Origin of the sequence: Arthrobacter sp. MW3 TE3886 (assembly GCF_041262145.1) — a bacterium.
Lineage (GTDB): Bacteria > Actinomycetota > Actinomycetes > Actinomycetales > Micrococcaceae > Arthrobacter.
In genome coordinates this window covers 1,257,143-1,486,457 of record NZ_JBGCAN010000001.1, presented here as the reverse complement: position 1 = coordinate 1,486,457, position 229,315 = coordinate 1,257,143, and the positions used below count along the sequence as shown (strand labels likewise).

Genomic DNA, 229,315 nt, shown 5'->3' with positions numbered 1-229,315 from the left:
TACGTAAACTGCCAGCCCCACTGGCTCTGCTGCCGCTGGACCAGTGCCTTGACCAGCTCGCCCGTGGCCTCGCGCGAGGAGTTCTCGTGGCCGTCCGTCAGCACGGCCACCAGCACGGTGCCGGGGCGCTGGCCCTCCGGAAGGGCCGCTAGTTCCGCACCGGCTTCGCCGATCAGCCGGACCATGGCGTCGTGCAGGGCGGTGCTGCCCCGCGGCTGCAGGTCCAGGGCCGGCACGTCCTGGATGTCCACCGAGGCGTAAACGCGCTCGTAGGTGTCATCGAACTGCGCCAACGACAGCCGGCACCGGCCCGCCACTGCCTGCTGCTCGCGGATGAACGCCGCAAACCCGCCCACAGTGTCATCGGCGATGGCGCTCATCGACCCGGAACGGTCCAGGAGGACATACACGTGCGTCAGGGCTGAATCTGTCATGCTTCCCCATTTCCGGCCCGGACGGCGCTTCTGCCACGTCGCGGGCCACCTGTTGCCCGCCATATGGCTGGACAGGAGCAGGCTATGGCCGGGCAACGACATTATTGGCACAACAGCCGGCAACATTTTTTGCACTTTTTGTATTCGAGTGCAAAAATACACTCCATGGGAAACAGTGCAATTAGTTCCGGGGGCCTCCGCGAGCGCAAGCGGGCCGCAACACGGGCGGCGATCACCGCCGTCGCGCGTTCCCTGACCGCCGAACGCGGCCTCAGCGGCTACACCGTGGAGGAAGTCTGCGAGCGCGCGGGCATCTCCCGCCGGACCTTCTTCAACTACTTCCCCGCCAAGGAAGATGCGATCCTGGGCCACGTCGACGACGACTTTCCGGAAGAGGTGGTGGCCCGGTTCATGGCGGGCGGCGCGGGTTCGCCCGCCGGGGAAATATCGGCCTCACTCCTCGCCGACCTCGTACGCCTGTCCCTTGATCTGTCCGAACGGATGAGCGGCTCCGAGGAAGAGACCCGCCAGCTGATCGGGGTGATCAAGAAGGAACCCCAACTGATGCTGAAGATCATCGGCGCCACCGAGGAACGCGAGGCCGACTTCGCCCGGCTGCTCGCGGCCAGGGAAGGTGTTGCTGCCGATCACCCCGTGGTCCGCATGGCCGTAGTCCTCCTGGGAAACGTCGCCAGGAAAACCAGCGCCGACTACTTCTCCGAGGGCAACGCCCGCCCTTACAAGGACATGCTGCTGGAAAACATCGCAGCAGCCCGCACGCTCTTCTCCCTGCCGTTCACCATGTCCCAGTTCGACACAGCCGAGCCAAACACAGTCAAGTCCACGTCAGTCCACGCCGACCCTTCCGAAGGAGCGCAATGAGCGCCGCCGTCAGCACCAAACCAGCAGCCGAGCCGCTGCTGCTGACCCAGAAACGCATCTGGATCATCTTCTCCGCCCTTATCGCGGGCATGCTGCTCTCCAGCCTTGACCAGACCATCGTCTCCACCGCCATGCCCACGATCGTCGGCAAGCTCGGCGGCGTGGAGCACCAGGCCTGGATCACCACGGCCTATCTGCTCGCCACCACCATCGTCATGCCCATCTATGGAAAGTTCGGCGACATCCTGGGCCGCCGGAACCTGTTCCTGATCGCCATCGGGCTCTTCACCCTCGCCTCCGTCGGCTGCGCCCTGGCCACGGACTTCTGGGGCTTCGTGGTCTTCCGCGCCGTCCAGGGCCTGGGCGGCGGCGGCCTGATGATCCTGTCCCAGGCCATCATCGCCGACATCGTTCCGGCCAAGGAGCGCGGCAAGTACATGGGCCCGCTGGGCGCAATCTTCGGCCTCTCCGCCGTCGCCGGCCCCCTGCTGGGCGGTTTCTTCGTGGACCACCTGACCTGGGAATGGGCCTTCTACATCAACATCCCGATCGGCATCGCCGCGTTCACCATCGCCTGGTTCACCCTGACGTTGCCGAACAAGAAGGCCGAGAAGCGGATCGACATCCTGGGCGTGCTGCTGCTCTCCGCGGCCACCACGTGCCTGATTTTCTTCACCGACTTCGGCGGTAAGAAGGACGAGGGCTGGGATTCGCCGCTGACGTGGGCCTTCGGCGCCGGACTGGTGCTCGCCGCAGCCGCCTTCGTCCTGGTGGAGCGCCGGGCCGAGGACCCCATCATTCCGTTGAGCCTGTTCAAGAACCGCATCTTCGTGAACTCCACCGCCATCGGCTTCACCCTCGGCCTCGGCATGTTCGCGGCGATCGCCTTCGTCCCGACCTTCCTGCAGATGTCCTCCGGGACCTCCGCCGCCGAATCCGGCCTGCTGATGCTGCCGATGATGGTGGGACTCATGGGCATGGCCATCTTCTCCGGCATCCGCATTTCCAAGACCGGCAAATACAGGATGTTCCCGATCCTCGGGGCCGCCCTGACCATCGCGGCGATGCTGTGGTTGACCACGCTCACGGCCGCCACGCCCATCTGGGTCATCTGCGTGCAGCTGTTCGTCTTCGGCGCGGGCCTCGGCTCGATCATGCAGGTGATCGTCCTGGTGGTCCAGAACTCCGTGCCGGCGGACCAGATCGGCACGGCCACGAGCACAAACAACTACTTCCGCGAGGTGGGCGCATCCCTGGGCGTCGCGGTGTTCGGCTCCATCTTCACCACCCGGCTCTCCGAGTCCCTGACCAGTGCCTTCACCGGCGCCGGGGCATCCGCTGAGCAGGCGTCGCAGTCCACCCGGACGATGGACCCCCAGGTCCTCAGCCAGCTCCCGGCCCAGCTCAAGGACGCGATTGTCAACGCCTACGCGGATTCCCTCGCTCCCGTCTTCTGGTACCTGCTGCCGTTCCTGGTCATCGCCCTGATCCTGGCCCTGACCCTCAAGCAGATCCCGCTCTCGGACACCGCCGGCATGGTGGCCCGCGGCGAAGCAGTCGGCGGCGAGGAAGCCGAGCGGCTCGAGGCGGAACGGGCGGCAGCCCGCCACGGCGCCGACGCCGCGGAGCCCACGGGGCCGGAAGGGCTTTCAGCCCAGAGCCGCACCGACGGGCCCGGTCACGACGACGAGCTCACCCGCCTGCGCGGCTGACGGTCCGGACACGGCCCGGCACCAGCCAGACAGTGCCGGCAGGGGCGCCGCAACCTTTGGGGGTGCGGCGCCCCTGCTGCGTGCCGGGCCGGTCAGCGCCGGCAGCCGGGGCGCCCGCGCTGCCGGCCTATCCGGCCGGCAGCAGCATGGCGGCGACTGTGCCGGCCAGCATGAACGGCCCAAAGGGAATGGCCGACTGCAACGTGCCGCGCCGCGCAGCGAGCAATCCGAGACTCCACAGGCCACCGAGGACGAACGCGGCAAAGGTCCCGACCATGACGTGCCCCCAGCCCAGGAATCCCAGGTACATCCCCAGGACGCCGGCGAGCTTCACGTCACCGAATCCCATTCCCGGCGGATACACCGCGTGCAAGAGAAAGTAGAAAAGCCAGAGGGCTGCCCCGCCGGCAAGGACACGGAGCCCCGGAATGCCGAATGCCCCGGCGTCGGCGGTGCCGGCAACGTCCTGGCCGCCGGGAAGCAGCTGGCTGGCGGCCGCGCCCAGCAGAAGGACTCCGGCGATCCCATAGGAGGGAAAGACGATCCTGTCCGGGAGCAGGTGGTGCCGGACGTCGATGACGGTGAGCCGGACGGCCATCACGAAGAAATACGCGCACGCGGCCAGGGCAAGCCAGAACGCCAGCGGGTTGGCGGCGCCCAGAACGCCGAGTCGTTCGATCACTCTCGGATGCTACTTGATATTCATCCGGCCCGGCGGCCCCCGCGCGTAAACTGTGGATATGGCCGCATGGGACAGCAAGAACCGGCGCGGGCCGGACGCCCCACGCGGTCCGGCGGAGAAGGCTGCTGCCTTCCGGCACCTGTGCCGGTCCTCGCCGTGGAAGTGGCAGTCGCTGAGGTTCGAGTACCTGGATCGGCCCCTCACGGGTTCCGCAGTTTCCGCAGCAGTCCCTCCCCACGGCCTCGTCAGGGCGTGGCTGCGCAGGCCCGGCGCCTTGCGGCTGGAGACCGCCGACGGGCTGGTGATCGCCAGCACCACCGGCATCAACGATTCACGCGGCGGCTTCTATGTCAGCTCCACAAGGAAGACCTGGCTCCTGCCGCCGAACCTTGTCACGCCGGTGTACGACGACGACGGGCTGGTGCGCCGCCGCCCGGAGGCAGCCTACGGCGAGCCGTCCTTCGGGAACGGCCGGTTCGCCGCGGCCCTGGACCCGGTGGAGCTTGCAGGGAACTCCCCTGTCCCGTTGGAGTTCCCCAACGCCAACGCCGTGGAGCTCGGCCCCATCACGGAGGTTGACCACGAGGGCCGGCCGGCCCTGGAAACCACGGTCAGCCCGAACCTCTCCTACCGTCCCGCCGACCCCGGAGCCCCGCTCTGCCGTCCGGGACGCACGCTCCTGAGGATTGACGCCGCAACGGGCGTCTGCGTTGCCAGCCGCTGGCTGGACGCGCCCGGGACCGGCACCGAGCAGGACGGCTATGGCCACTGGCTGAGGATCCTGGGCGTCGACGAATACATGCTCGATGACCTGTTCCTGGCCGAATCGATGAACCTCACGGACGTCCGGCGCCACATCAGCTGGGACGTTCCCGCGGAGTAGCGCGGCCGTGACTCGCGTCCGCCCGCCGGCACCGCTAGGCTTCCTGCGATGACTGAACCCGCCGACTACTGGCCCCCTTTCGACCTGCGCCTCACTACGCCGCGCCTTCAGCTGCGCCCCATCCGCGACGCGGACATTCCTGCCGCGGTCGTGGCCGCCCGGAGCGGCGTGCACCCCCCGGGCAGGAACCCGTTCAGCAACCCCTGGACCGAAGCCCCGGCCAGCGAGCTCGGCACCAACATGGCGCAGTGGTACTGGCGGTGCCGCGGCAGCATGAGCCCGCAGGACTGGACCCTCCTGCTTGGCATCTGGCACGAGGACGAATTCGTCGGCTGCCAGGACATCGCGGCCAAGGACTTCGCCACGCTCAAGACGGTCACCACGGGCTCCTGGCTCCGCCAGAGCGTCCAGGGCCGCGGCCTTGGCAAGGAAATGCGTGCCGCCGTCGCCCTCTACGCCTTCGACTGGCTCTGTGCCGACGTGGCGGAGTCCGAGGCCGCCGCCTGGAACCAGCAGTCCTTGGGCGTCTCGCGCTCCCTCGGCTACGAGCTCAACGGCGTCACCCGCGCCGCCTGGGGCGGCAAGGCCCAAGAGGTCCAAAACGTCCGCCTCACACCCGCCACCTTCAAACGCCCCGACTGGCAGCTACAAGTAGAAGGCCACGAAGCCTTTGCGAAATATCTGGGCATCCACGAGTAGCAGCCCGCAGTCGGGGCCGCGGCTCGGCCGTCGCTGAGACACGTCCATGCTCTGGGCTGCAATGGTTGGGTTCGCCCGTGGTTAGGTTTGCCGGGACACGGCCTTTCGCCGTCGCTTAGACACGTCGCATCGGACCCGCTGCGGTCGCTGGGCGACCTTCGGGGTCCGATGCGCCGCGATGCGCTCCTTTGCGAAAGACCGCGTCCCGGTGGTGAGCGTCCCCCCTTCGCGGGGCTGCGGTGTCCCGCTAAGGAGCGCATCGCCGACCAAAGCGCAGCGAAGGTCGCCCAGCGACCGCAGCGCAGCGACGGGAGGTGTCTAAGCGACGGCGGGGCGCCACAGCACCGCAAACCCAACCACGGCAGACCCAACCACGGCGAAAGGCCGCCGCCCGGCGAACCCATCCACGGCTACCCAACCAACGGCGAAGGGCCGCGGCCCGGCGAACCGGACCACGGCCCCAAGCAGGGTGATGGCCTAGATCTCTGCCCCCTCCAGCAGCTCCGTCACCAGGGCGGCGATCGGCGAGCGCTCCGAGCGGGTGAGGGTCACGTGGCCGAACAGCGGGTGACCCTTCAGCGTCTCGACGACGGCCGCCACGCCGTCGTGCCGTCCGACCCGCAGGTTGTCGCGCTGGGCGACGTCGTGCGTCAGGACAATCTTGGAGTTCTGGCCGATCCGGCTCATCACTGTCAGCAGCACATTCTTCTCCAGGGACTGCGCCTCGTCGACGATCACGAACGCATCGTGCAGGGAACGTCCGCGGATGTGCGTCAGCGGCATGACCTCCAGCATGCCGCGGTCCATCACTTCCTCCACCACTTCCTGGCTGACCAGCGCGCCCAGGGTGTCAAAGACCGCCTGGGCCCACGGGTTCATCTTTTCGGCTTCGGAACCGGGCAGATAGCCGAGTTCCTGGCCGCCCACCGCGTACAGGGGCCGGAAGACGATCACCTTGCGGTGCTCCCGGCGCTCCAGGACGGCTTCGAGCCCGGCGCACAGGGCCAGTGCGGACTTGCCCGTGCCGGCCCGGCCGCCGAGGGACACGATGCCGACCGACGGGTCCATCAGGAGATCGATCGCCAACCGCTGCTCAGCCGAGCGGCCATGGAGTCCGAAGACGTCGCGGTCGCCCTTGACGAGCCGGACCTGCTTGTCCGCCCCTACCCGTCCGAGAGCCGAGCCACGGCTGGACAGCAGCACCAGCCCGGTGTTGGTCGGCATCTCGGCCGCCGCCGGGATGAACACCGGCTCGTGCCCGTACAGGGTGGCAACCTCGTCCTCGCCCGCGTCGAGCTCGGCGACGCCGGTCCAGCCGGAGTCCTTGACGAGTTCATTGCGGTACTCGTCGGCCAGCAGCCCCATCGCCGAGGCCTTGACGCGCATCGGCAGGTCCTTGGACACCACCGTCACGTCACGGCCCTCGTTGGCCATGTTCTTGGCCACCGCGAGGATGCGGCTGTCATTGTCCACCCCGCGGAAACCGGCGGGCAGCACCTCGGCGGAGATATGGTTCAGCTCCACCATGAGCGTGCCGCCGTCGGGGCCCAGCGGGATGGGACGGTCCAGGCCGCCGTGCTCGAGCCGCAGGTCATCGAGCAGCCGGAGGGCCTTGCGCGCAAAGTACCCCAGCTCGGGGTCGTGGCGCTTTCCTTCAAGCTCGGTGATGACGACGATCGGCAGGATGACCTCATGCTCCGCGAAGCGCAGGAGGGCCCGCGGATCGGACAACAGCACAGAGGTATCGATCACGAAACTGCGGGCCGTGCCCCGGCTCCCTGTTCCTTCCCCGGAAACAGCAAGACCGGCCGCCGCGGAATCCGCTGCACCGGTCTTTGAGGTGGCTCGCTTGGCGCGAGAGGTAGCTTTCTGTCCCTGATCGGAAATGACGTCGGGCAGTTGCTCAGAAATAGCCACATCGACTCCAGCCCCGGGGCAATGCCCGGAATTGTTATTGGTGAGGCGGCTCGGCCTGGAGGCCGGACGCGGCCTCCCATACACCCGGTGCGAAAATCCGCTCCATGTACTGGCCTCCCCGATCGGCCGGCGAATTGCCTGCCGATGGGATTAACGTACGTCTCCGGTGGCCGGTTTGTCCGATAATTTTTCGGCGATTCTTGTTGCCGTCTTGTGAACTCCGCGTGAACCGCTCAAGCGCCGAAGCGGCGCTGCCTGCCGGCGTAGTCGCGCAGGGCGCGAAGGAAGTCCACCTTGCGGAACGCCGGCCACAAGGCCTCGCAGAAGTAGAACTCACTGTACGCGCTTTGCCACATGAGGAACCCGGACAGCCGCTGCTCCCCGGAGGTCCGGATCACCAGGTCCGGATCCGGCTGGCCCCGGGTGTAGAGGAAGCGCGAGATGTCATCCACGGTGAGTTCATCGGCCAGTTGTCCGATGTCCGCTCCCCGGGCGACGGCGTCGTGCAGCAGTTCCCGGACGGCGTCGACGATCTCCCGCCGTCCGCCGTAGCCGACGGCGACATTGACGTGCAGCCTCTCCTGCGCCGGAGTGCGGGCCGTCAGGTTGTTCAACCGCTCGGCGAGGTAGTCCGGCAGCAGTTCGGGGGCGCCCATGGCGTGCACCGAGATGTTGGCGTCCTCGTCCAGCCGGTCCAGGGTGTTGGCGATGATGCCCATCAGGAGGTCGAGTTCCTCGCCGGAGCGGTTCATGTTGTCCGTGGAGAGCATGTACAAGGTGACCACCTTGATGCCCAGTTCCTGGCACCAGCCGAGGAATTCGTGGATCTTGTCCGCGCCGGCCTGGTGGCCCTGGCTTGTGGGGGCGTTGAACTGGCGCGCCCAGCGCCGGTTCCCGTCGACCATGACGCCGACGTGCCGCGGGATCCGTTCAGGATCGAGGGAGCGCTGGAGCTTGCGCTCGTAAAAGCCGTAGAGGAACCCGGGCAGTTCCATCCGGAGATTCACCTGGCTTCCTTGAGGTACTTGTTCAGTGCACATCCTAGGCTACCTGCCGGAGGGCCGTGCCGGGTGCAGCTGCGCCGCCGGACAGGCCCGGACGGCTTGTTACTCACGGGTAACTTACTGTTGCGTACGTTATTATTGCGGCATGGAAAGCAACAGTCCGGAGCCCAGGCCGGAGCCTTCGTCGAAGCGGGGAACCCCGGTGGACGACGCCGCGGTGCGCCTGGCCGAACTGCTGATGATCAAGCCCAAATGGCGGGGCTGGATCCACACCGTCACCGCCCCGCTGGCGCTGGCCGCCGGGCTGGTGCTGGTGGTCCTGGCGCCGCCGGACCTGAAGGTGGCCTGCGCCGTCTATGCCGTCACCGGGGTGCTGCTGTTCGGCGTCAGCGCCGTCTATCACCGCGGGAACTGGTCGCCGCGCGTGAAAATCGTCCTGAAGCGGCTGGACCACACGAACATCATGCTGGTGATCGCCGGAAGCTACACGCCGCTCGCCTGGGCCCTGCTGGACCGGCAGCAGGCCGAAGTGCTGCTGTGGGTGATCTGGTCCGGGGCCATCCTGGGGGTGCTGTTCCGCCTGCTGTGGACCAATGCCCCACGGTGGCTCTACGTGCCGATCTATATCGCGCTCGGCTGCGGCTCGCTGTTCTACCTGCCGGATTTTTTCGCCGCCAACGCTGCCTCGGCGGTGCTGGTCTGCGTCGGCGGCGTCCTGTACATCACCGGCGCCGTCTTCTATGCGCTGAAGAAACCGAACTTTAGCTACGAACACTTCGGCTTCCATGAGCTCTTCCATGCGCTGACGGTCTTAGCCTTCGCCGCGCACTACATCGCCATAGCCATCGCGGTCCTGGGCTGACACTGCCCGCGCGGATTCTCCCCACCTTTGAAACTGCGACGCCGGGACTCACCGGCGTTTCGGCCCGACATGCCGGGCGCCGGCTTCAATAGTGGGGAAATGCGGCGTCAGGGGCTGGCCCTCGGCTCAGCCGGGCCGTCCCGCCGCGATCAGCCCGGGCAGCAGCCGCATGTCGGAAAAGACGGTGGTTCCGGGACCGGCCAATCGGGAAGCCGGGGTGACACCGCCGGCATACGCGAAGACGTGCATCCCCGCCGCCCGGGCGGCCTGGACGCCGTAGGCGCTGTCCTCGACGACGGCGCACCGCCCGGGCGCGGTGCCGAGGCTCGCGGCGGCGTGGAGGAACAGGTCAGGGGCGGGTTTGCCGTGGGCGACCTCCGTGGCGCTGTAGATGCGGCCCTGGAAGCGGTGCAGCAGCCCGGTCTTGCCCAGGGTCCGGTGCATCTTTTCGTGGCTGCCGCTGGAGGCGACGCAGTGCGGCAGGGACAGCCGGTCCAGGGCGTCCTCGATGCCGTCTACCGCTTCGAGGCCGCGTTCAAAAGCCTCCTGGTACCAGCGCCCGTAATCCCGGTCCCAGCCGTCGGCCAGCCGGACTCCGAGCTGCTGTTCCACGGCCGCAACAAAGTGCGCCTCGGATTTTCCGACGAAGCGTTCCACGATGTCATTGAGTTCCAGTTCCCAGCCGAGATCGGCCAGCACGCGCTGGTCCACCCGGATGGCGATCACCTCGGAATCCACCAGCACCCCGTCGCAATCGAACACCACCAGCTCAAAGCCGTCCTGACCGGTCATGAGGACATCCTAGCCAGCTGCCCACGCATTCCTTCGACGGAATTCGTGGGGAGGTCGCAGACCATGCCGCGGCACAGGAACACCTGCGGGGCGCCGTCCGGGCCCGCGCCGCGGCCGCGCAGCAGGGGTACTGGCGGGGCGGCGCCGTCGTCCTGGACCGCGACCACCAGCCCGGGGCTGGCCGAGAGCAGCAGCTCCCGGTGCAGCGCGGCCCGTTCCGGCGTGTCCGGACCGGCGACGGCGGCCTCGATGGGACCGGCGAGGGCGGCCTGGGCGGTCGCGAGCAGCCAGCCGGCGGCGCGCGGCGCACGGACCGCCAGCGGAGGCAGCAGCAGGGCGAGGATGTTCGCCGCCAGCGTGCGGTGTTCGGACGAGCCGGACAGGGCCGAGGAGGTCAGCAGGGCACCGGCCAGCGCGGCGGCACCGCTGGGGGTGGCGCCGTCGAACGGTTCAAGGCCATCCCGGCCACCCTGGGCGGCCGTGACCTGCGCGGACTCCCCCGCAGCGTCCTTCAGGCCGCCGTCGGCCGCGAACCGCCGGCAGGCGGCGTCCAGGATGGCCTCGGCCAGCTCATACCAGCGGGTGTGTCCGGTAACCCCATAGAGCGCGAACAGCCCCTCGGCGCACAAGGCGTAGTCTTCCAGCAGGCCGCCGATTCCGCGCGCCGCTCCGTCGTGGGAGACGCGCATGAGCCGGCCGGGGCCATCCGCCGCAGGCCGCCAGTGCACGCGGTCAAGATAGTCCGCGATCCGTTCGGCCGCGGCCACAAGTTCCGGCCGTGCCAGGACGGCGCCGGCGTCGGCGAGGGCGGCGACGGCCAGTCCGTTCCAGCCCGCCACCACTTTGTCATCCCGGCCGGGCTGGGGCCGGTTCCTGCGCTCCTGTGCCAGCAGCGGCCGCACCCGCTGCCACAGCGCGGCGTCTTCTCCGGATACTTCCCTGCCCGGATGCAGCGGCGAACCGTCGGCGCTCACGCTTCCGGGCATTCGGACGTTCATGAGGGCCGCCACGGCGGCGCCGTCGGCCGGGCCAAGGAGCGACTCCAGCCCGCCGGGAGTCCACAGGTAGCTGGCGCCCTCGGCGTGCACGCCGTCGATGACCGTGTCGGCGTCCAGCGATGACGCCAGGGCCACGACGCCGGCGTCCGGTCCCGTCGCAGCGCCGGTCGCCGGGCCAGTCGCAGGGCCCGCTGCCGGAGCAGGTGCCAGTCCGAGGCGGGCCAGGAGCCAGTCGGCGGTGAGCCCGGCAATCCCGGCGGCCTCGGCCGCCGGGTACTCCGGCGTGCCGCCCAGCCGGACCCAGTGGACGTAGACGCGCAGCAACTGGGCGTTGTCGTAGAGCATTTTCTCGAAATGCGGAACAGACCAGTCTCCCGTCACCGAATAGCGGGCGAAGCCGCCGTCGAGCTGGTCAAACAACGCCGAGCGGGACATTGCCGCCAGGCACCGCCCGGCCATGTCCCGGGCCGCCGTCGCGGTGTCCGGGCTGACGCTCTCCGGGCTCGCAATGTCCGGGCGTGCGGTGTCCGGAGCGGCTGCCGGCGGCATGGCGGCGTGACGGATCAGGAATTCGAGCACGGCCGCGGGCGGGAACTTCGGCGCGCCGCCGAAGCCGCCGTGGGCCTGGTCCTCGGCGCCGGACAGGGCGGCGACGGCTTCGCCAAGGAGCGCCGCTTCCAGGGCTTCGGGCGGTCCGTCGAGGCGGAGGACGGCTGCCGGCTGGGACGCCGCGATACCACGGGCCAGGGTGGCAGCGTTGGCCTCGACGGCGCCGCGGCGTTCCGTCCAGGCCTCGCTCACGGCGTCAAGGACCTGCCGGAAGGACGGCCGGCCCGGCATGGGCCGGGGCGGGAAGTAGGTGCCGGCGTGGAAGGCCCGGCCATCGGGCAGGAGGAAGACGGACATTGGCCACCCGCCCTCGCCGCTGATCGCCTGCGTCGCTGTCATGTAGACGGCATCGACGTCAGGGCGCTCTTCCCGGTCCACTTTGATGGAGACAAAGTGGGCGTTCAGGTAGTCGGCGGTGTCCTGGTCCTCGAAGGATTCGTGGGCCATGACGTGGCACCAGTGGCAGGCTGCGTAACCGATTGAGAGGAACACCGGCACGTCCCGGGCGGCCGCGGCGGCGAAGGCCGCGTCACCGAACGGCTGCCAGTGCACGGGGTTGCCGGCGTGCTGGCGCAGGTATGCAGAGGGTTCCGCCGCCAGGGCATTCGAGGCCCCGGACGGTGGGTTGGGGAATCCGCTGTCAGCGGGTTCCGGGTCCCGCATCGCCGTTGACTTCCGGCCGGGTAACCGCGCCGTCGGACCGGGAAGCCCCGCCGTCGGCGGGGAATTCGGTGCCGTCGGAGGGGAATGCGGCGTCCGCGGTCCCGGCTTCGGCGGCCTCACGCTCGGCCTCGACCTGGGCACGGTAGCGGACCCGGCGGATACGCCGCACCATGTCCACGATCAGCAGCGCGGTCAACACCACGATGAAGGCTGTCAGCAGGAAGCCCAGCAGACCCGGGGTGACCTGGTCCTCGGACAGGCCCGGGCGCAGCGACGGCGTAGGGGTCGGCGCCCGGCGTTGTTGCCAGGGCGATGAGCAAGGAATGCACGGTGAGGAACCTTCTGTGGAGCTGGTGTCTTTTCTGCGGTGGCTCTTCTACAGCGTCATTTCAACAGCGTCTTTTCTGCAGCGCCATTTCTACACTGGATAGAAGAGCCCTTTCGTTCCTATCTTAGCCCGGCGAAGAGGTCCGTTTCGGGCAGTTCTGCCGGGATCCGGGATTCGATCAGGGAGTAGTCCTCCCACGGCCAGACCTTGCGCTGCATGGCCGGAGAGACCGCGAAGAAGAATCCTTCCGGGTCCACCTGGGTCCGGTGTGAGCGGAGGGCGTCGTCGCGGGCTTCGAAGAAATCGCCGCACTCGACCTGGGTGGTGGTGGGGTGCGTCGGCTGCGGAGGGGTATGCCCCTCGGCGTCGGCTTCCAGCCACGCGGCGAGCCGCTCGGCATACGGGGACTGCAGTCCGGCCGCCTCCAGCGCGGAGTGGAGGGCGCGGAAGCGGTCCGGGCTGAAGGCGCGGTCATAGTAGAGCTTGCTGGGCTCCCAGGGTTCCCCGGCGTCCGGATACCGGGCAGGATCGCCGGCCGCCGCGAAGGCCTCGACGGCCACCCGGTGCGCCATGATGTGGTCCGGGTGCGGGTAGCCGCCGTTCTCGTCGTAGCTGAGGATCACGTGGGGCTTGAAGTCCCGGACCAGCCGGACCAGCGGCGCGGCCGCCCGCTCCAGCGGCTGCAGGGCGAAGCACCCGGGCGGCAGGGCTGGCAGGGGGTCGCCCTCCGGCAGCCCGGAATCGACGAAGCCGAGCCAGCGCTGCCGGATGCCGAGAACGTTCGCGGCGGCATCCATCTCCAGCCGGCGAGCCCCGGCCATATCGCGTTTGGGGTGCGGCTGTCCCTCCATCGCGGGGTTCTGGATGTCGCCGCGGGAGCCGTCGGTGCATGTGGCCACCAGGACGTCCACGCCGGCAGCGGCATACATCGCCATCGTGGCGGCACCCTTGCTGGATTCGTCGTCGGGATGAGCATGGACCGCCAGCAGGCGAAGCGGTGCTGACGGGCTGGGGGATGCTGTCATCGTGGGACGGCTCCTCTTTCTGCTGTTCTGCTCTGTTGGGGGTGCGGCTTAATCTGTACGGGCAGCCGTCCGGAAATATCCCGGTCCGATCCACACTAAACTGGACTGGTGACTTCCGAGGACCAGCCTGCCGCGCCGGCACCTACCAGCCTATCCAATCGTTACGGTGGCCAAAAGCGCGCGCTGTCCCGCAAGGTCAAACGCAACATCCTGATCGCCGCCCTCGCCGTGGGCATTGCCTTCCTGGCCTGGGTGTCGACGTCGGCGGCCATCGGAGGTGTCAGCTTTAAGGATGTCGGCTACAGCACCCCCGACGCCACGCTGACAGAAATCGACTTCCAGGTCACCAAGGACCCGGCAGCGGCGGCGAAATGCGCCGTGAAGGCCATGGACTCGAAGTTCGCGATTGTCGGCTGGAAGGTTGTGGACATCGGGCCGAACGCGGCCGATGCCGGCACGGACGGCGGACGCACCACAGCCCACCGCATCCAGTTGCGCACGGAATCCCAGGCGGTCTCCGCCGTCGTGGACAGCTGCTGGATTCCCGACGCCGGACACTAACCGGACAACAGGCCGCGGCAAGCGCCGGTAACACGGTGTGATCCACACCGCAGTCCTCTTTGGTTTATCCACAGGATTGACTACAATGGATCAATACCTTTCCCCCGCTGAGCTGGTTACTGCGTCATAAAAGTGGCCACCGTGGCGGGGTCTTTGCTTGTATGACCACCCAAAGGAGAAGTCCGTGTCTACCACCAACAGCGCAACTGCGGCTTGGCTTACCCAGGAAGCTTTTGACCGCCTGAAGGCAGAGCTGGACAACCTTTCCGGCCCCGGCCGGGCAGAAATCGTCCAGAAGATCGAAGCCGCGCGCCAGGAGGGCGACCTCAAGGAGAACGGCGGCTACCACGCTGCCAAGGAGGAGCAGGGCAAGATCGAGGCCCGCATCCGCCAGCTCACGGCCCTCCTCCGGGACGCCCACGTCGGCGAGGCCCCGGCCGATGACGGCATCGTGGAGCCCGGCATGATCGTCGTAGCCAAGATTGCCGGCGACGAGGAGACCTTCCTGCTCGGCTCCCGCGAAATTGCCGGCGACTCGGACCTGGATGTCTTCAGCGAGAAGTCCCCCCTCGGCGCGGCCATCGTCGGCCACAAGGAAGGCGACAAGCTCAGCTACACCGCCCCGAACGGCAAGGACATCACGGTGGAGATCATCTCCGCCAAGCCGTACGCCGGCTGACACCGCAGCACGCCCTGTTCCGTGACGGAGCACGTTCGCAGAACGGCCACCACAGAACGGCGACAAGACAGCAGAACAGCGACGCCGGTCTCCCCTTCGCGGGGAGGCCGGCGTCGCGTTTTCCGCTTGATGGCGGGGCCGCTTGATGGCGGGGCCGGTTGGGCCAGTCGGCTTGGCCGGAGTCCCCGGCGGGTCCTCTTGCCGGGGATTCAGCGGCGGGCGGGCAGCGACCCCGGGCGCCTGGTGCTCAGCAGCAGCGCCGCTGTGATGCCGCCGATCGCCCCGCCCAGGTGGGCCTGCCATGAGACGAAGCTGGCCACGGTGGGCAGGATTCCGAACAGGATGCCGCCGTAGGCCATGAACAACACCACGGACAGCGCTATCTGCCACCAGTTCCGGTTGATGAAGCCGCGGACCAGGAGGAACGCGAAGAGCCCGAACACCAGCCCGGAGGCGCCCACCGTGACGCTGGCGCCGCCGATGAGCCACACCACGAGCCCGGACGCCAGCCAACTGGCGGCCAGGGCGGTGATGAACACCCGGTGCCCGGACAGGAACACGAGGAACCCGAAGATGATCAACGGGAGCGTGTTGGACATCAGGTGGGCCAGGCTGGAGTGCAGCAGCGGAAACGTCAGGATGTCCAGGATCCCGTCCAGGCTCCGCGGCCGCAGTCCGAAAGTGCGGTTCAGGGAGTGGAACAGGGCGGTGTTGAGGATCTCGATCAGGTACAGCAGCACCACGAAGGAGCCCACCACCAGCAGTCCCCGGCGGGCCCGCACCGCGGTGCTGTCCCCCTCCCGCGGCGGCCCGCCCGGAAACGCGTCGCTCACCATGGCCCCTAGTGCACCACGATCGGCTGGAAACCCTCGGCGCGCAACGCCGCCAGGACCTGGCTGCAGTGCTCGTGGCCCTTGGTTTCCAGATTGACGGTGATGGAGACGTCGCCCATGCTGATGGAGCCGCCCACCCGGGTGTGGTCCAGACCCGTGACGTTGGCGTCGTTCTCGGCGATGATGCGGGCGATCGTGGCCAGCGAGCCCGGACGGTCGTCCAGCATCATCCGCACGGTCATGTACCGGCCGGCGGCGGAGAGGCCGCGCTGGATGACCTTGAGCATCAGCATGGGGTCGATATTGCCGCCTGAGAGGACCACCGCAACGGTTCCCGGGTTTTCGATCTTGCCTTCCATGAGCGCCGCGACACCGACGGCCCCGGCGGGTTCCACCACCATCTTGGCGCGCTCCAGCAGGAAGATCAGCGCCCGGGCCAGGGCGTCCTCGCTGACGGTGACGACGTCGTCGACGAGCTCGCGGATGATGCTGAAGGGCAGCTGGCCAGGCCGGCCCACGGCGATGCCGTCGGCCATGGTGGACACCTTCTTGAGCGGGACGAGGGCGTCGGCGGCGAGCGAGGGCGGATAGGCGGCAGCGTTTTCGGCCTGGACGCCGATGATGCGGATATCGCGGCCAAGTTCCTTGGCACGTGCCTTCACCGCGACGGCGACGCCCGCGAGGAGTCCGCCGCCGCCGACACCCATCAGGATGGTGTCGACGTCGGGGACCTGCTCGAGGATCTCCAGCCCGACCGTCCCCTGGCCGGCGACGACGTCGACGTCATCGAAGGGGTGGACAAAGACGGCGCCGCTTTCATCGGCGTAGCGCTTGGCTTCCGCCAGCGCCTCGTCCACGTTGTGGCCATGCAGCACCACCTCGGCGCCGTGGCTGCGGGTGGCCGCGAGCTTGGGCAATGCGACGCCGAGCGGCATGTAGATCCGGGCCTTGATGCCCAGGCTCTTGGCTGCGACAGCCACACCCTGGGCGTGGTTACCGGCAGAGGCCGCCACGACACCGCGCTTCTTTTCGGCGTCGGAGAGCTTGGCCATCCGCACATAGGCGCCGCGGACCTTGAAGGAGCCGGCGCGCTGCAGGTTTTCGCACTTGAGGAAGACCTCGCCGCCCACCGTGCTGCCGAGGGCCCGCGAAGACTCCACGGGCGTCCGCGTAATAATCCCGTCGAGCAGCTTCTGCGCCTCCAGGACATCGTCCAGCGTGACGGGCAGGCTCTCAAGGGTATTCACGAACTGTTCTCCTTCTTTGGATCAGGCGTCGGTGCCCCGTCCGGCATCGCTGCCCGGAGCACCGCTATTGGGTGCGGCGCCCTCGCCGCCGGGGTTTGCGCCCGGCAGGTGGACGTCTGTGAAGGTGGTGTCTGCGCCGGGTTCGGGGGCAGGACCGCCCCCGGCTCCCGCGGTTGCCAGCACTTCATCATGTTCCCACGTTCTGCCCGCAATGTAGCGAATCGACGAGTTTGCTACGGCAAGGATCGGCACGGAGAACAATGCGCCGGGGATCCCGGCGAGGTAGGAGCCCGCCGCGACGGACAGGATCACGGCAACGGGGTGGAGCGAGACGGCCTTGCCCATGACGAGCGGCTGCAGGATGTGGCTTTCGAGTTGCTGGACGCCGAGCACGATCGCCAGCATGATGAGGGCGTTGACGGGCCCGTTGGCGACCAGCGCCAGCAGCACGGCGATCGCGCCCGTGACCAGCGCGCCGACCACCGGGATGAACGACCCGAGGAAGACCAGCACGCCCAGCGGCAGCGCGAGCGGCACGCCAATGATGGCGGCGCCGACGCCGATTCCCACGGCGTCCACGAACGCGACGAACATTTGGATGCGTGCGTAGCTGACCATCGAGGTCCAGCCGCGGCGGCCCGCGCCGTCCGTGGCGCGGCGCGCCTTCCGGGGCATGAGGCTGACGAGGAAGGCCCAGATCCTGTCGCCTTCGAGCAGGAAGAAGATCAGGATGAACAGCGCCAGGACCAGGCCGGCGGCGAAGTGCCCGGCAGTGCTCCCGAACGTCAGGGCCCCGCTGAGGATGCTGCTGCTGTTGTTCTGCAGAGCGGCGGTGGCGTCCTCGATGTACTTGTCGATCTGTGCGGCCGTCAGGTGCAGCGGGCCTTCCGACAGCCAGGTCTGTACCTGCTGCACACCCGTGAGCGCCTGGGACCACAGCTCACCGAAGCCCTGCACGAGCTGGCGCCCGACCAGGGTCAGGGCGCCGACGATGAGGCCGATGAAGCCCAGCACCGTGATGGCGACGGCGAGGCCCTTGGGCACGCGCCGGTTGGCCATCCAGCGCACTGCGGGGCTCAGGAGCCCCGCGAGGAGGGCGGCCACCATGACGGGGATGATGAGGAAGCTGACATGGCTGAGCAGCCAGACCAGCAGCCCGATCACGAGCAGGATGAGCCCGCCGCGCCACGCCCAGCCGGCGGCGATCCGCACGCCGTAGGGAATGTCCTGGTCGATCTCCCGGTCGGTCCGTACCCGGGCCACGGCACGTGCGCCGGTCCCGGCCGCGGAATAGGAGGGGCTTGTGGCAGGTGCGGCGTCCTCAGCTGGCGTCATAGCCCCATGATTCCGTAGGCGACGCCCAATAGGAAACCAGCAACCAGCAACCAGCAACCAGCAACCAGCAACCAGCAACCGGCCACCCGCAACAGCCCTGGCGACGGGCCGGGCGACGGGCCGGGCGACGGGCCAGGGCACCGGCCCGGCGACCGGCCGGCGTTGGGCCGCCGGGTCCGCCTGTGGGGTCAGGGTGTGGTGGCCGTCAGCGCGGCGGAGATGCCCCAGGTCATGGAGAACTGCTCCCCCGGTGCGAGCCAGCGCAGGCCCTCGCCGCTGTTGAACGCGTTGGCGGGACCGGTCATCGGCTCGATCGCGACCGCCTTCGACCGGCCCGGAAATTCCGTCGTGACAAAGACATGGACGTAACCGCAGCTCGCGTCCTGCCACAGGCTCACCGTCCGCCCGTCGGGTGAGCGCAGCGTGTGCCGCGCGACGCCGCCGTCGAACTCCAGGTCCGTGTAGGCCGAATCGAGGTCCAGGGTCCCCACCGGCCGCCCGCCGCGCAGATCGAAGTCGCCGCTGACCGGTTCACTGCTGCGCGGGATGAGGCGGTCGTCGGCGACCAGCCTGGTCCGGGCGTCCACGCTCACGGTGAGGTCCTCGCTGGGCACGTCGCCCAGCCGCAGATAAGGGTGTGCGCCAAGCACGAACGGCGCGCGGTCCTGGGAGTCGTTGATCAGGGTTTGGCGCACCACCAGCCCCAAGTCCTCGGCCAGTTCATAGCGGACCCGGTGCCGCATCAGGAACGGGTAGCCGTGCTGCGGGAAAACCGCCGCTTCCAGGGTTACGGAGAACTCGTCCTCGTCCACGAGTTCGTAGGAGGAGTTCCGCAGCAGACCGTGGCTGGCGTTATTGCGGGAGACCTCTGTGATGTCCAGCTGCAGCTTCTTGCCGTTGAGGTGCCAGACGCCGTCCTCCACCCGGTTGGCCCACGGTGCCAGCGTAATTCCGGTGGCACCGGGCGCAATGTCGGCATCCCCGTAGGTTTCCGTCAGGGCGGTTCCTGCGCGGCTGTAGAGGCGCAGGCCGGCGGCGAGTTCGGTGACGACTGCCAGGGCGTCGCCGCGCCGGAGCTCGTACTGCCGGCCGGACGCGTACCGCCGCATCGTGTCATTGGCGGCGGAGACATTGCCGGAGGCCGGGGGTGTCGCTGAGAGATCCATGGTGACCACCGTACAGCGCGCACCACACAAACAACCCCGCGAACCCGTATACCTTGGACCCATGACTTCCAGCAGCGCAGGCGCCAGGCCATGAATCCACCCCTGGACAGCCGCGGGCTCGCCGCCCGGTTTGAGACGGTCTTTGGCGCCAGGCCCGACGGCGTGTGGCGGGCACCGGGACGGGTCAACCTCATAGGCGAGCACACCGATTACAACGAGGGCTTCGTCCTGCCGTTCGCCATCGACCGGGCAGCCCGGGTTGCCGTCCGGGTCCGGCCGGATTCCACCGTGCGGATGCTCTCCACGTTCGGCAACCAGGGGCTGACCACCGCCGAGACCGGCTCGCTGGCCCGCGCCAGCGCCAGGGGCTGGACAAAGTACCCGCTCGGGGTCATCTGGGCCCTGCAGCAGCTGGGCCTCCAGGTTCCCGGCGTGGACCTGCTCCTGGATTCCGAGGTCCCGCGCGGCGCGGGCCTGTCTTCCTCCCACGCCATCGAATGTGCCGTGATTTCGGCCCTGAATGGGCTCATGGAGGCCGGCCTCTCCGTGCAGGACATGGTCCTGGCCACCCAGCGGGCGGAGAATGACTTCGTCGGCGCGCCCACCGGCATCATGGACCAGTCCGCCTCGCTCCGGGCCACGGCCGGGCACGCCGTCTTCCTCGACTGCCGCGACCAGAGTGTCCGGCTGGTGCCGTTCGACGCCGACGCCGCAGGTTTGGTGCTGCTGGTCATCGACACCCGGGTTTCCCATTCCCACGCCGACGGCGGGTACGCGGCCCGGCGGGAATCGTGCGAACTCGCCGCCGAGGTCCTTGGCGTGGCGGCGCTGCGCGATGTCGGTCTCGAGGACCTCGAGGAGGCCAGCGGGCTTCTGGACGAGGAGACGTTCCGCCGCGTCCGGCATGTCGTCACCGAAAACCAGCGGGTGCTGCAGACGGTCGAGCTTCTGGACACCGTGGGCCCGGCCGCCATCGGCCCCCTGCTCGACGCGTCCCACGCCTCGATGCGCGATGACTTCGAGATCTCCTGCCCGGAACTGGACCTTGCCGTGGACACGGCGCGGTCGGCCGGCGCGATCGGAGCCCGCATGACGGGCGGCGGCTTCGGCGGCTCCGCGATCGCCCTGACCCCGGCGGGATCGGCGCAGCAGGTGCGTTCCGCCGTCGAACGTGCCTTTGCCCGGGCCGGGCATGCCGCGCCGGAGATCTTCCGCGTCAGCCCCGCGGCGGGGGCCATGCGCCTGTGCTAGGCGGGGCGTAGTCTGGGCGCATGCCCGAAGCTGTCATCGTTTCCACCGCCCGGAGCCCGATCGGCCGCGCCTTCAAGGGGTCGTTGAAAGACGAACGGCCGGACGATCTCGCCGCCGCCATGATCACTGCGGCCCTCGCCGGGATTCCTGCGTTCGACGCCGCCGCAGGTCCCGGCCGCGGCCTGGACGACATCTATCTGGGGTGCGCCGAGCCGAGCGGCGAGGCCGGCTCCAACATGGCCCGTGTGGTCAGCATCCTGGCCGGGCTGGACAACGTTCCGGCAGCCACCATCAACCGTTTTTGCGCTTCCAGCCTGCAGACGCTCCGGATGGCGTTCCACGCCGTCAAGGCCGGCGAAGGCCAGGCGTTCGTGGCCGCCGGCGTGGAGGCGGTGTCGCGCTACCGGGACTGGGCCGGTGCCGGCGAGACGGACGCGGGCACGCACAATCCGCGCTTCGCGGCGGCCCGGAAACGCACCGAGGCCCGCGCGGCCTCCAACACCCCGTGGACCGACCCGCGGCTGGGCGGCCGGATGCCGGACGTGTATATCGCCATGGGCCAGACGGCGGAGAACGTCGCCACAAGCTACGGCATCACCCGCGCGGAGCAGGACGCCTGGGCGGTGCTCAGCCAGAACCGGGCCGAGGCGGCCATCGCCGCCGGGTTCTACGCCCGCGAAATCACCCCTTATACCCGTGCCGACGGCTCGGTGGTCGATCGTGACGATTCACCGCGTCCCGGTGTGAGCGCGGAGGCCGTCGGCGCCCTGCAGCCCGTTTTCCGCAGTGGCGGCACCGTGACGGCCGGGAACGCGTGTCCGCTCAATGACGGGGCCGCCGCCGTCGTGGTCATGAGTGACTTGCGCGCCCGCGAACTGGGCCTCGAACCGCTTGCCCGGATCGTCTCCACCGGGGTCAGCGCCCTGTCCCCGGAGCTGATGGGCATGGGCCCGGTGGAAGCGACCCGCCGGGCGCTCACGATCGCCGGGCTGACCATCGGGGACATCGATCTCGTGGAGCTCAACGAAGCGTTCGCGGTCCAGGTGGTGGCCAGCGCCCGGGAACTCGGCATCGATCCGGAGATCCTCAATGTCCACGGCGGCGCCATCGCGCTCGGCCACCCCTTCGGGATGACCGGCGCACGCATGACCGCCACGCTGCTCAACGGGCTCCGCGCCCGCGACGCCTCCCTCGGCCTGGCGACGCTGTGCGTCGGAGGCGGCCAGGGCATGGCAGTTGTGTTCGAGCGGCTCCGCTGAGCGATTACAGGTGAGCCGCTGCGGCAGCCACCGTCGGCCGCATACGCCAGGAGCCCCACCATTGGGCGGGGCTCCTGGCGGGGCAATCTGGGTCGTTGAGGAACGACGCCGGTTTACTCGTCGCCGCGGAGGATGGCCAGCAGTCGGATGATCTCGACGTAGAGCCAGACGAGCGTGACCGTGAGGCCGAAGGCGGCGGTCCAGGAGAAGCGCTGCGGGGCTCCGGCGCTGATGGCCGCCTCGATGGACGTGAAGTCCATGATCAGCGAGAAGGCGGCCAGGCCGATCGCCAGGATGCCAATCAAGACGCCGAGCGGTATACCCATGATCTCGACGCTGGTGCTCAGGCCAAACGGCGTGGTCACGGCCCCGGTCATCATCATGAACATGTTGACGAGCGCGAACACCGCATAGCCGATCAGGGCGATCATGAAGAACCGCATAAGCTTGGGCGTCGCCCGGACCTTGCCGCTCTTGAACAGCACGAGCGTCACGGCGAAGACGGACAGCGTTCCGACGACGGCCTGGATGCCGACGCCCGGGAACAGGTTGTCGAGGATGCGGGTCAGGCCGCCGAGGAAGAATCCTTCGAGCAGGGCGTAGGCCAGGATCAGCCCGGGTGACGGCTGCTTCTTGAAGGTGTTGACCATCGCGAGGGCGAAGCCGCCGAGAGCCCCGAGGATCATCAGCATGGATCCGGTGCCCTGCGGGACGGCGAGCGCCACTGCGGCGCCAACCACCAGGATGCCGAGGCACCCGGCGGTCTTGATGATGACGTCGTCGTACGTCATCCGGCCGATGTCGGCCGGGCCGGCGGCCGGGCGGTTGTACAGGTCCTGAAGCTGTTCCTGGGTCATGCCCTGCTGCGCCGAATTCCACCCGCCCTGGGCCGGGCCCTGGCCGTAGCCGGTCTGGCCATAGGGGTTCTGGCCGTACGGGGCCTGGCCATACGGGTTCTGGCCGTAAGGGTTCTGGCCGTACGGGGCCTGGCCGTAAGGGTTCTGGCCGTACGGGGCCTGCGGGGCAGGCGGCGCCTGGGTGGCTTCGCGGAAATTCTTTCCGCTGAAGATCGGGTTTCCGCCATGTGCCATTGCGGGTGTCCTCCAAAATAAGGGGGTGGGTGATGTTCCGGTGCGGTGCGGACTAGACGAAACGGGATTCTATATAGTCACGCTACCAATTCCCACGGCCGACGGGGAGGGATAGTTCCCCGCGCGGGCCGCCGCAACCGAACCGTGACCTAAGTCCGCGGGTTCTTCAGGCCCGGTATGTCCGCAGACGCCGGCCGGGCAGTGCGGGTTGCAGCAGTGCCGGCGGCCAGCAGGCCGGGCTGTCCGTCACCGCGGAAATCGTCCAACCGCTTCGACGGGTCCCCCTTCGGCTCCGGGAGCGGGCCGGGAACCGGCGCCGGCGTTCCCGTGCCGCTGTTGACAATGACGTCGTCGATGTAGATGTCGGCCATTTGCTGATCGTGTTCGGAGCCAAGCTGGAGCGTGTCGAGCGTCGTCGCGGAAATACTGACAGTGCCGGCGTAGACCGAGCGCCCGTCCCACCAGATTTGGACCTGGGTCCCGGAGCCGTTGGGGACCACGTGCATGACGAGCCGGTGCCAGGAGTCAGTAGGGACGTCCCGCCGCAACGTGGTGTAGGTGAACCCTGCGGGTGAGGAGGTGCGGAGCACCAGCTCATGGGAGACGTTCTGCCGGAATACATCCAGGACGCGGACGCCGGCGGCAAAGAACCGGAAGTAGGGAACATTGTTTCCCGCCATTCCTTCGGCAGCGATATTGAACCATCCGTCCGCATACGCCTCGGTGGTCCCGGGGGTCAGGCCCACCGTCAGCCTGGCGATGGAGCCAGGCCCGGCAGTGGTGTGCAGGAGGGCGGCACAGTTCCCGGAGCGCGAGAGCCCGGTGGACACCGAGGCATTCCCCGTCCCGGCCGTGGATACACCGAATCCGTCCAGGGTGCCCGCCTCGAAGCTGGACGCGGCCGCCTGGATCCCCGGATAAGGGTCTGTGAGTGCCGCTGTGGAGGGAACGCAGGCCTGCGCCCCCGCGGTCTCGGGGCCGAGGCTGAGCGCCGGAAGGCCCAGGATCGCCAGCACCAGCGAACCCGCGAGGCACAGCTTGACCACCCGGTTCATCAGTCGGCCCTCCACGATCGGCCCCTGCCATCGGCGCCGGCCGGATTCCGGAACGAAAGGACTCCTGTTCTGACCTTCGGTTCCGGACTCCGGTTCTGGCGCTCTTCGCACCATAACTCGGGAGGACTTGGAAAAAGCTTGGAGCTGGCGGTTCCGCGGGCCGGAGCGGGCGTGCCCGGCAGCCCGCATCAGCCCCGGGTTGGCCCGGCGAATTATGGGCCGGCCCGGCCACTGTTTAGGCATACTCGGAATCAACAAAAGTTTTCTTTAGCGGGGCTACAGCGAGGTGCCGCCGCGACTACACGGTTGTTACCCGATCGCGACGTTCTGCCTGCTCGCAGCGGCATTCATTGCCTCGCCCGGGCTGTAGCATAGGCCACACAGGGTGACGGACATCACAACACGTGATCGTATTGCGAGACGCTCGTCCCCTGACCGTTCGCAACGGTTGCAAAGGCGCAACCCACAGCACCCCCATGTGGAGGTTTTCAATTTGAGAAGCACAACGAGCGGCCTGTCGCAGAGACGGCGCGGCAGCCTACTGAGGGCTGTGGGGGCAGTATTTGCCGCCATGGCTGCGCTACTGCTCATCGTGGCCCCGGCGTCCAGCGCCACGACCCCTTCGCCGACACCATCCCCGTCGGCCACCCAGTTCACGAACAGCATCAGCGGCTTCCTGCGCGGCGACGACCGCGCCCCGATCCCCGGGGTAACCATCACCGCCACGAGCGGCGATTTCACGGGAACCACGAAATCGGGAGCCAACGGCGCCTGGACCATCGGCGTCCCCACCCAGGGAACCTACAAGGTCGAACTCGACGAGTCCACGCTTCCGCAGGGCATCAAACTGGCCGAGGGCCAGGAGAACCCCCGCAACGTCACCTTCAGCCAGACCTCCAACCTCTCGGTGATCTTCACCTTCGGCAAGGGCATCGTCGTCGAGCAGCAGAACTTCATGCAAAACCTGCTCAACCGGCTGGTGGCAGGCCTGAGCTTCGGCCTGCTGCTCGCCCTCGCGGCGGTGGGCCTGTCCCTGATCTTCGGCACCACCGGCCTGACCAACTTCGCCCACGGTGAGATGGTCACCCTGGGCGCGGTACTGGTGTTCGCCTTCAACCAGATGCAGCTGCCGTTCTGGCTGGCCATCATTCTGGCCGTCATCGGCGGCGGATTGTTCGGCTACGTCCAGGACGCGGGCCTGTGGAAGCCGCTGCGGCGCCGCGGAACCGGGCTTGTTCCGATGATGATCGTCAGTATCGGCCTCGCCCTGTCCGTGCGCTACATCATCCAGTTCTACTTCGGCGGCGCCACCCAGCAACTGCCGTTCGCCCAGAGCGTGGAAATCCTGATCGGCCCGATCTCGATCTCCCCCAACAACCTCTTGTCCCTCCTCGTCAGTGCCGTCGTGATCGCCGTACTCGGCGTCGTCCTGCTCAAGACCCGCCTGGGCAAGGCCACCCGCGCCGTGGCCGACAACCCGGCGCTGGCCGCAGCCTCCGGCATCGACGTCGACTCCGTCATCCGCATCGTCTGGGTGGTCGGCGGCATGCTCGCCGCCCTCGGCGGCATCCTCTGGGCCTACTACCGGCCCGGCGTCACCTTCGACATGGGCTCGCAGATCCTGCTGCTCATCTTCGCCGCCGTCACCCTCGGCGGCCTCGGCACAGTCTGGGGCGCCCTGGTCGGTTCCATCATCGTCGGCATCTTCGTTGAGCTGACCACCGTGTTCGGTCTCGCAGCCGACCTCAAATACGTGGGAGCGTTGTTCATCATGATTGTTGTCCTCTTGTTCCGCCCTCAGGGCATTCTGGGCCGCAAAGAGCGCGTGGGTTAGGAGACAGCCATGGATTTCGGATTCATATTTTCCAGCGCCGCCGGCGAGCTCTTCAGCCCTACGACAGCTGCCTATGCCCTGGCCACCCTCGGCCTCGCGGTTCACTTCGGCTACACCGGCCTGCTCAACTTCGGCCAGGCAGGCTTCATGGCGGTGGGGGCCTACGGCTTCGCCATCTCCACCTTGACGTTCCATGTGCCGTTCTTCGTCGGACTGCTCGTCGCCGTCGTGGCCTCCGCCATCTTCGCCCTGCTGCTGGGCATCCCGACGCTGCGGCTGCGGGCGGACTATCTGGCCATCGTGACCATCGCGGCGGCCGAAATCGTGCGGTACATCGTCACGACCAACCAGCTGACCGCCATCACCGGCTCGGCTAACGGCCTTGCCGCCTTTGAGGGCGATTTCTACGCGATGAACCCCTTCCCGCCGGGAACCTATGTTGGCATGAACAACCGCGACTTCTTCATCCGAGTGGTCGCCTGGTCAGTCGTGGCCATTTTCTGCACCTTGGTCTGGCTGCTGATGCGCAGCCCCTGGGGCCGTGTGCTCAAGGGCATCCGCGAGGACGAGAACGCCGTCCGCTCGCTCGGCAAGAACGTGTACGCCTACAAGATGCAGTCCCTCATCATCGGCGGCGCGCTCGGTGCCCTGGCAGGCATGATCTTCACGATTCCCCGCGGTGCGGTGCAGCCGGCCAACTACGGCACGGAACTGACGTTCTTCCTCTACACCTGCCTGCTGCTCGGCGGGCTCGGCACTGTGCTCGGTCCTGTGGTCGGAGCCATGATCTTCTGGGTGGTGCTCTCGCTCACCCAGGGCATCCTCTATGGCCTGATCGAGTCCGGCACCATCACGTGGCTGAACACGGTCCAGGCCGGGCAGCTGCGTTACATCCTGGTCGGCGTGGCGCTCATGCTGCTGATGATCTTCAGGCCCCAGGGCGTTCTCGGCAATAAGAAGGAGCTGGCATTCGCATGAGCATTCCAAGCGAAGAGTCACGGGACGAAACCCGCAGGTCGGAAGAAATCGACTACATGACGGACACCCGTCCGATCGCCGCCGGCGAGATCGCGCCCGGTTGCAAGAAGCGTGATCCGATCGTGGTGGCGGAGAACGTCACCCGCAGCTTCGGCGGCATCAACGCCGTCGACGTCCAGTACCTCGAGATCCCGCGGCACAAGATCACCGCACTGATCGGCCCCAACGGCGCCGGCAAGACCACCTTGTTCAACCTGCTGACGGGATTCGACACCCCGAACTCGGGTACATGGCAGTTCGAGGGCAACAACATCGCCGGTGTCTCCTCCTACAAGGTCGCCCGGATGGGAATGGTGCGCACGTTCCAGCTCACCAAGGTCATGGGCAAGCTCACCGTCATGGAGAACATGCGTCTCGGCGCCTCCAACCAGACCGGCGAACGGCTGTCCAAGGCCCTGTTCAAGGGCATCTGGGGCGGCCAGGAAAAGACGATCACCCAGCAAGCCAACGGGCTGCTGGAGAAGTTCAAACTGGACGCCAAGAGGGACGACTACGCGGCGTCACTCTCCGGCGGGCAGCGCAAGCTGCTGGAAATGGCCCGCTCCCTGATGGTCCGGCCCAAGCTGGTCATGCTCGATGAGCCCATGGCCGGCGTCAACCCGGCGCTGACACAGTCTCTGCTGGACCACATCAAGAACCTCAAGGCCGAGGGCATGACGGTCTTGTTCGTCGAGCACGACATGAACATGGTCCGCCACATCGCCGACTGGGTGGTCGTGATGGCCGAGGGCAAGATCGTGGCGGAAGGGCCTCCCGCCGAGGTCATGAAGAACCCCGCCGTGATCGACGCCTACCTCGGCGCCCACCACGACGTGGATCTCGGCGACGCCGAGGGCATCAAGGAACTGGCCGCGGAGCTGGTCGCCGACGAGGAATCGATTGTCGGCACTGAAAACGCCGGAATCATCTCCGCCGACGTCCTCACCACCGAGGCGGAGGAAGCGGCGGCGAACGGGACGACGCGCGGCCGCCGCAGCGCAGGAGAGCCGAACCGCGCCGAAGAGCCGAACCGCACAGAGAAGGACACAGAATGAGCGCCACCAGCGCGGCACCGGCCGCCCAGCCCGCCTTCGATGGCGACTCGGTCGTGAAGGTCACCGATCTGGTGGCTGGTTACATCCCCGGCGTCAATATCCTCAACGGCTGCAGCATCGAGGCCCGCAAGGGTGAGCTGATCGGCATTATCGGCCCCAATGGCGCCGGCAAGTCCACGCTGCTGAAGGCCATGTTCGGCCTGGTCAAGGTCCACTCCGGCTCGGTCGTGGTCCGCGGACAGGACATCACCGGCCTCAAGGCCAACAAGCTGGTCACTAAGGGCGTCGGCTTCGTTCCGCAGAACAACAACGTGTTCGCCGCCCTGACCATCGAGGAAAACCTGCAGATGGGCATGTTCCAGCGGCCCAAGGACTTCGCCAAGCGGTTCGACTTCGTCTCCGAACTGTTCCCGGAGCTCGCCAAACGGCGCGCCCAGCGGGCCGGCTCGCTCTCCGGCGGCGAACGCCAGATGGTCGCCATGGGACGGGCCCTCATGATGGACCCGGCCGTACTGCTGCTCGATGAGCCCTCCGCGGGCCTCTCCCCTGTCAAGCAGGATGAGACCTTCCTCCGGGTCCACGAGATCAACCGGGCCGGCGTCTCCGTCATCATGGTGGAGCAAAACGCGCGCCGCTGCCTGCAGATCTGCGACCGCGCCTACGTGCTGGACCAGGGCAAGGACGCGTACACCGGTACTGGCCGGGAACTCATGAAGGATCCCAAGGTCATCCAGCTCTACCTGGGGACGCTAGCCGACACTGTCGAATAAGCACTTCGGGCAGAATCCCCTCAGGGGCCGTCACCAGCCGGTGGCGGCCCCTTTGCGTGCCCGGCGGCGCCTGTTAGGGCCCCAGGGCCTCCGACCACGCCTCCGCAGCCTACGACGGCGTCACGCGGCGTCTGCACCACTCCCCCGGCACCACCACCGCTCCCCTCGCAAGCTCGGCGGGGATCCCCGCCGCCGTGGGCCCACCCGGCAGCCCCCTGCGCTCCGCGGCAGGACGACGACGGCGTCACGCAGCGCGGAGTTATGGTCGGGCACCCAGCGGGCTAAGCCGCAATCCCGGCGTCGAGCTATCCATGCGGGCCAAAAAGTCTGCTGCGCGTGACGCCCCTCCCCGGCTCCCACCGACACGCAAAAGACCCCCGTCCGGACTGGACGGGGGTCTCTTGCGTGTCGGTGGAAACGGCTTACAGCTTGCCGAATTCTTCCTTGACCGGCTTGTAGGTGTTGTCATCCTGGAACTCGTAGATGCCGATGTAGGCTTCCGTCGGGTCGCCGGCGTCGGAGAACGTTACGGGGCCGGACTGGCCGTCGTAGTCGATGTCCTTACCGTTGCGGAGCAGGGTGACGCAGGTCGGGAACGTGTTGCACTTATCCCCGCCTTCAGAGACTGCCTTGAGCTGGGCTGCGATATCGGTGCCCTTGGTGCTCTTGGCGGCCTCGGCAGCGAGTGCGATCAGGTTCACGGCGTCGTAGGACTCACCGGAGTAGCTGTAGTCCTTCAGCGCCGGGTCGATCGCCAGGAGCTTCTTCTTGAAGTCCTCCTTGGCGAAGGTACCCGGGATGGTGCCCTGTGCGCCCTTCAGGGTGCCCGCCTGGAAGTCCTTGCTGTAGTCGGACATGTTGCCGTCCACCATGAAGATCTGGGTGGGCTTGACGCCCTTGCCCGTCATCAGCGGGACGATGCTCTTGGCCTGGTCGAAGGTGATCAGGGCAATGGCATCCGGCTTGGCGGCGAGAACCTTGTCCACCTGGCTGCTGAACTGGGAATCGCCTTCATTGAAGAGCTCCTGGGCAACAACCTTGCCGCCGGCCGCCTCGAAAGCGGACTGGACGTTCTTTGCAAGGCCGGTTCCGTAGGCGTCGTTCAGGACGATCATGCCGACCGTCTGGGCGCCACAGGTGGCCATGTAGTTGCCGAGGACCTTGCCCTGGAGCACGTCCGAGGGGGCGGTGCGCCAGTAGAGGCCCTTGTCATCCCACGCAGTGAAGTCCGGGGAGGTGTTGGCCGGGGAGAACTGGACGACGCCGGCACCGGTGATCTGGTTGATCACGGTCTTGGAGACACCCGAGGAGGCTGCGCCGACGATGGCGCTGACGCCCTGTCCGAGCAGAGCCGTGGTGGACTGGGTGGCGATGTCGGTCTTGGTGTCGCCGGAGTCGCGGTGGATGACCTCTACCGGCTTGCCCAGGACGCCGCCTGCATCGTTGACCTCCTTGATGCCGAGGTTGACGCCTGCAATTTCGGGCGGGCCGAGGAAGGCCAGCGAGCCCGTCGTCGGCAGGAGCGAGCCGATCTTCAGGGGTGTGGGGGTGGTGGTGGCCGAAGCGGGGACAGTGCCCGCTTCGCCGGCGGCGCTGGTACCGCCACCGGTGGCGCTGGGTGCCGGGCACGCGATTCCCGCGGCCGCGGCTGAGCTGGATCCCGACGAACTCGGGGCGGGTGAACCGCCACAAGCCGTAGCCAGAAGGGCGACGCCGAGGCTAAGCACTGTGAGCTTAGCGACGCGGGGCGCAACCCGGGGGAGTGAAGTCATGTACAAGCTCCTCGATCTAAAGGTGCGAACGGCCTTTGACGCGAAAGATCAGGTGTTCCTGATTCCACTTCAAGCTAGTGCAATTTCGACGTGAAAATAAGTGACTACGGTCACATCCTTATAACACTCGTTGCATAGAGGAAATCTGGACGGTTGCTGTGGACGTTTTTTGGCGGGGGCGACAGCCCGGAATGGCCGGAGGGCCAGGGAACGCCGAGGGCCGGGCCGTGGTCCGGGCCAGGGGGCGCCGAGGGTCAGTCCGCTCGGCCGCGGGGGTGCCTTAGGGCGGCGCGTAACACAGTGCCCCAGGTGGGACTCGAACCCACAACACGCGGATTTTAAGTCCGCTGCCTCTGCCAATTGGGCTACTGGGGCGCCCGGTCAATGGTATCCCGTCGCCGGGCGGTTCAGCCCGCGAAAGGGTCTGCGTAGCGGAAGGTGCCGCTCACGCCGCCGGGCCAGACTGCGAGCGGCAGCAGCTGGAAGTGCGCGGCCCAGCCGGCCTCCGGCGGCGCCACCCCGAGCGACGTGGACGGAACAAAGCCGAAGCGGGAGTAATACTCGGGGCTGCCCAGCAGCGCAATCCCCCGCTCCCCCGCGGTGTTGGCCCGCGCCACGGTCTCGTTCATGAGCGCGGTGCCGATGCCGTGGCGCTGCAGCCGCGGCACCACCCCGATCGGCCCGAGCCCGAGCAGCTCCAGCTCGCCCACCCATCCGCGGGTACTGATCACATGCCCCACGATTTCGCCGTCGAGTTCCGCAACGATGCTGAACGCCGGCAGGTATTCCTGGCACTCGAACAACCGGGCCAGCAGCTTCACCTCCTCAGGTTCGCCGTCGACGTGCTCCCCGGTGGCGGGCGAGATGGCAAACGCGGCGGCGGTGAGGGCGAGGATGGCGGGCCGGTCCGCTGGTTCCTCGCTGCGCAGGACGAGCTCCGGTGCCGGCCTGTGCTCCCCGTTGGCCGCGACGAGTTCGTGCAGTACCTCCAAAGCCCGTTCGGCATCCGCCACCCGGCACCAGCAGGTGGTCATGGTGGAAGCCGGCCAGGACGTTGCAGCTGATCTTTGCCTCGGTCAGGGCGGCACTGACGGCTGCCGTCAGGCCGATCGCCTCCAGCGAAGAGTGCACCTGAAGCGTGATCCAGGCCGCGACGAAGTCGTAGGAGAGCCCCAGGCTGTCCGCTTCCTTCCGCGGCAGCACGACGGTCAGCCCTTCCGCCTCACGGACGGCAGCCGAGATTGCCCCGGCCAGGGGCTTGCCGTGCGGCCACAGGGCGTAGACGTATTCGCCCTCGCGCAGTTCAGGGTGCATGGTGGCCAGGAGGGCGTGCAGGTCCTTTTCAGCTGTCATGGAGCCAGTCTAGGCGCGGGTCCTGCGCTCCTGTCCGCTCCCGGCGCCCTGCGGCGGCTGCCCGCCACGAAAACGGCGGCCGCTCCCCCTGAGGGGAACGGCCGCCGTCGAAGGCTCGGATCAGGCTACTTGGAGTCGGCCGGAACAGCTTCCTTGGTGTTGTTCTTGGCAGTGTCGTTCTTCGCACTGTCGTGCTTCGCAGTGTCCGCAGGTGTGCCCGCAACAGGGGCAGCGGCAGGCTTCGGGGCCGGCGTCGCCGCGGCCACGAAGGCGCCGCGCGGGTTGTCCAGGTCCATCAGCTGCGTGGTGTCGCGGCCCAGGAAGAAGGCCCAGATCCAGCCGGAGATGACGCGGATCTTGCGCTCGACGGTGGGGATGGCCATGCCGTGGTAGCCACGGTGTGCCAGCCAAGCGAGCGGGCCCTTGAGGCCGATGCGGCCAACCAGGTTGATGTTCGCCACGCCCTTCCATTCGCCGAAGCCGGCGACGGCGCCCAGGTTCTTGTGCTTGTAGTCCTTGAGCGGCTTGTCCCAGCGGGAGGCCCACAGGTTCTTGGCCAGGCGCTTGGCCTGGCGCAGCGCGTGCTGGGCGTTCGGCACGCAGGTGCCGTCCGGCAGGCCGCTGCCCGTGAGGTCGGGGACGGCAGCGACGTCGCCGGCGGCCCAGGCGTTCTCGATGATGCCCTCGTCGCCTGCGATGCGCAGGTCGGCCAGGACGCGGACGCGGCCGCGCGGCTCGAGCGGGAAGTCGGTGGAGCGGACCATCGGGTTGGCCTGCACACCGGCAGTCCAGACCAGGGTGTCGGTCTCGAATTCCTGGGCCGGGCTCTTGTCCGGGAGGTTGATGAGCTTCAGGGAACCCTCGGCGTTGTCCAGGGAGGTGTTCAGCAGGACCTCGATGCCGCGGCTGCGCAGGTGTTCGACGACCCATTCGGCCTGCGGTGCCGTGACCTCGGGCATGATGCGGCCCATCGCCTCGACCAGGACGAAGCGGACTTCCTCCTGCTTGACGCGCGGGTTGTTCTTGACTGCGGCGCGGGCGAGGTCTTCCATTTCGGTGATGCACTCGATGCCGGCGAAGCCGCCGCCGACGACGACGAACGTCAGGGCGCGGGCGCGCTCAACGGGGTCCGTCATGAGGGAACCGGTCTCGATCCGCTCGAGAACCTTGTTGCGCAGGGCGACGGCCTCTTCGATGGTCTTCAGGCCGATGCCCTTGTCCGCGAGGCCCTTGATCGGGAACGTGCGGGTGATGGCGCCAGCGGCCAGCACGACGTCGAAGTAGGGAATCTCGAAGGTGTCGCCACCGTCGGAGGGTGCGACCACTGCCGTGCGGTTGGCGTGGTCGATCGAGGTGACGCGGCCCTGGATGAGTTCCGTCTGCTTCAGGTGCTGGCGGTGCGAGACGACCGCGTGGCGCGCCTCAATGTTGCCGCCGGCAACTTCCGGCAGGAAGGGCTGGTAGGTCATGTAGGGCAGCGGATCCACGAGGGTGACGATGCCACCTGCATTCGCGATCTTTTTCTGAAGTTTGAGGGCTACATACAGGCCGACGTACCCGCCGCCGACGACGAGTACCCGGGGACGGTCCTGGAGCTGAAGGGAGGATGCCATACCTCAAGAATACAGTAGTTTGTGAAAACCTTCACTAACTATGACGGCCTGCTGGAGTCCACCGGATTGACGGCCTCGGGCTCGGCCCTGCCGGGCTCCTCCGGCCCGTCCGGCCCGTCCTTTGGCGGCGTGCGCATGGCGGCCCGCAGCTGGAAGGCGGCGGCCGCAATGATTCCCACGAGCAGGGAACCGAAGCCCAGGACCACCGCTGCCGGCACGGCACTGTCCAGCTGGGACGGCTTCTCCGCGACCGGCACCGTCGCTTCGGGCAGGGTGGGCGCGGCGCTGGAGGGCGCGGACTCCGCAGCAGGTGCGGTCGTGGCGAGGTTTCCGCGCCGGTGGACCCGGATCCAGTCCGAAATGGACCCCAGCGGATTGACTTTGGTCTCCGGGACGTCGGCCTTGAGTGCGGCCTCGGCATTCAGCACGCCGAAGCCGTACAGCGGATCCTTCCCTGGCGCACCGGCGTCCTTGGCCGTGGTGACGATCCGGTTGATGACCTGGCTCGCGGACATCTCGGGCCATTTGGAACGAATCAGGGCCGCGACGCCGGAAACAATCGGCGTGGCTCCGGAGGTGCCTGCCCAGTCGGCATAGCCGCCGCCGGGCACGCCGCCGACCAGGTCCTCGGCGGGAGCTGCGACGCCGATGCTGATGCCCTGCGAGGAGGAGTCGATGCTGGCCACGCCCGTGCGGTCCAGGCCTGCAACGGTCAGGACACCGGGGATCGTGGCCGGGGCGCCGACCTGGACGTTGCCGCCCACCCGGTTGCCCGCCGCGGCGACGATCACGACGTCCTTCTGTTCGGCGTAGAGGAATGCCGCGTCCCAGCTCTGCGGCCATTCCGGCGACGTGCTGCCGAGGGAGATGTTGATGACGCGGGCGCCGTTGTCGACGGCCCACCGCACTGCCTCCGGGATCTGGTCCTGGTCGCTCTTGCCGCCCGGGTTGGCGGAACCGAGCCAAGTGGAGACGGACAGCAGCTGGGCTTCCGGGGCGACACCGACGACCCCGTCAGGGCCAACGGCCGGGCCGACTGGAGAGCCAGTTGCGCTGGCGCTCGGTTTGGGAGTGGCCTCGGGCGGCTGATGCCCCCGCCCGGCGAGCATGGTGGCCACGAGGGTGCCGTGTTCGGGTTTGGCGCCGATACTCCCCTGGCCGTTGGCCTTGCCGGCGCCGGAAATGTCGGCGCCGCCGGCGAGCACGCCGCCCAAGTCCGGATGCCGGCCGTCCACGCCGCTGTCAATTACGGCGACCTTGACGCCGGCCCCCTTGGAAACGTCCCAGGCTTTGGTGATGCCGGACTCGGCGAGCCAGTATTCCTTGTCCCGCCAGGAGTCGGCGTAGGCGGGCGCGGCCAGGGTCAGCCCCGCCGTGGAGGCCCCGCCGGCGAGGGCCAAGGCCATCAACGCGGAGGCGGTCCGGCGGCGCCGGGCTGTTGCTCTGGTCATTCAGGTCCTATCGGCGGATGCACCAGCGGCACGGTCGCGCGCTGGGCACAACTGCTGGGGCGGGATCATCGGATGCTGAGGGCAATTCCGTCAAGAATATCGTGTTCACTGCTCACGGCCGTGGTGATGCGCCCGCCGGTGGCCTCGGCCACGCGCTGCAGGACCCTCCGCCAGACGAGGCCACCGGCACCGATCACGTCCACCCGCCCGGGGTGCATGTACGGCAGCGCGGCCCGCTCCTCCCGGGTCATTTCGAGCAGCTCGGTGCAGGCCTTCCGGACCGCGTCCAGGTCCAGTTCGGTGCCATGGATCGCGGCCGGCGAGTACTCCGGCAGGCGCAGCGCATGCGCCGTGATGGTGGTGACGGAGCCGGCCACGCCGACGACGGCGGTGGTGCGTTCCAGCGGAACGGTCTGTGCCGCCTCGCTGATGGCGGCGTCGACGTCGGCCTCTGCTGCGGCAATCTGTTCCGCAGTGGGCGGATCGCTGCGCAGGTGCCGTTCGGTCATCCGGACGCAGCCGACGTCGACCGAGCGGGCGGCAATGACGCCGTCGGCGTTGCCCAGCACGAACTCCGTGCTTCCGCCGCCGAGGTCCACCACCAGCACGGGCTCCTCCCCGCGGGAGGGCAGGACACTGCTGGCGCCGGCGAAGGACAGTGCGGCTTCCTCGTCGCCGGTGATCACCTCGGGTTCGACGCCGAGGATGTCGCGGATGCCGTCGACGAAGACCTGGCGGTTGCGGGCATCGCGGGTGGCGGAGGTGGCCACGAAGCGCACCTTTTCGGCGCCGTGCTCGCGGATCAGGGCAGCATAGTCGCGGGTCGCGGCGAAGGTGCGCTCAAGCGCTTCCTGGGCCAGTTCACCCGTGGAGTCCACGCCCTGGCCCAGCCGGACCACGCGCATTTCCCGCACGATGTCGGTCAGCCGCGGCGTGGCCTGCCCTGTTGCGCCGCCTGAGCCCGCATCTGCGCTCACAGCCGTGTCCACATCTGCGATCAGCAGGCGGATCGAGTTGGTGCCGCAGTCTACGGCCGCGACCCGGGTCACTGGGACTCCCCCGCGCCGGCAGCGCCGGCGGTGGCGGCCGTGTCAGCGCCGGCGGCGTCACCGCGGGACTTGCGGACCGGCGCGGGCCGGCCCACGATCTCCGGCAGGCCCTGGGGTCCATGGCGGCTGAGGTCCCGGGACGGAGCCTCCCCTCCGGTGTCCCAGGCGCCGTCGCAGTAGCAGCGCTCCACGGTCCACCATTCGGCGATGGCCGCGATCGTCTCATCCCCGAGCGGGTTCACGCCCGGGCCGGCGGCCAGCGAATGCCCGACGAGCACGTGCAGGCATTTGACGCGGGTCGGCATTCCGCCGGCGGAGACGCCGTCGATTTCGGGAACGGCCCCGATGCCGGAGCGCGCGCCGATCTCGGCTCGGGAGGCCAGATATGCCTCGTGGGCGGACCGGTACCGGTCCGCGAGGCCGGCGTCGGCAGCGAGCCGGTCGTTCATTTCGTTCATCAGCCCGGCGGCCTCCAGCCGCGATACCGCCGACGTGATCACCGGGTGGGTGAGGTAAAACGTGGTGGGGAACGGCGTCCCGTTGCTGAGCCGCGGCGAGGTGGCGGCGACGAGCGGGTTTCCGCAGACGCAGCGGGCCGGGATTTCGACGACGTCGCGCACGGGCCTGCCCAGCTGGCGGCTGAGGACCTCGAGGTCGTGCGGCGACGGCTGGCGGGAGCCCTCCGGTGCGTCTGCCCTGTGCCGTGGCGCCGTCGTCCTGGCCCGGTCGTCGTTCTCTGCTTCTCGGTTCTGGTCCACTCGGTTCTCGTCCACGGGAGTGGCACCTTCCTGCCCTGTTCCGGATTGTCCGCGGGACAATCCCTGCGGCGGGCGCCGCTTCTAGTCTGTTGCCGATCGCCTGACGGACTCCCAGAGGGCGTCCACCCAGGGCAGGTTGGCCGGGTCTTGTGCTGATGCTGCACCCGCGGCGCCACCGGACTGCGCGGCAGGAAGATCGCTGCCGAATACCCAGTAGCCCGTCTCTCCGGGCATAACCATGTTAATGCGGTCGCGGGCCTGCTGTTTCACATAGTTGGGATCCTGCCACCGCGACACCTGGCGTTTAAGGTCCTCCTGCTTGGTCTGCTTGGCCGCGATGTCGGCCTGCAGGGCGGCGATTTCGGCGCGTTTGTCCAGGAAGATCTTGACCGTGGGGGCCAGCAGGATGGTGATGGCAATCATGACCACGCCCAGGGCAAGCAGCCGGCCCGAGAACGCTTTGGCGGGCACGGGGTCGAGGGACTCGTCCGGACCCCCTGCGGCGGTCCGGTTCGGGATCTTGCCGCCGGTATTCCCGTCGGCCTTGCCGGCGGGGCGGGTCGCGGGCTTTGCCGGCGCTCCTGCCGGGGCTGCTGCGGCACGGGGTTTGGCGGGAGAGGCGCCGGAACCGCCGGGGGCCGGCTTGCCTGTGGGGGCCGACGCCCGGGGCGAGGCAGGCGCAGCACCGGCCGGCGTCGCCGCCGCGCCGCTGCGGGCGCCGCCAAAGTCCGCCTGGATGACCTCGCCGCCGTCGGCTGCTGCCCCCGGACCCGTGGCCGCAGCCTTGGCAGCCGCAGCCTTGGCGGCAGGCGTAGCCCGGGGAACATTGGGGCGTCGGGTAGCCATGTCACTCCTTCAAAAGCGGACCAAAAACAGAACCGGTGGCCATGGTCTTTCAACCATAGCCACCGGTTACCGGTTTTCGCGGCTAACTAGCCTTTGAAACGCGGGAAGGCGCTGCGGCCGGCGTAGCGTGCGGCGTCGTCGAGTTCCTCTTCGATGCGCAGCAGCTGGTTGTACTTGGCCACGCGCTCGGAGCGTGCCGGGGCACCGGTCTTGATCTGTCCCGCGTTGGTGGCAACGGAGATGTCAGCAATGGTGGTGTCCTCGGTTTCGCCGGAGCGGTGCGAGGTGATGGTGGTGTAGCCGGCACGCTGGGCCAGCGACACGGCGTCCAGGGTCTCGGTCAGGGAACCGATCTGGTTGACCTTGACGAGCAGCGAGTTCGCGGTCTTGGTGTCGATGCCGCGCTGCAGGATGGCCGGGTTCGTGACGAAAAGGTCATCGCCCACGAGCTGGACCTTGTCGCCGATGGTGTCGGTGAGGGTCTTCCAGCCTTCCCAGTCGTTCTCATCCAGCGGGTCCTCGATGGAAACGAGCGGGTAGTCGGCCACGAGCTCGGCGTAGTAGGCGCTCATCTCGGTGGCGGAAAGTGCCTTGCCTTCGAACTGGTACGCGCCGTCCTTGAAGAACTCGGAGGAGGCGACGTCCAGGGCCAGGGCGATGTCCTTGCCAGGGGTGTAGCCAGCGTTCTTGATGGCTTCCTGGATCAGGTCCAGGGCAGCGCGGTTGGACGGCAGGTTCGGCGCGAAGCCGCCCTCGTCACCCAGGCCGGTGGACAGGCCCTTGGCCTGCAGGACGGACTTGAGGTTGTGGTAGACCTCGACGCCCCAGCGCAGGCCTTCGGAGAAGGTCTCGGCGCCGATCGGGACGATCATGAATTCCTGGATGTCCACGTCGGAGTCGGCGTGCGAGCCGCCGTTGAGGATGTTCATCAGCGGCACGGGCAGGACGTGCGCGTTGGGCCCGCCCAGGTACTTGTACAGCGGCAGGTCAGCGGAGGCGGCGGCGGCGTTGGCCACGGCCAAGGACACGCCCAGGATGGCGTTGGCGCCGAGCTTGCCCTTGTTGGGGGTGCCGTCCAGGTCGATCATGGCCTGGTCGATGCTGCGCTGGTCGGTCGCGTCGAAGCCGGTCAGGGCCGGGGCGATCTGGTCGATGACCGCGTCGACGGCCTTCTGGACGCCCTTGCCGAGGTAGCGGCCCTTGTCGCCGTCGCGAAGTTCAACGGCCTCGTGCTCGCCGGTGGAAGCGCCGGAGGGAACTGCTGCGCGGCCGATCTGGCCGTCCGAGAGCAGGACTTCAACTTCTACGGTCGGGTTGCCACGGGAATCGAGGATTTCGCGGGCGTGGATGGCATCGATAAGCGCCATGGATATGCTCCTTTGGGTGAAGCGATCTGCAGGGAATCTGACTGCTTGGACTCTGGCTGTACATCAAGCTGAAAAAGCCGACGTCGTCGTCGCTACTAGCGTAGTCGAGAGCGGGATAAGTTACGGAAACCTATCCAATCCCCGGACGTCATGATGGCGATGCTGGTGAGCCGCCGCCATCGTGCCGACTCTAGCCTGCCGTCGCTATTGTGCCGATGGCCTGGGGCCGGCACTGTCCTGGAAACGGCGCAGGGCGCCGCGGAGGGCGCGTTCGGCGTCGAGCCCGCCGGCCCGGGCAGCGGCCACGATCCCGAACAGCAGGTCGCCGAGTTCCTCCTCGGCGGCCGGGAGGTCGACGGCGGTTTCGGCGGCAGCCGCCGCCATACCCGCGCGCTCGGCGCGGTCCAGGAGCTTTTGGGCCCGGGCGAGGGCGCCAAGGGAGGCGGGAACGCCGTCGAAGACGTGGCCGCGTTCGGGTTTCTCGGCTTTCTTGACGGCATCCCATTTCAGGACGATCTCCTCCACCGTTGCCGGGAAGGAATCCTGCAGCGAGCCGTCGGGCCGGAAAACGTGCGGGTTGCGCCGGATCATCTTGGCCCTCAGGCCGCGGGCGACGTCGCCCAGGTCAAAGGCGCCGCGTTCCTCGGCGAGCCGGGCGTGGAGGACCACCTGTAAGAGGACGTCCCCCAGTTCCGACTGCAGTTCCTTGTCGCCGGCGCCGGTCTCTATGGTCTCGGCGACCTCGTGGGCCTCCTCCAGGAGGTACTCCACGAGGGACTCATGGGTGAGGGCACCCATCCAGGGGCAATGCTCGCGCAGGGCCGCAATCGTCCCCAGCAGCTCCCCCACCTCGCAAGCTCGGCCGGGGACCCCTGCCGCTGTGGGCCCAAGCAGCCCCTGGATGGGTGTTGTGTCCTCGTTAGCCAAGATCGGCGTAGGCCTCGTTGATGTATTCGACCAGCGCTTCCTTCTCCTCGAGGGGCAGGAAGGCGGCCTCGGCCGCGTTCAGCGTCAGCTCCAGAAGGTCATCGAGGTCGTAGTCGAACGTCTCGACCAGGAGTTCGAACTCGTCGGTCAGCGTCACGCCGCTCATGAGCCGGTTGTCGGTGTTGATGGTGACGTTGAAGCCGAGCTGGTAGAGCATGTCCAGCGGGTGGCTTTCAATGCCCTCACCGAAGCCGGCAATGGCGCCGGTCTGCAGGTTGGAGGAGGGGCAGATCTCCAGGGCGATGCCACGGTCGCGGACCCAGCTGGCGAGCTCGCCCAGAGTCACCATGCCGATGGTGTCGTTGACGGAGTCGTCGAAGCCGTCGGCGGCGGCGTCTTCTTCCTCTTCGAATTCGATCGAGACGTCCTCCGCGATCCGGACGCCGTGGCCCAGGCGCAGGGCCCGGCCGTCGACGAGTGCCGACTGGATGCTTTCCAGGCCTGCGGCTTCGCCGGCGTGGACGGTGGCCGGGAAGTTGTGCTGGGCCAGGTAGGTGAAGGCGTCCTTGAAGCGGGACGGCAGGAACCCGTCCTCGGCGCCGGCGATGTCGAAGCCGACGGCGCCGTTGTTGCGGTGGCGGACCGCCAGTTCGGCGATTTCCTGGCCGCGGTCGGCGTGGCGCATGGCGGTGATGAGTTGGCCCACCTGGATATCGCGGCCGGTCTCGGCCACGGCGTCCACGCCGGCTTCGAGGCCCGCCTGCACGGCTTCGACCACGTCGTCCAGGCTCAGGCCCTTCTGCAGGTGCTGTTCGGGCGCCCAGCGCACTTCGCCGTACACGACGCCGTCGTCGGCCAGGTCTTCGACGAATTCCTTCGCAACGCGGAACAGGCCCTCCTTGGTCTGCATCACGGCGATGGTGTGGTCGAAGGTCTCGAGGTAGCGGACCAGGGAGCCGGAGTCGGCGGACTCGCGGAACCACTCCCCCAGCGCGACGGGGTCCGTGGACGGCAGCGTGTGGCCGACAGCCTCAGCAAGTTCAATGATGGTGGCCGGGCGGAGTCCGCCATCCAGGTGGTCGTGAAGGGAAACCTTGGGAAGGCCCTTCAGGTCGAAGTCGAGGTCAGGGGCAGCGTCAGGAATAGTCTCAGTCACGTTCCAACCATAGGGTCGGAGCGCGCGGGACGCTACTTTCTGCCGGCCTCGGCATCACCGGAGGCGATCATCGGTGCAGGAACTGCGGCGCCCGCTTGGTGGGTGGGCCCGCCGTCGAGCCATCCGTCCACGACCTCGGCGTCGTGGCGGCCCAGGCGTTTGTGCCACCAGCGCAGGAGGTGGTCGATGAGGACACCGAGCACAATGGCGAACACCACCGCGATGCCTGCGCTGAGCAGCGGGTTGTGGTGCAGCCACGGGAAGGAACTGGCCAGGACGCCGATGCCGATCGAGTAGGTCACCCAGGTGAGGCACGCGAAGGCGTCCAGCAGGAAGAATCTCCGGTGCGGGAACGCCGTCGTGCCTGCCACGTAGTTGACGGCGACGCGGCCCCAGGGGATGTACCGGGCGGTGAAGATCAGGACGGCACCGCGCTTCTCAAGTTCGTAGTGTGCCCAGCCGAAGACCTTCTGGACCTTTGGCTTGCGCATCCAGCGGAACCGCTCGAGGCCAATCTTGCGGCCGAGCATGTAGGCCATGTTGTCGCCGGCCATGGCTCCCACGAGCGCCGTGAGGCCCAGGATCCACAGGTTGGGCTGGCCGCTGTGCACGGAGTACGCCGCCAGGGCAACGATCAGGGTCTCGCTGGGGACCACCATCGCGAAGCCGTCCACGAAGAAGAAAACCAGCAGGAGTGGGTAGATCCACCACTGGCCGGCGGCATGGAGCACGGCCTCGTTAATGAACTCCATGCAGGTGGTGCTCCTTGATGACTGGGAACGGACAACTAAGCCGTAACATACTCGCGATGACAGTGGGTAGAACCATGGACGAAACTTTGCACGACGTGCGGCCAACAAACGTGACCCAAATCGCTCCTAAGTGTCCCATGGGCAGGGCCAATCCGCCTAGGACTCGACGGGGGGCACGGAATGCGTCGGTTCCTCCGGCGCCCGGCCGCGGACCCTGCTGATCACGCGGTCCAGGACGACGCCCAGGACGACGGCGCAGACGATCGCAATGGCCGCGCCCAGCACGTGGTTCTTCTCAAACCACGGACCAACAGTCAGGCCGATCCCCACCGAGTAGCCGGCCCACAGCAGCGCCGAGAGCACCGTCAGGCTGACGAATCTGCGCCACGGGTAGTGGGTGGCACCGGCGGTCAGGTTTACGGCCACCCGTCCGATCGGGACGAAGCGTGCCACGAGGATCAGTGAGGCAGGCCGTTTCCGCAGTTCCCGGCCGGCCCAGCGGAAGGCCGCCTGCATGCGCGGGCCGCGCTGCCATCCCCAGCGCCGGGTTCCGGTCCCGCGGCCGATCAGGTAGGCCATGTTGTCGCCCACTAGTGCCCCTGCGGCAGCCGTGGCGATCAGGAGCAGAGGGCTGGGGACGCCCGCGGTGGCGGCGACTGCAGCCAGGCCCACCACCACCGATTCGCTCGGAATCGGGGGGAAGAAGCCGTCGATCACGCAACAGGCAAAAACCAGGACCAGGACCCAGGGTTGCCCTGCGGCGGCGAGGATGAAGTCGTTGATTGCCTGCACAGCTTCCTAACGCGCGGCGGGGCCAGATAGATCCAAGCGCAGGCTCGGCCGGAGCCGGGCCTGCGCTTGACGGGTACTGCTGTGGAGTCAGTGTACCGCCGGCCTCCGCCGTCGTTGCCCTATCACGTACGGCTGTAATCCCACGGGCAAATTCTTATGGTCGTAGCAACGCTCTCATTGATGGAGCGTTTGATGGTCAATGTATTTTCCCTGGAAGCGCGCACTGAGTTCTTTGATCTGGTGTGCTCGGGGAGGTCGATTCTTGCTGCCGCCCGGTGTGTCGGGGCCACGCATGGGACCGGGAGGAACTGGTGGGCCCAGTCTGGCCGGATGATGACTATGGACATGGGGCCAGTCGGGGGCCTGGCGGATCCGGCGCCCTCGCCCGGGGGCCCGGGCCGGGCGCTGGACCTGGCTGAGCGGGGGATGATCCAGATGGGCCAGCGCAGCGGGCTCAGTTACGCCAAGATCGCCGAGCTGATCGGCCGGGACAGATCCGTGGTCTGGCGTGAGGTCAACCGCAACACCGGCGACGACGGGGTGTATTACGCCTCGGTCGCCCACACGAGGGCCCACCAGGCCAGGCGCCGGCCCAAACCGCTGAAACTGGTCCAGGACGAGGCGTTGTGCCGGCTGATCGGGGTATGGATGGATGACGGGTGGAGCCCGAAACTGATCTCGGAGATGTTGGCCTTCTACTTCGCCGACGATCAGACTATGCAGGTGAGCCACGAAACGATCTACCAGGCGCTGTACGTCCAAACCCGCGGAAGTCTGCGGGCGGACCTGGCGGAAAAGCTCAGCCTGAAACGGAAGCAGCGCGTCCCGCATGCCGCGGACCGGCACAAGAACAGCCCCTACAAGGAGGCCTTCAAGATCAGCGAACGCCCGGCCGAAGTCCAGGACCGGGCCGTGCCCGGGCATTGGGAGGGAGACCTGATCATCGGCTCTAACGGGACCGCGATCGGCACCCTCGTGGAACGCTCGACCCGGTTCACGATCCTCCTCCACCTCCCCGGGGACCACACCGCCGACACCGTCGCTGCCGCGATGATCCGGGAGATGGGCCACCTCCCGGATCACCTGCGACGCTCGATCACCTGGGACCGCGGAACCGAACTCGCCGAGTATGACCGGATCCAGACCGCCCTGGACACCACGCTCTACTTCTGCGACCCGCACTCGCCCTGGCAGCGCGGCACCAACGAGAACACCAACCGGCTGCTGAGATTCTGGTTCGAGAAAGGCTCGGACCTCTCCGTCCACACCCCCGAAGACCTCCGCCAGGTCGCAGCGAAACTCAACCGCCGGCCCCGTCCCACCCTCAACCTGCAGACCCCAGCCAACCGGCTGAACCAGCTGCTGCAAACAGCAGCCTAAACACCCGCGTTGCACCGACCAGTTGACTTTGCCACGGGTTTGGGGACCATAAGTGATAGGGCAATGGGCTTAGGCGATGCGGTCGATGATGAGCTTCTGGGCGGGCCGGGAACCCTCGGGGGCGATCACGGCGGCGTGTTCGAGCGCTTCCTTGGCACGCTCGAACTTCTCCGGCGTGTCCGTCAGGAGGGTCATGAGCGGTTCGCCCGCCTTGACCGTGGCGCCGGGCTTGGCGTGCATCCGCACCCCGGCACCGGCCTGGACCTGGTCCTCCTTGCGGGCGCGTCCGGCGCCGAGCCGCCAGGCAGCGACGCCGACGGCCATCGCGTCGAGCTCTACCAGGACGCCGTCGGCCGGGGCGTAGATGACCTCGGATTCCCTGGCGACCGGGAGCTCGGCACGCGGGTCTCCGCCCTGGGCCTGGATCATCCGGTTCCAGACGTCCATGGCCCGGCCGTCCTGGAGCGCTGCCCGGGGATCGGCGTCGCGGATGCCGGCGCACGCCAGCATTTCCTCCGCGAGCCGGACGGTGAGTTCGACGACGTCGTCCGGGCCACCGCCGGCGAGGACCTCCACGGATTCCTCGACCTCGATCGCGTTGCCCGCGGTGAGGCCCAGGGGGGTGTTCATGTTGGTGAGCAGGGCCACCGTGTTGACGCCGGCGTCCTTGCCCAGGGCCACCATGGTTTCGGCCAGTTCGCGGGCGCGGGCCTCGTCCTTCATGAACGCGCCGCTGCCCACCTTGACGTCGAGCACCAGCGAGCCGGTGCCCTCGGCGATCTTCTTGCTCATGATCGAAGAGGCGATCAGCGGGATGGCCTCCACGGTCCCGGTGACATCGCGGAGCGCGTAGAGCTTCTTGTCCGCCGGGGCCAGTCCGGCGCCGGCCGCGCAAATGACCGCGCCGACGTCCTGGAGCTGGGCCATCATTTCCTCGTTGCTCAGGGCCGCACGCCAGCCCGGGATGGCTTCGAGCTTGTCCAGGGTGCCGCCGGTGTGGCCGAGTCCGCGGCCCGAGAGCTGCGGCACCGCCACGCCGAATACCGCCACCAGGGGCGCCAGCGGCAGGGTGATCTTGTCCCCGACGCCGCCGGTGGAGTGCTTGTCCGACGTCGCCTTCACGCCGCCGTCGGGCCGGCGCAGGCTGGAGAAGTCCATCCGCTCGCCGGAGGCGATCATGGCCGCCGTCCAGCGGGAGATCTCGGCCCGGTCCATGCCGTTGAGCAGGATGGCCATGTTCAGGGCGGCCATCTGTTCGTCGGCGATGGCGCCGCGGGTGTACGCATCGATCGTCCAGTCGATCTGGGCCGGGCTGAGCACACCCTTGTCCCGTTTGATGCGGATGATGTCGACGGCGTCGAACGCTTCGGTGTTGTTGGGGTTCTGTGTCGTTTGTGTCACCGGGGTTCCTCCAGGTGTTGGGGGCCAAAGGCATCGGGAAGGACCTGGTCCATGGTCTTGATTCCCTGCGTGGTCATGAGCTCCATGTCCGGAGCCCGGAATTCGTAGAGCAGCTGGCGGCAGCGCCCGCACGGCATGAGGGCATTCCCGCCGGCATCGACGCAGTAGAAGGCGCGGAGCAGTCCCCCGCCGGTCATCTGCAGGTTGCCCACCAGGGCGCACTCGGCGCACAGGGTCAGCCCGTAGCTGGCGTTTTCGACGTTGCAGCCGCTGACGATCCGCCCGTCTCCGGTGAGGGCCGCGGCCCCCACCGGAAACTTCGAGTACGGCGCATAGGCGTTCTTCATGGCGGACACTGCCGCGGCCTCGAGTGCCGCCCAGTCGACGTCGGTGCTGTCCATTCTCAGCCCTTGATGTACGGTATGCCGTCGGCGGCCGGCGGCCGGGAGCGGCCGACGAGGCCGGCCACGGCAAAGACGGTCACCACGTACGGCAGCATGGCCATGAACTGGCTGGGCACCGGGGTGCCGATGATCGTCACGATGCTCTGCAGGTTGTCGGCGAAGCCGAACAGCAGTGCGGCGAAGAACGCCCCGATCGGGTTCCAGCGGCCCAGGATCATGGCGGCGAGGGCAATGAAGCCGCGCCCGCCGGAGATTTCCTTGGTGAAGCTGTCGATCGCCACGAGGGTGAAGAACGATCCGCCGATCCCGGCGACGGCGCCGCCGAGCGTGACGTTCCAGAAGCGCGTCGCGTTGACCTTGATGCCCAGGGTGTCGGCCGCCTGCGGGTGCTCGCCCACGGCACGGACGCGCAGGCCCCACTTCGTCTTGAACAGCGCGACCCAGATCACGATGACGGCCACGTACATCAGGTAGCCCACCACGGACTGCTTGAAGAGGATGGGCCCGATCACGGGGATGCTGGACAGGACCGGGATGTCGATGATGGGCAGCTCGCCGGGTGAGTTGTACTTCTCGGGATCGGACTGCATCACGGTGCTGAACAGGAAGCCGGTGAGCCCGGAGACCAGGACGTTGAGCACGACGCCGACGATGATCTGGTTGACCACGTACTTGATGGCGAACAGCGCCAGCACCATCGAGACGAGGGCGCCGGCCACGGCCGCCGCGACCAGGCCCAGGTAGGGGTTGTGGGTCACGCTGGCGACGAGCGCGGCCGTGAAGGCTCCGCCCAGGAGCTGGCCTTCGATGGCGATGTTGACCACGCCGGCCCGTTCGCACAGCACACCGGACAGTGAGCCGAAGACGATCGGCACGGCGAGGGTCACGGATCCGGCGATGAGGCCGGCCAGCGAAATGCTGGGGGTCCGGGCGCCGCCGACCACCCAGATCAGGAAGGCGACCACGAAAACGACAGTGAACACGGCCGGCAGCCAGCGCGGGGGCCGCCGGTTCGCTCTTGCCTTCAGGACCAAGGCGTAGCCCGCCAGGACCAGGAGGATCAGGGAGAGCACAATGCCGGACAGGAACGCGGGAACCTGGATCGCGGGGAGCTGGAAGAAGTCGCCGCCGGAGGAAATGCCGAACTTGGCGGTTGCCTGCGGGCCCAGCAGTCCGAAGAAGATGAAGGCGATGGTGGCCAGCACCGCCAGCGTGACCGGCAGCTTCCAGGTTACGGGCTTGGCGGACACCGCCGGCCTGTGGTTCTTCTCCGGCTGGGGTTTTCCTTCAACGGGCGAGGTTGCTGTTGTGCTCATGCGGCACCTCCGGTGGTTGCGGCCTGCTTGGTTTTGCCGGCGGTCGCGGCCTTCTTCTTGCGCGGGTTGAGCCCGAAGATCGCCCGGACCAGGGGCGGCGCCGCGATGAACAGCACGATGAGCGACTGGACCACGAGCACGATGTCGATCGGGGTTCCGGTCTGGATCTGCATCTGGACGGCGCCTGCGCGGAAGGCTCCGAACAGCAGGCCGGCGGCAAAGGTGCCCCACGGCGAGGACCGTCCCAGCAGCGCGACCGTGATCGCGTCAAAGCCGTAGGATGCCGCGACACCATCGGTCAGGACCTTTTCGGTGCCTGCCACCTGCGCCACGCCGGCCAGGCCGGCCAGGCCACCGGCAATGGTCATCACCAGGATCGTGGCCCGGGAGACGTTGATGCCGGCCGTCAGGGCCGCCTTGGGGTTCGCCCCGACGGCGCGGAACTCGAAGCCAAGGGTGGAACGGTTCAGCAGCCACGAAACAAAGAAGGTGGCCGCAATGGCCAGCAGGAAGCCCACGTGCAGCCGGTACTGGCTGCCGAAGAGCAGCGGGTACACGGCGTTGGGGTCCAGGATCGGGGAAATCGGGGTGGTCTCTCCCGGACGCTGGAACAAGTCCGTGTCGAGCAGGTAGCGCAGGAAATAGAGCGCGATGTAGTTGAACATGATGGTCACGATGACCTCGTGGGCGCCTGTCCGGGCTTTGAGCACACCAACGATGCCGCCCCAGACGGCGCCGCCGACGACGCCGGCCACCAGGACCAGCAGCAGGTGCAGCCCCAGCGGCAGGTGCAGCGCGAAGCCGACCCACGAGGCGAGGATGCCGGCCATGATGATCTGGCCCTGCGCACCGATGTTGAACAGACCCGCGCGGAAGGCCAGGGCGACGCCGAGGCCCGCGGTGATCAGCGGGGTGGCGATGGTCAGCGTCTCCATAAGGGGGGCGAACTGTCCGGCCACACCGTTTCCGCGGGGGTTGAAGACCGCGCCCTGGAAGAGGGCGACGTACGATTCGGTGGCGGCGGACCAGACGGCGGTGAGGAAGTCACTGGGCCGGGCAAAGAGATAGCCCGCCGTGGTCCCGACAACCTTGTCCGTCATAGCGATGAGCAGGCCGCCCAGGATCAGTGCGAGCAGGACCGCCAGGATGGTCACGATGCCGTTGCCGGTGAAGATCTTGCGCAGCAGCGACTCCTCTTCCGGCGCACCGGGAAGGGATCCGCTCTGGGTCGAGACCGGAACGGCCGATGGCTGGTGGGCACCGCCCGCGGTGTCCAGCACGGTGACGAAGTCTGCATCGTCCTCGAGCGGCTCAGGCTCCACGTCGGTGGTCTGCGATGCCGGAAGCCGGTCCGGGTCCGGTGCGGCCGCGGGCCGCGGCTCGGTGTTCTCACTCATGGGGGTCTCCTACGGCGCCGGAGCCGGGCTCCTGCACGGACGGGGCGGCGGGGGCCGGGTTCGTGGCCGGCTTCGTTGCGGGGGTGCCGGCCGGATTTTCTCCTGCGGTCGCGGCCGGGTTTTCAGAAAGGGATCGAGCCGGGTGCCTGCCTGCGGCGTCGGCCTGGGCCTCGTCCGGGGAAACCCCGGCCATCATCAGGCCCAGGACGTCGCGTCCGGTGCCGGCCGGGACGATCCCGACCAGCCGGCCCTTGTACAGCACGGCAATCCGGTCGGCGAGTTCAATCACCTCGTCCAGTTCGGTGGAGACGATCATGACGGGCGTGCCGTGGTCCCGCTCCGCGACGATGCGCTTGTGCAGGAACTCGATGGAGCCCACATCCACGCCGCGGGTGGGCTGGGAGGCGATGAAGAGCCGCAGCGGCCGGGAGAGCTCCCGGGCCATGACGACCTTCTGCTGGTTGCCGCCGGACAGGGTTCCGGCTGCAAGTGAGCCGGACGGGGTGCGGACGTCGAATTCTGCGATCCGGGTCTTGGCGTTCTCCAGGACCTTGGCCGGGCTCATGCTGATGCCCTTGGCGAACGGCGCCTGGTCGTAGCGGTCCAGAATCAGGTTCTCGGCGATGGAGAACGTGCCGATCAGCCCGTCGAGGGAACGGTCTTCCGGGACGAACCCGACCCCGGCGTTGAGGACCTCCTTGACGCTGCGGCCCACGAGTTCTTCGCCGTCGAGGGCGATCGAGCCGTGAACCCTCTCGTGCAGGCCCAAAATGGCCTCGGTCAGTTCCGTCTGGCCGTTGCCCTGGACGCCCGCGACCGCGAGGATCTCGCCGCGGGCGATTCCGAAGCTGATGCCGTCCACCACGTGCTGGCCGTTGGGGGCGATGACGGTGAGGTCCTTGACCTCGAAGGTGGTCTCCTGCGGGTTGGCGGGAGCCTTGTCCAGGGTCAGGCTCACGGCCCGGCCCACCATCATGGACGCCAGCTCGGTGGTCGAGGCGCCGGGATCGGCCGAGCCCACTACCTTGCCGCGGCGGATGACGGTGATGGTGTGTCCGAAACGGCCTTGACCTCACGCAGCTTGTGGGAAATGAAGACGATCGAGGTGCCGTGGCTCTTGAGCTGGCGCATGATGTCCAGCAGCTCATCGGTGTCCTGCGGGGTCAGCACGGCCGTGGGCTCATCGAGGATGAGCACCTTGGCGTCGCGGACCAATGCCTTGATGATCTCCACGCGCTGCTGCACGCCCACGGGGAGGTCTTCGATCAGCGCGTCGGGGTCGACGTCGAAGCCGTACCGGTCGGAGATCTCCCGGATTTTCCGGCGGGTGTCGTCGAGGTCCAGGAATCCGCCGGTCTTGGTGGTCTCCGCTCCCAGGGCGACGTTCTCCGCAACGGTGAAGACGGGGACCAGCATGAAGTGCTGGTGCACCATGCCGATACCTGCCGCCATGGCGTCTCCCGGGCCGCGGAACGTGACCGGTTTGTCGTCAATAAGGATTTCGCCCTCTGTGGGCTCGTACAGTCCGTAGAGGACGTTCATCAGCGTGGACTTGCCAGCACCGTTCTCACCGAGCAGACAGTGAATCTGCCCGGGTTCAACAACCACATCGATGTGATCGTTCGCTACCAGGGAGCCGAAGCGTTTGGTAATGCCCTTGAGTTCAAGTTTCAAAACTCTGACCAATCTCGAGGTGTCCGGAAGGCTTGGTCCGGACGCGTAGGGGCGCTGCAGCACCAGCTTAGTGCCTGGGGTCTGGGGCACTAAGGGCCGCAACGAAAAGCGCCACAGCCCGTGCGGTGGTGACCGGACGGGCCGTGGCGCTTAGCGGAGGAAGTTAGGCTTTCGGGCTGGCTGCAGATTCAACCTTGAGCTTGCCGTCGGCGATGTCCTTCTTGATCTGGTCCAGCTCGGACTTCAGTTCGGCCGGAACCTGGGCATCCATGTCGTGGAACGGGGCCAGCTGGACGCCGTCGTTCGCGAGGGTGCCGATGTACGGCTTGTTGGTGAACTGGCCGTCCTTGTCCTGCTTGACGACCGTCTCAACGGCCTCGCCCATCTGCTTCATGACGGAGGAGAGCATGATGTCCTTGTAATCCGGTGCCGTGAGGAAGCCGTCGGAGTCAACCCAGATGAGCTTGACGTCCTTGCCTGCTGCCTTGGCTTCCTGCAGGGCCGCGCCGGCACCCTTGCCGACCGGACCGGCGACGGGCATGACGATGTCGGCGCCCTGGTCCAGGAAGTTCTGGGTGAACTGCTTGCCCTTGTCCTGCTTTTCGAAGTCGCCGGTGAAGGAGCCGTCCTGCTTGGCCTTGTCCCAGCCAAGAACCTTGACGTCCTTGCCCTTCTTCTCGTTGTAGTACTTCACGCCGTCGGCGTAGCCGTCCATGAAGATGGTGACCGTGGGGATCTTGATGCCGCCGAACGTGGCGACCGTCCCGGTCTTGGTGGTGCCTGCTGCGAGGTAGCCGGCCAGGAACGCGGCCTGGGCCGTGTCGTAGATGATCGGCTTGACGTTGGTGATCGGGGTTTCGTAGCCGAAGTCGATGATGGCGAAGTGCTTGTCCGGGTTCGCGGTGGCCTGGGCCTTCGTTGCGTCGCCGAGCAGGAAGCCGACCGTGATGGTCAGGTTGCAGCCGGCGGAAACCATGGCGCGCAGGTTCGGTTCGAAGTCGTTGTTGGTCTTGGACTCGGCTTCGTTCGTCTTGATGCCGAGATCCTTCTCGGCCTTCTTCAGGCCCTCGTAGGAAGACTGGTTGAACGACTGGTCGTCGAATCCACCCGAGTCGGACACGATGCAGCCCGTGTAGTTGCTTGCAGTGTTGGTGGCGGTGCTGGCCTCCGGGGCAGCTCCGCAGCCGGTCAGCAGGAGTGCAGCCGCGCCCGCGGTGGCGACGCCGGCCATTGATCCGCGCTTAAAGGTGGCACGCAGAGAGTTCTTCAATTTTCCTCCAGGAAGAAAGAGTAGGCGCTACGACGGAAGTTCAATGAGTGTCTGTCGGCGGTGTTCCGCTGATCTCTGTTGTCACTGATGGATTTCGCAGCACTGCGCCGAGGCGCACTGATGCAAGCCACTGTAGTGGCCTGCGCCACGTCCCGATAACACAGGGCCCGGCGAATGCCCAGATTGTTGAGAACTTGTTACCTAGTGGTAGCCGGGCACCGTGCCAGCGGAGGTGCACATACGCCTCCGGCGCCGGTCCCCGAAGGAAACCGGCGCCGGAGGCGTCGTGGCCGGCACGGCGTGTGCCGGTGTCCAGCTACAGCCGGACGAGCATCTTGCCGGTGTTGGCGCCGTCGAGCAGGTCCATGAAGGCCCGCGGGGCGTTGTCCAGCCCGTCCACCACCGTCTCGTCATAGCGGACCGTTCCGTCGGCCAGCCAGGCGGACATGGTCTCGACAAATTCGGCCATGTGCTGCCAGTAGCCGCCCACCAAGAAGCCCTTGAGCGTCAGCTGCTTGCCGATCGCCAGCATGAGGTTCCGCGGCGCCGGCGTCGGTTCGGTCGCGTTGTACTGGGCGATGGCCCCGCACATGGCCACCCGGCCACCGACCGTGAGGGAGGACAATGCTGCCTCGAGGTGCTCGCCGCCGACGTTGTCGAAGTACACGTCGATCCCGCGCTCACCCGCGGCCGCGGCAAGTTGTTCCGCCACCGGGCCGTCGTGATAGTTGAACGCGGCATCGAAACCGAGTTCGAGCAGCCGGGCCACCTTTTCCGGCGAGCCGGCGCTGCCGATCACCCGGGACGCGCCCATGGCCTTGGCGATCTGCCCCACGAGCGAGCCGACCGCGCCGGCGGCGCCCGAGACGAACACGGCGTCGCCGGGCTTGAATTCCGCGACTTTCAGCAGTCCCGCGTAGGCGGTCAGCCCGGTCATGCCGAGGGCGCCGAGGAATGCTGACGCGGGGGCCAGATCGGTGCGCGCCACCGTGGTGGCCGCGGCATCGACGACGGCGTATTCGCGCCAGCCGAGGCCGTGCACCACCGTGTCGCCCACAGCGCGGCCTTCGGCCCGGGACGCGATGACTTCGCCGACGGCGCCGCCGTCGAGTGCGGCATCCAGCGCAAACGGCGCGGAGTAGGACTTGACGTCGTTCATCCGCCCGCGCATGTATGGGTCTACCGAGATGTAGAGGTTGCGGACCAGGACCTGTCCGTCCTGCAGTTCGGGCAGCGCCGACTCGGCGAGGCGGAAGTTCGCCGGCACCGGGCGGCCATGCGGGCGGGACGCCAGCTGGATCTCGCGGGTGGCGGCGGGAAGGGTGCGAGTTTCGGTGGTGTTGCTCATGCGGCTACCTCCAGGATGGTGATGTCGACGGCGATGTTGCCGCGGGTGGCGTTGGAGTACGGGCAGATCTGGTGGGCCTTGGCCACCAGGGCCTCGGCGGTGTCCCGGTCCACGGCGGGCAGGGCGATCTCAAGCTCGGCGGCCAGGCCATAGCCGGCACCGTCCTCGAGTGCGCCGAAGTGGATCTTGGCGGCGACGGCGGAGTCCGTCAGGTCGGCGCGCTCCTTGCGTCCCACCAGGCGCAGGGCGGAGTGGAAGCACGCGGCGTAGCCGGCGGCAAAGAGCTGCTCGGGGTTGGTGCCCGCGCCGTCACCGCCGAGTTCGACCGGGCTGGCCAGGGTGACGCTCAGCTTGCCGTCCTTGCTGACGGCGGTGCCGTCGCGGCCTTCGCCGGAGGCCAGGGCCTCTGCTGTGTAAAGGGTCTTCATGGGGTTTCCGTTCTGTCGGCGGGAAGTCTGGGCAGGATGGGCCCAGCGGGGTGCCCGGCAAGGGCCCGGTATGGGGTCCTCGCGGGAAGGCTTGGGGGTAGGTCCAGTGGGTGGGCCTAGTGGGAGGCGTGGAGCGCGCTCGTCAGGCGGGCCAGGGTGTCGCGGAGCTGGTCCAGTTCCGCGGCGGTGAGCCCGGCGGCGTCCGCCAGGCGCTGCGGGATGCCGCTGGCCTTGGCGCTCAGGGCGGCGCCGGCGTCGGTCAGGAAGATCTCCACGCGGCGCTCGTCCTCGGCGGAGCGGCGGCGCTGGACGAGGCCGAGCGCTTCGAGCCGCTTGAGCAGGGGCGAGAGCGTGCCGGAGTCCAGGCCCAGCTCCTCCCCCAGTTCACGGACGCTGCGCGGCTCCGCTTCCCAGAGCACCAGCATGGCGAGGTACTGCGGGTAGGTCAGGCCGAGCTCTTCGAGCATGGGCCGGTAGGCGGCCGTGGCGGCGCGCGAGGCCGAGTACATCGCAAAGCACACCTGCCGGTTCAGGCGGAGCGCTTCCGGCCCGGCCGTGCGGGCTTCCTCTGGCGTGGTCATAGTTCCACCGTACGGCACAATCTAATCGTACGCAATTCAATTGTGCACAACTGAAGTGCGGAATGGGAACCGCCAGCCGGTGCGCAGGGGGCAAACGCGGCAGGAATCGCCCGAACTCCCCATGTTCGCAAGGCCCGACTGCGTGTCGGCCCGCGCCGCCGGGGTGTCCCGGCGTCGCGCCGGCAAAGGTGGGGAAACTCCGCGCCCGGCCCGGCAGTGCGCAGCGGGGCGGGTGGGCGCGGGCGGAAGGGTTTAGAGGTCGCGGATGGTGCGCAGGGCCGCCGCCGTGAGCACCTGGATGCCCAGGCCCAGCGCCCGCTCATCGACGATGTAGTCGCCGCGGTGGAGGTCGTACTCTTCCCCGCCGGGCGTCTTGGTACCGAGGCGCATCATGGCGCCGGGGGTGTCGGCCAGGAACCAGGCAAAGTCTTCCCCGCCCATGGACTGCGGGGTCAGGACCACGGCGCCCTCTCCGATTTCGGCGCGGGCCGCGGCCTCAATCAGCGCGGTCTCGTGCTCGGAGTTGACCACCGGCGGCACGCCGCGGGTGTGTTCCAGGTGGACGTCGACGCCGTAGGGCTCGGCGACCTGCCGGATGATGTCGTCGAGCAGCTCGCCGGCGTCGTGCCAGGCGTCGCGGTCCAGGCAGCGCATGGTCCCGGCCATGTAGCCGCTGCCGGGGATGGCGTTCGGGGCCGAGCCTGCGGAGATCTGACCCCAAACCACGGACACGCCGCTGCGGACATCGACGCGGCGCGAGAGCACGGCGGGAACATTGACCGCGATCTGCGCCAGGGCGAAGACCAGTTCCTCGGTCAGGTGGGGGCGCGAGGTGTGGCCGCCGCGGCCGGAGAGTTCGATCTTGATGGTGTCCGAGGCGGAGGTGATGGCCCCGATCCGGGTGCCGATCTTGCCGATCTCGATCCGGGGGTCGCAGTGCAGCGCCAGGATGCGCGGCACACCGTCCAGGACGCCCTGTTCGATGCACGAGGTGGCGCCGCCGGGCATCGTTTCCTCGGCAGGCTGGAAGATAATCCGGACCGTCCCGCGCAGCGGGGACACCTCGTGCATGCGCTGCAGGACCAGCGCGATCCCCAGCATGGTGGTGGTGTGGACGTCATGGCCGCAGGCGTGGGTCACGCCGTGGTTCTTCGAGGCGAACTCAAGGCCCGTTTCCTCGATGATCGGCAGGGCGTCGATGTCCCCGCGCAGGGCGGTGGCGATGGGACCCTGCCCGACGTCGACCGTCAGGCCCGTGCCCTCGAGGCGGCGCGGCTTAAGCCCGGCTTCCTCGAGCCGTTTCGCCAGCTTGTCGGTGGTGCGGAATTCCTTGAACGAAAGTTCCGGATGCGCATGGAGGTCGCGGCGGAAAGCAATCAGCTCCGGCAGGAGGGGCTCCAGCCACGGCCCCACGAGAGTCGTGGGCTCAGCTTCAGTCGAATAGTTGCGCACGGAATAACTCTATCGAGCGGCCAAAGAATAGCGGCATCGGGTACGGCGCGTTACGGATTGCTGAACATTACGCAGGCCGTGATCCGCTCCCATCCGGCTACAGGACGTCGGTGTCGCCCTTGGCCTTGATGGCGTCCACGGCCTGCTTGACCCGCTGTGAGTGTTCCTTGGTGGTGACCAGCAGGGCGTCCGGGGTGTCAACGATCACGACGTCCTTGATGCCGATCAGGGCGATCACCCGCTTGGTATCGGAGACCACCACGCCGCTGGCGTTCTCGGTGAAGACGCGTGCGCCCTCGCCCAGGACCGTGACCTCGTCGACTTCCTTGGCGCTGTTGAGCCGGCCCACGGAGGCAAAGTCCCCGACGTCGTCCCAGAGGAACGTTCCGGGCACCACGGCAACGTCGCCGGCGGCGGCGGCGGGCTCGGCGACGGCGTAGTCAATGGCGATCTTGGGCAGCGTGGGCCAGACCCGGGCAGTGACGGCGTCGCGCTCCGGGGTGTCCCAGGCCTTGGCGATTTCCTGGAGTCCGGCAAAGAGTTCGGGCTGGTTGGCTTCGAGGTGCTTGAGCATCAGCGAGACCGGGGCCACGAACATGCCCGCGTTCCAGACATATTCGCCGCTGTCGACGTACTCCTGGGCCACTTCCTCGCTGGGCTTCTCCACGAACTCCACGACGGACTGCGCGCTGGGCGCGTCGGGGATGTGCAGGTTCGCGCCGGAACGGATGTAGCCGAATCCGGTGGAGGGGTGGGTCGGCTTGATGCCGATGGTGACGATCTTCCCCGCGGCCGCGGTGTAGACGGCCTCACGGACGGCGTCCTGGAACAGGTCGTCCGGGCTGATGACCTGATCCGCGGCGAACGAGCCCATGATGATGTCCGGGTCCCGCTCGTGGAGGATCGCCGCGGCGAGGCCAATCGCAGCGCCGGAGTCCTTGGGTTCGCTTTCCAGGACGAGGTCGGCTTCCAGGACCTCAGGCAGCTGGCGGCAGACGGCTGCCCTGTGGGCGGAGCCGGTCACCACCAGCACGTGCTTGCCGGCGACGGGCTGGAGGCGGTCATAGGTCGCGCGCAGCAGAGTGCTGCCCGAACCGGTGAGGTCGTGAAGGAATTTCGGGGCTGCTGCCCGTGACAGGGGCCAGAGGCGGGTCCCCACCCCGCCCGCCGGAATGACCGCAATAAAACGGTCCAGCGGTGAATCCTGGCTTGTCACTTTGTCTGTAGTCATCACGGCTACTTTAGCCGACGGCGGCCAATTCGGCCCGAATTGGGCCCGGATCAGGCCCTGCCGGCGCCCGCAACCACGGCTAAATGTGGCGTTCGTCTCAAATCGGACGCAAAACCGCGCCGGGGCCTGTCAACAAGGGGTTCCTAAATTGAATAAGCTGTGAGCGAAGCCTAGATTTAGGCTTGAGCTTACGAGTGCTCTCGCAGCAGGCGTTCCCCCCGCGTGGATCCCATGCCAGCGCCGCTGTGTTGCAGGGAGGTTTATTCAGTGCCGACAAAACCAGCTGGCACCTTGTACCGCGGCCGTGAAGGCATGTGGTCCTGGGTTGGACACCGCATTACCGGTGTAGTGATTTTCTTCTTCTTGTTGGTCCACGTGCTGGACACCTCATTGGTGCGTGTGTCCCCCGAGGCCTACACCGCAGTGATTGGTGCCTACAAGAACCCCCTCATGGCCCTGGGTGAAACGGGCCTTGTCGCGGCGATCGTGTTCCACGCCTTCAACGGCCTGCGGATCATCGCCGTCGACTTCTGGAAGAAGGGTGCCAAGTACCAGCGTCAGATGCTCTGGACGGTCCTGGGCCTCTGGGTCGTCGTCATGGTCGGCTTCTCCATCCGCCACCTGTCCCTCGCCCTTGGAGGTCACTAAGCCATGACTGCAACCATTCAGAGTCCACGTAGTGGAAAACCCGGTAGTGGAAAGATCCAGCCGAAGTACCGCCGCACCGGCGGCTCCAAGGGCAACTTCGAGATGCTCGCCTGGCTCTTCATGCGCCTCTCCGGCGTCGTGCTGGTGGTGCTGATCTTCGGCCACCTGACCGTGAACCTCCTGGTCGGGGAGGGCATCCACGCGATCGACTTCGGCTTTGTGGCCGGCAAGTGGGCCGACCCGTTCTGGCAGTTCTGGGACCTGGCCATGCTGTGGCTCGCCATGCTGCACGGCACCAACGGCGTCCGCACGATCATCAATGACTACGCCGAGAAGGACGCAACGCGCCTTTGGCTGAAGATTGTGCTCTACGCGGCCACCACGGTCATCATCATCCTGGGCACCCTGGTCATCTTCACGTTCGATCCGTGCCCCGTGGCCAACGGCGTCCAGCTTCCCGGCGGCTTCTGCCCCGCGCCATAGGGGCTCAGCCGTAACGGCGGAGCCGCCGCGGACCGCAGCCCGTCCGGGCAGGAACCGGCGGTCCGTCACGGCAACTGATCTTGCCTGCCGAGCGCAGGCGCAGATTGCACGAGACTTCACCGGGCAGGCGCGGCCTGCCGGTGGTTTATAGCGAATTTTGAGAGAAAGAGCGTCTGGTATGCAGGTCCATAAGTACGACGTCGTGATCGTCGGTGCCGGTGGCGCCGGGATGCGCGCGGCGATCGAATCAGGTCAGCGCGCCCGAACAGCAGTACTGACCAAGCTCTACCCCACCCGGTCCCACACCGGCGCGGCGCAGGGCGGCATGTGTGCAGCCCTGGCCAACGTCGAGGAAGACAACTGGGAGTGGCACACCTTCGACACCATCAAGGGCGGCGACTACCTGGTTGACCAGGACGCCGCCGAGGTCATGGCGAAGGAAGCGATCGACGCCGTCCTGGACCTGGAAAAGATGGGCCTGCCGTTCAACCGCACGCCCGAGGGCCGCATTGACCAGCGCCGTTTCGGTGGCCACACCCGCGACCACGGCAAGGCACCGGTCCGCCGTGCCTGCTACGCCGCCGACCGCACCGGCCACATGATCCTGCAGACCCTGTACCAGAACTGCGTCAAGCACAACGTCGAGTTCTACAACGAGTACTACGTCCTGGACCTGCTGACCGTCGAAGAGGACGCTGTCCGCGAGGACGGCACACCGTACAAGCAGAAGCGAGTTGCCGGCGTCGTGTCCTACGACCTCGCCTCCGGCGAACTGCACGTCTTCCAGGCCAAGTCCGTGGTGTTCGCCTCCGGCGGCGCCGGCAAGGTCTTCAAGACCACCTCCAACGCCCACACCCTGACCGGTGACGGCATGGGCATCGCGTTCCGCCGGGGCATCCCCCTGGAGGACATGGAATTCTTCCAGTTCCACCCGACCGGCCTGGCCGGGCTGGGCATCCTGCTCTCCGAGGCCGCCCGCGGCGAAGGCGCGATCCTGCGCAACTCCGAGGGTGAACGCTTCATGGAGCGCTACGCGCCCACCATCAAGGACCTCGCCCCGCGCGACATCGTGGCCCGCTCCATGGCCAACGAAGTCCGTGAGGGACGCGGCTGCGGTCCGAACAAGGACTACGTCCTCCTGGACCTGACGCACCTTGAGCCTGCGCACATCGATGCCAAGCTGCCGGACATCACCGAGTTCGCCCGCACCTACCTGGGTGTGGAGCCGTACACGGAGCCGGTTCCGGTGTTCCCGACGGCGCACTACGCCATGGGCGGCATCCCCACGAACATCAGCGCCGAGGTCCTCCAGGACAACGACACGGTGGTCCCGGGCCTCTACGCCGCCGGCGAGGTCGCCTGCGTCTCCGTCCACGGCTCCAACCGCCTGGGCACCAACTCGCTGCTGGACATCAACGTGTTCGGCAAGCGCGCCGGCATCGCCGCCGCCGAGTACGCCAAGACCGCCGACTTCGTGGAGCTCCCCGTTGACCCGGAGGCCTACACGCTGAACCTGCTGGACCACGTCCGCACCTCTGACGGCACCGAGAAGGTCGCTGCGATCCGCAAGGAACTGCAGGACACCATGGACGCCAACATGCAGGTGTTCCGCACCGCCGAGACGCTGAACCAGGTCCTGAAGGACATTGCCTCCTTCGAGGAGCGGTACCAGCGCATCAGCGTCCAGGACAAGGGCAAGCGCTTCAACCTGGACCTGCTCGAGGCCGTGGAGCTGGGATTCCTGCTCGAGCTCGCCAAGGTCATGACCGTGGCGGCCCTGCACCGCGAGGAATCCCGCGGCGGCCACTTCCGCGAGGACTTCCCCGAGCGCGACGACGAAAAATTCATGAAGCACTCCATGGCGTACAAGGATGACCACGCCCCGGCGGACGGTTCCGCCGAGGCTATTGCCGGCATCCGGCTTGCCACCAAACCGGTGGTCTTTACGCGCTACGAGCCGATGGTGAGGAAGTACTAAGATGAGCGCTGAACTCGCTGAGCCAGCATCCAAGATCGAACTGCCCGCCGGCGTCGGCGGCGGCGGGGAAATCCCGTCCTTCGACGTCACCCTGCGCGTCCGCCGCTACAACCCCGAGGTCTCCGAGGACGCCACGTGGGATGACTTCAAGGTCACCATGTACGGCACCGACCGTGTCCTGGACGCCCTGCACAAGATCAAGTGGGAGATGGACGGCAGCGTCTCCTTCCGCCGTTCCTGCGCCCACGGCGTCTGCGGCTCCGATGCCATGCGCATCAACGGCCGTAACCGCCTCGCCTGCAAGACGCTGCTGAAGGACCTGGACACGTCCAAGCCCATCACGGTCGAGCCGATCAAGGGCCTGCCGGTGGAGAAGGACCTGATCGTGGACATGGAGCCGTTCTTCCAGTCCTTCCGCGAAGTCATGCCCTTCCTGATCAACCGCGGCCACGAGCCCACCAAGGAACGCCTGCAGTCCGCCGAGGACCGCGAGCGGTTCGACGACACCACCAAGTGCATCCTGTGCGCCGCGTGCACCTCGTCCTGCCCGGTGTTCTGGACCGACGGGCAGTACTTCGGCCCGGCGGCGATCGTCAACGCGCACCGCTTCATCTTCGATTCCCGCGATGACGCCGGCGACATGCGCCTGGAGATCCTCAACGACAAGGAAGGCGTGTGGCGCTGCCGCACCACCTTCAACTGCACCGAGGCATGCCCCCGCGGCATCCAGGTTACGCAGGCAATCGCTGAGGTCAAGCAGGCCATCCTGTCCCGCAAGATCTAAGGCCCGGTTCCACCGGCCCGCATTACCGGCTTCACTTTCAGTAGTTACCGACGACGGCGCCTCTCACCTTCCGGGTGGGGGCGCCGTCGTCGTTTCCGCCCGCAATGATCCGCCCTCACATGAAAGGGGACGCCGTGTCCCGCTCAGAAAAAGTCTCGTTCCAGGGTTCCACCGGCGAGCTGCTCTCCGGCGTGCTGGACCTGCCGGAGGGCCCGGTCAAGGGCTGGGGCGTGTTCTCGCACGGCTTCACCCTGGGCAAGGACAGCCCCTCGGCGTCGCGGATGTGCAAGGCCCTGGCGGACAACGGCGTGGGGATGCTCCGGTTCGACAACCTGGGGCTCGGCGAGTCCGCGGGCATGTGGTCGGAGGGGTCCTTCAGCCACAAGGTGGCCGACACCGTCAAGGCCGCCGAATTCATGCGGGACTCGGACCGTCGGGTGTCCTTGCTGGTGGGCCACTCCTTCGGCGGCGCGGCCGTTCTGTCCGCCGCCCGGCAGATCCCGGAGCTGAGGGCTGTGGCCACCGTGGGGGCGCCCTTCTCCCCCAAACACGTGGCCCACGTCTTTGACGCGGCCCTGGACCGGATTCTGAGCGAGGGAAGCGCGGAGGTGGACCTCGGCGGCAAGCGCGTGGAGATCCGCCGGCATTTCGTGGAGGACCTCGAGAACGCTGACCTGATGGACTGCATCCGGCAGCTGCACAAGCCGCTCATGGTGCTGCACTCCCCCACCGACAACACGGTGGGGATCGAAAACGCCAGCACCATCTTCCAGACGGCACGCCACCCGCGCAGCTTCGTCTCGCTGGAGGGCAGCGACCATCTGCTGACCGGCAAGGGCCAGGCGGCGCGTGCGGCAAAGATTATTTCGGCGTGGGCCGACCAGTACCTCGACGCCTGAACGCGGCGGCCAGCGGCCTGCGGCGGCCCCGTTGTTCGACCGGCGTTTTGCCCGGCTGGACGCGCCGGGCACCCCAGCCGGTGCTCGCCGCGGCGGGGCCGGCTTTGAGGTCTTCCTCCCGGATCGCCACCCACGCGGCACAGATCACGTAAACTTGGCTGACCAGGTTGAACCAGATCAGCAGGCCGATGATGATGGCGAAGGGCGCCAGGATGGGGTTCTTGCCCGCGCTGGCCAGCAGCTGGGTGCTGAAGATCTGCAGGATGGTGGTGCCCACCGCCGCGAGAGTGGTCCCTTCCAGCAGGGAGCGCCGGGCCGGCTTCAGCCCCGCGGCCACGCGGTACATGATCAGGGCGGTTCCCCAGCCGAGCAGCAGCGGCACGAGGATCGTGACGGAGGTCGTCAGCGGCCCGGCGACTAACGGCTCGAGGCCCAGTTGCTCGGTAACCCATCCGGCGGCCGTGCCGAAGATCAGCGAGGCTGCGGAGCTGACTACCAGGGCCACCCCCATCAGCAGCAGCGTGCCGACGTCCTTGAGTATCTGCAGGATCGGATTCATCACCAGGGGGCCAAGCTGCATCATGCTCCGAGTACCGTCGCGGATGCCGCTGATCCAACCCAGGGCCGTGAACACCGTCACCACGGCGGCGATTCCGGCGGCCCAACCCAGGCTGGTGGGGTTGAGCAGCTCATAGGGGTCAACCAGCCCCTCGCTGCCGTCGACCTGCAACAGGCCCGGCGCAGCCGCGGCCACACTCTTGATGACCTGGTCCAGCAGGGCCGGATGGTCGCTGAGCACGAGCCCGGCCAAGGACAAGCCGGTGGCCAACAGGCCCGTGATGGAGAAGAACATCCGGAAGCCGATGCCGGCACTCAACAGCGGGCCACGCTGGCGGAGGTAGTGCGAGTATACGCGCAGGGGCAGCAGCATGTTCAGCCGGGCCAGGAACCAGTTCATCATCGCCATCAGGGACGCGATCGTCCCGCCGCCGGAACGCCGAACCCTGCCCCACTCGACCCTCTTGCGGATGACTTCCAGTTTCAGCCCGGCCAGATCGGTGGGGAGCGGCGGCTTATCGGGCGCCTGCGGTGCCGTCCGGGCCTCTGTCGTGGTCAGGTTTGGTCCCAAAATCAAGCTCTTCCCGTAGCTGCCAGATGCCGTTGTCATCGTGCTCGTAAAGACCCATGCTAGCGACCGGAAACGTGGCCCTGTAATCCTTCAGGACCGTTTCGGCCTCGTCGAGGCTTTCCGGGGCGACGTCATGGGCCACGGTAACGTGCGGGTGGTAGCCGAACGGCAATTCCCGCTCCAGCGGGCCGGACTGCAACTGGCGGTGCAGGTTCACGCAGTCCCCGAAGCCGTCCTCGACGTTCAGGAAGACCACCGGGGACACCGGCCGGAAAGATCCGGTCCCCGCGATGGTCACCGTGAAGGGCTCCTGCCGCCGGGCCACGTCCCGGACATGGCGCTGGGTCGCGGCCCAGTCCTTCGTCATGGTGGTGGTGACCAGGGTGATGTGTGCCGGGACGACGGTGGCCATGGGATCCCCGAAGGATGCCCGCCAGCGCTGGAGCTCCTCAGCGATGTCCGCCGGGAACCTCAGGATCACACCGATGCTGATGCCTTCGCTGCGCTGTCCGTTCGACGTGGCGGCTTTCGCGGTGACTTTGCTGACGGAGGACATTGACCTAGCGGACTCCCTGGGCGCCGGCGTACGGCAGGAACCCCACCTTGGCATAGACGTCGCGCAGGGTGAGCGAGGCAATCTCCCGGGCCTTGTCCGCGCCGAGGCCCAGCAGCCGGTCCAGCTCCGCGGGATCGTCCAGCAGCTCCTTGGCCCGGTTCCGGATCGGGGTCAGGTGCTCCGTGACCACCTCGGCGAGGTCCGCCTTGAGGTGGCCGTACATCTTCCCCTCATAGGCGGTGACGAGGGCGTCGACGCTCTGCCCGGTGATTGAGGAGTAGATGGTCAGCAGGTTGGACACGCCGGGCTTCGCCTCCCGGTCGAACCGGATTTCGGTCTCTGTGTCCGTCACGGCGGACTTGATCCGCTTGGCCGTGACCTTGGGCTCGTCCAGCAGGTTGATCAGCCCTGCCGGTGACTCCGCAGACTTGGACATCTTGGCGGTGGGGTGCTGCAGATCGTAGATCTTCGCGGATTCCTTCTGGATGAAGGGCTGCGGCACCGTGAACGTGTCGCCGAAGCGGGAGTTGAACCGCTGGGCCAGGTCGCGGCTGAGCTCCACGTGCTGGCGCTGGTCCTCGCCCACGGGGACACCGTGCGGCTGGTACAGGAGGATGTCCGCTGCCTGCAGGATCGGGTAGGTGAACAGCCCGACGCTGGCGTGGTCTGAACCCTGTTTGTGCGCCTTGTCCTTGAACTGGGTCATCCGGGACGCCTCGCCAAAGCCCGTGATGCAGTTCAGGACCCACGCCAGCTGGGCGTGCTCGGGCACCTGGGACTGGACGAAGAGCGTGCACTTGTCGACGTCGACGCCGCCGGCAATGTACTGCGCGGCCGTGACCCGGGTGCGGTGCGCCAGCTCGGCCGGATCCTGCGGAACGGTGATCGCGTGCAGGTCCGGGATGAAGAAGATGGCGTCGTACTCGTCCTGCATCTGGACCCAGTTCACGAGGGCGCCGAGATAGTTGCCCAGGTGCAGGGAGTCGGCGGAGGGCTGCATGCCGGAGAGGATGCGGTGCCGGGCCGCGGTGGCCGCAGAGGCGTCCTTCGCGGTGGCCGTCGCAACGTCGGGGGCGACGCCGGCCTGGGTCACAGTGGTCGCAGTTGAAGTGGTGGTCATTCGTGGAAGCCTTAAGACTAGAGCCGGTAGTCCACTACCAGCGGGGCGTGGTCGGAGAAGCGTGTGTCCCAGGACGCAGCCCGGTCAACAACGGCTGACACTGCGGCAGCAGCGAGAGCGGGCGTGGCCATGTGGTAATCGATGCGCCAGCCGGTGTCGTTGTCGAAGGCCTGGCCCCGTTGCGACCACCAAGTGTAGGGGCCGTCGACGTTACCCGCCAGGCCCCTGTGAACATCCTTCCAGCCGATTTCCTCGCCGAAGAAGCGGTCAAAATACGCCCTCTCCTCCGGCAGGAAGCCGGCACGTTTGACGTTGCCCTTCCAGTTCCTGATATCCAGCTCCGTGTGGCCGACGTTGAGGTCGCCCACCACCAGAGCGTGGTCACTGTGTTTGGCGAGTTCGGGCAGCCGCTGGAGCATGACGTCGAGGAATCTGAATTTGTCGTCCTGCTTGGGGGTGCCGGCCTCGCCCGAGTGCACGTAGGCGCTCACGACGGTCAGCTGTGAGGCCTGCCCGTCCGCGTCCCGCACGATGTAGTCCGCCTCCACCCAGCGTCCGGCCGTGGCGAAGAAGTCATCGCCGATCCCCACCCGGGTGGCCTGCGGCTCTTCCCGGGATGCAATGGCGACGCCGGCCCGGCCCTTGGCCTCGGCCTCGGCGTGGAGAATGTACCAGCCCTCGCCGAGCAGTTCCTCGACGATCGCGTCCGGCGCGCGGACCTCCTGGAGGCACAAGATGTCGACCTCGCGCGGTTCAAGCCATTCCGCCATGCCCTTCTTGTAGGCGGCACGAAGGCCGTTGACGTTGACTGACGCGATGCGAAGGTGGTCCTTCTTCAATGCCGAGCTCACCCGATCCACTCTAGTCGATGATGGTTCCGCTGACGGGAGCGTCATCGCCGCCCGAGGATTTGATCATGTCCCGCGCGTTGGTGGCGGTGATCTCGATGGTCTCCAGGGCACGGCTGATCGTGTCGCGGTCCGCCGCCTCGCCCTTCGCCCGCTCCTGCTCGACCACGCGGACCTGGACCTGGACGATCTTGAAGGAGTGGTCCAGCTTCATGTCCCTCACGCTGTCCGCTGCGCGGCTTTCGCTCACCACACGGGTGCCGCCGTGGTCCGCGCTGGCCGTCGCCGGCGGCCGCCCGGCGGCGGCGTTGAACGCGTTCTGGGCCTCGTTCAGCCTGGCCCCGGCCTTCTTGGCGGCCTTCTGGATGCTGAACACGACGAAGGAGGCCAGCGCCAGCCAGAAGCCGGCGATGATTGCCACGATCCAGCCCACGACGTCGTTCTGGTTGGCCGCGAAGATCACGGCCACCACGAACGCGATGATGAAGACCAGCAGCCCCGGACCGCTGATGCGGAACATGGAGTACCGGCCGCGGGCCGTGGTGTCGTTGGACGTGGACGAGGAGCTACCCAGAGATTGCATGAGCCCATTATCGCAAACGGGGCCGGCAGCCCGCTGCGCTTCCACCCCGGGCGAACGCCGCCCCGGCGCTGAGCCTAGGTCAGGGTGGGCATTTGGCCCAGGACCAGCATTTACGTCAGGACGGGCATTAGGTCAGGGCGGGCATCACGTCAGGACCAGGCAGAACGGGTGGCCGCTGGGGTCCGTGTAGACCCGGAAGGTCTTGCCGCCGCCCGTCTGGCGCGTGGCGCCCAGCCGGAGGACTTCCGCCTCTCCGGCGTCGAGGTCCCCGACCTTCACGTCCACGTGCATCTGCTGCGGGTGCTCGGGATCGGGCCACTGCGGCCGGACCAGTCGGTCCACGCGCTGGAAGGCGACGGCGGGACGATCGGCAGCGTCGCCAATCGAAATCCACTCCTCTTCCTCCTGCACCCGGATCATACCCAGCAGCTCCTGGTAGAAGCTGGCCAGGGTGTCAGGGTCCTCGCAGTCGATGACGAGGGCCTGCCATTGTCCGATCATGGGGTCTCCTATTCCAGGGATGGCTACTTGCGGGACGGCTACTTGAGGAACAGTTTGCGCAGGCGGCTCGTGGTGAGCAGGACGCCGAGGGCAATCATGACCAGGTAGTAGCCGATGTGCACGGCGGTGGCGGGGGTGAACACCCCCACGCTGATCTGCCGCAGCAGTTCCACGCCGTGCCACAGCGGCATGGCCTGGATCAGCCACTGGATGGCCTGCGGGTAGACGCTGAGCGGGTAGAACGTGGCACTGAAGAGGAACATCGGCAGCATGATGAAGTTGATCCAGTCCATTTGCTGGAATGTCTTCATGAAGCTCGTGATCCCCATGCCGAAGCTCGCGAAGCCGAAGGCGATCAGCACCGAGGCCGGGATCATCAGGATGGCCCACGGTGTGGTGATGAGGCCCATCAGTCCCATCACGGCCGTGAAGCCGGTGGCGTACATGGCCCCGCGCAGCAGGGCGAGGAAGATTTCGCCCATGGCAACATCCAGCGGCCCCAGCGAGGTGTAGAGCATGCCCTGGTACAGCTTGGCGAAGTTCATCTTGAAGAAGACGTTCCACGTCGAGTCGTAGACGGCGCCGTTCATGGCGGACACGGCCAGCAGCGCCGGCGCGATGTACGCCGCGTAGCTGATTTCCTGCCCGCCCGGGCCCTGGACCGACCCGACAATCGCGCCCAGGCCCACGCCCATGGAGATCAGGTACAGCACGGGTTCGAAGAACCCGGAGGCCATGACCATCCAGTTGCTGCTTTTGGTGGCCATGAGCCCGCGGGCGACGACGGCGCGGACGTTGCGGGAGTAGATGGGCCCGAAGCGGCGGCGGCGCGCGGCTTCGGTGACGCTGTGGTCCCCGGTGTTGAAATTTCCGGTCAGGACGCTCATGAGGCCATCCTTTTGGCGAACTTGCGTTTGGTCAGGACCCAGCCGGCAATCGCCAGGGTCAGCAGGAAGAGGACGTGGACGATGGTGAGCCACGGCGCTTCCTCGTACCCGTAGCTGACCACGCGGCCAAGCTCCGTTCCGTGCCAGATCGGTGAGATCCAGCCGATCCAGCGGACTGCGAGCGGGAGGGTGTCCAGCGGGAAGAACGTGCCGGAGAACAGGAACAGCGGCATGACAATGAACCGCATGACCATGGCGAACTGGCCCTTGTCGTGCTGGATGGTGGCCGCGTAGGCCATGAGCGGCAGGCCGAAGGACAGGCCGGCGAGCGTGGCGATGAGGATCGACACCCAGGCCCAGGCGCCGGGGGCGGCGCCGAAGAGCGCGACGACGGCGAAGTAGATGGCCGACTGCAGCAGGAAGCGCACCGTCACGGCGATGATCTGGCCGCCGGCGATCTGCTCGGGAGTCAGCGGCGAGGCGTGCGGGCCGTAGTAGACGCGCCGCCACTTGAAGCCGTCCATCACGGGGAAAGTGAACTCGTTGGCCGCCGTCATGACGGCGGACGAGATCAGCAGGGCCGGCGCGATGAACGTCAGGTAGCTGACCCCGCCGAAGACGCCGGCGCCGTTGGACTCGACGAGGGTGGCCAGGCCAACGCCCATCGCGAACAGGTAGGCCACCGGCTGTCCCACGCCGTACATCACGATGGTCCAGCCGTAGCCCTTCATGACCCGCAGGACCTGCTCGGCGTAGTAGAACGCGCCCCAGCGGCGGGCGCGGGCGGCCGAGACTTCCGGCGAGTGCGCGCGCAGGGCCGTCCCCGCCGCCGTCGTCCCCGTCGTCGTCGCTGCCGCCTGAATTGGCTGAGTCAACTGTTCCTTCTTAGTCAACGAGGCTCCTGCCGGTCAGGCGCAGGAAGACGTCTTCGAGGGAGGAGCGGCGGACCAGTGAGGTGACCGGACGCAGGCCCCGGGCGGTGACCTGCTCCAGGGCGGCCTCGCCGTCGTGGGCGTAGATGAGCACCCGGTCCGGCAGGGTTTCCACCCGTTCGCCGATGCCGCCGAGCTCCGCGCCGACGCTCGCGTTGCGCTCCGAGCCGAAGCGCAGTTCCAGGACCTCCCGGGTGGAGTATTCGCGGATCAGGCTGGCCGGCGATCCCTCGGCCATGATCTTGCCCTTGTCCACCACGATCAGGCGGTCGCAGAGCTGTTCGGCCTCGTCCATGTAGTGCGTGGTGAGGATCAGGGTGACGCCCTGTTCCTTGAGCCTGAACAGCCGGTCCCAGAGGATGTGCCGCGCCTGGGGGTCAAGGCCCGTCGTGGGCTCGTCCAGCAGCAGGATCCGGGGCTCGTTGATGAGCGAGCGGGCGATCGTCAGGCGCCTCTTCATGCCGCCGGAGAGGGCATCGACTTTGGAGTTGGCCTTGTCCGTGAGCTGGGCGAATTCCAACAGCTCGTCGGCCTTGGGCTTGAGGTAGCTCATCGGCAGGCCGAAATAGCGGCCATAGACCAGCAGGTTGTCCCGGACTTTCAGTTCCTCGTCCAGGTTGTCCTGCTGCGGCACGACGCCCAGATGGGCGCGGACCTCCGGCCCGTGCTGTTCGGGGTCCAGGCCCATGATGTCCAGGCTGCCGGAGGTGCGCTGCGAGACCCCGCCGATCATCTTCATCGTGGTGGACTTGCCGGCGCCGTTGGGGCCCAGCAGGCCGAAGGCTTCCCCGGCGGGGACGCGGAAGGAGATGCCGTCGACGGCGGTGACGTCGCCGTAACGTTTGGTGAGGTTCTCGGCGGTGATGACGTACTGGAGTGCGGCGTCGGAGGCGCTGCTCACACGTGATTCTTTAGAGGCAAGTTCAGACACCCGCACTACGGTAGTGGATCCCCGCAAACTATGAAAGAGTCTTTTCGTAAAAACTCCTGACGTATCCGTTCCGTTATGCCGGCAGGCGGTAAAACGTGCGGAATCCTGCGGTGGTTGGGCCCGCCGAATACCGGCCCAACCACCGCGGGAGCCTTAGGCGAGCCCGGAGTGGCTTGCCTCTGCCAATTGGCGTTCCGCGGTTTCCACCACGTTGGCGAGCAGCATGGCGCGGGTCATCGGGCCCACTCCCCCGGGGTTCGGCGAGAGCCAGGCGGCGACGTCGGCCGCAGCGGGGTCCACGTCTCCGGTGACCACGGCCTTGCCGCTGCCGTCGTCGACCCGGCTGACACCGACGTCGAGCACGATCGCCCCGGGCTTGAGGTCCCCGGCCTTGATCATGTGCGGCTGCCCGGCGGCGGCAATCACGACGTCGGCCTGCCGCAGTTCTGCCGGCAGGTCCACGGTTCCGGTGTGGGCCAGGATGACTGTGGCATTGACGTCTTTGCGGGTCAGCAGCAGACCCACGGGGCGGCCGATGGTGACGCCGCGGCCCACCACGAGGACGCGTTTGCCGTTCAGGTCGATCCCGTGCCGGGTCAGCAGCTCCACGCAGCCCTTTGGCGTGCACGGCAGCGGGGACTTCATGGGTCCGCTGACGTTGGCCACGAGCCGGCCCAGGTTCATCGGGTGCAGGCCATCGGCGTCCTTCTCGGGATCCATGGCCTCCAGGATGACGTCCTGGTCGATGTGTTTGGGCAGGGGCAGCTGGACGATGTAGCCGGTGCATTCCGGGTTCTCGTTGAGCTCGCGGACCACGGCCAGGAGGTCGTCCTGGCTGGTCTCTTCCGGCAGGTCGCGGCGGATGGAGGTGATGCCCACCTCGGCGCAGTCCTTGTGCTTGCCGCCGACGTACCAGGTGCTGCCAGGATCGGAGCCCACCAGGATGGTGCCCAGCCCGGGAGTGATGCCCTGTGCCTTGAGCACGGCCACGCGCTCGGTCAGCTCGGCCTTGATGGCGGCGGCGGTAGCCTTGCCGTCAAGGATCCGTGCAGTGTCAGCCGTTTTAGCGGCCGCTTTTGCGGTGTCAGTCGAAGTCATGGCCTACCACTGCTCGTGCTGCGGGTACAGCGGGAAGTCGGCGGCGAGCTTGTCCACGCGTGCCTGCAGGGACTCGATCTCCGTGGCAGCTCCGGACTTCAGCGCCGTGGCGATGATGTCCGCCACCTCGGTGAATTCCTCGGCGCCGAAGCCGCGGGTGGCCAGGGCCGGGGTGCCGATGCGCAGGCCCGAGGTGACCATCGGCGGGCGGGGGTCGAACGGCACGGCGTTGCGGTTGACGGTGATGCCGATCGAGTGCAGGAGGTCCTCGGCCTGCTGGCCGTCCAGCTGGGAGTTGCGCAGGTCCACCAGGACCAGGTGCACATCGGTGCCGCCGGTCAGGACCGAGACGCCGGCACCGGCGACGTCGGCCTGGCCGAGGCGCTCGGCGATGATCTTGGCGCCTTCGAGCACGCGTTCCTGGCGCTCCTTGAATTCCTCGGTGCCGGCGATCTTGAAGGCCACGGCCTTTGCGGCGATCACGTGCATGAGCGGGCCGCCCTGCTGGCCGGGGAACACGGCGGAGTTAAGCTTCTTGGCCCACTCCTGCTTGGCCAGGATGACGCCGGAGCGCGGACCGGAGAGCGTCTTGTGCACGGTGGAGGTCACGACGTCGGAGTACGGGACCGGGCTCGGGTGCAGTCCGGCGGCGACGAGGCCGGCGAAGTGCGCCATGTCGGTCCAGAGCAGTGCGCCGACCTCGTCGGCGATCGAACGGAAGGCCTCGAAATCGAGGTGCCGCGGGTAGGCGGACCAGCCGGCGATGATCACCTGCGGCTTTTCGGCGATGGCCTGCTCGCGCAGTTTGTCCATGTCGATCCGGAAGTCATGTTCCTCGACCTGGTAGGCGGCGACGTTGTAGAGCTTCCCGGAGAAGTTCAGCTTCATGCCGTGGGTGAGGTGCCCGCCGTGGGCAAGGGACAGGCCCAGGATTTTGTCGCCCGGGGTGATCATGGCGGCGAGCGCGGCGGCGTTGGCCTGCGCGCCGGAGTGCGGCTGCACGTTGGCGTATTCGGCGCCGAACAGTTCCTTGACGCGGTCGATCGCGAGCTGCTCGGCGACGTCGACGTATTCACACCCGCCGTAGTAGCGGCGTCCCGGGTAACCCTCGGCGTACTTGTTCGTCAGGACGGAGCCCTGGGCTTCCATCACGGCGCGCGGGGCGAAGTTCTCGGAAGCGATCATTTCCAGGGTGCCGCGCTGGCGGCCAAGTTCCTGGGCGAGGACGGCGGCGATTTCAGGGTCGAGTTCGGCCAGCGGCTGGTTGCTCACGGCGGCTGAGGTGGCGGTGGTAGTAGTCACGAGGAACTCCTGGTAGGCAACGGGTACGGCTATTGGTCAGGCTACCGGCTGGCCCGTTGCACCGCCCTTTGATTACGGGCCCCTTGACAGCGGGCCGCGACAGCGGCGGCAGGCACCCCGCGCGGGCACCAGCAACGGTGCGGCAGTGGTGATGCTGCCGACCGGTAAGACATGACCCTCGGCCCAGGCGTACGATCCGTGGTCTTCGTGAGTGCCGCTCCCTGATGGTTAGCCATCCAACGCCAGTTGCGACGGGTTAACACTACCAAAACCCTTTCCAAACTGCCCTTGAAGCGCAGGTAGGCTGTTCCTCGTGACTGATGAGAACCTGACTGCCTCCTACATCCTGACCCTGTCCTGCCCCGACCGGCCGGGCATCGTGCACGCCGTCGCCGGAGCCCTCCTGGTGGCGGGCTGCAATATTACAGACTCCCAGCAGTACGGCAGCCAGGGCACGGGCACCTTCTTCATGCGGGTGGAGGCGACGACGGCGGCGTCCCAGGTAGAGCTGCAGGCGGCGCTGGAACCTGTGGCGCAGGCCTTCGGGATGCAGTGGAGCCTCAACCCGGCGGGCCGGAAGGTCCGTACCCTGCTGATGGCCAGCACCTCCGCCCACTGCCTGAATGACTTGCTCTTCCTGCAGCGCTCCGGGACCCTGCCGATCGACATTCCGGCCATCGTGTCCAACCACCGCGACCTTGAGGGTTTGGCGGAGTTCTACGGCATCCCGTTCCACCACATCCCGGTCACCCCGGACACCAAGGTCCAGGCCGAGGACGCCCTCCGGGTCCTGATGAAGGAACACGACATCGAGCTCACCGTCCTGGCCCGGTACATGCAGATCATCTCGGACGAGCTCTGCACCGAGCTGACAGGCAAGGCCATCAACATCCACCACTCGTTCCTGCCCTCCTTCAAGGGCGCCAAGCCCTACCACCAGGCGCATGCCCGCGGCGTGAAGCTCATCGGCGCCACGGCGCACTACGTCACTGCGGCCCTGGATGAGGGGCCCATCATCGAGCAGGAAGTCATCCGCGTGGACCACCGGCGCACCGCGGAGCAGTTCGTCCAGATGGGCCGGGACGTGGAGGGCCGCACCCTCGCCCAGGCCGTGCAGTGGCATGCCGAGCACCGCGTCCTGCTCGACGGCAACCGGACGGTTGTCTTTAACTAAAAGCGGTCATTAACTGGAGCTATGGAATCCTCCCGCAGGGACCGGCTCGAATCATTTGTGGCGCTGTTGAAGAATGAGGGCCGGCACGGCGTGCTCGGCCTCGATTGTGGCCCGGGCGCCGACGGGCTGCACTTTGTGCAGTCCGGCATCCATTTCACCGGCGTCGACCAGTCCGAGGAGAACATCCACATCGCCCGGGCGCACGGGCTCGAGGCCTCCGTGGCCGGACCGGTCTCGCTGCCGTTCGCCGATGCCGCGTTCGCCTCGGTGTGGGCCGTGGACGCCCTGGCGGGCCTTGCCCCCGACCAGTGGGACGACGTCGTCCGCGAACTCGGGCGGGTGGCGGAACCGGGCGCGCCGATCGCCGTCGTGCTCCCCGCCCCCGACCCGCGCGGCGCGGGCGGCTCGCGGGGCGAGGGCTTCACGGTGCTCCGCTCCCCCGCCTGACCTTTCCTTCCCGTTGCGCTATCGGTTGTGGTGCTTAAACAGCGCCCAGAGGGACCGGATCTGACAGCTCAACGGGGCGGGGGCGTGTCCTAGGCTGGAGGCATGGCTCCCCTCTACGCATTCGCCGGTACCGCCCCGGCCGTCCATGACTCCGCCTTCGTCGCGCCCACTGCCTCGGTGATCGGCAACGCCACCCTGGCCGAGAACTCGAGCGCCTTCTACGGTGTCAGCGTCCGCGCCGATACCGCCGCCATCAGCGTCGGCGCCGGCAGCAACCTGCAGGACAATGTGGTGCTGCACGCCGACCCCGGCTTCCCCTGCACCGTGGGCGCGCGGGTCAGCGTCGGCCACAGCGCCGTGGTCCACGGCTGCACCGTCGAGGACGACTGCCTGATCGGCATGAGCGCCACCATCCTCAACGGGGCCGTGATCGGCGCCGGGTCCCTCATCGCCGCCGGTGCCGTGGTGCTGGAGGGCACGGTCATCCCGCCGCGCTCCCTGGTGGCCGGCGTTCCGGCCAAGGTCCGGCGCGAGCTCAGCGACGAGGAGTTCGCCGGCGTCCAGCACAACGCCGCCCACTATCAGGAACTGGCACGCGCGCACCGCGAACTTCACAGCGCCTGAGCTGCACGGGCGCCTGAGGAACCCGGAGCCGGCGCCGCTCAGTCCAGGGCGATCGGCCCGAGCTCCGAGAGCAGCTCGCCCGGTCCGGGATTCCCGGCGGGGGCGGAGCCACCGAGGTGGTTGACCACGCCCCAGACGGCGTTGAGCCCGGTGGTGACGGCTCCCTCGGCCCAGCCGGCGGTGAAGGAGACGTCGTCGCCGGCGAGGAAGATCCCGCGCTGTTCGGCCGGCAGCCCGTCCTGCTTGAAGTGCGTGAAGAGCCGCTGCTGGTAGCGGTAGTGCCCCGGCAGGTTGGCCTTGAAGGCGCCCATGAAGTTGGGGTCGGCCTCCCAGGAGACGGTGATCGGCTGGCCCACGATGTGGCTGGCGATGTCCACCCCGGGGTAGATCTGCTGCAGCGAGTGCAACATGAGCTCCGCCCGTTCCTCTGCGGTGAGCGAGAGCCACTTCAGCGCGTCGTCGTTCCAGGTGTAGGACAGCAGGATCACGGCCGGCTGGTCCGGGCCGTTGTCCAGCAGGTAGGTAGCACGGTTCAGCCGGTCGGTCAGCGTCATGGACAGGACCTCGCGGCCGGTGGCCGGGTCGATGTCCTTCCAGAACGGCCGGTCCACCATGACGAAGGTCTTGGAGGACTGCATGTAGTGGGAGCGCTCGATCGCCGTCCACAGTTCGGCGGGGAACAGGGCCTCGTCCGTGTGGATCCGGGTCGAGAGCAGCCACGACTGGCAGGTGGTCACCACCGCCGGGTAGGCGGATTCGCGACCCCAGCGTTCGCGGATCCGGAAGTCGCCGCTGCCGTCGCGGGCGATGCGGTCGACCGCGCCGCGCGGCGCGCCTGCGTGCAGCGAGGCCAGCGAGGTGCCGTCCGGCCAGTGGGCCATGCCCGACGGCGTGTGCTCCCAGAGTGCCTCGGGGAGCCGCTGCGCGCCGCCGTCGATGAGCCGGTGCCGGTCATCGGCGTCGGTGTAGACCACGCGAAGGATTTCGAGGATCGAGTTGGGGAAGTCGGTGTCCCAGCCGCCGGTGCCGAATCCCACCTGCCCGAAGGCCTCGCGGTGGGCGAATCCGGCGTCCTTGAAGGAGTCGCTGCCGGCGATGAAGCCGTAGAACGTCTGCTCGTCCAGCTGCGGGAGCAGCGCGTTCCAGAGGTCCTTGATCCGGGCTGTGTCCCGGGCGCGGATGGCGTCCTGCATCTCGGCGAACGCGGCGCCGTCGTTCACGGCGGCCTTCCACGCGTCCGCCACCTCACGGAAGAACGGCGGGAGGTCGGCCGCGGTCTCGGCATAGTATTTCTGGCCCGCGAGCTCGATCACCGTGCTGGAGGTCGCCGGCGCCAGTGGATTGGGGAAGGCCCGGGTCTGCAGCCCGAGCAGGTCCACGTAGTGGTAGAAGGCCTTGCCGGATTCCGGGAAACGCATTCCGCCGAGGTCCGCCACGATCCCCGGCGCGGACGGGAAACTGGCGGTCCGCAGCCGGCCGCCGATCCTGTCGGCCTCGTAGACCACGGGCCGCAGGCCCAGCTTCATGAGCTCATATGCGGTCACCAGTCCGGACAGTCCGGCCCCGACGACGGCGACCTCGGTCCCGTAAAGCTCGGGCGGCACCGATCCCAGGCCCGCCGGGTGGGCGAGGTAGTGGTCGTAGCTGAACGGGAAGTCCGGATTCAGCATGGTGATGGGCGCCGCGCCCGGTTCAGCAGCGGGCCGAGGGGCCGGAAGTTCGGTGGCGATGGTCATGAGATCTCTGCCTTAGGTTCCTGGTGTGTGGTGTTGTCTGGTTGGCGGCTTGCTAGGTCAAGGTATTCCTCGTGGCTCAGGGCAGCCACCCTGGAGTTCTTCCGGCCGTAGCCGAAGTAGGCGGCACAGCCAACGAGCATCCAGGCACCGAACACCGCCCAGGTCTCGGCGCCGAGGTTGGCCATGAGGTAGGCGCACATGAGGGCGCCGAGAATCGGGGTCAGCGGAAAGAGCGGGACGCGGAAGCTGCGCGTGAGCTCGGGGCGGGTCCGCCGCAGGTAGAGGACTGCCACGTTGACCAGGGCGAAGGCGAACAGGGTGCCGATGCTGGTCGCGTCCGCGAGGGCACCGAGCGGCACCAGGCCGGCGGTCAGTGCGACGGCGGTGCCGACGATCAGGGTTCCGGCGGCCGGCGTGCCGGTCCGGGCCGAGATCCGGCCGAAGACCTTGGGCACCAGGCCGTCCCGCGACATCGAGAGCAGGATCCTGGTTTGCCCGTACAGGACGGTCAGCACGATGCTGGCGATGGCGAGCACGGCGCCGACGGCGAACACCACGCCAACCCACGGCTGGCCGGTGATTTCCTCAAGGATCTTCACGAGGGCCGCCTCGGTGCCGTCGAACCAGCCCCAGGGGCGCGCGCCGATGGCGGCGACGGCCACGAGCACGTAGATGCTGGTGACGATCAGCATGGAGAGCAGGATGGCCCGCGGGAGGTCGCGCTTGGGGTTGCGGGCTTCCTCGCCGGCCGTGGAGGCGGCGTCGAAGCCGATGTAGGAGAAGAAGACCCGGGAGGCTGCGGCGGAGACGCCGGCGGCGCCCATCGGCATGAGGGGCGCGAAGTGCCCGCCGTTGAAGGCGGTGAAGGCCACGGCGCAGAAGAACAGCAGGATGCCGACTTTGACCAGGACGATCGCCGTGTTGATCCACGCGCTCTCCTTGGCGCCGCGGACCAAAAGCACCGTGGCCAGGCCCACAATCACGATTGCGGGCATGTTCAGCACGCCGCCGGCTCCCGGCGGTTGCGAGATGGCGTCCGGGAGTTCCAGGCCGAAGACCGCCAGTGCCTCGTTGACATACTGGCCCGCACCGACCGCGACGGCGGCCACGGAGACGGCGTATTCGAGCACCAGGCACCAGCCGCAGATCCAGGCCATGCCCTCGCCCATGGTGGCATAGGTGTAGGAGTAGCTGGAACCGGCGGCAGGGACGAGGCCGGCCATCTCCGCATAGGACACGGCGGAGAGCAGGGCGGCGAAGCCGGCGATGGCGAAGGAGATCCAGATGGCCGGGCCGGCGAGCGGCACCGACTGGCCCAGGATGACCAGGATGCCGGTGCCCAGGGTGGCGCCGACGCTGATCATGGTCAGCTGCAGGACACCGAAGCTGCGGACCAGCCGCGTGCCGCCGTGTCCGGTCTCGGCCTCTCGGACCAGCTGTCCGATCGGCTTGCGGCGCAGGAGCTGGGCGGTGAGCCCGGGACGGCCGGCTTCCGCCGGCGGGCGTTCGCCGATCAGAGTTGGCACAGTCATCGTTGACGTCCTTATCTTCAGTAGTGGTCGGTTTCCCGAACCAACCCTAGGCGTGTGAGCCACCTCTCAAGGTTGTGCAAAATGACCTGTAGTCTTCACTCATGAGACTTAATGCACCTGGACGCCGTTGTTCGGGCGGCCGGCGCGGAGGCCGCGGCCGTGGCTGCTGAGGGCCCGGAGCGGCTCGGCTTCGTCACGCTGGCGCAGTTCCTTGGCCAGTTGCCGGCCCTGGGCGTCGTGCACGACGGCGGCAACGGGCAGGAGCGCCTGCGCTGGGTGGAGCCGAGTGAGCTGGAAGACCCCACCCCTTACCTGCTCGACGGCGAGTTCCTGCTCACGGCCGGCCTGCCGTTCGTGGGCGAGGGAGGGAGCGAGGAGGCGGTGGATGCCTACGTGCAGCGCCTGGTCCAGGCCCGTGTGGGCGCCCTGGGCTTTGGCCTGGAACCGTATTTCGACGCCGTGCCCGATGCCGTGGTGCGGGCCTGCCGGCAGCACAACCTGACTCTGGTCGCCATCCCGGAGAGTCTCCCGTTCGCCGCCTTGGGACTGGAATTCTCCCGGCTTCTCGAGTCGGACAACGCCAAGACCTTCCGCCAGCTGGCCGACACCAGCCGGCAGCTCATGCGCGCGGTCTTGTCCGCGCGCCCCGAGCACGAACTCCTCGCGGCCCTGGTCCAGCGCGTCCCGGTTTGGGCCGTGCTGGTTGGCGCCGACGGGCGGGTGCGCGCCCGCGGCTCCGGCCCCTCCCCCGCCCCGCGGGCCGCCGGCGGCACTGCCGGCACTGTGCCGGGAGTTGACTCCGCCGACCTGCAGCCGCTGCTGGCCAGGCTGCTCGCCGGCAGCGGCCCGCGGGTGGAGATGGATTCGTTCGACGCCGCGGGCTCGTCCCTCGTTTTCGGATATCCGCTGCGCAGCACCCGGGACGCCAACCTCGGCGCGCTCATCCTCGGCACGGACGCCCCGCTGACCCCGGCCCAGAACAGCGTTGTCTCCACCGCGGTCGGGCTGCTGGAACTGCTGGTCCGCCAGCGCATCAGCGGCTCCCTGGCTCCGAGCCAGCTGGCCACGGCGCTGCTGCTGCACCCGGAGAGCGTCGCCTCAGGATCCGCACGGCATGTCAACGGGTTCAAGGACCTGCTGGCCCAAAGCATCTCCTCCACCCGGTCCGGCCAGCTGCGGGTCGTGCAGGGTGTCCGGATTGACGCCGCCCCGGACAGCCCCAAGACTGCGGGCGCCCCGGGCGGACCGGGCCGCCCTGGCGAGGCTCCGGTGCGGGCGCTGCTGGAGTGGCGGCGGCTGTTCGACACCAAGCTGGTGGAGCTCACCGAGTACGGCTTTGCCGCCATCACCAGGCTGAAGGTCGACGACGCCCTGCTCGCCGACGTGGAGCGGCTCGGCTGGCGCCTTGTGATCGGCAGCAGCACCGATTTCGCGAACCTGCCGGAGGCTTACCGGCACGCCGCTTCGCTGCGCAACCGCGTTCTCACGAGCCGCCGGAGCGTCCGGGCGGACGACGTGACGTGGTCGGTCGCCGGCCTGCTGGGACCGGCTGCCGGCACCCTGCTGGCGGGCCGTCTGCTGGCGCCCCTGCTCGCCCTCGAGCCGGAGCGCCGCGACAGCCTCCTCGGCATCCTGCGGGCCTGGCTGGGCGAAAACGGAAGCTGGGACGCCACAGCAAAGGCCACGGGACTGCATCGAAACAGCGTCCGCCGGCAGATCGGGATCATCGCTGAGCTGCTGGGCCTTGACCTCAACCAGGCCCAGGCGCGCGCGGAACTCTGGATTGCCCTGCAGTACCAGGACGGCCCCGAGATGCCCGGCGCACCGGCCAGCGCAGCTCAGGCGTCCAGCGCAGGTCAGACTCCCCAGGAGCGGTAGACCTCCGGGCGGCGGTCGCGCAGGTAGTCCACGGCGTCCTCGATGCCGTCCGCGGCGGCGCGTCCGGGCTCACCCAATTCGGCAAACAACAGTTCCGGCCCCTCCCCGGCCGCGGCCAGGATCGAGCCGTCCGGGCCGGCGACGATGCTGCCGCCCCGGAAGTCGCAGTCATCTTCCGATCCGGTGTGATTGGCGTAGGCGACCGTCAGCTGGTTCTCCAGAGCGCGGGCCCGGATCAGCACCTGCGGCACGACGTCGAATCCGCCGGCGAGTGCCGTCGGCACCAACAGCAGGTCCGCGCCTCGCAGGGCGGCCGCCCGCGCCGACTCGGGAAACTCGATGTCGTAGCAGATGGCCAGCGCCGTTTTGTGCCCGTGGAAATCCACGACGCCGGGGGCAGCCTCGGCGGGTGTAAACGCCGCCCGCTCGTCCGGGCCGAACAGGTGCACCTTGTCGTAACTGAGCAGTTCGTCGCCTGCCTCGTCGACCAGGGTGGCGGAAATGTGCCACCCGCCGGCCGGTGTCACCGTGGGCAGGCTGTACACCAGGGCGATGGTGTTGCGCCGCGCGATGCCGGCCAGGATTTCCCGGAGCGCGGGCAACCTGCCGGGATCGAACGCCTCCCGCAGCCGCCGCGGCGCGTAGCCCACGGGGAAGAGTTCCGGGGTCACCAACAGCTGCGCGCCCGCAGCGGACGCATTGCGCGCCGCAACCTCCACCGCGGCGCAGTTCGCCTCGTCGTCCAGCACGGCGGAGTTCGCCTGCATCAGGGCCAGCAGCACCATTACCACCTCACGTTTCAGGGCGCCTCCGCGGGTCACGGCGGGCTCTCCCGACCAGAGTAATCGCGGCCCGGAACACGGGGTGTGGTGCATTTCCACCCGGACGGCAGGCCGGCGGGGCAGAACGTCCTTGCGGCACAGAGGGGGAATGCTGACCGCCCTTCGCCCGGCATTCGACCGGCGCGGTCGTTACCATTGCGTTAACTTCTTGACTGCAAGCCGCGAATGCGTCACGCTTCATAGCATGCCCTCACCAACGCGCTCAACGAGGAGCCGAACCAAGAACCCCGGATCGCAGTCCGCCCTCCGGCATCTGAACCAGCAGCGGATCATCGAATGCCTCCTCGCGGGACCTTCCACGCAGGCGGAACTGGCCCGCCAGACCGGCCTTTCGACAGCCACGGTCTCCAACATCGTCAAGATCATGCAGGACGCCGGGCTGGCCTCAACTGAACCCATCACCAGTTCCGGCCGGCGCGCCCTGAACGTCCGGCTCAACAGCAACGGAGCCGTCGCCGTCGGGATCGACTTCGGCCGGCGCCACCTGCGCGTCGTGCTGGCCTCACTGAGCTACCACGTGATCGCCGAAGAGTCGGTCCTGCTGCCCCTGGGCCACCACGCCGAGGAAGGCATCCAGGCCGCCGTCGGCGTGCTGGACCGGCTGCTCGCGGACAGTGGAGTGGAACGCAGCGCCCTGGTGGGCGCCGGCGTCGGAATTCCCGGCCCCATCGACCGCCGCACCGGCACCGTGGCGCAGGGCGCGATCCTGCCCGAATGGGTGGGCATCAACATCCTCAAACGCCTCGAAGAAGCGCTGGAACTCCCCGTCTTCGTGGACAACGACGCCAATCTGGGCGCCCTGTCCGAGGTCACCTGGGGGCCGCACAGCGGCATCAGCAACCTGATGTTCCTCAAGATCGGCTCGGGCATCGGCGCCGGACTGATCCTCAATGGCGCGCCGTACTACGGCAACGTCGGCATCACCGGTGAAATCGGCCATGCCACCATCCACGAGCACGGACTCATCTGCCGCTGCGGGAACCGCGGCTGCCTGGAAACCATCGCCTCCACCACCACCATGATCGAGCTCCTGAGCCGCGGCGAGGACCGGCCGCTCTCGCCCGGGGACATCGTTCGCAAGGCCCTGGAGAAGGACTCCGCCACGCTCCGTGTCGTGGACGACGCCGGACTCGCCGTCGGGCGCGCGCTGGGCAACGTGGCGAACCTGATCAACCCCGAGGTCATCGTGGTCGGCGGCCCCCTGGCGGGCCTTGGCCAACTGCTGCTGGACCCGATTCGGCGCGGCCTGATCCGCCACGCGGTGCCGGTCATCGGCGAGACAACCACCCTCACGATGTCGTCCCTGGGCGACCGGGCCGAGGCCCTCGGGGCCACGGCATTAGTCTTCCAGCACGCCGGAATCCGGCGAAACTGACCATTTCGTTATGCGCCCGTTGCGTTAAAGACTTGACGACAAGGGCTGTGATCCAGTTTACTTTTCCATCAGACGGCCCTGCGGTTTGCAGGGGCGGACAACGAAGTCATGCATTGGAGGCGTAAGGGCAGATGACGTCCCTCAACACGCACAGTGATCCGCTAATCCTCGAGATGCGCTCCATCACCAAGGAGTTCCCCGGCGTTAAAGCTTTGGCCGATGTGAGCCTGCGGGTGAAGGCCGGCGAGATCCACGCCATCTGCGGTGAGAACGGCGCCGGGAAATCGACCCTGATGAAGGTGCTCTCGGGCGTGTACCCCTACGGCACATACACCGGGGACATCGTTTACCAGAACGAAGTCCAGGAGTTCAAGGACATCCGGGCCAGCGAGCACGCCGGAATCGTGATCATCCACCAGGAACTCGCGCTCATCCCCGAGCTGTCGATCATGGAGAACATCTTCCTCGGCAACGAGCCCACCAAGCGCGGCGTGATCGACTGGGCCGAAGCCCGGACCCGGTCCACCGAACTGCTGGCCCGGGTGGGGCTGCGCGAGGACCCGGAGACCCCCATCAAGGAGATCGGCGTCGGCAAGCAGCAGCTGGTCGAGATCGCCAAGGCCCTGAACAAGTCGGTCAAGCTCCTGATCCTCGACGAGCCCACGGCGGCGCTGAACGAGTCCGACTCCCAGCACCTGCTGGACCTCATGCTGGGCCTCAAGGGCCGCGGCATCACCTCGATCATCATTTCGCACAAGCTCAACGAGATCGAACAGATCGCCGATGAGATCACGATCATCCGCGACGGCAAGTCGATCGAGACCCTGAACGTCAAAGCCGACGGCGTCGACGAGGACCGCATCATCAAGGGCATGGTGGGCCGGACACTGGAATCCCGGTTCCCGGACCACGAGCCGAAGATCGGCGATGTCCTCTTCGAGGTGAAGAACTGGAACGTCGGGCACCCGCAGATCCAGGACCGCCTGGTCTGCAAGAACTCCAGCTTCTTCGTCCGCCGCGGCGAGATCGTCGGGTTCGCGGGCCTGATGGGCGCCGGACGCACCGAACTGGCCCGGTCCGTGTTCGGTCGCTCGTACGGCCGCTTCATCTCGGGCCATGTCTACAAAGACGGCAAGGAACTGCAGCTCAAGAACGTCCGCCAGGCGATCGACGCCGGGCTCGGCTACGTCACCGAGGACCGCAAGTCCCTGGGCCTGAACCTGCTCGATGACATCAAGGCCACCACCGTCTCGGCAAACCTGCGCAAGATCAGCAAGAACTTCGTGGTGGACGCCAACAAGGAATACGCCGTCGCGGAGGAATACCGGAAGTCGCTGCGGACCAAGACGCCCTCCGTGGAGGAAGGCGTCGCGAAGCTTTCCGGCGGCAACCAGCAGAAGGTCGTGCTGGCGAAATGGATGTTCACCGACCCGGACGTGCTGATCCTGGACGAGCCCACCCGCGGGATCGATGTCGGAGCCAAGTACGAGATCTACGGCATCATCCAGAAGCTGGCCAACGAGGGCAAGGCCGTGATCGTCATTTCCTCGGAGCTGCCCGAGCTGCTGGGCCTCTCGGACCGGATCTACACGATTTTTGAAGGCGCCATCACCGGCGTGCTGAACAAGGACGAAGCCAGCCAGGAAAGCCTCATGAAACTCATGACGTCCGCCCGCAAGACCGCTTGACCCTTTGGGACAAACCAGAACAATCCGAACACTCCGGAAACAAGGACTGAAACAATGAACGCGCTCAAGAAGCTCTTTGGCGGCAACACCCGCCAATTCGGCATGATCTTCGCCCTGGTTGCGCTGATCGTGTTCTTCGAGATTTTCACGGAGGGCCGCACGCTCACATCGGGCAACGTCATCAACCTCTTCAACGGCAACTCCTACATCCTGATCCTCGCCATCGGCATGGTGCTGGTCATCATCGCCGGGCACATCGACCTCTCGGTCGGTTCCGTTGCGGCCTTCGTGGGTGTCTGCGTGTCACTCTTCATCCGCGACTGGGGCCTGCCCTGGTACATCGGCGTCCTGATGGGGCTGGGGCTCGGCGTCCTGATCGGCGCCTGGCAGGGATTCTGGGTGGCCTACGTCGGCATTCCCGCGTTCATCGTGACGCTGTCCGGCATGCTGATCTTCCGCGGCGCCAACCAGTTCGTCGGCAAGTCGAACACCATCCCGGTCCCGGCGGATTTCCAGTACATCGGCTCCGGCTACCTGGCCGAGTTTGGCCCGAAGACCGGCTACAACAACCCGACCATGCTGATCGGCCTGCTCGCCGTCGCGTTTGTAATCTTCAGCGAGATCCGGTCCCGCCGCAACGCCAAGAAGCTCGGCGCCGAGGTCCCTGAAACCTGGGTCATGGTCCTGAAGCTGGTGCTGGTCTGCGGCGCCATCCTCTACGCGACGTACCTCTTCGCCACCGGCCGTCCGGGCACGTCCTTCCCGGTGCCGGGCCTGATCCTCGCCGTCCTCATCATCGTCTACGGCTTCATCTCCTCCAAGACGGTCATCGGCCGCCATATCTACGCGGTCGGCGGCAACCGGCACGCTGCGGAGCTCTCCGGCGTCCAGTCCAAGAAGGTCAACTTCCTGGTCATGATGAACATGTCCTTCCTGGCGGGCCTCGCCGGCATGATCTTCGTCGGCCGCTCCACCGCCTCGGGGCCGTTCGACGGCGTGGGCTGGGAACTGGACGCCATCGCGGCCGTCTTCATCGGCGGCGCCGCGGTCACCGGCGGCGTGGGCACTGTGATCGGCTCGATCATCGGCGGCCTGGTCATGGCCGTCCTGAACAACGGTCTGCAGCTGCTCGGCGTCGGCGCCGACCTCACCCAGATCATCAAGGGCCTCGTGCTCCTGATCGCCGTCGCGTTCGACGTCTACAACAAGACCCAGGGCAAGAAGTCGATCGTCGGCATGCTGATGAAGAACTTCGGCCGCAGCAGCGAGATCAAGGCCGACGAGACGACCCAGACCAAAGAGGTCATCTCGAGGGGAATCTGATCCCCTCCCCCGGTTCCCCAATCCCACAAATTCTCCGCACACCACCAAAAGAAAGTGAACCAAGCAATGCGAATGATTGGTAAAGCAGGAAAGGCAGCAGCAATCGCTGCTATTGCGGCACTGGCGCTGACGGCCTGCGGCCGTTCCGACACCGGCACCACCAGCGGTTCCTCCACCGGAGGCGAAGCATTCCCGAAGGGCTCCGCGATCGGCGTCGCACTCCCGCAGAAGACCTCCGAAAACTGGGTCCTGGCCGAACAGCTGTTCAACGACGGCCTCACCCAGGCCGGCTACAAGCCGGACGTGCAGTTCGCCAACGGCGGCGTCTCGGAGCAGCAGAACCAGATCAGCGCCATGATCACCAAGGGCGACAAGGTCATCATCGTCGGCGCCATTGACGGTGCACAGCTGGGCACCCAGCTCCAGCAGGCCAAGGACGCCGGCGCAACGATCATCGCGTACGACCGTCTGCTGCTGAACACCCCGAACGTGGACTACTACGTGGCTTACGACAACTTCAAGGTCGGTGAACTCCAGGGCAAGGCGCTGCTGGACGGCATGAAGGCCAAGAAGCCGGAAGGCCCGTACAACATCGAGCTCTTCGCGGGTTCCCCTGATGACGCCAACGCGAAGGTCTTCTTCGACGGCGCCATGAGCGTCCTGAAGCCGAAGATCGACGACGGCACCCTCAAGGTCCTCTCCGGCCAGACGACCTTCGAACAGGCCGTGACCCAGGGCTGGAAGGCAGAGAACGCCCAGAAGCGCATGGACACCCTGCTCGCCGGAACCTATGGCACCGCCCCGCTTGATGGCGTGCTGTCCCCGAACGACACCCTGGCCCGCGCGATCATCACCTCCGTCAAGGCAGCCGGCAAGCCGATCCCGGTTGTCACCGGCCAGGACTCCGAGGTTGAGTCGGTCAAGTCCATCATGGCGGGCGAGCAGTACTCCACCATCAACAAGGACACCCGCGCGCTCGTTGAGCACTCGATCGTCATGGTCAACGACATCCAGGCAGGCAAGACGCCCGAGATCAACGACGACAAGTCCTACAACAACACGGTCAAGACCGTTCCGGCATACCTGCTGGAGCCGGTCATCGTGACCAAGGACAACGTCCACACGGCGTACGTGAACGATCCGGTACTCGGACCGATCACCAAGCAGTAGTTCCCTTCTAGGCGCTCCCTTCACAGGCCGCGCCAGACAACAGAGCCCCGGCTCCCCCGCAAGGGAGGGCCGGGGCTCTTGCGTTGGCCGTGATGCACTGGCTGCGCCCTTGGCGGTGACCTTGCCTGCGCCCGTGGCAATGACTTTGCCTGGGGCGAGGCGCTTCACAGCAGATCCATAGCTCCTCGGGGAGGTTCGCACAGCGGCCCGTACCACTGTGGGACCAGCGCCGGGCATCGGGCCCGGCAGGAAACACCCCAGAGACCCCCATGAAAAATTAGGAGCACCGTGAGCGTTCTTGCCCGGAGTGTAGGCAACGCCTTTCGAAACAAGGTCAGGACCGCCGCCGTGGTGGCGGTCCTGGCCGTAGCCATCGGACTCGCCCTGGCCATGCTCGTGGCCAACCAGGCCGTCACCGGCAAGGTTGCCGAGCTGAACGCCTCAGTGGGCACGGTCCTGACCGTGAACCCGGCCGGCGGCCAGGGGTTCGAGGGCGGCGGCGAACCGCTGACGTCCGCCCATGCAGCCACAGCGGCGGCTGTCCCCAACGTCAGCAGCGTGGTCGGCACCAAGGCGCTGCGCCTGCGCAACGCCGCTGACATCGCCGCCGAGGCCGCATCCGGACGGACAGGCCAAGGCGGGCCCGGCGGGCAGTCGGCCACGTCCGTCACCACGAGCCTCACGGCCGCCGTCGACGCCGGCACGCTCGGCAACCGTAACCAAGCAGGCACCGGCGCCACCGGAAGCACCGGCACTACTGGCAGCACGGGCACGACCGGCAGCACCACCCAGGCCGCACCGGCATTCTCGCTGCCGATCACGGCAACGGGCATCGGCGCCGAGGTGGACTCCACCGGCAAGGCCCTGCAGCTGACGCAGGGCACCGGTTTGGGCAACTACACCGCCGCGTCCACCGGCGCCCTGCTGGGCACCACCCTGGCTGAGAAGAACGGCCTCAAAGTGGGTTCGACCTTCACCATCCAGGACAAGACCTTTACCGTCCAGGGACTGTTCGACTCCGGGACCGCGTTCGGCAACAATGCGCTCTACGTGACGCTGCCGACCGCCCAGACCCTCGCAGCGCTGCCGGACGAGCTCTCCACCATGATCGTCACGGTCAACAGCATGGAACACGTCGACGCCGCCAAGACCGCCCTGCAGGCGGCGCTCGGCTCCGACAAGGCCGACGTCACCCAGGGCCAGCGGAACCTTGAGACCGCCGTCAGCTCGCTGGACAGCGTCAAGAACATTTCCTTCATCGCCTTCGTCGCCGCCCTCGGCACCGCAGGCCTGATCATCCTCCTGATCATGGTCATGCTGGTCCGCGAACGCCGCCGCGAAATCGGCGTCCTGAAGGCCATCGGCGCCCCGAACCGCACCATCGGCCTGCAGTTTGTGCTGGAGGCCCTCGTGCTGGTGGCCCTGGGCAGCGTGGTGGGCGCCGCCGTCGCCTCCCTGGCCAGCGGCGGCATCGCCAGCGCCCTCATCAGCTCCAGCAGCAGCACGAGCGCGGCGGCCACCGGCCAGCGCGGCGGCCCCGGCGGGTTCCCGGGCGGGGCGGGCGGCCCGCTGGGCGGGGCCAGCCAGCTGCTGACCTCCGTGACGGCGAGCGCCTCCCCCGGCGTCATTGCCGCGGGCATCGCCGCAGTCTTCGGCGTCGCCATCATCGGCGCGCTCGTCCCGGCCCTGCTCACCGCCCGCATCCGTCCCATCGAAGTCCTCCGAGGAGAATAGCCATGATCGAAGTCAAGAACCTGGTCCGCACGTTCAAGTCCGGTGACCGGACCATCAAGCCGGTCAACGATGTCAGCTTCGAGCTCGAGCAGGGCACCCTGGCCTCGATCGTGGGCAAGAGCGGCAGCGGCAAGAGCACCCTGCTCTCCTTGCTCGGTGCGCTGGACAAGCCCACCAGCGGCGACGTGGTGGTCAACGGCGTGAGCCTGGCCAGCATGCCGGACGGGAAGCTGACCAACTACCGTCGCCGGGACATCGGCTTCGTGTTCCAGCAGTTCAACCTGATCCCGAACCTCTCGGCCGTGGACAACGTGATGCTGCCGATGGAATTCGCCGGCGTGCGCAAGGCCGCCCGGGCCGAGCGGGCCCGGCAGCTGCTCGAACAGGTCCAGCTCGATCCGGACAAGCACGGGCGGCGCATCAACCGGCTCTCCGGCGGCGAGCAGCAGCGGGTGGCGATCGCCCGGGCGCTGGCGAACGAACCCAAGCTGATCCTGGCCGATGAACCCACCGGCAACTTGGACGAACAGACCGGCGAGCACATCATCGAGCTGCTCAGCACGCTCAGCCGGGACCACAACACCACCATCCTGGTGGTCACCCACGACCGTGCCCTGGCCAACAAGACGGACCGGCGCTTCCGGCTCCAGCAGGGCCGGCTCACGGAGGAAACGGCCCGGGCCCGTGCGACGGCGGCCCTGACGGGCTGAGGTCCGGCTGAAGTCGGAGCTGCGGGCAGGCCTTGGGGGTCCGCCCGCAGCTCCGGCGTCGAACCGCATAAGCTGAACTTCCCCAACTGAACCTCCCGCGTTGAACCTCCGCCATGCCAGGGCCGTCAACACCACGGCCTGTCCGCCCCCGGATGAGAAGATGGCACCATGTCTGCCCTCATCGCGAAGCCGTGGCTGTTCAGCCAGCCGGACCAGGACCCCCGCACAGCCACCGGCGCCAGGCTGCGCTGGGGGGTCATCGCCACCGGCGGGATCGCCGCTTCGGTCACCCGCGACCTTGTGCTGCTGGCGGATGCGGAACTGTACGCCGTCAGCTCCCGCACACAGGCGGCCGCAGAAGCGTTCGCGGCCGACTACGGCTTTGTCCGCGCCTACGGTGACCAGGACGGCTCGAGTGGTTATGCCCGCTTGCTCGCCGATGACGCCGTCGACGTCGTCTACGTCGCCACCCCGCACGCCCACCACCACAAGATCGCCCTCGCCGCCCTCAACGCCGGCAAGCACGTGCTCTGCGAGAAGGCCCTCACGATCAACGCCCGGGAAGCAGCCGAGTTGATCGCGGCGGCCCGGACCAACGGATTGTTCCTGATGGAGGCGGTGTGGAGCCGGTTCCTGCCCAGCATGCAGCGGGCGTTCGAGATCGCTGCCTCGGGCGAGATCGGGGACGTGAAATGGGTCGCCGCCGACCTCGGCTTTCCGGCGCCGTACTCGCCCGGTTCCCGGCTTTGGGCACCCAAGGACGGTGGCGGCGCCCTGCTGGACATGACGGTCTATCCCCTGCTCTGGGCGCTCGGCACCCTGGGGTTCCCGCAAACGGTCAGCGCCACCGGCTGGCTGAACGACGACGGCGTGGACGCCCAGAATGCGTTGACGCTCGGTTACCACCACGGCGCCCAAGCCCAGCTGACCTCATCGTTGATGGCCTACGGACCCCGCACGGCCACCATCGCCGGCAGCAAGGGCTACCTCCAAAGCCAGGGATCGATCAACAACCCGAAGGAACTGCTGGTCCGGATCGGCTTCGAGGAGCCCCGGACGGAGCAGTTCACCGTGGTGGGACGTGGCTACACTTACGAGCTCCGCGAGGTCACGCGGTGCATCCAGCAGGGGCTCACCGAGAGCCCGGTGATGCCGCTGGAGGACTCCCTGAACACCATGCGGCTTTTCGACGGCGTACGCGCGCAACTCGGCGTGAGCTACCCCAACGACGCCCACTAACGGCTCCCGCTTTCCACGCCCCCAGGCAACGGACCCGGCATCCCAAGTGTCTCGGTATGCCTACAGTTTCGGCTCCGCTCTGGACTCTCCTGTTGGGGCCGACTTACCCTGTAGGCAATTGTCCAGTCTTCCCGGAGCGGGGGTGCGCGCATGGATCCAGCAGCTGCGGCCTCCCGCGCGGGCCGGACCCTGCGCCCCTTGCGCCGCACGCTCCTGGCCGCCGTTGCCGGCGCCGCGTGGCTGACACTGACCTGCACGGCCGCACAAGCGGACGACGCCTGCGCGCTCTACGGGACCGCCGACGACGCCGGTGAGAGCGCGGCCACCGTCTCCTGTACGGACGCCGACGACCTCCCTGTCCCCTCCCTCGACGGCGTGGTCTCAGTGGACATCGCTGCGGTCCCGGCGGGCACCTGGGCGGCGGGCGCCGTTCCTGCCGACCTGGACGAGCCTGCCGGCACCGACGCTGATCCTCCGGATCCGGACTCGCCACCGCCCGCGCCCGGGCAGGCGGCGCCGGACCCGGCGGTCCCTGCTCCGGCCATCCCTGGCCTTTCGAACCCTGGCCCTTCGAACCCTGACCCTTCGAACCCCGTCCCTTCGAACCCTGACCCTTCGAACCCCGTCCCTTCGAGCCCCGTCCCTTCGCTCCCTGAACCGGCCGTCACCCCGCCGGCCACCGGGCCCGTGGTGGACCCGGCTGTTCCGGTTCCCGGCGACGTTCCGCCGGTCGTGGACCCGGCTGTTCCGGTTCCCGGCGCTGTTCCGCCGGTCGTGGACCCCGCAGTTCCGGTTCCCGGCGCTGTTCCGCCGGTCGTGGACCCCGCTGTTCCGGTTCCCGATCCAGCCGGTCCGCTCCCTGGCGACCCGGCGGCTGGGCCTCCGGGCGGGGACGTCCCGGGCGGCGACGTCCCGGGCGGCGACGTCCCGGGCGGCGACGTCCCGGGCGGCGTCCCGGCGGCAACGCCGGCGGGGACGCCCCCCGCCGTCGACGGCGCATCGTCACCGGCGGCCCCCGCAAAAGCAACCGCCGCCAAGGCAGCACCACCTGAATCGCCGGCGCCTGCTCCGATCGGCACCGAGGCAGGCCGCCCCGTCCCGGCATATCCTTACCCAAGTGCCACGGTTGCCTATCCCGCCTTGCTGATCCCTGAACCCCGCGGCGCGGCACCTGTCCGGTCCGGCGCTGCCCCGCCGGCCGAGCTTCCTGCCGGGACCGGTGAACCTCCGGTTCCCTCCGGCAACCCGGGTCCAAGCCCGTGGCATGGCGGCACGGGCCTGCCTGCGCCTGACGCGCTCCCGCCGGCTCCGGGTTCGGGGTCCGGCAGCGGGCACTCCGGCGGCGGCCCTGCCGGGACGGCTGCGTGGATGCCCAGCCTGGTCTTCTATCTGCCCACCATCGGGGCCGACCCCATCGGCGGTCCGCTCCAGCACGAGTACGCAGCCGTTAGCGCTGATCCCGGTTCTTCTCCTGACTAGTCGGGCCGTCTCTGTCTCCACAGAGCACGGCCCGTCGGGCTGCCATTGCTGCCCGACAACAGTCACCCAGGAGAATCCCCCATGGACACGACCGTCCCACGCCGGGTTTCCGGCACCCCATTTCCCGCAGGCCTGATCCCCTCAGCGCCCGCGCCCGCGCCCCCGCAGTACCGCGGTCCGCAGCCACGGCCCGGCTGCAAGCCCCGCCCGCCCTAGCGCATGCCACCGCTCCTATCAAGGTCCTGTACCGCCGGAGCGGGGTCGTTGGGTCCGCTGGGGGACCCAACGGCACGCTCCGGCGGAAGGGCGCCTGAGAATGAGCGGCCGGTGAGGCGATACCCGTCGATACCGGGACCGGGGGTCCTGCCGCACGCCTCAGGGACCAGGAGCAGATACCCGTACCCGTATCATTCTTTAGGAGCGCCGCCGGGGCGCGCACGGAAGGTACGGGGACATCGTGGACAGTTCGCCCAACAGCATCATCGCGGAGCCCTTGGGCGGCCGCTATCAGCTGGGGGAGGTAATTGGCCGGGGCGGCATGGCGTCGGTCTACACGGCCAAGGACCTGAACCTTGGCCGGGACGTTGCCCTGAAGCTCTTTGCACCGCAATCGGCCGATCCCGACGAGCTTCGCCGCCAGGAAGCAGAGATCGAGTTGCTGGCGACCCTGAATCATCCAAGCCTGGTGACGCTGTTCGACGCCGGGACGGACAACCGGATTCCCGAGGAGCCCCGGCCCTTCCTGACCATGGAGCTCGTGGACGGCCAGGATCTGCGAACCCGGATCCGCCACAGTCCCCTGCCGCTGGACGAGTTGGCCGTGGTCGGCGCCGGGATCGCCGACGCCCTCGCCTACGTCCACGGCCTTGGCATCGTCCACCGGGACATCAAGCCCGCCAACATCCTCCTGGTGCCGGTCCGGCCGGGCGAGCCGCTCCGGCCCAAGCTCACAGACTTCGGCATCGCCCGGATCATCGACGGGACCCGGCTGACGGCCACGGGAACCATGGTGGGAACCGCGGCCTATCTCAGCCCGGAGCAGGCCCGCGGCGCCGACCTCGGTCCGGCGAGCGATATCTACTCCCTGGGCCTGGTCCTGCTCGAATGCCTCAAGGGCGAGGTGGAGTACCCGGGCAGCGCCGTCGAATCCGCCGTGGCCCGCCTGCACCGCGCCCCCGTCATTCCGGACACCGTGCCCGAGGAGTGGGCCCGGCTCATCCAGGCCATGACCGCCCTGGACCCGTTGGACCGCCCCGCGGCCGCCGAGCTCGAGGCAGCCTTCCGCGTTGCCCTCGTTTCCCCCGGATCGCTGCCGGGGCCCGTCACAGCGGAACCCACCCGGGTCCTCCCGGCCCCGCCGGCAAGGCGGCCCCGCCCTCCCCGGTCCGGAGCCGCAGCGGCTGCGGCGTCGGGAACACGCCCCCTGAACTTGCTGGACCCGGATGCCCTGCCGCTGCGGCCGCGCCGGCGCCGCTCCCTGTCGCGTGGGGCCAGATGGTTCCTCCGGGCCCGCCCCCGCACCCGCGTCGCCGTGCTGCTCGCCGTGCTGGCAGTCCTTGCCGTCGTGGCGTCGATCGCGGTCGCCCTGTCCGCCCCCGCCGCGCCCGACGTCGTCCCCTACCCCACCACCGTCACGGGACCGCTCGGCGATCACCTGAGGGAACTGCAGAAGGGCGTGGAACCATGAGCCGTGCGCGAAACGCCGGACAAGACCGCAGCCGGGGCAGGTACCGGATGCCCGCCAGCCTCCTCGCAGGACTGCTGGCGGCCGGGGCGCTGGCCGGATGCGGCTCCCCCGCCCCCGAACTGGGCCCCAGCGCGGCCAGGCAGCTGCAATCCCACGTCCTCGCTGTCAGCGAGGCCGCAGCCGCCAACGACCCCGCCGCTTCCCTGCAGCACCTTGACGAGCTGCTGACCCGCCTGGATGCCCTCGCCGCGAACGGCGAGGTGTCCTTCAGACGCCACCAGAGCATCAAGTCATCGATTGATGCCGTCCGGGCGGATCTTGCCGCGCAGCAGGCGGCCGAGACAGCCCGAAAGGCGGCGGAAAAGGCAGCGGCTGAAAAAGCGGCAGCTGAAAAGGCAGCGGCTGAACAGGCAGCCGCCGCTCAGGCGGCGGCTGCCGCGCGGAAGGCCCCGGCCGCCGTCGCCCCGGCGCCGGCCCCGGCCCCGGCCAAGTCCGCCACCGGGAAATCGAAGCAGAAGGGGAACGGCAAGGGCTGATCCCGCAGCCCTTCCGGCCGCTCGCCGCGCCCGCCCGACCCTTCCGCCGTCCTGCAACTACGCGCGCTCCGGAATCCCGGGCGGGCAGCAGAACGCCCCGCCTCCCTTTCGGGAGACGGGGCGTTCTGCGTGGCGCCGGCCCGTATTGCCAAAGCGCCGGCTGCGCGCTGCTGCTGGGACTACTTGGTCAGCGTTGCAAGCACTTCGCTGAACTTCGCCGAGGGGCGCATGACCGCTGCGGCCTTGGCCGCGTCCGGCCGGTAGTAACCGCCGAGGTCCACCGGGGAACCCTGCACGGCCAAGAGTTCGCCGGTGATGGTGTCCTCGTTGGAGTTCAGGGCGTCAGAAACGGCGGCGAAGGCCGCGGCGAGCTCGGCGTCGTCGTTCTGGCTGGCCAGTTCCTGGGCCCAGAACTTGGCCAGGTAGAAGTGGCTGCCGCGGTTGTCCAGCTCGCCGGCCTTGCGCTTGGGGGACTTGTCCTCGAGCAGGAACGTGCCGGTGGCGCGGTCCAGGGTGTCGGCCAGGACCTGGGCGCGGGCGTTGCCGGTGCTGGTGGCGAGGTGCTCGAAGCTGACCGCCAGGGCGAGGAATTCGCCCAGGCTGTCCCAGCGCAGGTGGTTTTCCTTGAGCAGCTGCTGGACGTGCTTCGGGGCGGATCCGCCGGCGCCGGTCTCGAACAGGCCGCCGCCGTTGATCAGCGGCACCACGGAAAGCATCTTGGCGCTGGTGCCCAGTTCCAGGATCGGGAAGAGGTCCGTGAGGTAGTCGCGGAGCACGTTGCCGGTTACCGAGATGGTGTCCTCGCCCTTGCGGAGGCGTTCCACCGTGAAGGCCGTGGCCTCGTCCGGGGACATGATGGCGATTTCCAGGCCCTCGGTGTCGTGGTCCTTGAGGTATTCCTCCACCTTGGCGATCATCCGGGCGTCGTGCGCGCGGCCCTTGTCCAGCCAGAAGACGGCGGGCGTGGCGGAGGCGCGGGCACGGGTGACGGCCAGCTTCACCCAGTCGCGGATCGGCACGTCCTTGGTCTGGCAGGCGCGCCAGATGTCGCCCGGGGCCACCTTGTGCTCGATCAGCACGGTGCCGGCGTCGTCGACGATCTGGACGGTACCGGCGGACTGGATTTCGAACGTCTTGTCGTGGCTGCCGTATTCCTCGGCGGCCTGGGCCATGAGGCCGACGTTCGGGACGGTGCCCATGGTGGTGGGATCGAAGGCTCCGTGGGCGCGGCAGTCGTCAATCACGACCTGGTAGATGCCGGCGTAGCTGCTGTCCGGGAGGACGGCGAGCGTGTCGGCTTCCTGGCCGTCGCGGCCCCACATGTGGCCCGAGCTGCGGATCATGGCCGGCATCGAGGCGTCGACAATGACGTCGGAGGGCACATGCAGGTTGGTGATGCCCTTGTCGGAGTCGACCATCGCGAGTTCGGGGCCCTCGTTGAGGCCCTTTTCGATGGCCGCCTGGACGTTGCCGCGGATCTCCTCCGGCAGGTCGTCGAGGCCGTTGAGGATGGAGGCAAGGCCGTTGTTGGGGCTCAGGCCGGCGGCGGCGATCTGCTCGCCGTAGGTGGCGAAGAGGTCCGCGAAGTAGGCCTTGACGACGTGGCCGAAGATGATGGGGTCCGAGACCTTCATCATGGTGGCCTTGAGGTGGGCGGAGAACAGCACGCCCTCGTTCTTGGCCCGGGCAACCTGGGCCGCGAGGAACGCATCCAGGGCCTCGGCGCGCATCACGGTGCCGTCGATGACCTCACCGGCCAGGACCGGGAAGGCACGCTTGAGGACCTTGACGGTGCCGTCTTCCTTAACGAGCTGGATCTTGATGTTGGTGTCGGCCTCGATCACCACGGACAGCTCGTTCGAGCGGAAGTCGTCGGCGTCCATGTGGGCCACGTTGGTCTTGGAATCCGGGGTCCAGGCGCCCATGCTGTGCGGGTTCTGGCGGGCGTAGTTCTTGACCGAGAGCGGGGCGCGGCGGTCCGAGTTGCCTTCGCGCAGGACCGGGTTCACGGCGGAGCCCTTGATTTTGTCGTAGCGGGACCGGATGTCCGTTTCCTCGTCCGAGGAGGGGTTGTCCGGGTAGTCCGGCAGCGCGTAGCCGTGGCCCTGGAGTTCGGCGATGGCGGCTTTCAGCTGGGGCACGGAGGCGCTGATGTTGGGCAGCTTGATGATGTTGGCTTCGGGCGTCTTGGCGAGGGCGCCAAGCTCGGCCAGGGCGTCGCTGACGCGCTGCTCTTCGGTGAGGTAGTCGCCGAACACGGCGATGATGCGGCCGGCCAGCGAGATGTCGCGGGTTTCCACTTCCACACCGGCCGTCGAGGCGAACGCCTCAATGATCGGCAAGAACGAATAGGTTGCCAGCATCGGCGCTTCGTCGGTGTGGGTATAGATAATCTTTGCCATTGCGCGGGCGTCTCCCTGAAGGTCTGGGTATTTCCGGAATCTTGTGTTATCTCAACACCCCTAACTTACCCGAGGTGCCCCCGTTGGCGCCTACCGGCGTCGTGCGCGGACGGATGAGTGACGGCCCAACACGGCATAACAAAAATTGACAAGTGACTTTACAGGTTAGTCAAATTGCCGTAGTTTCGTTCCATCCAGCGGCCGCCAACAGCGGCCGCCCCGCTTTTCCACCGGTTAGGACACCCATGAGAACACCCAAGACTCTGGCCACCAGCCTGCTGACTCTTTCGGCCGCCGCGCTGCTGGCCCTGAGTGCCGCGGGGGCGGCTACGGCCTCCCCCGCACCGGCCAAGGCACCGGTCTCCGCCTCCGATGTCACCAGCCACACCGTCACCGAGACGGGCACGGCCGACTACTGGACCGCGGAACGCATGCGCAGCGCCGTCCCCGGCGACGTCCTGGCCGACAGGGCCATGAAGCGCAATGGCAAGGCCGCCGCGGCCAGTGGCTCGGCGGAAACGGGCGCCCCAAGCAAGGTCGAGGCCGCGGCTCCCAAGCTGCAGTCCCAGACGCTCCAGACAAAGGCCAATGCGAGCGAGACCCCCGTCCCGCACATCGGCAAGGTCTTCTTCACCCTCGGCGGGACAAACTATGTCTGCTCCGGCAACTCGGTCTCTTCCGGCAACAAGAGCACGGTCTCCACGGCCGGGCACTGCGTGAATGAGGGCCCGGGCGCCTTCGCCACCAAGTTCACGTTCGTCCCGGCGTACCTGAACGGCGCCGCCCCCTACGGCAAGTGGACGGCCAAGGCCCTCTACGCCCCCACCCAGTGGAGCTCCTCGGGCGACATGACCTATGACACCGGCTTCGCCGTCATGTCCACGCTCAACGGCCAGTACCTGAGCGATGTCGTCGGCGGCTCCGGGCTGCAGTTCAACGCCGCCCGCGGCCTGACCTACAAGTCCTACGGCTACCCCGCCGCGGCGCCCTTCAACGGTGAATCCCTCAAGAGCTGCTCCGGCACCGCCACCAACGATCCCTACAACCCGCAGTTCAACACCCAGGGGATCCCCTGCAACATGACCGGCGGGTCCTCGGGCGGTCCGTGGTTCATCGGCACCAGCGCCTCCGGCTACCAGAACTCGATCAACAGCTACGGCTACGGCAGCAACTCCACCAAGATGTACGGCCCGTACTGGGGCAGCGTGATCCAGCAGGCCTACACCACGGCGGCCGCTTCCTAACCTGAGGGCACGGGCTCCGTCCGCGGGGCCCGCGCAGCCGGGCTTGTCAACCCTGTCAACCCTGTTTACCCCGGCGCGGGGTCACTTGCGGCCCATCTTCAGCAGTGAGGAGGACACAGTGGCCCCGCGCCGGTTTTAATGTGTGCGACGGCGGATCGCGCCTCCGCCGCTGGACATGCCCTCCGCTGACACCAAGGCCCGGACATATACCCCCTATGTCCGGGCCTTGGCATGAGGAATGGACATGTCCTCCCGGGCGGGTCCTCTGTACTCCGCAAAGAGTGGGCGGGTTCCGCGGAAAGAATGAGCATGTCCCACGCTTGGCCTCGGCGCCCCGGAAAGAATGAACATGTCCCACGCATGGCTCTGGCAGCTCCGAAGCTCACGGGACATGCCCTCCCCACACTCCGAAGCCCGGACATATCCCCCATATGCCCACTCCTTGCCACGAAAAATGAGCACGTCCCGCGGAAAGAATGAGCATGTCCCACGCTTGGCTCTGGCAGCTCCGAAGCTCACGGGACATGCCCTCTCCACACTCCGAAGCCTGGACATATCCCCCATATGCCCACTCCTTGCCACGAAAATTGAGCATGTCCCGCGGAAAGAATGGGCATGTCCCGCGCACCGGCCGCCAGCCCACTCGATGGCACAAAAAATGGACATGTCCCCGGAAAGGGAGGGCATGTCCATTTCTTGTGCGGGTCTCTTGCGCGCGGACCGCAGACCGGGTGGAAGAGCCCGGGAGGAAGAGCCCTAGTGGAAGAAGTGGCGGGCTCCGGTGAAGTACATGGTGATGCCGGCGGCGTTGGCCGCCGCGATGACTTCCTCGTCCCGGACGGAGCCGCCGGGCTGGACGACGGCGCGCACGCCGGCATCGACCAGGATCTGCAGTCCGTCGGCGAACGGGAAGAACGCGTCCGACGCCGCGACGGCACCGCGGGCACGCTCCGGCGACGCGGTGGCGTCGGCATTCGAAGCACCGCCGGCACCGTCAACGTCGGACTCCACGGTGACCCCGAGGGTGTTGGCGCGCTCGACCGCGAGCTTGCAGGAGTCGAGCCGGTTGACCTGGCCCATGCCGATGCCGACGGCGGCGCCGTTGTCTGCGAGCAGGATGGCGTTGGACTTCGCAGCACGGCACGCGGTCCAGGCGAATGCGAGGTCGGCCAGGGTGGCGGCGTCAGCAGCGTCGCCCGCGGCCAGGGTCCAGTTCGCGGGGGTGTCGCCGTCGGCGTCGACCTTGTCCGTCGCCTGCACCAGCATGCCGCCGGAGACCTGGCGGAACTCGGTCGGGTACCGGCCGTAACCCTCGGGCAGGGCCAGGAGGCGGATGTTCTTCTTCTTGGACAGGATCTCCACGGCCTCGTCATCGAAGCCCGGCGCGATGACGACCTCCGTGAAGATGCCGGCGACGGTCCGTGCCATCCCGGCGGTGACCGTGCGGTTCGCGGCGATGACGCCGCCGAACGCGGACACGGGGTCGCAGGCGTGGGCCTTGGCGTGGGCGTCGGCGATCGGGTCAGCCGCGGACGCGGAACCGACGGCCACACCGCACGGGTTGGCGTGCTTGATGATGGCGACGGCGGGTTCGGCGAAGTCGAAGGCGGCGCGCAGGGCTGCGTCGGCGTCGACGAAGTTGTTGTAGCTCATGGCCTTGCCGTGCAGCTGGTCGGCCTGGGCGATGCCGGCCGGGGCGGCCTTGTCCACGTACAGTGCGGCCTGCTGGTGCGGGTTTTCGCCGTAGCGGAGCACCTCGGAGCGTTCCAGGGCCAGGCCGGCATAGGCGGGCCAGTCGATCACGCCGTCGCCGTCCTCGTCGCGGAAGTGACTGGCGGTCCAGGTGGCCACGGCGGTGTCGTAGGCCGCGGTGTGCGCGAACGCCTTGGCGGCGAGCCGGCGGCGGGTCTTCAGGTCAAAACCGCCCGAGGCGGCGGCCTCCACCACGGCACCGTAGGACGCCGGGTCCACCACGATGGCGACGGCGGCGTGGTTCTTCGCGGCGGAGCGCACCATCGCGGGCCCACCGATGTCGATCTGTTCGACGACGTCGTCCGGCGCGGCACCGGACTTCACGGTCTCCACGAAGGGGTAGAGGTTGACGACGACGAGGTCGAAGGGCTCGATTTCCATGTCTGCCAGGGTCTGCATGTGGGCCGGGACGCGGCGGTCCGCGAGGATGCCGCCGTGCACGCGCGGGTGCAGGGTCTTGACGCGGCCGTCCAGCATTTCCGGGGAGCCGGTGACTTCCTCGACTTCCTGTACGGGGATGCCCGCGGCGGCGATCTTCTTGGCCGTGGAGCCGGTGGAGACGATCTTGACGCCGGCGGTGTGCAGGCCTTGAGCGAGCTCCTCCAGACCGGTCTTGTCGTAGACCGAAATCAGTGCCCGGCGGATGGGAACTCGGTCGATGGATACACGGTCAAGCTGCGTGAAGCTCACAAAAGTCTCCGTCTTATATCGCGGCGGGGCCGCGGGTGGTGGGGATGCGGCCAGTTTATCGCGTCCCGGCGCCGGGCCCTCCCGCGCGCCGGAGTGTGAAGCACGCGCAGGCCGCGGCCCGGCCACGTAGAGTTTTCACAGGAGGCCAAGATGAACACGTACACCACTGTGCCCAGCGGCGAACAGGTGGTCCAGGAACTGCCGTGGCGGTGGAAGGTCCAAGGCCGGATCTTCCTGATCGGCGGACTGGGCTTCATGTTCGATGCCTGGGACGTCACCCTCAACGGCATCCTCATTCCGTTGCTGTCCAAGCACTGGTCGCTGAGCCCGGGCGATGCCGCCTGGATCGGCACGGCGAACCTCATTGGCATGGCCCTGGGCGCGTTTGTCTGGGGCACGATCGCGGACACGATCGGCCGCAAGAAGGCTTTCACCGCGACCCTGCTGATTTTCTCCATCTTCACCGTGCTCGGCGCCTTCTCCCCCGACTTCATGTGGTTCGTCGTGTTCCGGTTCCTGGCCGGGTTCGGCCTGGGCGGCTGCATCCCGGTGGACTATGCGCTGGTGGGCGAGTTCACCCCCCGCAAACAGCGCGGCCGGGTGCTCACCGCGATGGACGGCTGGTGGCCGATCGGCGCCGCCCTCTGCGGTTTTGTCTCCGCCGGGCTGGTCGCGGCCTTCGCGGACTGGCGGCTGACCATGCTGGTCATGGTGCTCCCGGCGCTGCTGGTGTTCTGGATCCGCCGCAGCGTGCCGGAATCCCCGCTGTTCCTGATCCGCAAGGGCCGCCGCGACGAGGCCGCCAAGGTGATCGACGGCCTGGTCCAGGCCACCGGCGCCGAGGCCCGCGTCTACAGCCTGCCCGCGCCGCAGGATGCACCGCGCCTCTCCGCCGGCAGCGCATGGACGCAGTTGCGCGCCCTCTGGCAGTTCAACTGGAAGATCACGACGGCGGCATGGGCCCTCTTCTTCAGCATCCTGCTGGTGTACTACCTGTCGCTGACGTGGATGCCCCGGATCCTGATCGGCGCCGGCTTCGCGGAGTACAAGGCCTTCCTGACCACGGCGTCGATGGCCGCCGTCGGACTCCTCGGCGTGGTGGTGGCCGCCCTGCTGGTGGAGCGGGTGGGCCGCAAATGGATCCTGGCCATCACCGGACCGCTGTCCGCACTGACGCTGGTGATCGTGGCGATCGTGGTGGACATCCCCACCGCCGCCGTGTTCTGGCTCCTGGTGTTCGGCTTCGTGGTGCAGGTGGCCATCCCGGTGCTCTATGCCTATGTCTCCGAGCTTTACCCGACAGAGCTGCGCGGTTCCGGCTTCGGCTGGGCTTCGACGTTCTCGAGGCTCGGCGCCGGGTTCGGCCCGCTGGTCTTCGCGGCCTTCCTGTGGCCGGAGCTGGGGCTCGCGACGTCGTTCGCCCTGGCCGGCGGCCTGGTGCTGCTCTCCGTGCTGTGGATGGCGTTCTTCGCCCCCGAAACCAAGCAGCGCCGGCTCGAGTGACAGGCCCGCCAACCCGATGCGCTATCACTCCGGGCGGTTCTGGGCGCTGATAGCCGCCCCACGTGATAGCGCATCGGGGACATCACGACGGCGCCCCTCACCTGCAAGTGGTGAGGGGCGCCGTCGTCTGTGGTCCGATCAGCCGCCTACTGAATACAGGTCACGGACACCGAGAGCGCGTTCGACTTGAGCTGGGTGACGGACCAGCCGGTGGGCTGACCCGATCCGCCCACGACCGGCTGGCTGGCCACGACCTGGTTGCCGTTGCTGCTGTTGATCGCGAAGCCGCCGCCGGTGGCGACGTGGCCGGCCGGGCAGCTGGCGACGACGGTGAGCGTTGAGCCGCTGGCCGACGCGACGCTCACACTGGTGGACGCGGCGGCACCGGTGGCACCCGTCTCGCCCTTGGCCCCTGCAGGGCCGACCGGGCCGATGGCGCCCGCGGGGCCGGCGGCACCGGTTGCGCCGGTGGCACCCGTCTTGCCCTGAAGACCGGGCTCCCCGGCAGCACCCGTGGCACCGGTGTCACCCTTGTCACCGGCATCACCCTTCTCGCCCTGGACGCCTTGAGCGCCTGTCTCACCTGTCGCGCCCACGGCACCCGTTTCACCGGTGGCCCCGGTGGCACCGGTCTCGCCGGTCTCGCCGGTGTCGCCCTTCTCGCCCTGGGCACCTGTTTCGCCGGTGCCCCCGGTTGCACCGGTCTCGCCCGTGTTGCCCTTCTCGCCCTGGGCACCTGTTTCGCCGGTGGCCCCCGTGGCACCGGTCTCGCCCGTGGCGCCGGTGTCGCCGGTGTCGCCCTTCAGTCCGGGCAGTCCCTGGATCCCCTGGGCACCGGTGAGGCCCTGGATGCCTTGGGCGTTCCAGGAGATTGCGGTTTCCTTCTTGGAATCGCACGAGGCGCCCGCGGGGAGTACCCGCAGCTCACCGCCGTTGTTGTTGTTGAAACACCCCTTGATTTCGCCACTTGCCGACGTTGGAGTGGCGGCGATGGCAGCAGAAACGGCGCCCGTTCCGAGAACGAGCGCCGCAGTGAGACACAGGACTTTTGGACTTGTCTTGGCAAGGCTGAATCGAGACACGAAGAACCCCCGGAGATGCGGCGAATGAATGAGACTGCGTCAGACTATTGCCCATTTCACTACTTGCACCGGCTCGGAAATACCTGTCTTTGGCCCTGCAGTACCTGACTTTCGGAACGTGTACTCAGTTTTGCGGGTCCGACCACTTGGTTTGACTGCGAAGACCGCTACGCGCCCACCACCCGATGCGCTATCACTTGAGGTGGCTATCAGGGCTCAGAACAGCCAGGAGACGGCCCGAAGTGATAGCGCATCGGGGAAATCAGGGGGAAATCAGGAGGGGAAACCCGGGCAGATCAGGCGGGGGAAATCAGGCGGGGGTGTGGGCCGCGGCGAGGGAGGCCAGCGTGGAGACCAGGAGCCGGCGTTCCACCACCTTGATCCGCTCGTGCAGGGATTCCTCGCTCTCGCCGTCCCCGACCGCCACGGCTTCCTGCGCGATGATGGGGCCCGTGTCCACCCCGGCGTCGGCCCAGTGCACCGTGCAGCCGGTGACCTTCACGCCGTAGGCCAGCGCGTCGCGGACCCCGTGGGCGCCGGGGAAGGACGGCAGCAGCGCCGGGTGCGTGTTGAGGTATTTGCCGCCAAACGCGTCGATGAAGTCGGCACTGACAATCCGCATGAAGCCCGAGGACACCACCACATCCGGGGCGAAGCCGGCGACGGCCTCGGTCAGGGCCGCGTTCCAGGCCGCCCGGTCCGGGTAGGCCTTGAAGTCCACCACAAACGTGGGAATCCCGGCGGCGGCGGAGCGTTCCACCCCGAACGTCCCCGGGCGGTCGGCGCCGACGGCGGCGATCTCGACGTCGAGCGCGCCGGACTTCACGGCATCGATAACTGCCTGGAGGTTGGAGCCGGTGCCGGAAACGAGGACAACTATGCGCATGGTCCTAGCTTATGGGGCCGCTCGCGTAGGCTGGAAAACATGAATCCCCCCACGGAATCCGGCAGCGGCCAGCCGGACCGGCAACCAGCCGGCCAGGCGGCACAAGATTCCGCACGCCTGACGCACACCCTATTCCGGCTGTTCGTCGTCGCGGTCCTGGGCTCGTTCTTCGTCTTCCAGCTCGACGTGGCCTACGTGTGGCTGACGGCGCTGCTCACAGTGGCGGGGATTGTGCTGGGCATCGTGGTGCTGGTCCGGGCAGTGAAATACAAGGAATCGCGGCTGGTCCTGTACGGCGCGATATCCGGGCTGGTGGTCACCGCGGTGATGCTCCTGGTGGTCCTGGCCTCGACGCTGTTCTTCAACCAGATCCGCGATTACCAGCAGTGCGTCCGCTACGCCCTGACGCAGCAGGCAACCTCGGAATGCAGGACGCAGCTGGAGAAGTCCCTGCCCACGCAACTGCCCACGCAGCTGCGCTGACAGCCGCACCCACGCCGCTGCGCTAGCGGCTGTTGACCGTCTCGAGGTCTGCTTCGCGCAGCTTCTGCTGGCGTTCCAGCCAGGGTCCGGCCGCGTAGCCGATCACGACGCCGATCCCGACCTCCGCGGCCACGAACAGAGCCGTGCGCAGCGGATCGGGCCCGATCTCCGTCAGCCGCCCGATGCCGGCCGAACCGCGGGCCAGCCAGGCGAGCCCCGCCGCGAGCAGCCCGGCCACGGAGCCGATCACCGCGCCCAGCACCAGGGTGGAGGCTGCGGCGGTAAACCAGCGGGCCCGGACCTTGATGGACAGCCATTCGTCGAAGTGGTTTTCGCCTTCGCGCAGGAACCACCAGCCGGCCAGCGCCCCGGCCAGCGCCGGCACCACCAGGGCCACAAAGCCGAAGTCGAGGGAACCGGCCGGCAGCGCGGCGAACACCGGAATGGACGGCAGCGGCCCGACGGCGGTCCCGAGCGGTCCGGCCAGTGACCCGACGCCCAGGGCGAACCCCGCCCCGGAGATCCAGGCCAGGGCAAAGACGACGAGGTTGGGCAGGAAGCCGAGCTGCACGATGGTGAGGACACCGCCGCCCATGGCGCCGGCGTCGAGCCCTTCATAAACGGCGACCACAAGGTTCCAGTGGATAAAGAGGTCAACGGCCAGCAGCGCGGCGGACATCGCCAGGCTCGCCATCAGCGCCACCGATCCTGCCTTGATGGCCGAGCCCAGGTAGGACCCGGCCCAGCGGGAGTGCTGGCTGGTGCGGGACAGCCAGGCCACGGCGTCGACGCCGATCAGCCGGCTCCACGACCCGGCCTCGCGGCGCGCGCCGACCACCATGCCGAGCCCGAACGGGATGAGGGGAATGAACGCCGCGGCCCAGAGGCTGATCCCGACGTCGGCCGTGCGGCAGACGAAGCCCGTGGCGATCCCGAATCCCGCGTACGCCAGCCAGGAGCCAAGCAGCGTCTGCCAGAGCTGGTCCGTATACGAGGCACGGGCCAGGCGCCGTCCGGCGCGCCACGCGAGCAGGAACGGGATGAGGGCCAGCCCCAGCGGGATGAGCGAAAGCGTCCCGGATTCCGGCTGCGCGGCGGACCCGGCACCGGCGGTGTCGAGCAGCAGGGGCACGCCGTGGATCAGCAGCCAGGCCTGGCCGGCCAGACGCGCCAGCACGTCGAATCCGCCGTGCTGGAAACCGGCCGTGGCCCAGACGATGACGATCGGGGCCACCACCACGAGGGCGGAAATGACGGCGGCCTGGGCGGACTCGAGGGCACCCTGCAGCCACAGGGGCATGGGAAGGCCACGTTGTCCGGTCTGATCAGCGCGCAGTTTCATCGAGATCCATGGTGCCACGGGCCCGGCATCCGGCCGGTTTCCGACAGGCACATTGGCCGGATCCACCGTATTTGCCGTCGGGGCCGCGCGGAGCTTTTTGCACACCCGGGTCGTAAAATTGTAAATGTCCGCAATCAGTGGTTGGAGGCAGATAATGACTACCGCATCTCCTCATGCGCACGGCGTTCATTTTGGTCGGACAGATGTGCAGAACGTTGGCATGGGTGTAGGTATCGTCCTGATCGTCGTGGGCATCTTGGGGTTCATCCCCGGCATCACTACGAATTACAGCGAACTGAGGTTCTTCGGGCCTGATTCCAAGGCCCTGTTCCTGGGCCTGTTCCAGGTGTCGATGTTGCTGAACATCGTTCAGCTCGCGATCGGCGCCACCGGCCTGACCATGTCCCGGACTGCCATGGGCGCCCGGAATTTCCTCATGGGCTCCGGTCTGCTGTACATCGTCCTTAGCATTTACGGTTTCATCGTCGGCGTGGATTCGGCGGCCAACTTCCTGTCGCTGAACACCATGGACAATTGGGCCTTCATGGTAATGGGCGTGGTAATGGCCGGCGCAGGCTGGCTGATGACGAGGCACCTGGAAGAAGACGTAAAGACCCGGTCATCAACCCCCGGGACATAGGGAGCCGCGAATGAGTAACGTTTCATAGCATTCAGAAAATTCGTACTACCTGCTGGTGCAGTGGTTTAGCGGAAACGCGGCGGCTGCACCAGCTTTCTGTGTGGCGTTTTGGTCGTGCCCGGCACAGGTTTCGACGACGGCGACGGCGGCGCGCCGCCTCACAGTGATCGCCCGACGCCGGAGCGCCGCCTCACAGTGAACGCCCGACGCCGGAAGGCCGGGACTTTGTGAGTCCCGGCCCTCCGTGATGCCTTACCGCTGCCGTTGCCGCTGCCGCTGCCGCTGGTGATGATGCGGGTGCTGCGGCGGCTCGTTAGCTTGCGTGTTCCTGAACGCGGGGCGGGAGGGTGTCCCACTCCGTTTCGGTGGCACGCATCCAGGGAAAGGGCAGCAGTTCCTTGATCCGAACCTTGCCCACCTCGCCCCCGGCATCGACCAGTACAGAGGTCTCGGTTCCGTAAGAACGCAGCAGCTCCCGGCAGAGGCCACACGGGTTCGTGACTTGGGGCTGTCCCTGCCCGTCCATGCTGACGGCTACCACGGAGTGGATTGCTGGTTCCTGTGCCATGCGGGCATTGGCCAGGGCGCTGGATTCGGCGCACACATTGATGCGCTTGGCGCCAATGTGCAGCCCGAGATAGATGGCCCCCGACTCGCCGCGCATGGCGGCGGCCACCCGGTGGTTCTCGCTGTGGTGGGCGGTCAGCAACAGCGCGCGCGCTGCCTCGTAAAGCTCCACGTCGGAGACGTCGAGATCAAACGAGATTCCGTTTGCCTGCAGACCGCTTCCGTCCGGGCGACTGGCGTCCATGAGGGTTCCCACCTTCCGTTCCTGCTTACCGCTGTTCTTACGTGCCTGTGTTCATGTCTGGCTGTGTTCGTGGCCGGCTGTATTCGTGGCCGGCTGTGGGTCCTACCTGCCGATGAAGATGCCGTTCTTCTTCCGGGCGAGCAGGTAGAAGACGATGCTGAGCGCCGACAGGACGGCCACGTAGACGGGGAAGATCCAGGACGCGTTCATGGACTGGAGCCAGACCAGCAGGTAGGAGGCCGTGCCGCCGAAGAGGGCGACGCCCAGGCCGTAGCCCAGCGCGGTGCCGGCACCGCGGCAACCCTTCGGCATCAGGGAGCTGGTGACCACGTTGTACAGGGTCATGTTCAGGACCAGCACCACCGAGCCGCCGAGGAGGACGGCCGCGAAGCCGGCGATACCGGGCTTGACGTACATCAGCATCAGGAAGACGGACGGAATGGCCAGCGCACGGGTGATCAGGAACCACTTGGACATCGACTTGCCGTCAGCGACCTTGCTGATGATGAGGCTACCGACAACCAGCACGACGCCGAGGATGGTGGTGAGCGCGAAGACTGCGGTGGCGTCCTCCTTGAAGCCGCTGCGGGCCGCCGTCGGGAGGCCGGTGTTCCAGGCGTAGTTGTAGGCCTGCGCCGCGCCGACCACGAAGGTGATGGCCAGGACGCTGAGCCAGTGCTTGCGCACTCCGCCCCAGACGGTCTTGGCGGAGTTGTTCGCCAGTTCTTCCGGCTTCATGGTCTCCGGAAGCGTCCGGCGAAGGTAGACAACGACGAAGCCGAAGGCTGCGCCGACGATGAACGGCACACGCCATCCCCAGTCGGCCATGACGGCTCCGCCGAGCATCAGGGACGACAGGTAGCTGACCAGCGAGGCGAGCAGGATGCCTGCGTTGACGTAGAAGGAGATGATGCCGGCGACGAAGCCCTCGCGTCCCTCGGGGACGAGTTCGACGGCGTGGGCGGTGGACAGCGGAGCTTCAACACCGGTGGAGATGCCCTGGACGATGCGGCAGACCAGCAGGATGACGCCGGCCGCGGGGCCGATCTGGTCATAGGTCGGGGACACTGCAATGATCAGGGTGGTAACCGCCATCATCATGATGGACCAGAGCATTACCCGCCGTCGTCCGATCCTGTCGGCGAACGTGCCGAGCAGGATCCCGCCCAGCGGACGGAACGCGAAGCCGACGGCAAAGACTGCCAGCGCGCTCAGCGTCGCGGCGACGGGGTCCTGCGACGGGAAGAACTTGGGTCCGATGAAGGCCGACAGCAGGCCAAAGACCATCCAGTCGTACCATTCCAGGGTGTTTCCAAGTCCAAGGCCGAGCAGTCCCCGGCGGACGTCCGGAGATAGCCGGGACTTGCGGCCGGTCTCCAGGTCAGTCTTGACGACAGTGTCAGTCATGATTCCTTTTTCCTTCCCCCGCACTTTCGGGGTGCGTGAGGGTACGGATTGCCGGCGGGCACCCCTGCTGGGGTCGCCGGCAATCGAAACTATCGTTTGGCTTGGTCCGCGGGGCGGGACCGGCTCACCACATGGGAGGCGAGTTAGCCCAGATAGCTACGCATGCCTCTTCGTAGCGCTTGAATGCAAACGGGCCATCCAGCTCGGCAACAGGGAACTGGTCCCTGTTGACCGGCCAACATCGTGTTCTGCGGATGGCTTGGCAGATGTCACGGCAGCTTTGCTTAAGGAAAGGAACGCGTTCACGGGTCGGATGCGCCTTCCGCCAGAAGGCCATGCGCCCTAACCTCTTCGAAACGTTTTCCCAAAGTGCTGCGGCTCACACAACTATATTGAAGATCTTCACGGAGTCAATGGTTTTCGGAGAAGTCCCGTGCAACCGCGGCGGACCGGGGCCAAGCCGGAAGACAAAGCCGCACGTCAGGCGCAAATTCAGGCCGGAAACGTAAAAATATTTACCAAAACCTTGATTCGCTAAAAGTTTTCACTATAGTTATGTGTGTTAGCTCACCAAGAGAGAGTCGGAGCATGGCCAACGAAAGCGTCACGGGACATTCCCCCGCCGGCACGAGCGTCCTTCTTGCCACCGTAGGCAACAAGGTCCGCAACATGCGCAAGGACAAAGGAATGACCCTTGCGAAGCTCTCGGAAGTCACTGGCCTCAGCCCGGCGATCGTCAGCCAGATCGAACGCGGCCTGGCCAATCCGTCTTTCACCACCCTGGCGCAGCTGGCACACGGCCTGGACATTCCGGTGGGGAAGTTCTTCCTCGGGCAGGAAGAAACCAGGTCCCCCGTGGTCCGCAAGGCCGAGCGGCGAAACCTCAAGGGCGTGACCAAGAAGTCCGTGGGTGAGGCGGTCTATGAACTGCTCACCCCGGACCTCAACGGTGCGCTGGAGGCCCAATGGATCGTGAGTCCGCCAGGCCACGACACCAGCGCCACTCCTTTCCGCCACAGCGGCGAGGAATTCGGCATCGTGATCTCCGGCCGGAAGGACATCTTCCTGGACGGCGAGAAGTACACCCTGGAAGAAGGCGATTCGATCACCTTCTCCTCGGATACGCCCCACTGGTACAAGAACAGCTACGAAGAGGTCTGCGTAGCAATCTGGGTTAACGCACCTCACGCGTGGTGATCTGCCGGCCCTAGCCGCCGTCGCCTTTCTCCGGTCCGGACGCCTCTTCTATACCGCGGTGTCCGCCGGAACCCCTCCAACAGTCCGCACCACGGCCCGCAACGGGCCGCGATGCGTCATACCCTCTGCCGGGTGGAATACGCGGTCAGCGTCGCCGCGTTCCTGCCGGGCACCGTCTTCTACGTCACCGGCACCGTTCCGACGGCACCCGTTCCCACGGCACGCCTCTAACGGCACTTCGGCCGAAACAGTAAGGATCCCCATGAACCCGTCCACAGCCATGTCGTCGCTGGAACTCAGCACCACCACGGCGGACCTCACCGCCCCCGTCATCTCCCGCTCCGACGTCCTCGTCGTCGGCGGTGGCCCCGCAGGCGTGGCCGCAGCCGTCACCGCGGCCCGTTCGGGCGCCTCTGTCACGCTGCTGGAACGCTATTCCTCCCTGGGCGGCCTCGCCTCCGGCGGCATGGTCCTGGTGCTCGATGACATGATCAACGGCCAGGAAATCACGGTCACCGGCATCGTCTCCGAGTACGTCGAGCGGCTGCAGAAGCTGGGCCTGGCGATCGTCCCGCCGGCCGATGACCGCAAGACCTCCGAGGAACTGTGGAACAAGTGGGGCCGCTACGGCACCTTCGACTTCCACTCCCACACCACCCCCAAGCCGGTCTGCTACGCCGCCGCCTTCGACCCGGACGGCTGGAAGCGCGTCTCCAACGACCTCGTCCGCGAGGCCGGCGTCAACCTGCGCCTGCACTCCTGGTTCTCCCGCCCCATCGTGGACAACGGCGTCATGAAGGGTGTCATCTGCGAGACCAAGTCCGGCCCGCAGGCTTTCATGGCCGACATCGTCATCGACACCACCGGCGACATCGACGTCGCCTCCCGGGCCGGCGCCAGCTACGTCAAGGACAGCTACCTCACCACGCTCGTCTTCCGCCTGGGCAACGTCGACACCAACGCCGCGGAGGCCTTCGAACAGGCCAACCCGAAGGAAGCCCGCGCCATCAACCGCAAGATCAAGCGCCTCCTCGGCGGCGCCTGGGAACTGTGGTGGCTCAAGACCCCCATCGACGGCGTCGTCTGGTGCAACGCACCCCACATGACCGGCTTCGACGGAGTCGACCCGGCGGACATGACGGCCGCCGAGTTCGCCGCCCGGGACCGCATCACCGAGGCCGTGGACTACGTCCGCGCCAACCTGCCCGGCTTCGAGAACTGCTACATGCTCGACGTCGCGTCCCAGATGGGCGTGCGCCAGACCCGCCTGCTCGAAGGCGAGTACGTCATGACCAAGGACGACGTCACCTCCCGCCGCCACTTCGCCGACACCGTGGCCCGCGGCCGCGACTACTACTACCCCTTCCGCTCGCTGCTGCCCAAGGAAGTGGACCAGCTGCTCGTCGCCGGCCGGCACTACTCCGCCACCCCCGAGGCGCAGAAGATGTCCCGCGAGATCCCGCCCTGCATGGCCATGGGCCAGGCAGTCGGCGTCGCCGCCGCGCTGGCGATCCAGAACGGCACCCTCGTGCGCGACGTCTCCGCACTCGACATCCAGCAGGGCATGCGCCGGCACGGCGCCGACCCGGGCGACGTCCCGTCGTCGAACGCCACCCTTGACGTGGACGCGGTGGTGGGGGCATGAGCACCGTCATCGACGACCTGTTCCCAGGCACAACAGCAGAAGGAACAGCACCCGCCGCTGAGGCTGCGGGCACCCCTCTCCCGGCTGGCACCCCGCTGCCGCTCGAGGGAATCAAGATCGTGGACTTCACCCAGGTGTTCATGGGTCCGTCCTGCACCCAGCTGCTGGGCGACTACGGCGCGGACATCATCAAGGTGGAACGCCCCGGCGCCGGGGACATCTCCCGCAACTCGTTCCCGGACAAGGATGGCCAGGACAACCCCATCTTCCTGTCCATCAACCGGAACAAGCGCAGCATCTCGGTGGACACCCGCACCGATGAGGGCAAGGCCGTCCTCCGCCGGCTGCTCGCCGACGCGGACGTCGTGGTCAGCAACTTCCGCTCCGGCGTGATGGAGCGGATGGGCTTCGGCTACGAGGACCTCAAGGAGCAGAACCCGGGCATCATCTGGGCCTCCGGCACCGGCTTCGGCCCCGAGGGCCCCTACTCGCACAAGGGCGGCCAGGACGCGATCGCCCAGGCCTACTCCGGCGTCATGTGGCGGCGCGAGTCGGATGACATGAAGCCGGCCATCTACCCCACCACGCTGTGCGACTACATCACGGGCATGCACCTCATGCAGGGCATCCTGCTGGCACTGCGCACCCGCGAGTCCGCCGGCGTCGGGCAGAAGGTGGAGGTGACCATGTACGACTCCATGCTGCACCTGCAGATGCAGGAGGCCTGCATGCAGCTCAACCGCGGCTACGAGGTCAACTGGGGCGCCATGCCGCTCAGCGGCGTCTTTGAAACCACCGACGGCGCCGTCTGCATGGTGGGCGGCTTCACCCCGGACCCGCTGCTGCGCATTTCCGAGGCCCTGGGCCTGGACGAGGACCTCACGCTGCGGCCCGAGTTCGCCAACCTCGAACAGCAGTTCAAGAACAAGCCGGCACTGCAGGCGATCTTCCGCGAGCGCATGGCCACCAACACCACCGAATACTGGACCTCCCGGCTCGAAGACCAGGGGCTGCTCAACGCCCCGGTGCACACCCTGGAGCAGACCCTGGCCGATGCGCAGACCCACGCCAACAACATGATCGTCGAGGCCGAACACCCCGGCGTCGGCACCGTGAAGATGCTCAACGCACCCATCCGGCTCTCCGCCACCCCGCCCACCATCCGCCGGGTGGCCCCGCGGCTGGGCGAACACAACGTCGAGGTGCTGCTGGAGAACGGCTTCGACGCCGAGACCATCGAGCGCCTGCAGGAACTGGGGGTGCTCCGGTGACCGCCACAGTAGAGACCGTCGTGGATCAGGTCACCCTGACCATCGAGAGCCACGTCGCCACCGTGGTCATCGACCGCCAGCACGTGCTCAACGCCGTCGACGGCGGCGCGCAGGCCCGGCTCAACGAGATCTGGGACCAGCTCGAGGCCGATCCGGACGTCCGGGCCGTCGTCATCACGGGCGCCGGGACCCGGGCCTTCTGCGTCGGCGCGGACATGTCCGCCTCCGCCGTGGACAAGACCGGCCTCGAATACTGGGCGGGCCTGGACCCGAACGGCTTCGGCGGGCTCAGCCTGCGCACCACGCTGGACATCCCGGTGATCGCCCGGGTCAACGGTTATGCACTCGGCGGCGGCATGGAGATCGTGCTCGGCGCGGACATCGTGATCGCCGCGGAAACGGCCCGCTTCGGGCTGACGGAACCGCGCGTCGGGCGTCTGGCGCTCGACGGCGGCATCCACCAGCTGGTGCGCCGGATCCCGCACACCCAGGCGATGGGCATGCTCCTGACCGGGCGGAAGGCCGAGGCCGCAGAGATGCAGTCCATGGGCCTGGTCAATGAGGTGGTCCCCGCGGACGAACTCGACGCCGCCGTACAGCGCTGGGTGGACCAGATCCTCGCCTGCGCCCCCACCTCCGTCCGGGCGGTCAAGCAGATGGTCACGCAGACCGCGCACCTGACCGCCACCGAGGCCCGCGGCCTCCGGCTCCCCGCCCTCATGGCGGCGCTGGACAGCGAAGACTCCGCCGAGGGCGTCCGCGCCTTCCAGGAGAAGCGCGCGCCGCACTGGCCGGGCCGGTAGCGGATCCACCGCCTGATATTCGGCCGCTCGAAGAACAACAAGAGCTTAGAAGGAGAAACCCAATGCGGGAGTCACTGACACCCGGCGTGTGGGGCGTCGTCGCCACACCGTTCCAGGGCAGCACCCTGGATGTCGACACGGACAGCCTGGCCGGACTCGTGGGCTACTACGAGTCGATCGGCGCCACGGGACTCACCGTCCTGGGCGTGTTCGGCGAGGCCGCGGCCCTGACGGCAGCCGAGCGCAGCCTGGTCCTGGAAGTGGTCATGGAGGAAACGCGCCTGCCCCTCGTGGTGGGGGTGACGTCCCTCTTCACCGGCACGGCCGTCGATGAAATCCGTTCCATCCAGGCCGCCACCGGGGACCGGCTGTCGGCGGTCATGGTGCAGGCCAACTCCGCCAACCCCGGTGTGGTCATCGCGCACCTGAACGCCATCCACCAGTCCACCGGCGCCAACGTGGTGCTGCAGGACTACCCGCTGGCCAGCGGCGTCCACATCAGCACCGAGGCGCTCATTTCGGTGGTTCAGGCCTGCGGCTTCGTCACCGCGGTCAAGGCCGAGGCTCCGCCCACCTCCGTGGCGATCGGACACCTCACCGCGGCCCTCGACGTCTCCGTCTTCGGCGGCCTCGGCGGCCAGGGGCTGCTGGACGAGCTCCTTGCCGGTGCCGCCGGGGCGATGACCGGTTTCTCCTACCCGGAAGCGCTCATCGCCTGCGTGCGGGCCTGGCAGAAGGACGGCTACGAGGCCGCCCGCGATGCCCTGCTGCCCTACCTGCCGCTGATCAACTTCGAGCAGCAGGCGAAAATCGCGCTGGCGATCCGCAAGGAATGCCTGCACCAGCGCGGACTCATTGCCGACGCCGGCGTCCGGGCACCGGCCGCGGCCTTCCCGGAGGTTCTCCGGACCGGGCTGCGCACCCACCTGGCCGAGGCCGCGGAGGCCCTGGGGCCGAACCCGGCCGCCGCGCTGAGCACGGCGGGGAGGAACTGATGGATTTCGGAATCAGCGGAAAGACCGCCTTTGTGGCCGCCTCGACCGGCGGCCTGGGCCTCGCCATCGCCCGGGCCCTCGCTGCCGAAGGCGTCCGGGTGGCCATCACCGGCCGGCGCGAAGTCCGCGCCAAGGAGATCGTCGCCGAACTGACGGACGCCTACGGGCCGGGTGCCATCGCCGTCGAAGCGGACCTCAGCACCGCCGAAGGCGTGGCCGCCGCCGTCGAACAGACCGTAGCGGAACTCGGGCCCATCGACATCCTGGTCCTCAACGGTCCCGGGCCGAAGCCCGGCGCGGCCGCCACGCTCGGCGCGGACGACATCGCCGCGGCGTTCGAACAACTCGTCAAACCGCACCACGCCCTGGTCTCGCACATCCTGCCGGGCATGCGGGAACGGCGCTGGGGCCGGATCCTGGCCGTCGGGTCGAGCGGCGTCGTGGCACCGCTGCCGAACCTGGCCGTGTCCAACACCGGCCGCGCGGCGCTGGCCGGCTACCTCAAGACCCTCGCCGCCGAGGTGGCGCTGGACGCCGTCACGGTCAACATGCTCCTCCCCGGACGCATCGCCACGGACCGGGTCGCGGAACTCGACCAGGCCGCCGCCAAGCGGCGCGGCACCACCGCCGAGGAAATCCAGCTCGAATCCCGCAAGACCATCCCCGCCCGCCGCTACGGCGCACCCGAGGAATTCGGCGCCGCCGCGGCGTTCCTCTGCAGCGCGCCGGCCTCCTACATCACCGGCGTGGCACTGCGCTGCGACGGCGGCCTGATTCGCGGGCTGTAGCCCGCCTCCCTTTCCTCCCGTCCTCTCTTCAGAAGGAACCCCATGACTTCCACCGGCACAGACACCTCAACAGCAACAGCCCGGGACCTCATCACCGCCCGGCACCTGATCAACGGCCAATGGCTCGGCGGGGCGGACACCGAGCGGATGAACCCGGCCCGCCCGGGCGAGCTCGCCGCCCTCTCCCCCAGCGGCACCGCAGCCGACGTCGACGCCGCCATCACCGCCGCCGCCGCCGCGCAGCCGGCCTGGGCAGCCCTGCCCGCCCCGTCCCGCGGCGCCATCCTGATGGCCGCCGGGAACCTGCTCCTGGAGCGCCAGAGCGCCATCGCCGAGGACCTCGTCCGGGAAGAGGGCAAGACCCTCGCCGAGGCCAAGGGCGAGGTCAAGCGCGCCTCCGACGTGCTGCGCTACTTCGGGTCCCTCGGCTGGGCTGCCACCGGCGAGGTGCTGCCCAGCGGCCTGCCGGACACCACCATCACCACCCGCCGCGAGGCGCTCGGCGTCGTCGGGCTCATCACGCCGTGGAACTTCCCCATCGCCATCCCGGCCTGGAAGTCCGCCCCGGCACTGATCAGCGGCAACGCCGTGGTCATCAAGCCGGCCGAGCTCACCCCGCTCTCGGCCACGCACCTGGCCCGGGCCCTGCAGGACGCCGGGCTGCCCGCCGGCGTGTTCAACGTGGTCCATGGCAAGGGCCGCGTGGTGGGCGACGCCCTGGCCCGCGACTCCCGCATCGCCGGGTTGTCCTTCACCGGCTCCACCAACGTCGGGCTCGGGCTGCAGGAGATCCTCAACGCCCGCCGCGCCCGGGTCCAGCTGGAAATGGGCGGCAAGAACGGCGTGCTGGTCCTGGACGACGCCGATCCCCGCAAGGCTGCCCAGGTGGTGGCGGCCGGCGCGTTCGGCCTCACCGGCCAGGCCTGCACCGCCACGTCCCGCGTCTACGTCACGCCCGGCATCCGCGCCGCCTTCCTGAAGGCCCTCACCGAGGAAGCCGCGCAGTACACCGCCGGCGACGGCCTCGAGGCCAAGATGGGCGCCGTGGTGAGCAGCCAGCAGTTCGAACAGAACCAGGCCGCGGTGCGCACCGCCGTCGAACGCGGCGCCACGCTGCTGCACGGTGAGTTCGACGGCGGCACGGACGCCGGGTTCCTCTTCCCGGCCGCCATCCTCACGGACCTGCCCTTCGACGACGCCGCCGTGACCGAAGAGATCTTCGGACCCGTGGTGGCCGTCCTCGAGGTCCCGGACTACGAGGCCGGGCTCGCCGCGATCAACGATTCCCGCTACGGCCTGACCGCCGGGATCTGCACCGACTCCCTGGCGTTCTCCACGGACTTCGCCGCCCGCGCCCAGGCCGGGGTCATCAAGGTCAACCGTCCGACGGCGGGCCTGGACCTGAACGTGCCGTTCGGCGGCGTCAAGGATTCCTCCACCAACACGTTCCGCGAACAGGGGAAGTCCGCACTGGACTTCTTCACGTGGGGCAAGACCGTCTACACGGGTGTGTAGCCAGCCATGACGTACGTGATCGCCCAGCCCTGTGTGGATGTCAAGGACAAGGCCTGCATCGACGAATGCCCGGTGGACTGCATCTATGAGGGTGAACGCTCGCTCTACATCCACCCGTCCGAATGCGTGGACTGCGGCGCCTGCGATCCCGTCTGCCCGGTGGAGGCGATCTACTACTCGGACGATGTCCCGGACGAGTGGGCCGACTACGTGCGCGCCAACGTGGAATTCTTCGAGGAACTGGGGTCGCCGCAGGGCGCCTCAGCCCTCGGAAACCTGCACCGCGACCACCCTGTGGTGGCGGGTGCGCCTCTAGGCGACGGCGCCACGGGCTGACTGTCCCTGTCGCCGGCTTGCCGAAAAACGGCCGCCAAGCACAACTGCTTGGCGGCCGTTTTCGTATGATCACGCCCCTTTGGCCCTTGACGGCTGCACCCCGTCTGAGGACCATCACAATCATTAGGACTGTGCCTGGCTGGGGGCATCTTCCTGCCCTGGCTGCACTTCCGACCTGCAAGAAGGACCCTCATGCCGATGGTCTGGATCCGCGCATCATTCCGCCGGCTCACGGCCGCAATCCTCGCCGTCGTGCTCGCCGCCGCCCTCGGCGGCTGCAGCCCCGGGCCGAAACCTCCGGCGCCGGTGTCGCCCGAATCCGGCTACCGGGCCGTGCTCGAACAGTTCAGCAGGAGATTGCTCGACGACGGCGCCTCGGCCGTCCTCATCCAGGTCCGTGTGGGCGGGGACGAGTGGTCCGCGGCCTACGGGGTCCGAAACCTGAACAGCCCGTCCCGGGCCGAGATAACGGACCCGGTGCACATCGGCGGCGTCACCAAGTCCATGGTGGCCGTCTGCGTGCTCAAACTGGCCGAGGAGGGCCGGCTGGAACTGGACGCGCCGGTCAGCACCTACCTGCCGGAGTTCAACAAGGTGATGCACCCGCCGGGGCCGGTCACGGTCCGCCAGCTGCTGCAGCACCGCTCCGGCATGCCGTCCGTGGACGGGCCGCTGTTCGATCCGGCCACGGTGCGGAAAGCCCTAACCACCAAGGTGAGCCTGGCGGATCTGCTGGCCATGGCGGGACGGATCTCCTGGCAGGCGAAGCTGGCCCAGGGATTTGAGTACTCCAACTCGAATTACATTGCCCTGGCGCTGATCGTCGAGCACCTCACCGGCCGGCGGATCGGCGAGGTGATCAGCACCGACATCATCGAGCCGCTGGGCTTGAGCGAGACCTTGATGACGGCGGCCGGCCCGGCGCCGTCGTCCATGGTCCACGGCTACATCGCCCTGGACCGCAAACAACTCGACGTCACCTATCCGGCCGCCCAGATCGACAACGCCGCCGGCGGCATGGTGTCCTCCGTGGCGGACGTGAATACGTTCTACCGCGCGCTGCTGCAGAACAAGCTGCTCAAACCGGCCACGATCACGCAAATGGAAAGCCCGCTCTACGCCCGGTACGGACTCGGCGTGGTCCGCTGGAACGATCTGTGCACCAACGATTTCTACTACGGCCATCCCGGCGACGTGCCCGGCTACGGCACCATCACGATGACCAGCGCGGACGGAACCCGGCAGCTCACCATGGCCGTGGCCTACCCGCCGGAACCGCTCCCCCGCGGCGACACCCACATTCTGCACCAAATGGAGTCCATCGCGGAGGACACCCTCAACGCCACCTGCAAGACCGGGCCCACCGGGCCGCTGAACAATGCCGCAGGCAGTCCGGGCTAACGGCGGCCGCCGGTGTGGCAAACGGCCGCAGTCCTGACAATTGGCCGTAGTCCTGACAATCAACGGGTGCTCTGACCATCAGGCAGAGGGGACTGCGACAATGGGCAGATGACAGCAATCATCCTCGTCTGGAACCCCGACGAATGGAACGATTGGACCTACCCGGCCGTGCTGGAGGAGGTCGCCGAAACCGGCCGGCACCTGGCCAGCTGGGACGTCGGGACTGGTCTCGGCAGCGGACCCGGCAGCGCGGCCGGCGCGGACGCCGCAGGGGCTGCTGCCTCCGGCGCGGACGCGTGGCTGGTGCTCCAGGGCCGCCACGGGTGCGGCCTGATCGGCCACGGCGTTATCGTCTCGGAACGGCCGGCTCCCCGCGCCCAGGCACGGGACTCCGCGAGCGCCGCCCGGGTTGGCGCGCAGGGCGATGCACGGCCCGGCGCACAGCCCGGCGCACAGCCCGCATCCGCGCTCTGCATCCAGGTGGACTTCGACGCCCTCCTGCCCGCCGGCGACCAGATCCCGCCCGGGGTCCTCGCCGAGGCCGTGCCCGGCATCGACTGGGAATCCCTGCACGGCCCCGCGCTGGCTGTCGACTCCGCCGTCGAGCCCCTGCTCCGCGGACTCTGGGGCGAGTTCGGCCCGGTGCCGGCGGACCCCACCCAGCCCGTGCCCGGCACCGTCCCGGCGGCGGCGGTCACCCGGGTCGAAGTCAACAAGTACGAACACAGTCCGGACGCCCGGCGGGTCTGCGTCGCCCACCACGGGACCAGCTGCGCCGCCTGCGGATTCTCGTTTGAAATCGCCTACGGCGAGATCGGCAAGGACTTCATTCCGGTCCACCACCTGGTCCCGGTGTCACAGCTGGGCAGCAGGTATGAACTGGACCCCGTCACAGACCTCGTCCCGCTCTGCGCCAACTGCCACGCCATGGCGCACCACGGGGTGCGGACCCCGCGCAGCGTCGCCGAGCTGCGCCGGATCATGGCCGCCGCCGGGTTCCTGACCGGACAGTCCGTGACCCCGGAGCAGCTCCAGGCCCAGCAGGACGCCCGGCGGATCCTGGAACAGCACTAGCAACACTGTCAGCCCTAACGGCAGCGACAACCGCGGCCAGCTCAGGCGGACCACACCGCGCGGAACTTGCCGCTACGGTCCGGCCGGGGCGGCTCATCGCTAAACCGGACGTCGACGCCGGCGGCGCCCTGGGCCGCGAAGAACGCACCCAGGCGCTCCCCCACCGCCGTCCGCACGGCCGCCGTGGCGGCCTCCGGCCACAGCTCGAGCCGCACGGTGAGCGAGCCCGGCCCGGTGCGGATCGCCTGGAACCGGCGGACACCGGCGGTCTCCTCGATCACCGTGCCCAGCGCCAACGGCAGCACGGTCACCAGTTCGCTGTCCAAGCTTGTCCCGCCAAACCTTGTCCCGTCCAGCTCTGTCCCGTCCAACCCTGTCCCGTCGAACCCTGTCCCTTCCAACCCTGTCCCTTCCAACATTGTCCCGTCGGCGGCAGAGAAGGTCAGCACGTCGCCGCTGCGGCCCTCGACCCGCAGCGTGGGAAACGGGCTGCCGCAGGCGCACGGGCCGGCAGCCAGCTGCACCCGGTCGCCCAGGTTGTAGCGGATCAGCGGCTGGACGCGGTTGGCCAGGTTGGTGACCAGCACTGTATGGGAGAGCTCGCCGGGCGGGACGGGCCGGAAGGCGTCGTCCACCGGCTCCACGATGGTCCAGTCCGCGTTGACGTGCAAGAGTCCCTGCCGGCAGCGGCTGGTCAGGGCGAGCGCCTCCGAGGCAAGGTAGCGCACGCTGACCCGGCAGCCGAGGGCCGCCTCGATCTGGGCCGCGGCGTGGGCCGCCAGGCTCTCCCCGGACGCGACCGCCAGGAGCGGATGGATCCGGAGCCGTCCCGCCTGCTGTTCGGCGGCCAGTTGCACCATGGCGCTCGGATACCCGTAGAGCACGGTCGGCTGGAAGTCGTTGAGGTCCGCCACAAGGTCCGGGAGCGGCCGGAGCACGGAGAATACGCGCACCCGGCGGGCGATGCGGGGGCTGCGCCGCCGCGCGGCCTCGGTCAGCACGACGCCGGCAAAGTGGTCCTCGTCCGCGATCAGCGCCGCGGCCCGCAGCCCCCGGCGCAGGAAAGCCCGCGCCTCCTTAGCCGCCATCAGTGTGCGCCGTCCGCGGATCGGACCCAGGAGACTGGCCACCAGCTGCGAGGCCCGGTCATGGACCAGGACCGCGGGTTCACCGGTGGACCCCGACGTCGTCACCACGAGGTACTGCCCGCGGTAGAGGCTGCCGATCCGCGAGGGGTCATCCAGCAGGTCTTGCTTCAACCCGGCGAGCGTGATGTGGGGATCGGTCACCCAGTCATCGAAGTTCTCCATGAGCTCGCGCTTGCCCACCGGCGGCAGCTCCCCTAAATACGTGGCCAGATCGTTGGCCCGGTCCGGGACTGTGTCCGGGACCGTGTCCGGGACTATGTCCGGGACTGTGTCCGGGACCGTGTCCGGGACTATGTCCGGGACGTCCCGGTACAGCCTGCGGTAGTAAGGCGAGGAGGACCGTGCGCACTCAACCAGCGCGGCGAGCCGGTCCCGTTGCCGGCGGGTGATCGCATCCTGGCTTGCCCGCTCGGCCCGCCAGATGTCCCACGCGATCCCGGTGGTACGGGTCATCCCGAGAGGAGAGCCGAGCATCACCCATCACCCCCTTCACGGGCAGGCACTCCTGGCCCCACCCCGCCCCCGCTCACCCAGGCAGGCTGGCTCGTTCAAACTCTTCCGCGCCCGCACCCTCTTCCACGCTGGCACGGCGGCGGAGGCTCCCAACAGGGGCTTTAGGCACCGGCTGGACATGGGCGCATGACCGGACACCATCGAATTGCTGGACTTCCCGGCCGGAAGCACCACAGACTGTGTACAACAGCTGGCTGGGCGGCGTGGTAATTCCTGCCTCCAGGCCGGCCGGGGACTGCCAGCAGCATCGTTTGGGGCTTTGCTTAATATCTTTTCCACCGCCGTGAAAGGACCTGGTTATGCCGGACTTGTCATTTTTGTATCCGCTCATTTCGATCATCCTGGGGGCGGTCGCCGTCGTCGGCGTCATCTGGGTGGCAACAAAACTGATGTGGAAGGTGGCGGAACCGAACGAGGCCCTCATCATCTCCGGGCTGACGCGCGGCACGCTGGAAACCCGGGAGGGGATGGACTTCAAGATCGTCACCGGCAAGGGGGCCCTGGTGCTGCCGGGCCTGCAGACCGTGCGGCCGCTGTCCCTGACGCTGAACGAAACCGAGCTCAAGGTCTCCTGCGTCACCTCCCAGGGCATCCAGGTGATTGTCGACGGCGTGGTCATCTACAAGATCGGCGATGCCCCGCCGTTCATTGCCAACGCCGCACGGCGGTTCCTGGGCCAGCAGCCCAAGATGGAAAGCCAGGTATACAACGTCTTCGAAGGCCACCTGCGCTCGATTATCGGCAGCATGACGGTCGAGGAAATCATCCGCGAGCGCGACAAGCTGGCCTCCCAGGTCCGCAGCGCCAGCGGCGTCGAAATGGAGAAGCTGGGGCTGGTCGTCGATTCCTTGCAGATCAAGGACCTGCAGGACCCCACCGGCTACATCCAGAACATCGCCAAGCCGCACATCGCCCTGGTCAAGATGGAGGCCCGCATCGCGGAGGCCACCAGGAACCGCGAGGCGGCAGAAAAGGAAGCGGAGGCCGAGGCCATGATCGCCGACGCCCGGAGCGTGTCCGCGATCCGGCAGTCCGAGGCGCAGGCCAATGCAGAGCGCGCCAAGGCGAACGCGGCCCAGGCCGGGCCGCTGGCCGACGCGACGGCCCGCCAGCTGGTGGTGGTCCAGGAAACCGAGGTGGCCAAGCTCGAGGCCGATCGGGAGGAACAGAAACTGCAGACCACCGTCCGCAAGCCCGCCGACGCGAGGGCGTACGCCAAGCGCACCGACGCGGAAGGCCAGAAATCCGCGGACATCAGCGCGGCCGAGGCACTGGCCCGGCGCACCGAGCTCGAGGCCCAGGCCAACGCCCGGCGGACCGAGGTGCAGGCGCAGGCGAACGCGACGGCGGCAGCAGCAGCGGCCGGCGCCACCAAGGTCACCGGCGAGGCCGAGGCCGCCGCCACGAAGGCCCGCGGCGATGCCGCTGCCTCCGCCATCAAAGCCAAGGCACTGGCCGAGGCAGAGGGCATCAAGGCCCGTGCCGAAGCCCTGGGCACCAACCAGGAGGCCGTCATCTCCCAGCAGCTGGCCGAGAACATGCCGGCGATCGTGGCGGCGGCGGCCGAGCCGTTTGCCCACGTCGGCCAGATGACCGTCCTCAACGGCGGTGAAGGGGTTAACCGGATGATCGGCGGTATTTTGGCACAGGTGGGCGACTACCTCCCGGCGCTCTCCACGGCCCTGAAAAACACCCGGGATGGCGGCAAACGGCCCGCGAAGGCGCCCGAGGCGTAGGGGCGCCGTGCGCGCGGAGAGCCGGAGGACCTGATGAACTGGGATTCTGATGTAATGGGGTTCTGATGCATAAGGATGTTGACCGGAGCCTGACCGGAAAGATTGGGCGCGTCACCGGACGGATCGGCCCGGGCACCATTGGCGAGGTCATGCTGCCCGTCCGCGGCGGAACCAGTGCCTTCCACGCCCACCCCTTCGACAAGACCAGCGTTTTCGCCGTCGGCGAGCAGGTCCTGGTCATCTATTTTGAGCCGCCGCAGACGGTGTTTGTGGACGAACTTCCGGATGTCCTCAAGGCCGACTGACCCTCTGGACGGTAGGAGGCGACGGGCGTATTCTGAAGTTCCGTAGCCTCTGGAGGTATTTCTGATGGAAGGCAACAAGCGCGCGCGTTGCGGTCCGGTTTCCGGCATCTGTGCCCGCTTCCCGGTCGGCAACTGGCCCGACCCGCTGTAGCTCGACTTTCGTCATGCCGTCCGGCACCGTTGCTTCGTGGGGTTTGCGCCGTGGACGCATGGCTGCGCTGGCTTGCGCCCATCTGAGGGTGCCCGGTTAGATCCCGGCAATCGCCCGCGTTTCTGCCCGCCCGCCTTTCTGCGCGCCCCGCCTTCCTGCCCGCCCGTGGCGGTTCCCTCCTGAGTTCGCCCACCTGTTTACCCACTCTTCCCCTCCCGGCCACGCCTGCTCCCCCGCGCCGCAAACCGCCGCCCGCACCGTGGAGGGGTGAGGATCGCAATCGTCGCCGAATCATTCCTGCCGCTCATGAACGGGGTCACCCACTCCATCCTGCGCGTGCTGGAGCATCTGCAGGAGCGCGGGGACGAGGTGCTGGTGATCGCGCCGTCCACGCAGGACACGGAGGTAACGGACGAGGTCTACGGCGCCCACGTCCTCCGGCTCCCCTCGGTCCCGCTGGCCGGCTACGCGAACCTGCGGGTGGCGATGGGCGGTGTGTATCGGGTCAAGCGAATCCTTGCCGACTACGCGCCCGACGTCGTGCACCTCGCGTCCCCGTTCGTGCTCGGCTGGCGGGCAGCGCAGGCCGCCCACCAGCTCGGAATCCCCACGGTCGCCATCTACCAGACCGAGGTGCCCGGCTATGCGGGGCGCTACGGTGTCCCGTTTCTGGAGAACTGGGCCTGGAACCGGGTGGAGCAGATCCATCTGCTGGCCTCGCGCACCCTGGTCCCTTCCACTTTCGCGCTCAACCAGCTCCGCGGCCGCGGCATTCCGCGCGTGGATATGTGGCGGCGCGGCGTGGACACGCAGCGGTTCAACCCCGCGAAGCGCGACGCCGGCTGGCGGGCTTCGGTGGCGCCCGGCGGCGAGCGCCTCATCGGCTACGTGGGCCGGCTGGCGGCCGAGAAACAGGTGGAGGATCTGGCGGTGCTGGCGGATGTTCCCGGGACCCGGCTGGTGATCGTCGGCGACGGGCCCCTGCGGCCCGCATTGGAAGCTGCCCTGCCGCAGGCGGTCTTCACCGGGTTCCTTGGCGGCGACCACCTCGCCCGGGCCGTGGCATCCTTCGACCTCTTCGTCCATCCCGGCGAGTTCGAGACCTTCTGCCAGACCATCCAGGAGGCCATGGCGTCCGGGGTGCCGGTGGTGGCCACGGGCCGCGGCGGCCCGCTGGACCTCGTGGAGAACTCACGGACCGGCTGGCTGTATGAGCCCGGCGACCTCGCCGGGCTCCGTGCCCGGGTGGTGGACCTGATGGGCGACGACGCCAAGCGCCGCGCGTTCGCCGCGGCCGCGCACGCCTCGGTCCAGGGCCGGACGTGGTCCGTGCTCGGCGCCGAACTCGTTGGCCATTACAAGGCCGTGATCGGCGAGTCCCGGGTGGGCCGCTCCCCCCGCCTTGCCTTATCCCTAGGGGCTGCCAAACCGGGATTTTAAGCACCCTAAGTGATGGCGCAACTGGCCGTTTGGTCCTCCCACGTGGGCGGGGACCCGGCGCCGCCCACGTGTTGACACCCTCTTGACACCCTCTTGACACCCAAGGGAGGCTTCCGGCGCCTATGATTTCCCGATGGGAGGGTTCTAAATGTCTCGTTGGTTGTCTCAGGTTCGCACGGCGGTAGCCGGGTGACGGCGTCGTCGTACCCGGAGGAAGCGCCCGGCGCAGTCCCCAAGACAGCCTCCAAGACAGTCCCCCAGGAAATTTCCGCCGCGGTCCCGGGCTACGGGGACCTGGTGGAATCCAGCCCCGACGCCTTGCTGGTGGTGGCCGAGGACGGGACCATCAAAATGGTCAACACCGCCGCCGAGCGCATGTTCGGGTATGCCCGCGGGGAACTCGTGGGCGCGGACCACCGCATGCTCCTGGCCGAGGGGTTCCGCAACGGACTCGAGCGGCTGTTCTTCAACCTCCGCCGCGGCGCCCACACCGACGGCGACGCCGCTGCCGGCGAAACTGACACTGACACTGCTCCCGTGGAAGCCTACGGGGTCCGGCGGGACGGTACGGAGTTCCAGGCCGAGGTGGCCGGATCTATTTTCTTCACCGGTACAGGCCCCCGGGACGGGACTGGTAACGGCTCCGCGAGCATGATCGCCGCGGTCCGGGACACCTCGCACCGGCCGGAGAACGATGACAGCCTCCGCGAGGCCATGTCGCTGCTGAGCGCGACGCTCGAATCCACCGCCGACGGCATCCTGGTGGTCAGCAGCGAGGGCGAGATCGCCGGCGTCAACAATCAGTTCGTCACCATGTGGGGCATCCCGCGGGAAATGCTGGCCACCGGGGAGGACGAGGCGGTCATGGCCTTCGTCCTGGACCAGTTGCGGGATCCGGCCCAGTTCGTCGAGAAGGTCGAGGCCCTCTACGCCGATCCCGCGGCGGAAAGCCACGACATCCTGGAATTCCGCGACGGCCGGACCTTTGAACGGTATTCCCGCCCGCAGAAAGTCGCGGACCAGGTGGTCGGACGGGTGTGGAGCTTCCGGGATGTGACCGCGGCCAAGGTGGCCCAGGACCGGATCACCCGGGCCATGGCAGACCTCGCCGCACAGTCCGCCCAGCTGAAGGCGCTGGCGTTCCGGGACGGATTGACCGGGCTGTCCAACCGCCAGCTGTTCAACGACCGCCTCGCCAGCGCCCTGGCGGACCGGCACGGCGGCGCCGTCGACGTCCTGCTCCTGGACCTGGACGACTTCAAGGAAGTCAACGACATCCTTGGCCACCATGCCGGGGACCAGATGCTCATTGAGGTCGGCCGGCGCCTGCGCGCGTGCGTGCGCCCGAGCGACATCGTGGCCCGGCTGGGCGGCGACGAGTTCGTGGTGCTCCTGCTCGACTCGCTGGAGCCCGAGGCGGTCGCAGCCCGGATTGTCGACTCGCTGCGCCTCCCGGTGTGGATCGACGGCACCATGCTCCGGCCCAGCCTCAGCCTGGGGCTCGCCTCGATCGGCGAGGCCGCCGTCGACGCCTCCGAGCTCCTGCGCCGTGCCGACGTCGCGATGTACGCCGCGAAGGCCGCCGGGAAGAACCGGTACCTGCGCTTCAAGCCGGAGATGATGAAGGCCCTCGTGGACCGGAACGACCTTGAGGCCGGCCTGCGGCACGCCGTGGACAACGGCCAGATCGCCGTCCACTACCAGCCGATCGTCTCCGCGGGCAGCGGGACCGTGACCAAGGTCGAGGCCCTGGCCCGCTGGGTGCGCGACGGCGCGCTCGTTCCGCCCAAGCATTTCATTCCGGCGGCGGAACGCAGCGGCCTCATTGTCGAGATCGGCACCGAGGTGCTGCTGCGCGGCTGCACCGAGCTCAAGCCCTGGCTGGACCAGGACTCCTCCCGGTCCCTGGCCGTAAACGTCTCCGGTGTCCAGCTGCAGCACGGGGACTTCGCCGAGCTGGTCCTGGCCGTGACGGAATCCTGCGGCGTGGACCCGCGCCAGCTGGTCCTGGAGGTCACGGAGAGCGTCTTCTTCGAGGACGACTGCCATGTGATCCAGCAGCTCATGACCCTGCGCGCGGCCGGCGCCCGGGTGGCGCTGGACGACTTCGGCACCGGGTTCTCCTCCCTGGGACGCCTGCAGGGCCTGCCCGTGGACACGCTGAAGATCGACCAGTCCTTTGTGTCCATGATCAACTCCGGCACCGAGCAGCTGCCCATCCTGAACGCCATGATCGGGATGGCCCACGGGCTGGGGCTGACCGTCACCGCGGAGGGCGTGGAAACAGCGGCCCAGGCCGGCTACCTGATGAGGCTGCACTGCGATTCCCTGCAGGGTTTCCTGTTCTCGGGCCCCCAGCCGGAGGCCACGCTCCAGCCCGCGCTGGACCGCGCGGCCCTGGCCATCGCCGCGTTGCGGGGCGAACGGGTGCCCGGCAACCGGTGACCCGCAAAGTTCCATGGCCGATGTGCTGGACACGGGGCCGAAGGACCCTATGATTCAGTGAAACGCATTGCTCCGGGCACCTCGGCCGGGAGCATCATCGCTCTATGAACTTCCGTCGCTTGGGGGCCGGTATCGTCGTGGGAACTGGATTTGGTGAAGACCTGCTGGAGCAGGGTCCTGATGCGTTTCTGCTGCTGACCGCGGACGGGACCATCGCCTTCGTGAATTCGGCCGCGGAACGGCTGTTCGGCTACCCCCGCGAGGAACTCCTCGGCGTTCAGCACACCATCCTGCTCTCGGAGGAAGCCCGCGGCGGCTTCCTGCGGGTCTTTGGCCGGCTGGGACGCAAAAGCCCGGCCGGCAGCCGGCCGTTCGCCGCCGCCGGAATCCACCGGGACGGCTCGGACCTCGCCCTGGAGATCACGTGCTCGTTGGTGAGCGTCGACGGCGGCACGGCCATGGCGGTAGCCGTCCGGGACGCCGAGCACCGCAACGACCCCGATTCCGGCCGGCGGCTGGCCCTTTCCCTCGTGGACGCCACGCTGGAATCGACGTCGGACGGCATCGTCGTGCTCTCCAGCGAAGGCCAAATCACCGGGATCAACGACCAGTACCTGAAGCTGTGGGGCATGCCGCCGGAACTGATCGCGGCCGAGGACCCCTCTGCGCTGGTGCGGTTCATCGCGGACCAGCTGGTGGATCCCGACGCCTTCCTGCAGAAGGTTGAAGCGCTCTACGCGGACAGCCTGATGCAGAGCCACGACGTCCTCGAGTTCGCCGACGGCCGCACCGTGGAGCTGTACTCGCGCCCGCAGAAGGTGGCGGACGCGATCGTCGGACGGATCTGGAACTTCCGGGACATCACCTCGCGCCGGCGCGCCCAGGACCAGGCCCGCCGCGCCATGGACGAACTGGCCGAGCAGGCCGGCAAGCTCAAGGAACTCGCGTTTCAGGACCCGCTCACCGGGCTGGCCAACCGGATGCTCTTCAACGAACGGGCCGCCGCGGCACTGCTGACCCCGGAACCGGTGCACGTGCTGCTCCTGGACCTGGATGACTTCAAGGAAGTCAACGACGTCCTGGGCCACCATGCCGGTGACGAGATGCTGGTCGAGATTTCCCGCCGGCTCCAGAACTGTGTGGGTCCGCACGGCACCGTTGCCCGGCTGGGCGGGGACGAGTTTGTGGTCCTGCTGGTCGGCTGTAGGGACGCCGACACCGTGGCCCAGCGCGTGGTCAGCACCCTGAACGCCCCGGTGTCCATCGAGGGAACGCTCATGCGGCCCGGCCTCAGCCTGGGCGTGGCCTCGCGCGACGCCGGCACGGAGACGTCGTCGGAGCTGCTCCGGCAGGCGGACCTGGCCATGTACGCGGCCAAGGAGGCCGGGAAGAACTGCTATGTGCACTTCAGGCCCGAGATGCTGGCCGCGCTGCTGGAGCGCACCCAGCTCACGGCCGGGTTGCGGCGGGCGGTGGAGCTGGGGCAGATCACCGTGCACTACCAGCCCGTCATCTCCAGTGACCGGCTCGAGGTGGTGCAGTTTGAGGCCCTGGCCCGCTGGGAGTGGGACGGCGAGCTGATTCCGCCGGACGAGTTCATCGAGACCGCCGAACGCAGCGGCCTGATCCGGGAAATCGGCGCCGAGGTGCTCAGGCGCAGCTGCACCGAGCTCGCCCCGTGGCTTGGGGAGGACCCGTTCCGGAGCGTGGCCGTCAACGTCTCCGGCGTGCAGCTGCAGCACCGTGACTTCGCCGAGCGCGTCCTGGATATTGCGGCGTGGAGCGGCGTGGACCCGCGCCAGCTGGTACTGGAGGTGACCGAGAGCGTGTTCTTCGACGCCCACTCCCACGTCATTGGCCAGCTCGAAACCCTGCGCCAGGCCGGCATCCGGGTGGCCCTGGACGACTTCGGGACCGGCTATTCCTCGCTGGGCCGCCTGCAGGACCTGCCGGTGGATGTGGTGAAGATCGACAAGTCCTTCGTGTCGATGCTGCAGACCGGGGTCGAAAAGCTGCCCATCCTCACCTCCATGATCCACATGGCCCGAAGCCTGGGGCTGAAGGTCACGGCCGAGGGCATCGAGACACCGGCGCAGGCACGCTACCTCATGGACCACGGCTGCGACGCCCTGCAGGGCTTCCTCTTCTCCCGCCCGGAACCCGGGGCGGCCAGGCAGCGCGCCATGCGGAACTCCGCGGCGGCCATCGCTGACCTCGAGGGCGTGCCGCTGCCCGGGTAGCCGGGCTGGTGCCGGCGCTGCCAGGAGGGATGCGCTTTGCGCGGCGGCCGGCGCGTTCGACACATTCGGGTGCGGCATGATGCCCATCACGTCCGGAGAACCCGCACCGCATATGATTCAGTCAGCGCAGCGCGCCTGCTCTCCGCAAGGTGCCCGCTATTCGTAATTCTTCGCCGGGGGGCTGTTAGACATCGTGGAAGCTGGTTTCGCACAACAACTGCTGGAGTACAGCCCGGACGCGCTTTTGCTGGTCGGTCAGGACGGAGCCATTTCCTTCCTCAATGCGGCCGCGGAACGTCTCTTCGGCTACCCCCGGGCGCAGCTGCTCGGCGCGGACCACAGCATGCTCCTGGCCGAGGCCTCGCGGGAGGAATTCCACGGCGTCCTGGCCGGACTGGGCACGGCCGCAAGCCCTGGTTCGCCGTTCCCTGGTTCCCCGTCCGCCAGCTCCGAGTTCGCCGGCTCCCCGTTCGCCGGCTCGGGCCGCCGCGCGGACGGCACCGAACTCCCGGTCGAAATCACGTGCTCGCTGGTCCCCGCCCCGGCCGGGGCGGCCGACGCCGGAACGTCCGTGGCCCTCTCCATCCGCGGCGCCGCCGGAGGGAACCCGGGCGCCGGCAGCGCCGGCCGTTCCCTCAGCGGCGACTTTGCCCGCCGTCGTACTTCCGGTTCAGCGGGAGCTTCTCTTTCCGGAGGTCCAGCGGCTGCCGCTCCCGCAGCGTTTGCCGAGCACGACGACGAACTCAAAGCGGGCTCGCTCCGCGACCCGTTGACGGCGCTGCCCAACGGCCCCCTCTTCAACGAACGGCTCGCCGCGGCCCTGCGCCGCCCGGATCCGGTGGACATCCTGCTGCTGAACCTCGATGACTTCCGGCACCTCAATGACGTGCTGGGACGCTCCGCGGCCGATGAGCTGCTGGTGGAGGTTGCGAGCAGGCTGCGCAACTGCGTCCGCCCGCATGACACCGTGGCCCGGCTCGGCGGCGACGAGTTCGCGGTGCTGCTCACCGAGTGCCTGAACGCGGACGCGGTGGCCAAGCGGATCGCCGAGTCCCTCTACGCGCCCCTGCGGGTGGGCGGCTCCATGATCCGCCCCGGCGTGAGCATGGGCCTGGCGTCGAAGTCCGGGCAGACGCTGGACGGGGCGGAACTGCTGCGGCAAGCCGACGCCGCCATGACCGCGGCGAAGGCCGCCGGGAAGAACACCTGGCGGCGGTTCCGGCCGGAGATGCTGAACACCGCGGCCCACAAGGCCGACGGCGATTCCGGGCTCCGGCGCGCCGTCGAACTGGGCCAGATCTCGGTGCACTACCAGCCCGTGGTCTCGCCCGGCATCGGTTCGGTGGTGCAGTTCGAGGCGTTCGCGCGGTGGGAACGGCACGGCCGGCTGGTGCCGCCGAACCAGTTCCTGCCCGTCGCGGAGCAGAGCGGCCTGATCCGCGAGATCGGCGATGAAGTCCTGCGCCGCGCCTGCGCCGAGATCCGGCCGTGGCTGGCCGGTGACCCTGCCTACAGCGTCGCCGTGAACGTCTCGGGCCTGCAGTTCCAGCACCGGGATTTCGCCGCGGACGTGCTCGCGATTGCCTCGTCCACGGGCGTTGACCCGCGCCAGCTCACCCTTGAGCTGACGGAGAGCGTGTTCTTCGATGCCTCCTCGGACGTGCTGGGCCAGCTGCGGCAGCTGCGCGGTGCCGGCGTCCGGATTGCCATGGACGACTTCGGCACTGGCTATTCCACGCTCGGCCGGCTCCAGGAACTGCCCCTGGACAAGGTCAAGATCGACCGCTCCTTCGTGGCCATGATCAAGACCGGCCAGGAACAGCTCCCGTTCTTCGCCACCATGATCAGCGCCGCGCATGCCCTCGGCCTGAAAGTCACGGCGGAAGGCATCGAGACGCCCGCGCAGGCCAAGTACCTGATGGACCGTGGCTGCGATTCCCTGCAGGGCTACCTGTTCGCCAAGCCGGCCCCCGCCAGCCACCTGGCCGGGACCATGGAGAGTGCCCTGAACGCCCTGGACAAGGTCGACGCCGCGCGGTAGGCGCGCGGCACCCTCAGTCGACGCCTACGGCGCCCCATCGATGCCGCACGCCGCCATTGGACGCAAACGGCCGCTAAGCAGCATGGCTTAGCGGCCGTTCTTGGCATTTCGTTTGACGTAACGGCTCCCGGGCCTAGCGCTTTTCGCAGGCGATGCCGTCGTTGTCACGGTCCAGGTCGTACTCGCCCCAGTGCCGCGCACCGCCGTCGTTGTAGCTGTACAGGGTGTTGTCGACGCGGAACGTGGTGACCGGCTTTCCGATGGTCTTGTCGCGGGCGCCCTTCTTGCCGACGCCGTGCGGGTAGACCTTGTTCAGCTCCGTGCAGTTCTTGTACGACTTCGGCGCGGGCGCGGCGGATGCCGGCACGGCCGTAGCGCTCAGGACGACGGCGGAAGCCGCCAGGGACGCGATAAGCAATTTCTTCAGGCGCACGTTTAAGAGCACTCCCCCAGGTAGAAGCCCTCGGCCGCGGATCGGCGAGGGGCAGGAAAATGCTAACCCACGATTTCGGCATTTCAGGTGAGGCTCAGGGGCGGGGGTCCAGCTTGTCGAGGTCCTGGGCCACCATCGCCTCGCTGCGCTGCCACAGCGCCTTGGCCAGACCCGCGTCGTAGGCCTGCCTGTTGGCCTTGGAGAGCGTCCGTTTGGCGTAGTAGGCGCCGGAGATCCAGTCGTGGCCCGGGGTGGCGTTGGCGAGCCACACAAGGGTGTCCGCGCCCTGGTCAGGGGTCAGCATGAAGCGCTTGAGGAAGGATTTGTAGGCCAGGCGCATGGGGCTCGTGGACTCGGCCGCGAAGTTGGTGGCCACGCCGCCGGGGTGGAACGCCGCCGTGGAGATCCCCTCGGTGTTGTAGCGGTTGTGCAGTTCGGTGGTGAAGAGGATGTTGGCGAGCTTGGCGTTGCCGTAGGCGCGGTTGGTTGACTAGCTCGTGGCCGCGTCGAGGTCGTCGATGTCGAACTTGGCGAAGACCGAATTCGCGACGCTCGAGGTGTTGATGACGGTGGCCTGGCTGGCGGTCAGCACCTCAATCAGCTCGGTGGTGAGCAGGAACGGGGCCAGGTGGTTGACCTGGAAGGTCTTCTCGTGGCCGTCCACGGTGAGCTCGCGGGGTCCCATGATGCCGCCGGCGTTGTTCGCCAGAACGTCGATCCGCGGGTACTCTTCCTTCAGCTGCGCGGCCAGGGTCCGCACCTGGGCGAGGTCGGCGAAGTCGCTGACAAAGAAATCGGCGCCGATTTCGTTCGCGATCGCCTCGGTCTTCTGCGCGGAACGCCCGACGACGACCACACGTTCCCCCTGCCGGGCGAAGGTCCGCGCGGCGGACGCACCGATGCCGTCGCTGGCTCCGGTGATGACGATAGTGCGCTCGGGCATTGAGGTGTCCTTAGAACGAAGCGATGGGCTGGTCTTTTGGAATCAAGCCCCGTCGAATTCTAACGAGTGCAACTGGGAGTTCGTTCCGGGCGTGCCGGTCCTTTGCCGGGAATGCACTGGGAGTTTCCTGTTCCCTGCCGTGCCCGGCCCCGGGTCTGGCGGGCGGTCGATCTCCCGAGGCCGGGCCGCCGGGAGCGCCGGGCCCGAGCCCGGAAAGGGGGGTTAAATGCGGGAGGACCCCAACCTGGTGGTTGGGGTCCTCGACCTGAATGGTGTTCCGGCGGTGACCTACTCTCCCACACCCTCCCGGGTGCAGTACCATCGGCGCTGTGGGTCTTAGCTTCCGGGTTCGGGATGGGACCGGGCGTTTCCCCCACGCTATGACCGCCGTAACCCTTGCTCCGCCACGCACCCGTGTGTTGGGGGTGGGGAAAACTAGTGGTTACAACATGTTCGCTGCGGCGTGTGGCCGCAGGTGTGGTGTTGTTATTTGGTTGTGGTTTTGTTCCTCAAGCAACGGGTTTGTTGTTTGGGAACCACATAGTGGACGCAAGCAGTCTTGTTTCTTTGTACCACCCCTGGGTGCAAACCCCTTTTGAAGGTGGGTTTGCGGGGTGGTGTGTGGTGTAAGTTATCGGCCTATTAGTACCGGTCAGCTTCACGAGTCGTTAGTCCTCGCTTCCACATCCGGCCTATCAACCCAGTGGTCTGGCTGGGGGCCTCTCACACACAAGGTGTATGGAAATCTCATCTCGAAGCGAGCTTCCCGCTTAGATGCTTTCAGCGGTTATCCCATCCGAACGTAGCTAATCAGCGGTGCACTTGGCAGTACAACTGACACACCAGAGGTTCGTCCGTCCCGGTCCTCTCGTACTAAGGACAGCCCTTCTCAAATTTCCTGCGCGCGCAGCGGATAGGGACCGAACTGTCTCACGACGTTCTAAACCCAGCTCGCGTACCGCTTTAATGGGCGAACAGCCCAACCCTTGGGACCTACTCCAGCCCCAGGATGCGACGAGCCGACATCGAGGTGCCAAACCATGCCGTCGATATGGACTCTTGGGCAAGATCAGCCTGTTATCCCCGAGGTACCTTTTATCCGTTGAGCGACGGCCATTCCACAATGTACCGCCGGATCACTAGTCCCGACTTTCGTCCCTGCTCGAGATGTCTCTCTCACAGTCAAGCTCCCTTGTGCACTTACACTCGACACCTGATTGCCAACCAGGCTGAGGGAACCTTTGGGCGCCTCCGTTACTTTTTAGGAGGCAACCGCCCCAGTTAAACTACCCATCAGGCACTGTCCCTGACCCGGATTACGGGCCGAAGTTAGATGTCCAAAGTGACCAGAGTGGTATTTCAACGATGACTCCACCCGAACTGGCGTCCGGGCTTCAACGTCTCCCACCTATCCTACACAAGCCACTCCGAACACCAATACCAAACTATAGTAAAGGTCTCGGGGTCTTTCCGTCCTGCTGCGCGTAACGAGCATCTTTACTCGTACTGCAATTTCGCCGAGTTTATGGTTGAGACAGCGGGGAAGTCGTTACTCCATTCGTGCAGGTCGGAACTTACCCGACAAGGAATTTCGCTACCTTAGGATGGTTATAGTTACCACCGCCGTTTACTGGGGCTTAAATTCTCAGCTTCGCCTTGCGGCTAACCGGTCCTCTTAACCTTCCAGCACCGGGCAGGAGTCAGTCCGTATACATCGTCTTGCGACTTCGCACGGACCTGTGTTTTTAGTAAACAGTCGCTTCCCCCTGGTCTCTGCGGCCCCGATCCCCTCCCACCAGCAAGTGGTGTTCAAGGTTGGGGCCCCCCTTCTCCCGAAGTTACGGGGGCATTTTGCCGAGTTCCTTAACCATAATTCTCTCGATCGCCTTAGTATTCTCTACCTGATCACCTGTGTCGGTTTGGGGTACGGGCGGCTAAAACCTCGCGTCGATGCTTTTCTCGGCAGCATAGGATCACCGAATCCCCCCATACGGGGGTCCCGTCAGATCTCAGGCATCATGAACGGCGGATTTGCCTACCGTTCGCCCTACATCCTTAGACCGGGACAACCATCGCCCGGCTCGGCTACCTTCCTGCGTCACACCTGTTAATACGCTTGCCTCCCAGGATCAGGTCCCGCGCTCCACCAAAACCCTTCCACCACAAGGGCGGTCAGGCAGGTTTCGGGCGGTTAGTATCCCCTGTTCAGCATGGGCGGTTTTTCGCCGGTACGGGAATATCAACCCGTTGTCCATCGACTACGCCTGTCGGCCTCGCCTTAGGTCCCGACTTACCCAGGGCAGATTAGCTTGACCCTGGAACCCTTGATCATCCGGCGGACGGGTTTCTCACCCGTCTTTCGCTACTCATGCCTGCATTCTCACTCGTGTAGGCTCCACCGCTGGTTTCCACCGCGACTTCACTGCCCACACGACGCTCCCCTACCACTCCAGACGCCTGAACCAACCCCACAAGGGAGCGGCTGGGCTATTGTCTGAAATCCACAACTTCGGCGGTGTACTTGAGCCCCGCTACATTGTCGGCGCGGAATCACTTGACCAGTGAGCTATTACGCACTCTTTTAAGGATGGCTGCTTCTAAGCCAACCTCCTGGTTGTCTTCGCAACTCCACATCCTTTCCCACTTAGCACACGCTTAGGGGCCTTAGTTGGTGGTCTGGGCTGTTTCCCTCTCGACTATGAAGCTTATCCCCCACAGTCTCACTGCTGCGCTCTCACTTACCGGCATTCGGAGTTTGGCTGACGTCAGTAACCTTGTAGGGCCCATTAGCCATCCAGTAGCTCTACCTCCGGTAAGAAACACGCAACGCTGCACCTAAATGCATTTCGGGGAGAACCAGCTATCACGAAGTTTGATTGGCCTTTCACCCCTACCCACAGCTCATCCCCTCCATTTTCAACTGAAGTGGGTTCGGTCCTCCACGACGTCTTACCGTCGCTTCAACCTGGCCATGGGTAGATCACTTCGCTTCGGGTCTAGATCACGCCACTGCAACGCCCTATTCAGACTCGCTTTCGCTACGGCTTCCCCACACGGGTTAACCTCGCGACGTAACACTAACTCGCAGGCTCATTCTTCAAAAGGCACGCCGTCACCCCAACACAGCAAGCTGCGGAGGCTCCGACGGATTGTAAGCACACGGTTTCAGGTACTGTTTCACTCCCCTCCCGGGGTACTTTTCACCTTTCCCTCACGGTACTGGTCCGCTATCGGTCATTAGGGAGTATTTAGGCTTATCAGGTGGTCCTGACAGATTCGCACGGGATTTCTCGGGCCCCGTGCTACTTGGGATACTTCACCAGGCGGTGCACAACATTTCGGTTACGGGGCTCACACCCTCTACGGCCGGCCTTTCAAGACCGTTCACCTATGCCAGCACTCTCACCTTCCCAGCCCGGCAGAGCTGGAGTGGGAAGTCCCACAACCCCGACCATGCAACGCCCGCCGGCTATCACACATGGAACGGTTTAGCCTGATCCGCGTTCGCTCGCCACTACTGACGGAATCACTATTGTTTTCTCTTCCTGCGGGTACTGAGATGTTTCACTTCCCCGCGTTCCCTCCACGCACCCTATGTGTTCAGATGCGGGTCACCAGGCAGCTCGCGCCCCTGGCGGGGTTTCCCCATTCGGACACCCTGGGATCACAGTCCGGTTATCGACTCCCCCAGGCTTATCGCAGATTCCTACGTCCTTCTTCGGCTCCTAATGCCAAGGCATCCACCGTGTGCTCTTAAAAACTTGACCACAAAAGATCAAGGAGTAATTTTCGAGAGAACCACAGAAACCACACCATCACCACAGCAACACCCAAAAGGCACCACCGGAGCAACAGCACAGATCCAGGTTCATATTCTTGGAAATTGCTTCTTATAAAAGATGCTCGCGTCCACTATGTAGTTCTCAAACAACAACCCCGTACCACACACCCCACACACAACATGCATGCTCGGTGCAGCCAGGAAACCAGAAACACAAGTCCCGGAAAGGAAAAACCCTCCCGGTCCTGTTGTCTCAGGACCCAACAGTGTGCCAAACACTAAACCGCTGACCCCCTCCCGCACCGTTCCAGGACCACCACCGCAAGGGCGGGTGTCCGTACTGGGTGCCGGCGAAGAACCGGCGGCCGCTATTTGTTGATATTCCACCCGTGAGCACCCGCCGCAGAACAATCGTCTGCGCAACGGGCGTACTCCTGACAACCCCACCACACGGACATAACGCCCGGCGAGGTGGTTGTAGGTGCTCCTTAGAAAGGAGGTGATCCAGCCGCACCTTCCGGTACGGCTACCTTGTTACGACTTAGTCCCAATCGCCAGTCCCACCTTCGACAGCTCCCTCCCACAAGGGGTTAGGCCACCGGCTTCGGGTGTTACCAACTTTCGTGACTTGACGGGCGGTGTGTACAAGGCCCGGGAACGTATTCACCGCAGCGTTGCTGATCTGCGATTACTAGCGACTCCGACTTCATGGGGTCGAGTTGCAGACCCCAATCCGAACTGAGACCGGCTTTTTGGGATTAGCTCCACCTCACAGTATCGCAACCCTTTGTACCGGCCATTGTAGCATGCGTGAAGCCCAAGACATAAGGGGCATGATGATTTGACGTCGTCCCCACCTTCCTCCGAGTTGACCCCGGCAGTCTCCCATGAGTCCCCGCCATTACGCGCTGGCAACATGGAACGAGGGTTGCGCTCGTTGCGGGACTTAACCCAACATCTCACGACACGAGCTGACGACAACCATGCACCACCTGTGAACCGGCCCCAAAGGGGAAGGACTGTTTCCAGCCCGGTCCGGCCCATGTCAAGCCTTGGTAAGGTTCTTCGCGTTGCATCGAATTAATCCGCATGCTCCGCCGCTTGTGCGGGCCCCCGTCAATTCCTTTGAGTTTTAGCCTTGCGGCCGTACTCCCCAGGCGGGGCACTTAATGCGTTAGCTACGGCGCGGAAAACGTGGAATGTCCCCCACACCTAGTGCCCAACGTTTACGGCATGGACTACCAGGGTATCTAATCCTGTTCGCTCCCCATGCTTTCGCTCCTCAGCGTCAGTTAATGCCCAGAGACCTGCCTTCGCCATCGGTGTTCCTCCTGATATCTGCGCATTTCACCGCTACACCAGGAATTCCAGTCTCCCCTACATCACTCTAGTCTGCCCGTACCCACCGCAGATCCGGAGTTGAGCCCCGGACTTTCACGGCAGACGCGACAAACCGCCTACGAGCTCTTTACGCCCAATAATTCCGGATAACGCTTGCGCCCTACGTATTACCGCGGCTGCTGGCACGTAGTTAGCCGGCGCTTCTTCTGCAGGTACCGTCACTTTCGCTTCTTCCCTACTGAAAGAGGTTTACAACCCGAAGGCCGTCATCCCTCACGCGGCGTCGCTGCATCAGGCTTGCGCCCATTGTGCAATATTCCCCACTGCTGCCTCCCGTAGGAGTCTGGGCCGTGTCTCAGTCCCAGTGTGGCCGGTCACCCTCTCAGGCCGGCTACCCGTCGTCGCCTTGGTGAGCCATTACCTCACCAACAAGCTGATAGGCCGCGAGTCCATCCAAAACCACAATAAAGCTTTCCACCCCCCACCATGCGATGAGGAGTCATATCCGGTATTAGACCCAGTTTCCCAGGCTTATCCCAGAGTTAAGGGCAGGTTACTCACGTGTTACTCACCCGTTCGCCACTAATCCCCGGTGCAAGCACCGGATCATCGTTCGACTTGCATGTGTTAAGCACGCCGCCAGCGTTCATCCTGAGCCAGGATCAAACTCTCCGTTGAAGTAAAACAGACACAACATGCGCCCCCGGGAAAACGGGATGCACACGCTGCACAAAATTTGAAACCAGCCAAATAACACCAGACCACACCACGGGGTGGCGGGCCCGGCAAATTCAACCAATTCAATACAATAAATTGGTATCAACAAACTTGGCACACTATTGAGTTCTCAAACAACAGACACACCCGGCACCACCACAACCTTTTCGGTCGAGGATCGCTCCGGAGCAACTTTTCAAACTTACCCGATCTTGGAAGTCTTTGCAAATTCGCATTTCTGCGATTTACATTCATCCAAGAAGGTCCCCGCCGTTATTTAGCGCGCAAATTTGCGAACCATTTTCAGGCTGTTTAGAAGGGGGTCGGTCGCTTTCTTTCCGCATCAGCGGCGGCGACTCGAATTACTTTACACGCCGGGAGGGCCCTGCACAAATCGGCCCCGTGATGGGGTCCCGTAGCGTCGTATTCCCCGGAATCACGCCGAAACCCGCCGCATCACAGGCCCTCCGGAAGCCCAAGCGCCCAAACCTGTGTCCTGTGGGCTGCATCACGCGCCTTGGCCGGGCTCACCGGCCGCGCCGGGTAGCCCACAGCCACTTACCCATCACTCCAGGGAAGCTTTGGGATCGGGTGCTGACGCAGTTGGGCCGTACGTGAGATCGCCCGGGAGCAACCAGCTATATTGCGGATCCGCGTCCCTGCTCGCAGCCGATAGTTCTTCCGCGGGGCGCGGGACCGCCGTGGAGCGGATCGTGGCCCACCATGTCTTGACGTTCAGCACTGCCGTTCCTTTCGATCGTTACTCCGCCGCGACGGGACCGGAGGCCCGGACCCGCTGGCCGTGCGGCCCACCCTCGGTTAGGCCTGCTCAGAGAGAGCCGCCCCTGGGACGGCCGGCCGGTGAAGAGGGTCGGGAGCCGGTCCGCTTAGCTACCTCCGGCCGGTGCCCGGCTGCATTCCTCGCGTGAACCCGGTCAGGAGCACGTCGCCGAGGCTGCCGCGTGATTCCTGCCCGCGTGATTCCTGCCCGGGCGATCCCGTGACTGGCGTTTCCTGGCCCGGCGCCGCTTGTTCTGCCGGGGATGCGGCCAAGGCAGCCAGCCAGTCCCCGTACCGGGTGATGTCCGTGCCTGTCGTGGCGGCGACAGCATCGCAGGCAAACCCAACGGCGCTGTTGCCGTCGCTCAGGCGCACCGATCCAAGGAGCATCGGCTCCGGCAACGCCGCCAGGAACTGCCCCAGGGCCGCCCGGGAGAGAAGCCACCGCTCGGCCACCAGTTCCGCCCCGTCTTCCGAGCGGTACACCCCGGGTTTCGGCGGCTGGGTGTCCAGCGAGACCATGCGGTAGCGGGCCGCCGTGCGCACGTGCCCGTCCCAGGAAGCACCCAAGGTTTCGAGTTGATGAGCCAGCGGCTGGCCCTTGCGGTGCGCTCCGACCACCACGAGGGGTATTGAGGACGCGCCGGCCCGGACAGGCCACGGCTCTCCCGAGGGCAGCTGCCGGGAAGGAGCAGCCCCGGCTGCGAACAGCGCCGGAGGCGGCGGTGCGGTTGCGATCCTGCGGGCGATTCCCGCCACCACGGCGTCGTCGAACGTGCGGCCCACAACGGTGAGGCCGAACTGGGACCCTTCCACCTCTCCTGCGGGTACGGCAACGGCGCACAGATCGAACAGGTTGCAGAAGTTCGTGTAGGTGCCCATGCGCGAGTTCACGCCCACGGGGTCCGCCGCGACGTCCGCCAGGCTTGGGTGGAACGGCGCAGTGGGGACCACCAGCGCATCGAACCCCTCCAGCCGCGCCATCGCCTGCCGCTTCAGTCCCTCGAGCCGGCCGGTGTCCGCAACATAACTGTGCGCCGGCACCTGGCCGGCGCGGCGGACGATGCCGGCGACCGTCGGATCAAGCCCCGCAGGATTGTCGGAGTTGTCGCCGGCCGCGTTAACGAAGGCCCCGACGGCGGCGTAGCGCTCGGCGACGAGCCCGCCGTCGTACAGCAGACGCGCAGCTTGCAGGAAGACGTCGAATTCGATCGGCTCGGCGTCGACGCCAGCGGCCTGAAGCCTGGCGATCTGGCGGCCGAATTCAGCCGCCCACGCCTGCGGGAGCTCCGGGAGGCTGGACGGGTAGGCGACGCGGGGCCGCTCCGGCGCGGCGAGCCGGACGTCGGCGGGCCACGGGCGGGCCCCGCCGGCCATGATCCCCATGGCCAATTCGGCCGTGCCCAGGTCCCGCGCAAAGATGGTGACGGCGTCCCAGGAGCGGCACGCCGGCACTACCCCGGCGGTGGACACCAGGTTCAGGGTGGCCTTGATGCCCACGATGCCCTGGAGCCCGGCGGGGACGCGCCCCGATCCGGCGGTGTCCGTGCCGATGGCGAGGTCCGCCAGCCCCAGGGCCACGGCCACGGCGGAGCCGGAGCTGGAGCCGCCGGAGATACGGTCCGGGCGCCGCGCATCGCGGACCGCGCCGTGCGGGCTGCGGGTTCCCACCAGGCCGGTGGCGAACTGGTCCAGGTTGGTGGCACCCACAACGAGCGCGCCCGCTGCGCGGAGGCGGGCCACCGCCTCCGCGTCCCGCTTCGGGGTGTAGGCGAAGCCGGGGCACGCCGCGGTGGTGTCGATTCCTGCCACGTCGACGTTGTTCTTCACGGCCAGGAGCAGCCCGGCCAGGGGCAGGTCCGCGCCGGCGGCCACCGCGTCGTCAACCACGGCTGCCTCGGCCAGCAGTTCCTCCGAAGACCGGAGGGTGATCCAGATTTCCGGCCGGTCGGCGGCCGCGATGGCGGCCAGCGCCGCGCGCACGCGGGCAGTTGCGCCGGGTCCTGACAACGTCGTGCTCATACCGCGGCCTCTTCCAGTTCCTTGTTTTCCAGCTGCCTGATGACTTCCTCTGCGGACTGGGGCGTCGCGGAAGTTTCCACGGGCAGCCCCAGGACCACCAGCGCTTCGCCGCCCACCACCTGGGAGCCGGCCACGGGCAGCACTTGCTGCACCACGCCGTCGCACGGGGCGGTCAGCACGGTCTCCATCTTCATCGCCTCCAAGGAGACGAGGGGCTGGCCCTTCACAACGTGCTCCCCCGCGGTGACGTCCACCTTCCACACGCTTGCGGCGAAGGGGGCAGCCACCAGCGTGGCGCCGTCGGGCACCACCAGCTCTTCGGGGTCGGGGACGACGGCGGCTGCCGCGTCGGCGCGGTCGAACTCACCGGCGTCGGCCCACGCCTGGCGTTCGACGGCGAAGGCCGCCGCCTGCTGCTCGCGGAACACCGCGATGGACTCGCTGTTCGCGGCCAGGAAGCCCTCATGTTCGGCGAGGGAGAAGGTGCCGTCCTCGATCTCGACGCCACGTCCCCGGCCGGCGGCCATGTCCGCCCGAAGGTCCAGGAGCTCTTCCGGGCTGACCGGGTACCAGGAGATGCGGTCGAAGAACCGCAGCAGCCAGGGTGAGCCCGGCTCGAACGGCGCGGAATCAGCGTAGCGGGACCACACCTGGGTGGTCCGGCCCACGAACTGGTAGCCGCCGGGGCCTTCCATGCCGTAGATGCACATGTAGGCTCCGCCGATTCCCACGGCGTTTTCCGGCGTCCAGGTCCGGGCGGGGTTGTACTTGGTGGTCACCAGGCGGTGCCGCGGATCCAGGGGGGTGGCCACCGGGGCACCCAGGTAGACGTCGCCCAGGCCCAGGACGAGGTATTCGGCGTCGAAGACCGTGTCGAAGACATCGTTCACGGACTCCAGGCCGTTGATGCGCCGGATGAACTCGATGTTCCACGGGCACCAGGGGGCGTCGTCCCGGACGCCGGCCATGTAGCGCTGGATGGCTTCGCGGGTGGCCGGGTCATCCCAGGACAACGGCAGGCGGACGGTGCGGCTGGGCACCACCAGCTCCGAGCTGGCCGGCAGGGCGGCTTCGATTTCCTGCACCAGGCCCAGGAGGCGCGGGGCGGGAAGCACCGTCGGGTCGATCTTGATCTGCAGGGAGCGGATCCCGGGCGTGAGGTCCACGATTCCCGGCATGCGGAGCTCCTCGAGGTGCAGGTGCAGGGCGTGCACGCGGGCCCGCAGGCTGAGGTCCAGCACCATGTCGCCGTATTCCACCAGCAGGTTGTCGTCGCCGGAACGGCGGTAGGTGACCGCGGGACGTCCGGGGCTTTCCGGCACCCGGCCGAGCACGCCGTCGTCGCCGTCTCCCCGGCGGATCCCGGCGGACGGCAGGCCCGTCCCGGACCAGCGGGTGTCCCCCGGCAGCACCAGCTGCCGGCCGGGTCCCAGGTCCTCGGCCGACGGCGCCTGGCGGGCTTGCACCGGAACGAAACGGACGGTGTCGCCGGGGCGCAGCTGGCCCAGCTTCCAGCGGTCGGCCGTCACCACGGTCACGGGGCAGACGAAGCCGCCCAGGCTGGGACCGTCCGGGCCGAGCAGGATGGGGGTGTCGCCGGTGAAGTCCAGGGCGCCCACCGAATAGGCGGTGTCGTGGATGTTCGACGGGTGCAGCCCCGCCTCACCGCCGTCGCTGCGTGCCCACCGCGGTTTCGGGCCGATGAGGCGGACGCCGGTGCGGGCGGAGTTGAAGTGCACTTCGTAGCTGGCCGCGTAAAGATCCTCGATGTCCTCGCGCTGGAAGAACTCGGGAGCGCCATGCGGGCCCTCCACGACCGTCAGCTCCCAGGCGGACGTCAACACCGGTCTGCTGTCCAGCGGAACGGGGCCGGGCTGGCCCGGAACCGCCGGCAGGGCGGCCTGCGTCGCATCCGCAGCAGCGTCAGCGTCAACGTCAGCGGCCACGGTCCGCAGCACGTCCCCGGACCGCAGGACACGGCCGCCATGGCCGCCGAACTGGCCCAGGGTGAAGGTGGAGGCGCTGCCCAGGTATTGCGGCACGTCGAGTCCGCCCTGGAACAGGATGTACCCGCGGAGGCCGGACCCGTCGGCGGTGCCGACATCCAGTGTGCCTCCCGCGGGCACCGTCACCGGTTCCCAGGCCGGCACGTCCGCGCCGTTCACGGTGAGGGTGGTGGGGGCGCCGGCCACACAGACCGTCGTGGCATGGGTGAAGTGCAGGCTGGGGCCGGTCATGGTGAACTCAAGACCGGGCGCGCCTTCGCTGTTGCCGAGGGCCTGGTTGCCGAGCCGGAAGGACAGGTCATCCATCGGGCCGCTGGGCGGGACGCCCACCTGCCAGAGTCCGGCGCGGCCGGGCCAGTCCTGGACGGAGGTCTGCAGGCCGGGCCGTTCCACGGTGATCCGGGGTTCCGGGTCGCCGAGGTCGTTCAGGGTGCCGGTGGAGTGGGCCGCGTCGCGGACCACGTCCAGGGCGGTCACGGCCCGGAGCATCCCAAGGTTGGTCTCGATGCCGTCGATCCGGGTGGCCTTCAGCGCCGCGCCGAGCCGGTCAAAGGCCTGGTTGCGGTCCGTGCCGGTGGTGATGATCTTGGCCAGCAGGGGGTCGTAGCTGGTGGAGACCTCGCTGCCGGTCTCCGCCCAGGCGTCGACGCGCACGCCGTCGGTTTCGGGGTAGGCGGCATTGGTGACGGTCCCGGAGCTGGGCTGGAAGTTGCGGGCCGGGTCCTCGGCATAGAGCCGGGCTTCGACGGCGAAGCCGGAGACGGGAATGCTGTCCGGACGCCCGGCCAGCACGCCGGCTGCCGCGTCGCCGCCCTGGGCCAGCCGGAGCATCCATTCCACCAGGTCGACGCCGGTGACCGCTTCCGTGACGGGGTGTTCCACCTGGAGCCGGGCGTTGACCTCAAGGAAGGACGCTTCCTGGCGGACCGGGTCATAGACGAATTCCACGGTCCCGGCCGAGCGGTAGGCCAGCGACGCGCAGAGGGCCCGGGAGCTGCGGTGCAGTTCGTCCCGGAGGGCGGCGGGCAGATCCGGGGCGGGCGCCTCCTCCAGCACTTTCTGGTGGCGGCGCTGCAGTGAGCAGTCCCGGTCCCCCAGGCTGACCACGCGGCCGTCGCCGTCGCCGAAGATCTGCACTTCCACGTGCCGGGCGTGTTCGACGTAGCGTTCGGCGAAAACGCCGGCGGTGCTGAAGCTCGCGCCGGCGAGCCGGGCCACCCGGGGATAACTCTCGGTGAGCTCTTCCTCGGTGCGGCACACGGTCATCCCGATGCCGCCGCCGCCGCCCGTGGCCTTGAGCATGAGCGGGAAACCGATGTCCCGGGCGGCGAGCACGGCGGCGTCGACGTCGGCGAGCAGGCCCGAGCCGGCGATCATGGGCACGCCCGCGGCCCGTGCGGCGTCCCGTGCTGTGTGCTTGGTGCCGAAGATCCGGAGCTGGTCCGGGGTGGGTCCCACGAAGACCAGCCCGGCGGCTTCCACGGCCTCCGCGAAGCCGGCGTCCTCCGAGAGGAAGCCGTAGCCGGGGTGGATGGCACCGGCGCCGGTGGCCGCGGCCGCCGCCAGGAGGGCCTCGACCTTGAGGTAGGAGTCCTTCGCCGGGGCGGGGCCCAGGAGCAGGGCCTCATCGGCCAGCCTGACATGGCGGGCGCCACGGTCCGCCTCGGAGAACACGGCCACGGTGCGCAGGCCGATTTTCCGGGCGGATTCGATGATGCGGCAGGCGATTTCGCCGCGGTTGGCGACCAGCAGTGTGTCGAACAGTGGCGTGTCGAAGCGGTTCACAGGGCGGCCTCCGGGCGGGTGACGATCATGCGGACAGGCGTGGGGTTGAAGCCGTTGCACGGGTTGTTGATTTGCGGGCAGTTGGAGACCAGCACCAGGGTGTCCACCTCTGCCCGGAGGGCTACCCGCTTGCCCGGGGCGGAGAGACCGTCCACGATCCCCAAGGCGCCGTCCGGATCCACCGGGACGTTCATGAACCAGTTGATGTTGGAGACCAGGTCGCGCTTCCCCAGCCCCCAGCGGGACCCCTCAATGAGGAAGTTCTCCACGCAGGCGTGCTGTTCACGGGTGTGCTGGCCATAGCGCAGGGTGTTGGATTCCTGCGAGCAGGCCCCGCCGATGGTGTCATGCACGCCGACCTCGTCCGCCACCACGGTCATCAGCGGGACGCCGGCGTCGGAGCGGAGCACGGAGCCGGTAGTCAGCACGATGGAGCGCTGCGCGGCGAGGGTGACGGCGGCGGAGTAGCGCACCTCGGTGTCGTCTGCCGCGTAGAGCAGGCAGTCCACCGCCTGGTTTCCTTCCAGGTCCACAATGGTCAGGATGTCACCGGCGGCCACGACGGCGGACCAGGGTCCGCGTGCTTCCACGTGTTCATCCAGGATCACGGCGCCGTCCGCGAGCGCAGTTTCCCTCGCGGGGGCCGTGGCAGTGGCGGTCGGGGGTGTCAGGGTTTCGGTGGCGGTGTTCATCGTGCGGTCCTTGCCATGAGGTCGTGTTCGGTGTTGTTCAGGGCCTGCCGGTGCTCGGGGGTCAGCGGTCCGGTCAGGAGCCCCTCCTCGAGCAGGCCGAGGTCTTCCGGGGCGTGCCAGGCGACGACGTCGACGGCGGTTCCGGTGAAGTCCGGCCGCGGGTCCAGCGGGTGGGCGGTATTGGCCAGGAGCACCACGGCGTCCATCTGCAGGAGGATATCGACGGCGGCACCGGAACCGGCGGCACCGGTGAATTGGATGCTGCCGTCCGGCTCAACCCGGATGCCTTTGAACAGCGAGAGCGACGGCGCCACGTCCCGGGCGCCCAGCCCCTGTTTCAGAGCGGCCAGGGTCAGCAGTTCACGCCCGGCGGGCGAGCTGCTGTGCGCTGTTCCGGCGCCGTAGCGGGACGTGTTGCCGGCCAGCGTGGTGGTGCCGGTCAGTGCGTCGTGGCGGGCTGAGGAGTCGGCGACGATCGTGCCCATCAGCCGGCCGGCGTCGGAGAGCAGCGGGTGGCCGGCCGTGGGGTACGCCTGCCACGGAACCTTGACGGTGTCCGCCACATTGAGCCGTTCGTGCGGTGCCCCGCCCCGGTAGAGCAACACGTGGACGCAGGCATCGCCGTCGGTGTCCGTGAGCCGGATCCGGGTGCCGCGGGCCAGCGGCAGTGCGGTGTAGCGGCCGAAGGCCACGGATTCGGCCCAGCTCAGGCGTTCCCGGGCGGCCTCGGGCAGGGCCGCGGTGTACCGCGCCGGGGCGGCGGCGGCCGGGACGTGCCTCATGGTGTCCGCGGTGCGGCCGTGCTGCTCCCGGGCGTGTGCGCGGGCTCCGGCAGTGGTGGCGGTGGCTGGTGTTTCGGTGGTCTGTGTCATGTCAATCCTGGGGTGGGGCGTGGAGTGGCGCGGTGGGGTCAGGCGGTTGGTGGGGTCAGGCTGCGCTGCGGCTGGCGGACCGGGCGGAGCGCCGGATCCAGAGGCCGAACAGGAGCACGATGCCCACCATCAGCGGAGCGGAATAGAGGAGGATCCCGTTTTCTCCGGAGGGGTCGTAGACCTCGGGCCGGGGCCAGGCGAGGTTGATTACCATCACGGCGCCGTACAGCACCGCGAGGATGTTGACGGGCAGGCCCCAGCGCCCCAGCGAGAACAGCCCTGCCGGCATGGTCTGGCCCACGCGGTCCCAGTCGCCGCGGAGGCGGTTGAGGAGCTGCGGCACCGTGACCAGGAGGTAGGCCAGGTAGACCATGACGATGCAGACGCTGCAGAGCGTGGTGAAGAGGGCCGCATTGCCGACGTTGATGGCCAGCACGCCCACGGCCAGGGCACCGATGGCGATGGAGGGCCACATCGGGGTCCCGCGGGTGGGGTGGACGGAGGAGAGCAGGGCTGAGGCGGGGAGCTTGCCGTCCCGTGCCATCGAAAACACCAGTCGCGAGCCGGCGGTCTGGATGGCCAGGGTGCAGACGAAGATGGCCACGGCCACGTCCACCAGGAGCACTTTGCCCCAGAAGGTGCCCAGCACGGCGGTCAGCACGTAGGGCAGCCCCTCGGTGGCGAGCCGGCCGTCGTCGAGGCTGGGGGCGGCCATCAGCGCCGTCACGATCATCAGTGCCCCGCCGATGCCGGAGATGATCAGGGCCGAAAGGATGGTCCGGGGTGCCGTCTGCCGCGGGGACTTGGTCTCCTCGGAGAGCTCGCCGGCGGAGTTGAAGCCCACCATGACGTAGGCGGCCATCAGGCCCGAGACCATGAACGCGCCGACCGCGCCGAGGTCGGAGCCCGCCAGGACGGTGGTGTCCATCACGACGTCGGGTCCGCGCTGGGCAGCGGTGATCAGTGCCAGGATCACGGCGGCGACGCCGACGATTTCGCAGGTCACGCCCACCGAGTTCACGTGGGACATCAGTTTGACGCCCAGGGAGTTGATCACGGTGGTGACCACCAGGAGGATGGCTCCGAGGACGACGGCGTTCGCGGCGCCGGTGGTGCTGTTCAGCGCCGGGTCGCCTCCGACGAGCTGGAATCCTTCCCAGAGCTGGGGCAGCACCACCTGCAGGGCGATGGCCGCTGCGGCGGCGGTGACCACCTGCGCCAGGGCCATGAACCAGCCGGCGAACCAGCCCACCGTTTCACCGCCGACGCGCCGGGCCCACTGGTAGACCGCCCCGGAGAGCGGGTAGCGGGCCGCGAGCTCGGCGAAGTTCAGGGCCACCAGCAGTTGGCCGATCAGTACGACAGGCCAGGTCCAGAAGAAGGCAGGGCCGGCAAAGGAGTAGCCGAACGCGAAGAGCTGGAAGATGGTGGTCAGGATGGAAACGAAGGAGAAGCCTGCCGCGAAGGAAGCATAGCGGCCCAGCTTGCGGTGCAGGGAGGGCTCGTAGCCAAGCGACGTGAGGTCTGCGTCATCCGTCTGCGCGGATGAGGGGAGAACTGTGGATGTCATCGAAAATCTCCGGGGCTGGAACGGCGTTGGGGGGCGATGCGTTCGGATGTTGCGTTCCGGCACATGCAGCGCTGGGCCCTAGGCTGCGGAATACCGGTCAATTGATAGTTTTCCAGCCGGAGGTCCCGAACTCGTTTCGCCCGTGTAAAAGGTGGATTGACGGAATATTTCCGCGGTGTTTCCCCAGTCTCACCGGGTCAGGGGCCGCACCGCGGGGGCCTGCAGGGGTGCAAGAATGATGCCGTGACAACAACCGGCCCGGGGCGCCCCCGCAAGCAGCAATCCTCCCGTCCGGGGGCCACGGCACGCGAGGAGATCCTCGACGCCGCCGCCGAGCTCTTCACCACGCAGGGGTATGCCAACACCTCCACCCGCTCCATCGCGGAGGCCGTGGGGATCCGCCAGTCGTCGCTTTACCACCACTTCAGCCACAAAGACGACATCCTTGAGGTCCTCCTGGCAGGCACGGTGGCCAGCGGCCTCGCCTTCGCCCGCACAGTGTGGGCGGGGGCGGCCAGCGGCAGCAGTCCCGTGGCGGCGGCGGCACGGCTGCACGCCGTCGCCCTCCATGACGGGACCCAGTTGTGCACGGCCCGCTGGAACCTCGGGGTGCTCTACAACCTGCCGGAGGCGCGCAGCGCGCGGTTCCACAGTTTCATGGCTGACCGGGCGGAGCTCCGGGGACTGTATCAGCGCCTGGGGGCGGAACTCCCCGAGAACGCGTGGGCCGGCACGGGCCAGAACGGGGATCTGGCTTTTCGCCTCGTGGAGTCCCTGGTCAACCTCCGCGCCGACGGCCTGAGCACCCCGGACTCCCCGCAGCAGGCGGCCGATGCAGGCATCGTCCTGTGCGGCCTGGCGGACAACCTTGCTGCAATCCGGGCCCGGAGCGCGGAGCTCGTGGCCGGGATGCATTCCTAAACTTCCGGTGGGCCGGCCAGCCGGCCGAGCCCGCCCCGGCGTACGTGTTCCTGGCATCCGCTGAGTCCAGCTACGTGGTGGGCGAGACGCTCAACGTCAACGGCGGCAGCCCCACCCCCTAGTCCGGCGCCCATAGGCTCCCGCCGGCCTGCCCGGGCGGTTTCTTGGCCACTGCGCCGGCCCGGCGTCCTCGCCCCGCGTGCCACACTAGGAGCGTGACGACGTCGTACACGTTTCGTGCCGAGCTGTGGCACTACCCCGAGCAGGCCGGCTGGCACTTCATCACGTTGCCGCCGGAGCTGGCGGAGGAGCTCAAGGACCAGTCCGCTCCGTTCCGGAAGAGCTTCGGTTCGGTGAAAGTGAGCGCCTGCATCGCCGGGCAGCGGTGGCAGACGTCGCTCTTCCCGGACAGCAGGAGCAACTCCTACCTCCTCCCCGTCAAGAAGGCCATCAGAACCGCGGCCAACCTCCGCGCCGGGGATGTCGTGGACGTGGAAGTCGACGTCGAACTCCCGGGCTGAGCACGCGTGACAAGGGGCGCGAAGGAGCCGCTTGCAGAACCGCTCACTGCGCCGGCGATGCCTCCACGAAAGCCACTTGGGTGGCGTATTGCTGGTAGAGCTTCACGGCCTCGTCAATCTCGATGTGGCCGAAGTTCAGTGCGACCTGCAGCCCCTCCAGTTGGGCGCTGGCGGTCTCGGCCGCGCTTACACGATCCGCTACGGAACGGGACGTGGCAAAATTTGTGGCCAGGGCCGCGGCAATGGACGCTATCACCGCCAGCAGGCACAGCCCTCGCCACACCACCGAGTCGTCGCTCAGGTTGAAGAATGCCGCCACCGCGTCGGTGAACCCCGTGCCTCCGACGGCGGGGCCGGCAGCGAACGCCGCCGCCAGCGCGCTGCCCACGATGCTGATGTTGGCCAGCCGGGTCCGGCGTGGCCGTTCCCGGCCGAGGTACGACTGAAGGTCCCGTTGCTTCTCGCCGATGCGGTTGGACAGCCGTTGCCGCGTATCGGATGTTTCGTCCATGATCTGGTCCCCGTTTCCCTCACCGATCGTGTCCGCACGCCTTGGAGGTCAGACCCGTCTGCCAGCGGTCCGCCGGCTCCCCCGGATTCCGCCTGCCTGAGCCGGAACTCCCCGCCCCGTTGCCGCTCTCCTCGCGAAACGCGCACACGTTTAGGATGCTCCCGTGCCACTGCAGTGTCTAGACACTTGACCGACGACGTCGGTATCCCCCGCCTGCCCGGGCCGCCACGGTGGCCCGGAGGTCCCGCGCCGCCGCTATTCGTTCGTCGGCGCCTTCACGTCGGCTTCCGCGTGCAGGGCGGTCTGGGTGGGAGGCTGCCAGGTTGGCGTGCCGTCGACAGAGAGGTCGGCCGGTGGGGCAGTTACATGGGCCGTGATCTCCTGGGCCCGGAGTTCGTCCACAAGGATGCGCAGCATCTCGTCCGCCATGCCTGCCGCGAGTTCGCCTTTGGTGTCGGTCCAGATCATCGGGCCCAGCTCGGTCAGATAGACGTCGGAGACGTAGTTTGGCGTGTACTGGGGGTATTCGCCGGTCATTTCCTCGGGGGTCAGTTCATTACCGAACTGATCCACCGCATAAAAGCGCTGTGCCGCGGCATACAGAGCCCTGGCCGCCTTGTCCTCGTCGTCGGACACGACAAGGAACGCGGGGGACGTTTCCCAGCCCTGGCCTAGTCCTTCCTCCCATTTCTCTCCCTGCTGGTCGAAGATGTCAGGTGCCACGGTTATACGCATCGCGCTGTTTCCCTTCAGGTTGCCGTCCTGGGCCGTCGGCTGGCTCGGCTGAGGGGTCGGGGTTGAGGGGGACGCACGCGTGGTGGGCGAAGTGAGGGCCGGAATCAGCTGCATGGATCCGGAGCATCCGGCCAGCGCCATGCCGCAAGCCACTGCTACTGCCCCAAAAAGATGTCGTCTTGACATGTATTTCTCCCCCCGGCGTCTACCAGCCGAGGTCAGTGTAAGCCTCACCCTCCGCCGCGCAGTAGACCTAGCTGGCGGGGTCGTATTGGAAAGCCCGCACCTCCTGCGCGCAACGGCAGGCGGCCGCGATCTTCGCGGCCCACTCCAAGGCCGCATCGTACGAGGGCAGCTCCAGCACCGAGTAGCCGCCCTCGAGCTGCGTCGTCTGCGGGTACGTGCCCTCGCGCACGGTCCCGTCGCCGTCGACCATGACGGGCGGGATACTCTCGTCGATGCCGCCGCCGAACACCCAGACGCCGGCGTCCTTCGCCTCCTGGACCACCGCGTGCGACGCATCCGAAACGGCCTGCAGCTCTTCGTCAGGGAAGACCATGGCGGCACTGGGAAACGAGATCAGATACTTGGTCATTATGTCGACTCCTTCTTCGCAGCAGGGTGGATCGCGTTCATCCTCGCCGATGCCCTCGTGCCGCGCAACGGTCCAGGCGGTCCCGCGGAGGCCGGTGCCCGTTCGCGGATCCGCCTGCGGTCGGCCGGCTCCTTCCGCGTCACGGTGGGCCGTGACGGCGTACCTGGATCGTCATGCAGCCCCCGATCCGTACGGGCGCGTGATCGCCTCAAGGAAATGCCCGTCAGGATCCGCGAAGTAGACGCCGCGTCCGCCGTCGTTGTGGTTGATCTGCTGTGGGCGGGACCGCGCCGGGTCCGCCCAGTAGGGGATGCCCTCGGCCTGGATCCTTGCGAAGATTCCATCGAAGTCCTCCTCGCCGACCAGGAAGGCGTAGTGCTGCGGGGAGATGGGCCGGTCCGCGGTGGCGAAATCGAGGGCCACCCCGTGGTCAAGGGGCACGGTCATGAACGACCACATGGCTTGGGGTTCCGGCAGTCCGAGCACGTTGGCCAGGAACTTCGCCGACCGGCGCTTGTCCGTTGCGTAGACGATGGTGTGGTTGAAAGCGACCGTCATGGCGACCTCCTCCGGTGTGGTTGTCCGAGACCATCTGACATCCGGCACTCTTCAGATTTCAAGAGCGCCAGCTACCTCCCTGGAACCTTCATGACGCCAGTCTCAGCAGGGGAAACAGGCTGCGGTCACGACCGCGGCCCCGTGGCCCGATCCTCGGGCGGGAGCCCTTGACGGGCACTGTCATACTGGCGCCATGGCAATCCGAATGAAACGGGATGGAGCAGTCCTGCTGCGGTACGGTGCCGCGGCTGTCCTGCTTGTCGCTGCCCAGCTGGCGGGCTTTTGGTTCTACTCAGCCGGCAATTACCATGGCACCGCGAACGTTCCGCTCGCCGAATTTCCGGAGGATGTGGACGTTTTCTACGTTCTGACCTTCGCTCCCTCCATCATCGGACTCAAATACCTGCTCTACGACTTCGCGGTTAGGGCGTTTACCAAGACCTACCGGACTCCTGCGCTGCTCGTCTGTTTCTTCGTCGGCTATGCGGCCGCATTGGCCATCGACGTGGCATGCCTATTTTCGGCGTCGAAGCCAATAGCCGATGCAGGGTTCGCCATCATGGGCGCGATTTTCCAAAGTCCGTTGGTCCTCTTCGCATGTGGGACCGCAATCGCCGCGACGGTCCTCTTAAAAGACCGGCCTCCTCAGACCGGGGCTACGCAGGCCCCGTGAACGTACGCGGCGGTCACCCGGGCAGCGCCGCCACGCGGATCAAGGTTTTCGTAGACGCCGCAGTCCAGGGGCAGCCCCACCAAGGGCCGTCCACAACGAGCTTGCCGGCGGGGGCGCCTACGGGCGCAGTGCACTGCAGACGACTCATGGAACTGACAGCACAAACCAGGTTCGAGGCTGGGCGCGGTCTCGCATAACCCCCGTGTCCCGAATCCCCCGCGATGCAAGCCAACCTCAAGCCCACGTGAGCGACAGCCGGCGAACACAGAACGGCGCCAGCGCTGAGCTCCGCAAGGGCACCGCACGACGTCGGGCCTGACCCCCGCCTCCCATGATGGAAGCGGGGGTCAGGCCCGTGTGGTTACTGGCGTGGGGGCAACTGGGACTCGGTCAGCCCTGGAGGGACCGCAGGGATGCGTACGGTTCGCTGGGCAGGTTGCCGGCCATCCAGGGGCGGGTGGACCGGATGGGAGGGGTGTGGCCCCGGCCGTCGCGGACGACCGCGACGATGGTGGCGACGGCTGCGAAGACCAGGAGTCCGGCGAGCAGGAGAGCGGCAAATTCCATGTGAGAAGCACCTCGGGCGAGTGATGAAGCTGGTTGTTGGGGCGGATGATGGAGCAGGCTGTTGGGCCGGAATCGCGGGCGTTCGGTGCGGGTTAAGTTTTGCGGCTGCGGTTCAGGTTTCCGGCCCTTTTTGTGGGGACATGTCCAGTTTCCGCACCCACCGTGTGAGCCACCGTGTGAGCATTTTCCACTTGGTTTCCGGACCGCTTCCCGCTCCCGTCGGCGCCGGTCACGCGCCGGCCAGGCTCCGTTACTCCCCCGCCGCACGCTCGCCGTCGGCCCCCTCCCGCTCCCCCACCAGCGGCGTAGCATGACTCATATGGCCGAGACTTGGATTCGGCTCCTCGGTCCGCCCCGGATCGAGTCCGCTGGCACCGCACCCCGGCAGCCCCGGGGCCGCAAGGCCTGGGCTGTGCTGGCCTACCTCGCGCTGCAACCGGGCGGCACCGGCCGGGCCCGGACGGCGGCCCTCCTGTTTCCAGACGCCGAGGACCCGCTCGGTGCCCTGCGCTGGAACCTTTCCGAGCTGCGCCGGACCCTCGGCGCGGAATCGGTGGGCGGCGACCCGCTACGGCTGGTGTTGCCGGCCGGCTGGAACTGCGATGTGCTGGCTGCCCTGCAGCCAGCCGGCGACGCCGATCCGCGCACCTTCGACGGCGAACTCCTCGAAGGTCTCACCTTCGAAGAATGCCCGGCCTTCGAGTCGTGGCTGGAGGACCAGCGGCACCGGCTCGAGAACGCCGTCCTGACGCTGCTCTACGAGGCATCTCTCGCCGCGCTGGCGGCAGGGAAAGCGGACGACGCCGTTGACCTCGCCACCCGCGCGCTGCACCTGGACCCCTTCAACGCCGACTGCCACGCCGTGCTGATCAAGGCCCTGCTCGCCCTGGGTGACTACCGGCGGGCGCGGGAGCAGGCCGACAAATGCCGCGAGCTCTACCGGCGGGAGCTTGGGCTCGGTGTGCCCGCGGAGGTGCGCCGGGCACTGTCCGACGCGGCGCCCGCCGCGGAGCCCGGGCTGCCGGCCAGTTCGGCCGCCGTGCGGTCCTATCTCGATGCCGCCGAGGCCTCGCTCTCGGCCGGCTCCGTGGACCGCGGGTTGGAGCAGTTGCGCCTCGCAGCCGAGATCGCGCAACGGACCGGCGACCATCATCTGCTCGCCGAATCCCTGGTCACCTTGTCTGGGGCGCTGATCCATCAGGCCGGCGGCCGCGGCGCCGAGGTGGCCGATCTCCTGCACCGGGCCCTGAAATCGGAAGGCTTGGACCCTGAGTCGCTGGCGGCGGGGGGACGGAACCCCGGGCGGCCGGCGTCGCGGGTGGCGGCGGCCGCGTACCGGGAGCTGGGGTACCTGTCCGTGCAGCGGGGTATTCCGGACCGTGCGGCCGGCTGGCTGGAGCAGGCGGCCCCGGGCGGCGGACGGGTTCGACGACGAACGGTCAAGGATCCTGGCGATCCAGGGCATGGCGGCCTCGGACACCGCGCACTACGGCGAGGCGCTGGCGGCTTTGGCCGAATCGAGCCGGCTCGCCACCGCCGCGGGAGGCCGCCGGCTTCTGGCGTTCAGCCAGGCCCTGGCCGGCCGGGTGCATCTGCTGCGCGGGGATCTGGAGCCGGCTGCTGACTGCCTGGACCGGGCCCAGGAACTGATCGCGGCCGAACACTGGACGGCGTTCGAGCCGTTTGTCGCCGGGCTCCGCGGCGAGACGTTCCTCGCCGCCGGCCGGCTGGAGGACGCTGCTCCCCTGATCGACCGGTCGTGGGTGATGGCCGACGTCGCCGGTGACCACTGCTACCTGACGCTGGCCGCGGGGGCCAAGGCCCGGCTCAGTATGGCGCTGGACGATCAAGCGTCGGCCGAATCCTGGCTGAAGCGTGGGCTCGACACCACGCCTTGGTATCTCTGGTACCGGGCGCGGCTGCTGGACACGGCCGCCGAGGTCGCGATCGACGCCGGCTCCCCCGCCGCCGGGGACTATGCCGACCGGCTGGGCACCATGGCCAGCCGCGGCGCACTGCGCGAACTCGTGGTCCGGGCGCACTCGCACCGGGCGGTCCTGGGCGACGCCGCCGCCGCGGAGACCATCCCGTGGCTGGCCAAGGACATCGACAACCCGGCACTGAACACGTACCTGGCGCGCCGCGGGCAGCTCTGATCAGCAGCGGCGCGGGCTGTGGCGCCGGGCGGCAGGGGCGAAAGACACTGCTGACTCGAGGGGCGCCCGGTGCTACGGTAGCGAAATGGCAGCAACCTTGGTTCGCCCCAGACGCGGCAAAATCTTCGCAGGCGTGTGCGCTGCCTTGGCCGACCGTTTCGAAGTCCCCCGGTCTTTTGTCCGGCTCGGGTTTATGTTCTTCGGCCTGTTCGGCGTGGGTGAGTTCGTCTACGTCGCGTTGTGGATCCTCATCCCCCGGGACGACTAGCGGCAGGCTTGTGGTGCGGGACCCGGCGCCGGGAGCGCTGGCCGGCGTGACGGCGCGGCGGCGCGGCGGGCGGACGACGGCGGGGCGCGCCGCCGTCGTCGTAATGCTCTTGGAAGCACAAGTGGGTTAAACAAAAGCAGGGCCCGTCCGAAGACGGGCCCTGCTCGAAACCTAACGGTCCCGGGTATCTAAAAGGAAATTAGATAGCCTGGATGTTGGTGGCCTGGGGACCCTTGGGGCCCTGCTCGGTTTCGAAGGAGACCTTCTGGTTCTCTTCGAGGGAGCGGAAGCCGGAGGAGTTGATCGCAGAGTAGTGTGCGAAAACGTCCTGTGAGGAGTCATCGGGGGAAATGAAGCCGAAGCCCTTTTCAGCGTTAAACCATTTGACGGTACCAGTAGCCATTATTTTTGTCCTTCGTGAAGGTGGAGGAACTGTCCCGACTTTCGGGTCCTCCTGTTTGGGGTGCTCAAAACCGCTGCTTCAGAAGAACAAGGTCTTGCAACCTTGCGTACTGCCTGAACTACGAACTGCATAAACACAACAACAGGATCAACTGTACAGGAGATTGCGGACAGCATTTACCACGGCCCCGTTGTGCCCGCGGTCGGGCGGCAGTTCCAGGCCCGACACGGCACCGGACATGTACGCGTCAGCGCTGCGGGCATATCCTGCCAACAACTCCGGCCCTGCACCCTACTTACAGGAGAAGACCCATGGAAATGCCCAAAGCGTCCGACGCCGACAAGGAACACTTCCGCGCGGTGCTTCCCGACCATCCCGATGTGGTGGTCAAGCCGATGTTCGGAAACCTCGGGGCGTTCGTGCACGGGAACATGTTCGCCGGCCTGTTCGGCCCCACCATCGGCGTGAAGCTGGCCGAGGCGGACAAGGAGCTGCTTGAAGGCACCGAGCGGACCGTTCCGTTCGGGCCGCCGGAGCGCCCTATGGGCGGCTATACCGGGCTACCGGAGATCTGGAATGCCGAGGGCGACGGCGATGAGGCGCGGGCGAAGGCTTGGGTGGAGAAGGCATTTGAGCACGTGGCCGGACTGCCGCCCAAGGAGCCGAAGGTTTCCAAGCCCAGGCCCAAAAAGTAGCCACCCGACGCCGGCGCTTGAGGACCCGCGCATGGCCTTAGAAGGCTAGGGCTGGGAAACATTCACGAGTTCTGACCGGCTCCCTGTTTCCAGATCCTCGGTCAGGACCAGCGCACCGACCTGGGGGCAGTGATATTTATACTCCCGTGCATTCTTCTCAAGCGGCGTCCAGTCGTAGACCTTGACGCAGTCGGTGTAGGTGCCGGATTTGGTGGCGACGGTCTCTCCGGTGGCGGCGGTGTCCCGTATGTCTTCCGCATGACCAACGTAGAATTCCTGCCGGTAGGAATCGCCGACGCGCTGTTCGGCCTTCATCCAGATGCCGGCTTTTGCCCCATCCCGTCCATGTAAAAAACTGCCGGAGTGGTTCACCAACACTCCATTCAGGTAGTTGTCCACGTCCTCGCCGAAGTACCACACGTCGCCGTTGTTGTGTTGCGCCAGGTAATCCCGGGTTTCCTCGACGAGCTGACCGTTCTTGTATTCCTTATCCAGATACACCACCGTCTCGACGCCCTCGATGGTCATGGTCTCCGGCAGGATTTCGATCTCAACCCTCTCAGTGACTTTTCCCTGCTCGGTGGTCTCGTACGTTAATTTCTTGCCGACAGGGAGGGCGAAGTACTTGTTGGTGATCTTGGTGGTGAAATCGGCAGGGCTGATCTGCGGGTTGTACTCCGCGGCCCTGCTCTTGTTCGTGTTGTTGACGGCAAATAATGTCGCCCCACCCACAACCAGCAACAGGACGATCACACCAAAGAAGATTTTGGTTCGTCGATTCATGACCGCTCCCACCCCTTCTGAGTAGAAATTCCGGCAGGGGGTCAGAGCACCGTTGCTTGCCCGTGGCCACACCCCCGAGCAGGCTGCGCTCAAACGCCAACTGAAGCACAGCTCAAGTCCTTCCGTGACATGGGAAACGTGGCGGGCTGTAACCTACCGGACGGCTTTGTCTGCGTTTACCCGCCCATGTGCCCAGTATGTGCCCGTGCCAGAGATCTTGTCGGCGGTTGACTCGACGTTTGCGCGGACTGACGTATTTGTGGCGCCAGCGTGGGAGCTCCAGGCGAGCGCGGCAGTTGCAGCGACGATGGGTGAGGACATCGAGGTCCCGTTGCCGACGTCGTACCCGAAAGAGCGATTGTTCTGCGTCCCGAGGACAAACGTGTGGTTCGGGAACGTTGAGTAGACATTCACTCCGGGTGCTGCGACGTCCACCCAGCTGGCTCCGTAAGTTGAGAACGATGCCTTGGCGTCGGTGTTGTCGGTAGCGGCGACGGCAATGACGTTGGGGTATGCGCCCGGGTAGATCTTGGCCTGGCTACTGCCGTTGCCTGCTGCGGCAACGAGCACCACACCCTTACTCCAGGCGTTGTTGATGGCAGTTTCGAGGGTGCGTGACGCCCGCACTCCGAGGCTCATATTAATAACCTTCGCACCGTTATTCACGGCCCAATTGATACCGTTCGCAAGGCTCGAGCTCGAGCCGACCCCGCTGTCGTTGAGAACTTTGCCGTCCAGGATGGTGCATCCCGGACACACACCGGCGACGCCAACCGTGTTGCTGGCGGTGGCGGCGACAATGCCGGCCACGTGCGTGCCGTGCCCGTAGTTGTCCTCACCGGCTTTCCCGTTGCTGAAGTTGGCGCGTGCAGCAACCTTCGGTGTGATGTCGACGTTGTCGCTGGCGACACCGGAATCGAGAACGGCGACTTTGATGCCGCTCCCTGTTGTGACGCCCCAGGCTTCGACGGCGTCGACATCAGCGTCCGCTGCGCCCCCTGCTACAGACAGCGTGTTGGCGGTGTTGGTAAATGCCTGACCGTTGTTTTGCAGAGCGTACTGGCGGGGGAAATACTCGTCAGCCGAAGCGGCGGTAACGGTTTCGTCCGGCTCGGCGTACTCAACTGACGGATTCCGACTGAGCGCTTCGACGAGCTGGAGCTCCCGGCCGGCCGGTACCTTGACGAGTTGAGCGCCAGTGCTGCCGACCCCGGGGCCCTCCCCGAGGCCGTGCTGGCGCAGTACGCCCGCTGCCGAGCTATTGTCGCGGAATTTGACGATGATCTGCCCGGCACTGGATGACGACTGGGTCGCCGCGCTGTTCGTGGTCGCTGCGTTGCCTGGGGCTGCCAACGTGATGGTGCCGCAGCCTATGACTACCGCCGCGAAGCCAGCTATAACGGTTCTTTTCATGCGGAGTATCTTGCTTCAATCTGCGCCAGGTAGATAGGGTCGGCCGGCACATTACGTGCAGGCGTCCCGGGCGACGTGGTCATCGTCTCCGCCGTCGTCGGGAGGTTCTATGGCCCCCTCGATGTGGACCTCCTCGAGAAATAGTCCCCCATCACCGGGCTGGATGCTCCCCGCGGGTCTAGGGTGAGACGGTCGGCACTCGCCGCGAAAACCCTCAAGGAGGGTGCATGACTTCCAGCCAGTCCAGCTCCGAACAATTCGGACAGCATCTGAAAAGCGTCGGCGGCTCAGAGGCCGACGCCGACGGTTCCGCCTACGTCGTCACGGAGGACGACACCGTGGAAAGCGTCGTCTCGGGCCTCCGGATGAAACAGCAGGAGCAGGGCAATCTGGCCAGCGAGCCCTCCATCCTCCATGCCTCGGCCCAAGTCCTCATCAGCAGGCGCGATGAGAAGGATCCGGCCCATCACGCCGGGACCTCCCAACCGGGGACGTATCAGCTGGACATTCATCTTGGCGGCGGCCACAGCACCCGGGAATCCATCCCCGAAAAGGACCTGGAATCCGCCCAGATCTGGGCACAGGGACGGATCGACGCCGAAGGTGCGGACTTCGGTGCCATCTACTTTCCCTCCGGCGGCGGCATTGCCCCCGGAACGGGTGCACTGGAGTGCAGTTACGACCGTGCGGTGGGCTGGTACCGGTAGGCTGCGTGCCCCCGGCATGACCAATAGGTGACGCCCCCGCTGTCGGCTGCACTGAAGCACAGGCCGTTCCGGCAGCGTGTGGCCGGAGAAGCTCGGGACGGCTATGCCGCGTCCCGCCGCCGCATCACGCAGGGCTGGGTGGACGCGAATGTGCGCAACGCCGTCGTCCTCACCGGCGACGTGCACCGCAACTGGGCCAACGACGTCAAGGTCGATTACAAGGACCCGGCGTCGCCCGTGGTCGGCTCGGAACTGGTGTGCACGTCCATCACGTCCACCGGCAACGGCTCAGGCTCCACCACTGACCCGGTAATGGCCTGGAACCCGCACCTGAAGTTCACCAACGACAACCGCGGCTACGTGAACACGAAGATCACGAAGGACGCCATGACCGCCGACTTCCGGACGCTGGACTACGTCACGACGCCGGGCGCTCCCGTCTCCACGAAGGCTTCCTTCGCGATCCGGGACGGGGTGCCGGGCTTGCAGTAACGCCACTCCCCCGGCCCGCCGCCACTCACTCCTAGATGCAGCTGGGCTGGTAGGCCGGGTCGGCGGGATCGGACACCATGCCCAGTGCGTGGGACACAATCTGGTGCACCACGGGGTCGTTCGGCGTCTGGTCATGTTCGATCGGGTCGGCCGGGCACTTGTCCTGGATGGTGATGTTGGTGACCTGCCGCGCCGGCCCGCTGAGGAACTGGCTGTTGTAGGGAACGACCACTTCATCGTGCACCGTGGAGATGACGGTATAGGAGGGTCCCGCCACCGTATCGCCGATGGAGTTGAGCTTCTGCATGAAAGCCGACCCCGCCTGCTGATCTGCGCAGGCGGCACAGCCGACGCCGGTGTAGTCGGGGTCCGGGACAGCGCCCGGCTGCGGGACGATCACACCTTCGGTGCCGTGGTTGGAGGGCGCGATCCCGATGAGCTGATGGACATTCTTGGCACCGCCGAGAAAGCCCATGTAGTAGCGGGGCATCATGCCGCCCTGGCTGTGGCCCACCAGATCCACCTTCTTCGCGCCGGTGGCGGAACGCACCTTGTCCACGAACGGGGCGAGCTGCTGCGCCGAATCGGCGACCGGCGCGGTGGCATACACGCCGTTGGTCTCGCCGTAGTTGAGGGCGAAGACGCAATACCCGGCGCCCTTGAGGTATGGCGAGAGGGTGGACCAGTTCTTGTCCATGCTCTCGAAGGTTCCCGGCACCAGGATGACAGGATACGGGTGCTCTGCGCTTGGCTTGCAGGACCAGTCATTGGCGCCCGGCGGGGAAATCTCAACAGCTCCCGCATGGGCGGGGGCCGCGGCCAGCGAGCCGGCCAGGACGGCAGCGGCGGCGGTGGACAGGACTTTGGCGAGCAGCGACATTGGAAACCTCTTTGTTCGTGTGTCAGCGGGCTGCGGGGCCGGCAGTATTCGGTGTACTGCGGGTCGGCCAGCGTTGCCCGGATACTCAAACCTAGGCAGCCCGGAGCCCATTACGGCCATGGATTTGCACGGATGTGCACCAAAACCGGTTCCGCGGGCGAACCCCTGTCCGCACTGAAATGAGACTCCCTTCGACCCAAAGCTACTGGTCAGTACACTCTTTTCGCCGGGGGGACGGCCTGGGAAAACCGCCAGACGCGCTTGCACAAACGTTCATGCCAGCGGACGCCGGCGTCGCCGGCCGTGGCGGTCGCCAGCTGGGCGCAGTACGAGCACTGCTACTGCAGTGGCCCCATGGATTGGGGCACCAGCCGTAGCTCACGAGGAAATGGCATGAGCACCGCAGACGTGTCAGCCCGCCGGTACGATCTCTCTAGCTGCAGCGCAGCACGGATTCGACCGGGCTGAAGATCGATGGGGGACGACTGAATGCTGGAACTGAAACGCATTTACTGGAGCCGCCAGGCTTTGCGCGTGGCCTATTCGGCGGTGGTTATGTGGTTGGGCGCCTCCGTTGTCCTGGCGCTCATGCCGAAGGTCAATGCGGCGGGCAGCCGCAGCGCAGCCACAGTCGCTGAAATTCTTCGCGGCATGGTCGACGGCGTTTTGGCCGCGGTCTCCGTCCCCGGGCTTTTCCTGGTGGTTCTGACAGTTGTTGCAGCCGTCATTCGCGCCAGAGACCTGAAACGCCGCGATCCGGTCCGGCGCTTCAGCCGCCAGCAGCGCCGGGAAGGCCTGGCACGCGCCGGCGGCCAGTGCGAGATGGAGTCCGGACTCCGGCGGCGGTGCCCACGGCCTGCTGAGCACGGTGACCACTTCTACCCGTGGTCCAAGGGCGGATCCACCAGCCTGCAAAACTTCGTCGCGGCCTGTGCCAGGTGCAACCGGACCAAGGGCGCAAGGGTTCCCTCGCCCGGTCAGCAGGCAAGGATGGAACGACGACGGCAGGAGTACGTTGCGCCGGCCGGTCCCGTTAGCGTCGATCACGTCAGCGTCGGTGCGCGGCAGCCGCTCGCCTGAACGTCCGGAGTCGAAGCCTCGCCGGCCTGTTCGCGCCCACCATCGGTGTGAGGCTGGGTGAGGCGGACAAGGAGCTGCTCGAAAGTACCGAGCGGACCGTGCCGTTCGGGCAGGCCGAGCGTCCGACGGGCGGCTACACCGGGCTACCGGAGATCTGGAACGCCGTGGGCGACGGCGATGAGGCGAGGGCAGGGGCCGGCCTTGGTGGAGAAGGCATTCGAGCACGTGGCCGGGCTGCCGCCGAAGGAGCCGAAGGTTTCTAAGTCCCGGCCCAAAAGACATAGATGACAGATTTTGTTTAGTAGAAAAGTCTATATCGAACGCGAGTTCCAGTGCTAAGGTCGGCGAGAACTTTCATGTAAATCTGATTTGTGGGGGCACAAATGAATACACGCTTTGGGCGCAACGATATTCGATTTCCGGACGGAATGTCTTGCCAGTCGGCCGACGGCAAACGGCTTTCCCCAGTTTCTGGTCGGCTAGGGAAAACCGCAGTCATGGCCAGCGCCACTCTCCTGGCGCTTACAGCTTGCGGAGGCCAAGCTGCGGCCTCATTCCCCGCTGCGTCAGCTTTTAGATCAGCTTCCGAGACTCCAACGGCGTCGCCCACAGCTACTGCGCCCGCAACAATCTCCTGCACCACGGAAGATTCAAGTGAAATCCACCAGCAAACTGTCTTTATCTGCACGAAGGCCGACGATGGAAAGCTGCTGTGGATGGAGCAATCAGCATCAAAGCGGGTAAAAGATGCTCGGGCAGCGGCCGCCTCGCTCGCCCTTAAAGCCGCTGCCGCCAAGGCAGCTTCTGATGCAGCCGCCAAGGAAGCGGAAGCCAAGGCTGCGCAGGAACAAGTCGCGGCGGAATCCGCACGCCAGCAGGCTGCAGCCGCGGAAGCCGCACGTAAGCAGGCTGCAGCCGCGGAAGCCGCACGTAAGCAGGCTGCAGCCGCGGAAGCCGCACGTAAGCAGGCTGCAGCGGCGGTTGCCGCAGCGAAGGTTCAAACCCCCGTTCGGCCGTTTGTCCCAGCAGCTCCCTCTGGATGCGATCGCAACTATTCAGGTGCATGTGTACCGATCGCTTCTGATGTGGACTGCGCCGGCGGGAGCGGCAACGGTCCAGCGTATGTACGAGGACCAGTGACGGTCGTCGGAAGTGACATCTATGGCTTGGACCGCAACGGTGACGGTGTTGGCTGCGAATAGCGCGGTCTTCTCCATTCAACACGTGACCCGTCCGTGATCCTGCACCGGTATGGGGATAGGTTCACCATAAACCGAGCAGCATGTCGGCCTCCCCCGCGGGTGTCGTAGTTGCCGCATATCCGCTGAGCTCGCCACTGCCTTCGCTAGGCCCCAAGAGGGCAAGCAGTTGCGGGGGACGGCGGCAGCGCCCCTTCACGCCGTCGTCGGGCACCTATACGTAGCGACGCAGCGGGCATATCCTGCCACCAAAAGCAAGCCCTGCACCTTGGCTACGGTAGAAGAACCATGGAAGCCCCGACGGCCGCCCGACCTGCGGCTCCGCAAAGCATCAACACCCTTATCGTCGGGGCCGGGCAGGCCGGCCTGGCCACGAGCTACTGGCTGAGCCGCGCCGGCGTCGAACATCAGTTGCTGGAACGGCGCGACAAGCTGGGCGGGGCGTGGCAGGACCGGTGGGACGCGTTTTGCTTGAACACGCCGAACTTCTCGCTGGCGCTGCCCGGCATGCCGTATGACGGCCCGGCCCCGGAAGCGTTCATGCTGCGGGATGACGTGATCGGCTATTTCAGGCGCTATGCGGAGAGCATCGGCGCTCCGGTCCGGACGGGTGTGGATGTCACACGCATCGCGCCCACGGAGGGCGGCGGCTTCACCGTGGCCACAAGCCGGGGCAGCTGGCGGGCCCGGAACGTGGTGCTCGCGACCGGCGGCTACCAGAAGCCGAAAATCCCCGCGCTGTCGGCGCAACTGCCCAGTCACCTCCTGCAACTTCACACCGACAGCTACCGCAACCCGGGCCAACTGCCCGACGGTGCCGTGCTCATCGTTGGCGCCGGCCAGTCCGGCGGCCAGATCGCCGAGGAACTGCTCGCCGTCGGCCGCGACATCCACCTGGCGGTGTCCACGTGCCCGGAAGCACCGCGCCGGTACCGCGGCCAGGACCTCCTCTATTGGATGATGCAGCTCGCACAATTCGGCCCCGACTACGGACTGAACGGCCTCACCGTGGGGCAGCTGCCCTCCCCCGCGGCGCGGTTCGCCTGCAACCCGCCGGTGTCCGGCGCCGACGGCGGCCACGACATCCACCTGCGGGACCTCGGCCGGCGCGGCGTCCGGCTGCACGGCCATTTGGAAGCAGCCGACGACGGCGACCTCGTCTTCAGTGATGACCTTCCGGAACGCCTGGGCCTGGTGGAAGCGGCGTTCTACCAGCGGATGAAACCGATGTTCGACAGCTATATTGCCGCCACCGGCATGTCGGCACCGGAGCCGGAACCGCCGCGCAAGGACGACTGGCTTCCTTCGGAGCCGCCGCGGCTGAACCTCGACGCCGCCAACGTCACGTCGGTCCTCTGGGCCACGGGGTACCGGCTGGACTTCAGCATCCTGGACATCCCGGTGCTGGACGAATGGAACTACCCCCGGCACCACCGCGGCGTCACCGAACACCCGGGCCTGTACGCCGTCGGGTTGCCGTGGCTGACCGGGCACGGCTCGTCCATCGTGGCGGGCGTGGGCCGCGATGCCGAATACATTGCGCAGCACATCGCCGGGAACACCGCCGCCGGTGACGGCGACGTTCAACAGGCGTGGCTACTCCGCGCAAGGCCCGTCGAAGTCCACTGGCGCGGCGAGGCCGACCGCGCTGAACCATTCCCTGGCCCATGCCTGGACCGAGGGCATAGCGAGTTGCTCGGCAACAAGCTCCGGCGGCCCGCCGAACACGGACTTCCCCTCCTCCAGGAGGTCCCCGGTGCCGCTGCCGGCGAGGAGCCCGAAGAGGGCAGCCTGGTCGAGGAAGGGAAGCGTCCCGCCGTCGCCGTCGGTCAGCACGCCCCAGCGCGAGGTGAACAGCGAAAACTCCTCCGGAGGATCCCCGTGGTCCGCCACGAGCGGGCAGGCTTCGCCGTTGAGCTGGATCCGCCGGTAGTTGGGCTCCGTTTCGTCGAGGGCCATCAGTTGGACATCGTCCAGCCATGAAAGCCAGACCGCTGTGCACTCTCCCATCAGCGGATACGGGGCGGCGGCGATGTAGCCGGCCTTGCTCACGTGGGCGGAGTGGCCGACGGCGATGTTGTGGAGCTGCCCCCGGACCAGCGGCAGGACCGCGCTGACCGTCTGGTTGTAGTTGGCGAATTTCCGCCGCATCACGTCGGCGCTTGAATTCGAGCCGATCGAGACCAGCAGGGACCGGGCTTCCAGCGGTGCCGCGCCGGCTTGCGCAAGGGCTTCATCCAGGCCGGCCGAAGGCTCCAGGGGCCGGAATTCATCGCCGTCCATGACACCCGAGGCCACGGGCGGGTCCCACGGGTACAGCAGCGGATCGAGATGGCCGGCGCCGCCGGCCCCGCTCAGCCCCACGGGGTCAGCCGGGTGAAGCCGGGTGATTCCGCCGGCATCATGCTGCATTCTAATCAGGGTGGCCCGCTTTCGTGGTCGGGACTTCCATTGTCCCGCACTCTGGGGGCGCCGGGCCTTCGGCGCTTAGGGCGCCGGCCTCGCCGCTTCGGTTCGAGGCCCTTCCCGCAAGTGGGCCTTGTCCAACCAACGCGTCACACTTGTCGTACGCTGGAATTCCCGAACACCACTAAGCGAGGCATAACGTGCACGAGGACGCCGCCAAGTTCCTGTCCCAGCCGGTGGAGGCCCAGCCCAGCTCGCCCCTCCGGGTTGCCGTGTACTCCCGGATCGCCGAGGCCATCCGCAACAGCCTGCTTACGCCCGGCTCCATGCTCCCCACCGAAACGGAGCTCGGCGCAGACATGAAGGTCAGCAGCACAGTGGTCCGCGAGGCCCTGATGCTTCTCGAAGAGGATGGTCTCATCCGGGCCCGCCGTGGTGTCGGGCGGTTCGTCGCCGATACCCTCCCCCGCATCGGAATCGAGCGGATCCGCCCCTTCGAGGAAGTCCTCGGCGGCCCCGGGCAGAACATCGAGATCAAACGCATCCAACGGCAGCGGCAGCCCGCCTCAGAATTCGTCGCCCCCGGCGTGGGCGTCGAAGCCGGGCGCCGACTGCTGGTTCTGGGAGTCGGTCCTGATCCGCGACGGTGAAGCCATCGCCCACCTGCTGGAAAACATCTCGGCCCTGCCTGTGAGACTGGGGAGCAGCTCCGCCGCCGCCGCGCCGTTGGAAATCGACAACGACGGCGGCAGCACCCTGCTCGCCATCCTGAACCACCGCTTCGGCCGGGTCCTCGGGCCCGGCGAATGCCAGATCAGCCTGAGCCAGGTGGGGCCCAGCCGGGCGAAACTGCTGGACCTGCGGGCCCCGCAGTCCTAGCCTGCAACAAACTCAGGCGACCGCCGCGCCCACGCCCGCTGCCGTCGTCGTACTTTCAACATCCGCAAAGCCCTGCAGCAACTCCACCAGGTGCGGCGCGAAGTCGCCGTCGAGCTCCAGCACCACTCGGCAGCGGGCGCCGGGCTGCTCCGGGTAGTCCACGTACCGCCCGCGGAGCTCGCAGATGGTCTGGCCGCTCAGGCGAAGCTCGGAACTTCGGATTGCCCGGCATCTCGGAAATGAGGTTCTCGTTTCCTTCCTCCGGCTCCACCCCGTTTGCTGACCTGGTTGAAATTCGATCCTGTTCTTGTCTTGGGGTCGTTAATCCTGCTGCCACGACTGTGGCCGGCGGCGCCTCGCCGGACCGCTCAATGTCTGCAGACAACGGGATATGAAAGTGTCTGGGGATAGCATTAGGACGCCGCAAAGTCTTTGTTGAAGGGTGACATAAAAACCAATGGCCAAACGAGCGCAGTCCAACCTCAGCGGTGATCTCGGCGAGCTTGACGTGATCAGGAAATTTTTCGAGATCGGTGCGGCCGTCAATTCGCTTGCCCAATCGGACTATGGCTGGGATGCTCACGTTCACACGCCCACTGAAGCCCACAAGATCGGGGAGTTGCCATCTTCGTGGGACATGTCTGGACTAACAGCTCATGTCCAGATCAAGAACAGCATGAGTGGTTCAACGGCGGACGTTAACGTAGGGACATTGCGTGGCTGGGTCGCTGGCAGCCAAGTGGGCACACCCACCTTTTTCTTCCTCATCTATAAGGGAGTACCTCGTTACTCATCCCCGAAGTGGCTTAGGAAGTACTTGGCCGATGCTGACGCGCAGGACAAGAAGGATACGGATGACAAACCCTTCGGGAAGCGAATGACCTTTGAGGTTGATTTCGACACTTTTGGCGGCCTGCTCCGGCTATGGACTCGACATTCGCGCGTTCTCATCCACGAGCACGTCTCAGTTGACGACTGGGCACAGAAAAACGCACGGCAGATGAAGGACCTCGAAAAAATATTCATATCCCAAGTAGCTCTCGCCTGGCTACAGGCACACCAACCCGACCACTATGTACCGCGGGTGGGTGAGCAGCTGCCCATCGTGCTTCCCATCATCTACGCGGGCTGGCAGGAGCTGGGGCACCCTGAATCCTTGCGGCTCAGTCCGAAACAGTTCTGCACTGAGTACTCCCCTGAATTTCTTGCTTTTGCCGAAAAGACCATGGGTTTCGTGCTGGAAGTTGCACGGAAGTCGGATCCTTGGAAATGGCCGCAAGCCTCCCTCGCTACCTCGTACGCGCTCGCCACAGATATGAAGTCGAGCCTCGATGAGGCCATGACTCTGGTGCGAGACGTAATGGCCTACTACAACCTGTGCCTTGAGCGTGCCCGAAAATGCCCGCCTTCACCACCCAGCAAAACTGTCACCCCTTGGCGAGGCAGGAGCAGAGCGCCCCAGAGGCCTCGCCGGCGAGGCCGGTCGTTGGAGTTTACCGACAGCGGTCACAACGGATAGTCGAACTTGCGGCCAGGGAGCACACCCGCGACGACTGGCCCTCCGTAAGTACGCTCCTGCGAGGAGTCAGTATTTTGCGATTGCGGTTACGCATTGTGCGAGCAGCCAAGAGCCCCAAATGTACATTCTTGGGCCGCAACAACGCCAACTTCCCGATTTGGTAGAGCCATCCTCGACTAGTCGCTGACGTCCCCTTCCTACCGAACGTCTACTCCCCGGGGTCGCCGAGGCCATCCGCAACAGCCTGCTGACGCCCTGCTCGAGCTTCCCACGGAAACGGTGCTCAGCGCGGTACTCAGAACCCCTCGTGCGCGGATGGATTGGTCGACTCAGGAGGCCAGCGCGTCGCATGGCGATCCCTTTCGAGGGTAATGAATCAAGCTGGTTAGAATGCAGTGGGCGATTGCAGGCCAGCTAGTCACAGCTACTGGTCTGCGGCGATACTAATGGAGCTTTGGCGGTCGTCGACGACCACTGTTATCGAGGGGAATTTATGGTGGAGACTCGCGAGGCCATTGAAGTACTACCATCGGCTGCCCGGCTGGTGAACAGCCTTCGGGATGTCGGCTACTCATTCCGGGGCGCGGTCGCTGACCTCATAGACAACAGCATCGTTGCTAACGCGAACATCGTCTCAATCACAATGGCTTGGGGTGGTGCTGATTCGTTCATTCGCATAGCGGATAACGGAGATGGGATGGACCCCGACCGGATCACTGAGGCTCTCAGGTTCGGATCAGACCGCGAGTACAAGCCAGACGACCTCGGAAAATTTGGTCTGGGCCTCAATACGGCAAGCCTGTCACAGTGCAAGAAGTTCGTGGTGTCGTCAAGGTCGGACGCCGGCGGTGAACGTATTCATGCCAGAGGCTTCGATGTGGATCTCATCAACGAACGCGATGCGTGGCTAATCGAATCGATACCTGAGGAAGAACTCCACAGGGCATCTCTGGAGCCACTGACTACGGGTAACGGCACCTGCGTGGTTTGGTCAAAGCTGGACCGCATTTTGGGCGATCACTTTCAGGATACGGAAAAATCACGGGACCGGTTCTTTGATCACGCTGAGGACTTGCAAAGACATCTTGGAATGGTCTTCCACAAGTTTCTGGAAGGAACGGCAACGAGCCGCCTTGGTCAAAGCCTAGAGATCCACCTCAACGGGCGCCCTATAGAGCCATGGAATCCCTTTGCACTGGAGGAAGAAGCCACGCAGCAATTCAGCGACGACCAGTTCGACGTATCCGGGTCAGGGGCCTCGGGAACGGTGAGAGTGACTGCTTACATCCTCCCCCGCAAGGACGAGTTCTCCTCGGACAAAGAGTTCGAGAGACTCTCGGGCCCGTCTAAGTGGAATCAGCAGCAAGGTTTCTATGTCTACCGCTCCGACCGGATGATCCAGTCGGGCGGATGGTCCAGGCTCGGCGCCGCCGACGAGCATACCAAACAAGCGCGTGTGGCCCTTGAGTTCTTCCCCGAACTGGATCCCGCTTTCGGCATCAACATATCCAAGATGTCCGTTGTCATTCCCGGGTCCTTGCGCGAGATATTGAAGCCCAGAGTGGCATCGCTGCGCGGTCAAGCCAAACGCTCGTACGGGCAAGCTTCGGCAAAGAAGGCTGAGGCAAAGGACAAAACGGGCTCGCATCCCAACGGAGAAAGTCACAGAGAGAAATTAGACGTTGCCCCACCGGTTCAGCCCAATTCCGGCTTCGGAGTTGTCCCTGCTGGTAGCCGCGCAACTGGTGCAACGAGTGTTGCCCCGCTTCCTTGGCCTCCTGCGCCGGTCCCACCTCCGCAGCGCGTCCTTCTCACTCGTCGAATGAGTTTGGAGAAAGCTGCTGACGCCGTCGGGGAATCCGCCGCCCTCCTCAAAATAGTTGAAGCCCTTATCGCAGATAACCCGGAAGTAGCACATGAACTTGGTTGGTAATCCAGAAAAGTATCGAGAGCAGGCGCATGTCGTCCGAGGTTATTCTGCGACGTCAGGGACCAGCATTGAGCAGGCCATCAATCTGCTTTATCCCGCGCTGAAGAATGAAATACTTAGCTATTTCGCTGCCGAGGAGAAAGTGATCACTTTTGCGAAGCCTGGCGCGGTAGTAGTGCCTGGCGGTCCCCTTCCCTGGATAAAAGACTACGACCCAAGCAGTGGTTACCTCTGGAGTACCCTAAATCGCTATCTCAGCACGCGGAAACATTGGCATACGGACACGGTTGACGACCTAGATCACTGGTCGACCAAGATCCTGTCGTATATCGAGGATCCTAAAGATGGCGCCCCCTATGCAAAAGACGAGTTCCGAGTTGCTGGCCTCGTATTGGGGTACGTTCAGTCCGGTAAGACGGCCAACTTCACAGCGCTCATCGCGAAAGCTGTAGATCGAGGGTACAAGCTCGTCATCGTACTGTCAGGCATTCACAATTCACTCAGGGCGCAGACGCAGCGTCGATTGGACCTGGAGCTCGGGCTAGTTGACGACAACCGGGGTGTGGGGAAGGCACCCAAGGAACACGCCATGTGGAACATCACCCAGTCAACAACGACTGGGGACTTCAAACCTGGGACTGATGCGGCACCCCTCCGCACTGGGATGCCAGGACTGATGGTGGTCAAGAAGAATGCCACGGTCCTCAACCGCGTGAACGAATGGCTTGACGATGACTTGACTGACCTTCCTGTGCTGATCATCGACGATGAATCTGATCAAGCTTCGATAGACACCAAGTACGACGGCGCCTATTTCTCTGACCTGAGCAGCGCCGACCAAGGCGATTTTGCCCCCGATAAGGAATTGGATCCATCAACGATCAATGGGTTGATCCGCGAACTTGTGGGGAAGTTCAAACGAGTTTCCTACGTTGCGTATACGGCGACTCCGTTTGCCAATATATTCATCGATCCGAATGCAAGCACGACAATACATGGTCAAGATCTCTACCCAAGCAACTTCATCATCAGCCTCCCCCGCCCCGGGGCGTATGTTGGCGCTGAGAAAATATTCGGACGGCCGTCGCTCGGCGAGGAGGATGAACCGCTTCCCGGTATGGACGTAATCCGGCACATACCGTTCGGTGAAGTCCCGTTGCTGACGCCTGGGCGGAAGGACGAAGCGGATTGGATTCCGATAGTCACGCCAAGCCTCAGGCTCGCGTTCATGGACTGGATCCTAGCCTCCGCCGCAAAGTCTGAGAGGCTAGGCGGCGGCATGAGCAGTATGCTCATCCACACGTCGCACAAAACCGACTTGCAGAACCGCCTGTTTGCCGAGCTCTCCACCCACATCAAGCGAGTTCGTCAAGAGTGGCTGTACGACCGCGAAAATCTGCGCCAAGCCCTCCGCCAGCGGTGGGAAACGGACTTTGTTCCGGTCGTTTCGAGTTACGACCTCAACAACGTCCGGACGTTCGAAGAAATCGAGCCGGCGATTGATCAATTCTTCGAGCACTCAAGCTCTTTCGAACTAATCGCATTGAACAGCACCAGCAAAGACATCTTGGACTATGAAAAGGATCCCAATCTCACGGTGCTCCTTCTTGGAGGGAACCGCCTGAGCCGAGGTCTGACGATCGAGGACCTCACAGTGTCCTACTTCTGCCGCAATGCCAACAACTACGACACGCTCTTGCAGATGGGTCGCTGGTTTGGTTACCGAGCCAAGTACGCAGACTTGACGCGGCTTTGGACCACAAAGGAACTAGTCGCTAAATTCCGTCACCTTTCGCTTGTCGAGGAGGAGCTTCGGGACGAAATCAAGATGTACGAGCGCGATAGGCTGACTCCACGGCAGATAGCCCCCAAAGTTAGAACCCATCCGGCCATGCTTGCAACGGCCACGAGTCGGATGGGCAGTGCGGAGCAGGTCGAACAAACTTATTCAGGACGCCAACTGCAAACCGTTCGATTCATGCTGGAGAACTCTCCTTGGCTGGAAGACAATCTCGTCAGCACCCGAACCCTCATTCAGTCCCTGGGGGAACCTCATCTGAAACGAGGATCAACCCAACAACCGATATGGCAGGGGATTCCGTGGGAATCAGTCGTTGGATTCCTGCAACATTTCCATTCCGCGCAGGAAGCCTCTTCGTTCGATTCGGCAACTATTGCTTCTTACATTCAAAGAATGGCAACCCGGCATTCGGAGCTAACCCAATGGACCGTATCCGTCGTCCACAGCCAGTACCACCCGGAGAAGTACCAAGTCGACTTTGGCAATGAATTCCTCGGGCCAGTCACTGCAATGACGCGCAGCCGGCTGAAGTCAGATGATTTGTCTGTCGGCGTTCTCATGAGCCCAGCAGTAGCGGGCAACTTCAGAGCCAGCGACGAATCAGTCGGTCTGAGCGATGAGCAGATTGCAGCCGCCGAGGCCAAGTTTGCAGAAGACCAAGCATTGGCTTCGGATGAGCAAGCAGGCATCACCATGGGTTACGCCCTCCGAGAGCAGCGAGACAAGACAGAAGGTCTGCTGCTCATTTACCCGATTAGTCCCTATTCGAAGGGTTCGAGCCAGAACCGCCAAGATCTGTTCGATGAACCGGACGGCAAGCCGCCCGTTATTGGCGTGGGCCTATCACTTCCCACTACGCGAAATCCCACTTCGGTCCCCTACGTGCGCGGACGTGCAGCCCGCAAATTGCCCAGTGAGGATGAATCTGATGACTGACTTAGAAGAACGTTGGAGTCAGCTTCTAATTCCGACTGATGCTCACCAAGGATTCGAGGTTGATCCGGGATCTGGCGTGTGGCTGTCCTTGGATGGCGAAGGTCGCCGCTGTGTCCTGCTGCGCAACGACACAACTCGTCCCACCGGAGAAGTCTTCTTTGAGACGAAAGGTGTCTCAGCTTCGATTGAAGACCTTCAACTGGCTGGGCACCCGGTCAGTTCGTTCGTCGTAGTCGCCTGCCGCGATCATCGTTATTGGGAACCGTTCCTCGCTTTTGCCGAGTCAATCCGCGAAGAACGCCAGGACACTTCAGAAGACAACGTGGCACTCACGCTAAGAGTGCTACGCACTTGGCAGTGGCTGTGGAAGGTGGATCCGTCCGACCTTACCCGTGACACCGCGCTTGGCTTGATTGGCGAGCTTTGGTTCCTCATTCGCTGGGCTGACATATCGCGGTCGTTGGAAGCTTGGTGCGGACCGCTGAAGAATGTGCATGATTTCGCCGGGCACGGTGTCTCTGTCGAAGTAAAGACGTCCCAGTCCACTGCCGTGAAGGGTCCCGCCCACCGAATCAATAGCCTTCAACAGCTAGCGCCACTGGAGAACGGAAATCTCTACCTCTTTAGCCTCGTCGTAGCTCCCGATAACGCGGCAGGAAATACGCTGAGCAAGTTGGTGACCATCGGCTTGGACAAGCTGAATCGAGATCCGTACCGGAGAGAAGAATTCCTACGCAAGTTGTCGCTAGTTGGCTGGGGGGTCTCGCTCAATAAGGAATTCGATTTTCCGTTCCGAATCGTGTCGGAACAGCTTTACCTAGTGAATGAGTCGTTCCCCGCGCTAAACCCGGCTTCCTTCCCGGATGGCATCCCCCCTGCGGTGACAGGCATTGGTTATAGTCTGGATCTTTCCGCCTGCGCCGAATGGGTAGTCGCAACCACTGCAGAGGACGGTCGGAGCTTGCTGGAGGGTCTCAGCGTTGCTGATTGATTCGATTAGCCTGCTACGGGTGGACGAATCCATGACGACCTTATGGAGCACGGGTTTCTGTCAGTTGGTCGGGTCCGCCCAGTACCGACCGGGGACTTGGCAGTCTCGAATTTCCGCCCAACAATTTCAGTGGCTCGGCTCCGCTGCCGCCAGCCTGGGAACTGATAGCTCCAGACAACCCACAGCGTCGCAGTCACTGATCATGACCGCCGAAGGGCAAGAGTGGCGGGTCGAAGAGCATGACCCGCCGCGAGACCCGAACTATTGGCTCATCTCTTCGATTATTCATGGCATCGTGAGCAGAGCCGTCTGGGCTCCGCTAGATCCATCCGGGGTACTGGACTACTACGGATTCAGTCTCCAGCCTCCGGTCTACTTAGAATCGGGCGACGCCAAAGCGACCGGCCATGCAGTTAACGGAGGTGTTTTCGTCTTGGCGGGAGCCACTGCATCGACGTCAGAAGCACCCTCCCTAAACGGGAACTACAAGCTGATTCGTCGAGAGATGATCGACAAGGACCAACTGCATCACTCGGGTGAACATCTGATACTCACAGAACATGTGTACTTGGATTCCCCGTCCAAGGCTGCGTGTGTCCTAACCGGTTCCACCTCCAACGGTCGTCAAATCTGGAAGACCGCCACCGGTGAGCCGATTAGCCGCCTGCCAGGCTACGCCGACTACACGTAAAACGTAAACCTGAGCCGGGTCAAGGCTAGGGTGCGCCGGACAACGATGCGGCTACAGCGCCGGAACGGCGACCTTGTATGCCTCGCTGCGAAAGACGTGCTGCTGGTTCGTCGATTCTCTGTCGTTCAGGCTCACAGTGTGGTCCGTGTGGTCCGGCGCTTGGTGTTCGGCAGTCCTGTCAAGCAAAACCGCTGGTAAGCGAAGTGTCTCGGCGACTTTCTGAGCGATCTGCGCCGCCAACAGCGGCGGCACGGCGTTCCCGACCTGGTGGTACTGCTGTGTCCTTGAACCAGTAAAGAAGTAGTTGTCCGGAAACGTCTGTAAGCGCGCCGCTTCCCGGACCGTCAGACTTCGCATTTGGCTTGCATCAGGGTGGATATAGTAGTGGCCATCCTTTGCGATGTGCGACACGACCGTCGTAGACGGCCTATCCGCGAGCTGGACCCGAAACCGGTCCACAAATGGTGTGTTGGCTTTACCGATGTTCTTATGCTCTGGTTGCAGTTCGCTGGGTAGGTCATCCAACTTGGGGGCCCGCCCAAGGAGTGCCGCTTGTGCCGCGAGGTATCCGTATCTCTTGATGTCTTCCGCCATGTGGGACCTGCTGCTGTGAAGCGTGACACCGCCCATTCGTGGGTCGAGTATCCACTTCTGGAATGCGGATTCGGGAGCCGGCGCGGAATAGTTGCGGAGGAACAATCCCCCCGGCGTCAACTTTGTTGGTTTGACGAATGCTGACTCAGTTAGGTCGCCCTGACCGAGGATAGCGGTGACCTCGTGCGTCAGTATGGACCAAGCCAGCGGGCTGTCTTCCCTAGCAGGAGAGATTGTGGAACGGAGCCGTGGGAGGTCGCCTATAGCGTCGCTAACAGTTACGACTTCCTGGGGGTCCAAGAAGACTCGAGACGTCCTCTCCAAGGCATCAGTACGAATACCCAAAAGTATGACCCGATGGCGTTTCTGTGGGATCCCGTAGTCCTCGGCGTGTATAACGAAGTCTTTCGGTTCCAGTTGGCCTGCAGGCTCATCAACGACGAGAGAACGAACCTCATACATGACACCAGGAGACGGCTCCGAAAGGTCCCTCATGATCAAGTCGAAGGTCTGATCCCCCTTGTTCGTTGAGGAGAGCAAGCCTTTGACGTTTTCCATAACAAAGACCGTGGGACGGAACCGCTCAATGATGTGGAGGTATTCCTTGTAGAGAAAGTGCTTGTGGTCGTTCTCAAACTCTTCATCATGCTTACGCCTCGACCGTCCCGCCAATGAGTAAGCCTGGCAAGGGGGGCCACCTATTAGCACCCAGTCGTCGGAGGGAGACTCTAGTGACTCAGCCAGCGCCCTTCTAATCGTTTTATCGACCAGCGAACGGTTCGTCTCCCCCAGTTCGAGCAGGTGAACTTCCTCTCGGGCGCGGCATAGGGCGTCGCTCACCACGGGGTCAGCTGAGAAATCCTCCCACGACAGGGATCCCTGGACGTACCTGTAGTAAGCAGCGGGAACACCCGCTCCGCGCTTCATGAGGCGGTAGGCAGTGCGCAAAAGTAGGGTTCCATGCGCATACTTATTCATCTCGAACGAGGCGACGGTCTTGAAGACTGGCTTCCCTACATGCTCACCGATGCTGGAAAATCCTTCGTTTAGGCCACCAGGACCAGCGAAGAGGTCAACAATCGGGATCATTTGGGGGTCGCTTTCAAAGTAAATCTCGCAATATGTCGGTTCCAAAGGTACCAGGCTGCGAGTGAAAGACCCGTATCCATGGGGGATCACGTCGCTAGTCGCCGTACACCGGCAAGCCTATTCTTGAGGACCGACAATCCACCCTTGTGCGCCCAACCGCGGCTTCAAGAAGCACGCCATCTGCACCGAACGGCGCATCCACGTCATCGACGTCCGGAGCCGTGCCAAAACAAAACCGTGCTGCTCTGGCGTAGATCCAACGACGGCGCCGGAGCCGACAGCGCGAAGAAGCAGACGACCCGCAGGATGAAGGTCGAATGCGCTGAAGGCTCCGGCTACAAGGCCCGCATGACCCGCCGGTGGCTCGAAGAGTTCGGCGCCCCGATTTGCCCTTGGCACGAGGAGCGCATGATCGAAGCGTAAGGCGACCCGCGAAAGGCTCTAGAGAATGGGTCTAGAGCCCTCCCAGACAAACCCCTCCCCCGCGAACCTAAAGGAGCCCACAACGGCCGCATTCATCATCACGAAGGACAGGCGCCGGCGGCACAATCGGACCCCGAAACGCGAGCGGGCGGACGTGGCCCGCTTGAAGGCCGGAGAGGGCATCCCCTTCCGTCTCCTCGACGACGACCGCGAGGCCTACTAGTACGGCCGCCGCCTCGAAGAATCGGACGCCAGCGCCAACTACAACGGCGAACCGGAGCTTGCCCCGCTTGACTGTTGCGGAACCCCGAAAGCCGGAGCGGTGATTCAGGAAGAGAAGAACGCGGAAGGCAAGTTGGAGGCGATCAACTAGCCCACACGACGAGGGAGCCTTGGAGAAATCCTGGGGGTTTTCTTTTTTCGATCGAAGATTCGGCACTTTGAGTCGGATTGAACGGCCTCGTGCGCGTAGTCGACGTCGCCCAACCGGAAGCGGATGGTCACTGAACTGACCTAGATGTACTGCCCAGGCAGGTTGGTTAAGCGGGTGATGGGCGGTTGGCCTCCGATTGCGGTGTGGGGCCTGGGGTGATTGTAATGGTGCAGCCATGCCGGGAGGGCGTTTCTGCGGGCTGATTCGGTGGCGTAGAAGCGTTGGAAGGCCCATCCGTCGGCGAGGGTGCGGTGGAACCGTTCGATCTTGCCGTTGGTCTGCGGTCGGTAGGGGCGGGTCTTCTTGGCCTTGATGTTCATTTCACGGCAGGTGTCGCGCCAGAGGTGTGATTTGTAGGCTGAGCCATTGTCGGAGAGGACCCGCTCGACGGTGACGCCGCGGGCGGCGAACCAAGACACGGCCCGTCTCAGCACTCCCACGGCGGTGGCAGCTGTTTCGTCGCCATGGATCTCGGCGTAGGCGACCCGGGAGTGGTCGTCGATGACGGTATGCACGTAGGAGGTGCCGATCAGCGGGTTGCGGTAGCTGCTATGCGGTTTATCAGGCGTACTTGCCCGGTTCCTGTAGCCTTTCCGCCTGCCAACGTAGCGCCAGCCGCCACCGTCCGGGATATTGCCGAGCTTCTTCACATCGACGTGAATCATGGCGCCAGGCCTGTCGTGCTCGTACCGGCGGACGACCTCGCCGGTGCGCTTGTCCACGTGGTGCAGGCGGTTCAGCCGGCACCGGACCAGAACCGCATGGACCGTCGAGGCCGGCATGGCCAGCTTCGTTCCGATCGCGACCGGCCCCAACCGTTGCTTCCAGCGCAGGTGTACAACCTTGCGCACCAGCTGCTGCGGGGTCCGGTTCGCCACCCGGTGCGGGCACGAGGACCTATCCGTCATCCCTGCCTGGCCCATCGCGGCGTAGCGTTCGGCCCAGCGTTTCGCCGTGGGCCAGGAACAGTTGAACTGTTCGGCAGCCCGGGACACCGGCCAGCCGTGGTCAACAACGAGACGCGCGAGGCGTAACCGTTGGCGCGGAGTCAAAGCGGCATTAGCGTGGGACATGAGGACCTCCTGGTCGCCTCAGCGGTTGTCTAAGCAACTCCACTGTGCAACCGGAGGTCCTCACCCATGAGTCAACGACTCCAGCGAGTCATCACATTCACCCAACCAACGTCCCTGGGCAGTACACCTAGAACAGCTGAGGATCGCCGTCGTCAAGTACCTCGCCGCTCCGTCCTGCTTCCTCCTCGGCGGCAGCGATAGCGCCCTGCGGCACCGCAGGGGAGACAGCTAGAGGAAGCGACCGGACTGCGCCGACCAAGTCGTCGTAGTCTCGAATTCTGCCCTGGTTGAGCAACCGCTCGAAGGTAATGCCGGGGCTCCACTTGTTCCCGCGCTTCGTCGACCGGACTTTTTCCATAGCCCGAACGAGCGCTGGGAGGTCCAAGTGGTAGACAAAGTCCACGGAGCCCGAGCCGTCAGCAAGAATCTTCAGCATCGCCGGACGCGGCTCCATCGTAATCACGGCATAGTGCGGCATCGGGCCCCGGCGCTGGGATGCCAGCTTTGAACCCTGAGAAACACAGTCCTGAGCGCGATCAGTGCGGAGGGTCCACTTCGACGAAAGGCCCAGGCGAAGTACGGACTCTTTGCCCTCCTCCTCACTGGCGCAAGTCAAATCAAGTTTGAGCAGCGATTCCTCCGGCATATAGAGCTTCAGCCGCTCGCTGATTCGGTCCTGCTCGGCAAACTTTGTCGCCGCTGAGTCCAGGCTGGTTAGAAGTCTTGTTGTCGGCGCCGACGGCGGCAGCTTCTCGGCGATCTTCCGCAACTGCTCGATCGTCGTCCCGGCGTTTATATGACCTTCTTTGAACTCAGGAAAGACCCGCAGGTGTGCGTACTGTTCAAACTCCAGAGCGGAGCGCGACCGCCGAATGACAAGGTCAGGCCGCATCGGCTGTAGATGCCCTTGGATGGCTTCTTCCAGCCTCGCGCCGGGATCATTCCCTCCCGGTTTGTCCTCCGGCACTCCGAGCTCCTCGAAGAGCGCCCGACCCAGCTCGACCGATCCAGGGTCACCCGCATCAGATGTGTTCGGGTATCGAGTTAGATTCTCTTGCTTGTCGAGGCGAAAACCGCATAGTTGAGCGGCGAAAGGTGCGGGCATGAGCCTGAGTTTTGCATTAATAGTGAGCAACCACCCAACGGACACACCTGCCCCGCAAAATGTCTCACCTCTGGCAAAGGATAAGATGGCGACCGGGAAGGCAGGATCATGGAAATACGAACAATTGACTTATTCGCAGGCGCAGGAGGACTCTCCCTCGGCTTCGAGCAGGCAGATCTAGGCTTCATGCCGATATTCGCCGTGGAGATCGACAAGGCCGCCGCTGGCACCTACGAGCGACACTTCGGCTGTGCGGTGGAAACCGGCTCAGTAACGGACGTGAAGACGTTCCCTGAAGCTGAAGTGATTATCGGCGGGCCTCCCTGCCAGGGCTTCTCGCCACTGGGCCGCGACCGCGACGACGCCTCACGCGCCGAGCTCAACGAGCTCTGGCAGCAGTACCTTCGGGCTGTACGCGAAGTTCAACCGGCGGCATTCATCATTGAGAATGTTCCTGAGTTTCAGAAGTCGGCGCAGTTCATGGCCCTCCTAGAGGCTATGGAAACTGACCCGATTCTGAAGAAGTACGCCTTCGCCTACGGCCCGCTGAACGCCGCCGAGTACGGCGCCCCTCAGCGCCGCATCCGAGGCATCTTCATGGCTGTGCGCGATGCCGAAGAGGTTGAGTGGCCGCCGCCCATAACGCACGGCCCCAACACCGCCAGCGGCACGCCCTACGTGACCGTACGGGATGCTATCGGCGACCTGCCCGAGTACCCGACGGCTGTCGAGCCTGAGGTAGTCGAGGGACTGGCCGGCGACCGGCAGGAGCTACACCTGAAGCGGAACCCGCGTCCGACCAGCCTAGAGCGGTACAAGGCCATTCCCGAGGGCGGCAACAGGTTCGACCTCGCCCGCAACCGGCCGGACCTTTTGCCCCGGTGCTGGGCCGAGAAGCCGACCGGCACGACGGACGTCATGGGGCGGCTCTGGTGGGGACGCCCGTCGCCGACCATCCGCACCGAGTTTTTCAAGCCGGAGAAGGGCCGCTACCTGCACCCCGAGGCGCACAGACCGATCACCCACCGCGAGGCGGCCCGCCTTCAAGGGTTCCCCGATAGCTTCATCTTTGAGGGCTCCAAGATCGAGATAGCCAGACAGATCGGCAACGCCGTTCCCACGGCGCTGGCTCAGGCAATCGCCCGCCACCTTCACGAGGCCCTTGTGGCGCAACGGCTCGCCGCCGTCGCTTAGCCAGGCACCGTAACAAAAGCCGCTCTGGGACAGCCCCAGGGCGGCTTTTGCGGCTTTGCCATGCCGCTGATGTAAATTGACCTCGCCGTCCGACCGTTCGACGCACCCAAAGGGGAGAAATTGACGAAGATGACAGCAGCTATTGCCGTTGTAACGCCGGCCCTAGCGATGGCGCTATCGGCGTGGGCCGCCTCCACGCCGCGGCCTAGGTACTCGCACCTGTGAGCGAGAGCGAGAATCCCCCCGCCGGGACTTTTGACGCCCAGGCGGCGATCCGAGATAATGCCGCAAAAAAACAAGGACTGGGCTGCGGCCGCAAATCAGGCTGCCCGGGACGCAACAAAGAAGGATTGGGCGGCTGAAGCTGCCGAAGCGGCGAAACGGAATGCGGAGCGCCTGACCGACAGCGCGACCATGTCGGACAGGGTTACCGCAGGGCTCGAATCTTCACTAGATCACATGCGCAAAATGACGCAGGGCCTGGATCCGGAGTTACAGGTTCAGGCCTTGCGGATTGTCGAGGCCAACGAGGAGTGGATCCAGGCCCAAGACAAAAAACTTGACGCCCTGGAACGTAAAGATGAGAAGGCTGCCGCCAAGGAGCAAAAGGAGCAGGAGCGGCTGGAGAGAGAAATACAGTCTTTCCAGCTTCTGAAGGGCATGCACGACGCCGCTAAAGCGACAGCCAAGGCTTTGGAGGAAATCCGCAAGGCCAGAAGATTGGCGGACAGGCAACAAGGTCAGCAGGCGACCTTCAACAAGAAAATGGCGTGGGTCGCTCTCTTCGTCGCAATGGGGTCCTTCATCGCGTCCGTCGGAATGCCCCTCGCGGACCATGCATTTTTCAATGATCCGCCGAAGGTAGCAGTCGTGGACTACTGGGAACTGACAGTCCCGCCACTGCTGCGCAACCTGCACCGCTGAGAGGCCGAGAGCCGCCCGTGAATCCTCCGGGGCGGTTCTCTTTTCCTTATGACGACTCTTCAGGAGGCTTAGGGACGGGATCAGCGGCGTTTACGAGCTCCGCCAGCTCTTCGCCGGACAGTTCGCCTCCGAGTATCTCCTCCACGGCGAGAACGGTCTCGTATAGCTCATGCCCCGATTTCGGGTCGCCTTTCCCTGTCATGTAGCCAAGATACTTCAGGGCCCCGAGTCACCTAAGCCAGCCCTTCTTCTTGGAGGGCCTGCAAGCCCTATGGTTTTACTTATGAATGATCCCGTTTACGCTTTGCTTTGGCCTCGCTCCCTGTTCGTGTGGGAAGCCACGCGCATTTTGGAACTGCCCGCGGGAGACGACGAATGGGTCAGTAAGGTCAGCCATCTGCTCCTTGAGGCCTATGAGGACGAGGGGGTGGCATCGGCGTTTCTAGCCGCGCTACCCACGAATAACGCGTTCCTGCGGCAAGCGGGGGTGCCTCAGAGCGACGCCCTGGCTCGCGTCTGGCTCACTGAATTGCTGAACGACGAGTCGCGGTTAGGGCCATATAAGGCGCCCGTCTACTGGGCTGAGCGGAACGCCAATTCCTTAGCATCAGATCAGCCATACGAGACCTTCGCCCAAGACTTCTTCGAACTAGTAGATAAATTGCAGGAAGCGGGCTACTTTCCCAAAGTCCTCGCAAAAGACTGCGTCGACGACCCCTTAGACCTAGACGACGTTCGAAAGACTATCCGCCGTGCCACGAAGCTGGACGTTCCATGGCACATGACCGGCGAAGAAATACTCGCACTTGGCGATGGGGCGGTGTACTCACTCGTCGAGTATTTTCACGACCAAGCCCAGCGACCGCGGACAGCCACGTACCACAGCTATGGAAAGTGTGGTCTGCACTATCAAAATTGGAACAGCCAGTCGGGGCAGAGCGTCTATCGCTGGCGTGTAAACACGCTACTGGAGAGCCACCGCGTGCCGCTCCGTCTAGGCACGTCCGGCGAAGAACAAGGGCGGCTCATTCGCGTTTTTGACTCACCCCTCAATGACTTGGCGACCCAACAAATCGCTCAGCGGGCGGACGACCCCGAGGACGAAGTGGCCCATGCCGTTCGGATGTACCGCGCCAGAAGCGCCACGGTCGTAGACAAGCGTGCAGCGATAGCACTGCTCTACGGCGAGCTGGAACCAAAACGAACCTCAATGAAGAAGAAGGTTTCTTCCGCCGACGAGAGTGACCTTTTCAGGATCGCCAACCAGTTCACCATCCGCCACCGCGACAAGGCCCAGAAGTCAGATTTCGGCGAGGAGTTCCTCGACTGGACCTTTTGGACTTGTTTGGCCACAGCGAACCTCATGGATGAAATTGCTGTCCGGAATATTGCGGCGAACTCCGACTATCCGTCAGAGAGCTGCGAATCAGCCGTCTGAGCCTTCTCATGTGTTACCTACTCGACAACGGCTGGCCGATGTCGACTAGACGGCACCAGCGTTGGCTCAAACTGACGCTATGGGTTTCCGTACTACGGCGCATCAGGGATCATCGACTACGTCGATGACTACATCTACGACGAGCCGCTAGTTGTTGTGTCCGAGGACGGCGCCAACCTCCTGGCGAGATCGTCAGCCATTGCATTCGTGGCTGCTGGCAGGACTGGGTCAACAACCACGCGCACATCCTGAAACCAATCACCGATTCGGTGGGATATTGGGCAGCCCGAATCGAATGTGAGGACTTGACTCCAGCCGTAACCGGTTCCGCCCAACTGAAGCTGACCATCGAAGCCCTCATGAACCTGCAGATCGCTGCGCCATTGGACTCTGAAGAGACACGTCGCATTCAGGATTTCATCGTCCAACGCTCTTCACCGCTCGACGAGCTTCTAGACAAAGCAATGAGCGTCACCCGTGTCCTCAAGGAGCGCCGCTCTGCTCTCTTCATGGTGTGCCGACCCCCTCTTTTCTCGTGCGCCTACGCCTAGCTGGAGTCCCGCGGCCCGCACTGGGGACACGTGGCGGCAGTCTCGGGAGCCGAGCCGTCATCCGAAGCATCAGGAAGCTGTCCCTGGCAGTTCTCGCAGGTGCCCGCGACGAGGCTCTGGTCCGACTGCTTTGCGAGGACGTAGTCGGCGTAAAGGGAGGTGCCAACGACACCGGCGAGAAGGACGCCCGCGACTGCGGTCCCAACTATCGCGAGCCTGGCGTCGCCGCCCGCCATTCCGCGCCCACCATTCTTGAGTGTCCCGCCCCCAATGCAGGCCTTCGCGGCACTCTCAGCGGCGATGCCCCAGTGATTCGAAATCTTTACACCTCCTCCATCGGTGCCAAACATCTTGGCCCCCAGCAGGAGACCGGCCTGCGCTACCTCGCCAACCTTCCCAGCACCCTGCATCAGCGGATTTGCCATGGGGATGATGAGCGTCCGGGTGAAGCCGTTGCTCTTGCTTTTGCCTGTCTGATTGTCCACGCTGCTGCCTCTTCTCGTTTCGTCTTGAGCGTGGAAGGCGGTGGTGGGTTCGGGCCCAAGGGAACCGCTGTGGTTCTCGCTCACGGACCACGAGATTAATGTATCAACCCGGCCCTCTCTACCTTTCCTGCCGCACACACGGTGGGATATGGAAGGGAGCATCCAATGAGCACAGTAATCATCCGCCGCCGACCGACAGCCCCATCGGCCGGGGCGCTGAACCTATCCTCCGGGTAGACGCCGATTTGCGCGCACCCTGAGCCGGAGTCATCTCTCGTTGGTCGCCGTCGTTTCGCTTAGGGCGCGCCGAACAGTACGTTCGCTGGTGAGCATAAGCCGAGCAATCTCGGCAACGGTTCGGCCGCTGGCTCTCATACGGATTACTTTTTCAAGATCTTCCGTCAGGATGCCATAAGCGGTTTTTTCGATGCCTGATACGGCGTGTTGACGCGATCTCCGCTATCGAAGCGCGGACCTGAAACGCTTGGCGTGAGCGGTGGGGTTCCTGAGCGGGACTCGGAACCGCCTATCGAGACTCAGCTCCGTTGGTAGGGCGATGGTGGGTGAGAGCCCCTTCAACAGACTTCCTGGTTCGATCCCAGGTGCTTTTGGAGGATTCGCTCTTGCGAATAGCGCGCGTTCAGTCGCACATGCCTCTCTGGTCTGAGTGCGGCACGTGATGAGTCCTACCCAGCTGGGCGTTGCAAAGCCCACCAACTCACAACGGTGCTTTAGAGGTTCGCCTATTGGCCAATTCGCTAGCCCGTGGTGCCCGCCAAGTGTTCCAGCCCGGGACGCGCTTGTTCAGGGCCTGCAGCTGGTCCGTCGCTAACTCACCGTTAATGGCCTGCTGACGTTGTTTGTGTAGCCAGGTTCCCAGCGCTCGTTCGGCCTCTGAGGAAGCGCGGCGGTAACGTGGGAACCGAGACTTGGACGCAACGAAATCGGCCAATCCCTCGAGACGCTCCTGCCACCGGTTGGCATCCAGCTGCGCCCGCGGAGTGGCCTCCCAGTCCCCTGCTTTGGCCAACGCGAGACGCTTCTCCTCCGGCAAATCATCACGTTTAGCGGCGGCACGCTGCTGCGCTAGCCACCTTCCCATGCCCGACTCAGCCCCGTGACGCTTCGCGAAAGGCATACGGCCGTTCTCCGCGAAGAAGCGTGCCAGTTCCCCGCAGCGTTTCGCCCACTGCGGGCTCACCGGACCGGGTTTGGGCGCGTAGGCGAGGTGCTCCTCTTCCAGGCTGGGCTCCCGCTGTTTCGCCGACCGCAGCGCCCGGGTCACTTTCTGCGCGGGAACTTCGCATAGCGCCGCAATGCGGACTGGCGTCAGGCCCTTGCGGTACATGATGACCCATTCTGAGGAGCCAGCTTCCATAGCCATCAGGCCTCTGGGACCTCAGCCTCGGCGAAGTCACCGCGCGAGATCTTCTCGGTCGTCCGGCGATACGCCTCATCAACGTAAGCCTCAAGATCCGCGATCCCGACCCTCCAGACGCCGCGACCGCCGACCTGGATTCCCCGAAGCTCCCCTGATTTCAGCATGGCCCTGATGAGCGGCTCGCCCACGTTCAGCTCCTGGGCAACCTGTTCGATAGTTAGGAAGCGCAGCGTCCGGCGCGGTACTTCAGTCATGAACCCATCGTATGTGCCGCCAACCGAGAATGAGCGCGCGAACGCAACTGACACTTCTACGAGTAGTCACTGCTTGCGGCCAACCTTGCGGCAGGCCCGCGGGTATCACGAGCTCGTCAATTAGCTGCATACTCACCGCACCATCGTAAGCTGCCATGAATGGCTGACAGTCGGGACTCGGCGGTGCGACGGAACTTGAGTGTGGGAAGTCATAGCGGTGAGTTTGGATCTACCCCCTGACATCATGCCGGGAAGCTGTCTACAACACATAGACGCCGATACCGCTCGCGCCCACGCACGCGCGGCCCCTCCTGCCTGCAGGGGGAGATGGACCACTGCCGGCAGAGGGGCCCCGGACCCCAAGCGTCATAGATCTAGACGCCCTTCCCCCTCCTGAAGATGTTCGGCACCCTCTTTGACGCCTGGAGTAGCCCTCGCGGCTTGCGTTCGGCCGCCATGTCCTTCACACCCAAAAGGGCCGAGGCATGCTTCGACATAACAAGGAGCTTCCCGCTGAACATATGAACTGCCCGTAGCCCGAGTATGACGTGGTCGAAGTCCTCTCGGTTCTCCATGACTGGCCCAATGACTTTGTCTGGGAACGTCTGGACAAATTCTGCAAGCCAGTTGATCTCGTCCTTGAGGCTGCCGTTTGGGATAAACAGGTCTGCCTTGACCAGGGCGACATTAAGCCGTTGCAGTACCTCGCCCATGGCTTTCGAAGAGTCCGTCTGGGCAAATTCCATGAGGTCTTTGCTGTTCATCTTGCTGACAGCCGGGACCCAAACCTCCTGACGGTTGGCCCATTCACGTCCAGCCAGCACAATCTCGGCGATGATTTCCCGTTGCTGGCCCCTTAACTTCTCCTGCTGCTCGGCCTGATGCCGGTGCATTGCGTGCCGGTTAGTCAGCGCGACACCACTCAGGGCGGCTGCTGCAGAGAGTGTGCTCGCGATAAGGGTGGTCCAGAAAGCGTCGTTCATGGTTGCAAGTATCTCCCGCAGACGGACCGCTTCCGTCTCCACGGAGGCGGCATCGGCGGCAAGAACGCTGGCTCCCGGGCCGACGCCGCCGCTGGCGCTGGCCCTGGCAGGTTCAATGCCAGGGCCTCAGCTACCATCCTTCCTTGTCCGCGGGCGTGGACGGCCCGGCGGGGGAGGTTGACGCCATGGCCGACTATGCAGCCAGATCGATCTCGACGAAGGCGTCTGGGAGTATTACCGCGAAGCCGAACCGGCCCTCCAAACGCATGACCACGAGGTTCCTCGTGAAGTTGTCCCCGGAACGGTCCAGAGCCAGGGTTGCGTCCTTGCGGACGACTACTTGGGCAAGCTGCCAGCCCCCAAGGATCGCTGTCCCGCTACGACCGCGCTGGAAATGCACCCGGGGGACCTTGCAGAGCTACTCCACGCCGTCCCCGGCAGGATCACCCAGCAGGTACTTTCCAGTCGCCCCGGAGTCCCTCGGCGGGTCCAGCGCCTCAGCGTTGACAGTCATGGCCTTGCCGGCTGTTGTCAGCGCGTCCGTGGCGATCGGCTGGAGGATCAGGCCCGAAGTGCTGAGTAGCGCGATGACGTTCTCGTCCGTCCTGTCACCGCTGAGAACCTGGGACTCGAGGCCCACTTCCGGCACGTGTATCGGTCCAGGCCCAGTGAATCGGCAGTTCCGGCCACATTCCCGAGCCGATCCAGGACGGATAACAACTCGTTTTTTTGCTCCTGCGTGTACTTCCTGATGGTTCGTGATACTCCCGTAAAGATGACACGGTCGTTGCAGCTCCCAATTTTCACCGAGTTGCAACGACCACTAGAACCCGCCGGCCCAAACATGGGCCGCCGCGCCGGGCGTCTTCACCACGGCGATCCTGACCTTCATCCACAGCTGGAACGAATTCATCATCGCGCTGTCTATGATCAACGACCCCAAGATCCAGACCGCCACGGTCGCGATCTGCAAGTTCACCGGCGCCACCGAATTCCAGGCGCCGTTCGGCGAGCAGATGGCCGCGGGCGTGATCGTCACCGTACCGTTGGTCATTATGGTGCTGATCTTCCAGCGGCGGATCGTCGAAGGCCTCACCGCGGGCGCGAGCAAATGAGCCCTGTTCCGCCGGTGGGCCCTGTGGAGGAAACCGCGCTGGCGCCAGCCCCTGCGTGGTGGCAGTCCGCCGTCATCTATGAGGTCTACCCGCGCTCCTTCGCCGACGGCGACGGCGACGGCGTCGGCGATCTCGCCGGGCTGATCGCCCGGCTGCCGTACATCGCCGCCCTCGGCGTGGACGGCATCTGGATGACCCCGTTCCAGCCCTCCCCGCAGGTGGACCAGGGCTACGACGTGACCGACTACTGCGGCGTGGACCCGCTGTTCGGCTCCATGGAACAGTTCGATACTTTGCTGGAACTGGCGCACGCGCTGGGCCTGCGGGTCCTGCTCGACGTCGTCCCCAACCACTGCTCCTCGGAGCACCCGCTGTTCCAGGCGGCTTTGGCTGCCGGGCCGGGTTCGCCGGAGCGGGACATGTTCCACTTTGTTGAAGGCTCCCACGCCGACGTCCCGCCGAACAACTGGCAGAGCGTGTTCGGCGGCCGGGCGTGGAGCCGCGCCAATCCGGGTTCGGTGACGGACAGAGACTGGTATCTGCACCTCTTTTCAGCCGGGCAGCCGGACTGGAACTGGCGCAATCCCGCCGTCGGCGATTACTTCGACGGCGTGCTGCGCTTCTGGTTCGACAAGGGGGTGGACGGGCTGCGCATCGACGTCGCGCATGCGCTCTTCAAGGCCGAGGGACTGCCGGATTCGCCCTCCACGGGCGGGGTGGTGGACGGGCTGCGGTCCAACCCGCGGGTCTCGGACCAGGAGGACGTCCACGAGGTCTACCGCCGCTGGCGCACCCTCGCGGAGAAGTACGAGCCGCACCGCCTGCTGGTGGGCGAGGTCAATCTGGAACCGGCCCGCGCCGCGCGCTACACCCGGGCCGATGAGATGCAGCAGGCTTTTGCATTTGCGTTCGTGAAGCTCGGCTGGAACGCGGAGGCGTGGGCCGCCGTGGGCAACGAGCTCGAGGCTGCCCGGCAGCTGCATGGCGCCGCCCCCACCTGGGCGCTGGAAAACCACGACATCGTCCGTTCCGTCACCCGCTTCGGCGGCGGCGATCTGGGCGCTATCCGGGCGCGGGCCGCGCTGGTGGCGCTGCTGGGACTGCCCGGCGCCGCATATATCTACCAGGGGCAGGAACTCGGTCTGCCCGAGGTCGACGTCCCGGTGGAGGCCCGGGTGGATCCGATGTGGGCCCGCGGCGGCGTCTGCCGCGACGGCGCCCGCGTCCCGCTGCCCTGGACCGAGGATGCGGCGCTGAACCACGGCTTCTCGCTCGGTGAAGCCGCCGCGGATCCGTGGCTGCCGTTCCCCTCGGAATGGGGCAACCACGCTGTCAAGCAACAGGAACAAGACCCGCAGTCCCCGCTGAACCTGACCAAGACTGCTCTGAAGCTACGCCGGCAGTTGTGGAAGAACGAAGTGTTCACCACGGACGACGGCGGCACCTGGCGTGTTGAGGCCGGCAACCTCCTCATCTGCGAACGCAACGAGCACTTCTTGGTCGCCGTCGCCATGGGCACCGAGCCGGTGCAGCTGCCGGCAGGTTCCGTGCTGCTCAGCGCCGCGCCCCTGACGGAGGACGGCTGGCTCCAGCCGAACAACGCGGCCTGGGTGCTGCGGGGCTGAGTAGACCGGTCAAAGCATTTTCTTCAATTTGCTGTTTGAAAGTGTGCTATTCCGAGAAAGGGCCCCCGAGCAAGCTCGGGGGCCCTTCCGTCAAGGTGCATAGAAGGAATTGATCCAAGCGGCCCGATCGGAGAAGAATGAAAATACCGGCTCGTACAGGACGATGAACTGGCCTGCTTCTGCATTCTTGTTGTCGAAGCACACGTCACCGCTGGCCTTACCACCCGGCGCGATTTCACCGGAGCTGAGCAGGTTCACCACTCCAAGCCGGGTCGACGTAACCGAACACTTTTTGAACCGCTAACAGAAACTCGCTGGTCGGGTATGCCTTCCGGCCCAGGAGCATTCGGCACTTATATCGTCCGGCACCTCAAAACGCCAAGGGCGCGCCCGGCCAGACCGGACGCGCCCTTCGTGTGCTCAACCCCCCTTCAAGCCCCTGATTCAGTCGATCAGCACCGGCTCCTTGGCACGCTCCGAGGATTCCGCAACCGGCGCAACCTTCCGGTTCCGCTGGTTCATCCAGCACCCACCCGCAAGAACCGCCACGAGTGCGAAGGTGCTCAGTAGCTGGGGCCGGGAATCCTCGCCGATGAAGCCCACCGTGAAGATCGCGGCGAGGATGACCAGACCAAACACCGTGAGCCACGGGAAGCCGGGCATCCGCAGGGGAAGATCCGTCCCCTCGCGGTCGGCGCGGAGGCGCAGCGCGAGTTGGGCGAGGAGCGCGGACGTCCACACCAGCAGGCATGTGGAGCCCACGATGTTGAGCAGGACGGGAAGGACCTTTTCGGGGAAGGCCAGCTCCAGCACAACCGTGACAACGCCGAAGGCGACGCTGGCGAGAACTGCGACAACCGGGACACGTGCCTTCGACACGGAGGCAAGCAGGCGTGGCGCTTCACCCCGCTCGGCGAGGGAGAACGCCATCCGTGAGGCACCGTAGAGGTTGGCGTTGAGGGCGGAGAGCAGTGCCGCTACGGCTACCAGGGTGATGGCAGTGGCTGCGCCGGGCATGCCGGCCGCATCCAGCACCGCGGCGAACGGGCTCTTCAGCCCCGCCGAACCCACGGGCACCACTGCAGCGATCACGAAGATCGCGCCGATGTAGAAAACGAGGATGCGCCACAGCACGGTCCGGACTGCCTTCTTCACGCTGCGGGCAGGCTCGGCGGTCTCAGCTGCCGCCACAGAGACAATCTCGGTGCCGCCGAATGCGAAAGCCACCACGAAGAGTGCCGTGGCGATCCCGGCGAAACCGCTGGGTGCGAATCCGGCTCCGGTGAAGTTGGACAGGCCAGGTGACTGGACGGCCGGCAGCCAGCCGAAGAGCAGGGCAGCGCCCACCAGGAGGAATCCGACGATTGCTGCCACCTTGAGCAGGGCGAACCAGAACTCGAATTCACCGAAGTTCTTCACGCTGGTGAGGTTCACAGCGGTGAGCACCACGATGAACACGAAAGCCATCAGCCACACCGGCAGGGCGGGGAAGATGGTGGCCAGCAGGCCGGCAGCACCGAGCGCTTCGGCCGCGATGACCACCACGAGCTGCAGCCACCAGAGCCAGCCCACCGTGGCGCCGGCCACCGGCCCGTAGGCCTTGGCGGTATAGACGGAGAAGGCGCCGCTGTCCGGATTGGCGGCGGCCATCTCGCCAAGGGCCCACATCACCAGGATGATGAGGGTGCCTGCCACGAGGTAGGAGATCAGCACGGCCGGGCCGGCAGCCTGGATGCCGGCGCCGGAGCCGATGAACAGGCCCGCGCCGATGGCGCTTCCGAGCCCCATCATGGTGAGCTGGCGGGGTTTGAGTGCGGCGCCCAGTGCGCGGCCAGACGTCATTGTCTGTTGTTCCATGGGGAGTCCTCTGGTTGTTGGTGGAAGGGATGGGGATTCAGGTCAGTGGTTTCTAAGCAGCGTGGGCTTCCAAAAGCCGGAGCACGCGATCATTGGAGGCGGGATCGGCAACGGTGATCCGCACGCCGTCGCCCTGGTACGCGCGGACCAGGATGTCTGCGCGGTCGAACGCGTCCACCAGCCTCGCCCGGAGGCTGTCATCCGCGCGGATCCACAGGAAATTGCCCTGGCTTGGCTGGAGTTTCCAGCCCTGCGCTTCCAGCCGCGCGGCCATCCGTGCGCGCTCCTGCTTGACGGCTGTCACCCGCGATTCCATCTCTTCCCCGGCGTCCAGCGACGCGATGGCAGCCTTCTGGGCCAGCGCACTCACCGAAAAGGGAAGGGCGGTGCGGCGCAGTCCCTCGGCGATGGCCGGCGCCGCCACGGCGTAGCCCACGCGCAGGCCGGCGAGCCCGTAGGCCTTCGAGAAGGTGCGCAGGATGCAGACGTTCGGGTGCCGGCGGTAGAGCGACAGGGAATCGGGGCCGCTGCCCGGTTCGGCGTACTCCACGTAGGCCTCGTCGACCACCACGAGGATGTCGGAACGGACGGACTGCAGGAAGACCTCGATGCGCTCGTGGCTGATCGGCACGCCGGTGGGGTTGTTGGGGGTGCAGAGCAGGATCACCTTGGTGCGGTCAGTAACGGCCGCGGCCATGGCCTCGAGGTCATGGCCCTCGGCGTTGTCCAGCGGGATTCGGACCGGCCGGGCGCCGGCCAGCTCGACCAGGATGGGGTAAGCCTCGAAGGAGCGCCAGGCGAAGATCACTTCATCGCCGGCGTCGCACAGTCCGGTGATGATCTGCTGGAGGACTCCCACGCTGCCGGGTCCCACCGCTATTTCCCCGCCGGTGACGCCCAGGTGCCGGGCCAGCCGTTCGCGGAGTTCGACGGCGGCACTGTCCGGGTAGCGGTTCATGGTGCCGGCCGCTTCGGCCACCGCAGCGGCGGCCGCGGGCAGCGGCTCGTAGTGGCTTTCGTTGCTGGCGAGGGCTGCGATGTCTGCGCCGGCGCCGCGGCGGCCCGGGACGTAGGACGGAAGTCCGGCCACAGCGCCGCGAAGGGTGGGGAGCGCGGTGTCCGGTGCGGTCAGGAGCTGATCACTGGTCATGAGGACTGATCATGATTGTGACCCGCCCCACAATGCAAGATACCCTCATCCCATTGGGACTTCTGCTCAACTTCTAGTAACTGTGGTGAAAATATGACCATCCCGAACCCTCGCACCTTGGATTCCCTTGACGGCAGGATCATCCTGGCCCTCGACAAGGACCCGGAAGCCAGTGCCTTGGCACTCTCGCGGACACTCGGCGTCGCACGGAACACGGTCCACTCCCGGCTAGGGCGGCTCGAGCGCAGCGGTGCGCTCCGCTCCTTCAGCCGGCGGCTGGATCCCGCCGCGCTGGGCTATGACCTGATGGCCTTCCTCTCACTGTCCATCAGCCAGACGCGGACAGGCGCGGTGGAAAACGGGCTCGCCGCTATTCCCGAGGTCATCGAGGTTCACGCCACCACCGGGGACGCGGACCTCATGGCCAAGGTGGTGGCCCGCAGCACGGCCGATCTCTACCGCATCACCAACGAGATCCTGGAAATCGAGGGAATCCAACGGACCAGCACGGCCATCTCCGTGCTGGAACTCATGCCGCCCCGCTACGACGGCCTCCTAGCCCGGCTCTCCGAGCAGGAATCCCGCCCTTCGAAGTAATCCAGGTGACGCACGCCACAATTAGGCATATTTTCAGTTGCGCCCGCCCACTCCTGCCAAATATCCCAGTCAAAATCGACTCTCTTGCCTGTCCAGGGATCAGCGCAGAAGATTCGTGCATGACTTCACTTACCGTCTCAGGCCGCGTGGCGCAGGTTCTCAGCAGCTATCTCAGCGATGTCTTCGGCGTGATGGGCAACGGAAACGTCTACTTCCTGGACGCCGCGGAAAAGCTGGGCCCCCGCTTCTCCGCCGTCCGCCATGAAGGCGCCGCCATCGCCGCGGCCGACGCCTACTACCGGACGTCAGGACGTCTCGCCGCGGGCACCACCACGTATGGCCCCGGCTACACCAATGCACTCACCGCCATCGCAGAGGCGGTCCAAGCGCAAATCCCCGTGGTGCTGGTCACCGGGGACGCTCCGAGCAGTGGCGCCCGACCTCAGGACGTGGACCAGGCGGCAATCGCCGCGGGCCTCGGCGCGGCCACCTTCACCGTGACCCGCGACGCCGCTGGCTCCATCACGCAGCAGGCGGTGGAGTACGCACTCACCAAGCGCACCGCCGTCGTGATTGCCATCCCCTACGACCTCGCGGCGGTCGAGGCTGCGGACGAGGAACTTCCGGCGCCGCTGGCACCGGCCGTGAGTGACGACGTCGACGGCGGACTGGGGCAGGTAGCCCGGCTGCTCGCCGGGGCGAAGCGGCCGCTGATCCTCGCCGGCCGCGGCGCACATCTCGCCGGCGCCGGCCCGGAACTCCGCGAGCTCGCCGACCGCATCGGCGCGCTGACCGCCGGAACCGCACTGGCGCTCAACCTCCTCCAGGGCGACGGGTATCTCGGCGTCGCGGGCGGCTTCGGCACTGATACCGCGGCCGGGCTCATGGGTGAGGCCGATGTGGTCCTCGTGGCCGGGGCAAGCCTGAGCCCCTTCACCATGCGGTTCGGGCACCTGCTCGGCCCGGACAGCACGGTCATCCAGATCGACGCCGCCCTGCAGCCGACGCACCCCCGGGTGGACACGTTCGTGAGCGCGGACGTGAAGTCTGCTGCGGGACGCATCCTAAAGATGCTGGATGGCCCGGCCTCGCCGGCCGCCAGCCCCGCAGAAGCCTGGCGCGCGGAAGCCCGCAAACGCCTGGCCGAGGGACCGGCCCACCACCCAGGCTCAGCGGAGACGCCGGACGGCCGGCTGGACCCGCGCTCCCTTGCCACGGCATTGGATGCTGTGCTGCCGAGCGCCGCACGGTGGTCCAGGACGGAGGGCACTTCGTCGGCTGGGCACCCATGTACTGGCGCATCCCGAGGCCCCAAGACCTGGTCATGGTGGGGACCGCCTACCAGGCCATCGGGCTGGGCCTCGCCAGCGCCGTCGGGGCAGCCCTGTGGAGGACGGCCGCACCCTGGTGCTGGCCTCCGGCGACGGCGGTTTCCTGATGGGCCTGTCTGACCTCGAATCGCTGATTGGTGCGGCCAGCAGCGCCGTCGTCGTGATCTACAACGATGCCGCCTACGGAGCCGAAATCCACCAGTACGGCTCCCAGGGCCTGACCGACAAGCCCATGCTGATCCCCGAGGTGGACTTCAGCGGCATCGCCCGCGCGCTCAGTGCGGAATCCGCGATCATCCGCTCACTGGAGGACCTTTCCGCGCTCCAGGACTGGATCGACGCCGGCGCCAGGGGAACCTTTGTGGCCGACTGCCGGATCACCTCGAGCGTCCGGGCCCCGTGGCTGAGCGAGTGGATGGAAGCCTCGCGGGCTGCGAAGGCGGCGGTGGCGGGCTAAAAAATTCACAGGTCCACCACCTAACATGTGCACATGAAGGCTGCCCGGGACGCACGCTCTGCTGCCGTTGTGATCAACGTCGGATCACGCCGTGGGGCGGCACCCGAACTTGCCGTGGACGCGATGCGTAAGGCCGGCGTGCCAATCTCCGCCGTGCACCACGTGCTGTCGGGGGCAGACCTGGACGGGACGCTTGACCGGGTGCTTGCGGACGGGCACGACCTGGTGGTTGTCGGCGGCGGCGACGGGACGGTGTCCTACGCCGCCGGCCGGGTTGCCGGCACCAACGTGGTGCTCGGCGTTCTTCCGCTGGGCACCGCCAACGATTTCGCCCGCACGCTGGAGATACCCAACAACCTTGCCGAGGCGTGCGCCACCATCGCCGAAGGGAAGGTCGTGGACATCGACCTCGGCCGGGCCAACGGCGAGCCATTCCTTAACGTCGCGTCCGTGGGCCTGTCGGTGTCTGTCACCGAAGCTCTCAGCCCCCGCCTGAAGCGGTACATCGGGCCATTGGCGTACAGCATCGCCACGCTGACGGCTTATGCCCGGCACAAGGCGTTCCGGGCCCGCCTCGAGTTCCCTGACGGGGACCACGAGCCGATGAAACTCAACGACCTGCTCCAGGTGGCCGTCGGCAACGGCCGGCATTACGGCGGCGGCAACACTGTCTCCCCCACGGCGGGGATCGACGATCACACCCTTGACATCTACGCCATCCTGGCCGGGCCCGTCCGGGAGCACGTGAGTATCGCGCGGCTGCTCAAAGACGGAAGCTTCATCAAACATGACCGCGTGTACCACCTGACCACCAGGCGTGTCCGGCTGGTCACCGACCAGCCGCTGCCGGTGAACCTCGACGGCGAGATCGCCACCACCACGCCGGCCGACTTCACCATCCAGCGCAACGCCGTCCACGTGCTGGTGCCGCAGAGCAGCACCAGCGCGCTATTCGACGGACCGGGCGCCGCGAACTGGCCGTCCTGAGGGCGTTGTTTCCTAAACAGTCACGCCTCCGGCACATCTCCCCTTAGTGTTGGTGCAGCAGATCACGAAACCGTTTACGTAAACCGTTTGCGTAACACGGTCCGGACAGCACCCAGGGAGGAGGAACAGTGGTCACCATCCGCGATGTCGCCAAGCACGCCGGCGTCTCCCCGGCCACCGTCTCCCGGGTGGTCAACGGGCTCGTGGGCTACTCCGACGAGACGCGGGAACGGGTCGAGACCGCGGTCAAGAGCCTCAGCTACGAAACGGACTACCTCGCCCGGGGCCTGAAGACCCGGCAGACGTCCGTGATCGGGCTCCTCGCCCCCATGGTGTCCGATGCCCTGGCCTCCCAGGTCATGCAGGGTGTGGAGGAGGAAGCCCAGGAGCGCGGCTACGCCGTGATGCTCGGCCGCACCGGCGCCAAGTCCGCCTACATCGCCGGCTACCTCCGGACGCTGCGGACCTACCGGGCCGCCGGCGTCATCCTCATCTCCGCGGTGATCACGCCGGAGACAAGGCAGCTGCTGGGACCCAACGTCCCCATCATTTCCGTCGCCATCAGCGACAAGTCCGGCTCGCCCAGCGTGGCCATCGACGACGAGCAGGCAGCCTACGACGCGACCCGTCACCTGCTGCGGCTCGGCCACCGGCGCATCGGCCTGCTCACCGGCGATCCGGCGTCGATCCACGTCGCCCAGCCCCGGAAGCGCGGGTACCTGCGCGCCATGACGGAGGCAAACTGCACCCCGGTCACCGCCACCGGCACCTTCTTCTACGAAAGCGGCGCTCCCGGAGTCGACGAGCTGCTGCAGCAGGAACCCGGCCTCACCGCCGTCTTCGCGATGAGCGACGAGATGGGCGCCGCCGTCGTCAATGAACTGCAGCGGCGCGGGCTCCGGGTGCCGGAGGACGTCTCGGTCCTGGGCTTCGACAACACCTCCACCGCCCTGCACGTGAACCCGCCGCTGAGCACCATGGCCCAGCCGCTCGAGGACATGGGACGGATGGCCGTGAAGAAGCTGCTCCGCTCCCGCGACCTGGGGCCGAAGATCATGCCGCACCGGCTGATCGAACGCGGCTCCACGGCGCCGCCCATTTCAACACCGCCCAACCCAGCCCCGCCGGGACAGCAGGAACCCACCAGCTAAACCCACACAAAACCAACGGCGGCAGCCGGCACTCCCCCGCGCCACAAACAGCCCAGCCGCCGCGATCCCGCACGCCCCAAACCACCCGCACCACCCGGTATTAACCCAAGAAAAAGGAGCAACACATGAGGCAGCGCCGCCGCACCTGGCAGACTCTTCTTGCCACCACCGCATCCCTGACCGTCGCCGCCGTCGCCCTCACCGGCTGCGGCGGGACCGCCACGGACGCGAAGAGCGCCCCGAAGGCCGCCGCGTCCTTCGAGGGCAAGGGCCCCATCAACTACGTCTCCAACCGCGACGCCTCCGGTGCCGCGAACAAGAGCATCGAGGAATGGAACGCCGCCCACCCGGAGGAGAAGGTCACGTTCATCGAACTGCCGGACTCCGCGGACCAGCAGCGCCAGCAGCTCATCCAGAACGCCCAGATCAAGTCGGACACCTTCAGCGTGCTGAACCTGGACGTCGTCTGGACCTCCGAGTTCGCCGCCAACAAGTGGATCCTGCCGCTGCCCGCGGACGCCGTCCCCACGGACAAGATGATCCCCGCCACCGTCAACGCCGCCACGTACCGTGACACCCTGGTGGGTGCCCCGTACTACACCGACGGCGCCCTGTTCTACTTCCGCTCGGACCTGCTGAAGGCCGCCGGCATCGCCGCCCCGCCCAAGACCTGGGACGAGATGAAGACCGCCTGCAAGGCCATCCTGGCGCTCCCCGAAGCCGCCGGCATGTCCTGCTACGCCGGCCAGTTCGACAAGAACGAGGCCCTCACGGTCAACTTCTCCGAGGCCGTGGCCTCCGCCGGCGGCACCGTGGTGGACGCCGAGGGCAAGCCCACCGTCAACACCCCCGAGGCCAAGAAGGGCCTGAACCTGCTGGTGGACGGCTTCAAGGACGGGCTCTTCCCCTCCGACGCCATCACCTACCTCGAAGAGCAGGGCCGCCGCGCGTTCCAGGACGGCAAGCTCGTCTTCCTGCGCAACTGGCCCTTCCTGCACGCCTCCCTGAGCGCCACGGACGGCTCCAGCAAGGTGGCCGGCAAGTTCGGCATCACCTCCATCCCGGGCACCGACGGCCCCGGCGTCTCCACCCTCGGCGGCCGCAACCTCGGCATCTCGCCGTTCACCGCCAACAAGGCCACCGCCCTGGAGTTCGTCAAGTTCTTCACCAGCGAGGAGCAGGCCCAGAAGCGCCTGGCCCTGTCCTCCCGCGCCCCGGTGTACACCTCCCTCTTCGCGGACCCCGCCGTCGTCGCCAAGCGCCCGTTCTTCCCCACCCTGCTGACCTCCCTGAACAACGCCCAGCCGCGCCCCAAGGTGGTCCAGTACGGCGCCACCACCAAGGCCATCCAGGAAGAGGCCTACGCGGCCATCACCGGCAAGAAGGACACGGACACGGCCCTGAACGACATGCAGGCCAAGCTCACCGAGCTCTCCGCCAAGTAATTCCGAACTATTCGAGCAGTTGCCGGGCCGGCCGGTTCACCCCGGCTGGCCCGGCAACTGCAACCCCAGTGAGGTTCCCAGAATGACGACGACGACCGCCCCGCCCGCCAGCCCGCAGACCGGCACGCCCCGACCAGCCAGCCCGCGCAGGCGCGGCAAACGCTCCCCCGGCGAAGGCCGGATGGCCGCGATGCTGCTCTCGCCCACCCTCCTGGTGCTGGCCCTGGTGATCGTGTACCCGCTGCTCTCCGCGGTGCACCAGTCCCTGTTCCGCGCCGAATCCGGCCTGGACGCGGACGGCTTCGTCTCCGACGTCGAAACCTTCGTGGGCCTGGCCAACTACGCGGATCTCTTCGCCGGCGAATCCGGCCGGCGCTTCCTGAACGCCTTCGCCAACACCACCTTCTTCACCGTCACCACGGTGTTCCTCGAAACCGTCCTGGGCCTCTGCCTGGCCCTGGCCATGAACCGCGCCTTCCGCGGCCGGTCCTTCCTGCGCGCCAGCATCCTGGTCCCCTGGGCCGTCCCCACCGCCGTCTCCGGCCTGCTGTGGCGCTGGATCTTCCAGTCCGACGGCATCGCCAACACCCTGCTCGGCAGCGAAATCCTCTGGACCGCCGAGGGCACCGCCTCCCGCGCGGCCATCATCATCGCCGAAGTCTGGAAGACCGCCCCGTTCATCGGCCTCCTGGTCCTCGCCGGCATGCAGGTCATCCCCGGCGAAGTCTACGAGGCCGCCAAGATCGACGGCGCCGGCTGGTGGCGCCAGCTCGGCTCCATCACCCTCCCGCTGGTCAAGCCCACCCTGCTGGTGGCCGTGCTGTTCCGCATGCTCGACGCCCTGCGCATGTTCGATCTCCCGTTCGTGCTGATCGGCCCGGGCAAGGAGTCGGTGGAGACCCTCTCCATGCTGGCCTGGGACGAGTCCAACCAGCTCCGCTACGGCTCCGCCTCCGCGTTCGCCGTCATGCTCTTCCTGTATGTCGCCGTCGTCGCGATCGTGTTCGTGAAGGTCCTCGGCGCCGACGTCACCGGCGCCAAGGAACTGAAGCTGATCTCGAAGAAGAACCGCACCAAGGCAACCCGCACGCTGGCAATCGCTGAACAGAAGAAGGCCGAGGCCACCCGATGACCATCTCCGACCTCCGCAACGCCGCCACGTCCTCCGGCGCCCCCGGCGCCACGGGCGCCACCGGCACCGGCACGCCCCAGGCGACCGCCGCCGTCGTCGGCCGTCCCGAAAAACCCCAGCGCACCTGGCGCTCCTACTCGGTGTACCTGGGCCTGGCGCTGATCTTCGCCTACTGCCTGGCGCCGTTCTACTGGATGCTGGTCTCCAGCCTCCGCCGCACCGCCGACATCTTCGACAACACCCTGCTGCCGGCCCCGTTCTCGCTGGAGAACTACGCCAAGGTGTTCGACGGCTCCACCATGTTCGGCCAGGCCCTGCTGAACTCCCTGATCGTGGCCGGCACCACCACGGTGTTCGCGCTGCTGCTCGGCGTGTTCGCGGCCTACGCGATCTCCCGGCTGAACTTCCGCTTCAAGTCGGTGATCCTGGGCGTGATCATCGCGACGTCGATGTTCCCCGGCATCTCCGTGGTGGTGCCGCTGCTGCGCCTCTTCACGGACCTCGGCTGGATCAACACCTACCAGGCGATGATCGTCCCCAGCCTGTCCTTCGCCATCCCGCTGGCGGTCTGGAACCTCACCACGTTCATGAAGGCCCTCCCGTTCGACCTCGAGGAAGCCGCCATGATCGACGGCTGCACCAAGTGGCAGGCGTTCCGCCGGGTCCTGCTGCCGCTCGCCGCGCCGGGCGTCTTCACCACCGCGATCCTGACCTTCATCCACAGCTGGAATGAGTTCATCATCGCGCTGTCCATGATCAACGACCCCAAGATCCAGACCGCCACGGTCGCGATCTCCAAGTTCACCGGCGCCACCGAATTCCAGGCGCCCTTCGGCGAGCAGATGGCCGCCGGCGTGATCGTCACCGTACCGTTGGTCATTATGGTGCTGATCTTCCAGCGACGGATCGTCGAAGGCCTCACCGCGGGCGCGAGTAAATGATTGTTCAGCCGGGTCCCGCCGAGGAGACCGCCCTCACGCCCGCCGCCGACTGGTGGCTGTCCGCCGTCATCTATGAGGTCTACCCGCGCTCCTTCGCCGACGGCGACGGCGACGGCGTGGGCGACCTCGCCGGGCTGATCGCCCGGCTGCCGTACATCGCCGCCCTCGGCGTCGACGGCATCTGGATGACCCCGTTCCAGCCCTCCCCGCAGGTGGACCAGGGCTACGACGTGACCGACTACTGCGGCGTGGATCCACTGTTCGGCACCATGGAACAGTTCGACTCGTTACTTTCTCAGGCGCACGCGCTGGGCCTGCGGATCCTGCTCGACGTCGTCCCCAACCACTGCTCCTCCGAGCACCCGCTGTTCCAGGCGGCTTTGGCTGCCGGCCCAGGCTCGCCGGAGCGGGACATGTTCCACTTTGTTGAAGGCTCCCACGCCGACGTCCCGCCGAACAACTGGCAGAGCGTGTTCGGCGGCCGGGCCTGGAGCCGCGCCAACCCGGAGTCCGCGACGGATACCGACTGGTACCTGCATCTGTTCTCAGCCGGGCAGCCGGACTGGAACTGGCGCAACCCCGCCGTCGGCGATTACTTCGACGACGTACTGCGCTTCTGGTTCGACAAGGGCGTGGACGGGCTGCGCATCGACGTCGCCCATGCGCTGTTCAAAGCCGACGGGTTGCCCGACTCGCCCTCCACAGGCGGGGTGGTGGACGGGCTGCGGTCCAACCCGCAGGTCTCGGACCAGGAGGACGTCCACGAGGTCTACCGCCGCTGGCGCACCCTCGCGGAGAAGTACGAGCCGCACCGGCTCTTGGTGGGTGAGGTCAACCTGGAACCGGCCCGCGCCGCCCGCTACACCCGGGCCGACGAGATGCAACAGGCCTTCGCGTTCGCGTTCGTGAAACTCGGCTGGGACCCGGAGGCCTGGGCCGCCGTCGGCAACGAGCTCGAGGCCGCCCGGCAGCTCCACGGCGCCGCCCCCACCTGGGCGCTGGAAAACCACGACATCGTCCGCTCCGTCACCCGGTTCGGCGGCGGCGAACTAGGCAGCCTCCGGTCCCGGGCGGCCCTCGTGGCCTTGCTGGGACTGCCGGGCGCCGCGTACATCTACCAGGGCCAGGAACTCGGCCTTCCCGAGGTCGACGTCCCGGTGGAGGCCCGGGTGGATCCGATGTGGGCCCGCGGCGGCGTCTGCCGCGACGGCGCCCGCGTCCCGCTGCCCTGGACGGAGGGCGCCGCCCTGAACCATGGCTTCACGCTCTGTGAACCCGCCGCGGATCCGTGGCTGCCGGTCCCCGCGGGCTGGGGAACCCACGCAGTCGAACGGCAGCAGCAGGACCCACAGTCCTCGCTGAACCTGACCAAGGCGGCGCTGGAGCTGCGCCGTCAGCTGTGGAAGAACGAGGTCTTCACCGCGGACGACGGCGGCACCTGGCGGGTCGAGGCCGGCAACCTCCTCATCTGCGAACGCAACGAGCAGTTCCTAGTCGCCGCCGCGATGGGAACCGAGCCAGTGAAGCTGCCCGCAGGCGCAGTGCTGCTCAGCGCCGCACCGCTGGACAAGGACGGCTGGCTGCAGCCGAACAACGCGGCGTGGGTGCTAAGGAACTGAAGCGCTCAGCAATGCCGAAAGGGCCGTCCACGTTCGTCGCTTCACAAGGGAACGTGGACGGTCCTTCGTCGCTTATACGCAGTTTCCAAAGCCCGCTAGCGTCGCTCGAAACCGGCCAAGCAACCTGAAGTCAGTTGAACGACCCGTCGATGGTGATGCCGCCGTCGACCTTCAGCGTTACTCCGTGGACAAACCGCGCATCGTGGCCTAGGAGAAAGGCGATCGCGGAAGCGATATCGTCCGCTTGCGCGAGCCTCCCCAACGGTGTGCGCCGGAGCAACTCGGCTTCGTTCAGCGTGCCCGCGCGGAAACCGCTGCGGATCATCTCCGTGTCCACGTAGCCGGGCGCCACCGCGTTGACGCGGAGACCATGATGCCCCCACTCCACTGCGAGGGTGCGGGTCATGCCCAGGATTCCCGACTTGGCGACGGTGTAAGCCAAACGACCGGGCAGCCCTAAAGTCGACCCCACGGAAGCGATGTTCACGATTGACCCCTGTGCTGCTTTGAGCAGGGGAAACAGCTCCCGCGACATCAGCATGGCGCCGTTGAGATGAGTGTCGAGAACCGCCTGCCATTTGGGCAGGTCGGTATCCTCGGCCGGCTGCCGCGTGAGGATGCCGGCGCAGTTGACCAGCCCGTCTAGACCGTCGCCCTGCGCGTTCACCGCCTCGACGGCAGCCAGAACACTGTCCTGGGAAGAGACGTCAACGGCGATTGCCTGGTGGCCTCCGTCCGTTGGCCATGCGGCCTGAAGTTCCTCTGCAACAGCATGGGCTTTTTCCAGGTGCAGGTCGGCGAGCAGCACGCGCCAGCCCCGCCCGGCCATGGTGCGAGCAGTTGCCGCGCCGATGCCCTGAGCGGCACCGGTAATCAACACTGACTTCATCTGGTCCTACTTTCGCTTGGCATTGAGAACATCGGCCACGGCAGCCGCGACCTTGGCTGAGGACAGCCCGTACTTGTCCAGCAGGAAGTCGTTGGGGGCCGATTCGGACCAAGCATCTGCCAGTCCCAACCTGGTAACCGGCTTGCCCAGCGCCGAACTGGTGACCGCCTCGGCGACCAGTCCACCCAAGCCGCCAATGATGGTGTGCTCCTCAACCGTAAAGATCGTCCCGTTCCCGGACAGTGCAGTGAGGAGCCCTGCCTCATCGAGTGGCTTCAGGCACGGAACGTGGACCACGCGGCTCTCGATCCCCCGTGCCGAAAGGATCTCCGCCGCATCCATAACCCGCGAGGTCTGAACGCCCGTGGACACCAGCACGGCATCGTCCCCTTCCCGGAGAACGTGGACGGCGCCGGGAACGAATTCCGGCATGGAGTCAAAAACGGGGGTGACGGCATCCCGGGCCAGGCGGAGATAGACAGGCCCGTCGTATTCTGCGGCCCAACGCGTGGCCGCCTCTGCTTCAATATGGTCGGTTGGAGCAATGACAGTCATGTTCGGCATCGCCCGCATGATGGCCAAGTCTTCGATGTCCTGGTGTGTCTTGCCGCTGCTCCCGTTGAGAAGGCCTGAATAGGCGGCGGCGATCTTTACTGGTGCCCCCGTCTGCGAGACGAGCATCCGGACCGGGTCCAGCGCACGGTGGCTCAGGAAGACGCCAAAAGAGGAGAGCCAGGGTCGGTAGCCCATGGTGGTGAGCCCAAAGGCAACCCCGACCATGTTTTGTTCCGCTATCCCGATCTGGAAGAAGCGGTCGGGGTGGGCATCCGCGAACAGATCCGCCTTAGTTGAGGTGGCCAAGTCACCGTCTACGACGGCGACGCGGGGGTCGGTCTCGCCAAGGTTCACCAAGGTGCGGCCCCAGATTTCACGTTGAGCGATCATCGCAACGCTCCTTCGGTGTTCTGCTTCAGTTCGGTGGCGGCGAGTTCAAGCTGTTCCGCGCTGGCCACGCCGTTGTGCCACTTGTAGGTTCCTTCGGTAAAGGAAATCCCCTTGCCCTTGATGGTCCGGGCCAGAATGACCGTTGGCCGGCCACTGTTGTGCAGCGACTGGGCACGTTCCAAGGTGTCGACGATTGCCGGGAAGCTATGGCCGTCCACTTCCAGCACGTTCCAACCGAACCCGCCGAATACCGCGCCCAGATCGACACCCGACCATGGTTCCGAGCGGTCACCGCGATCATCAGGTGAAGCCGACGGCCAGCCATACTGCTGCAGTCCATTCACGTCCACGACGGCTGTCAGGTTGCCAAGACCGAAGCGCTGCGCGGAATAAACGGCCTCCCAGACCATGCCCTCCACCAACTCGCCATCGCCCAGCATGACCCACGTATGAAAGTCCTTGCCGAGCCGGTTGGCACCGAGGGCGATTCCCACACCGGCACTCAGCCCTTGCCCGAGCGAACCCGTGGAGGCATCCACACCTGGCGTCAGCTTCATGTCCGGGTGGCCCTGGAGTCGCGAATCACCGTGGTCGAAGGTCTCAAGCTCCTCGACTGGAAAGTAGCCGCGCAACGCAAGCACTGCATAGAGGCCGACGGCGCAGTGGCCTTTGGACAAGATAAAGCGGTCCCTGTCCGGATCATCCGGCTGGTCCGGGTTGATACGCAACTGCCGGAAGTACAGTGCCACGAGTAGATCCATTGCGGACAGGGGCCCGCCGATGTGGCCGGCTTTGGCCGCGGCCACGGTCCGAATAACGTGCCATCGGCCCTGTCTGGCCGTTTCCTCCAGGAGCTCAAGCTCCCGCTGTTCGAGTTTGCTCATGAGTAGGTTTCCTCTCTCCCCGCTTAATATTCTCATCCAACGGATTGTCTGTCCAGTAAATGATACAAAATGCTTCGCCGTGCAGACATTCGGTCCATCTGGCGATAAAGTCTTCCAAACTGCGGATTCGCCGTATTTGCCGAAAAGAAGGAGTTCATATGCGTGCCATCGTCACTGCGGGCGCCCGCAACCTACATGTCGTGGAGCAGCCCGAGCCTCAACCGGCCGCGGGCGAGGTGACCGTGCGGGTCGGGTTTGGCGGGATCTGCGGCAGCGACCTGCACTATCACGCACATGGTGCCAACGGCGCTGCCCTCGTCCGTGAGCTTCTCACCTTGGGCCATGAGATCGCAGGCGTTGTGGAATCTGCTGGTGCGGGGCTGGAGAGCGACGTGGTGGGACGCCTGGTGGTGGTCCATCCCGCCACGCCGTGCCCACCTGCGGGATGCACCGATGGCCGGGGACTCAACCGCCTGCGTTCAGGAACGTATCTGGGCAGCGCCGCCCACTTTCCCCACACCCAGGGCGCATTCGCCGATCGGATAGTGGTGCGCGCGGACCAGCTTCGCTTCGTGGATGATTCGGTACCAGCCCGCCGTGCCGCACTGGCAGAGCCGTTGGCCGTAGCCCTGCATGCCGTCAGCCAGGCCGGCGGCGACTTCCAGGGCCTGGATGTCCTGATCAGCGGCGCCGGCCCCATCGGCTGTTTGGCCGTCGCAGGTGCCCGACGGGCCGGGGCGCAGTCCATCACCGTGTCAGACCTACATCAGGCACCGCTGGATGTCGCCCGGTCTGTGGGGGCCGACGTCACCCTGCTGTTAGGTTCAGCTGAGGTGCCGACGGCCGCCTTCGACGTCGTCATCGAGGCCTCGGGGGCGCCGGCGGCGGTGAACGCTGCGATCAAAGCAGTTCGCGACGGCGGCACGGTAGTGCAGCTCGGCATCCTCCCGCCTGGTCCTCACCCTTTTGACTTGGGGCAGTTGATTACCCGAGAAGTAACCCTGCGCGGATCCCAGCGCTTCGACGTCGAGCTTGACGCCGCCGTCGAACTGCTGGCCCGCGCCCCCGAACTCGACGCGATAATCACGCATGTCTTTGCCCCGGATAAAGCTGTCGAGGCCTTTGAGATGGCAGCCGATTCCAGCCGCTCGTGCAAAGTCCTGCTCGACTTCGGCGCCTAGGAGAACCAGCGGCTGTCCGTTAGGACAGCCGCTGGGTCACCCGCGCCGAGGCTTCCTTCAGCAGAATTGCGAAGTCATCTCGTTGGTCCAGGATCTCAGCCCGGAGGCCTGCAATCGAGAGTGCCCAGGCAACATTGCCCGTACGGTCAAGGACCGGCACCCCAAGTGCTGCAATGCCTACCGTTACGTCTTCATCGGACACGCTATACCCGGCTGATCGAATGTTCTCTGCGTCCGCATTGAGTTCGGACGGCTCGGTCAAAGTCTTCTCCGTAATCCGTTCCAAAGGCCGCTGAGTCACCTCCCGGCGCAGCTCATCGTTAAATGCCAAAAAGACCCGTGAGGTCGCACCGGCGTGAGGGGGTAGAAGTCCACCGGGGCCGAGCAACAAAAGGCTGACCCTGCGGCCAGGCACCCAGTCCAGACAAACTGTCGAGGTGCCGCGCAGAGCACACAAATAGATGGTTTGGCCCGTGGCCTCATTGAGTTGCGCTAGCTCCGGCCGGGCAACCTCAATCTCCGGCAAAGCCCGCAGGGCTGCGTTGGCAAGGTGCAGAATCTCAAGGCCGAGAGAGGACTTTCCATCCTCCGCCGGACTAACCAGGCCCACGTGCGTCAAAGCATCGACGAGGCGGTAGACACTGGCACGCGGCATCTCCAGTCGCTCAGAAAGTTCGGGGATACCCAGTTGGCCCTGTTCGGCAAGAAGATTCAACAGCTGTGAACTGTTGGAAAGGATCTTGATCGGCTTGCCCATCTAAGCCACCTCGCTGTGTTCAAGGCCGTCCGGCAGGGGGCGGGGTGCCGGTAGATCGCCGTCGTAACCCATACTGCGGCTCACTACCTCCGACGCTGATCGAATGAGGGCCACCGGATCGTAAGTGCCCCCAAACATGCGATAAGACATGCCGCCAATGGACAGGGCCGCAACGACCCGGCCACGATGATCGAAGATCGGTGCACCGACGCCCCCAATGCCGTCGGCCCACTCACTGGTGGCTACAGCCACGCCATCCCTCGCAGTCTCCTCGAGCAGCACACGCAAGTCCTTCGCGGATGGTGCGATAGCGCTGGTCGGTGCCGGGAAATTTTCGAAGTAGCTGTCCACTACATCCTTGGTCTCGAAGGCCAGGAGTGCACGAGGGCCCACACCCTCCCCCAGTGGCATGGATTGACCTAAGGAGAGTGTGTGGATCTGGACGTCGAGACCTTCGACCCGTTCGATGCACACTGCTTCCAATCCGCGCCGAATGCAGAGGAAGGCAGTCTCCCCACTGAGCTGGCGCAGCCGCTCCAGTTGCGGAACGGCCTGCTTGCGGACGTCCAGCTGTGCCTCGAGACGGGCGCCAAGTCGGAGGAATGCGACTCCGAGCCGGACCTGTCGTGGCTTCGATGCGGGCTCCACCCATCCGATGGCTTCGAGCGATGAGAGCAGCCGGTACAAAAAGAACTGGCTGGCTCACCCGTCCGTTCAGCGAGTCCCTTGACGCTGATCGCCCCGGATTGCCCTATCGCGTTGAGGATCGCCATGCTCTTGCTGACGAGCTGCATGCCGCCAGTCTGCTCATCGTCTTGAGCCACGAGATTCCTCTCACCAGGCGGACAATATGACTTTTCCACGATACGCCACGCCCGAGGCCTTAACAATCGGTTGATTCATGGTTTGCAACTGTGCGGCCCGGCCCTATGGGCCGGGCCGCACGACGTCCGTGTCCCTAGATGGAGTCAGCCGAGGATGTCAGGTCTCGGCCCTTGGTCTCCGGGGCGAAGAAGGAAGTTACAAAACTGATGGCGGCGAGAACCGTGACGTAGACGGCAATCGGCCACCAGTGGTGGAATGCAGCCATCAAGCCAGCACAGATCATGGGAGCAATGCCGCCACCCAGGACGCCGCCAAGTTCCTTCACCGAGGTGACGCCAGCCAGCCGGTAGCGTGAGCCGAACAGCTCGGCATTCCAGGATGACTCAACTGCATACATGCCCAGGACTGCAATGCTGACGGCCACGATGAAGGCCAGGACGATCAGTACCGTGTTGCCGGATGTAACAAGCAGCAATCCCGGGACGGCGAAGGCCAGTTGAGTACCGGAGAGGATCCTAAAGACTGTGCGGCGACCGACTTTATCCGACAGGTGACCGATCAGGGGAATGGTCACGTAGGCCACTGCCGAGGCGATCATCAAGGCGAAGGTTCCGGTGGAAGCGCCCATCTGTGGCAGGGTCGCGATGTAACCGACGAGGAAAACCTGGTAAATGGAAGAGGTTCCCGCCTCGCCGATCCGCAGGCCCAGCCCGGCAAGGAATGCCTTTTTACCCGAGGTGAAGACGCCGCCGAAAATCTCCCGGACCGTGGCGTTCCGCTGGCGTTCGGCGACGGCGGTGAACGTCTCGCTCTCTTCGACATGACGCCGGGTCCACAAACCCCAGGCCGCAATCAAAACACTGACCAGGAACGGGATGCGCCACCCCCAGCTGAGCAGGTCTTGCTTGGGCAGCTGCGCCACGAGTACCCAGACCCCCGAGGCGAGCAAGGTGCCGGAGTTCGTCCCGATGCACAGGAAAGAGCCCAGAATGCCGCGGCGGTGAGCCGGCGCCGACTCCACCATCAGCGTCGAGGCACTCGCCAGTTCCGCACCGGCACCGAAGCCCTGAACAATGCGCAACAGAATCAGAAGGACCGGGGCCCAAACGCCTACCTGGGCATAGGTGGGAAGAAGGCCGATTGCAGCAGTGGAGAGACCCATCAGCACAACGGTGATAATCAGTACCTGCTTGCGGCCGACGCGGTCACCGACACCTGCGAGGATGAGGCCGCCCACTGGCCGCGCCACGAAACCTACAGCGTAGGTAGCGAAACTGGCCAGCATTGCGACGGCCGGATCGGCATTGGGGAAGAACAGAGTGTTGAATACCAGTGCAGCCGCCAGTCCGTAGAGCACGAAATCGTAGTACTCCAGCGCCGTGCCGAATGTGCCAGCGATGACACTGCGTATTGCACTTTTTTTGGTGGGCGCCAGCAGCTGGCCCGTGGTTTCAATCTGAGTCATGCTATCTCTCCTTTGAGACGACTATTGCGGATTCTGTCAGCCGACTTTGAGCTGTTCGGGAATCACGGGGGTGGCCTGTTGGGTGTTGCCGATCGACTGCAGGCGGGTCGCGGTCAGCGTGATCTCCGAGACGGTGGTGCGGCCCGGGATGGTAACCGCGGCCAAGGACGCTTCTGCAACGTCCTCGGGCTGGATGAACAGCTCGCGGAGTTCCTGGGGCGGCGGCACCGGACGCTTGTCCAGAATCGGCGTGTTCACCACCCCAGGGAGGATCGTGGTGATGCGCACGCCGGCCCCGTGTTCATCCCAGCCGGCACCTCGAGCCAGGCCAATCACGCCTGCTTTCGACGCCTGATAGGCAGCGCCGGAGTGGTCGGGCCACAAAGCGGCGACACTTGAGATGATGACGACGTCGCCCAAGGCGTCGCGAAGCTGCGGAAGGGCGCCGCGCAGGAAGTAGAAGACACCGCTGAGGTTGACTTTGAGCAGGTGGTCGAAGGACTCGAATGTCAGGTCTCCGAAGCGACGCGGGTTCACATTCTGGCCTGCGGCAAGAACGAGAGTGTCGATCGGGTCGGAGTCGGCCAGTTCATCAAGGAGAGCCTGCACGGCCACCCCGTCGGTGACATCAAGCGCGTGCGGTACCAAGCGGCCGACCGCCACGGCGACGGGGTCCAGCGCCTCGAGTGCTTCCAACCGGCGAGCAACGGCGTGCACCCGTGCACCAGCCTCAATGAACCGGTGGACAGTGGCAGCGCCGATGCCACTGCTGGCACCCGTAACCAACACCGTCCGTCCCGTCATATCGCCGAGGCGGCGCACATTGCTGTCGAGTTTCAAGGTAATCCTCTTTCTGGAGACAAAGTAGGGCCAGCACCGGGCAGCTCCCACTGGCATGCCGGAACAGTATCGCAGGATGGACACGTAATTCAATAGATGATAATTTTTGCTAAAGAATCTCAAGGGAAGGATGCTCATGACGGCCATCAAAAGGGTTGACACATGGAACTGCCGAGTGCCACTTGACGTTCCAGTCCGCTTCAAATGGGGCACCATCACCCATCGCGACTACGCGGTGGTCCGCATCCAGACCGGCGATGGACTAGAGGGCCACGGACTGGCGATCAGCCGAGGCGCCCCGATCGACGTCGCCGTGCGCGACATGATTGCGCCACTCATCATCGGCATGGAGGCTGAGGATGTTGGCGCCGTCCAGACGGAAATCCTGCGTAGGACGGCATCCGGAGACCGCCACGGCATCTTGGCGAACGCGCGGTCCCTGGTTGACATTGCCCTGTGGGATATCCGCGGACGGGCGATGGAGAGCCCCATCTGGCGGCTGCTCGGCGGAAACCGGCACGACGCAGGGGTTCTGCTGGTCGAGGGGTACGAACTGCCCAACGAGTCTGACGAAGAATTCGCGGGGCGGCTGGCAAAGCGGGCCGCAGAGGGATATCCCGTACTTAAACTCGAGGCTGCAGGCTACGACGACTATCGGGCACTTCGGCGCCGCCTAGAACTCATCCGTCAACTGGCCGGCCCCGAGGTCCAGCTCGTCGTGGACGTCAACGGCGCATGGACGTCAGTGCGGGAAGCGGCCGAAGCCATCAACACCTTCGCCACAGTCGATCTAGCGTGGGTCGAGGACCCATTCCCTCGCCATCAATTGCACGACATTGGCAAGCTACGAGGTCTCGTGCAGACGCCACTCGCGGCCGGCGATGACATCACCGATCCGCGGGCACTATGTCGCCTGATCCAGGAAGAAATGGTGGACGTGCTCCGAGTCGACGCCACCACATTGGGAGGCATAGGTCCCACAGCAGATGTCATCGGCTTCGCCCGCCAACACGGCGTCGCGGTATCAGGACATGCATACCCGTCGGTTCACCAGCACTTCACCTTTGCCTGGCCCGACATGCCATGGGTCGAAGCCTTCCCGGACGAGCTTCCTTTCGAGCCCTCCCACAAGCTCTTGACCCACTCGCCGTACAGCAGCATCGTGAACGGCCGGCTGTCCGCACCTGAGGCTCCGGGCCTGGGCACGGAACTACGCATGGATGCCGTGGAGCGATTCTCAACTCGCCACGGCGCCGCAGGCGGGGACATCATGCGGGTCCAGCCATGACCGTCACCACTGTGGCCCACTACCACTTCCCGGCGACGACTAGGGAAGCGGTGCTTGGACGGCTCTTGCCCATTGCTCAAGCCACTCTCACTGAGCCCGGCCTCGAGTACTTCCACATACTCGAAACGCCCAGCGACGAGGGTCACCTGATCCTAATCGAGGGATGGAGAGACCGGGACGCCCTTGCCACTCACCGGGAAAGGCCACACTTCATTGAGGGGCTCCTAGGGTCAGTAGTCCCGCTCCTTCAAGAGCGCACAGTCCATATTGGCGCCCCGGCGTTCGATGAGCAGTTTTCGTAAAGCCTAATCTTGGTTGTTCCTCAAGCGGGACGCGGCCGGCCTCGCCCGCGTCCCGCTGACTCTTCCTCGACGTTGAGGGGCTGGCGTTGCACGACGGAGCCAGCCCTTCATGGTTGCTACAACCGGCGCTGCCGGAACATCGGGAACGCCTCCCGCACCCGAGCCACCGTCTCAAGCGAGATTTCCACCGCCCGGACACCGGGCTGGAGGCCAAGGTCGGTTTCGATGACGCCCATGGGATTGACCAGAATGCTGCGGCCAACAGAGACCGGCGGCGCCTGGCACACCCCAGCCACGTACACGCTGTTCTCGATGGCGCGCGCCGCGTTCAGCGCCAGCCACTGCTCGGTCTTGTGGGTGCCCGGCACCCAGGACGAGCAGACCAGCAGGACCTGGGCGCCGGCGTCGGCCAGCGACCTGGCCAGCTCCGGGAACCGCAGGTCGTAACAGGTCATCAGGCCGAAGTGCACTCCCCCGGACTCGAACACCACCGGATCCGTCGACGGACCCGGCTTGATGAACGTCGATTCCCCGAAGCCCTGAGCGTCGAAGAGGTGGATCTTCCGGTAGCAGGCGAGCCGGGCGCCGTCGGGACCGAAAGCCACGAGGGTGTTGTACGCCTTGCCCGGCTCCTCCGCGGTTTCCACCACGCCCGCCACCAGCGCGATGCGGTGGCGGCGGGCGGTGCTGGCGAGCTCCTGGCAGATGGGACCATCCAGCAGCTCGGAAACCTCTGGAAACGTCGCGTCCACCTTCTTCTTCTCGTAGGTGGCGTATTCCGGGAAGGCGACCAGCGCGGCGCCATCACGCGCGGCCGCGGCGGCGAAGCGGTCGATTGCAGCCAAGTTCGCCTCGATGTCGGTGCCGGACTCCAGCTGCCCGAGCGCGATCCTCACGGTTGATCCTTCCCCTTCGGTCGGTCGGCCCAGCTCAGGCGGCATCTGGTCAGGCGGCCGGCCAGGCTCACGGCAACCCGGATCAGGCGGCCGATTCAACCGTCGCCTTTTCCGTGGCCGTCATTTCCGGCGGTGCAGCCTTGAAGCCGCGCGTGATCAGGGCCAAGACCACGATCCCCAGCACCAGCCAGGACACTCCCAGCGTAATGGCGTTGCTGTCCAGCTGGGAGAGCAGGTAGGCACAGATGATGGCTCCGATCATCGGAACCACCACGTAGGACACGGCGTTCAGCTGCTCCCCGGCCCGGCGCCGGCGCACGTAGTGGAAGACCACAGAGACGTTGACCAGCGTAAAGGCGGTGAAGGCACCGAAGTTGATGAACGACGTCGACGTGGCTACGTCCAGGAAGATTGCGATCAGTCCGACGATGCCGGTGATGACGAGGTTGACGATGGGGGTGTGGAACTTTGCGCTAAGCCGGCCGAACACCGCCTTGGGGAGAACGGAGTCCCTGCCCATGGCATACATCAAGCGGGAGGCGCTGGCCTGGGCTGCCAGGCCAGACGCGAACTGTGCCGCCACCAGACCGGCAAGGAAGACCGCACCGAACAGCTGGCCGCCGATCTGCAGCGCGATGGCGCTGGCCGCCGAGGCCGAGTCCTCGAACACTCCGCCGGGGTGCACCAGTTGCGTCACGTAGGACACGACCACGAAGATGCCGCCGCCGATCAGCGCGATGAGCATGATGGCGCGTGGCATGTTCTTCCGCGGGTTAATGGTCTCCTCGGTGAGGGTGGTGACGGCGTCGAACCCGAGGAACGAGTACGCCGCAATGGCGGCACCGGCCGAGATGGTGGCGAAGCTGGAGGTGTCATTGAAGAACGGCTGGGTGCTGACGAGGCCACCGGCGCCCTGGGTGGACACCACGCTACCGATGGACAGTGCCACGAAGAATACGATGACCAGCAGCTGGAAGGCCATCAGCACGTAGTTGGCCTTGTCCGCCACCTTGATGCCCAGGATGTTCAGCACCGTGGTGATGAGGATGAAGCCCACAATCCAGACCCCGATCGGGATTCCCGGGAACTGCGCGCTCAAGTACGAGCCGCCGATGAGCCAGATGACCATGGGCAGGAAGAGGTAGTCCAGCAGGATGGCCCAGCCCACCAGGAACCCCACTCGGGGATCGATGGACCGGCGGACGTAGGTGTAGGCGGATCCGGCCACCGGGTAGGCGACGGACATCCGGCCGTAGCTGTGTGCCGTGAACAGCATGGCGACCATGGCCACCAGGTAGGCGGCGGGCGACGCCCCGCCGGTGGTTTCGGCGATGATGCCGAAAATCCCCAGGACAATCAGCGGGGTCAGGTACGCCAATCCGAACAGGACCAGGGAGGGCAGCTTCAGCGTGCGGGTCAGGGTGGTTGTTGTCACGGTGTTTCCTTAGGCGTTGAAGGACTGGGGAGCCCAGGTGGCCGGGCTGATCCGGCCCTGGTAGACGGGCAGTTCGACGGCGTCCTCGCCGTCGCGGAACTGGGACCAGGGGCGGTTGAGATTTTCGGTCCCGCGGGTTCGGACTTGCTCGACGGCGGCAAGGTCCAGTTCCGCCGTGAGCAGCACCGGGGCGTCGTCGTCGGCCTCAGCGAGGGTGTTGCCCTCGGGGTCGACGATGATGCTCTGGCCCTTGCCGGTGGGACCCGCGCAGTTGACGCTGACCACGAAGACCTGGTTGACGATGGCGTTGGCCTTGGCGAGCACCAGTTCCTGCCGGCGGTCAGGGGTGGTGGTCTTGACGACGTTGAGGATCACCTCGGCCCCCATCCAGGCGAGCTGGCGGGAGACCTCCGGGAACCACGCGTCATAGCAGATGTTCAGGCCCACCCTGCCGATGCCGGAGAAGTCCACGGTGGTGAACCGGTCGCCGGGGTCGTAGGGTTCGAACGGCCGCCACGGGAAAACCTTTCGGTAGTAACCGGCCAACTCCCCGTCCGGGGAAAGGACCAGCTGGGTATTGAACAGCTGCCCCTCCGGGCCGCGCTCGCACACGCTGCCCGGGACCAGCCAGATGCCCAGGTCCGCGGCAAGTTGCCGGAGCTCGTTGACCCGTGGACCGTCCAGCGGTTCGGCGGAGTCCTGAAGCACTTCCGTGCGCTGTTGGTCCGGCTCGGAATCCCCGAACAGGTGCAGCTCCGGAAAGACCACAAGTTTGCTGTGGGGCTGCGCGGCGAGGGCGGTTGTGACCTCGTCCGCGAAGGCCGTCACGGGTTCGCCGATGCGCCGGGGCCGGGCCTGGGCCGCGATGAGAGGAAGGATGCGTTCCATGGTTGTCTCCACGTTGGGGATGTGATCTGGACTATATTAGATCAGAATGATCTATTTATGGGAAGGGGGCAGATGGACCGTAAAGTAGCGGATATGACCCGTCAGTTGGAGGACCCCGCCGAGACTTCACCCATCGGCGCGGGCCGGCTGGCCGGCATCGACCGCCGCAGCGCCATCGACGCCGTCCGGCTGCGGATCGGCATGGCCATTTCCTTGGGGCTGCTGAAACCCGGCGAGCGCCTGCCTGACCAGGAGGACGTGGCGCTGGGCCTGTCGGTGAGTCCGATTACCGCCCGCCGGGCGCTGGCGAGCCTGGCCGACCAGGGCGTGGTGGTCCGCCGCCGCGGCCGGGCCGGCGGGACGTTCGTGGCCGACGAGCCTCCGCGGAACGTGCTGGCCGAACTCACGGCATCACCGGCGGAGTCGCAGGCGGTAAATCGGCTGGTGGACCGGAGGCTGCTGTTCGAATGCGCCGTGACGCACTATGCGGCGCTTAACGCCACGGCCGAACAGCTTGATGAGCTCGACCGGCTGACCCGCGACATGGCCGAGTCCGCGGACTGGTCCGGCTACCACCAGGCGGACGAGCAATTCCATCAGCTGGTGGGCACGGCGTCAGGGCTGGACACCGCCGTCGAGGCGTACCACGAGACGCTGGCAGAGCTATATGCCTACTTCATCCCCTACCCGATCGAGTTGCTGCACAAATCGAACTGCGACCACGTCGCACTGGTGGCAGCCCTGCGTGCCGGAAATGTCCAGGAAGCCGTGGAAGTCTCACGCAAGCACGTGGACATCCTGCACCGGACGATGTTCATGGGCCTGACGGACGGCGCAGCCGGCTCCGCTTCTGAGAGATGAACGCCGGCGGGCGCATAGACGAAGCAGTCACCCTGACCGATCCCCTCGACGAGGTCTGGGGCGCTTCGCCCCGCACCTTGCCGCCCCTTAACCGGCGGCGGTAGCCTGAAAAGCAGATGACGGGCCGCGCCGCACACCACCGGTTCCGGGAGGGCAGGGCCGGGCAGCGCCCACCGGCTCAGACCCGCCACCGGGAACGGGGAGGCGCGATGTCTACACTCGCACACGGCCGGGAAGCTTACGCCGCACGGCGCTGGCCGGACGCCGTCGGGCAGTACACCGCTGCCGACCACGACGCCGAACTTCCGGCCAGCGATCTGGAACAGCTGGCTACCTCCGTTATCCTCACCGGCCGGGGCTCCGAGGGAGTGGACATCCTGGCCCGGGCGCACCTGAGGTACCTGGCCGACGGCGACTACTCCGCCGCCGTCCGCTGCGCCGCCTGGTCCGGGTTGAACCTCATGCTGCTGGGCGAGGCGGCCCGCAGCGCCGGCTGGCTCGCCCGTGCACACCGGATCGTCGAGGACCTGCCCGATCCCTGCCCCTTCGAGGGCATGCTGTCCGTCCCTGCCGGGCTGGGCGCCCTCTACCGAGGCGACGGCGCCGCCGCCGCGGAGGCCTTCACCCGGGCCGCTGACCTCGGACGGGAACGCGGCGACGCTGACGCGGCCGCCCTCGGTTTGCTGGGACTCGGGCAGGCAAAGATCATGCTGGGCCGGCTCGAGGACGGCCTGGCCCTACTCGACGAAGCCATGGTCGCCGTCACCGTGGGGGAAATCTCGCCGGTCCCGGCCGGGATCATCTACTGCGCTGTGATCGGAACCTGCCATCTGGCCTTCGACCTGCAGCGCGCCCACGAATGGACCCGGGCGCTGGACCGGTGGTGCGACGCGCAACAGAGCCTGGTGGCCTACAGCGGCCAGTGCCAGATGCACCGGGCCCAGCTGTACCGGCTGCACGGCGCCTGGGCCGAGGCGATCGACGCGGCCAAGATGGCGCAGGACCTCGCCTTCCGCGGCGACCTGCTGGCCACCTACGGCGGCTTCTACGAGCAGGGCGAAATCCACCGGCTCCGGGGCGACTTCGACGCCGCCGAGGCCTCCTACCGGCACGCCCAGGAGACCGGTTTCCCGCCGCAGCCCGGGCTAGCGCTCCTGCGTCTGGCCCAGGGCAACCCGGACCAGGCCCAGTCCCTGCTCCGGCAGGCCATGGACGGCGCCGACCCCACCCACCGGCGCCAGATGCTCGCCGCCCGGGTGGAAATCGAACTGGCCGCAGGCGACGCACGGGCAGCACGGGCTGCAATGGAGGAGCTGGCTTCGCTCTGCGCCTCGATCGACATGCCCCTGCTGCACGCCCTCGCCGAGCAGTCCGAGGCCGCTGTCCTGTTCCACGAAGGCGACCTCCAGGCTGCCGTGGTCCCGCTTCGCCGCGCGTGGTCCCGCTGGCTCAGCCTCGACGCACCGTTCGAAGCGGCCCGCTGCCGCGCCCTCCTGGCCAGGCTGTGCGCCGCGCTCGGCGATGAGGAATCCGCCCGGCAGGAACATGAGGCGGCCCGGGCACTATTTTCTGAACTAGGCGCCGCGCCGGCGCTATCGGAGCTTGAACAATCGGCGCCCATGGCGCCGGGCGCCCGGACAGCCCCGGCGCAAACCAACGGGAACGACGCTCATCACGGCGTCGACGCCGGGCCGCTCACCGCACGCGAAACCGAGGTGGTCCAGCTCGTCTCCGCCGGACTGAGCAACCGGACCATCGCCGCCGAGCTGTTCATCAGCGAAAAAACGGTGGCCCGGCACCTGAGCAATATCTTCACCAAGTTGGGCCTGACCTCCCGAGCCGCGGTCACGGCCTACGCCTACCAGCACGGACTCGCCCCGACCTCCCGCCCTGCATAAAATTACCCATTCCCGATTTCTCCCCGGCCCATGGGAAATGGGTGATTCGCCCGATTCGCCGCGACCCGACGAAAAATAGCGTTAATGGCATGAACGTTTCAGTACTCGCAGGAATGGTTTCCACCTGCCTCTTCGCGGTGAGCTACCTGCCCATGCTGCTCAAGGCCCTCCACACGAGGGATCTTGACTCCTACAGCCTCGGCTACCTCGCGCTGAGCAACGTCGCCAACGCAGTGCACTCCGTTTACGTCTTCAGCCTCCCGCTGGGGCCGATCTGGTTGCTGCATTTCTTCTACGTCGTCGCCTCCGCGCTGCTGCTCATCTGGTACCTGCGCTTCCGGTCCGGACCCGCCGGCCACCCGGCGCCACAGCAGGCACAACGTTCATAACAGCCACTGCACATGCAACACCAAGGAGGCACCACCATGAACACCACCCCAGCAACTGACACCGGCGGCACCGTCGGCCCTGGCAAAGCCGGCATTGGCGCCGTCGACACGGTCATCATCGGCGCCGGACAGTCCGGCCTGGCGCTGGGCTATTACCTGGCGCAGCAGCACCGGAACTTTGTCATTCTCGACGCCGGCACACGGGTTGGCGACGCGTGGCGGAGCCGCTGGGACTCGCTGCGGCTGTTCACCCCCGCCAAGTACAACGGCCTGCCCGGCCTGCCCTTCCCGGGCGACCGCCTCGCCTTCCCCACCAAGGACGAGCAGGCGGACTATCTGGAGGACTATGCTTCCCGGTTCCGCCTGCCGGTCCGGCCCAACACGGCCGTCACCCGGCTGAGCCACGACGGGCAGCGGTTCCATGTCACCGCCGGGACGCGGCGCTGGACGGCGGCGAACGTCGTCCTCGCCACCGGTGCCTGCCAGCTGCCCAGGACGCCGGGCTTTGCGTCAGAACTGCCCTCCGACGTCGTGCAGTTCCACTCCTACAACTACAAGAACCCGGCCCAGCTCAAGGCCGGTCCCGTCCTGGTGGTGGGGGTGGGCAATTCCGGGGCGGAGATCGCCCTGGAGACCAGCCGCACGCATGACACCTGGCTGGCCGGCAAGCCGAGTGCCGAGATCCCGTTCCGGCACGGCCGGACCGCGGCCCGCTTCTTCCTTCCGGTGGTCCGCTTCGCCGGGATGCACGTGCTGAACACCAACACGCCGGTCGGGCGCAAGATGCTGCCCAAGATTGCTGCCATGGCGACGCCGTTGATCCGTACCAAGCTCGCGGACCTGCGCGCTGCCGGCGTCCGACTGGTACCGCGGGTCACCGGAGTCCAGGATGGCGGTGTGACGCTCGACGACGGTCAGAGCCTTCCGGTGGCCAACGTCATCTGGTGCACGGGATTCACCGAGACCTACCCCTGGCTGGACATCCCGGCGCTGCCCGCGAACTGGCGGGAGCAGCAGCACCGCGGGATCGTGGATGCCCTGCCGGGCCTGTATCTGCTGGGGAAAGATCTCATCTTCGCAGCAGCATCGGAAACCCTCCCCGGCGTGTGCCGGGACGCCAAATACCTGGCGAAGCGGCTCGCCGCCACCCGGACCCCGCAGCACGCAGCGGAGGTCCAGGGCGAGCTGGCGGGATAACGCACGAACGGCCCTATTCGCACCGCACGGCGACATGGCCCTTTTGTCGGAATGTCTTTGTCGAATTCAAGGCCGGGACAATCTCGTCATTGTCAGGTAGACAGTGGCGGCCCGAGGATCTCGATGTTGTGGCGTGCAGCGATCGCAGCAAGTGCCTGGCCGTCGATGGGTTCAGGTTCCGGCAGTTCCCTGCGCGCTGCCGGTGCTCCTGCCTCGGCAGCGAAAGTTTCAAAGCCGGCCGGCACGGTGATCACGAGACTGCGGAAGGACTCTTCCGGCCCGGCAAGAAATGTGTGGGTGGAACCTTGGGGAAGAAAGACGAAATCGCCCTTTTGCACGGTAAAGCGCTGCCCGTCGCTCTCGAACAGAGCCGTGCCCGAAATAACGTAGAAGGATTCATCCTCAACCAGATGCCGGTGCATCGGTGGCGCGTAGCCAGCCGGATGCAGAATCTCCACAATCGTCAGCCGCTGCTTCGTCTCCGGACCGCCGGCCTTGACCATAACCAGTGCATTCGTGAACCACAGGGCGGTCCCCTCGCCGGCCGCAAGTTTGTACGCCCTGCCCTGTACGCCGGTGGCCGGCGGGGTCGTCTCATCGATCCTGTCCATGACGCTCCTCAGCTCGGAAGTGCCTGCAATGCTACTCAGGATCCCGCTCCGATCAATGCCCTGCAGCTTACTGGCGTCCGCACCCGCCACAGTGCGGAACCGACGTGGCACCGCCCGGACCATCCTCACGATGGGTCCCGGTCTCCCAGAAGGGCTGCCAGCCAGGCACCAGGCCAGCCACCACCCATGCGAGAGTCAACGCGGCACCTTGCCGCCTCCTAACCCCCGCGCCAGCGGGTGGACCATCCCGCATCGAAATGACACTGCCGCGCCGTGCTGACTCCGGCCACTACCCGTGGGTGACAGCAGCGCCCACCAAGCCGAACAGCGTCCCAGCCGCCAATGCAATGAGGGCACGCTTCCTGGTGGGATACAGCCAGCGCACTGCGAACACGGCCACTGCCATAATGACCCCGTTGACGACGCTCAGGATCATCGCGACCCATTCGGTACCGGTGGCAACGCCGAAACCTCCGCCGCTGCAGCCGCTGATCCCGCACCAGGCCAAACTCGCCACCATCCACTGCGGAAGACTCAGAAGAACTGCCAGCGGCACGGTCCACCAAAGCTTTCTGGCGTCCGGAGTTACCCCGCGCAGTTTCACGCCCGGGTAATGAGGCGAGGCGCCGGGCATGCCGGCGGCCGGCACCCGTGCGCGCTTCCGGGTGCCGAGGACAATCCATCGGAAGACACCCGCGTTGACCACCGCAAGGAGGACGTATCCCAAATAGTAGAGGACAGTAATCAGGCTCAATTCACCCCCGGAGCCGAAAGTGCCGATGATGAAATAGCCAACCGAAACGGGCAGTGTAAGAACCACCATGACGAGCAGCAGGCCTTCCTGGAACTTGGCATCCAGGGCCAGTTCGAAGCCTGCGGTAAGCAGCGCGGCGACAACAACGGCAACCACCACCGACAAATAGGCGACGACGGCGGTTCTGGCCCAGCGCGGCAGCGAACTTTCATTCGGCCGAGATCCTCTCATCACAACGCTCCCCCTTGACGTCGTTCCGGCCCACTCTGCGCGCGCGAACCATACAGCCGGCACACCCACGGGCTGCGGCACTTTGATGGTCGCACGCTAGGCACCCAAAGTGCTCGCATTCTGCCTCGGGGAGGTCTTTGAGCAACTGGGGCACCCACCCGCCGGGGCCTAACCTGCGGGCCAGTTGCCCGGACCGTTCGGCTGCTCCTCAAATGGTGCCCCCTCTAAGATGAGGCATGGACTTCGAGGACACGCTCTGGACGGTTTTGGGAGCCGGGCTGGTTCTGCTGATGCTCGTTGACGTCTTTCGTACACTCCTTTATCCGCACGGTTCCGGTCCTCTGGGCCGGGCGATCATGCACGGATTCTGGCTTGTATCGAGAAAACTGCGGGGCCGGGGCTCCTTCATCGCGGCACCCTTGGCGATGGCCGCCGTCATTGGCGCCTGGGCGGCCTTGGCGGCCATCGGCTGGGCTCTGCTATACCTGCCGCATCTGACGGACGGTTTTGTTTACGGAGCCGGGGTTCCGCTGCGGGCCGACTTTGCCGAAGCCCTCTACATCTCCCTGGTCACTCTTTCCACGGTGGGGTTTGGCGATATCGTGGCAACGCAATCACTGCTCCGGCTGGTTGTGGCCCTCGAGGCCGTCACCGGTTTCGGCTTGCTGACAGCAACGGTCACTTGGATCCTGCAGACTTTCCCGGCCCTGAACCGCCGCCGGGCCCTTGCCCACCAGCTGACCCTGTTCAGGGAGGCTGCAGGTCCGGCAGGTGTATCGGCCATGGATCCCAGTCACGCTGCCGGGCTGTTGGAGGCAATGGCCGGAAACGTGGCTACGGTGAGCATAGACCTGCTCGCGTTCCACGAAACCTACTACTTCCGTGAAATTGAGCAGCGCGGCTCCTTACCCGCCACGGTGGCCTACGCCCAGGAGCTGGCAACCCAGGCCCAGCGCAGCGAGAGCACTGAACTGCAGTTCGCCGGACGGATGCTCCACGCGGCGCTGGACGGTCTCGCGGAGGTCCTCCGAGGCAAATTCGGCCATTCCGGAGCCACCTCTTCCGATGTGTTCGACAGCTACGAGCTGCACCACCGGCACCGGCGGCCCGGGGAACGAAACACGAGCTAGCCTGCGGGCAGCCGCTACCGCCTACCCTGCCGTTCTGACCGCGTTTTTGCCCTGTCCGCGCTGGTAACCACCCTGAAACCGGCTCCCGCCTTGGTGGCGGGAGCCGGTTTTCTCCGGCTTCGTTGCCGGCGGCAGCGATGCTTTGCGTCGTTGATTGGTGCCGGATTCCGGCCTATGTGCGCTGGGAGATGTTGATGATGTTGTCCTCGCTGTCCAGGAACCAGGCGGCCTTCCCCCAGGATGCTGTGGCAATGCCGTTCTCTGTCTTCAGGCCGGGAAAGTCGTAATCTTCAAAGACGACGCCGCGGCTTCGCAGTTCCTCCATCTCGCGTTCGAGGTTGTTCGTTTCCCAGCCCATCTGGGTGTTCTTGGCGGTCCCGGCATTCTCTGTCTGATAGATGAGGAAGCGGGTTCCTTGGCCGCAGCTATACATGACGCTGCCTTCCTCCATGGACTCGGAGGGTTCGATTCCCAGCTTGTCCCGGTAGAACTCCTTCGCCCTGTTGATGTCCTTCGCGGGGAGGACAGCGATGATGCTTGAATCCTTGAACATGATGATTCCCCTTCAGTGGGTAGATGACCGCAGCGATGGCAATGCTCCCCCCGGTTTCGGTCCCCGGAATCCTTGTCCAGAGCCCGTGACCGCCCCTTGCGCCGAGCCGGGGCAGCCACCTGGGACTCTCCAACGCCGCGCCACCCATCACCAGTGCGAAGGGCCCCCGAAGTTTATGTGGCCATTATGGACCGATTTGGTCTTGCGGAAATAGGGGTCTTGGCATCGCTTCCGTGGGCGTCCGCAGGATGCCAGAGTTGAAGGATGAATGAGGCAATCGGGAACGAGGCAACCGAGGAAACGGGCGGGCTCGTCCTGAACCTGGAGTACACGCTCGCCGCTGTCCCGGAAGAAGTCTTCAGGATGCTGGCGGAATCGGCCGAGCTGGTGAAGTGGTGGGGTCCGCACGGCTTCACCGTCCCCGAGGCGGAGGCCAACCTCGTGGTGGGCGGCGGTTACCGAATCCGCATGACGCCGCCGGACGGCGAACCGTTCCACCTCTCCGGCGAATTCCTGGAGATCGATCCTCCGTGGCGCCTGGTGTACACCTTCCGCTGGGAGGAACCGACGCCGGACGACCGGGAGACCGTCGTCGATCTCTCCCTCGGGAGTACCGGCCAAGGCACGCGCCTAGTGCTCTCGCAGGGACCGTTCCTGACAGAGGAACGGCTGGACCTGCACCGCAACGGCTGGACCGAGTCGTTCGAGAAATTGCAGGCGGTCTTAGACAGCCGCGCCTGAGGAAGCCTGGCCTGCCGCCCCCGTAACGGACTGGGAGGACGGACAGGCCTCCCGGTAAAAGGGGCCGGTGCGGAAAACTGCTCCCCGAAAGTTGGAGCCGTTACGAAACGGTGGTTCTAGCGGGTGCCCGAGCCAGCGGCCCGAAGACGATGCCCACGAATATAGGGGCTTCCGTTGTCGTGATCGTTCAGTCGATGAGTCCTCTCCGGCGAGACCCCCTTGACTTCTCTACTGACCGTCGTCAGTCTTTTCGACAACAGGAGGGGCGTCCGTCCGCTCCTGAAGCCCCGTGGAGGACACTGATGTTCCGTGCCAGGTCGCTGATGCGTTCCGCGACCTCCGGAGACCGGGTTACGCGCCTTGAGCTATTCTTCGATCTGGTCTTTGTCTTCGCGCTATCCCAGCTGTCCCATTATTTGCTGGAGCATCCCTCATGGGTGGGGGCCGGAGAGACATTTGTGCTTCTTCTTGCGGTCTATAAGGTGTGGGTCTACACCACCTGGACGGCGACATTGCTGGACACCTCGCGGCTTGAGGTGCAGTGGATGCTGCTGGTCGTCATGCTTGTCACACTGTTCATGAACGCCTCAATCGACTCAGCGTTTGGCGCCTTTGGCTGGCTCTTTGCTGCAAGCTATCTCCTGGTCCAACTGGGCCGAGGTGCGTGGATTCTCACCGTCGGACTAGACCGGACCACCCACGACCATTTCGTGCGCACGCTGATCTGGGGGTGTATGAGCGCGCCGTTTTGGATTGCCGGCGTCTTCTTCGGTCCGGGGCCGCGTTTGATGTTCTGGGGTGTCGCCGCCGCGATCGATCTGGGCGGCCACATGCTGGCGCACCGGTTGCCGGGCCGGAAAACCGAAGGAAGCCGGGTCCCGCTCCCGGGCGAGAGGATCTTTGAGCGGTTCGGGTTGTTCTACCTGATCGCGCTCGGCGAGACAATCCTTTCAACCGGCGTGGCGATAGCGGGCAATCTGGAAGACCCCTTGATATTTCTGACCGGGACCGTAAGTTTGGCCGGCAGCGTCGCGATCTGGTGGTGCTACTTCCACGGCCTCGAGCAGGACATTCTGGACAAGCTTGCTTCGGTCGACGATCAGTTCCGGCCCGGTATTTTGGCGGGCAACACCTTGGTCGTGTTACTGGCGGGCCTGATCCTCGTGGCGGTTGGTGATCAGCTCGTGATCAGCGATCCGACCGCCCGCCCCGACCTGGCCACGGTCCTGCTTATTTTTGGGGGGCCGGCTCTTTTCCTTGCTGGCCGGGGTTTTTTTATTCGACGGGTACTGGGCCACCGCCAACCATCTGATCTCGCCGGCATCGGAGCCTTGGCGGTAATGGCAACCTTGAGCTTTCTCCTCCCGGCCTTCGTTGCCGCTGTGGGGGCCGTTCTTCCCCTCATCGGCGTGGCATATTCTGACGCCGTGAACCGCCGCCGCCGAAGGCAACGGAGCCCTGGACGGCTGTGATCCGGGGCTTCGTTCCACCGCGCACGGCGTCCCCGGCCTGGGACCGCCCCCACCCACTAGCATTAGGTTCATGGGTGCCGATGACAGCTCTGCCGTTCGCAGCGGTGGAGTTCCGTCTGGCGGTACCGGCGATATCAAGGACGCCGGCCAACTCATGGCCATGCTGGACCATGGCGTTTCCGCGGCTGATCTGGAAACCACGCTGTCCGCCTGGCTGACAGCCGGGGCCATTGACCAGTCCACTGCGGCGGCGGCACGGCGACTGAACGCCCGGTTGTGGGAGGCGAGCCGCCGGGAGGGCCTGCTGCGCGTCCTGTACGACACGGCCACGGACCTGACCGGCATACGTGACGTCGAGGCAGTGCTCAAGGCCATCGTCCGGCGCACCCGGTCACTGATCGGCAGCGACATCGCCTACCTGAGCCTGAATGACTACGACACCGGCGAGTCCTACGTCCGGGTGACCGACGGCGCAACCACCGCTCTCTTCCGCAACATCCGCATGCCCCTCGGCGAAGGCGTGCTCGGCGCTGTCGCGACCGGCGAGGCGCCAGCCCAGAGCGCCGACTACTTGATGGACGAGACCAAATCGCATCTGGAGTCCAGCGACACCGCGGTGGCAGCCGAGGGCGTCCGGGCCATCATGGGTGTCCCCCTTCGTGCAGAAGGGAAAGTCATCGGCGCGCTCCTGGTCGCCGACAGGCATGCGCACCAGTTCAGCAGTGACGACGTCGCCTTGATGGAATCCATTGGTACGCACGCGGCCGTCGCGCTGGAAAACGCCCGCTACTTCAGTGAAATGGCCAATGCCCTTACCCGGCTGGACCAGGCACAGCAGCAGAATCTGGCCCACGTACGGGCCCTGGAGGAGCTCTCCAGCCTGGACCGGCGGCTCATGGAAACCCTGGCCTCAACCGGCAGCCTTCCTTACCTGCTCAACCTGCTGGCCGAGTCCCTGGGCACTGAAGTCTTCTTAGTCTCGCCCATGGGCGAGCCGCTGGCGGAGCTCGCAGCGGACGCAGACTTCGGGAGCCTCCCGGCCCTGAGCGCCGCCGAAGAATCTGCGGCCAAAAGAGCGGCCGTGCGCTTTGCAATAAAGGACAAGAAGTACACCGTCATGTCGGCCGTCGCGGGCGACCAGCACCTCGCCTCCCTCATCGTCGCCGAGGAACTCAGCCCGGCCCGGCTCGCGGTCCTGGAACGCAGCGCCCTGGTGCTCAGTGTGTCCCTGCTGCTGGAACGCACCTTCCAGGACGCCCAATACCGGCTGCAGCTCGAACTCATCGATGACCTGCTCAGCCCCCGCGCCGAAAACGCCGCGGCACTTGCCCGCAGGGCCGGGCAGTTCGGCCTGGCAAACCACCTCCAGCTCGTGGTGCGCGTGGTGGGGGTCCCCGACGACCAGCGCCAGCGGGCACTCTCCATACTCAGGCACCGGTCCGAGGGCGTTCCGGGAATCATCGCCCTGCACGAATCACACTTGTGCATCATCGAACCCGTAGAACGGCACGACAACCGCCCGAACGAAGCAGGCGGCGCCGGCCGGACCGGCCAGTCCATCATCGACGAACTGCAACGACGCCGCATCACCGCCACCGTCGGGACGTCCGAACAGGTCACCGGATTTGCCCGGCTGGCCGCCGCGCACACCGAAGCCCACGCCGTCCTCCGGGCACTGCAGGCCCTCTTCCGCAACGGCGAGGCAGCGGACCGGGCCGCCCTGGGCACCGCCGGAATGCTACTCGGAGCCATGGACAGCCCGTTCGCCGGACAGCTTCTCACTGCACAGCTGGGGCCACTTCTGGGCTACGACGAGCGGCGGGGAACGCAACTGGTCCTCACGGCGTGGACGTTCCACGAAAACGGCGGCGCCGCCCAGGAAACCGCCGACTCCCTCCACATCCACCCCAACACCCTGCGGCAACGGCTGGACAGGATCGATGCCCTGATCGGTGCCTCCTGGCGCCGGGGAAGCCGTTCCCTTGACGTCCAAGTGGCGCTGCGCTTGTGGCGGATGAAGACAGCCGGCGTCAGCTCCGCCGGTTCCTGATCGAACGCGCCTGCTTGCCACCAGCTCGAAGGGCATGGCACCGGCCCACATGCGCAGGAGCCATATATGGCGCGAAAGCACATGGTGAGGGTCACGTAGCTCTGGAATGCTGAGATCTGCGGCACCTTTGGGGAGCCGCCCATCCCATCTCTAGGAGTTATTCACAATGTCGTGTGCGCATGCAGCGGGTATCCGTCCCGCAACTTTCGGCGTCCTCCGCCTGCCGCGGAGCGTCGTCGTCGGCGCCCAGCAGCGCTTCGCCGTCGCCAACATCGCAGCCGAATTCGGGACCAACGTCCTAGTCTGCACCGATCCGCGGCTGGCCGTCTCAGACGAACTTCAGGCCCTGGTCCGGAGCCTTGAGTACCGGAACCTGACCGTACGGGTCTACGGGGACACCCAGGCCGAGCTTCCGGTTCCCGGCATCATCGCCTGCGTCGAGGAGCTCAACGGCCAGGAGATCGACGTCATCATCGGTTTTGGCGGCGGCAGCTGCATGGACATGGCGAAGGTCGTCTCCGTGCTGCTCACCCACGGCGGCAAGCCGAGCGACTACTACGGCGAATTCGCCGTTCCCGGCCCCACCAAGCCGGTCATCGCACTGCCCACCACGGCGGGCACAGGGTCCGAAGCGACCGCAATCGCCGTCGTCTCCGATCCTGATCTGGGCATGAAGATGGGCATCTCCAGCCCCCACATCATCCCGTTCGCCGCGGTGTGCGATCCCGAGCTCACCTACTCCTGCCCGCCGTCCCTGACGGCCGCCACCGGTGCTGATACCTTCGTACACCTGGTGGAGTCCTTCACAGCCATCACCCGGGAGCCGACCTCCACCCTGGCCTCGGAACGGGTCTTCGTCGGCAAGAACATCCTGACGGACTCAATTGCCTTGAACGGCATCGGGCTGGTGGGCCGCAGCCTGGTCACCGCGTACAAGGACCCGGAAAACACCGAGGCCCGTGGCGGGATGATGCTCGCGGCACTCTACGGCGGTGTGGTCCTCAGCAACGCCGGAACCGCCGCGGCGCACGCCATCCAGTACCCGGTAGGCGCACTTACCCACACCCCGCACGGGGTGGGTGTCGGCCTCCTGCTCCCCTACGTCGTCCGCCACAACTTCCAGGCGATCCAGCCGCAGCTGGCGCAGATCGCAGAGGCTCTGGGGCGCGATATCCGCAGGCTCGACGAGCGCGCCGCCGCCGTCGCGGGCGTGGAGGCAATCGACGAGGTCATCGCGGCCATCGAGCTGCCGCCGACGCTGCAGGCCCTTGGCGTGCAGGAAAACGATCTCGACCAGATCGCCAAGCTGTCGTTGAACTCCAAGCGGCTCATCGACAACAACCCTGTGCCGCTTGATCTCGACGCCGTAACCTCCATCGTTCACGCCGCCTACGCCGGCGACCGCACGATCCGCTAATCAGCAATAAGGACCACCGATGACTCTCCTTTCAACCTCTGAACCGCTCGACGTCGACGGGCTGGCGGTGCCCCGCCAGCTGCTGATCGCCGGGAACTGGCAGGACGCCAGCAGCGGTGACACCGTCGAGGTGATCAACCCCTCCGACGCTTCCGCCATCACCGGCATCGCCGACGCCGACGTCGAGGACGGCCTCGCCGCCGTCGACGCCGCGGCAGCAGCCCTCCCGGAGTGGGCCGCGACCCCGCCGCGCCGCCGTGCCGAAATCCTGAGCCGCTGCTTCGAGCTGATGACCGAGCGCAGCGAGCAAATCGCCCACCTCATCTCCCTGGAAAACGGCAAGGCCCTGGCCGACGCCCGCGGTGAAGTGGCGTACGCCGCGGAATTCTTCCGCTGGTATGCCGAAGAAGCGGTCCGGATCATCGGCGATGTGTCCGTCTCGCCGTCGGGCTCCAACCGGATCCTGGTCCAGCACATGCCCATCGGCGTCTGCGTCCTGATTACCCCCTGGAACTTCCCGGCGGCCATGGCCACCCGGAAGCTGGCGCCGGCCCTTGCCGCCGGCTGCACCGCCGTGCTGAAGCCCGCCACGCTCACGCCGCTGACCACCCTGGCGATCGCCCAGCTGATGATCGACGCCGGCGTCCCGGCCGGCGTGGTCAACATCATCACCACGAGCAAGACCAGCGAGGTCATGACCCCGATCCTTGCCGACCCCCGGGTTCGCAAGCTGTCCTTCACCGGTTCCACCAGCGTCGGACGCCACCTGCTGCGGCAGGCGGCCGACAACGTGCTCAAGTGCTCGATGGAACTGGGCGGCAACGCTCCGTTCCTGGTCTTCGACGACGCGGACCTCGATTTGGCCCTCGAGGGCGCCATGATTGCCAAGATGCGCAACGGCGGCCAGGCCTGCACCGCCGCCAACCGGATCTACGTCCAGCGCGGCATCCACGACGAGTTCGCCCGCCGGCTGGCCGAACGCATGGGCGCCATGCGCGTGGGCCCGGGCACCGACCCCAACACCGACGTCGGTCCGCTGGTGGATGAGGCCAGCGTCCGCAAAGTCGACTCGCTGGTCCGGGACGCGGTCAGCCAGGGCGCCAGGCTCCTGGCCGGCGGCAAGGCCATCGACGGCGCCGGGTATTACTACCCGCCCACCGTCGTGACCAACGTGCCCCTGCAGGCCCGCATGGTCAGCGAGGAAATTTTCGGGCCGGTGGCCTCGGTCATCCCCTTCGACACCGAAGAGGAAGTCATCGCCGCCGCCAACGATTCCGAGTACGGTCTCGCGGCCTACGTGTTCACCGAGGACCTTCGCCGCGGACTCAGGGTTTCCGAACGCGTCGAAAGCGGCATGGTGGCCCTCAACCGGGGACTCGTTTCCGACCCCGCAGCACCGTTCGGCGGCGTCAAGCAGAGCGGCCTCGGCCGCGAAGGTGCCCACCAGGGCCTGCTGGACTTCACCGAAACCAAATACATAGCCCTCGACTGGTAGCGCTGACGCTCCCTTCGTTTCCATCCGAAAGAAAAGACCAATGACGATCTCCAACACCAAAGCCAAGACGAAGGCGCCCTGGCGCGTTCCGGCTGCCAGCTTCATCGGCACCACCATCGAGTGGTACGACTACTACATCTTCGGCCTGCTCGCCGCCACGGGTGTCTTCAGCCGCCTGTATTTCCCCGAGCAGGATCCGGCCACCGGTCTGCTGATGGCGTTTGTCACCTACGCGGTGGGTTTCGTTGCCCGTCCGTTCGGTGGCATGTTCGCCGGCCACTTCGGGGACAAGATCGGCCGCAAGCCCATGCTGGTGCTCTCCCTGCTCATCATGGGCTTCGCCACCCTGGCCATGGGAATGCTTCCCACCTACGCGCAGATCGGAGTCTGGGCTCCCATCCTGCTGACGGTCCTGCGCCTGCTGCAGGGCTTCGGCGCCGGAGCCGAGTGGGCCGGTGCGGCCGTCATCTCCATCGAACACGCACCTGCCGGACGCAGCGGATTCTTCGGTAGCTTCACCCAGATGGGCGTGCCGGCCGGCATGCTGCTGGCCAACTCCAGCGTCCTTGCCGTCAAGGCTGCCGTCCCGGCAGCAGAGTTCGACGCCTGGGCCTGGCGCCTCCCGTTCCTGCTCAGCGTGATCCTCATCGTGACCGGCATGATCATCCGCAACAAGCTTGAAGACTCCAACGACTTCAAGGAACTCCTGGCGGCAAACCAGACCGCGAAGAAGCCGCTGGGCGAGGCCATGAAGAAGGAAACCAAGGGCATCTGGCTCGTTGTCGGCATGCGCCTGGCAGAAAACTCCGCGTTCTACCTATACACCACGTTCTCGGTGGTCTACATAATGAAGACCTTTGGAGCCGAGCGCGCCAACCAGGGCACCATGTCCGTTCTCATTGCCTCCGGCATCGGCGTCTTCGCCGTCCCGCTGTGGGCAATCCTCTCGGACAAGATCGGGCGCAAGCCGCTGTACCTGTTCGGTTCCATTGGCGGACTCCTGTTCTTCCCGCTCTACTTCGTCATGACGGACACCGGCAGCGCACTGCTGGCAACGCTCGCCATCATCATCGGGCTCGCCGTCTTCCACAACTCGATGTACGGTCCCCAGGCCGCCTTCTTTGCGGAACTGTTCTCCACCAAGCTGCGCTACAGCGGCGCGTCCATGGGCTACCAGTTCGGCTCGGTCCTGGCCGGCGGCATCGCACCCCTTGTCGCCGTCGCGCTCCTCACCGCCGGCAACGGCAAGCCGGGCTGGGTGATCCTGTACTTCAGCATCATCGGCGTCATCACCGTCGTCGCAACCCTGCTCGCACCCGAAACGCTCGAAAAGCTGGACCGGCGCATCACCGCCGCCCAGGAGCTGGACGACAAAAACGCAGCGATTGCACAGGAGCGCGTCAGCGCTAACTGACACTCCCTGAAGTAAGGCAGGCGCCGTCCGGGTCGAAGGTAGACCTGGGCGGCGCCCTTCCTTCTGCGCCTGATCCGCCCGCAATTATTGCCAGCGCCTGCGTTGAGGTTCTGGGACAGGACGTTCGCGGAGGTTGAGGCTGGTGACGCCGGGGCGCCCGCCCACGCATCTCCCGCATCATTGGGTGTTCACCCGAGGTCCAGCTCCCCGCACACAACAGTCCATCTCACCTCCCTACGGTGGTCGGGTCGCCGGCACGACGCCGGTAACGTCACCCGGGAGGAACCATCACCATGCGCACACCCCTGACTGCCGTGGCCGCTGCCGCGCTCATCGCCTCGCTGGCGAGCCCTGCCGTCGCCGCTTCAAACCCCGAAGCCGGCACTCCGTCATCGAACGCTGCCGGAACGGCCGCCTCAAC

200 protein-coding genes, 1 tRNA gene, 3 rRNA genes and 8 pseudogenes (2 of these 212 cut by a window edge) are annotated in these 229,315 nt (G+C 66.3%); 104 read left to right on the top strand and 108 right to left on the bottom strand.

What is annotated here, in order from left to right:
* On the bottom strand, positions 1–434 hold the 5' portion of the coding sequence (locus ABH915_RS06800) for a VWA domain-containing protein (protein ID WP_370119224.1). 235 nt of this gene lie to the left of the window's left edge; 434 of the gene's 669 nt are visible here — the first part of the coding sequence; it begins with the start codon at positions 432–434; its stop codon lies beyond the left edge, outside the window.
* A gap of 165 nt (positions 435–599) precedes the next feature.
* Between ABH915_RS06800 and ABH915_RS06795 the strand changes: the two genes are divergently transcribed.
* A complete protein-coding gene (locus ABH915_RS06795) occupies positions 600–1,316 on the top strand; it encodes a TetR/AcrR family transcriptional regulator (RefSeq protein ID WP_370119221.1) in 717 nt (238 codons plus the stop codon).
* Complete coding sequence (locus ABH915_RS06790; protein WP_370119218.1) at positions 1,313–3,028, top strand: MDR family MFS transporter; 1,716 nt, start codon at positions 1,313–1,315, stop codon at positions 3,026–3,028. Before ABH915_RS06795 ends, ABH915_RS06790 begins: the two co-directional genes overlap by 4 nt.
* 127 nt (positions 3,029–3,155) lie before the next feature.
* Here the strand turns inward: ABH915_RS06790 and ABH915_RS06785 are convergent, their stop codons facing one another.
* Positions 3,156–3,710, bottom strand: a complete 555-nt coding sequence (locus tag ABH915_RS06785) for a prepilin peptidase (RefSeq protein WP_370119216.1) — start codon at positions 3,708–3,710, stop codon at positions 3,156–3,158.
* 58 nt (positions 3,711–3,768) lie between these two features.
* Here ABH915_RS06785 and ABH915_RS06780 point away from each other — a divergent pair, with 58 nt between their 5' ends.
* Together ABH915_RS06780 and ABH915_RS06775 are read left to right on the top strand one after the other, a co-directional pair.
* Positions 3,769–4,593, top strand: coding sequence for a hypothetical protein (locus ABH915_RS06780; protein ID WP_370119213.1), 825 nt, complete (start codon positions 3,769–3,771; stop codon positions 4,591–4,593).
* Positions 4,594–4,641: 48 nt separating this feature from the next.
* Positions 4,642–5,292, top strand: coding sequence for a GNAT family N-acetyltransferase (locus ABH915_RS06775; RefSeq protein WP_370119210.1), 651 nt, complete (start codon positions 4,642–4,644; stop codon positions 5,290–5,292).
* Between the two features lie 477 nt (positions 5,293–5,769).
* On the opposite strand, the gene ABH915_RS06770 is transcribed toward ABH915_RS06775, so the two are convergent.
* Entirely contained in the window at positions 5,770–7,209 is a 1,440-nt protein-coding gene (locus tag ABH915_RS06770) for a PhoH family protein (RefSeq protein WP_026266649.1), read from the bottom strand.
* Between the two features lie 233 nt (positions 7,210–7,442).
* Positions 7,443–8,204 carry an isoprenyl transferase gene (locus ABH915_RS06765; RefSeq protein ID WP_043466899.1) on the bottom strand — a complete coding sequence of 254 codons (762 nt, stop codon included), beginning with the start codon at positions 8,202–8,204 and terminating at the stop codon, positions 7,443–7,445.
* Positions 8,205–8,358: 154 nt separating this feature from the next.
* Between ABH915_RS06765 and ABH915_RS06760 the strand changes: the two genes are divergently transcribed.
* Positions 8,359–9,075, top strand: a complete 717-nt coding sequence (locus ABH915_RS06760) for a hemolysin III family protein (protein ID WP_370119207.1) — start codon at positions 8,359–8,361, stop codon at positions 9,073–9,075.
* Positions 9,076–9,201: 126 nt separating this feature from the next.
* Here ABH915_RS06760 and ABH915_RS06755 read toward each other — a convergent pair whose 3' ends face one another.
* From ABH915_RS06755 to mca, 4 genes are all read right to left on the bottom strand, one after another.
* Positions 9,202–9,867: an HAD family hydrolase gene (locus tag ABH915_RS06755; protein ID WP_370119204.1), complete on the bottom strand. Its 666-nt coding sequence runs from the start codon at positions 9,865–9,867 to the stop codon at positions 9,202–9,204.
* Positions 9,864–12,137 (bottom strand): thioredoxin domain-containing protein, encoded by a 2,274-nt coding sequence (locus ABH915_RS06750; protein ID WP_370119201.1) that lies wholly within the window; start codon positions 12,135–12,137, stop codon positions 9,864–9,866. The genes ABH915_RS06755 and ABH915_RS06750 overlap by 4 nt, the downstream gene beginning before the upstream one ends.
* Positions 12,115–12,339: a hypothetical protein gene (locus ABH915_RS06745; protein WP_370119197.1), complete on the bottom strand. Its 225-nt coding sequence runs from the start codon at positions 12,337–12,339 to the stop codon at positions 12,115–12,117. The genes ABH915_RS06750 and ABH915_RS06745 overlap by 23 nt, the downstream gene beginning before the upstream one ends.
* A gap of 245 nt (positions 12,340–12,584) precedes the next feature.
* A complete protein-coding gene (gene mca / locus ABH915_RS06740; protein WP_370119194.1) occupies positions 12,585–13,490 on the bottom strand; it encodes a mycothiol conjugate amidase Mca in 906 nt (301 codons plus the stop codon).
* Between the two features lie 108 nt (positions 13,491–13,598).
* On the opposite strand from mca, the gene ABH915_RS06735 reads away from it, so the two are divergent.
* Positions 13,599–14,051, top strand: a complete 453-nt coding sequence (locus tag ABH915_RS06735; protein WP_018774711.1) for a DUF4307 domain-containing protein — start codon at positions 13,599–13,601, stop codon at positions 14,049–14,051.
* A gap of 184 nt (positions 14,052–14,235) precedes the next feature.
* Positions 14,236–14,730: a transcription elongation factor GreA gene (gene greA, locus ABH915_RS06730; protein WP_018774712.1), complete on the top strand. Its 495-nt coding sequence runs from the start codon at positions 14,236–14,238 to the stop codon at positions 14,728–14,730.
* A 209-nt stretch (positions 14,731–14,939) separates the two neighbouring features.
* Here greA and ABH915_RS06725 read toward each other — a convergent pair whose 3' ends face one another.
* The 4 genes from ABH915_RS06725 to ABH915_RS06710 form a co-directional block, all read right to left on the bottom strand.
* Complete coding sequence (locus tag ABH915_RS06725; protein WP_370119189.1) at positions 14,940–15,566, bottom strand: rhomboid family intramembrane serine protease; 627 nt, start codon at positions 15,564–15,566, stop codon at positions 14,940–14,942.
* A 5-nt stretch (positions 15,567–15,571) separates the two neighbouring features.
* Positions 15,572–16,810 carry a threonine ammonia-lyase gene (gene ilvA / locus ABH915_RS06720; RefSeq protein WP_026537791.1) on the bottom strand — a complete coding sequence of 413 codons (1,239 nt, stop codon included), beginning with the start codon at positions 16,808–16,810 and terminating at the stop codon, positions 15,572–15,574.
* 21 nt (positions 16,811–16,831) lie between these two features.
* Positions 16,832–18,145, bottom strand: a complete 1,314-nt coding sequence (locus ABH915_RS06715) for an AI-2E family transporter (RefSeq protein ID WP_370119185.1) — start codon at positions 18,143–18,145, stop codon at positions 16,832–16,834.
* A gap of 188 nt (positions 18,146–18,333) precedes the next feature.
* Positions 18,334–19,311, bottom strand: a complete 978-nt coding sequence (locus ABH915_RS06710) for an aldose 1-epimerase family protein (protein ID WP_043422775.1) — start codon at positions 19,309–19,311, stop codon at positions 18,334–18,336.
* Positions 19,312–19,401: 90 nt separating this feature from the next.
* On the opposite strand from ABH915_RS06710, the gene galK reads away from it, so the two are divergent.
* The gene (galK, locus tag ABH915_RS06705) at positions 19,402–20,562 is read left to right on the top strand and encodes a galactokinase (RefSeq protein ID WP_370119181.1); all 1,161 of its coding nucleotides are present in this window, start codon (positions 19,402–19,404) and stop codon (positions 20,560–20,562) included.
* Positions 20,563–20,582: 20 nt separating this feature from the next.
* Positions 20,583–21,821: an acetyl-CoA C-acetyltransferase gene (locus ABH915_RS06700; RefSeq protein WP_370119179.1), complete on the top strand. Its 1,239-nt coding sequence runs from the start codon at positions 20,583–20,585 to the stop codon at positions 21,819–21,821.
* Positions 21,822–21,934: 113 nt separating this feature from the next.
* On the opposite strand, the gene ABH915_RS06695 is transcribed toward ABH915_RS06700, so the two are convergent.
* On the bottom strand, positions 21,935–22,912 hold the full coding sequence (locus tag ABH915_RS06695) for a Bax inhibitor-1/YccA family protein (RefSeq protein ID WP_370119177.1): 978 nt from the start codon (positions 22,910–22,912) through the stop codon (positions 21,935–21,937).
* Positions 22,913–23,061: 149 nt separating this feature from the next.
* Positions 23,062–23,982, bottom strand: coding sequence for a hypothetical protein (locus ABH915_RS06690; RefSeq protein WP_370119175.1), 921 nt, complete (start codon positions 23,980–23,982; stop codon positions 23,062–23,064).
* 556 nt (positions 23,983–24,538) lie between these two features.
* Between ABH915_RS06690 and ABH915_RS06685 the strand changes: the two genes are divergently transcribed.
* Genes ABH915_RS06685 through ABH915_RS06670 form a run of 4 tightly spaced genes read left to right on the top strand, consistent with a single transcriptional unit; the run spans position 24,539 to position 28,643 of the window.
* Entirely contained in the window at positions 24,539–25,801 is a 1,263-nt protein-coding gene (locus ABH915_RS06685; protein ID WP_231494292.1) for a branched-chain amino acid ABC transporter permease, read from the top strand.
* Positions 25,802–25,810: 9 nt separating this feature from the next.
* On the top strand, positions 25,811–26,779 hold the full coding sequence (locus ABH915_RS06680; protein ID WP_370119171.1) for a branched-chain amino acid ABC transporter permease: 969 nt from the start codon (positions 25,811–25,813) through the stop codon (positions 26,777–26,779).
* A complete protein-coding gene (locus tag ABH915_RS06675; protein ID WP_370119168.1) occupies positions 26,776–27,873 on the top strand; it encodes an ABC transporter ATP-binding protein in 1,098 nt (365 codons plus the stop codon). The genes ABH915_RS06680 and ABH915_RS06675 overlap by 4 nt, the downstream gene beginning before the upstream one ends.
* On the top strand, positions 27,870–28,643 hold the full coding sequence (locus ABH915_RS06670; protein WP_026537799.1) for an ABC transporter ATP-binding protein: 774 nt from the start codon (positions 27,870–27,872) through the stop codon (positions 28,641–28,643). Before ABH915_RS06675 ends, ABH915_RS06670 begins: the two co-directional genes overlap by 4 nt.
* Positions 28,644–29,065: 422 nt before the next feature.
* Here the strand turns inward: ABH915_RS06670 and ABH915_RS06665 are convergent, their stop codons facing one another.
* The 14 genes from ABH915_RS06665 to ABH915_RS06600 all read right to left on the bottom strand — a co-directional run bounded on the left by ABH915_RS06665 (position 29,066) and on the right by ABH915_RS06600 (position 42,479).
* A complete protein-coding gene (locus ABH915_RS06665; RefSeq protein ID WP_018774725.1) occupies positions 29,066–30,415 on the bottom strand; it encodes an ABC transporter substrate-binding protein in 1,350 nt (449 codons plus the stop codon).
* A 301-nt stretch (positions 30,416–30,716) separates the two neighbouring features.
* Positions 30,717–30,790 (bottom strand) — tRNA-Leu (locus ABH915_RS06660).
* 32 nt (positions 30,791–30,822) lie between these two features.
* A complete protein-coding gene (locus ABH915_RS06655; protein ID WP_370124952.1) occupies positions 30,823–31,281 on the bottom strand; it encodes a GNAT family N-acetyltransferase in 459 nt (152 codons plus the stop codon).
* On the bottom strand, positions 31,241–31,768 hold the full coding sequence (locus ABH915_RS06650) for an ACT domain-containing protein (protein WP_370119165.1): 528 nt from the start codon (positions 31,766–31,768) through the stop codon (positions 31,241–31,243). The genes ABH915_RS06655 and ABH915_RS06650 overlap by 41 nt, the downstream gene beginning before the upstream one ends.
* Positions 31,769–31,893: 125 nt before the next feature.
* Positions 31,894–33,381 (bottom strand): NAD(P)/FAD-dependent oxidoreductase, encoded by a 1,488-nt coding sequence (locus ABH915_RS06645; RefSeq protein ID WP_370119163.1) that lies wholly within the window; start codon positions 33,379–33,381, stop codon positions 31,894–31,896.
* A 38-nt stretch (positions 33,382–33,419) separates the two neighbouring features.
* Positions 33,420–34,832 carry a S8 family serine peptidase gene (locus tag ABH915_RS06640; protein ID WP_370119160.1) on the bottom strand — a complete coding sequence of 471 codons (1,413 nt, stop codon included), beginning with the start codon at positions 34,830–34,832 and terminating at the stop codon, positions 33,420–33,422.
* 65 nt (positions 34,833–34,897) lie between these two features.
* A complete protein-coding gene (locus tag ABH915_RS06635; protein WP_370119158.1) occupies positions 34,898–35,881 on the bottom strand; it encodes an exopolyphosphatase in 984 nt (327 codons plus the stop codon).
* Entirely contained in the window at positions 35,878–36,654 is a 777-nt protein-coding gene (locus ABH915_RS06630) for a DUF501 domain-containing protein (protein ID WP_370119155.1), read from the bottom strand. Before ABH915_RS06630 ends, ABH915_RS06635 begins: the two co-directional genes overlap by 4 nt.
* 66 nt (positions 36,655–36,720) lie before the next feature.
* Complete coding sequence (locus ABH915_RS06625) at positions 36,721–37,485, bottom strand: septum formation initiator family protein (RefSeq protein ID WP_370119152.1); 765 nt, start codon at positions 37,483–37,485, stop codon at positions 36,721–36,723.
* A gap of 86 nt (positions 37,486–37,571) precedes the next feature.
* Positions 37,572–38,852 carry a phosphopyruvate hydratase gene (gene eno / locus ABH915_RS06620; protein WP_018774732.1) on the bottom strand — a complete coding sequence of 427 codons (1,281 nt, stop codon included), beginning with the start codon at positions 38,850–38,852 and terminating at the stop codon, positions 37,572–37,574.
* A gap of 204 nt (positions 38,853–39,056) precedes the next feature.
* A complete protein-coding gene (locus ABH915_RS06615) occupies positions 39,057–39,650 on the bottom strand; it encodes a MazG nucleotide pyrophosphohydrolase domain-containing protein (RefSeq protein ID WP_370124951.1) in 594 nt (197 codons plus the stop codon).
* 121 nt (positions 39,651–39,771) lie between these two features.
* Positions 39,772–40,935, bottom strand: coding sequence for an adenosine deaminase (locus ABH915_RS06610; protein WP_370119148.1), 1,164 nt, complete (start codon positions 40,933–40,935; stop codon positions 39,772–39,774).
* A 32-nt stretch (positions 40,936–40,967) separates the two neighbouring features.
* Positions 40,968–41,687 (bottom strand): DedA family protein, encoded by a 720-nt coding sequence (locus ABH915_RS06605; RefSeq protein ID WP_026537809.1) that lies wholly within the window; start codon positions 41,685–41,687, stop codon positions 40,968–40,970.
* Positions 41,688–41,843: 156 nt separating this feature from the next.
* Positions 41,844–42,479: a DedA family protein gene (locus ABH915_RS06600; protein WP_026537810.1), complete on the bottom strand. Its 636-nt coding sequence runs from the start codon at positions 42,477–42,479 to the stop codon at positions 41,844–41,846.
* A 192-nt stretch (positions 42,480–42,671) separates the two neighbouring features.
* Between ABH915_RS06600 and ABH915_RS06595 the strand changes: the two genes are divergently transcribed.
* Positions 42,672–43,859: an IS30 family transposase gene (locus tag ABH915_RS06595; protein WP_370117672.1), complete on the top strand. Its 1,188-nt coding sequence runs from the start codon at positions 42,672–42,674 to the stop codon at positions 43,857–43,859.
* A 69-nt stretch (positions 43,860–43,928) separates the two neighbouring features.
* On the opposite strand, the gene ABH915_RS06590 is transcribed toward ABH915_RS06595, so the two are convergent.
* From ABH915_RS06590 to ABH915_RS06540, 11 genes and pseudogenes are all read right to left on the bottom strand, one after another.
* Entirely contained in the window at positions 43,929–45,260 is a 1,332-nt protein-coding gene (locus ABH915_RS06590; RefSeq protein WP_370119144.1) for a thymidine phosphorylase, read from the bottom strand.
* Positions 45,257–45,661, bottom strand: coding sequence for a cytidine deaminase (locus tag ABH915_RS06585; protein WP_370119141.1), 405 nt, complete (start codon positions 45,659–45,661; stop codon positions 45,257–45,259). The genes ABH915_RS06590 and ABH915_RS06585 overlap by 4 nt, the downstream gene beginning before the upstream one ends.
* A gap of 2 nt (positions 45,662–45,663) precedes the next feature.
* Positions 45,664–46,980 carry an ABC transporter permease gene (locus ABH915_RS06580; RefSeq protein ID WP_370119137.1) on the bottom strand — a complete coding sequence of 439 codons (1,317 nt, stop codon included), beginning with the start codon at positions 46,978–46,980 and terminating at the stop codon, positions 45,664–45,666.
* Positions 46,977–48,377 (bottom strand): ABC transporter permease, encoded by a 1,401-nt coding sequence (locus tag ABH915_RS06575; protein WP_370119134.1) that lies wholly within the window; start codon positions 48,375–48,377, stop codon positions 46,977–46,979. The genes ABH915_RS06580 and ABH915_RS06575 overlap by 4 nt, the downstream gene beginning before the upstream one ends.
* A pseudogene (locus ABH915_RS06570) lies at positions 48,370–50,051 on the bottom strand (ABC transporter ATP-binding protein). Before ABH915_RS06570 ends, ABH915_RS06575 begins: the two are co-directional and overlap by 8 nt.
* Positions 50,052–50,214: 163 nt before the next feature.
* Positions 50,215–51,282, bottom strand: coding sequence for a BMP family ABC transporter substrate-binding protein (locus ABH915_RS06565; protein WP_018774742.1), 1,068 nt, complete (start codon positions 51,280–51,282; stop codon positions 50,215–50,217).
* Positions 51,283–51,637: 355 nt separating this feature from the next.
* Positions 51,638–52,669, bottom strand: coding sequence for an NADP-dependent oxidoreductase (locus ABH915_RS06560; protein WP_370119131.1), 1,032 nt, complete (start codon positions 52,667–52,669; stop codon positions 51,638–51,640).
* The gene (locus ABH915_RS06555; RefSeq protein WP_018774744.1) at positions 52,666–53,097 is read right to left on the bottom strand and encodes an organic hydroperoxide resistance protein; all 432 of its coding nucleotides are present in this window, start codon (positions 53,095–53,097) and stop codon (positions 52,666–52,668) included. The genes ABH915_RS06560 and ABH915_RS06555 overlap by 4 nt, the downstream gene beginning before the upstream one ends.
* A 116-nt stretch (positions 53,098–53,213) precedes the next feature.
* Positions 53,214–53,678, bottom strand: coding sequence for a MarR family winged helix-turn-helix transcriptional regulator (locus ABH915_RS06550; RefSeq protein ID WP_370119128.1), 465 nt, complete (start codon positions 53,676–53,678; stop codon positions 53,214–53,216).
* A 252-nt stretch (positions 53,679–53,930) separates the two neighbouring features.
* Positions 53,931–55,130, bottom strand: a complete 1,200-nt coding sequence (locus ABH915_RS06545) for an amidohydrolase (protein ID WP_026266654.1) — start codon at positions 55,128–55,130, stop codon at positions 53,931–53,933.
* Positions 55,131–55,227: 97 nt separating this feature from the next.
* A complete protein-coding gene (locus ABH915_RS06540) occupies positions 55,228–56,361 on the bottom strand; it encodes a mannose-1-phosphate guanylyltransferase (protein ID WP_026537818.1) in 1,134 nt (377 codons plus the stop codon).
* A 267-nt stretch (positions 56,362–56,628) separates the two neighbouring features.
* On the opposite strand from ABH915_RS06540, the gene sdhC reads away from it, so the two are divergent.
* The 5 genes from sdhC to ABH915_RS06515 all read left to right on the top strand — a co-directional run bounded on the left by sdhC (position 56,629) and on the right by ABH915_RS06515 (position 61,153).
* Positions 56,629–57,009, top strand: a complete 381-nt coding sequence (gene sdhC / locus ABH915_RS06535; protein WP_079553238.1) for a succinate dehydrogenase, cytochrome b556 subunit — start codon at positions 56,629–56,631, stop codon at positions 57,007–57,009.
* A 3-nt stretch (positions 57,010–57,012) separates the two neighbouring features.
* Positions 57,013–57,492, top strand: a complete 480-nt coding sequence (locus ABH915_RS06530; RefSeq protein ID WP_370119124.1) for a succinate dehydrogenase hydrophobic membrane anchor subunit — start codon at positions 57,013–57,015, stop codon at positions 57,490–57,492.
* A gap of 178 nt (positions 57,493–57,670) precedes the next feature.
* Complete coding sequence (gene sdhA, locus ABH915_RS06525) at positions 57,671–59,470, top strand: succinate dehydrogenase flavoprotein subunit (RefSeq protein WP_018774750.1); 1,800 nt, start codon at positions 57,671–57,673, stop codon at positions 59,468–59,470.
* Position 59,471: 1 nt separating this feature from the next.
* Positions 59,472–60,254, top strand: coding sequence for a succinate dehydrogenase iron-sulfur subunit (locus tag ABH915_RS06520; protein WP_018774751.1), 783 nt, complete (start codon positions 59,472–59,474; stop codon positions 60,252–60,254).
* Positions 60,255–60,388: 134 nt separating this feature from the next.
* A complete protein-coding gene (locus ABH915_RS06515; protein WP_370119120.1) occupies positions 60,389–61,153 on the top strand; it encodes an alpha/beta hydrolase family protein in 765 nt (254 codons plus the stop codon).
* On the opposite strand, the gene ABH915_RS06510 is transcribed toward ABH915_RS06515, so the two are convergent.
* The 11 genes from ABH915_RS06510 to glyA form a co-directional block, all read right to left on the bottom strand.
* Complete coding sequence (locus ABH915_RS06510; RefSeq protein ID WP_370124950.1) at positions 61,116–62,282, bottom strand: YihY/virulence factor BrkB family protein; 1,167 nt, start codon at positions 62,280–62,282, stop codon at positions 61,116–61,118. The two genes, ABH915_RS06515 and ABH915_RS06510, sit on opposite strands and share 38 nt — an antisense overlap.
* Entirely contained in the window at positions 62,227–62,838 is a 612-nt protein-coding gene (locus tag ABH915_RS06505; protein ID WP_370119117.1) for a 2'-5' RNA ligase family protein, read from the bottom strand. The genes ABH915_RS06510 and ABH915_RS06505 overlap by 56 nt, the downstream gene beginning before the upstream one ends.
* A 4-nt stretch (positions 62,839–62,842) precedes the next feature.
* The gene (trpS, locus tag ABH915_RS06500) at positions 62,843–63,958 is read right to left on the bottom strand and encodes a tryptophan--tRNA ligase (RefSeq protein WP_018774755.1); all 1,116 of its coding nucleotides are present in this window, start codon (positions 63,956–63,958) and stop codon (positions 62,843–62,845) included.
* 17 nt (positions 63,959–63,975) lie between these two features.
* Positions 63,976–64,809, bottom strand: a complete 834-nt coding sequence (locus tag ABH915_RS06495) for an exodeoxyribonuclease III (protein ID WP_026537825.1) — start codon at positions 64,807–64,809, stop codon at positions 63,976–63,978.
* 10 nt (positions 64,810–64,819) lie between these two features.
* Positions 64,820–65,389 (bottom strand): hypothetical protein, encoded by a 570-nt coding sequence (locus ABH915_RS06490; RefSeq protein ID WP_026537826.1) that lies wholly within the window; start codon positions 65,387–65,389, stop codon positions 64,820–64,822.
* A 144-nt stretch (positions 65,390–65,533) separates the two neighbouring features.
* Complete coding sequence (locus ABH915_RS06485) at positions 65,534–65,890, bottom strand: VOC family protein (protein ID WP_370119112.1); 357 nt, start codon at positions 65,888–65,890, stop codon at positions 65,534–65,536.
* Positions 65,891–65,928: 38 nt separating this feature from the next.
* A complete protein-coding gene (locus tag ABH915_RS06480; protein ID WP_026537828.1) occupies positions 65,929–66,777 on the bottom strand; it encodes an ABC transporter permease in 849 nt (282 codons plus the stop codon).
* Positions 66,774–67,652: an ABC transporter permease gene (locus ABH915_RS06475; RefSeq protein WP_370119108.1), complete on the bottom strand. Its 879-nt coding sequence runs from the start codon at positions 67,650–67,652 to the stop codon at positions 66,774–66,776. Before ABH915_RS06475 ends, ABH915_RS06480 begins: the two co-directional genes overlap by 4 nt.
* Before the next feature lie 10 nt (positions 67,653–67,662).
* On the bottom strand, positions 67,663–68,610 hold the full coding sequence (locus tag ABH915_RS06470) for an ABC transporter ATP-binding protein (RefSeq protein WP_370119105.1): 948 nt from the start codon (positions 68,608–68,610) through the stop codon (positions 67,663–67,665).
* Between the two features lie 183 nt (positions 68,611–68,793).
* Positions 68,794–69,738: a bifunctional methylenetetrahydrofolate dehydrogenase/methenyltetrahydrofolate cyclohydrolase gene (locus ABH915_RS06465; protein WP_370119101.1), complete on the bottom strand. Its 945-nt coding sequence runs from the start codon at positions 69,736–69,738 to the stop codon at positions 68,794–68,796.
* 3 nt (positions 69,739–69,741) lie between these two features.
* Entirely contained in the window at positions 69,742–71,040 is a 1,299-nt protein-coding gene (gene glyA / locus ABH915_RS06460) for a serine hydroxymethyltransferase (protein ID WP_018774763.1), read from the bottom strand.
* Between the two features lie 313 nt (positions 71,041–71,353).
* Here glyA and purU point away from each other — a divergent pair, with 313 nt between their 5' ends.
* The 3 genes from purU to ABH915_RS06445 all read left to right on the top strand — a co-directional run bounded on the left by purU (position 71,354) and on the right by ABH915_RS06445 (position 73,285).
* Positions 71,354–72,214, top strand: coding sequence for a formyltetrahydrofolate deformylase (purU, locus tag ABH915_RS06455; protein ID WP_370119099.1), 861 nt, complete (start codon positions 71,354–71,356; stop codon positions 72,212–72,214).
* A gap of 21 nt (positions 72,215–72,235) precedes the next feature.
* Complete coding sequence (locus ABH915_RS06450; RefSeq protein WP_370119096.1) at positions 72,236–72,661, top strand: methyltransferase domain-containing protein; 426 nt, start codon at positions 72,236–72,238, stop codon at positions 72,659–72,661.
* A 102-nt stretch (positions 72,662–72,763) separates the two neighbouring features.
* Entirely contained in the window at positions 72,764–73,285 is a 522-nt protein-coding gene (locus ABH915_RS06445) for a gamma carbonic anhydrase family protein (RefSeq protein WP_026537832.1), read from the top strand.
* Between the two features lie 38 nt (positions 73,286–73,323).
* Here the strand turns inward: ABH915_RS06445 and ABH915_RS06440 are convergent, their stop codons facing one another.
* Together ABH915_RS06440 and ABH915_RS06435 are read right to left on the bottom strand one after the other, a co-directional pair.
* On the bottom strand, positions 73,324–75,021 hold the full coding sequence (locus ABH915_RS06440; protein WP_370119092.1) for a flavin monoamine oxidase family protein: 1,698 nt from the start codon (positions 75,019–75,021) through the stop codon (positions 73,324–73,326).
* Positions 75,018–76,553 (bottom strand): amino acid permease, encoded by a 1,536-nt coding sequence (locus ABH915_RS06435; RefSeq protein ID WP_370119089.1) that lies wholly within the window; start codon positions 76,551–76,553, stop codon positions 75,018–75,020. The genes ABH915_RS06440 and ABH915_RS06435 overlap by 4 nt, the downstream gene beginning before the upstream one ends.
* 111 nt (positions 76,554–76,664) lie before the next feature.
* On the opposite strand from ABH915_RS06435, the gene ABH915_RS06430 reads away from it, so the two are divergent.
* On the top strand, positions 76,665–78,431 hold the full coding sequence (locus ABH915_RS06430; RefSeq protein ID WP_370119086.1) for a PucR family transcriptional regulator ligand-binding domain-containing protein: 1,767 nt from the start codon (positions 76,665–76,667) through the stop codon (positions 78,429–78,431).
* Here the strand turns inward: ABH915_RS06430 and ABH915_RS06425 are convergent.
* Positions 78,410–79,216, bottom strand: a complete 807-nt coding sequence (locus ABH915_RS06425) for a nitrilase-related carbon-nitrogen hydrolase (RefSeq protein ID WP_370124949.1) — start codon at positions 79,214–79,216, stop codon at positions 78,410–78,412. The genes ABH915_RS06430 and ABH915_RS06425 overlap by 22 nt on opposite strands.
* A 241-nt stretch (positions 79,217–79,457) precedes the next feature.
* On the opposite strand from ABH915_RS06425, the gene ABH915_RS06420 reads away from it, so the two are divergent.
* From ABH915_RS06420 to ABH915_RS06375, 10 genes are all read left to right on the top strand, one after another.
* On the top strand, positions 79,458–80,648 hold the full coding sequence (locus tag ABH915_RS06420) for an ROK family transcriptional regulator (protein WP_018774771.1): 1,191 nt from the start codon (positions 79,458–79,460) through the stop codon (positions 80,646–80,648).
* A 131-nt stretch (positions 80,649–80,779) separates the two neighbouring features.
* Positions 80,780–82,336 (top strand): multiple monosaccharide ABC transporter ATP-binding protein, encoded by a 1,557-nt coding sequence (mmsA, locus tag ABH915_RS06415; protein ID WP_026537837.1) that lies wholly within the window; start codon positions 80,780–80,782, stop codon positions 82,334–82,336.
* A gap of 54 nt (positions 82,337–82,390) precedes the next feature.
* Positions 82,391–83,659 carry a multiple monosaccharide ABC transporter permease gene (mmsB, locus tag ABH915_RS06410; protein WP_018774773.1) on the top strand — a complete coding sequence of 423 codons (1,269 nt, stop codon included), beginning with the start codon at positions 82,391–82,393 and terminating at the stop codon, positions 83,657–83,659.
* Positions 83,660–83,725: 66 nt separating this feature from the next.
* Positions 83,726–84,829 (top strand): substrate-binding domain-containing protein, encoded by a 1,104-nt coding sequence (locus tag ABH915_RS06405; RefSeq protein WP_370119081.1) that lies wholly within the window; start codon positions 83,726–83,728, stop codon positions 84,827–84,829.
* Positions 84,830–85,117: 288 nt separating this feature from the next.
* Complete coding sequence (locus ABH915_RS06400) at positions 85,118–86,563, top strand: ABC transporter permease (RefSeq protein ID WP_370119078.1); 1,446 nt, start codon at positions 85,118–85,120, stop codon at positions 86,561–86,563.
* 2 nt (positions 86,564–86,565) lie between these two features.
* Complete coding sequence (locus ABH915_RS06395) at positions 86,566–87,273, top strand: ABC transporter ATP-binding protein (RefSeq protein ID WP_370119075.1); 708 nt, start codon at positions 86,566–86,568, stop codon at positions 87,271–87,273.
* Positions 87,274–87,441: 168 nt separating this feature from the next.
* Positions 87,442–88,512: a Gfo/Idh/MocA family protein gene (locus ABH915_RS06390; protein WP_370119072.1), complete on the top strand. Its 1,071-nt coding sequence runs from the start codon at positions 87,442–87,444 to the stop codon at positions 88,510–88,512.
* Between the two features lie 150 nt (positions 88,513–88,662).
* Positions 88,663–89,991, top strand: coding sequence for a hypothetical protein (locus tag ABH915_RS06385; protein ID WP_370119070.1), 1,329 nt, complete (start codon positions 88,663–88,665; stop codon positions 89,989–89,991).
* 454 nt (positions 89,992–90,445) lie between these two features.
* The gene (locus ABH915_RS06380; RefSeq protein ID WP_370124948.1) at positions 90,446–91,678 is read left to right on the top strand and encodes a serine/threonine-protein kinase; all 1,233 of its coding nucleotides are present in this window, start codon (positions 90,446–90,448) and stop codon (positions 91,676–91,678) included.
* Complete coding sequence (locus ABH915_RS06375) at positions 91,675–92,214, top strand: mucin-associated surface protein (RefSeq protein WP_370119067.1); 540 nt, start codon at positions 91,675–91,677, stop codon at positions 92,212–92,214. Before ABH915_RS06380 ends, ABH915_RS06375 begins: the two co-directional genes overlap by 4 nt.
* 179 nt (positions 92,215–92,393) lie before the next feature.
* Here ABH915_RS06375 and ABH915_RS06370 read toward each other — a convergent pair whose 3' ends face one another.
* Complete coding sequence (locus tag ABH915_RS06370; protein WP_370119064.1) at positions 92,394–94,616, bottom strand: NADP-dependent isocitrate dehydrogenase; 2,223 nt, start codon at positions 94,614–94,616, stop codon at positions 92,394–92,396.
* Positions 94,617–94,861: 245 nt separating this feature from the next.
* Between ABH915_RS06370 and ABH915_RS06365 the strand changes: the two genes are divergently transcribed.
* Complete coding sequence (locus tag ABH915_RS06365; RefSeq protein ID WP_370119061.1) at positions 94,862–95,860, top strand: serine protease; 999 nt, start codon at positions 94,862–94,864, stop codon at positions 95,858–95,860.
* 756 nt (positions 95,861–96,616) lie between these two features.
* Here the strand turns inward: ABH915_RS06365 and purH are convergent.
* Complete coding sequence (purH, locus tag ABH915_RS06360) at positions 96,617–98,302, bottom strand: bifunctional phosphoribosylaminoimidazolecarboxamide formyltransferase/IMP cyclohydrolase (protein WP_370119058.1); 1,686 nt, start codon at positions 98,300–98,302, stop codon at positions 96,617–96,619.
* A 150-nt stretch (positions 98,303–98,452) separates the two neighbouring features.
* On the opposite strand from purH, the gene ABH915_RS06355 reads away from it, so the two are divergent.
* Entirely contained in the window at positions 98,453–99,805 is a 1,353-nt protein-coding gene (locus ABH915_RS06355) for an MFS transporter (RefSeq protein WP_018774783.1), read from the top strand.
* Positions 99,806–99,951: 146 nt separating this feature from the next.
* Here the strand turns inward: ABH915_RS06355 and ABH915_RS06350 are convergent, their stop codons facing one another.
* Both ABH915_RS06350 and purN read right to left on the bottom strand, forming a co-directional pair.
* Positions 99,952–100,887, bottom strand: coding sequence for a hypothetical protein (locus ABH915_RS06350; protein ID WP_370119055.1), 936 nt, complete (start codon positions 100,885–100,887; stop codon positions 99,952–99,954).
* Between the two features lie 310 nt (positions 100,888–101,197).
* Positions 101,198–101,773 carry a phosphoribosylglycinamide formyltransferase gene (gene purN / locus ABH915_RS06345; RefSeq protein WP_026537848.1) on the bottom strand — a complete coding sequence of 192 codons (576 nt, stop codon included), beginning with the start codon at positions 101,771–101,773 and terminating at the stop codon, positions 101,198–101,200.
* Positions 101,774–101,812: 39 nt separating this feature from the next.
* On the opposite strand from purN, the gene ABH915_RS06340 reads away from it, so the two are divergent.
* The gene (locus ABH915_RS06340; protein ID WP_018774786.1) at positions 101,813–102,256 is read left to right on the top strand and encodes a hypothetical protein; all 444 of its coding nucleotides are present in this window, start codon (positions 101,813–101,815) and stop codon (positions 102,254–102,256) included.
* Positions 102,257–102,278: 22 nt separating this feature from the next.
* Here ABH915_RS06340 and ABH915_RS06335 read toward each other — a convergent pair whose 3' ends face one another.
* Positions 102,279–103,598 (bottom strand): DUF6350 family protein, encoded by a 1,320-nt coding sequence (locus tag ABH915_RS06335; protein ID WP_370119050.1) that lies wholly within the window; start codon positions 103,596–103,598, stop codon positions 102,279–102,281.
* 220 nt (positions 103,599–103,818) lie between these two features.
* Here ABH915_RS06335 and ABH915_RS06330 point away from each other — a divergent pair, with 220 nt between their 5' ends.
* Positions 103,819–104,238, top strand: coding sequence for a DUF4383 domain-containing protein (locus ABH915_RS06330; RefSeq protein ID WP_231494294.1), 420 nt, complete (start codon positions 103,819–103,821; stop codon positions 104,236–104,238).
* A gap of 313 nt (positions 104,239–104,551) precedes the next feature.
* On the opposite strand, the gene ABH915_RS06325 is transcribed toward ABH915_RS06330, so the two are convergent.
* Together ABH915_RS06325 and ABH915_RS06320 are read right to left on the bottom strand one after the other, a co-directional pair.
* Positions 104,552–105,049, bottom strand: coding sequence for a hypothetical protein (locus tag ABH915_RS06325; RefSeq protein ID WP_370119047.1), 498 nt, complete (start codon positions 105,047–105,049; stop codon positions 104,552–104,554).
* 102 nt (positions 105,050–105,151) lie between these two features.
* Positions 105,152–106,456: an MFS transporter gene (locus ABH915_RS06320; RefSeq protein WP_370119044.1), complete on the bottom strand. Its 1,305-nt coding sequence runs from the start codon at positions 106,454–106,456 to the stop codon at positions 105,152–105,154.
* 588 nt (positions 106,457–107,044) lie between these two features.
* Between ABH915_RS06320 and ABH915_RS06315 the strand changes: the two genes are divergently transcribed.
* From ABH915_RS06315 to ABH915_RS06270, 10 genes are all read left to right on the top strand, one after another.
* Positions 107,045–107,653 (top strand): helix-turn-helix domain-containing protein, encoded by a 609-nt coding sequence (locus tag ABH915_RS06315; RefSeq protein WP_370119041.1) that lies wholly within the window; start codon positions 107,045–107,047, stop codon positions 107,651–107,653.
* A 262-nt stretch (positions 107,654–107,915) separates the two neighbouring features.
* Positions 107,916–109,298 (top strand): FAD-dependent oxidoreductase, encoded by a 1,383-nt coding sequence (locus tag ABH915_RS06310; protein WP_370119038.1) that lies wholly within the window; start codon positions 107,916–107,918, stop codon positions 109,296–109,298.
* Positions 109,295–110,569: a CaiB/BaiF CoA transferase family protein gene (locus ABH915_RS06305; protein ID WP_370119035.1), complete on the top strand. Its 1,275-nt coding sequence runs from the start codon at positions 109,295–109,297 to the stop codon at positions 110,567–110,569. Before ABH915_RS06310 ends, ABH915_RS06305 begins: the two co-directional genes overlap by 4 nt.
* Positions 110,566–111,372, top strand: coding sequence for an enoyl-CoA hydratase-related protein (locus ABH915_RS06300; RefSeq protein ID WP_370119032.1), 807 nt, complete (start codon positions 110,566–110,568; stop codon positions 111,370–111,372). Before ABH915_RS06305 ends, ABH915_RS06300 begins: the two co-directional genes overlap by 4 nt.
* Positions 111,373–111,434: 62 nt before the next feature.
* A complete protein-coding gene (locus ABH915_RS06295; protein ID WP_370119029.1) occupies positions 111,435–112,367 on the top strand; it encodes a dihydrodipicolinate synthase family protein in 933 nt (310 codons plus the stop codon).
* Positions 112,367–113,155 carry an SDR family oxidoreductase gene (locus ABH915_RS06290; RefSeq protein ID WP_018774796.1) on the top strand — a complete coding sequence of 263 codons (789 nt, stop codon included), beginning with the start codon at positions 112,367–112,369 and terminating at the stop codon, positions 113,153–113,155. The genes ABH915_RS06295 and ABH915_RS06290 overlap by 1 nt, the downstream gene beginning before the upstream one ends.
* A 42-nt stretch (positions 113,156–113,197) precedes the next feature.
* The gene (locus ABH915_RS06285) at positions 113,198–114,670 is read left to right on the top strand and encodes an aldehyde dehydrogenase family protein (RefSeq protein ID WP_370119025.1); all 1,473 of its coding nucleotides are present in this window, start codon (positions 113,198–113,200) and stop codon (positions 114,668–114,670) included.
* Positions 114,671–114,676: 6 nt separating this feature from the next.
* Entirely contained in the window at positions 114,677–115,006 is a 330-nt protein-coding gene (fdxA, locus tag ABH915_RS06280) for a ferredoxin (protein WP_370119022.1), read from the top strand.
* A gap of 192 nt (positions 115,007–115,198) precedes the next feature.
* Positions 115,199–116,407 carry a serine hydrolase domain-containing protein gene (locus ABH915_RS06275; protein ID WP_370119019.1) on the top strand — a complete coding sequence of 403 codons (1,209 nt, stop codon included), beginning with the start codon at positions 115,199–115,201 and terminating at the stop codon, positions 116,405–116,407.
* Between the two features lie 108 nt (positions 116,408–116,515).
* Complete coding sequence (locus ABH915_RS06270; protein WP_370119016.1) at positions 116,516–117,481, top strand: HNH endonuclease; 966 nt, start codon at positions 116,516–116,518, stop codon at positions 117,479–117,481.
* A gap of 41 nt (positions 117,482–117,522) precedes the next feature.
* Here the strand turns inward: ABH915_RS06270 and ABH915_RS06265 are convergent, their stop codons facing one another.
* The gene (locus tag ABH915_RS06265) at positions 117,523–119,082 is read right to left on the bottom strand and encodes a phenylacetate--CoA ligase family protein (protein WP_370119013.1); all 1,560 of its coding nucleotides are present in this window, start codon (positions 119,080–119,082) and stop codon (positions 117,523–117,525) included.
* A gap of 359 nt (positions 119,083–119,441) precedes the next feature.
* Here ABH915_RS06265 and ABH915_RS06260 point away from each other — a divergent pair, with 359 nt between their 5' ends.
* The 6 genes from ABH915_RS06260 to ABH915_RS06235 all read left to right on the top strand — a co-directional run bounded on the left by ABH915_RS06260 (position 119,442) and on the right by ABH915_RS06235 (position 129,500).
* Positions 119,442–120,878 (top strand): flotillin family protein, encoded by a 1,437-nt coding sequence (locus ABH915_RS06260; protein ID WP_018774802.1) that lies wholly within the window; start codon positions 119,442–119,444, stop codon positions 120,876–120,878.
* Positions 120,879–120,943: 65 nt separating this feature from the next.
* Positions 120,944–121,183 carry a hypothetical protein gene (locus ABH915_RS06255; RefSeq protein ID WP_143264731.1) on the top strand — a complete coding sequence of 80 codons (240 nt, stop codon included), beginning with the start codon at positions 120,944–120,946 and terminating at the stop codon, positions 121,181–121,183.
* 418 nt (positions 121,184–121,601) lie between these two features.
* A complete protein-coding gene (locus tag ABH915_RS06250) occupies positions 121,602–122,774 on the top strand; it encodes a glycosyltransferase family 4 protein (protein WP_370119009.1) in 1,173 nt (390 codons plus the stop codon).
* 189 nt (positions 122,775–122,963) lie between these two features.
* Positions 122,964–125,219: an EAL domain-containing protein gene (locus ABH915_RS06245; RefSeq protein WP_370119006.1), complete on the top strand. Its 2,256-nt coding sequence runs from the start codon at positions 122,964–122,966 to the stop codon at positions 125,217–125,219.
* A gap of 104 nt (positions 125,220–125,323) precedes the next feature.
* On the top strand, positions 125,324–127,459 hold the full coding sequence (locus ABH915_RS06240) for a putative bifunctional diguanylate cyclase/phosphodiesterase (protein WP_370119004.1): 2,136 nt from the start codon (positions 125,324–125,326) through the stop codon (positions 127,457–127,459).
* A gap of 193 nt (positions 127,460–127,652) precedes the next feature.
* Positions 127,653–129,500 (top strand): putative bifunctional diguanylate cyclase/phosphodiesterase, encoded by a 1,848-nt coding sequence (locus tag ABH915_RS06235; RefSeq protein WP_370119001.1) that lies wholly within the window; start codon positions 127,653–127,655, stop codon positions 129,498–129,500.
* A 133-nt stretch (positions 129,501–129,633) separates the two neighbouring features.
* On the opposite strand, the gene ABH915_RS06230 is transcribed toward ABH915_RS06235, so the two are convergent.
* The 10 genes and pseudogenes from ABH915_RS06230 to ABH915_RS06185 form a co-directional block, all read right to left on the bottom strand.
* A complete protein-coding gene (locus ABH915_RS06230; RefSeq protein ID WP_370118999.1) occupies positions 129,634–129,933 on the bottom strand; it encodes an excalibur calcium-binding domain-containing protein in 300 nt (99 codons plus the stop codon).
* 94 nt (positions 129,934–130,027) lie between these two features.
* A pseudogene (locus ABH915_RS06225) lies at positions 130,028–130,876 on the bottom strand (SDR family NAD(P)-dependent oxidoreductase).
* A gap of 275 nt (positions 130,877–131,151) precedes the next feature.
* Positions 131,152–131,268, bottom strand: a 5S ribosomal RNA gene (rrf, locus tag ABH915_RS06220).
* Between the two features lie 229 nt (positions 131,269–131,497).
* Positions 131,498–134,643 (bottom strand): 23S ribosomal RNA (locus tag ABH915_RS06215).
* Between the two features lie 506 nt (positions 134,644–135,149).
* Positions 135,150–136,676 (bottom strand): 16S ribosomal RNA (locus tag ABH915_RS06210).
* Together the 16S, 23S and 5S rRNA genes form the textbook arrangement of a ribosomal RNA operon.
* Before the next feature lie 930 nt (positions 136,677–137,606).
* Positions 137,607–139,517 carry an allophanate hydrolase gene (gene atzF / locus ABH915_RS06205; RefSeq protein WP_370118997.1) on the bottom strand — a complete coding sequence of 637 codons (1,911 nt, stop codon included), beginning with the start codon at positions 139,515–139,517 and terminating at the stop codon, positions 137,607–137,609.
* Positions 139,514–143,308, bottom strand: coding sequence for an urea carboxylase (gene uca, locus ABH915_RS06200; protein ID WP_370118994.1), 3,795 nt, complete (start codon positions 143,306–143,308; stop codon positions 139,514–139,516). Before uca ends, atzF begins: the two co-directional genes overlap by 4 nt.
* Positions 143,305–144,000: an urea amidolyase associated protein UAAP2 gene (locus tag ABH915_RS06195; RefSeq protein WP_370118991.1), complete on the bottom strand. Its 696-nt coding sequence runs from the start codon at positions 143,998–144,000 to the stop codon at positions 143,305–143,307. Before ABH915_RS06195 ends, uca begins: the two co-directional genes overlap by 4 nt.
* Positions 143,997–144,872, bottom strand: a complete 876-nt coding sequence (locus ABH915_RS06190; RefSeq protein WP_370118988.1) for an urea amidolyase associated protein UAAP1 — start codon at positions 144,870–144,872, stop codon at positions 143,997–143,999. The genes ABH915_RS06195 and ABH915_RS06190 overlap by 4 nt, the downstream gene beginning before the upstream one ends.
* 55 nt (positions 144,873–144,927) lie before the next feature.
* Positions 144,928–146,442, bottom strand: coding sequence for an amino acid permease (locus ABH915_RS06185; protein ID WP_370118985.1), 1,515 nt, complete (start codon positions 146,440–146,442; stop codon positions 144,928–144,930).
* 243 nt (positions 146,443–146,685) lie between these two features.
* Here ABH915_RS06185 and ABH915_RS06180 point away from each other — a divergent pair, with 243 nt between their 5' ends.
* The 3 genes and pseudogenes from ABH915_RS06180 (at position 146,686) to ABH915_RS06170 (ending at position 147,884) form a co-directional block, all read left to right on the top strand.
* Complete coding sequence (locus ABH915_RS06180; protein ID WP_370118982.1) at positions 146,686–147,363, top strand: TetR/AcrR family transcriptional regulator; 678 nt, start codon at positions 146,686–146,688, stop codon at positions 147,361–147,363.
* Between the two features lie 11 nt (positions 147,364–147,374).
* Positions 147,375–147,485 (top strand): annotated as a pseudogene (locus ABH915_RS06175) (NAD(P)-dependent dehydrogenase); the annotation flags it as partial.
* A 93-nt stretch (positions 147,486–147,578) separates the two neighbouring features.
* Entirely contained in the window at positions 147,579–147,884 is a 306-nt protein-coding gene (locus ABH915_RS06170) for a DUF1905 domain-containing protein (protein ID WP_370118979.1), read from the top strand.
* Between the two features lie 43 nt (positions 147,885–147,927).
* Here ABH915_RS06170 and ABH915_RS06165 read toward each other — a convergent pair whose 3' ends face one another.
* The 4 genes from ABH915_RS06165 to ABH915_RS06150 form a co-directional block, all read right to left on the bottom strand.
* Positions 147,928–148,395, bottom strand: a complete 468-nt coding sequence (locus ABH915_RS06165; RefSeq protein WP_370118976.1) for a hypothetical protein — start codon at positions 148,393–148,395, stop codon at positions 147,928–147,930.
* A 255-nt stretch (positions 148,396–148,650) separates the two neighbouring features.
* A complete protein-coding gene (locus ABH915_RS06160) occupies positions 148,651–149,271 on the bottom strand; it encodes a hypothetical protein (protein WP_370118973.1) in 621 nt (206 codons plus the stop codon).
* Between the two features lie 112 nt (positions 149,272–149,383).
* Positions 149,384–149,725 (bottom strand): YciI family protein, encoded by a 342-nt coding sequence (locus ABH915_RS06155; RefSeq protein WP_370118970.1) that lies wholly within the window; start codon positions 149,723–149,725, stop codon positions 149,384–149,386.
* 171 nt (positions 149,726–149,896) lie between these two features.
* Positions 149,897–150,283: a VOC family protein gene (locus ABH915_RS06150; RefSeq protein WP_370118967.1), complete on the bottom strand. Its 387-nt coding sequence runs from the start codon at positions 150,281–150,283 to the stop codon at positions 149,897–149,899.
* A 193-nt stretch (positions 150,284–150,476) separates the two neighbouring features.
* On the opposite strand from ABH915_RS06150, the gene ABH915_RS06145 reads away from it, so the two are divergent.
* Complete coding sequence (locus tag ABH915_RS06145; protein ID WP_370118964.1) at positions 150,477–150,956, top strand: hypothetical protein; 480 nt, start codon at positions 150,477–150,479, stop codon at positions 150,954–150,956.
* Between the two features lie 390 nt (positions 150,957–151,346).
* Here ABH915_RS06145 and ABH915_RS06140 read toward each other — a convergent pair whose 3' ends face one another.
* A complete protein-coding gene (locus ABH915_RS06140) occupies positions 151,347–151,523 on the bottom strand; it encodes a hypothetical protein (RefSeq protein WP_018773982.1) in 177 nt (58 codons plus the stop codon).
* A 310-nt stretch (positions 151,524–151,833) separates the two neighbouring features.
* On the opposite strand from ABH915_RS06140, the pseudogene ABH915_RS06135 reads away from it, so the two are divergent.
* From ABH915_RS06135 to ABH915_RS06125, 3 genes and pseudogenes are all read left to right on the top strand, one after another.
* Positions 151,834–152,445: pseudogene (locus ABH915_RS06135) on the top strand (BTAD domain-containing putative transcriptional regulator); the annotation flags it as partial.
* A gap of 541 nt (positions 152,446–152,986) precedes the next feature.
* Entirely contained in the window at positions 152,987–153,679 is a 693-nt protein-coding gene (locus ABH915_RS06130; RefSeq protein WP_370118961.1) for a hypothetical protein, read from the top strand.
* 85 nt (positions 153,680–153,764) lie between these two features.
* Complete coding sequence (locus ABH915_RS06125) at positions 153,765–153,947, top strand: PspC domain-containing protein (RefSeq protein ID WP_370118958.1); 183 nt, start codon at positions 153,765–153,767, stop codon at positions 153,945–153,947.
* 199 nt (positions 153,948–154,146) lie between these two features.
* Here ABH915_RS06125 and ABH915_RS06120 read toward each other — a convergent pair whose 3' ends face one another.
* Positions 154,147–154,350 carry a cold-shock protein gene (locus tag ABH915_RS06120; protein ID WP_011690916.1) on the bottom strand — a complete coding sequence of 68 codons (204 nt, stop codon included), beginning with the start codon at positions 154,348–154,350 and terminating at the stop codon, positions 154,147–154,149.
* Between the two features lie 311 nt (positions 154,351–154,661).
* Here ABH915_RS06120 and ABH915_RS06115 point away from each other — a divergent pair, with 311 nt between their 5' ends.
* Positions 154,662–155,045 carry a TfoX/Sxy family protein gene (locus ABH915_RS06115; RefSeq protein ID WP_370118954.1) on the top strand — a complete coding sequence of 128 codons (384 nt, stop codon included), beginning with the start codon at positions 154,662–154,664 and terminating at the stop codon, positions 155,043–155,045.
* Positions 155,046–155,090: 45 nt separating this feature from the next.
* Here ABH915_RS06115 and ABH915_RS06110 read toward each other — a convergent pair whose 3' ends face one another.
* Complete coding sequence (locus ABH915_RS06110; protein ID WP_370118952.1) at positions 155,091–155,828, bottom strand: hypothetical protein; 738 nt, start codon at positions 155,826–155,828, stop codon at positions 155,091–155,093.
* A gap of 153 nt (positions 155,829–155,981) precedes the next feature.
* A complete protein-coding gene (locus tag ABH915_RS06105) occupies positions 155,982–157,241 on the bottom strand; it encodes a S8 family serine peptidase (RefSeq protein WP_370118949.1) in 1,260 nt (419 codons plus the stop codon).
* A gap of 227 nt (positions 157,242–157,468) precedes the next feature.
* Between ABH915_RS06105 and ABH915_RS06100 the strand changes: the two genes are divergently transcribed.
* A complete protein-coding gene (locus tag ABH915_RS06100) occupies positions 157,469–157,948 on the top strand; it encodes a hypothetical protein (protein ID WP_370118946.1) in 480 nt (159 codons plus the stop codon).
* 27 nt (positions 157,949–157,975) lie between these two features.
* Positions 157,976–158,440 (top strand): alkaline phosphatase D family protein, encoded by a 465-nt coding sequence (locus ABH915_RS06095; protein WP_370118943.1) that lies wholly within the window; start codon positions 157,976–157,978, stop codon positions 158,438–158,440.
* Between the two features lie 31 nt (positions 158,441–158,471).
* On the opposite strand, the gene ABH915_RS06090 is transcribed toward ABH915_RS06095, so the two are convergent.
* The gene (locus tag ABH915_RS06090; RefSeq protein ID WP_370118941.1) at positions 158,472–159,320 is read right to left on the bottom strand and encodes an esterase/lipase family protein; all 849 of its coding nucleotides are present in this window, start codon (positions 159,318–159,320) and stop codon (positions 158,472–158,474) included.
* A 489-nt stretch (positions 159,321–159,809) separates the two neighbouring features.
* Here ABH915_RS06090 and ABH915_RS06085 point away from each other — a divergent pair, with 489 nt between their 5' ends.
* From ABH915_RS06085 to ABH915_RS06065, 5 genes and pseudogenes are all read left to right on the top strand, one after another.
* Entirely contained in the window at positions 159,810–160,400 is a 591-nt protein-coding gene (locus tag ABH915_RS06085; RefSeq protein ID WP_370118938.1) for an HNH endonuclease, read from the top strand.
* Between the two features lie 47 nt (positions 160,401–160,447).
* Positions 160,448–160,663, top strand: coding sequence for a hypothetical protein (locus ABH915_RS06080; protein WP_370118935.1), 216 nt, complete (start codon positions 160,448–160,450; stop codon positions 160,661–160,663).
* 120 nt (positions 160,664–160,783) lie between these two features.
* Positions 160,784–161,602 (top strand): hypothetical protein, encoded by an 819-nt coding sequence (locus ABH915_RS06075; RefSeq protein ID WP_370118932.1) that lies wholly within the window; start codon positions 160,784–160,786, stop codon positions 161,600–161,602.
* Positions 161,603–161,887: 285 nt separating this feature from the next.
* Positions 161,888–163,156: pseudogene (locus tag ABH915_RS06070) on the top strand (flavin-containing monooxygenase); the annotation flags it as partial.
* A gap of 1,049 nt (positions 163,157–164,205) precedes the next feature.
* Positions 164,206–164,869: pseudogene (locus ABH915_RS06065) on the top strand (GntR family transcriptional regulator); the annotation flags it as partial.
* A 27-nt stretch (positions 164,870–164,896) separates the two neighbouring features.
* Here ABH915_RS06065 and ABH915_RS06060 read toward each other — a convergent pair.
* Positions 164,897–165,046: a hypothetical protein gene (locus ABH915_RS06060; protein ID WP_370118929.1), complete on the bottom strand. Its 150-nt coding sequence runs from the start codon at positions 165,044–165,046 to the stop codon at positions 164,897–164,899.
* A 295-nt stretch (positions 165,047–165,341) separates the two neighbouring features.
* Here ABH915_RS06060 and ABH915_RS06055 point away from each other — a divergent pair, with 295 nt between their 5' ends.
* The 5 genes from ABH915_RS06055 to ABH915_RS06035 all read left to right on the top strand — a co-directional run bounded on the left by ABH915_RS06055 (position 165,342) and on the right by ABH915_RS06035 (position 172,752).
* A complete protein-coding gene (locus ABH915_RS06055; RefSeq protein ID WP_370118926.1) occupies positions 165,342–166,403 on the top strand; it encodes a hypothetical protein in 1,062 nt (353 codons plus the stop codon).
* Between the two features lie 454 nt (positions 166,404–166,857).
* On the top strand, positions 166,858–168,336 hold the full coding sequence (locus ABH915_RS06050; RefSeq protein ID WP_370118923.1) for an ATP-binding protein: 1,479 nt from the start codon (positions 166,858–166,860) through the stop codon (positions 168,334–168,336).
* Entirely contained in the window at positions 168,320–171,070 is a 2,751-nt protein-coding gene (locus tag ABH915_RS06045; RefSeq protein ID WP_370118920.1) for a Z1 domain-containing protein, read from the top strand. The genes ABH915_RS06050 and ABH915_RS06045 overlap by 17 nt, the downstream gene beginning before the upstream one ends.
* Positions 171,063–172,061 carry a PD-(D/E)XK motif protein gene (locus ABH915_RS06040; protein ID WP_370118917.1) on the top strand — a complete coding sequence of 333 codons (999 nt, stop codon included), beginning with the start codon at positions 171,063–171,065 and terminating at the stop codon, positions 172,059–172,061. The genes ABH915_RS06045 and ABH915_RS06040 overlap by 8 nt, the downstream gene beginning before the upstream one ends.
* Positions 172,062–172,263: 202 nt before the next feature.
* On the top strand, positions 172,264–172,752 hold the full coding sequence (locus tag ABH915_RS06035; protein ID WP_370118914.1) for a DUF4357 domain-containing protein: 489 nt from the start codon (positions 172,264–172,266) through the stop codon (positions 172,750–172,752).
* A 51-nt stretch (positions 172,753–172,803) separates the two neighbouring features.
* Here ABH915_RS06035 and ABH915_RS06030 read toward each other — a convergent pair whose 3' ends face one another.
* Positions 172,804–174,435, bottom strand: coding sequence for a DNA cytosine methyltransferase (locus tag ABH915_RS06030; RefSeq protein WP_370118911.1), 1,632 nt, complete (start codon positions 174,433–174,435; stop codon positions 172,804–172,806).
* Between the two features lie 237 nt (positions 174,436–174,672).
* Here ABH915_RS06030 and ABH915_RS06025 point away from each other — a divergent pair, with 237 nt between their 5' ends.
* Together ABH915_RS06025 and ABH915_RS06020 are read left to right on the top strand one after the other, a co-directional pair.
* Complete coding sequence (locus ABH915_RS06025) at positions 174,673–174,858, top strand: hypothetical protein (RefSeq protein WP_370118908.1); 186 nt, start codon at positions 174,673–174,675, stop codon at positions 174,856–174,858.
* 25 nt (positions 174,859–174,883) lie between these two features.
* A complete protein-coding gene (locus tag ABH915_RS06020) occupies positions 174,884–175,081 on the top strand; it encodes a hypothetical protein (protein WP_370118906.1) in 198 nt (65 codons plus the stop codon).
* Positions 175,082–175,371: 290 nt separating this feature from the next.
* Here ABH915_RS06020 and ABH915_RS06015 read toward each other — a convergent pair whose 3' ends face one another.
* Together ABH915_RS06015 and ABH915_RS06010 are read right to left on the bottom strand one after the other, a co-directional pair.
* On the bottom strand, positions 175,372–176,364 hold the full coding sequence (locus ABH915_RS06015; protein WP_370118903.1) for an IS481 family transposase: 993 nt from the start codon (positions 176,362–176,364) through the stop codon (positions 175,372–175,374).
* Positions 176,365–176,491: 127 nt separating this feature from the next.
* Positions 176,492–177,331 carry an NgoMIV family type II restriction endonuclease gene (locus ABH915_RS06010; RefSeq protein ID WP_370118901.1) on the bottom strand — a complete coding sequence of 280 codons (840 nt, stop codon included), beginning with the start codon at positions 177,329–177,331 and terminating at the stop codon, positions 176,492–176,494.
* Between the two features lie 246 nt (positions 177,332–177,577).
* Here ABH915_RS06010 and ABH915_RS06005 point away from each other — a divergent pair, with 246 nt between their 5' ends.
* A complete protein-coding gene (locus ABH915_RS06005; protein WP_370118899.1) occupies positions 177,578–178,663 on the top strand; it encodes a DNA cytosine methyltransferase in 1,086 nt (361 codons plus the stop codon).
* A 282-nt stretch (positions 178,664–178,945) separates the two neighbouring features.
* A complete protein-coding gene (locus ABH915_RS06000) occupies positions 178,946–179,587 on the top strand; it encodes a hypothetical protein (RefSeq protein WP_370118897.1) in 642 nt (213 codons plus the stop codon).
* A 46-nt stretch (positions 179,588–179,633) separates the two neighbouring features.
* Here the strand turns inward: ABH915_RS06000 and ABH915_RS05995 are convergent, their stop codons facing one another.
* Entirely contained in the window at positions 179,634–179,789 is a 156-nt protein-coding gene (locus ABH915_RS05995) for a hypothetical protein (protein WP_370118894.1), read from the bottom strand.
* Positions 179,790–179,870: 81 nt separating this feature from the next.
* Here ABH915_RS05995 and ABH915_RS05990 point away from each other — a divergent pair, with 81 nt between their 5' ends.
* Both ABH915_RS05990 and ABH915_RS05985 read left to right on the top strand, forming a co-directional pair.
* Positions 179,871–181,025, top strand: a complete 1,155-nt coding sequence (locus ABH915_RS05990; RefSeq protein ID WP_370118891.1) for a hypothetical protein — start codon at positions 179,871–179,873, stop codon at positions 181,023–181,025.
* 305 nt (positions 181,026–181,330) lie between these two features.
* Positions 181,331–181,576, top strand: a complete 246-nt coding sequence (locus tag ABH915_RS05985) for a hypothetical protein (RefSeq protein WP_370118889.1) — start codon at positions 181,331–181,333, stop codon at positions 181,574–181,576.
* Here ABH915_RS05985 and ABH915_RS05980 read toward each other — a convergent pair.
* From ABH915_RS05980 to ABH915_RS05950, 7 genes are all read right to left on the bottom strand, one after another.
* Positions 181,573–182,061, bottom strand: coding sequence for a hypothetical protein (locus tag ABH915_RS05980; protein WP_370118886.1), 489 nt, complete (start codon positions 182,059–182,061; stop codon positions 181,573–181,575). The two genes, ABH915_RS05985 and ABH915_RS05980, sit on opposite strands and share 4 nt — an antisense overlap.
* A gap of 267 nt (positions 182,062–182,328) precedes the next feature.
* Positions 182,329–182,466 (bottom strand): sigma factor-like helix-turn-helix DNA-binding protein, encoded by a 138-nt coding sequence (locus tag ABH915_RS05975; RefSeq protein WP_370124947.1) that lies wholly within the window; start codon positions 182,464–182,466, stop codon positions 182,329–182,331.
* 313 nt (positions 182,467–182,779) lie between these two features.
* Positions 182,780–183,409, bottom strand: coding sequence for a helicase associated domain-containing protein (locus ABH915_RS05970; protein ID WP_370118883.1), 630 nt, complete (start codon positions 183,407–183,409; stop codon positions 182,780–182,782).
* A gap of 35 nt (positions 183,410–183,444) precedes the next feature.
* A complete protein-coding gene (locus ABH915_RS05965) occupies positions 183,445–183,696 on the bottom strand; it encodes a helix-turn-helix domain-containing protein (protein ID WP_370118880.1) in 252 nt (83 codons plus the stop codon).
* A gap of 374 nt (positions 183,697–184,070) precedes the next feature.
* Positions 184,071–184,679 carry a hypothetical protein gene (locus tag ABH915_RS05960; RefSeq protein WP_370118878.1) on the bottom strand — a complete coding sequence of 203 codons (609 nt, stop codon included), beginning with the start codon at positions 184,677–184,679 and terminating at the stop codon, positions 184,071–184,073.
* A 193-nt stretch (positions 184,680–184,872) separates the two neighbouring features.
* The gene (locus ABH915_RS05955) at positions 184,873–185,079 is read right to left on the bottom strand and encodes a phage major capsid protein (protein ID WP_370118875.1); all 207 of its coding nucleotides are present in this window, start codon (positions 185,077–185,079) and stop codon (positions 184,873–184,875) included.
* A gap of 18 nt (positions 185,080–185,097) precedes the next feature.
* On the bottom strand, positions 185,098–185,328 hold the full coding sequence (locus ABH915_RS05950; RefSeq protein ID WP_370118873.1) for a hypothetical protein: 231 nt from the start codon (positions 185,326–185,328) through the stop codon (positions 185,098–185,100).
* Positions 185,329–185,530: 202 nt separating this feature from the next.
* Here ABH915_RS05950 and ABH915_RS05945 point away from each other — a divergent pair.
* Positions 185,531–185,794: pseudogene (locus ABH915_RS05945) on the top strand (carbohydrate ABC transporter permease); the annotation flags it as partial.
* Positions 185,791–187,419 (top strand): alpha-amylase family glycosyl hydrolase, encoded by a 1,629-nt coding sequence (locus ABH915_RS05940; RefSeq protein ID WP_370118870.1) that lies wholly within the window; start codon positions 185,791–185,793, stop codon positions 187,417–187,419. The pseudogene ABH915_RS05945 and the gene ABH915_RS05940, both read left to right, overlap by 4 nt.
* A gap of 90 nt (positions 187,420–187,509) precedes the next feature.
* Here the strand turns inward: ABH915_RS05940 and ABH915_RS05935 are convergent, their stop codons facing one another.
* The 3 genes from ABH915_RS05935 to hisC all read right to left on the bottom strand — a co-directional run bounded on the left by ABH915_RS05935 (position 187,510) and on the right by hisC (position 190,426).
* Positions 187,510–187,677 (bottom strand): hypothetical protein, encoded by a 168-nt coding sequence (locus tag ABH915_RS05935; RefSeq protein ID WP_370118867.1) that lies wholly within the window; start codon positions 187,675–187,677, stop codon positions 187,510–187,512.
* 186 nt (positions 187,678–187,863) lie between these two features.
* The gene (locus ABH915_RS05930) at positions 187,864–189,276 is read right to left on the bottom strand and encodes an amino acid permease (protein ID WP_370118864.1); all 1,413 of its coding nucleotides are present in this window, start codon (positions 189,274–189,276) and stop codon (positions 187,864–187,866) included.
* Positions 189,277–189,328: 52 nt separating this feature from the next.
* Positions 189,329–190,426 carry a histidinol-phosphate transaminase gene (gene hisC, locus ABH915_RS05925; protein WP_370118862.1) on the bottom strand — a complete coding sequence of 366 codons (1,098 nt, stop codon included), beginning with the start codon at positions 190,424–190,426 and terminating at the stop codon, positions 189,329–189,331.
* Between the two features lie 93 nt (positions 190,427–190,519).
* On the opposite strand from hisC, the gene ABH915_RS05920 reads away from it, so the two are divergent.
* The 8 genes and pseudogenes from ABH915_RS05920 (at position 190,520) to ABH915_RS05885 (ending at position 200,086) form a co-directional block, all read left to right on the top strand.
* Positions 190,520–191,023: an Lrp/AsnC family transcriptional regulator gene (locus ABH915_RS05920; RefSeq protein ID WP_079554078.1), complete on the top strand. Its 504-nt coding sequence runs from the start codon at positions 190,520–190,522 to the stop codon at positions 191,021–191,023.
* Positions 191,024–191,142: 119 nt separating this feature from the next.
* Positions 191,143–192,811: pseudogene (locus ABH915_RS05915) on the top strand (thiamine pyrophosphate-binding protein).
* 33 nt (positions 192,812–192,844) lie between these two features.
* Entirely contained in the window at positions 192,845–193,798 is a 954-nt protein-coding gene (locus ABH915_RS05910) for a lipid kinase (RefSeq protein WP_370118858.1), read from the top strand.
* Positions 193,799–193,926: 128 nt separating this feature from the next.
* Complete coding sequence (locus ABH915_RS05905; RefSeq protein ID WP_370118856.1) at positions 193,927–194,949, top strand: LacI family DNA-binding transcriptional regulator; 1,023 nt, start codon at positions 193,927–193,929, stop codon at positions 194,947–194,949.
* Between the two features lie 125 nt (positions 194,950–195,074).
* The gene (locus tag ABH915_RS05900; protein WP_370118853.1) at positions 195,075–196,394 is read left to right on the top strand and encodes an ABC transporter substrate-binding protein; all 1,320 of its coding nucleotides are present in this window, start codon (positions 195,075–195,077) and stop codon (positions 196,392–196,394) included.
* Positions 196,395–196,476: 82 nt separating this feature from the next.
* Positions 196,477–197,526: a carbohydrate ABC transporter permease gene (locus ABH915_RS05895; RefSeq protein WP_370118850.1), complete on the top strand. Its 1,050-nt coding sequence runs from the start codon at positions 196,477–196,479 to the stop codon at positions 197,524–197,526.
* Entirely contained in the window at positions 197,523–198,467 is a 945-nt protein-coding gene (locus tag ABH915_RS05890) for a carbohydrate ABC transporter permease (protein WP_370118847.1), read from the top strand. Before ABH915_RS05895 ends, ABH915_RS05890 begins: the two co-directional genes overlap by 4 nt.
* Complete coding sequence (locus ABH915_RS05885; RefSeq protein WP_370118844.1) at positions 198,464–200,086, top strand: alpha-amylase family glycosyl hydrolase; 1,623 nt, start codon at positions 198,464–198,466, stop codon at positions 200,084–200,086. The genes ABH915_RS05890 and ABH915_RS05885 overlap by 4 nt, the downstream gene beginning before the upstream one ends.
* Before the next feature lie 130 nt (positions 200,087–200,216).
* On the opposite strand, the gene ABH915_RS05880 is transcribed toward ABH915_RS05885, so the two are convergent.
* Genes ABH915_RS05880 through ABH915_RS05870 form a run of 3 tightly spaced genes read right to left on the bottom strand, consistent with a single transcriptional unit; the run spans position 200,217 to position 202,804 of the window.
* Positions 200,217–200,975 (bottom strand): SDR family NAD(P)-dependent oxidoreductase, encoded by a 759-nt coding sequence (locus ABH915_RS05880; protein WP_370118841.1) that lies wholly within the window; start codon positions 200,973–200,975, stop codon positions 200,217–200,219.
* 6 nt (positions 200,976–200,981) lie between these two features.
* Positions 200,982–201,920: a transketolase family protein gene (locus ABH915_RS05875; RefSeq protein WP_370118838.1), complete on the bottom strand. Its 939-nt coding sequence runs from the start codon at positions 201,918–201,920 to the stop codon at positions 200,982–200,984.
* Positions 201,917–202,804, bottom strand: coding sequence for a transketolase (locus tag ABH915_RS05870; protein ID WP_370118836.1), 888 nt, complete (start codon positions 202,802–202,804; stop codon positions 201,917–201,919). The genes ABH915_RS05875 and ABH915_RS05870 overlap by 4 nt, the downstream gene beginning before the upstream one ends.
* Before the next feature lie 158 nt (positions 202,805–202,962).
* Between ABH915_RS05870 and ABH915_RS05865 the strand changes: the two genes are divergently transcribed.
* Positions 202,963–203,985 (top strand): L-idonate 5-dehydrogenase, encoded by a 1,023-nt coding sequence (locus ABH915_RS05865; protein WP_370118833.1) that lies wholly within the window; start codon positions 202,963–202,965, stop codon positions 203,983–203,985.
* Between the two features lie 19 nt (positions 203,986–204,004).
* Here ABH915_RS05865 and ABH915_RS05860 read toward each other — a convergent pair whose 3' ends face one another.
* The 4 genes from ABH915_RS05860 to ABH915_RS05845 form a co-directional block, all read right to left on the bottom strand.
* Positions 204,005–204,742 carry an IclR family transcriptional regulator gene (locus tag ABH915_RS05860; protein WP_370118830.1) on the bottom strand — a complete coding sequence of 246 codons (738 nt, stop codon included), beginning with the start codon at positions 204,740–204,742 and terminating at the stop codon, positions 204,005–204,007.
* Positions 204,743–205,429, bottom strand: coding sequence for an IclR family transcriptional regulator (locus tag ABH915_RS05855; RefSeq protein WP_370118827.1), 687 nt, complete (start codon positions 205,427–205,429; stop codon positions 204,743–204,745). It abuts the gene before it with no gap.
* 271 nt (positions 205,430–205,700) lie between these two features.
* Entirely contained in the window at positions 205,701–207,032 is a 1,332-nt protein-coding gene (locus ABH915_RS05850) for an MFS transporter (RefSeq protein WP_370118824.1), read from the bottom strand.
* 36 nt (positions 207,033–207,068) lie between these two features.
* A complete protein-coding gene (locus tag ABH915_RS05845; protein WP_370118821.1) occupies positions 207,069–207,872 on the bottom strand; it encodes an SDR family oxidoreductase in 804 nt (267 codons plus the stop codon).
* Between the two features lie 175 nt (positions 207,873–208,047).
* Here ABH915_RS05845 and ABH915_RS05840 point away from each other — a divergent pair, with 175 nt between their 5' ends.
* Both ABH915_RS05840 and ABH915_RS05835 read left to right on the top strand, forming a co-directional pair.
* On the top strand, positions 208,048–209,160 hold the full coding sequence (locus ABH915_RS05840; RefSeq protein WP_370118819.1) for a mandelate racemase/muconate lactonizing enzyme family protein: 1,113 nt from the start codon (positions 208,048–208,050) through the stop codon (positions 209,158–209,160).
* Positions 209,157–209,462 (top strand): putative quinol monooxygenase, encoded by a 306-nt coding sequence (locus ABH915_RS05835; RefSeq protein WP_370118817.1) that lies wholly within the window; start codon positions 209,157–209,159, stop codon positions 209,460–209,462. The genes ABH915_RS05840 and ABH915_RS05835 overlap by 4 nt, the downstream gene beginning before the upstream one ends.
* A 116-nt stretch (positions 209,463–209,578) precedes the next feature.
* Here the strand turns inward: ABH915_RS05835 and ABH915_RS05830 are convergent, their stop codons facing one another.
* The 3 genes from ABH915_RS05830 to ABH915_RS05820 all read right to left on the bottom strand — a co-directional run bounded on the left by ABH915_RS05830 (position 209,579) and on the right by ABH915_RS05820 (position 212,681).
* Positions 209,579–210,358, bottom strand: a complete 780-nt coding sequence (locus ABH915_RS05830) for a carbon-nitrogen hydrolase family protein (RefSeq protein WP_370118815.1) — start codon at positions 210,356–210,358, stop codon at positions 209,579–209,581.
* 82 nt (positions 210,359–210,440) lie between these two features.
* The gene (locus tag ABH915_RS05825; RefSeq protein ID WP_370118812.1) at positions 210,441–211,793 is read right to left on the bottom strand and encodes an APC family permease; all 1,353 of its coding nucleotides are present in this window, start codon (positions 211,791–211,793) and stop codon (positions 210,441–210,443) included.
* Between the two features lie 9 nt (positions 211,794–211,802).
* Complete coding sequence (locus ABH915_RS05820; protein WP_370118809.1) at positions 211,803–212,681, bottom strand: carbon-nitrogen hydrolase family protein; 879 nt, start codon at positions 212,679–212,681, stop codon at positions 211,803–211,805.
* Positions 212,682–212,774: 93 nt separating this feature from the next.
* On the opposite strand from ABH915_RS05820, the gene ABH915_RS05815 reads away from it, so the two are divergent.
* From ABH915_RS05815 to ABH915_RS05800, 4 genes are all read left to right on the top strand, one after another.
* Positions 212,775–213,542, top strand: coding sequence for a FadR/GntR family transcriptional regulator (locus ABH915_RS05815; RefSeq protein WP_370118806.1), 768 nt, complete (start codon positions 212,775–212,777; stop codon positions 213,540–213,542).
* Positions 213,543–213,751: 209 nt separating this feature from the next.
* Positions 213,752–215,440, top strand: a complete 1,689-nt coding sequence (locus ABH915_RS05810) for a LuxR C-terminal-related transcriptional regulator (RefSeq protein ID WP_370118803.1) — start codon at positions 213,752–213,754, stop codon at positions 215,438–215,440.
* 89 nt (positions 215,441–215,529) lie between these two features.
* The gene (locus ABH915_RS05805; protein ID WP_018773919.1) at positions 215,530–215,829 is read left to right on the top strand and encodes a hypothetical protein; all 300 of its coding nucleotides are present in this window, start codon (positions 215,530–215,532) and stop codon (positions 215,827–215,829) included.
* Positions 215,830–215,865: 36 nt separating this feature from the next.
* Positions 215,866–217,026 (top strand): flavin-containing monooxygenase, encoded by a 1,161-nt coding sequence (locus ABH915_RS05800; protein WP_370118799.1) that lies wholly within the window; start codon positions 215,866–215,868, stop codon positions 217,024–217,026.
* A 92-nt stretch (positions 217,027–217,118) separates the two neighbouring features.
* Here ABH915_RS05800 and ABH915_RS05795 read toward each other — a convergent pair whose 3' ends face one another.
* On the bottom strand, positions 217,119–217,637 hold the full coding sequence (locus ABH915_RS05795; RefSeq protein WP_370118796.1) for a cupin domain-containing protein: 519 nt from the start codon (positions 217,635–217,637) through the stop codon (positions 217,119–217,121).
* Positions 217,638–217,926: 289 nt separating this feature from the next.
* Positions 217,927–218,550 (bottom strand): hypothetical protein, encoded by a 624-nt coding sequence (locus ABH915_RS05790; RefSeq protein WP_370118794.1) that lies wholly within the window; start codon positions 218,548–218,550, stop codon positions 217,927–217,929.
* 308 nt (positions 218,551–218,858) lie between these two features.
* Here ABH915_RS05790 and ABH915_RS05785 point away from each other — a divergent pair, with 308 nt between their 5' ends.
* A complete protein-coding gene (locus ABH915_RS05785) occupies positions 218,859–219,752 on the top strand; it encodes a potassium channel family protein (RefSeq protein WP_370118791.1) in 894 nt (297 codons plus the stop codon).
* 172 nt (positions 219,753–219,924) lie between these two features.
* Here the strand turns inward: ABH915_RS05785 and ABH915_RS05780 are convergent, their stop codons facing one another.
* Positions 219,925–220,305 (bottom strand): VOC family protein, encoded by a 381-nt coding sequence (locus ABH915_RS05780; RefSeq protein WP_370118788.1) that lies wholly within the window; start codon positions 220,303–220,305, stop codon positions 219,925–219,927.
* Positions 220,306–220,569: 264 nt separating this feature from the next.
* Here ABH915_RS05780 and ABH915_RS05775 point away from each other — a divergent pair, with 264 nt between their 5' ends.
* From ABH915_RS05775 to ABH915_RS05745, 7 genes are all read left to right on the top strand, one after another.
* Positions 220,570–221,046, top strand: a complete 477-nt coding sequence (locus tag ABH915_RS05775) for an SRPBCC domain-containing protein (RefSeq protein ID WP_370118785.1) — start codon at positions 220,570–220,572, stop codon at positions 221,044–221,046.
* A gap of 302 nt (positions 221,047–221,348) precedes the next feature.
* Positions 221,349–222,518 carry a low temperature requirement protein A gene (locus ABH915_RS05770; protein ID WP_370118782.1) on the top strand — a complete coding sequence of 390 codons (1,170 nt, stop codon included), beginning with the start codon at positions 221,349–221,351 and terminating at the stop codon, positions 222,516–222,518.
* 70 nt (positions 222,519–222,588) lie between these two features.
* Positions 222,589–224,568 carry a helix-turn-helix domain-containing protein gene (locus tag ABH915_RS05765; protein WP_370118779.1) on the top strand — a complete coding sequence of 660 codons (1,980 nt, stop codon included), beginning with the start codon at positions 222,589–222,591 and terminating at the stop codon, positions 224,566–224,568.
* Positions 224,569–224,734: 166 nt separating this feature from the next.
* A complete protein-coding gene (locus ABH915_RS05760; RefSeq protein ID WP_370118777.1) occupies positions 224,735–225,985 on the top strand; it encodes an iron-containing alcohol dehydrogenase in 1,251 nt (416 codons plus the stop codon).
* A 19-nt stretch (positions 225,986–226,004) separates the two neighbouring features.
* The gene (locus ABH915_RS05755; RefSeq protein WP_370118774.1) at positions 226,005–227,480 is read left to right on the top strand and encodes an NAD-dependent succinate-semialdehyde dehydrogenase; all 1,476 of its coding nucleotides are present in this window, start codon (positions 226,005–226,007) and stop codon (positions 227,478–227,480) included.
* 40 nt (positions 227,481–227,520) lie between these two features.
* Positions 227,521–228,894 (top strand): MFS transporter, encoded by a 1,374-nt coding sequence (locus ABH915_RS05750; protein ID WP_370118771.1) that lies wholly within the window; start codon positions 227,521–227,523, stop codon positions 228,892–228,894.
* Between the two features lie 293 nt (positions 228,895–229,187).
* On the top strand, positions 229,188–229,315 hold the beginning of the coding sequence (locus ABH915_RS05745) for a glycerophosphodiester phosphodiesterase family protein (RefSeq protein WP_370118769.1). 946 nt of this gene lie beyond the right edge of the window; 128 of the gene's 1,074 nt are visible here — the first part of the coding sequence; it begins with the start codon at positions 229,188–229,190; the stop codon falls past the right edge of the window.

Excerpts from the sequence above, each read along its gene's own strand:
- ABH915_RS06795 (WP_370119221.1), top strand. The coding sequence starts at position 600 with ATGGGAAACAGTGCAATTAGTTCCGGGGGCCTCCGCGAGCGCAAGCGG.
- ABH915_RS06790 (WP_370119218.1), top strand. The coding sequence starts at position 1,313 with ATGAGCGCCGCCGTCAGCACCAAACCAGCAGCCGAGCCGCTGCTGCTG.
- ABH915_RS06780 (WP_370119213.1), top strand. The coding sequence starts at position 3,769 with ATGGCCGCATGGGACAGCAAGAACCGGCGCGGGCCGGACGCCCCACGC.
- ABH915_RS06775 (WP_370119210.1), top strand. The coding sequence starts at position 4,642 with ATGACTGAACCCGCCGACTACTGGCCCCCTTTCGACCTGCGCCTCACT.
- ABH915_RS06765 (WP_043466899.1), bottom strand. The coding sequence starts at position 8,204 with ATGGAACTGCCCGGGTTCCTCTACGGCTTTTACGAGCGCAAGCTCCAG.
- ABH915_RS06760 (WP_370119207.1), top strand. The coding sequence starts at position 8,359 with ATGGAAAGCAACAGTCCGGAGCCCAGGCCGGAGCCTTCGTCGAAGCGG.
- ABH915_RS06755 (WP_370119204.1), bottom strand. The coding sequence starts at position 9,867 with ATGACCGGTCAGGACGGCTTTGAGCTGGTGGTGTTCGATTGCGACGGG.
- ABH915_RS06750 (WP_370119201.1), bottom strand. The coding sequence starts at position 12,137 with ATGCGGGACCCGGAACCCGCTGACAGCGGATTCCCCAACCCACCGTCC.
- mca (WP_370119194.1), bottom strand. The coding sequence starts at position 13,490 with ATGACAGCATCCCCCAGCCCGTCAGCACCGCTTCGCCTGCTGGCGGTC.
- ABH915_RS06725 (WP_370119189.1), bottom strand. The coding sequence starts at position 15,566 with ATGGTGAGCGACGCGTTTCCGGGCGGGCCGCCGCGGGAGGGGGACAGC.
- ABH915_RS06715 (WP_370119185.1), bottom strand. The coding sequence starts at position 18,145 with ATGACGCCAGCTGAGGACGCCGCACCTGCCACAAGCCCCTCCTATTCC.
- ABH915_RS06710 (WP_043422775.1), bottom strand. The coding sequence starts at position 19,311 with ATGGATCTCTCAGCGACACCCCCGGCCTCCGGCAATGTCTCCGCCGCC.
- galK (WP_370119181.1), top strand. The coding sequence starts at position 19,402 with ATGAATCCACCCCTGGACAGCCGCGGGCTCGCCGCCCGGTTTGAGACG.
- ABH915_RS06700 (WP_370119179.1), top strand. The coding sequence starts at position 20,583 with ATGCCCGAAGCTGTCATCGTTTCCACCGCCCGGAGCCCGATCGGCCGC.
- ABH915_RS06695 (WP_370119177.1), bottom strand. The coding sequence starts at position 22,912 with ATGGCACATGGCGGAAACCCGATCTTCAGCGGAAAGAATTTCCGCGAA.
- ABH915_RS06685 (WP_231494292.1), top strand. The coding sequence starts at position 24,539 with ATGGCTGCGCTACTGCTCATCGTGGCCCCGGCGTCCAGCGCCACGACC.
- ABH915_RS06680 (WP_370119171.1), top strand. The coding sequence starts at position 25,811 with ATGGATTTCGGATTCATATTTTCCAGCGCCGCCGGCGAGCTCTTCAGC.
- ABH915_RS06675 (WP_370119168.1), top strand. The coding sequence starts at position 26,776 with ATGAGCATTCCAAGCGAAGAGTCACGGGACGAAACCCGCAGGTCGGAA.
- ABH915_RS06670 (WP_026537799.1), top strand. The coding sequence starts at position 27,870 with ATGAGCGCCACCAGCGCGGCACCGGCCGCCCAGCCCGCCTTCGATGGC.
- ABH915_RS06665 (WP_018774725.1), bottom strand. The coding sequence starts at position 30,415 with ATGACTTCACTCCCCCGGGTTGCGCCCCGCGTCGCTAAGCTCACAGTG.
- ABH915_RS06650 (WP_370119165.1), bottom strand. The coding sequence starts at position 31,768 with ATGACAGCTGAAAAGGACCTGCACGCCCTCCTGGCCACCATGCACCCT.
- ABH915_RS06645 (WP_370119163.1), bottom strand. The coding sequence starts at position 33,381 with ATGGCATCCTCCCTTCAGCTCCAGGACCGTCCCCGGGTACTCGTCGTC.
- ABH915_RS06640 (WP_370119160.1), bottom strand. The coding sequence starts at position 34,832 with ATGACCAGAGCAACAGCCCGGCGCCGCCGGACCGCCTCCGCGTTGATG.
- ABH915_RS06625 (WP_370119152.1), bottom strand. The coding sequence starts at position 37,485 with ATGGCTACCCGACGCCCCAATGTTCCCCGGGCTACGCCTGCCGCCAAG.
- eno (WP_018774732.1), bottom strand. The coding sequence starts at position 38,852 with ATGGCGCTTATCGATGCCATCCACGCCCGCGAAATCCTCGATTCCCGT.
- ABH915_RS06615 (WP_370124951.1), bottom strand. The coding sequence starts at position 39,650 with ATGGGTGCCCTCACCCATGAGTCCCTCGTGGAGTACCTCCTGGAGGAG.
- ABH915_RS06605 (WP_026537809.1), bottom strand. The coding sequence starts at position 41,687 with ATGGAGTTCATTAACGAGGCCGTGCTCCATGCCGCCGGCCAGTGGTGG.
- ABH915_RS06595 (WP_370117672.1), top strand. The coding sequence starts at position 42,672 with ATGGTCAATGTATTTTCCCTGGAAGCGCGCACTGAGTTCTTTGATCTG.
- ABH915_RS06585 (WP_370119141.1), bottom strand. The coding sequence starts at position 45,661 with ATGGACAGCACCGACGTCGACTGGGCGGCACTCGAGGCCGCGGCAGTG.
- ABH915_RS06580 (WP_370119137.1), bottom strand. The coding sequence starts at position 46,980 with ATGAGCACAACAGCAACCTCGCCCGTTGAAGGAAAACCCCAGCCGGAG.
- ABH915_RS06575 (WP_370119134.1), bottom strand. The coding sequence starts at position 48,377 with ATGAGTGAGAACACCGAGCCGCGGCCCGCGGCCGCACCGGACCCGGAC.
- ABH915_RS06565 (WP_018774742.1), bottom strand. The coding sequence starts at position 51,282 with ATGGCCGGCGTCGCCACCGCGGGCGCGGCTGCACTCCTGCTGACCGGC.
- ABH915_RS06560 (WP_370119131.1), bottom strand. The coding sequence starts at position 52,669 with ATGAGCAACACCACCGAAACTCGCACCCTTCCCGCCGCCACCCGCGAG.
- ABH915_RS06555 (WP_018774744.1), bottom strand. The coding sequence starts at position 53,097 with ATGAAGACCCTTTACACAGCAGAGGCCCTGGCCTCCGGCGAAGGCCGC.
- ABH915_RS06550 (WP_370119128.1), bottom strand. The coding sequence starts at position 53,678 with ATGACCACGCCAGAGGAAGCCCGCACGGCCGGGCCGGAAGCGCTCCGC.
- ABH915_RS06540 (WP_026537818.1), bottom strand. The coding sequence starts at position 56,361 with ATGACTACAGACAAAGTGACAAGCCAGGATTCACCGCTGGACCGTTTT.
- ABH915_RS06530 (WP_370119124.1), top strand. The coding sequence starts at position 57,013 with ATGACTGCAACCATTCAGAGTCCACGTAGTGGAAAACCCGGTAGTGGA.
- sdhA (WP_018774750.1), top strand. The coding sequence starts at position 57,671 with ATGCAGGTCCATAAGTACGACGTCGTGATCGTCGGTGCCGGTGGCGCC.
- ABH915_RS06520 (WP_018774751.1), top strand. The coding sequence starts at position 59,472 with ATGAGCGCTGAACTCGCTGAGCCAGCATCCAAGATCGAACTGCCCGCC.
- ABH915_RS06505 (WP_370119117.1), bottom strand. The coding sequence starts at position 62,838 with ATGTCCTCCGTCAGCAAAGTCACCGCGAAAGCCGCCACGTCGAACGGA.
- trpS (WP_018774755.1), bottom strand. The coding sequence starts at position 63,958 with ATGACCACCACTTCAACTGCGACCACTGTGACCCAGGCCGGCGTCGCC.
- ABH915_RS06490 (WP_026537826.1), bottom strand. The coding sequence starts at position 65,389 with ATGCAATCTCTGGGTAGCTCCTCGTCCACGTCCAACGACACCACGGCC.
- ABH915_RS06485 (WP_370119112.1), bottom strand. The coding sequence starts at position 65,890 with ATGATCGGACAATGGCAGGCCCTCGTCATCGACTGCGAGGACCCTGAC.
- ABH915_RS06480 (WP_026537828.1), bottom strand. The coding sequence starts at position 66,777 with ATGAGCGTCCTGACCGGAAATTTCAACACCGGGGACCACAGCGTCACC.
- ABH915_RS06465 (WP_370119101.1), bottom strand. The coding sequence starts at position 69,738 with ATGACTTCGACTGACACCGCAAAAGCGGCCGCTAAAACGGCTGACACT.
- ABH915_RS06450 (WP_370119096.1), top strand. The coding sequence starts at position 72,236 with ATGGAATCCTCCCGCAGGGACCGGCTCGAATCATTTGTGGCGCTGTTG.
- ABH915_RS06445 (WP_026537832.1), top strand. The coding sequence starts at position 72,764 with ATGGCTCCCCTCTACGCATTCGCCGGTACCGCCCCGGCCGTCCATGAC.
- ABH915_RS06440 (WP_370119092.1), bottom strand. The coding sequence starts at position 75,021 with ATGACCATCGCCACCGAACTTCCGGCCCCTCGGCCCGCTGCTGAACCG.
- ABH915_RS06435 (WP_370119089.1), bottom strand. The coding sequence starts at position 76,553 with ATGACTGTGCCAACTCTGATCGGCGAACGCCCGCCGGCGGAAGCCGGC.
- ABH915_RS06430 (WP_370119086.1), top strand. The coding sequence starts at position 76,665 with ATGCACCTGGACGCCGTTGTTCGGGCGGCCGGCGCGGAGGCCGCGGCC.
- ABH915_RS06425 (WP_370124949.1), bottom strand. The coding sequence starts at position 79,216 with ATGGTGCTGCTGGCCCTGATGCAGGCGAACTCCGCCGTGCTGGACGAC.
- ABH915_RS06420 (WP_018774771.1), top strand. The coding sequence starts at position 79,458 with ATGCCCTCACCAACGCGCTCAACGAGGAGCCGAACCAAGAACCCCGGA.
- mmsA (WP_026537837.1), top strand. The coding sequence starts at position 80,780 with ATGACGTCCCTCAACACGCACAGTGATCCGCTAATCCTCGAGATGCGC.
- mmsB (WP_018774773.1), top strand. The coding sequence starts at position 82,391 with ATGAACGCGCTCAAGAAGCTCTTTGGCGGCAACACCCGCCAATTCGGC.
- ABH915_RS06405 (WP_370119081.1), top strand. The coding sequence starts at position 83,726 with ATGCGAATGATTGGTAAAGCAGGAAAGGCAGCAGCAATCGCTGCTATT.
- ABH915_RS06395 (WP_370119075.1), top strand. The coding sequence starts at position 86,566 with ATGATCGAAGTCAAGAACCTGGTCCGCACGTTCAAGTCCGGTGACCGG.
- ABH915_RS06390 (WP_370119072.1), top strand. The coding sequence starts at position 87,442 with ATGTCTGCCCTCATCGCGAAGCCGTGGCTGTTCAGCCAGCCGGACCAG.
- ABH915_RS06385 (WP_370119070.1), top strand. The coding sequence starts at position 88,663 with ATGGATCCAGCAGCTGCGGCCTCCCGCGCGGGCCGGACCCTGCGCCCC.
- ABH915_RS06375 (WP_370119067.1), top strand. The coding sequence starts at position 91,675 with ATGAGCCGTGCGCGAAACGCCGGACAAGACCGCAGCCGGGGCAGGTAC.
- ABH915_RS06370 (WP_370119064.1), bottom strand. The coding sequence starts at position 94,616 with ATGGCAAAGATTATCTATACCCACACCGACGAAGCGCCGATGCTGGCA.
- ABH915_RS06365 (WP_370119061.1), top strand. The coding sequence starts at position 94,862 with ATGAGAACACCCAAGACTCTGGCCACCAGCCTGCTGACTCTTTCGGCC.
- ABH915_RS06355 (WP_018774783.1), top strand. The coding sequence starts at position 98,453 with ATGAACACGTACACCACTGTGCCCAGCGGCGAACAGGTGGTCCAGGAA.
- purN (WP_026537848.1), bottom strand. The coding sequence starts at position 101,773 with ATGCGCATAGTTGTCCTCGTTTCCGGCACCGGCTCCAACCTCCAGGCA.
- ABH915_RS06340 (WP_018774786.1), top strand. The coding sequence starts at position 101,813 with ATGAATCCCCCCACGGAATCCGGCAGCGGCCAGCCGGACCGGCAACCA.
- ABH915_RS06335 (WP_370119050.1), bottom strand. The coding sequence starts at position 103,598 with ATGAAACTGCGCGCTGATCAGACCGGACAACGTGGCCTTCCCATGCCC.
- ABH915_RS06330 (WP_231494294.1), top strand. The coding sequence starts at position 103,819 with ATGGGTGTAGGTATCGTCCTGATCGTCGTGGGCATCTTGGGGTTCATC.
- ABH915_RS06325 (WP_370119047.1), bottom strand. The coding sequence starts at position 105,049 with ATGGACGCCAGTCGCCCGGACGGAAGCGGTCTGCAGGCAAACGGAATC.
- ABH915_RS06320 (WP_370119044.1), bottom strand. The coding sequence starts at position 106,456 with ATGACTGACACTGTCGTCAAGACTGACCTGGAGACCGGCCGCAAGTCC.
- ABH915_RS06315 (WP_370119041.1), top strand. The coding sequence starts at position 107,045 with ATGGCCAACGAAAGCGTCACGGGACATTCCCCCGCCGGCACGAGCGTC.
- ABH915_RS06310 (WP_370119038.1), top strand. The coding sequence starts at position 107,916 with ATGAACCCGTCCACAGCCATGTCGTCGCTGGAACTCAGCACCACCACG.
- ABH915_RS06305 (WP_370119035.1), top strand. The coding sequence starts at position 109,295 with ATGAGCACCGTCATCGACGACCTGTTCCCAGGCACAACAGCAGAAGGA.
- ABH915_RS06295 (WP_370119029.1), top strand. The coding sequence starts at position 111,435 with ATGCGGGAGTCACTGACACCCGGCGTGTGGGGCGTCGTCGCCACACCG.
- ABH915_RS06290 (WP_018774796.1), top strand. The coding sequence starts at position 112,367 with ATGGATTTCGGAATCAGCGGAAAGACCGCCTTTGTGGCCGCCTCGACC.
- ABH915_RS06285 (WP_370119025.1), top strand. The coding sequence starts at position 113,198 with ATGACTTCCACCGGCACAGACACCTCAACAGCAACAGCCCGGGACCTC.
- fdxA (WP_370119022.1), top strand. The coding sequence starts at position 114,677 with ATGACGTACGTGATCGCCCAGCCCTGTGTGGATGTCAAGGACAAGGCC.
- ABH915_RS06275 (WP_370119019.1), top strand. The coding sequence starts at position 115,199 with ATGCCGATGGTCTGGATCCGCGCATCATTCCGCCGGCTCACGGCCGCA.
- ABH915_RS06270 (WP_370119016.1), top strand. The coding sequence starts at position 116,516 with ATGACAGCAATCATCCTCGTCTGGAACCCCGACGAATGGAACGATTGG.
- ABH915_RS06265 (WP_370119013.1), bottom strand. The coding sequence starts at position 119,082 with ATGACCCGTACCACCGGGATCGCGTGGGACATCTGGCGGGCCGAGCGG.
- ABH915_RS06260 (WP_018774802.1), top strand. The coding sequence starts at position 119,442 with ATGCCGGACTTGTCATTTTTGTATCCGCTCATTTCGATCATCCTGGGG.
- ABH915_RS06255 (WP_143264731.1), top strand. The coding sequence starts at position 120,944 with ATGCATAAGGATGTTGACCGGAGCCTGACCGGAAAGATTGGGCGCGTC.
- ABH915_RS06240 (WP_370119004.1), top strand. The coding sequence starts at position 125,324 with ATGAACTTCCGTCGCTTGGGGGCCGGTATCGTCGTGGGAACTGGATTT.
- atzF (WP_370118997.1), bottom strand. The coding sequence starts at position 139,517 with ATGAGCACGACGTTGTCAGGACCCGGCGCAACTGCCCGCGTGCGCGCG.
- ABH915_RS06195 (WP_370118991.1), bottom strand. The coding sequence starts at position 144,000 with ATGAACACCGCCACCGAAACCCTGACACCCCCGACCGCCACTGCCACG.
- ABH915_RS06190 (WP_370118988.1), bottom strand. The coding sequence starts at position 144,872 with ATGACACAGACCACCGAAACACCAGCCACCGCCACCACTGCCGGAGCC.
- ABH915_RS06185 (WP_370118985.1), bottom strand. The coding sequence starts at position 146,442 with ATGACATCCACAGTTCTCCCCTCATCCGCGCAGACGGATGACGCAGAC.
- ABH915_RS06165 (WP_370118976.1), bottom strand. The coding sequence starts at position 148,395 with ATGGACGAAACATCCGATACGCGGCAACGGCTGTCCAACCGCATCGGC.
- ABH915_RS06160 (WP_370118973.1), bottom strand. The coding sequence starts at position 149,271 with ATGGCGCTGGCCGGATGCTCCGGATCCATGCAGCTGATTCCGGCCCTC.
- ABH915_RS06155 (WP_370118970.1), bottom strand. The coding sequence starts at position 149,725 with ATGACCAAGTATCTGATCTCGTTTCCCAGTGCCGCCATGGTCTTCCCT.
- ABH915_RS06150 (WP_370118967.1), bottom strand. The coding sequence starts at position 150,283 with ATGACGGTCGCTTTCAACCACACCATCGTCTACGCAACGGACAAGCGC.
- ABH915_RS06145 (WP_370118964.1), top strand. The coding sequence starts at position 150,477 with ATGGCAATCCGAATGAAACGGGATGGAGCAGTCCTGCTGCGGTACGGT.
- ABH915_RS06140 (WP_018773982.1), bottom strand. The coding sequence starts at position 151,523 with ATGGAATTTGCCGCTCTCCTGCTCGCCGGACTCCTGGTCTTCGCAGCC.
- ABH915_RS06130 (WP_370118961.1), top strand. The coding sequence starts at position 152,987 with ATGGCGGCCTCGGACACCGCGCACTACGGCGAGGCGCTGGCGGCTTTG.
- ABH915_RS06125 (WP_370118958.1), top strand. The coding sequence starts at position 153,765 with ATGGCAGCAACCTTGGTTCGCCCCAGACGCGGCAAAATCTTCGCAGGC.
- ABH915_RS06120 (WP_011690916.1), bottom strand. The coding sequence starts at position 154,350 with ATGGCTACTGGTACCGTCAAATGGTTTAACGCTGAAAAGGGCTTCGGC.
- ABH915_RS06115 (WP_370118954.1), top strand. The coding sequence starts at position 154,662 with ATGGAAATGCCCAAAGCGTCCGACGCCGACAAGGAACACTTCCGCGCG.
- ABH915_RS06110 (WP_370118952.1), bottom strand. The coding sequence starts at position 155,828 with ATGAATCGACGAACCAAAATCTTCTTTGGTGTGATCGTCCTGTTGCTG.
- ABH915_RS06105 (WP_370118949.1), bottom strand. The coding sequence starts at position 157,241 with ATGAAAAGAACCGTTATAGCTGGCTTCGCGGCGGTAGTCATAGGCTGC.
- ABH915_RS06100 (WP_370118946.1), top strand. The coding sequence starts at position 157,469 with ATGACTTCCAGCCAGTCCAGCTCCGAACAATTCGGACAGCATCTGAAA.
- ABH915_RS06090 (WP_370118941.1), bottom strand. The coding sequence starts at position 159,320 with ATGTCGCTGCTCGCCAAAGTCCTGTCCACCGCCGCCGCTGCCGTCCTG.
- ABH915_RS06085 (WP_370118938.1), top strand. The coding sequence starts at position 159,810 with ATGCTGGAACTGAAACGCATTTACTGGAGCCGCCAGGCTTTGCGCGTG.
- ABH915_RS06075 (WP_370118932.1), top strand. The coding sequence starts at position 160,784 with ATGAATACACGCTTTGGGCGCAACGATATTCGATTTCCGGACGGAATG.
- ABH915_RS06055 (WP_370118926.1), top strand. The coding sequence starts at position 165,342 with ATGGCCAAACGAGCGCAGTCCAACCTCAGCGGTGATCTCGGCGAGCTT.
- ABH915_RS06045 (WP_370118920.1), top strand. The coding sequence starts at position 168,320 with ATGAACTTGGTTGGTAATCCAGAAAAGTATCGAGAGCAGGCGCATGTC.
- ABH915_RS06040 (WP_370118917.1), top strand. The coding sequence starts at position 171,063 with ATGACTGACTTAGAAGAACGTTGGAGTCAGCTTCTAATTCCGACTGAT.
- ABH915_RS06035 (WP_370118914.1), top strand. The coding sequence starts at position 172,264 with ATGACCGCCGAAGGGCAAGAGTGGCGGGTCGAAGAGCATGACCCGCCG.
- ABH915_RS06030 (WP_370118911.1), bottom strand. The coding sequence starts at position 174,435 with ATGATCCCGATTGTTGACCTCTTCGCTGGTCCTGGTGGCCTAAACGAA.
- ABH915_RS06020 (WP_370118906.1), top strand. The coding sequence starts at position 174,884 with ATGGGTCTAGAGCCCTCCCAGACAAACCCCTCCCCCGCGAACCTAAAG.
- ABH915_RS06015 (WP_370118903.1), bottom strand. The coding sequence starts at position 176,364 with ATGTCCCACGCTAATGCCGCTTTGACTCCGCGCCAACGGTTACGCCTC.
- ABH915_RS06005 (WP_370118899.1), top strand. The coding sequence starts at position 177,578 with ATGGAAATACGAACAATTGACTTATTCGCAGGCGCAGGAGGACTCTCC.
- ABH915_RS06000 (WP_370118897.1), top strand. The coding sequence starts at position 178,946 with ATGCCGCAAAAAAACAAGGACTGGGCTGCGGCCGCAAATCAGGCTGCC.
- ABH915_RS05995 (WP_370118894.1), bottom strand. The coding sequence starts at position 179,789 with ATGACAGGGAAAGGCGACCCGAAATCGGGGCATGAGCTATACGAGACC.
- ABH915_RS05990 (WP_370118891.1), top strand. The coding sequence starts at position 179,871 with ATGAATGATCCCGTTTACGCTTTGCTTTGGCCTCGCTCCCTGTTCGTG.
- ABH915_RS05970 (WP_370118883.1), bottom strand. The coding sequence starts at position 183,409 with ATGTACCGCAAGGGCCTGACGCCAGTCCGCATTGCGGCGCTATGCGAA.
- ABH915_RS05965 (WP_370118880.1), bottom strand. The coding sequence starts at position 183,696 with ATGACTGAAGTACCGCGCCGGACGCTGCGCTTCCTAACTATCGAACAG.
- ABH915_RS05960 (WP_370118878.1), bottom strand. The coding sequence starts at position 184,679 with ATGAACGACGCTTTCTGGACCACCCTTATCGCGAGCACACTCTCTGCA.
- ABH915_RS05940 (WP_370118870.1), top strand. The coding sequence starts at position 185,791 with ATGAGCCCTGTTCCGCCGGTGGGCCCTGTGGAGGAAACCGCGCTGGCG.
- ABH915_RS05930 (WP_370118864.1), bottom strand. The coding sequence starts at position 189,276 with ATGGAACAACAGACAATGACGTCTGGCCGCGCACTGGGCGCCGCACTC.
- hisC (WP_370118862.1), bottom strand. The coding sequence starts at position 190,426 with ATGACCAGTGATCAGCTCCTGACCGCACCGGACACCGCGCTCCCCACC.
- ABH915_RS05920 (WP_079554078.1), top strand. The coding sequence starts at position 190,520 with ATGACCATCCCGAACCCTCGCACCTTGGATTCCCTTGACGGCAGGATC.
- ABH915_RS05910 (WP_370118858.1), top strand. The coding sequence starts at position 192,845 with ATGAAGGCTGCCCGGGACGCACGCTCTGCTGCCGTTGTGATCAACGTC.
- ABH915_RS05900 (WP_370118853.1), top strand. The coding sequence starts at position 195,075 with ATGAGGCAGCGCCGCCGCACCTGGCAGACTCTTCTTGCCACCACCGCA.
- ABH915_RS05895 (WP_370118850.1), top strand. The coding sequence starts at position 196,477 with ATGACGACGACGACCGCCCCGCCCGCCAGCCCGCAGACCGGCACGCCC.
- ABH915_RS05890 (WP_370118847.1), top strand. The coding sequence starts at position 197,523 with ATGACCATCTCCGACCTCCGCAACGCCGCCACGTCCTCCGGCGCCCCC.
- ABH915_RS05885 (WP_370118844.1), top strand. The coding sequence starts at position 198,464 with ATGATTGTTCAGCCGGGTCCCGCCGAGGAGACCGCCCTCACGCCCGCC.
- ABH915_RS05880 (WP_370118841.1), bottom strand. The coding sequence starts at position 200,975 with ATGAAGTCAGTGTTGATTACCGGTGCCGCTCAGGGCATCGGCGCGGCA.
- ABH915_RS05875 (WP_370118838.1), bottom strand. The coding sequence starts at position 201,920 with ATGATCGCTCAACGTGAAATCTGGGGCCGCACCTTGGTGAACCTTGGC.
- ABH915_RS05870 (WP_370118836.1), bottom strand. The coding sequence starts at position 202,804 with ATGAGCAAACTCGAACAGCGGGAGCTTGAGCTCCTGGAGGAAACGGCC.
- ABH915_RS05865 (WP_370118833.1), top strand. The coding sequence starts at position 202,963 with ATGCGTGCCATCGTCACTGCGGGCGCCCGCAACCTACATGTCGTGGAG.
- ABH915_RS05860 (WP_370118830.1), bottom strand. The coding sequence starts at position 204,742 with ATGGGCAAGCCGATCAAGATCCTTTCCAACAGTTCACAGCTGTTGAAT.
- ABH915_RS05850 (WP_370118824.1), bottom strand. The coding sequence starts at position 207,032 with ATGACTCAGATTGAAACCACGGGCCAGCTGCTGGCGCCCACCAAAAAA.
- ABH915_RS05835 (WP_370118817.1), top strand. The coding sequence starts at position 209,157 with ATGACCGTCACCACTGTGGCCCACTACCACTTCCCGGCGACGACTAGG.
- ABH915_RS05820 (WP_370118809.1), bottom strand. The coding sequence starts at position 212,681 with ATGGAACGCATCCTTCCTCTCATCGCGGCCCAGGCCCGGCCCCGGCGC.
- ABH915_RS05815 (WP_370118806.1), top strand. The coding sequence starts at position 212,775 with ATGACCCGTCAGTTGGAGGACCCCGCCGAGACTTCACCCATCGGCGCG.
- ABH915_RS05810 (WP_370118803.1), top strand. The coding sequence starts at position 213,752 with ATGTCTACACTCGCACACGGCCGGGAAGCTTACGCCGCACGGCGCTGG.
- ABH915_RS05805 (WP_018773919.1), top strand. The coding sequence starts at position 215,530 with ATGAACGTTTCAGTACTCGCAGGAATGGTTTCCACCTGCCTCTTCGCG.
- ABH915_RS05800 (WP_370118799.1), top strand. The coding sequence starts at position 215,866 with ATGAACACCACCCCAGCAACTGACACCGGCGGCACCGTCGGCCCTGGC.
- ABH915_RS05795 (WP_370118796.1), bottom strand. The coding sequence starts at position 217,637 with ATGGACAGGATCGATGAGACGACCCCGCCGGCCACCGGCGTACAGGGC.
- ABH915_RS05785 (WP_370118791.1), top strand. The coding sequence starts at position 218,859 with ATGGACTTCGAGGACACGCTCTGGACGGTTTTGGGAGCCGGGCTGGTT.
- ABH915_RS05780 (WP_370118788.1), bottom strand. The coding sequence starts at position 220,305 with ATGTTCAAGGATTCAAGCATCATCGCTGTCCTCCCCGCGAAGGACATC.
- ABH915_RS05775 (WP_370118785.1), top strand. The coding sequence starts at position 220,570 with ATGAATGAGGCAATCGGGAACGAGGCAACCGAGGAAACGGGCGGGCTC.
- ABH915_RS05770 (WP_370118782.1), top strand. The coding sequence starts at position 221,349 with ATGTTCCGTGCCAGGTCGCTGATGCGTTCCGCGACCTCCGGAGACCGG.
- ABH915_RS05765 (WP_370118779.1), top strand. The coding sequence starts at position 222,589 with ATGGGTGCCGATGACAGCTCTGCCGTTCGCAGCGGTGGAGTTCCGTCT.
- ABH915_RS05760 (WP_370118777.1), top strand. The coding sequence starts at position 224,735 with ATGTCGTGTGCGCATGCAGCGGGTATCCGTCCCGCAACTTTCGGCGTC.
- ABH915_RS05755 (WP_370118774.1), top strand. The coding sequence starts at position 226,005 with ATGACTCTCCTTTCAACCTCTGAACCGCTCGACGTCGACGGGCTGGCG.
- ABH915_RS05750 (WP_370118771.1), top strand. The coding sequence starts at position 227,521 with ATGACGATCTCCAACACCAAAGCCAAGACGAAGGCGCCCTGGCGCGTT.